Below are 227,853 nucleotides of genomic sequence, written 5' to 3'. Positions count from 1 at the left end.
TCAGGCGAATAAATTCGATACGGTCAAATACCGCTTTAGCAAAATCCTCAGCAGCTGAGCGCGCATTTTTCAGCGCTTCGCTACTGCCGACATAGGTCGAAGGATTTGCCGAGATTACGGTGTCGAATGACTCACCGCACCGTTCGAAGCCGTCAAGGCGGGGAAGGGCTGCGTCCAGCATGTCGCCACCGAAGATTTCCTTGGCGAGGCTGTGGCACAGTTTGTGGTCCGCCTTGTTAGAGAGTTTCGACATAAAGCCGATGTTGCCCTGCAGGCGACAGGTCGCGCCCGAGTCTTCGATGATGCCAATCAACTCCGGTAAACGGGTCAGATACTTCAGAGTTGAATGGAAATCGACCTGAGCAGGCGGCACCGGCGTCATCAGGAGATCCGACGCAGCAATGGCGTTCTTCAGAAACGCATCCAGATGTGGACCACTATCAATGAAGATAAAGTCGTAATCTTTCTTCAATTTAGCAATAACGTTGTCATACAACACGGAATGGACGTTTTGCCCAGGCAGATGTTCAGCGCACAGCTCGTCCCAGCGTGAGGCAATAAACGCATCGTCGATTGAAGCGGGCAACACATCAACGCCCGGAATAATCGACGGCACGATAAATTCATTCACCAGCTCATCACGGGTGACATTCTGCAGCATCGCCTGGGCCGCCGTAGCTTCGACCAGACCGACTGAACGTTCATGATTCAGAAACATGGTAGCGGACGATTGCGGATCGAGATCAATCACCAGAATACGCAAATCTTCAAATAAAAGATGAGGATGCGCGCGCAGCGCATGTGCCAGCGAAACGGTTGATACGGTCTTAGAGACGCCACCTTTCAGGTTACCAACAAACAGGGTGTAGGCGTCGATATGGCGGTCGCGATACTTAGGTACGCCACGATGGTGATAGATATCGATGATATTCTGAATCGACATCGCGTACTTTACTGACGATCCGGCGGCACGCTTATCGAACTGATAGCCGCTCTCCTCCATCTCGTTAACCGCATAATCCACACTGGCTCGGGTCAATTTAGGCAACTTGGCTAACGCCGCTTTGGCATAGACCTGATAATAAGTGTTTTCATGTAACTCTTGTTTTTGCGCCTGAATTTGCTCGGTAAGGCTTAACAACATGCGTTCTGAACGCTGCGCCACCTTCATTACCTGCTTATCATCGTTAGCCATAGTTGCTCCGGACATGTAGGATTTATGACTTTATACAGAAATCCTGCACATGAGGCAATAATTTATCCTGTCAACGTAATCTGCGTATCTGTGTAGTCAGAGTGGTTATGGTGAGGTTCATCACATTATTTTTACATTACTGTCTGTATCGGCGCATTCTCACAGACCGAAACGTTCACTGTAATCAGTAAAACACTGGCAGAACATTCACTGTAATCAGTAACAGGTCAGGCAACGGGCAGAACGCGGGCGGGATAGCGGATGGTTGGACAGAGTCGCGGATAGGTGGGCAAGAGAGAGCTGGATAAGGGCACGGAGTTGCTGGCTGATATGATAAAAACATTCACTGTAATCAGCGGACCCTAAGGAAGCCTGTTGTGATCTTTAAAGGATGGTTATGAAAGAAAAGGGTGGGGCCGCAAATTTTGTCTGAACCATCATCAGCTGAACGCAGGGTAGTGAGCCGGGATGGCGCAGGTGTTCAGCCAACTGTCTGCTGTAACGTTCACTGTAATCAGTAGAACAGACCAGTGGCGTTGCAGAGAGAGGTTCCATGACATCAACTCAAACGTTCACTGTAGTCAGTAGTTTCTCACTTCTGGTTTGGCTTATTTCCTCAAGGCGACGCAAACATTCACTGTAATCAGTAAAATTGAGCCTGAACGCTGCAGTTTGGTTAATTGCCAGGCACAGTACAACTGACTCGCGTCGGGATAGAGATGCTGAACGGTGAACAAACCCACAAACGTTCACTATAATCAGTAGCGCAGTAGCCGGAGGCTGACTCTGCGTTCACTATAATCAGTAAAAAGCGCGCCCCGAGCATAACGTTCACTGTAGTCAGTAAACTGCATACGGCCAACCTGCCTTCCTGTTGCGGCAAGGGTGATGCGATGCTGACCGCCTCTGAATGCCTGGCCGGGTAGGGCGGATACTACTCTGGCGGCGCCAGGCCCTGCGTTCTGAGCCCTGCGTCCTGAGCCTTGCGCCCTTAGCCTTGCGTTCTGCGTCCTGCGTCCTGAGCCCTGCGTCCTGAGCCCTGCGTCCTGAGCCCTGCGTCCTGAGCCCTGCGTCCTGAGCCCTGCGTCCTGAGCCCTGCGTCCTGAGCCCTGCGTCCTGAGTTCTGCGTCCTGAGTTCTGAGCCCTGAGCCCTGCGTTCAGAGCCCTGAGCCCTGCACCAATAGCGCATTATTCATTAAGGATGCGGCAAAGCAGGCATGACTCGCTTAATTGCAGCAACCGCCTTCTGAGCGCAGCGTCGCCTGGTCAGGGCTGCGATAGCGATCAGTAAGCCCGCCTCTCACGCTTTCATCCCGATACTGACTGCAGTCAACAACCCGATCTGCCCGTGGTCTTTCAGAGACTATTACGCTGCAAACATTCACTGTAATCAGCAACACGTTCACTGTAATCAGCCAGCCATTCTGAGCACCCGCTCGTGCCACCAGAAAACATCGCAGTCTGGCTTGCGTGACCAGCCTGACAAGGCGAAGAGGAACGTTCACTGTAATCAGTAATACGTTTCCACAGTTGCAGAGCTGAAAAACAGCCTAACCCCAATGCCAGCCGCTCTTCAATGCCACCAGCCGGTTTGACCCGATACTTCAGGTGTTCACTGTAATCAGCAATTCTGCGAACCCTGTCACGTTTGTCACTGATTGCGCTGTAAAAACAGGGTTGTGAGCGTAATGCTCGTCCCATACCGCACAGTTTTTTTATAATTATTATTTTTCAATAATTTAGAATTAAGTGTTCACTGTAACGAGTAATATGGCGTGTTAAAGCGTTCACTGTAATCAGTAAACAGCCTTGAGTCGTCAGGCACGTTCACTGTAATCAGTAAAACGGTTAAACGTAGCGATAAGGTAATCACCAATATATTGAAGTGAGCACTAACTAACATGCAAATTACTGTTACATATGGAATTTAAAAAGGGGTAGCGCCAGATACGTATCTCGCCATAGCGGCGACTGCTGAATACAGTGAACGTTACTGATTGCAGTGAACAGGGGGAAGGATGCTGATTACAGTGAACAGCTGAATCTGGCATGCAGTGTCACTTTCAGGCGGGAAGTGACACTGCAACGCGCGGGTACTGATTACAGTGAATAGCAGAGGCTACTCGTCAAATTCAATCTCATCCAGCGAATCGATGCTCTCAAGATTGCTGATACCATCAAGTTTCGGGGTACGGCTATGGATGATGAAGAAGACCGAGCGGCCACGCTTCACCTCAGAATAATCAAGATAGCCAATCTCTTTCAGTTGTTCCATTGCGCGTCGTACCACATGATTCTGCGTGGTGGTCTTGGAACCCAGGTTCAGACGCATCCGCAAGCGGGCAAGGGAGATAGGTGCAGGATTAGTCGGCAGGCTTTCAAGAAAAGTATAGAGCGCCTGAGCAGACTCTTTACGCTTGAGCCGTGATATCGCCCGGAGCTGCAATAACACCTTGTGATCGAAATTATAGAGCTCAAACAGCTTGGGGTCCGCCTGGATACGCACGATATCCTTTTCGCGATCGTAATAGGCCGACTGCACAAGGTGGGTATGATACGCCTTGCCGTTGCCTTCAAAGGATAAGGTATTGGTTGCAATGCGGCGTAATGAAGCATCCAGACGCTTACGCAATGCGGCAGAGGAGTTGGCTGAAGGGATGCCGCACATCTTCACAAAATCGATAAACGGCAGCGTCACCGTGTCGCCTTTGGTCGGATAACGTGAAAATGACTGGATGATGCCAGCCCAGGTTTTAAAATCGTTATCCATATCCAGCCGCGCGCCGGTGATGGTAATCTTTTCATATCCTTCAGCTTTAACCAGCGAGAGATTCTTCAGCTCTTTGGTGGCGTCCGTTGATGCCATGGCACCGGATTTGCCGCGCGCTGTCGATTTCAGCGTCGGAACAAACAATCCGAGCCGCATTAAAGCAACAGGCTGAACCGTATTATTCTTGTTGGGATGAAGCTGAATAACTTCACCGCTGTTTTTGGTCACCGACAGAAAAGGTTCTAGTAACGCTTTGTTTTCACTATCTTTATCTGCCATAGCTTGAGATCTTCATTCTGTGGATGAAAGGGATCGTTTTCTGACTACAGTGAACATTAGCACTGTTTATAGTGAACATTCTACCTGGTACAGTGAATAAAGTACTGATTACAGTGAACACTTTACTGATTATAGTGAACGCGATCACCCTTTCAGCCCTTGTGGGGTGCGGCCTGCGACGATCGGGGATCTCTTAGGATCTCTATATGATCTCTTTAGGATCGTTATATAGGAACTAATCACTGTATAAGTGGATAACCTCTCACGGTTCTTATCAGTATGCACGTCAGAGAACATCCTCAGGATCATTACCGCGATCGCTGCCACAGCAACGATCAATGACCTCACACTGACAACGACCCGACACTTATCGTTCTCAATTAATAAAGAACTTCCTCACTATTATTCATTTTTCATCACTAATTACCGGGCGTATGGTGATGTGACTGTCTACTGAATAAGGAAAGGGTGCCATGACTGACTATGCTATCTCTCGTAACCCCACCACAGGCGAAGAAATTGGCCGCTATCCGCTGCAGAACAGCAGTGAACTGGAAAATGCGTTGCGCCGCAGTGCAGACGCTTTTTCACAGTGGCGACACAGCGCGATGGATCTTCGGGTTAAGGTATTGCGTCAACTGGGCGAGCAAATCCGTCTGCGCGAACCGGACCTGTCGCGCATGATCACCCTGGAAATGGGTAAACCGATCGCTCAGGCGCGAGCTGAAGTGCTTAAATGTGCCAATCTGTGTGACTGGTACGCGGAAAACGGACCGGCAATGCTGGCTGACCAACCCACTCAGGTTGCGGATGCGTGGCAGCGATTCCGTCCGCTCGGCGTGATCCTGGCAGTAATGCCGTGGAATTTCCCTCTGTGGCAGGTTCTGCGAGGCGCAGTGAGTATGCTGCTGGCAGGCAACACCTATCTGCTTAAACACGCGCCTAACGTCATGGGAAGCGCAACGCTGATGGCTGAGCTGTTTGACGCCACCGATTTGCCGGCGGGTGGTTTTAACCTGATCAATGTCGATAACGACGGCGTCTCCGCCGCCATTAAAGACGATCGTATCGCGGCTGTCGCGGTAACCGGTAGCGTACGAGCCGGAGCGGCTATCGCTGCGCAGGCGGGTGCAGCACTCAAGAAAACCGTATTAGAACTGGGCGGCTCCGATCCCTTTATCGTGCTGGCGGATGCCGATCTGGATGAAGCCGTCAAATCAGCAGTGATTGGCCGTTTTCAGAACACCGGACAGGTCTGCATGGCGGCGAAACGTTTTATCGTGGAAGCGCCGGTTGCTGAAGCGTTCGAAAAGCGCTTCACCGCGGCCGTTCAGGCTTTAACGATGGGCGATCCGCTGGATGAAAACACTTTCCTGGGTCCGATGGCCCGTACCGATCTGCGTGATGAACTGGATCAACAGGTACAGGCCACGCTGCGCGAAGGCGCTCGTCTGTTGCTGGGCGGCGAAAAGGTGGCGGGGCAGGGCAACTTCTACGCGCCGACCATCCTGTCAGATGTGACCTCTGAGATGACCGCTTTTCAGCAGGAGCTGTTCGGACCGGTGGCGGCCATCGCCGTGGCGCGTGACCCACAACATGCGCTGGCGATCGCCAACGACAGTGAGTTTGGATTAAGCGCAACAGTCTGGACCGCCAATGAAGAGATCGCCGATCAGCTGGCGTTGCAGCTGGAAGTAGGTGCCGTATTTATCAACGGCAACGGCGCTTCCGATCCACGAGTGACGATCGGTGGTGTGAAGAAAAGTGGCTACGGTCGTGAACTGTCACACTTTGGCGTGCATGAATTCTGTAACGTTCAGACCGTCTGGAAAAATCGCCGCTAAGATTTACTGCGCCGCCGGAAGATAAGCAGGCGCAGCGTTTTTATCATCCTCAATAAGCGGGCGCACTAACCGATCCGGTGCAAAGTCAGTCAGCATCGCCGGACGTGCGCCGCTTAACATCTCCCCGGCGACCAGCCTGCCGAGTAGCGGTGCCAGCGTCATACCGCTGTGACTGACCATCAGATAAACCCGCGCCAGCCCGCTGACATATCCTATCGCCGGCAAGCCATCAGCCGGACGGGATCGCTGTCCCACCTCAATCCGCTCGATGCGCGCATCCTGACTGTTAGCGAACAACCGGCGCAGTCGCCGCAGCATTTCGTTCCCGATCATCCCATCCACCGCCACCGGACGCGCCGGATCGGCATGCTGATCCAGATCCAGCGCCTGCAGCATCAGGCGGCCGCCGCCATCGGGCCGGACATTCAGCTCCGGCGTAATAATATTGCTGCTGAGCTGAATCGGCAGCGGCTCTGTATAAGCCAGAAAGCTACAGGCGGCAGGGTTGGCCCGGTTAGCTTCGGTCATCGCCAGTTCAAAACCGCACTGCGCCAGCAGTTCGGCGGACCAGCGGCCGGTCGCCAGCACCAGCTGATCGCCCTGCCAGCGCTCGCCACTGGCAAGCGTCAGATCAACACCCTGATCGGAGGTGGACAGTGTGGTCACTTCGTCATGGCAGACCAGTTTAGCGCCCAGCGTCCGCAGATCGGCCAGCATCCGGGCAATGAACAGGCTGGGATAGAGCAGGCATTCAGAGGAGAAGAACCAGGCATTCTGCACCCGGGGATCGGGCCGCAGCTCCGGCAAAGCAGCCTGCAGCCTGGCGCGATCCCAGCTTTCTGCCGGGTAGCCGAGCGCCCTGAGCTTAGCCACGCGCTGTTCCAGCTGGCGATGAATGGCCGGATGCGTCGCCCACTCCAGTGTGCCGGTTTCCAGCAGCCAGGGCGCAGGCGCAGGATGCTCTGCCTGCCAGCGCTTATGCTCGTCAATCGCCGCCGCGTTGAGCCGGTGATAACTGGCGGGATCTTTGCCGTTAGCATTGACCCAGCCGTAGCTGATCTGGCTGGTGCCGCTTCCGGGATAGCGTTTGTCAAAAACCGTGACCTGCGCGCCCTGGCTGGCCAGCGATCGCGCAACCGCTAAGCCCAGCACGCCGGCACCGATCACGGCAATACGTTGTGGTGCAGTGTGTTGTCGCACAGTCTTTTGAGGCATAGTCAGTTTTCTCCGGAATTGATCGATGCAGCGGGCGTCGCCGATAGCTGTCGATGGTTTGATTCAGGTGACCTGTTCAGTTCAGGCTGGATAGAAAGGATTAACTTAACCGGGAGCCAAAATGCAACAACTCTCCATTGTTCCGCGCCTGTTGCCCGCTGTCCGACACGGTGAAAAAACGCATACCCTGCGCTGGCAGGAAGGGGATATCCATCCCGGTCCGCTTCGCTACTACAATCAGCAAAACCCTGCCGACACGCTGGTGGTATGGGTGACGAAAGTTGAGACGCTGCCACTCAGTGCGGCAGCGGAGAGGCTGGGAAAACAGGCAGAGTGGCCGGATGAGGTACTGCTGGCCGGAATGCGTGAACACTATCCGGCAATTGAACTTAACAGCGAGGTTCAGCTGGTGCATCACCTTACACCTGAGGCGACGCGGCAAAAAATGGCTAAATCTGCGTCAGAGGTGCTCCATCACCCGTAACGCCAGAGTATCTGCTTCTCGCGCATGGCTTCTATCGACTATGAGATCGCCTGATAACGGCAGAGCCAGAGTGCGCGTGAAGCCTTTCGCAACCTGCGCAAATTTGAGTTCCTCATCACATAAAGGCGATCAGATAGATTTTACAGGCTGATGCAAAACAGCGGCAAAGGCACCATTTACCGCACCCGATTTTGTTTCAGCAATAAAAAACCCGCGAAATCGCGGGTGAATAAGGCGCTAATTCAATCAATATAAAGTTGTGTTGTTCTGCATTGATATAAAGTGGCTAATTTTTCAAGTGTTTGTTTTTGCGGTTTTTTTCTTGATTCTAATTTAGAAACGCCGGCCTGAGTTATTCCCAACGCAGTTGCAACGTCTTCCTGTGACATTTTGCGGTGTAAGCGCCAGGCAACATGCAAAGGAACAGACTGTCTGCGACTGATTTTCAGAACCTCATGAGGAATTGTTTCATCATCGTCAGGCCCAGCCTGGTATGGAACAGGCTCAAACGCTTCTTCTGATAAATGGCTTTCGGCCATTAACTTGTTGAATAGCTCGATAGGGATAACGGCACTGGTACGATTCCCGCGGTCGTCGGTGAGAAACTGTATAACTGACATGAGTGCTTACTCCTATACGGTAGCGGCAAGCCCGGTATTCTGGTCATCCACTGGATATTACTGTCGCGTGTTTTTGTCTGCAGAGAACAAAATGAAGAGATCGGCAAGGCGGTTTCTCTTCACCATCCTGTCAGCGCTTTTTGTAGGTCGTCGATGTTCTTCTCAGTACTTCCAGAATATCAATCACCACGGGCTGACCTTTTTCAATCTTCCAGAGAACACGATAGTTACCTACCACCAGCTTCATTCGCTTCTCCTTGTCGTCGGTCAGCTTTTCAACTTTCAAATGTGGAATTTCAGGCCATTTCGCGAGCTCTTCCACCGCGTCCTCAATGGCATCACCCTCTTTTTTAGGTAGCGCTGAAAGTTGTTTCGATGCCTTTTTTGTCCAGTTAATTTCTGGCATCTCTCACCCTTCCATGTGATTAAAGAAAAGACTGAATCAGGCTTAAATATAACTATATTCAGTCATGATTGAAAGTGGATGGTTATAAAAAATCGATTTTAGTCATAGGGTAATGCGCGAGTGACGTACTGCGGACACTCTCCGGCAATTGAACTTAACAGCGAGGTTCAGCGGGTGCATCACCTCACACCTGAGGCGACGCGGCAAAAAATGGCTAAACCTCCGTCAGAGGTGCTCCATCACCAGTAACGCCAGAGTATCTGCTTCCAGCGCCCGGAAAATATGCGGCTCATCGCCCGGGTAAGTGATGTAGTCGCCCACATTCAGTTCGACCGGGGAATCGACCGGACCGACGAGCGCCCGGCCCTTAGCCACGATGATGTGCTCGTTGGTGTTAGGGGAGTGCGGCTGAGAACAGCGATCGCTGCCGGGCTGAACCTGCAACAGATAGAGGTCCCGTCGGGCGCCTGGCGGGCAGGTCGCCAGCAACACCGCCTGATAATCGGCTAAATCGGCGGTTACCGTTGGCCCTTCACCCCGGCGAATCACCTGCATACGGCGGGCTTCCGGTTCCATCAGGCGTGAAAAGGGAATATTCAGGGCTACGCACAGTGACCACAGCGTTTCGATGCCGGGATTACCATTGCCCGCTTCCAGCTGCGACAGGGTGGATTTAGCGATACCCGCGCGGCGAGCCACTTCCGCCAGTGATAAACCGGCCCGCTGACGTTCACGGACCAGCGCGTTAGCAATGATGCTGATAGGGGTATTCAAATGAACTCCATTTTCCTGATCGTTTTTTATAACGAACGTAATGTTCGACTTGTAAATGCATCTGTCGGTGTTCATTATAATGTGTAATTCGTTCATTATGAGATCAGGTCATGCTGTTTTCACAAATAAAATTGCTGGACAAAGGGGTGGTGAAGGCCATTTTTCTGGTCTGTCTGGCGGATGGCATTGTGGGGTTATCCTACGGTTCGCTGGCAACCGCCGACGGTTTTCCGCTGTGGGTACCGCTGGCGCTCTCCACGCTGGTACTGGCGGGAGCGTCAGAGTTTTTATTTATCGGTATCGTGGCGGGCGGTGGCAGTCCGTTTACCGCCGCCGCGGCGGGCCTGCTGGTCAATGCCCGCCATTTGCCCTTTGGTATCGCAGTCAAAGATCTGGCAGGACGCGGTCCGGTCGGCTTGCTGGGCTGCCATATCATGAATGATGAAAGTGTGGTGTTTGGTATTTCACAGCCAAAACTGGCGCAGCGCCGCATCGCCTACTGGCTGTGCGGCATCGGGATCGGTTTAATATGGCCGATCAGCGTGATGACCGGAGCGGCCATCGGTCAGTTTATTCCCGATACCTCAGTCATCGGGCTGGATGCGGTGTTTCCTGCCATCCTGATTGCCCTGATTTTTCCGGCGCTGCGTCAGCGCCGCACCCGTATTCCCGCCATGCTGGGCGCTTCACTGTCGCTACTGGCGACACCGCTGGTCCCGGCGGGAATGCCGGTGCTGTTCTCGCTGCTCGGCCTGCTGGCATGGAGATCGCGCAAATGAGCCACCAGACGATGATCGTTGCCGGAATTGCCCTGCTGGCGGCCGGAACCTGGCTGATGCGCTTCGCCGGTGTCAGGCTGGGAAATCGCTTACCGCTCAGTGAGCGCAGCCAGCAGATGCTGTCAGACGCTGCCACCATGCTGCTGTTCGCCGTCGCTGCCACCACCACACTGTTCGAAGGTCAGCATTTTTCCGGTATGGCGCGGGTGCTGGGTGTTGGATTTGCGCTGTTGCTGGCGTGGCGTCGTGCACCGCTGATTATCATTATTCTCGGTGCGGCGCTGATGACCGCGTTGCTGCGCTACTTAGGTCTACCCTGACCGCGATAACCCTATCAAACGCGGGATTTTTTCGCGGTGGATATTTGTTAGGATGCCGGTCAGTTAAGTTTTACTCAACACTGAACAGGCGTTGCTGAATGAATACAGCCCGAACCTTCCGGGGTTATGTCCTGCCGCTGCTGCTCGCGATGGCGAGCGTTTTCACGGTGAATCCCGCCGCTGCGCGCCCCGATCTGCGCCCTCTGGGCGAAAATATCGCCGACAAAGGCTCGGCGTGGTATCGCTTCGAGAGCAGAACCTTTGACTCGCAGGACGGGAAGCGACATTACCGGGTCTGGCTCGGTATTCCGAAAATGGCGGCTCCTTCCTCAGGCTATCCGGTGCTCTATATGCTGGACGGTAACGCGGCGATGGCGCAGCTGACGGAAAGCCAGCTGAAACAATTACGCCGTGGCTCGTCACCGGTGCTGGTGGCGGTGGGTTATGACAGCAATCTGCCATTTGACGTGGTGGCGCGCAGCTACGATTACACGCCACCTGACGACGCGCCAGACCCGATAGTCAACATGCCGCAGGGTCGCAAGGGCGGCGGCAGCCATCTGTTTCGACAGCTGCTGCTGAACAGCATCGTACCCTGGGTTGAAGCACAGGCAGCCAGCGATCCCCATCAGCGCGGCTTATGGGGCCACTCCTACGGCGGTCTGTTCGTGCTGGATACCTTTTACCAGGCCGCCTGGTTCAGCCATTACTTTGCGGCCGCTCCGTCGCTGGGCTGGAACGATCAACGCATCATCGAACTGGCACGGCGTGCCGATCCCCATTCACTGCAGCCATTATCTCTCTACCTGATGGAGAGCGACGGCGTCACCGAGCGGCGCGCCGGGCATTCTGATGACCTGCAACAGGAAGAGGCTGAGCTGATACCTGTTCTGCGCCAGACCGGTGCTACGCTGCATCTGACCCATTATGCCGGGCTAAGCCACGGTCAGATCCTGCCGTCCTCGCTGGCGGATACGTTAAAAATCGTCTCCGGTTCAAAAGATTGATCACCGCCGGCTAACCTGCGCATGATGTTTGTTTATACCCGGAGGAAGCCTTTTATGAGCTGCCCGCTACAGATTGGTCTGTTGCTGTTTCCTGATGTCACCCAACTGGACTTAACCGGTCCGTGGGAAGTTTTTGCCCGCACGCCGCAGTTTGCCTGTCATCTGATCTGGAAAGATTTGCAGCCGGTTCGCTCCGATCGCGGCTTATCGATTTTACCCACCGTGACGTTCGATGCCTGCCCGCCGCTGGATGTGATCTTCGTGCCTGGCGGTCCGGGACAGATTGCGCTGATGTCAGACAGTGAAACGCTGAACTTTCTGCGTCAGCAGGCCAGTCAGGCTCAGCGCGTGACGTCAGTTTGCACCGGCTCGCTGGTGCTGGGCGCAGCCGGACTATTGCAGGGTTACCGCGCCACGTCGCACTGGGGTTCGATTGATCAGCTGGCTTTGCTGGGTGCCGAACCGGTCAGCCAGCGGGTGGTACGCGATCGGAACCGCATTACCGGCGCGGGCGTGACCTCCGGTATCGACTTTGCCCTGACGCTGGTGGCGGAACTGTGTGGCGATGCCGTTGCCAGGGCGATTCAGCTCCAGATGGAGTACGATCCGGCGCCACCATTCAACAGTGGTTCGCCCCGGACCGCTCCGGCCGAAGAGGTGGAACAGGCGAGAGCGGGCATGGCAGCCTTTATCGCCACGCGTCGTCAGGCTACCGAACAGGCGGCGGCTCGGTTACAGGCTGATCAGTTTACTAACGCCGGGAATACGCAGCATCAGCAGTGAGATGACCATCGAAAACAGCAGCGTCAGGGCGATCACCAGCAGTTTATCGCCCAGCGTCTGAATCCTGATGGCCAGTGCCAGCAGATTGAAGATCAGATAGTGCAGGATGTAAACGCCGGTCATGGTTTTGCCCAGCGTGGTCAGAAATGAGGTTATCCACGGCCTGTTTTCCGGCAGCCTGATGGCATTAATGCTGATCACAATCAGCAGCACCAGCAGGTAAACCTGCGAGCCGGTGAGCACGACCTCATTGCTGGTGGCAAAAAAACGGGCGATGAAGTAGTAGCGCTCATAGAGCCAGGTGAACAGCCAGACCGCGGGCAGTAACAGCAGGCTGCTTTTGATCACGCGGTGCGACATCAGCAGGCGTATCACCTGTGGTGCCGCCATCAGCCGTCCTGACAGGTAGTAAAGCACCCAGGTCCAGATGCGGTATTGCGGCAACAGTGAAAACGCCCGCTGATTGGGGTAGAGACTGGCCATCAGATCGTAGACAAAGGCAAAGATCAGCAGCAGCAGTATCCCCAGCGCCATCTTGCCAGGCGTACGGATCAGCCGGTCGATCAGCGGATGTGAGGCATAGATGAAGATTAACGCGATCACAAACCACGGCTGGATTAAATAGCCCTTCTTGTGCAGGCCGGCAAACCAGAAAAAGCTAAACCAGAAGAGGAAAATCAGCAAAATGCGGCGGATTTTGCCCAGTTGCCAGGCTGACGTATGCTGCTCGCCCGCATCCATATAGCCGCTCAGTAAAAAATAGAGCGGCGTGGCGATGGTTGAGACGAAGCTCAGCACGTTCAGCGCCAGATCCGAGTCGTAGTGGTAGCTGTCGTAACTCTGATAAAAAGTAAAAAAGGAGACGGCAGTGATGCAGGCCAGCATCTTCAGCATCGCCAGCCCGCTTTTATTCATTTTTCGCCTCCCGCCCGTGGAAGCAGCGATAGATCACCGGCAGCACCAGCAGGGTTAAAACGGTGGCGAAGCCCAGACCAAAGATGATCACCACTGCCATGCTCTGGAAGAAGACGTCGCGCAGCAGCGGCAGCAAGCCCAGCACCGTGGTAAAGGCGGTAAGCAGAATCGGGCGCAGACGTGAGGTTGCGGCATCAATGATCGCCTGCTGCAGCGGTTTTTCCTGCTGGAACAGACGAATCTCCTCCACCAGCACGATGCCGTTGCGGATAAGCATTCCCGACAGGCTGAGCAGCCCTATCAGCGCCATAAAGCCAAACGGAATGCCGGTCATTAAGAAGCCAAAGGTCACGCCGATCAGTGCCAGTGGCACGGTGATCCAGATCGCCAGCGCGTCGCGCAGCGAGTTGAACATCAGAATGGTAATCACGAACATGGCCAGGAATCCCACCGGAAGCGAACTCAGCAAACCACTCTGCGCTTCACGCGAACTCTCCAGCTCGCCGCCCCATTCAAGCCGGTAGCCGCTCGGTAAGGCAAGTTGATCGATTTGCGGCTTCACCCGCGCCACAATCTGTGCAGCGGTCAGGCCAGAGGCGGGATCGGGATCGGTTTGCACCGTCAGCACCCGCATCCGATCGCGGCGCATAATCAACGGATTTTCCCATTCCAGCCGAAAGTCGGCGATCACATTACTGAGCGGAACGAAGTGCTGTAGTGCGGCGCTCCAGAGCTGAATATTGGCGATATGGTCGATATCCTGTCGCTCTTCATCTGTGGGATAGAGCATCACCGGCATCAGGCGGGAGCCGTCACGGAAAATCCCCACCGCATCACCGCTGAAATTCATTCTCAGGGCCTGATCGATGTCGCGTTTATCAATGCCCAGCTCCTGACCGCGCAGCGCTGAATAGAGCGGCCGGATGACTTTGCTGCGTTCCTGCCAGTCATTGCGTACCGGGAACGTGGTGCCATCCGCAAGGAAAATGGCATCCAGCTGGCTGGCAATGTGGCGCAGTTTTTCCGGGTCAGGGCCGATCACGCGCAGGGCGATGGCGCTGTCGCTGGCGCTGCCAAACTGAATGCGTTTAATCCGCTCATTGACCTGCGGATAGTGCTGCTGAATATAGGCTTCCGTTTTCAGCACTAGCGCATCGAGCTGACGGGCATCTTTCACCCGCACCATGATCTGCGCAAAGTTGCTGTACTGGCGGGCGCCATCATAGGTCAGCGTAAAGCGCAGCGCGCCCTGACCGACGGTGGTGACCGTCGCTTCTGTGGCCGGGTCCTGATTGATATAACGCGCAACAGAGGCGGCTGTGTCAGCGGTGTAGTGGATATCGGTGCCGTAGGGCAGCCAGAGATCGGTAAAAAAGATCGGCGTGCTGGAAGAGGGGAAGAAGTTCTGTTTCACCAAACCGAAGCCATACAGTGACAGTGCCAGCAACGCCACCATGACCGTCAGCGTGGTCAGCCTGAAACGCAGTAAACCACTCAGCGCCTGACGGTAAAGCCGGAAAACGATGCCCTGATAGGGCGCCTCTTGCTGCTCTGGCTGACGGGTTGGCTGGCGCTGCTCGCTCCAGCGGATAAACACCGGCGTTAAGGTCAGGGCGGTAACCCAGCTCAGCATCAGCGAAATCAGCAACACCTGGAACAGTGATTTACAATACTCACCGGTGGAGTCCTGCGACAGGCCGATCGGGGCAAAGGCGATGATGGCAATCACGGTAGCGCCCAGCAGCGGCAGGGCGCTTCGCCGGATCATCCGGGTCATCGCTTGCTGCAACGGCTGGCCGCGCTGGTGATCAATTTTGACTCCTTCAACCACCACGATGGCGTTATCGACCAGCATACTCAGCGAAATAATTAACGCTCCCAATGATATTCGCTGCAGCTCCAAACTGAACAGATCCATGATCAGCAGCGTACCCAGCACGTTGAGTGCCAGCGAGGCGGCAATCACCAGCCCGCTGCGCAGCCCCATAAACAACAGCAGCGTACCCACCACTATCGCCAGGGCCATCAGGAAGTTAAGGATGAAGCCATCGACCGACTGCTTGACCTCATGGGCCTGGTTATAGAACACGTTAAGGCTGATGCCCGCAGGCGTCTCCTGCTGATAGCGTGCCAGCTTGTTTGAAAGCGCATCGCCCACGTCAATCACGTTAACGCCAGGCGCAAACGAGACGCCGATAGCCAGGGCCGCTTCGCCATCGGCAAAGTAGAGGTTGGCCGGATTATCGGTGACGCCGCGCGTCAGGGTTGCGATGTCGCGCAGATGAACATTTTGCGGGCTGCCGGCGGGCAGAATCGGCAGGCTGGCCAGATCCTCAAGCGTCTGCAGTTCGCCAGTGGGATGGAAACGGATCGATTCACTGTCCACCCGCACGCTACCGGCATTGGCCACGCTGTTGTGGCGGCTGAGCAGATCGGCCACCCGCTGCGGTGTCATGCCGTAGGCGGTCATTTTGCTGGCCGAGAGCGCAATGCGTATCTCTTCCTGCTCAACGCCCGCCACCGCGACTTTTGCCACGCCAGGCACCAGCACCAGATCGCGTCGCAGCTGATCGGCATAGTTACGCAGTTCGCTGTTGGTGAAGTCTTTGCCGTGGATGACAAAGAAGTAGCCATAAACATCACCGAAATCGTCATTCACCAGCGGTGCCTGAACGCCCGGAGGAAACTGGCGGGCTGCATCATCCACCCGACGACGCAGTTCGTCCCAGATCTGGGGTAGCTGATCGGCGAGATAACGGGTATGGATATTGACGGTGATCTGCGACAGGCCATTTGCAGATATGGAACTGACATTATCCAGCGAAGGCAGACGTTGCAGGGCGTTTTCCAGCGGCAGGGTGACCTCTTCCTCAACCTGCTGCGCCGAGGCACCGGGATAGGCGGTCACTATTACCGCGGATTTGATGGTAAAGAGCGGATCTTCCAGTCGTCCGATATTGAGCAGGGCATAAATTCCGCCCACGCCCAGCAGCAGAATGACCATCCAGTAGCGGATCGGCTTATCGAGGAAATGCTGCTGAATACGCATTATAACCCCCGCTCGCGCTGCCAGATGCGTACCGCTTCACCGTCACGCAGTTCGCCAACTCCGGCGGCGACAATCCGATCACCCGGCTGCAGTCCGCTGACAATCTCAACACCTTGCGCACTCAGCCTGCCGACCTCAACCTGACGATCTTTGACCCGCAGCACATCGCCCTGTTGTTCCACCAGCCAGACGTGCGGCTGATTAGTCGGGCTGTGATTGGGATTAAACACGGCGGCGGCAGGCACCACCAGACGAGGCTGGGCAGGTGCGTTGGGGAGATTGTGCAACTGGACGCGCACCGAGCCGCTCAGCCCCGCCACGCCGGGTAAATCTGTCGGCCGCGGCATGGTCAGCACCACCTGATAGGTCAGCGTGGCGGCGTTGGTCTGGCTGGTGTGTTCCTTGTATTGCGCCTTAAAGACGCGTCCCGGCAGCGCATTAAACTGGACTTCGGGCTGGTAATAGATGTTCTGGATATCCAGACTGGCAAACAGGGTTTCTGGCAGGGTAAAGATCACATCCAGCAGGTCTGCGCGGGTCAGCAGCGCCACAGGCTGACCTGCCGCGACCACCTGATGATTCCGCACCTGAACCTGCGCGATCACACCATCAAACGGAGCACGTAGCGTGAGGAACTGTAACTCTTCTCTGGCAAGTTTTAACGCCGTTGCCGCCGCATCGCGATTGGCGGTCTGGATATCCATCTCTGACTTTGAAACCGCACTGCGCTGTGCCAGCGTGCGGAATCGCTGGTACTGACGTTCCGCCAGTTGCAGGCTGGTCTGACGGTCACGCACCCGTAATTGCGCTTCGGTGTCGTTGAGGGTCGCGAGAGTCTGTCCCGCTTTTACTGTTGTTCCGTCACGAATATCCAGCGTAACCAACTGGCCTGCGCGCTTAAAAGCCAGATCGGTGTTGTCACCAGCCTGAATACGCGCAGGAAAAACACGGATATTTTCGGCGTGATTGCTTTCCAGGGTGAAAACTTTAATTACGCGCGGAGGTGGCGCATCAGGCTCTTTTTTCTCGTCACACGCTGTCATAAAAACACAACAGAGCAAAACGGAAATAACTTTGTGTTTGATCATTTTCTTCGCCTTAACATCAGCTATTTTAGCCGCGGTTTAATAAGCGTTGAGGAATAAAGTTACCTGATGCTTATCGCCACCGATTTAAAAATAAGTTTAACGCACTCAAAATATTTTTAGCCAGACGGCAGTGCCGCTTCGTTTGTTACCTATTAGTTTGCCATTTGCGAGACGACCAGCCAGGTCAATAGCCCCACCAGCGTGGTCGCGGCAACCGCGAGAATAACGAAACCGCAAAGCACGATAATGCTCTGTTTTTTCATCAATGTTTCCTTTTGTCTGCCACGATCTGAAACGGTGCAGAGTGCACGAACAGGTATAAACCTGAGTTAAACAAAAACAACGTTGTCATTCTGATAATATAGGTTAAATTTAATTTAGCCATTTCCTGTCATCCACCATACCTTTTTTGCTGAAAAATGATGTCGGTCATTACCTGTGGGTATCGTATCCCGCAAAATGCATTTTTTTAAATTTCGCGTTTAATTCATCGCTTAATGGCACGGGGTTTATATATGCTAAACAACGAAAAACAGGATAAAGCGCCGGCTTTATCAGAGCGTACCTGGTATCAGCGTAGTGTGACAGAGATATTTACTGACCTGCAAAGTTCCTCAGCGGGATTAACCTCCGCTACCGCTCAGGAGCGGCTAAAGAAATATGGTCCGAACGCACTGCCACAAAAAGCGGAAAAATCGGCGCTGATAAAATTTATCGCGCATTTCAAAGATGTACTGATTTATATCCTGCTGGCAGCGGCGGTGATCACGGCGATCATGGGCCACTGGGTGGATACCTTTGTCATTCTCGGCGTTGCTGTCATCAATGCGCTCATCGGTTTTATCCAGGAAAGCAACGCCGAGAAATCTTTGAAAAGCATCCAGAACATGCTGGCGAATGAGGCGATGCTGGTGCGTGATGGAAAGCAGGTCACCGTGCCGACGCGGGATATCGTGATTGGCGATGTGGTGATGCTACGGCCCGGCGATAAGATTCCGGCTGATTTGCGGCTGTTCGAAGTCAACAATCTGCGGGTTGAAGAGGCGATTCTGACCGGTGAGTCGACGGTGGTATCGAAAAGTGTCGATACGCTGAGCGGCGAAAAATCGCTGGGCGATCGCCTGAATCTGGCCTTTTCAGGCACCACCGTCAGTTCAGGCACTGCGGCGGGCGTGGTCATTGCCAGCGGAGGAGATACCGAACTCGGCCATATCAATGAGATGATCAGCGGCATTAAAGAGGTGAAAACGCCGCTGCTGGTGCAGATCGACAAGCTGGGGAAAGCGATCTTCTTCATCATCCTGCTGATGATGGTGGCGCTGTTCATTTTTGGCTACCTGCTGCGCGATATTCCGCTGGGCGAACTGTCGCTGTCGGTTATCAGCCTGGCGGTTGCTGCGGTTCCGGAAGGGTTGCCCGCTATTATTTCCATCATCCTGTCGCTGGGCGTGCAGTCGATGGCGCGTACCCAGGCGATTATCCGCAAGCTGCCTACCGTTGAAACGCTGGGTGCGATGTCCGTGATCTGCTCGGATAAAACCGGCACGCTGACGATGAACGAGATGACGGTAAAAGCGGTGGTGCTGGCGAAAAGCCGCTGGCGCGTCAGCGGCAACAGTTATGAACCGAAAGGGGAGATTGTTGCCGAGCAGGCTACAGGCGACGGCGCGAATGCGGCGCAGGACCCGCTGTTTCAACAGTTCCTGCACGCGGTAGACACCTGCAATGAAAGTCAGCTTCGTCAGGACAATCAGGGACACTGGACCATTGTCGGTGGCCCGACCGAAGGTGCGCTGAAAGTGCTGGCGGCGAAGGGGATGACCAGCGCCGTGCCGGTTGAGGTAGTCAGCAAACTGCCGTTCGACTCCCTGTATAAATATATGTCGGTCAGCTGTGTGGCCGGCGGTGAATCCTATGTGCTGCTGACCGGCGCACCCGATGTGCTGCTGAATCTGTGTCAGCAGCAGCAAACGCCGGAAGGCGTCGAGCCGATTGACCGTGCTTACTGGGACGCAGCCATCACGACTTACGCCAGTGAAGGATTACGCACCGTGGCCGCGGCCTGGAAGAAAACCGCTGCGCCGGTTACCTCGCTCGATCATGATGAGCTGAAGCATGACATGGTGCTGCTGGGGCTTGCCTGCATGATGGACCCGCCGCGCCCTGAAGCGATCGCGGCCATCGATGAGTGCCAGCAGGCGGGTATTCGCGTCAAAATGATCACCGGTGACCATCAGGAAACCGCGATGGCGATCGGTCAGATGCTGGGTATCGGCAACAGCCAGGCCGCCATCACCGGTTATCAGCTGGAACACATGAACGATGCCGAGCTGGCTGAGGCGGCGAAAACTTACGATATCTTCGCCCGTACCAGCCCGGAACATAAACTGCGGCTGGTAAAAGCGCTGGAAGCCAGTGGCGAAATCGTCGGTATGACCGGCGACGGCGTCAACGATGCGCCGGCGCTGAAACAGGCTAACGTCGGTATTGCGATGGGGATTAAAGGCACCGAAGTGACAAAAGAAGCGGCAGATATGATCCTGGCTGACGACAACTTTGCCACTATCGCCGCTGCGGTAAAAGAGGGACGTCGGGTTTACGACAACCTCAAGAAGACCATTCTGTTCATCATGCCGACTAACCTGGCGCAGGGCTTGCTGATTATTATCGCCATCCTGATGGGTAACCTGCTGCCGCTAACGCCGGTGCAGATTTTGTGGATGAACATGGCGACCTCTGCCACGCTGTCGTTTGGTCTGGCATTTGAACCAGCGGAAGCGAATGCCATGCGGCGTCCGCCGCGCAATGTGAAAGCGCACGTCATGGATGGTTACGCCATCTGGCGCGTGGTGTTTGTCGGCCTGCTGATCTCCATCAGCGCCTTCGTGCTGGAAGCCTGGCTGCAACCGCGTGGCTACAGTGCAGAATTTATCCGCACCGTGCTGCTGCAGATGCTGGTTACCGCACAGTGGGCCTATATGCTCAACTGCCGTAACGCTGATGGCTTCTCACTGGATCGCGGTCTGCTGAAAAACCGCGGTATCTGGCTGGTGACGCTGGTACTGATCGTGCTGCAGGCGATTATTATCTATGTGCCGCTGATGAATACGCTGTTTGGCACCCGTCCGCTGCCGATCAACTACTGGCTGATCTCCCTGATTGTCAGTATGGCGATCTTCATCGTGGTCGAGATAGAAAAACGTCTGACCCGTTCATGGCGTAATAAAGCCGCCTCACTGCGTTAATGTTGTCTGTGAGTCCTGCTGTTGCGGATAGCCCGCCAGCAGGACTTTTTTGATCAGATAGGTTAACGGTATCGCCAGTATTGCCCCGGTTATGCCCAACAGTGCCTGCCAGAACAGAAACGCCAGCAGCTGGCTGGTTAAGGACATATCAAGCCGCTTTCCAATCAGCAGCGGTTCAATGACTGAACTCAGACAGAGATTCAGCACCATAAAGAAGCCGGCCACCGCCAGCGCCATCTGCAGATCAAACAGTATGTAACTCTGGATCACCGGCGGGATCGCCGCCAGAAACGAGCCCAGCACCGGCACATAGTTAAAGACAAACATCAGCACGCCCCAGAAAAAGGCAAATTTCAGACCCAGCAATTGCGCGCCGGTTCCGACAATAAGCGCGCCCAGCAGGCTGGTCAGGGTTTTGACGCGGGCATAAACAATCACGCTCAGTATCCCTTCCTGCAACGCCTGATAAATCGCCTGATGCTTTCCGGCTACCCGCTGCTGAAGCGCGCGTTTCAGCAACGGTAATTCATACAACATAAACAGCAGCATCAGAAAAACCATGATCCACCAGGAGATAACGCCGGGGATCTGCGTCAGAAAAGCGGTGACAATCCGCACCACGGCACCGGCATCGATAAAGGTTAATAGCTGGTCGGGCGTCATGCCGATATCCAGCCGGGCGAACACAAGCGTGAGCTGTTCCAGCCGGGCTGCCAGCAGCAGCGGTGCCTGACGGCTGAGCTGCATCAGATCGGGGGTCAGCACCGTCAGTTTAATGATGGTAAATACCACCACCATCAGCATCAGAATAATGACCAGTAAGGTCGACAGAATGCGCGGTATGCGTTTCCTCTCCAGCCAGCTGATAAGCGGATCGAGCATGATCGATAACAGCATCGCCAGCAGGACCTGGTTAATCCACGGCGCGGCCAGATACAAACCGCTGAGAATGATAGTGAGTGAGGCGAGAACAAAAAGTACGCGGGCCAGAGGCGGCCAGAGAGTGAACCAGCTCAGTTCCATGAGGGCGCTCCTTGATTGAGGATAGTTTGCAGTATAGATGAGCGGCAGATGACGGTGCTTTGCGTCAGGTCAGACGGCAGTGTATCCGGCAGGCGTGACGGTTTCCGTTCTGGCTGTTGATAAATTCAGGAAGCCAGCCCTTTTTTTCCTGAGGAAGATGGTTTATTTTTAAGGAAATGATCATTTCCTAAAGGTAAGGCGATGGGCCATCATCATCCGGTAAAAGAGCGGGGCCGGCCGCGAGAATTTGAGACTGACGCGGTGCTGGACAGCGCGATGCAGATCTTCCGCGAAAAAGGGTATCACGCTACCTCGATAGGCGATCTCAGCCGCGCGATGCAGCTCACCACCGGCAGCATTTATAAAGCGTTCACGGATAAACGCTCGCTGTTCGCGCAGGTGTTTGCACGCTACCTCTCATTACGCAACGTCGCGCTGAGCGAGCGGCTGGCGCAGTGTGAAAACGGTCGCGCCAGGCTGGCAGCACTGCTGCAATTTTATGTGGAATCGGTACGTGATATTGAAGGCGAACGCGGCTGTCTGGTTGCCGGCAGTGCCGTTGAACTGCAGACGCTGGATGACGATCTGGCCGATGCGGTCAGTGACGCGCTGACGCGCAATCAGCAAAATCTGCGGCAGCTTATCGTTCTGGGGCAGCAGGATGGTTCGATCAATGCAGCACTGAATGCTGAAGCGACCGCCTCGCTGCTGTTATGCATTGTGCTGGGAATGCGGGTGGCCGGTAAAGTGGCTGCCACCCGACCCGATGAGAGCGTTATCCCGCTGGCCCTGAAAATCCTCGACTAAATTTTTTAGCTAATATGGAAACGAACGTTTCCTAAATTATGGAGCGACATCATGCAATATCCTCAACACTATCAGCATCACTTTGCCAGCGTGGATGAGATCCGTTTTCACTATCTTAGTGCCGGGCGAGAAAACGCGGACGTGGTGGTGCTGCTCGCCGGTTTTCCGCAAAGCAGCTATGCGTGGCGAGACGTCATCCCTGGGCTGGCTGACCACTTTCATGTCATTGCGCCTGACCTGCCAGGACAGGGCGACTCGGACTTTCCTGCTGAGGGTTACGATACCGATACGGTGGCGCAGCGGGTGATGGCACTGTTACAGCAGCTGGGCATGACGCGTTTTCATCTGGTGGGGCACGATATTGGTGCCTGGGTGGCCTGGTCGCTGGCGGCGCAGTATCCGCATCACGTCAGCCAGCTGGCGCTGCTGGATGGCGGCATTCCGGGCATTACGCTGCCTGAGTCGCTGCCGTTAGCCGGCGATAACGCATGGAAAACATGGCATTTCGCCTTTCACTGCGTCAGCGACCTGCCGGAAGCGATGATTGCGGGCCGGGAAGGGATTTACCTGGATTGGTTTTTTAATCGTAAAGCGGCCAATCCCCGCCAGATCGACGCGGCCGCGCGGGCTGAATATCTGCGCATTTACCAGCAGCCGGGAGCGTTGCGTGCCGCACTGGCCTATTACCGCGCCGTCGATCAGTCAGCCCGTCAGAACCGCCAGCGCGCGCAGGCCGGGAAGCTGGCGCTGCCGTTACTGGCGGTCAGTGCCGATCGGGGGTCGATTCCGGATATGGCGGCACCATTACGCGCGGTGGCGCACCAGGTCAGCGGTGCGGTTATCCTGAACTGCGGTCATTTTATTCCCGATGAGCAGCCGGAAAAATTAGTGGAACTGTTGACGCGTTTTTTTATTCGCTGATCCGCTAAGCGGGTAACCGTGGCAGTGTGTCTGCCGTATCGCCTCCGGCCGCCAGCGGCAGGCAGGCGGTGCTAAGCGGGACTGCTGATATCCTGATGCTGATTAAACAGGCTCAGGGTCGGTCCGGTTTTGAGCTGTTTTCTTCAGCCAGAAAATCTTTCTCATCAGCCCGGCAGAGGACGAAAATTCTGTTCTCCTTCAATAAATCGCTGCTGACGTAAATGTGCTTGTCAATTAACGCTAACCTGCCATGCTGGGCCCCCTTTTACCGGGGATGGCCCTAATGTGTATTCATGAGGTTCGCTAAATTTCAATGCCCATTCTGCGGTGACAGGAAGTTTACCTATTCTCTCCTGTCTGACATGAAGAAAGGTGCTCACGGAGCAGTCTGTTTTGGATGCGGCAGGCCGGTAACCGTGGCAAATTTTCAGAGGCTTACGCTGGTCAAAAAATAGCGTAATCCGACAGAGGTTTTGTTAATTATTTTCAGCCAGTGAACCAGTGAAAATGGTTAATCAGCGTTTCCTCAACCTGATTAACTGCCAAATATAGGTTTTATAGAGTATTTCCCATGAAAAACGTTGTGTTAAGCATGCTTGCCAAAATCTCTAAAATTGATGCGGCAACCAAACAGTTAACTGCCCGCGTCGAGGCTCAATCGCTTCTGATCAGCGCGCTGGTGCTTGCAGTGAGTAAGCAGGGCGGTGTGACTGAAATGATGGAAAGCGCCGGAAAGGCCATCAATACCATTATTGAGTCCGTGGATACCGATGAGGTGCTGAAATCGGATGCGGCCATTCTGCTGCACGAACTGCAGGACTTACTCATGATGGCCCGGACTGTTGATGGTGCCGCGGCTGAAATCGATCAGGATGGGCTTTCTGACATCACCGGCGTTTCTGCCGCAGAGGATGTGCAGCATAAAAACGAGCAGTAGCCGGATACCTGCCGGGCTAACCGCCGCTTATTACTCCCGCAATCTCTGTACCAACGACTATCAACGTTTCCCGGGGAGAAGCCCCGGGAAACGAGCCCGCGTAGTGTGCACGCCATTAAGCATTACGACGGTTACGTACTTGACCGTGCCACATCCGGTAGCAGGCAACCTGGGTAAGCAGACAGAACCTTCTGCGCGGTAGCGTATCAACAGGTTGCTGCACCAACCATAATCTGCCTGTGCTACTCCGCTTCCGTCCCGACCGTACTCACACCCTATTGGCCGTTGCCCGCTTATAACACCTCTCCGGCCGGTTTAACTCAGCAGATCGCATTGGCAACTGATGCCGGAACGTTCAGCGCCTTAGTAAATATCAGCGCTAAAGCGATGATCGATAACCGGTTCCACAGACCAGCAAGAGCCTCGTGGCGATCCGTGACGGGCATCATGGCAGGAAGGATCTTAAAGCCGCCTGTCAGAGTATTTTTTGGCAGGCCAGTAAGCGTCTGGCATAGTTAAGGCTGAATCGCTTTACCCTGCTCATCAAGCAGATCGGTCAGGAGTGCCGTGCCATCGCTCCCGACGCGGAATGCCCCGTAACGTGCCTGCGCGAAACGCTCGCCATGGCCTTCCTGAAAGAACCAGGCGTTGGTGCCGACGGTCAGCGAGCCAGAATGTTGATGGTATTTCACCCGTAGCTGATTCGCCTGCAGAGGCTCACCGTGATCAAACCGGGCCTGAGTCGCATGACGCTGCGCATCGAGGTCAACAATCAGCGTCCCGCTGGTGGGCAGGCAGGGCGCTGACAGGGTCGCGCCGCAGGTCTCAGCCTGCTGATACAACCTCAGTTCCAGAGGTCGGGTCAGGGCATAATTCAGCGCCATGTAATCACCCTGCATCAGGGATCGCGGGTCAACCGGCGCAAGGGGTAAAATCATGACCGCGCCCTGTTTCAGCACCTGCTCTTTTTGCCAGATGCTGACATTGACGGCCACCAGCGCCAGCGCTATCACTGCGCCTGCCAGCCATCGGCTCTGTTTACGCATTCTCACTGGCACCTCCGATCGGTGCGGGTAACACTTTTTTGACTCCCCATACCAGCCCCAGTAAAACCAGACCACCGACCATCAGCAGCAGGGATTTTTGCAGCAGAGTAACCGCCAGGAAGTAATACCAGCCAATGACATACAGCACCATGAAACCGCCACTGACCACCAGTAATCCCTGACTTCCCTGATAACGCGCCATCAGAATCAACCACAGGCCCAGTCCAATACCCGGTGCATAGAGGGCGACAGCCCCGCAGATCAGGGCGGCGGGCAGTGTGATTATCGAAAACAGCGACTGGCCATTCCTTTTCTGACTGAGTGCACTCAGCACTAAGCCTGCCGCGATCCCTGTGCCTGTCGCAGACTGAAGCGTAGTCAACTGCGCAGTTGACCAGATGAAATCCGTGAGATACGCCGCGTTTATCCCGAGGAAACTCAGCAACATCAGACCAGCCGGGATGCCATACAGCAGGGGATGTACCGCGTCAGCGTACGGCCCTGCCTGTAACCTCAGCTGATGACTGACGATCCACAGCCACCAACACGTTATCGCCGCCACCACTCCGCAAACAGCAAGGCGGCCAGAAGTCGGCGACAGGGACAGCCGGGCCAGAGAATGGCCCGCCAGCACCAGAAAAAAGGTCAGGGCAGTGATGGCCATAAATCGATAAGTGCGGTCGGGCATAGCCACCGCCATCGCGGCCAGGATCGGCACTGCACACAGTGAACTGAGCATAAGGAAGCTGACGTCATTGCTGTGGATTTGCAGCAGAACGCCGGATATCAGCCCGCAGGTCGCCGCAATTGCCCATGCCAGCCCGAGGTGATGTTTACCGTCACGCTGACTGCGCAGCAGGCCGCGCGCAATGACGGCGAGCAGCAGTGAAGGAAGAATAAGGGTGGCGGCATTCGGTTGGTCGAGTAAGTCAGCGGTATAGAGCAGCAGTATCAGCAGTAACAGAATGATGATCGCTGCGATCCAGCCACCGACGCTTAGCGCCAGCCTCAGATACCAGGGCAGGTCGGAGGCGAGATCGCGTTGCTGAATTTCTTCAATCTGCGAGGCGCTTAGCAAACCCTGCTGACGCAACGTGTCTGTCAGTAAGGTCAGCCTGGCCGGAACCCGATCGATCGGCTCCTTTTCAACCATTTTGCGTTGCCACTTCAGCAGGATAGAACCATTTACCGCCAGCCAGAATGCCATCAGGGCACCGGTCAAAAACAGATCGCCCGTATCGTAGGCGTAAAGAAATAACCGCATGATTAGCGCACAACCAACAACAGTCAGACTGGCGATGCCCAGCGTCAGCATGCAGAGATCCTGATAGCGGTAACGGTACAGGTAATAACCTGCCAGCAGGGTGATCGCCCAGCCGACCGTGATGTAAGTAAAGTGGTTGTTACCGTCCCAGTCAGAAATGTTCCCGGCCACGATGGTGGTCAGCAGCAGCAGTAAAAATCCAGCCATCACCCGTGAGAACCAGCGACTTGCCAGCCAGCTCTCAGGATGATGCGTTATCGCCCGCCACGCCAGCGCTTCCCTGATAATCAGGCAGGCGGCCAGCAGCGCCAGATATCCGTGAAGCACCGCCGACGGGAGTCGGGTGAAGCTGTCAGACACGGCGAGATCCAGCAGTGAGGTCGGCATCGTGGTGTAATAGAGCTGGAACGCCAGGTTAGCGACCAGCCAGCTGCAAAACCACAGGCTGTTTTGCCGGGCAATCAGCGCCAGCGGCAGAAGAACGCATAACCAGGCCCGGAATAGCTCCCAGCTGTCAGCCCCGGTCTGATAAATCTGCCCATAAAGCGCAAACAGGGCACCGAAACTTAACCCTGCTGCCAGCAATGCGCTGCGTGCCAGCGTGCTGTACCAGCGCCACCAGACCACCACCGCCAGCGCGACAATCAGCAGTTCAGCCAGGGCAAATTTCGCCATCTTCGGCAGCCACGCCCAGTTCCAGGCAATAAAGAACACCGATCCGGCAACCAGTGACAGTAATCCCAGACAGCAAAGAACCGGGATAAGAAACTGACGCCATTGAGCATCTGACGGTCTGATACCACAAAAAGCATAGATGCGCTGGCAGGTCTCCGGGGTCAGGCTTCCTCCTTTCACCAGGCGTGCAGTCTGACGGCAAAGATACGCTGCCGTGCGTGACGGCATACCGGTTATGCCCTCGGGTGCAATCTCCCTCATACTTTCCCTGCCTCTGTTTGCGGAGTTACTTTTAATGTTAACGACGGGTCTTCCCTGCGATCAATCCGCGTGTCGGTGAGTAACACTCTGCTGAGCGGCAGAGCCGCGGATAAGTTTGCTGAATAAATGTAATCATCTTTTCGCGGACATAACAGCGTCAATCAAAGGCGACTGGTGGACCCGGATTGCAGGATGATTCAACAAACCTCTTCTGCATGCCGGGAATCATACCGCAACTGAGCCTGCTCCATTTCCGCACCATGTTTTAGCGCCCATCCATACAGCGCACTAAAAGGCTCCTGAAGCGTCTGTGCCAGTGATGTAAGACTGTACTCCACACTCACCGGCGAAGTCGGCAGTACCTTTCGATGCACCAATCCATTGCGCTCAAGCCGTTTAAGCGCATCAGACAAGGCTTTGTGCGTAATCCCATCCAGTCGGCGACGGAGTTCATTGAAGCGCACGGGTTCACTACAAAGTACGGTGAGAATTAAAATTGACCATTTATTGGTGATGTTCTCCAGCACCGGTCGGGTTTTTCCTATTTCTGTCAGGTCATTACTCTCAATTTGAGCCATAGCGATATATTCCTCGATACCTGATATAAACAAAGTGCGTAATTGTTATTAAGTATAAAAATTATATCATCTGTTTTCCATCCCGACAGGAGTGAGCAGATGCGTAGATTAGAGAATAAAGTTGCCCTGATACTCGGCGGAGCAAAAGGCATTGGTCTGGCTATCAGCCAGCGATTTGCCAGTGAAGGTGCAACGACCTGGCTGACCTCGCGCCGAAATGAAGAGTTAGAAGCAGCCAGCCACACCATAAAGGGCACCGCCAGGCCCGTTCGTGCTGATGTCAGCCAGATAAGCGAACTGACGCGGATAGTTGATGTAATCAGGGCAGAGTCTGGCCAGATAGATGTGCTGGTCATCAATGCCGGAATGGCGGAATACTCGACGATTGATGACGTCACCCCGGCACATTTTGATGCTATTTTCGGCCTGAATGTGCGCTCACCGCTTTTTGCTATGCAGGCAGCACTTCCCCTGATGAAGAAGGGCGCGAGCGTCGTTTTGATCGGGTCGATTGCCGATGTGATTGGCACGCCGGGATATGGCGTATATGGCGCCAGTAAAGCAGCACTTCGTTCTTTTGCCCGCACATGGACAAAAGAACTCTCCGCCCGTGGCATTCGAATAAATGTTGTCGCCCCTGGCCCCATCGATACGGAAATGATGCTTGCGGCCTCTGAAGAGCTACGTAATGGGATAATCAGCACCATTCCCTTATCAAGAATGGGCAGACCTGAAGAAGTTGCCAGTGCTGCACTATTCCTCGCAAGCGATGAAAGCAGTTATATAGCCGGAGCAGAAATCTGTGTGGATGGGGGGATGACGCAAGTATGATCAATGACGTTCAGTTTTATTAACACCAGAGAAAGGCTGAATGAGAGACGAACCGGGCTATTACCCGGTTTTTATCTTTCGCCAAAGCGGGTCGCTGTCAGTGGCTATGCAGGCAGAGGTCCTGATGCGCGGTATGAATCGACCAGGGCATCGAAAAGCGAAATATCCGAGCGACTTCTGGCCAGAAGCTGGGCACCGACAATAGCTGCGAAAATTGCACGTGCTCTGGATTCACTCTCACCTGATTCGCACACCTTCGCAGCCACCAGAAGTTTACTAAGCCATGCAATGTTTACTTCAGCAAATTTCTGAATTTCATTGGTCATTTCAACGGGTAAAGTATCGGTTTCAGCGCCCATAAAACTGCCCAGGCAGAGACGATTGTCGGCCTCAAGCGATCTGCGGAAGATTTCAGGAAAGCGATGCAGCGCGTCAAGCGGGGACGGGCTTTCTGATTCGATCATCTCCAGCGCGAGCGCGCCGTCCTCCCAATATCGTCTGGCAACGGCAATACCCAGATCGGCTTTGCTGGGAAAATGGTAGTAAATACTCGCCGCTTTGATACCAACAGCTTCCGCGAGATCGCGGAAATTCAAACCATTGTAGCCCTGCGATTGGGCAATTTTTTTGGCCGCCAACAAAATGGCTTCCTTAGAATTGACGCTCATCTTTGTGCCTTTCGTCCAGGGACGATCTCTTCAATAAAGAAGGCTATTTTACAGCAAACACCTACCGTGTGACAGGTAGATTGTCAGGGAGAGCAGTGCGTTCACTGCGACCAGAGTGCTCAGGCAGACGCCGTTCCTTCATGGTTCAGAAAGCGGCATCGCCAGCCGATACTAGCGGGACCACTACGGTCACCGGGAAAGTTAAAGGATGGCGATCCCGGCGTACCGGCGTTTTCATTGAGAAGCAGTTACCGGGCTGGCGAATCCAGCTCAGGAATGCCGCTGCTGCGATCGGCGTAGGCCGCCTGGAAAGCAGGACGTTTTGTCCAGCGCTGCCAGTACGCATCCAGGAACTCAAAACGCTCATCCAGCGGAGTGGCATTGACCGGGAATTTCGAGAAGGCGATGGCGGTTGCCAGCGTAATGTCCGAGAAGGTCGGGGCATCGCCGCCGAGCAGCCATTCGCGGCCGTCTGACAGATGACGATTGACCAGTGCGGCGTGAGCCAACGCTTCCTTACGGCAGTGTTCACCCCAGGCCTCATTTTTGGTCAGTTCCAGCTTGAAGCCGAGGCCGGTATGCAACACATGGAATGCTGTAACGATGCGGTACAGGATGTGCACCCAAACCCGGTTATCCCACATGTTATCCAGACCCTGTTCCAGTGCGGTCTCTCCCATGATCTTACGACCGGGATACTCCTGGTCAAGATAACGAACGATGGCAGCCGTTTCGGAAATATAGCTACCGTCAGCCAGTTGCAGAGTGGGCGTTTCGCCCCACGGGTTCATATTCAGATGACGCCAGCCACGCTGTTCTCCCACAGGGGACATATCATAAATGGTTTCGGCAAATTGTTCAGCGATGCCCTTTTCGTGCATGAACAGGCGCAGACGCTGTGGGTTCGGAAAGGCTGAAGGCGAAGTGAAAAGCTGAAGTTCAGTTGTCATGGTCGGCATCCTGAAAGTTGGGGTTGAGTTGCCTAACAAACGTTAGGTAGATAAACCTTAGCTGGCGATTCGATGTGCGTCAACACCTATCTAACACTTGTTAGGTAAATCTTTTATGTGCCGTTCCGTTTGCTACGCTATTTCAGCGTCTGCCTGGCTGAAGGCGGGGGCAGAATGACGTCAGATGGTCGAGCGAATGAATGACGGGTCAGGTTGAATGCATACGGGTGTTCAGGTGAGTGGCACGAGGCGAGGTTAACGCGATAGCTGATGCAGACTATACGATTCCGCAGAGGTACCGGCGGGGATGAGGCAGGGTCGGCTTACAGCGAACGATGGCCTGAACCACCCGGTTTTCGCTTACTGTTGATCCGAAACCCGTTTTAACGGGTACGCAGGCCGAATCAGCGGAATTAATTTCAGACACGCATCGCTGCTTTTACCGTGTCCACGAACAGTCGCAATGCAACAGGCATATGGCGATTTTGCGGAAAGTAGAGAGCGATACCCTGCGACGCAATCGTCCAGTCTTCCAGTAAAGTAACCAGCCGCTTCGTGTCGAGAGCCTGCCGGGCGTAGGGCTCTGGCACATAGGCCACAGCTAATCCTGCGACAGCCGCCTCCACCATTAAAGCGCTGCTGTCGAGGGTCAGGCTGCGCGGCACATCCAGCGCAAACTGTTGCTCATGCTGCTGATATTCCCAGTGATAACGTTTGCCGCCAGGCAGACGCTGGCGCAAACAGGCATGTTGCATAATGTCCTGCGGATGCGCGACTTCGGGCCTAGCTGCCAGGTAACCGGCCTGCAGGCGATCCAGACTGAGCGAGAAATGCAGCGTCGGCACCCGCTGCACCCAGTCCGTATTGACGGTTCTCATCATCGGGATGGCCTGCACTTAGTGAGCAATCGCGCGCAGAGTGGCAGAGTCCGGTCCCATAACGCGGCAGGCCAGCGGATAAGGCGAGTAGGTGCTTAACACCCGTTGTGTCAGCCGGACGCATGCTTCTGGCACCAGTCCGTGAGCCGCTGCATCCCGCGCTGGCCTGCGCGGTGGCTGAACCGCTCAGCAAAGTAACGCTGCTCAACTGCGGGCATTTTATTGCCGACCAACAGCCGCAAAAATTAGCGGAATATTAACAGGCATGTTTAATTCAACTGTCCGGTAACCGGCTTTCATCACCAGATAAGTAGTGAAAGTAATGTCATCTGGCGGATTATTAATATTATTGCTGATCTGCCCGATTCTCATTCAATCTTCCTGAGGTTATTTCTATCTCATTGATTTTAAAACGACTGCGACCGGCTTTTGCGCGTTGCTTTCTGCGTCATGCTGTGAATAAATAAACGGTCGCAAACACCAGAAATCATGATCACATAAAAAAAGAGTCTGCATTACGATGCCGACCCAATATTGCCGGGGCTGCTATGAATCAGGATAAAGCACTGCTGGCCAGAGAAATAAAAGCCAGAACGGAACAACTGGAATCGCATTTAGTGGCGATTCGACGCGATATTCATGCCCACCCGGAATTAGGCTTCGATACGCTGCGTACCGCCAGCCTGGTAACACAACAGTTACAGGCGCTGGGGCTGACGCCACAAACCGGCATCGGCCGCAGCGGCGTGATGGTGGATATCGACGGCGCTGAGCCGGGGAAAACCCTGCTGCTTCGCGCCGATATGGATGCGTTACCGATCCACGAACAGACCGGGCTGCCTTTTGCCAGCGTCTGGCCCGGCAAAATGCACGCCTGCGGGCATGACATTCACACCGCCACCCTGCTGGGCGTAGCAGCGATTCTGCCGCATTATCGTCAGCAGCTAAAAGGGAGAGTCAGGCTGATTTTCCAGCCCGCCGAAGAAACCCCGGACAGCGGCGCGCAGGCGATGATCGCTGACGGTGCGGCGGAAGGCATCGACTGGGCGATTACTCTGCACAATAAGCCTGAACTGGCGGCTGGTGAAGTAGCGTTAACCCGCGGCGCCAGTACCGCGTCCAGTGACGAATTTGACGTGACGGTGCATGGCGTTTCAACCCACGCCGCGCGCCCGCACATGGGCAGCGATCCGATTATTGCCACCGTGCATCTCATCAGTCAGCTACAAACTATCATCTCGCGCGAACGCGATCCGGCCCACTCGGCGGTGTTAACCATCGGCCACATTCAGGGCGGCACCACCCACAATATTATTCCTGACAGCTGCCTGTTTCAGGGCACTATCCGCACCAAATCGCCTGCGGTACGTGCCGACATGGAAGCGGCATTCAAACGGATGTGTGAGGGCGTGGCGCTGGCGCAAAATGTGCGCGTGGAGGTTAACTTCCAGCGTGGCGTACCACCGCTGATGAATGACGATCGGCTAATCGATGCGCTGGAGCAGATTCTGTCGCACCAGTTCGATAAGCCGATTATCGCGCAGCCCAGCGACAGCTTTGGTGCCGAAGATTTTTCGCTGTTTACCGAACGGGCGCCGGGTTGCCAGATCCACATCGGGTCTGCCACGCCGGGCCGTGACGATCATCTGCACAATTCCGACTATCAACCGGATGAACGCAGCATTGCCGCCGGGACGCAGGCGCTGACCCGCCTTGCGATTGATCTGCTCTCTTAATAAAAAAAATGAGGTTTCTATGATGATGCACAACCGTCTGTTTGCGGCTTCCCTGACCGTGGCATTACTGGCGACGTCTGCTGTCAGCCAGGCAAAAGATTTTGGCACCCTGAAATTTGCCACCGAGGCGGCTTATCCCCCGTTTAACCAGACCACTCCGAGCGGCAAAATCGTCGGCTATGAGCCGGATATGGTGGCGGAGCTGGCTAAGCGCGCCGGTTTCAAATATGAAATCATTGCCCAGAAATGGTCCGGCATGATCCCAGGCCTGATTGACGGTAAATATGATGCGGTCATTGATGCCGTTACCGTTACCCCCAAGCGCGCCGAAGCGATCGATTTTACCCATCAGTACACCGTCAGCGTCTCCAGCTTTGTGACCTCTAAAACCTCGCCGCTGGCAACCCTGCCAGGCAGCGGCACGGTGGTCACGGCCGATGATGAACCGGGCATGAAAAAAGCGATTGAGGATCTGAAAACCAGCTTTAAGGGCAAAACCATCGCGGTGCAGGTCGCCACCATTCAGGCTGACTTCCTGCAAAAATATCTCGGCGATGTTGCCACTATCCGTACCTATCAGGCGGGCCCGGAGACCTTCGCTGACCTGATGAATGGCCGGGTTGATGCGGTAATGGCGTCACGCACCAACCTCAACGCCTTTGTGAAAAAACATGCTGAGGCGATCAGCAGCAGCGGCTACGGCTTCTCTGGCGGCGTACTGGGTGCCGGCTCAGCGATTGGCCTGCGTAAAGGCAACAGTGAACTGCAGCAGGTGCTGAACCAGGCACTGGAATCGATGATCAAAGACGGCACGCTGAGCAAACTGTCGATGAAATGGTTCGGCGAAGACGTCGCACCCAAAGCGTAACCGCTGATGTTGATGAATATTGACTGGCAGATACTTGGCTTTGGCGACGAAGGGTGGGGCGGTGTGCTGCTTAACGCCGCCGCCGTCACGGTCAGCGTCTCGCTCTGTGCCTGGCTGCTGGGGGCGGTGCTCGGCAGCGTACTGTGCTGGATGCAGATTGCCGGCTCGCGCTGGCAGCAACGGCTGGCGGCCAGCTACATTACCCTGTTTCGCGGCGTGCCGGAATTGCTGGTGATCTACCTGTTCTATTTTGGCGGACGGCAGGTGGTATCGACCGTCGGCACCGCGCTGGGCTTCCAGGGGCCGTTTGACGTGAACGGCTTTGTGGCAGGCGCGATTGCCATCGGGCTGATCTCCGGCGCCTACCAGAGCGGTGTGTTTCGTGGCGCCTTTTACGCCATCCCGAAAGGCACGCTGGAAGCGGCAACGGTCACCGGGATGGGGCGCTTAATGATGTTCCGCCGCATTATCGTCCCGCAGGCGTTGCGTACCGCACTGCCGGGAATGGGTAACCAGTGGCAATCGGTGATCAAAGAGTCGGCGCTGGTGTCGGTGACCGGGCTGGTGGAAACCATGAATCAGGTGTCAACCGCCGCCAACTCCACACAGATGTCGTTTTTCTTCTACAGCGTCGGCGCGGTGATCTACCTGATCATCACCACCTGTTCTGACATGGTTTTCCGCTACGTGGAAAAATTTGCGATGCGCGGTCAACAGCGCGTAAAGGAATAAGGAGTCCACGTGGATATCACTTTTTTACAGCAAACGCTGCTGGCACTGCTGAAAGGGCTACCGCTGACGATTAACCTCGCCCTGTTGTCGCTGCTGGGCGGCGGCCTGCTGGCGCTGCTGCTCAACCTGCTGCGCATGACGCGGGTCGGCAGCCTGTTCTGCCGTTTCTATGTCTGGCTGTTTCGCGGTACGCCCCTGTTGATTCAGATTTTCATGGTCTATTACGGACTCGGCAGCTTACCTGCGGTGCGGGAAAGTCTGTTCTGGCCGCTGCTGCGCGATCCATACTGGTGCGGGTTACTGGCGTTGATCCTCAATGATGCGGCCTACACCTCTGAAATTCTGCGCGGTGGACTGCGCGCCGTCAGCCAGCAGTCGCTGGAAGCGGCAAAGGTTTCGGGTATGGGGTCATACAAAATCTTTACCCGGATTACCTTACCGATCGCCATTCGCCAGGCATTACCGGCTTACAGCAACGAAATAATCTCGATGATTAAAGCCACCTCGCTGGTCAGCACCATCAGCCTGATGGAGATGACCGGAATTGCCGATTCGATTGTCTCGTCAACCTTTCGGGCGCTGGAAGTGTTCCTCAGTGCTGCGGTTATCTACCTGATACTGACCATGCTGGTCAGCAAAGGCGTATCGATGCTGGAACGTCGTTTATCACCTTACTATTTTGGAGCGCGTTCATGACGGCACCGACTATCATGCTGAGTCATCTCAGAAAGAGTTATGCGGGACATGAAGTGCTGCACGACATTAGCCTGACGGCGCAGGATGGCGATGTGATTTCGCTGATCGGCGCCAGCGGCTCCGGCAAAAGCACCCTGTTACGCTGCATCCCGTTCCTTGAAGTGCCGCAGGCCGGGGAGATCGCAGTGGGTGAGGTGACGGTCACGCTGGATAATGCTGATGAAAAACTGAACCGTGAGCAGCGTCGCCGCATCAAACTGATGCGTATGCAGCTCGGTTTTGTCTTCCAGAGTTTCAATCTGTGGCCGCACAAAACGGTGATGCAGAACATCATCGAAGCGCCAATTCACGTCCAGAAGCGCAGCCATAGAGAGGCGCTGGAAGAGGCGGAGGCATTGCTGCATAAAGTGGGGTTGTACGCGAAGCGCGACGCCTGGCCGTCGCAGCTTTCCGGCGGACAACAGCAGCGTGTGGCGATTGCCCGTGCGCTGGCGCAGCAGCCAAAAGCGATCCTGTTTGATGAGCCCACGTCGGCACTTGATCCGGAGCTGGTAGGCGAAGTGCTGCGGGTGATCCGTAGCCTGGCGGAAGAGGGACGCACCATGATTATCGTCACTCATGAGATGGGCTTTGCGCGGGAAGTGTCCAACAAAGCGATTTTCCTGCATCAGGGCATGATTGAAGAGTCCGGCGCGCCGGAGCAGGTGTTCCTCGATCCCATCTCGCCGCGCTGTCGCGCGTTTGTTAACAGCCACTTTGAGCGTAATGCGGGTTAAACCTGCAGGATTACATCAAGTCGCAGACATTGCGTCAGGCCTCTTTCAGAGGCCGCTCTGAATTCCTGCAGGCCATCACAAACCTATCTGGACGACACCGTTTCAGCTATTGATACTCTTTTCGGACCGCTCATCGCTGGGCTGGTCGGGGAATTTTGTTGCCTGAAGGGAAACAGCTTGCTATATTGTTTCCCGTTGAGAAACAGTAGTGATCAACGTGATTAAAAGCTGGAAGCATAAGGGATTGCAAAGGCTATACGAAAAAGGTGACACGAGCGGTCTGCAGGCAAAGGATATTGATCGGATTATGCTGCGGCTGATGGTGCTGGATAATGCCATGACAATTAATGAATTCAGGCACTTTCAGGGGTTCAACTTTCATACACTGAAAGGTGACAAATGCCATCTTTACGCGATAACCGTGCGTGCTAACTGGCGCATCACTTTCGAATTTCTCGACGGTGATGTCTATATTCTGAACCTTGAGGATTATCACTAATGACAATGATTAACCCACCCCATCCGGGAGGATTGATTACGGAATACCTCGACGATCATCAGATGAGTCTGCGCAGTCTGGCCCGCCATATTGGCGTCTCACCATCGGCGCTGAGTAAGGTGGCAGCCGGTAAAACCGCGATCAGCCCCGAAATGGCGCTCCGGCTTGAAGCCGGTTTGGGCATTGCGGCCCGGCTCTGGCTGGCGATGCAGGCATCCTACGATCTTAACCGGGCACGCGAGTGGGTTGATCTCTCTGGCGTCAAACTCTTATCCCCTGCTGATAAACAACTGGCGCAGTGAGCCTGCCAGCTGGCTGCGTGATGGTTTGGCTCTGACACGATCGTTATTTCTACCCGGCGTTATCGGGCTGACCGCCGACTGCTGACATACTTGTAGCGGTTGTGATCGATCATCGGCCCTTCACTTGACGAACCTGCCCGCTTAACTTAAAACTAGAACCCGTCAGGGGAGTCTCGCCAGAGAGACTGAGAGGCTAATAGCGCAGCGCGCGGCTTAGCGACCCTTTGAACCTGACCCAGTTGATACTGGCGTAGGAAGACGGGCATCCGCTCTCTGCAGATGCTTGCCGCAAGGGCATCGCCATTCATGCTCTCGCTTTTTTCCCTTCTGGTATCCCGGGTCTTCGCGTAGTTACGACGAGGCCACTATGAACCATCCTATCCTGAATGACGCAACGCCCGCAGGGCGGACAGCATGAGCCGCTGGTCGGTACTCGGCAGTGGTGTGGCCGGGCTGTGCGTCGCCACGCTGCTGGCAGAGCGCGGTGAAACAGTTGAAGTCATTACCCGTCCTGAATGTCTTGCGGCCTCTCACTGGGCTGGCGGGATGCTGGCGCCCTGGTGCGAAGCGGAGAGTGCGCCGCCGCAGGTCATTGAGTGGGGTCAGCACGCTGCGGCCTGGTGGGCGCAGCGGATTGAGGGCGTTGTGCAGCACGGCACGCTGGTGGTTGCGCCGCCGCGCGACAGCCGCGAACTGATCCGCTTCGCCAGCCTGACTCACCAGCACCAATGGGTCACGCCCGGTGAAATTGAACCGGCGCTGGAAAATCGTTTTGCTCGCGGGCTATTTTTTGCCGCTGAAGCCCATCTCGATCCGCGCAGTGCGCTAAAGCAATTGCAGCAGCGTTTGCTGGCGGCCGACGTGCCCTTTCATTCCGGCGCGCCCGGCGGTCAGATTATTGATTGCCGGGGCATCCACGCCGCCGAGATGCAACCCGCGCTGCGGGCGGTGCGCGGCGAAATGCTGATCCTGCACGCGCCTGACCTTACTCTTTCCCGTCCCGTTCGCCTGCTGCATCCGCGCTTCCCCTGTTATCTGGTGCCGCGTGCCGATGGGGTCTTTATGCTGGGCGCCACTATGGTGGAGAGCCATGACAGTAGCCCGATCAGCGCGCGTGCCATGATGGAACTGCTCAGCGCCGCCTATACCCTGCATCCGGCCCTGGCCGAAGCGCGCGTGCTGGAAAGCGGCACCGGCCTGCGTCCCGCATACCGCCACAACCTGCCCGAAGTCCGCTATCAAAACGGGGTTTTCTCGATCAATGGACTTTATCGCCACGGCTTCCTGCTGGCGCCGATGATGGCTGAACAATTTATCCAGCAACTGACTCAGGAGATGACTCATGCGAATTGAACTGAATGGACGCGGCATCGATACCGCGGCGCGCACAGTAGCCGAACTGTTGCAGGAGCAGCAGATCGATCCGGCCACGGTTGCCACGGCGCTGAACGGTGAATTTGTGCCGCGCGCCCGTTACGCCAGCCAGCGTCTCGAAGCCGGGAATCAGCTGGAAGTGCTGTCACCGATGCAGGGAGGTTAAGCATGTTTTATCAACATACGCCATCATCGCGGTTTTTACTGGGCACGGCAGGCTATCCGTCGCCCGCTATTCTGCAGCAGGCGATTGCGGCTTCGGAGACAGAGATCATCACCGTGAGTTTACGCCGCGAAGGCAGCGCGGGCGGCGCTTTCCGTGAACTGTTGCATCAGCTCAACACCCGCATTCTGCCAAATACCGCCGGTTGCCACACCGTTAAAGAGGCGGTAACCACTGCGCTGATGGCGCGTGAACTGTTTGGCACGCCGTGGATTAAGCTGGAAGTGATTGGCCACGCCGATACCTTGCAGCCCGATCCCTTTGCGCTGGTAGAGGCGGCGCGCATTCTCTGCGCCGAGGGTTTTCAGGTCTTTCCCTATACCACTGAAGATCTGATTGTCGGCGAAAAATTGCTTGAGGCGGGCTGTGAAGTGCTGATGCCGTGGGGCGCGCCGATTGGCTCAGGACAGGGTCTGCGTAATATTGAAGGGCTGAAAACGATGCGCGCCTGGTTCAGGGATGTGCCGCTGATTATTGATGCGGGCATCGGTGCGCCCAGCCAGGCGGCGCAGGCGATGGAGATGGGATTCGATGGCGTTCTGCTCAACACCGCGGTGGCGAAAGCACGCGATCCGGTGCAGATGGCGACGGCATTCTCCGCCGCCATCGCGGCCGGACATCAGGCATATCAGGCCGGTCTGATGGAGCAGCGCGATATGGCCGCCGCATCCACCCCGATTTTCGGGCTGGCACAGTTCAGCTAAGGAGCCGTGATGGATCGTTATCAGCGACAAACCATGTTGCCGGAAATCGGCGAAACGGGGCAGCAGCGCTTACGCGCGGCACGGGTGCTGGTAGTCGGCGCAGGCGGACTCGGTTCAACCGTGCTGCCGTTGCTGGCTGGTGCGGGCGTGGGGTTTATCCGTCTTTACGATGGCGATCGGGTTGAGCTGCATAATCTTCATCGCCAGACGCTGTTCGGCATGGCGGATATCGGTGAGCCAAAAGTGTCAGCCGCCCGGCGGGCGCTGATTCAGCGCAATCCTGACTGTGAGGTAGACGCGCGGGCGCAGGTGTTAACGGCCAGCCTGCTGCCAGAGGCGCTCGACGCGATCGATCTGGTTATTGATGCGGCTGATAACTTCGCGATTACCTATCAGCTGTCGGATGCCTGTCTGCTGCGAAGCCTGCCGCTGGTCTGTGCGTCGGTACTGGGTCGCAAAGGGTACGTCGGCGGTTTCTGCGGCGGTGCGCCCGGCTATCGTGCGCTGTTTCCGCAACTGCCCACCACGGCAGGTAACTGCAACACGGCGGGCGTGATGGGACCGGCGGTGGCGACGCTGGGCGCTTTGCAGGCGCAGATGGCGCTGAGCCTGTTGCTGAAGCTGACGCCCTCTCCGCTGGGTTGCATGATCCACTGTGATTTTATCAACTGGCATCTGCGGCAGTTTCGCTTTGATGATGCGCCGGAACCGGCATTGCCTGGCATACCTTTTATCGATCTGCCGATGCTGACCGACGGGGACTGTATTGTTGAATTGCGCAGCCGGGAGGAAGCGCCGGTCAGCGTGGCAGAGAAGGTGCAGCGAATCCTGCCGCAGCAGATAGCGGACTGGCAGCCGCCCGCGGATCAACGCATCGTGCTGGTGTGCGCCAGCGGGATGCGTGCGGCACAGGCGGCGGAGCTGTTACAGGCACGCGGTTTCCCGCGCCTGGCACTGATGGCCGCCAACAGCCTGTAGCGCAAATCAGCCGAAGTGAATCAGATCACTTCAACCAGCTGGAAGGTTTCAAACACCAGTTCCATCTCGGGATGGAAATAGCCTTCCCGCTGGAAAAAGCGTTGATGCTCCTGTTGCCAGTATTCCAGACTGAGATCGCCTTCGCCTTCCAGCATCGCCATCTCAGGCGTGACGCGGTCAAAGCGGGTCAGGAACAGACCGGTAGTGCGGATCACGCAGACCGGCCGCTGTTCACCATTGAGGATAATGCTGTGACGGCCCGGTTCAGGTTTGTCTTCATCATCCTGCCAGCTGTGCAGTGAACCACAGCTGGCAACTTTTTTTCCGGCAATCACCAGCGTCGCCAGCTGGCTGGCGAGTTCAGGTGAGTCGCCGAGCGATGCCGCATTTGCATCCGGATATTTGTCTTGCAGTTGTTCCAGCGTCATTGCCATCAGGAAATCCTCGATTCAGGGCAGCATCTGGCGACGGTTCTGCGCATTACGACGGGTAAGCGCGAAGCAGGCCAGCGGGACCGGTAGGGTAAACAGCAGCAGTAACCACAGCAGGACATAAACCGCGTCCACACCATCATTCTGCAAATTGTTGTACAGCTTAACCGGCATCCCCTGCGGAAAATAGGCAAAAATCATCACGATACCAAATTCCCCCATTGCCCGAACCCAGGCCAGCGCCACTGCGGTGGCTAAGCCTGACGATGCCAGCGGTAAGGATAACCGCCAGAAGCGTTGCCACGGCGAGGCGCCCAGCGTCCGGCCTGCCTCCAGAATCACCACCGGCACGTCGGCAAAGGCGGCGCGTGCCGCCATCACAAAATAGGGCAGGGCGCCGTACCACTGTGCCAGCACAAAGGCGGCAGGATTGTTGGTCAGCGCAATACCGGCCCGCGCCAGCAGTGAACCGGCCGGGCTGTAAGGTCCCCAGGCGCTGACCAGTAAGATGCCCATCGCCAGCGGTGGCGTCAGCAGCGGGATCAGCACCAGCAATTCAGCCACCAGCCGGGGTTTACCGCGCGCCTGCGCCAGCCACCAGGCCAGCGGCAGGCCACTGAGGATCACCAGCATCAGGGAAACGGCACCGAGAACCAGCGAGGTGGCAATGGCGTTGTTGTCACCCCACGCCAGCCGGAAGTGAGTCCAGTGAGTCAGGCCGATCAACGTGACAAACGGGACGGCCAGCATCAGCAAGGCGGGCAGAGAGAGCCACAGTGCAGTGGCCGGCGGTCGTCTCATGGCCAGATCGCATCACCTTTGGCGGCGGCGTAACCATATTGCTGAAACAGCTGCTGACCCTGTGGGCTGCGCATAAAGTCGATAAAAGCCTGACCGGTCTGTTCGCCGTGTGGTGCGTTTTTCAGCACTGCTGCGTAATAGACCAGCGGTTGGGTATGCAGCGTTTTGTCATGGCCCTGACTGTCTTTCAGCGTGAAACTCACGGTGTCGTACCACTGTTTCGCCTCGGCCGGATTGCTGAGATTGATGGCGTCCGGCAGGGACAGATAAGGCAGGTGCGCTGAACGCACTTCACTTTCATAACCCGCTGCCGCATCCACCTGACCGCTTTCCAGCCGCGTCAGCAAGCCGCCTTCAAGGTTAACCTGCGCCGGATTTTGCACCCCGCCCATAATCTTCTCTGCCATACCCGGCTTCTGGTAAAACTTCTCTGCCAGCAGCAGAGTAAAAACAATATTCTGACCTTTAGGATCGTTGACCGGATCGGTGCGGCCAAATTTTAGTCCCGGCGTCGCCAGCAGATCCAGCCAGCGGCTATCGTTGCCGTTTAACGCAGCAAACTGTTGGGCATATTTTCCTTTCGGGTTATAGGCAATCACCATGCTGGTGCTGGCAACCGGAACCGCGTTATCGATCAGTCCGGCCTGTTTCAGAATGCGCATCGGACCCGGCGTAATCGAAACAAACACATCGGCGGTCAGTTTCTTACTGGCCAGCAGGCGTGCCATTCCGTAAGCGCCCTGTCCCTGACCCTGATAATGGCTGTTCTGCTGACGGGCGAAGGAGGGCCCAAGACCTTCATCCATCACCTTGCCCATTGAGCCCGCATAGGTAACGTGAATATCGTTACCGGCAAGCGCCGAAGCGGTTAAACCCATTCCCAGTAAAAGCGCCGAATATCGTAAAAAAGCCATGTCGTTTCTCGTTATATAAAAAAGTAGATAGCGATTATCGGAACTGAAACAACGACAGGCAAGCGGGAAATTATTGCGAAATATAGCCCGGCGTCGGGTGGTCTGAATTTCAGCCAGGAAAAGGCAGGTTGATCGGATCATGCCGCCAACTTGTATTAGTGAGATATGAACACCTGAATGGTTGTCAGAAAGCACTGAATTTTTCGCCCGATGCACAAACAGGCAGCGATCGGTCGCGAACCCGTCATCACAGCACAGGAACCAGCTAAAAAGTCAGCCACATCATTCAGTTACGCGCGCAGAAAAACTGTTAAAAAAATCGCCGTTTGAACCGAACTGGCGGCGTAAAACGAGACAACGCGCGACAAAAAGATTTAAACTCATCGGCTTTTGGAATTCTGACGGCCTGGCCCGGCGCAAGCGTTAAGAAGCAGCTATAGTTATCACCAGACTTCAGAGCCATTAACTTGCAGACCCGATGCTGCGATACATTCCGCTATACCTTTGCCCGGAGCCAAATAGCGTTAAAAGAGGTTAATTTTGCAGACAGATCTCTCCTGGAAAACTCTTCACCACATCATTAATCAGACCATCTCTGACATGCTGGATGAACATCAGTCGATTAACGTCTTGTCTCTGCGGGCGAGGCTGCGCGAACTGGCTGAAAAGGAAGAAGATGAGATGCTGGTGTTGTGTTACTGGCAGGCGAGCAAAATTCTGATGCGATTACCGGCCACCGTGACGGCCAGCCAGCTGATGTCCGCGGCGCGTCATGCTTTCCGCACTCCCCTCAATCACGACCCGCTCTGACCGCTCTCGCGCAGCATCCGCTGTGCGGCAGAAAAATTCCGCATTTAACCGATGAAAGCTGCACATTAACAGCAGCTTATGACGGCTGTCTGTTGCTAAGCTGACCCTTGAGTTGCCCACGTTATCCCCCGGCGATGCATTCATCCGTTGATTGAGGAAAGAGAATGAGTATCAAAAGTTATGCCGCTCTTCATCCCGGCGAAGCGCTACAGCCCTATGAATACCAGCCCGGACCGCTGCAGTCAGAAGAGGTTGAGGTCGCGGTAGAATACTGCGGCATCTGTCACTCCGATCTCTCAATGATTGATAATGCCTGGGGTGGATCGACCTATCCGCTGGTGGCGGGACATGAGGTGATTGGCCGCATCGTGGTATTGGGCGACGGTGCGCAGCAAAAAGGGCTGCATATTGGTCAGCGCGTCGGCATCGGCTGGACGGCGAAGAGTTGCCACTATTGCGATGCCTGCCTGAGCGGCGATCAGGTTAACTGTCGGCGGGGAAAAGTCTCCACCATCAATAATCATGGCGGATTTGCCGAACGACTGCGGGCGGACTGGCAATGGGTGATCCCGCTACCTGAGGCGCTGGATGCTGCCAGCGCAGGCCCGCTGTTATGTGGCGGCATGACGGTGTTTAAACCGTTGCTGATGCACAACATCACAGCCCTTAGTCATGTCGGGGTCATTGGTATCGGCGGCCTGGGTCACATGGCGATCAAAATTCTGCGCGCGCTGGGGGCCGAGGTTACCGCATTCAGCTCGACAAGCGAAAAGACGCCGTCAGTGCTGGCGCTGGGGGCAAATCAGGTGGTCGACAGCCGCGATCCTCAGGCGCTGACTGAGCTGGCGGGGCAGTTTGATTTAATCATTAACACCGTTGCGGTCGATCTTGACTGGCAGCCCTATTTTACCGCCCTGGCGCCGCATGGAAAATTTCATACGCTGGGTGCGGTGATGACGCCGTTCAGTGTGCCCGCCTTTAACCTGATTGTCGGCGATCGCAGCCTGAGCGGTTCTTCTACCGGATCGCCGGTTCAGCTCCGGGCGCTGTTAAAACTGGCGACCCGCGCCGATATCGCGCCGGTAGTGGAGTATTTTCCGATGTCGCAAATCAATCAGGCGCTCGATCATCTGCGTGCCGGGAAAGCCCATTATCGCATCGTACTGAAGGCGGATTTTTAATTCTGACGCCTGAGTTTGCGGCTGCTTCGTTCAGGCGCCGCTGTTTTTCCTGAACTCTGTTAAAATTGACCTTTACGCCACTTTGCAGGATGCATGTTCGGGAGAAACTATGTTGTGGATTTGGAATGCCCTGATTGTTCTGGCCACCGTTATTGGCATGGAGATAACGGCTGCGCTGGCACACAGATATATCATGCATGGCTGGGGTTGGGGCTGGCATCTTTCACATCACGAACCGCACAAAGGCTGGTTTGAACTCAACGATATGTACGCGGTGTTGTTCGCCGGGCTGGCGATTCTGCTGATTTATCTCGGCAGCATCGGCGTCTGGCCGCTGCAGTGGATCGGCGCGGGCATGACGGTGTATGGCCTGCTCTATTTTATGGTGCATGACGGGCTGGTGCATCAGCGCTGGCCGTTTCGCTATATTCCGCGTCGCGGCTATTTCCGCCGTCTCTATATGGCGCACCGGATGCATCACGCAGTGCGCGGTAAAGAGGGCTGTGTGTCGTTTGGCTTCCTGTACGCTCCGCCGCTGTCAAAGCTGCAGGCGACGCTACGGGAACGTCACGGCGCTAAAGCGGGCGCTGCCAGAGATGTGCCGGACGAGGAGCATGACGCGCCAGCCGGGAAGTAATCGCCTGGCCTGAAGCCGCCACCAGCAGCGCCAGTTTCTCGGGTGTGCTGGTGGACTGGCGCTGATCCCACGCCTGCTGACCCGCCTCATCGACCTTCATCCCAATCTTACGGTACACCTGCTTTGCCGTGGCGATCGCCCATGCCGAGCGCAACGGTAAGCCGGCTAAACCTGCGGTGGCGGAGTGATAATAGGGTTCCGCGTGCTGCACCAGCCGCCGCGCAATCCGGCTCAATGCCTGACGATGTTCAGGCGCGGCCAGGTTTTCTGTGGTTAATCCTTCTTCAGCCAGCCACGCCGCTGGCAGATAGCAGCGGCCCGCTTGCGCATCGTCGACAATGTCGCGCGCAATATTGGTCAGCTGAAAGGCCAGGCCTAAATCGCAGGCACGATCGAGCGTTGGCTTATCGCGCACGCCCATGATCTGCGCCATCATCAGACCCACCACGCCCGCTACGTGATAGCAGTAGCGCAGGGTATCATCCAGCGTCTGATAACGCGCACCGCGCACGTCCATCGCAAAACCGGCCAGATGATCAAAGGCATAAGCAGGCAGGATATCGTGCGCCATCGCGACTTCCTGAAACGCGGCAAAGGCCGGTTCATGCATCTGCGAGCCGGCGTAAGCCTGGCGCGTTTTCATCTCCAGCTGCGCCAGCCGCTGTTCAGGTGATTGCAGCGAAGGGGTATCGTTGCTGAAACCCAGTACCTGATCGTCAATCACGTCATCACAGTGGCGGCACCACGCATAAAGCATCAACACGCTGCGCCGGGTTTTGGCATCAAACAACTTCGAGGCGGTGGCAAAACTTTTCGATCCCACCTCCATGGTTTCAACGGCATGATCGAGTAATGACGCATTATTCAAGCCAGATCCTCCAGCATTAATCCCGCTGTCGCTTTCGCCGATCCAATCACGCCGGGAATGCCCGCGCCAGGATGGGTACCTGCGCCAACCAGATAGAGATTGTTGATATGCTTATCGCGGTTGTGCGGCCGGAACCAGGCACTCTGAGTCAGGATCGGCTCCACCGAGAAGGCGGAGCCCTGATACGCATTCAGCTCATCGCGGAAATCAAACGGCGTGAACATCCGATGCGTCACCAGCTGGCTGCGCAGGCCTGGCATGTAGTGCTGCTCAAGATAGTCAAAGATACGGTCGCGCAGTTTCGGGCCTTCGACGGCCCAGTCGAGATCGGCGGTGCCGAGATGCGGCACCGGCGCCAGCACGTAGTAACTGCCGCAGCCCGGCGGGGCAAGCGACGGATCGGTGACGCACGGCGCATGCAGGTAAAGTGAAAAGTCCTCAGCCAGACCATCGCGATTGAAAATTTCATCGATTAATTCGCGATAGCGCGGCCCAAAGCAAACGGTGTGGTGCGCGAGCTGATCGTGATGATGATTCAGGCCAAAGTAGAGCACAAACAGCGAGTTACTCATTCGTTTGCCCTGCAGGGTTTCTCCCTGCGCGACCGATGCCGGGTGCTGACTCAGCAGATCGCGGTAGGTATGGACCACGTCGGCATTGGAAGCCACAGCGGTGGTCGGCAATACCCGCCCGTCCTGAAGGTGAACCGCAGTGATCTTATCTCCGGCGGTTTCCAGTCGGGCGACTTTGGCATTCAGCTCCACTTCCCCACCCAGATCTTCAAACAGCTTCACCATGCCCTGTACCAGCGCACCGGTACCACCGCGCGGGAACCAGACGCCCCATTCACGCTCCAGCGCATGGATCAGGGTATAAATCGACGAGGTGGCAAACGGATTTCCACCCACCAGCAGCGAGTGAAAAGAGAACGCCTGGCGCAGATGCTCATCTTCGATGTAGCTCGCAACCTTGCTGTAAACACTGCGCCATGCCTGCAATTTAGCCAGCTGTGGCGCGGCGCGCAGCATATCGCGGAAGGATAAAAACGGCACGGTGCCGAGCTTCAGATAACCCTCGGCAAACACCGCGCGCGAATAGGCGAGGAAGCGGCGATAGCCTTCAACGTCACGCGGATTGAAAGCGGCAATCTGTGCCTCCAGCGCTGGCTGGTCATTGTCGTAGCTGAAGACCTTGCCAGACTCCCAGCACAGGCGATAAAACGGTTTCACCGGCAGCAGTTCGACATAATCGGAAAGCTGCTTACCGGCCAGCGTGAACAGCTCTTCGATGGCGCTGGGATCGGTAATGACCGTCGGGCCAGCGTCGAAGGTATAGCCCTGATCCTGATAAACATAGGCCCGACCGCCTGGCTTATCGCGCTGCTCCAGCAGTCGGGTCGGGATGCCTGCAGCCTGAAGGCGGATCGCCAGCGCCAGGCCACCAAAGCCTGCGCCAATAACTGTGGTTCTTTTCATTGCATCGCCTGTTGACGGTGAGGAGTCATAACAGCCTGTAACGCCGCCAGTACGGGAACCGGTGGCTTGCCGCTTAAAATGCGCAGCCGATCAGGCAAAGTGAGTTTTCCCGCATAAAAACGGGCGATCAGGCCTTCCGGCAGGCCGTAAAAACGTTGCATCACCTGCCAGCGCTGGTCAGCCGGACCGGCCAGAAACAGCATCCGGTTCAGCATGCGAAAGAAGCGCTGTTGCTGCCAGGCCTGGCTGGCGAAGTGTTGAATAGTGGCGTGCAGCGTATCCGGGTTAAAGGTGGTCATCTGCGCCAGCCGATCGGCCAGCGCCACCGCCAGCGGCAGGGAGTAACCGGTGGTGGGATGAAACAGCCCGGCGCGCAATCCGCTGCACGGCAGATCGCGGGTCTGCCAGAAGGTGTCAATGTCGCCGGTCAGGGTAATCGGCAGCGCACCCTGTTCTTCACGCAGCAGCCGCGTTAACTGCCAGCCCTGACGAGCAGCATAGTCGCGAATATTTTGCCGCGCGCGATCGGCGCTCAGCGTGGCGTCATCAATATAGTGGGTATCTTCAATCAGCAGGGTATCGGCTGAGAAGGGCAGGCTATAGACAAAGCGGTAACCTGCCTGTTGATCGACCGTTGCATCCATAATGATCGGCGTGGTGAGACCGTGCGGCTGGCTCAGTTGCCACTCCTGCCCGACAAACGCCTGAAATCCCATGCGTAACGCCGCATCCGGCTGATAACCCCGGCCATCAATCACGGCGCTGGCCTCCAGCACACGGCCATCGGCCAGGGTTACCGAGCGTGACGCCACGCTTTCAACCGCGGTGTTCAGCAACAGATGCTGTTGAAAACGATCGCGCATCACCTCCGCGAAGCGCTCGGCGGTCACGCAAAAATAACCGCTGTTGAGGCTGCGGTGGCGCTGGGGAAAACGCACCTGATAGCCCGGCCAGTGATGAACCACCAGCGGGGCGATCCAGCGGTGCTGGGTTTCGCTGAGATCCTCGGCGTGAAACGACCAGGTATGATTAGCACCGGGCTGGCTCTCAGCCTCAATCAGCAGAATACGCAGTGACGGATGTTGCTGGCGCAGGCGTAACGCGATTAAGCCATTCGCCAGCCCGCCGCCGACCAGAATCAGATCATACGACGGCATAATCCCTCCGGCTCAAAACGGGTCTGCGGGTCAGCATCGCCTGTTCGACAATGTCTGCTGCCAGCGCGGTGCCGCCCGCCGTGGTAACGGCGTGACGCATCCGGCTCATCTGTTGCCGGTAGCTGTCGTCATCAAGCAGCGCCTGCAGTTGCCGGGCCATAGCGTGGCTGGTGGCGAAACGGGAAACGCGCCGGCCCACGCCGTGATAAACGATGCGTGCGGCAACGCCAGGCTGATCAAAAGCCAGCGGAATCGCCAGCAGCGGCGTCAGATGATTGATGGCGTCCAGCACGGTATTCATGCCGCCGTGGGTAATCGCCAGATCCGCCTGGGATAAGGCGGCAGCCTGGTCGGCGAAATCGACCACCTGCGTCTGGCTGCTACGCGCCAGCTTCTCGGCCTGAAACGGTGTCAGGCGACCACAGTGCGCCAGCAGCAGCTGGGCATCCAGCTCCTGACAGGCGCGGACGACAGTTTTGAATAAGCCGTAACGGTGTCCCTGCAGCGTGCCGAGCGAGGCAAAAATGCGCGGCTTATCGCCGTGTGGAAAGTAGCGTGGCGCAGGTGATGACGGCGGCTTAATGGCGCGCAGTGGACCGACCGCGTGAAAATGGTCTGGCAGCGCCTGGCGCGGAAAATCAAATTCCGGAACCAGCTGGCTGATCTGGGCCAGCGGTGAAAAACAGTGATGCAGTTTTTCCCGCGGCGCTAATCCCAGCGCATGGGCATTGCGGGCGATGACCCGATCGTGACGCCGCATCAGCCAGTCATAAATTTTTTCACTGGTACGATAACGCTCGCGCGCCGCATCGCTGGTGCCATAGTCAAACGGCATCACCGCCAGCGGAAAATCGGCTTCACGGTTAAGCGGCAGGGCGCAGGCCACCGACACATAGGGCAGATCCAGCGCTTCCGCCGCCAGCGCGCCGGCCGGTTCCATCTGATCAACAATCACCCCATCCACCGCCAGCGTGTTGAGCACCATCGGCAGTTCACGACACAACATATCGCTGGTACGGGCCATTTCGTTGATCAGTTTCAGCATTGACGGACCCAGCGGATGCGCCGCCAGTTGCAGCGTATGCGCCAGGCTGCCGGCCGGATGGCTGGCTAGTCCCAGCGGGAAAAAACCGATATCACTGTCGTTGAGTAATGCCCTGACGTCAGTTTGCTGGATAAACGTCACGCGATGACCGCGTGCAATCAAGGCCTGGCTGAGATGCTGAAGCGCCCGGACGTGGCTGAAGAAAGGCGGCGCAATCACCGCAAAGTGGCTCATGCAGCATCCTTAACTGACGGCAGCGAGTTTTTTCTCAAACCAGGCCTGAATGAAATGTTGTGTGGCGTAACCGTCATGGCAGGCCAGCAGAAGATGTTCGCTGGCGCAACGCAGATGGTCTCGCAGGCGATTTTCCACCGCCTGAGCACCCAGCAGATTGACCAGCGTTGATTTGCCCGCGTCCTGATTGATATCTTTACCGGTATCACCCATGCCATCGGTTAAATCATCCAGCAGCTGAAAGGCCTGCCCGAGATTGAGTGAAAAGCGATGAAGCTGCTCGCGCACGTCATCTGACGCACCGGCGGCAATGGAGGCCATCTGCATCGAGGCACAAAACAGGGTGCTGGTTTTAAAGTGATTGGTCATCAGAATGGCGTCAGCGCTGCGTGGTTTATCCCCTTCGGACAGGTCTTTAAACTGGCCCTGCACCAGCCCCTGCATCCCGATTGCATGGGAGAGTTCGCTGACCGCCTGCGTTCGGGCGCTGGCCGACAGGCTTTCCGCCGTCGCAATCACACCAAAGGCTTTGCTCAGCAGCGCGACCGCCGCCAGAATCGCCACATGCTCACCATACTGGCAATGAATGGTAGGACGTCCGCGCCGCATCAGCGCGTCATCCATACAGGGCATATCATCCAGAATAAGCGAAGCGGCGTGGACCATCTCAACCGCACAGGCGAGATCCAGCAGGCCGGTCGGACTGGCTTTACAGCCGAGATCGCGTGCCGCCAGCAGCAGCAGCATCGGACGAATACGTTTACCCGGTGCCAGCGCGCCTTCGCGCATTGCCGCACCAACAAAATCACGTTCACCTTCAACCGGCAACAAGGCGTCGAGCCGTTGCTCAATATCGTTCAACAGATTTGCTGCATCGCTGTGTGTGGAATTGACGTGTTTTTCTGCGCAGACCGTCATTAAGGCTGTCCTTATCTACAGAGGAATTCACAGCAGGTCGAAATGATTCGATGCCATCTTTAATAATCGTCCCCGGCTGCCATAGCATAGTTGGCAGGTTTTCAAAGAACGGCGGGTAAATCCATTCAAACAATAGTAGTTGAGGATCGCGAAAAAGTTGGGAAATTCAGCAGCATTCAGCGTTTCTTTACCTGAATTTTCACCTGGCACAGACGCCGGATTAGCCGAGTAAACGACGCAGCTCGCTGATTATCCCGGCGACCTCTTCAGCGCTTAATGCACCATCTTTAGCGAAGCGAACTCTGCCCTGACGATCAATCACCGCGACCGCCGCGTTGCCCGGTTTGAGCTGCCAGCTGTGGGCTGTCACGCCGCTGTTATCAATAATAAACTGCTGCCACGGCGCGGCTTTCTTGCTTGAGGCGATGCTGCGAACCACAAACAGACCGCTGCCGGGCAGGGCATCGTCGGTATTTACAATGGTGGTGGTCTGGAAACCCTGACGCGGCAAATTCGCCTGCTGGATCGCCTCGATTAATCCTGCGCTCTGCTCTTTGGCCGACAGGCGACCCGCAACATGAATAATTAACCTGACTTTACCGGTCAGGGTCTGGCTATTCCAGCGCTGGTAATTAATCTCGTCATGCTCGATGACCATCTCGCCTTTATCGGCAATGTAAACCGGGGGAACCGGCTGACCGGGAACCAGAGTATGTGCGCAACTTAATGCTGAAACAAATAGCAGACTCATCAATCCATAACGGCGCACGGTATCCTCACTTCTTGGTGGTTTGGCGGTCGGCTGCGGGCAATTTCAGTAACAGGCAGATGATTAGTAACACATCTCTGTTTCAGATCAATAAAAGCATTTAAGAAATGGACCGAAAATGCAGGCTGGTAATCCGTTCAGGAGGTGAGAGATGAGTACAGCATTAATGACATTACCTGAATTTGCCCGTTATATTGGCATCGAAACACCGACGCTGGCGCGTGCGTTTTGTTGCCGTGGATCGCTGGCCGGCGTGCCGCTGCCCCAGGCGATGGATGATGCGCCGCTGACTCAGCGTCACTGGCTGCGCGACGATGTGCGGCAGTTCAACCATATATTCAGGCGGGTTCAGGCGATGCAGCAGCAACGGCCGCAGTAACGCCGCGATCAGAACCATAGGTTATTAGCGCGGGAACGATTCCCGCGCAGGGTTATACCACGCTGTCAGGTTTAACCAGAAAGCAGATCAGGTTGGCGTCACGGTCACCAACAATTTCCAGCGCGTCATCAACGCCACTGACGGCGTCACCGCGAGACAGCCGCTCCTCACCGATCCGAATCACGCCCTCCAGCACCGTCATGTAAGCGACAAAACCCGGCAGCGACGGCACCTCAAGCGTATGACCACGCTCCAGCAGCGCGTCGTAGATGTACGCATCCTGCCGCAGCTCCAGCGGGGCGTCAGAGGTTTCCGGCCCTGCCAGTTCGGTCCAGCCGTTGGCCATAATACCCTGATCGCGCTCCAGCACCTGGGTCATGCCTTCGCCGCCGCGCTCAGCCGGTCGGATCACCGCCTGCAACAGTTCCGCCTCATACAGCGGAACCGACTCTTCATACTGTACGCCATCACCGGCGTTGACCAGCATCACCCGCTTTGCAGAGAGCGAGGTGCTTTCACCGTTACTGTCCTGATGGCGCATCGATCCACGCCACAGATAGGTAAAGACCTCTTCATCGCGATGCAGCTGCATCGGAATACGGGCATCGAGTTTCAGCGTCATCAGGTCAACGCTGACCAGTGGGCTTAACGCCTCGCCGGGGCGCTGGCGGCGTACGGTAAAAGGTCCGTACTCAAACAGTTGTTCAGGATTAGCACGCACGATGTTCATGATGGGCTCTTTTATAAGGGGTCGATAACAATGATGATAGCGGTTACGCAGGGAATGAGAAGCCGGCAGATTTGCCGGGCCTCGTCAGTTAATTTGAATAACGGATTGCCCGCCGTTGAGACGGGCAACCGGTTTTATTTGCCTTGTTCGTCGCTTTCGCCCAGGAAGAAATACCACAGCGGAATCGATAACAGACCGGTGAAAACCGTGGAGTAAAGCAGGATCATCATCGCCTGGGTGATGTACATGGTCAGTGACCAGCTGCTGAACGGGATCTGATACTGATCGATGACACCGCCGATCATCGCGTTCGCCATCACGGTTATGACAATCAGCGCCAGTACCGTCACGCTGCGCAGAAAATAGCGCATCTCTTTGCGTTTATTGGCGAAGCGCGCCTGAATAATCGCCAGCGGTGACTGCTTATCCGGCGCAGTATCGACGCGCTGTTCCGTTGCGCGCTGCGCACGACGCCAGCGCTGGATATCGATCAGCACCATAATCAGCAGGCTGATCCCCATCAGCGGCAGCGCGTAGCCCAGTGCCAGTACCAGAATCAGGCTGGCACCCTGAACGTAGCGCGGCAGCGCCAGCCAGGCTGACAGCAGCGTCTGCGACGGGCTAATCTGCGGCACGGCCGGACGACGCATCCACCACATACGGTAGCCCAGCACGATCATCGCACAGAGTCCGAAACCGAACAGTGCCAGAATCAGCTGGTTGGGCAGGCCAAACAGCACGCCCATGTGCGCATCCACGCCCCAGCGGGTCAGTTTTGCCACCAGCGGGAAGTGAGCAAACTCCACCCGATCGACCAGGCTGAAATCGTTGGGATTGATCGAGACCGCATCGACCTGGCTCGGCCAGCTGCGATCAATCTCAGAGATGGTCCACGCCTGATCAGCTTTTTTCGGCTGACGTAACTCCAGCTTGCTGGCGTGCAGACCGGCGTCACGCGCGGCGTCCAGTGCGCGATCCCAGTTGGCATCCGGCTGATTTGGCATCACGGGCGCGGCTTTTCTGGCCGGCATCGCCATATTGGCCATTGTCATGCCTTCACTATTTCCGCGGTGGTCAGCATGGGGATCGGCGGCCGCAGCAGGCGTGTCACCGTTCAGCGCGGTGGTAACCTGCGGCGTCATCCAGCCCAGATCGCTACGCATTTTTTCAATATTGCTGCCGGCCCACTGTGACCAGGTCAGCCCGGTGACAGAGAAGAACACCAGCCCGATCGCCAGCACCAGGCCCAGCGTAACGTGCCAGTGACGGGTCGCGGCGAAACCGCGACGCGGTTTTCTGGCGGCACGTCGGGGCCGGGTTCCCAGCCACAGCACGATCCCCCCAAGTGCCGCGACCCACAGCCAGGAGGCAGCGAGTTCGCTGTAGTTACGGCCTGCGTCGCCCAGCAGTAACCCGCGATGTAGCTGATCGAGCCACATCCGCAGCGGCAATACACCGCTGGTGCCATACACCGTCATATCACCCTTAACCTGCAGCGTGTAGGGATCGATAAACAGCGAGCGGGATTCCGACGGGCCGAGGTCGCGGCCGGTGAACTGCACCCGGGTGGTATCCTGCGGACCGGGGGCCGGACGAACGGCGTAAATGCGGGCGTTTTCACCTGCGCGCTGGCGGGCAGCGGCGATCTGCGCCGACAGCGGTTTTGCCACGCCCTGCGCATCCGTGGTTAAGGCGTCATGGTAGATCGCCTGCTCAAGCTGCGGCGTCAGAACGTAAAGCGTGCCGGTCAGCGCGGCGACAAAAATGAAGGGCGCAATGAACAGGCCAATATAGAAATGCAGGCGGCGAAACAGATTCAACACCGTGCCGTGCGGTGCAGGTGTTATTTCCTGAGAAGAGGACATAGATTCCACACTTTTCAAAAGACAGAACAGAGCTTCTGACGCCATAACGCGTAAGAAGTCGGGGTCAAAAAACAGTGAGGTTCAGCGTCGGCAACGGAGGCGCACGGGGACGATGGGTACGCAGAAAACGTCGCCGCCGCGGTGGATTGATTGCGGGCGGCGGCGGTGTCCGCCAGATCAGACACATCCACCAGATAAGCGGGGTAAACACCCACAGCATCAGCGGGACATGAATCAGTAAATCACAGTAGCCACAGGCGAAACCCGGCTCCATCATCATGTCGTGACCTGGCATCGACATGTCGCTGTGCTGCGCCATCATCGTCCTGTCGCTGTGATGATGCATCATCGGCATCTCGTCACTGATGGCGGACAGACGCTGCTGGCTGGCGTGATGCTCTGCCAGATTTTTGGAGACCATCGGCGCAACAAACAACAGCAGCACGGCCAGGATCGCAATACCGGCAGTGAGTCGTTGTCTGAAGGCAGTTCTATGCATGATTTACATCAGGGTCAGGGGTCACCATTGAGGGCGGCAGTGTAACGCGAAGGGGGTAAAAGGGTTAAATAAAGTGGCGATAATCCTGAAAAAATTCGCACAGTTTGAACATATTCACTTTAATTCCGCTGTCATTTAACCTGTTCGTTACTCATGAAATACATAAGACTAACATTGCTGCGCAACCAGACGCTGACTGGAGGCGCTTATTGCTGTTAACAAAGGATGAAATATGAAAATCGTGATGCTGGATGGTGAAACGTTACCGCTGCCGCTAACCGCACCGCCAGGCTGCAGTGACTGGCAGGTGCGTGGTCATACCGCAGAAAACGCCATCGTAACGGCGCTGCAGGATGCCACGGTGGCGATCACCAACAAAGTGCCGCTGCGTGCCGCCACGCTGGAGCAACTCCCGTCGCTGCGGTTTATCTGCGTTGCGGCGACCGGCTATGACTGTATCGATATTGATGCCTGTCGCGCGCGCGGCATCGTGGTAAGCAACGTGCCGGGCTACTCGACACAGAGCGTGTCGGAAGGCGTGATTGCCGCCATTTTTGCCCTGCGTCGTCAGTTACTGGATTACGCCACCAGCACGCGTACCGCGTGGCCTGAAGCGCAACATTTTTGTCTGCATCGCCAGCCGATTCAGGACATAGGCGGCGCGACGCTGGGCATTATCGGCAAAGGTGACATTGGTCAGGCCACCGGAAAACTGGCGCGGGCGTTGGGCATGAAGGTTCAGTTCGCCGAGCGCAAAGGCAGTACGTCGCTGCGTGACGGCTATGTCAGTTTTGAACAGGTGCTGGCGACCAGCGATATCCTCTCGCTGCACTGTCCGCTGAGCGAACAGACCCGACAGCTGATCGACCGTGAGGCGTTAAGTCAAATGAAGCCGCAGGCGCTGTTGATCAACACCGCGCGCGGCGGGCTGATCAACGAGGAGGATCTGGCAGAGGCGCTGCAACAGGGCCGGATTGGAGGAGCAGCGCTCGACGTACTGAGCAGCGAACCGCCTGCCGCCGATAATCCGCTGCTGCGGCCTGGCCTGACTAATCTGTTGCTTACGCCGCATATCGCCTGGGCCAGTCAGAGCGGCGTACACAATCTGTTGCAGGGCATCACTGCGAATCTGGTGGCCTTTAGTCAGGGCCAGCCGATCAATGTGGTGAGCTGATTCAGAAAATCGAACGGCCCAGTTTATCGGTCAGACACTCCAGCGCGGCAGTTCCGGCCAGCGAATTGCCCGCGCTATCCAGTCCGGGTGACCAGACCGCGATGCTCATCTCTCCGGGAATGACCGCAATAATCCCGCCGCCGACGCCTGACTTGGCGGGCATACCGACGCGCCAGGCAAACTCGCCTGCGCCATCATACATGCCGCTGGTGATCATCAGGGCGTTAATCTGCCGTGCCTGACGAGGGGTAATCATCCGGCTGCCATCCAGCGTCACTCCCTGATTCGCCAGATAGACAAAACTGCGCGCCAGTTCGATACAGTTCATCGACAGCGAGCAGTAGTGGAAATAGGTTTGCATCACGCTGGTGACGTCGTTATCAAAATTCCCGAACGATTTCATCAGCCAGGCGATAGCGGCGTTGCGCGCGGAATGCTCGAACTCAGAGCGGGCGACGTGGCGATCGTAATTGATATCCGGCTGCTGACTCAGCTGACGCACGATCTCCAGCATCCGCTGACGCGGGGCGGTCAGGCGGCTCTCCAGCAGGTCGCAAATCACCAGCGCACCGGCATTGATAAACGGATTGCGCGGCTTGCCCTGTTCCAGTTCAAGCTGCACCAGCGAATTAAACGGCTGGCCCGACGGCTCCTTGCCGACCCGCTGCCAGATTTCGCTGTCGTCATAGCGGGTCAGCGCGACGGTCAGTGACAGCGCTTTGGAGATCGACTGAATCGAAAAGCGGGTTTCCGCATCGCCCGCCTGATACAGCGTGCCGTCGCGCAGGCAGACGGCAATCCCTAAGTGGTCAGCGGCAACGTCCGCCAGCGCCGGAATGTAATTGGCCACTTTCCCCTGATGCACCAGTGGACGCACCTGGTCCAGCACTTCCTGTAGCAGTTCATGACTCAAATCGGACACGCACGCTTCTCCCGTCGATAATGGCTGGCCGGGATGATGAGTCTCCGCGGCCAGCGAATCAAGGCTAATTTTTGCCGCTGTGAACCATGCCGAAGCGCAGCGTCAGCTGATGGGCTTCGACTGAGCGGCGAGCGGAGCCAGCAACATCTGCAGCAGGCTCAGCCCGGTCAGCAAGGTGAAGGGTAAGGTCCAGTTGCCGCTGTAGTCGTGCAGTACGCCAAAAAACAGCGGCCCGAGCGCCGCCAGCGCGTACCCGACGCACTGCGCCATACCCGACAGCTGTGACGCCTGGCGGTGGTTACGGGCCCGCAGATTAAATAATGAGAGGCAGAGTACCAGCGACGCGCCCGCGCCGAGCCCGGCCAGCGTCAGCCAGGCCAGCGCCGCCTGCGGCAGCAACAGCAGGCCCAGCATCCCAAGAAAGATGGCGGTGGAGGCAATAAAGGCGGTCAGCCGGGCATCCCTGACCCGCTTCAGCGCCACCATGCAGCCAAGATTGGCGACGATCGCTATCGCCTGATACCAGAACAGCAGCCATCCCGCAGCAGCCTGACTAAAACCATTGGCCTGGGCATAGAGCGTGAACCAGTCAATCAGGGTATAAAACGCCAGCGACTGCAGCGCCATAAACAGCGCAATCTGCCAGCCACCGGGCGACCGCCAGGGATGACGATGCGCCACCGTATCTGAGGCGGGCGGCAGCGTGGTGGCGTGACGGCGTAACAGCGGCAGCCAGGCGATCAGCGCCACCAGCCCCGGCAGCGCCCAGACCACCAGCGACAGACGCCAGCCCGCCGGCGACAGCTGACTCAGCGGCACCGCCACGCCCGACGCCAGGCTGGCGGTAATTGACATGGTGGCGGCATAAAGACCGATATATTTCGCGGTGCGGGCGGTAAAGTCGCGCTTGATCAACGGCGGAAGCAGCACGTTCGCTGCCGCGATGCCGGCACTCAGCAGCAGCGTGCCGCCCCATAATGCCGCTTCGGCAGGCAGCCAGCGCATCAGTGAACCCACAGTAATCAGGCACAGCGCGCCCCATAAACTGCGTTCCAGCCCGATACGGTTGCCCAGCCAGGCCGCCAGCGGCGCCAGCACAGCAAACAGCATCAGCGGGATAAAGTTAAACAGGCCCGCTTCACCGGCGGTCAGGCCAAACGTCAGGCGAATATCCTGCAGCACCGGACCCACAGCGGTTATCGGCGCACGCAGGTTAGCGGCAGTGAGTAGCAGAACGAACAGAAAAAAAGCGGCACTGGAAAAGCGCGGCTGAGAGGTGGAAACGTGTTGAGCTGGGGTCATCAGGATAATCGTCACGGGCAGCATTGCTGCGGGGGCGTTGATTGACGTTAACGCTTACGCATCAGAATTGATGTCTGGACGCTACTTTACTGACCGCTCTTACCACTGTAAAGCCTTGTTATCCGTTCATATTTGCGCCGTCACGCTTTAAGCCACCTGCACGCCATGATGCAGCAGCAGGTGGCGGCGCAGCGGTTCAGTGAAATTCAGGTTCCGGGAAGTGGCCGCAGTCGTTTTGGCTGGGATTGGTACCGGGTGGGCAGGTTTGCTGGCGGGTTTCACCGGCGGGCACCGGTTTTTCATTACCCGGTTGGGCACTACAGGCGGTCAGGGCAGTGATCACCATCATCAGGCTGAGAAAACGCATATCCGCTCCTTAATTGAGATTTTCATGAGCAAACAAACGTCGGTGGCCAGGCGATATCCGGCCAGAGGCGTATACCCTCAGTGTGGTGGGAAAGGGTAAATTGTCAATTAAAACAGGGCAAACATCAGCGCGACCGGGAAACTCATCGGCCAGGTTGCGCCGACTAAAAATGCGCTCAGCAGTTTAATGCTCAGTTTATCTTTAGCGATAAAGAAGGTGATCAGCGTAGCGACCAATGCAACAACGGCATAAAAAATTAGCATACCCTGGTACAGTGTCATCGATCTCTCCGCAGCGTCATTAAGGTTTTCGCAGCGCATGATGCGGATTTTTGTGATCCAGATCAAGTCAAACGCCCTTAAAAATCTAAAGAAACTGCACGCTAAACGGGGCAGTAAAATGAGGAAAGATCGGGCGATTTCAGGCTGAAACCGGGCGGTTAAAAAGCGGTTGAGGCGTTGCCGGCTGCCGTTGGCTGAGGTGAAAGCGTTGTGGCGAAGCAGAATTAAGGAACCGGCCCGCAACAGCAGGCGGACCGGTTTACATGCAGCCCGCAGCGCGGGCGGCAACAATCGACGTTAGCTCTGAAGATACAGCGCCATCACCTCGTCCAGATTTGGCTCACGCGGGTTACCACCGGTACAGACATCATCCAGCGCCGCCTGGGCCAGCGCGGCAATATCCGCATCCTGCAGGCCAACTTCCCGCAGTGAGCGTGGAATGCCGACATCACGGCAGAGCTGCCTTACCGCTTCCACCGCCGCCTGCCGCGCCTGATCGAGCGACATCGAATCCACCTGCTTCACGCCCATTGCGCGGGCGATATCGCGATATTTCTCGCCGGTCGCCGGCGCATTCCACGCCATCACCTGCGGCAGCAAAATCGCGTTGGCTACGCCGTGCGGCACGTTATAAAACGCGCCCAGCGGATGCGCCATGCCGTGCACCAGCCCCAGCCCGACGTTGGAGAATCCCATGCCGGCCACATATTGTCCCAGCGCCATCTGCTCCACCGCGTCGATGTTGCCCGCCACCGAGTCACGCAGCGAGTGGCTGATAATCTCGATCGCCTTGAGGTGCAGCATATCGGTTAACGCCCAGGCACCACGGGTAATGTAACCTTCTATCGCGTGCGTCAGGGCATCAATGCCGGTCGCAGCTTTGAGCGAGGCGGGCATACTGGCCATCATCTCGGCATCAATAATCGCCACTTTAGGAATGTCATGCGGATCAACGCAGACAAATTTGCGGCGGTTCTCTTCGTCGGTGATGACGTAGTTAATCGTCACTTCCGCCGCCGTACCGGCGGTGGTCGGAATGGCAATAATCGGCACGCAGGGGTGGCGAGTGGGCGTGACGCCTTCAAGGCTGCGCACATCTTCAAACTCAGGATTATTGATAATGATGCCGATCGCTTTGCTGGTGTCCTGCGGTGAACCGCCGCCAATGGCGATCAGATAGTCGGCACCCGACCGTTTAAAACACTCCACTCCTGCCTGTACCACCCGAATAGTAGGGTTCGGGACAACCTCATCATAGAGTGCCCAGTCGAGCTGATGTTGCGCCAGTAAATCCGTTACCCGCTTGAGTGCACCGGCTGCCACCAGCGCTTTATCCGTGACGATTAGCGCTTTACGCATACCACGACGCTGAACCTCTTCCGGTAAATGGCGTAACGCACCTGCGCCAAACCAGGCGGTCTCATTCAGAATCATACGTTGGGTCATCAAAACATCCTCTGTTAACAAATGAATTTTTACCTTCCGTGTTTAATCAGTGCAGTTCTGCGCATAAGCTCTCAGAAAAAGGTAAAGACATTTGATAAAAATCAATCAATTAACGAAAAGTGTTTCGACTGGCGGGCAGACGTGCTGCAGACCGCCCGGTGTGTCGTGTGCCGAACTGTCTGATTTCTGCGCTTAGCGGCGTGAATTTCCCCACGTCTTCTTTGGCTGTGCAACACTTCGTCAGGAGCAAACCGACACTTTCAGAAGAGGAAAAGCCATGACCCGGTTCGTAATGAACAAAAAGGATGACCTTGTTGATAGCGCGTTAGACGGCATGATTTACGCCAGCCCGTGGGGCAATCTGGTGCGGCTGGCGGTTGCGCCACGCATCCGTATCGTGATGCGCAAAGATTGGCAGAAACAGCAGGTTGCGCTGATTTCCGGTGGCGGATCGGGCCATGAACCGGCGCACGTCGGGTTTATTGGCAAAGGGATGCTGACCGCTGCGGTGTGCGGCGATCTGTTTGCCTCGCCCAGCGTTGATGCGGTGTATAACGCCATTATCAATCTGACCGGTGACGCGGGCTGCCTGCTGATCGTCAAAAATTACACCGGTGATCGGCTCAACTTTGGCCTGGCGGCGGAGAAAGCGCGTAAGGCGGGCTTTAAGGTCAATATGGTGATTGTGGGTGATGATGTCGCTTTGCCCGACAATCCTCAGCCGCGTGGGGTCGCCGGGACTCTGCTGGTGCATAAAGTGGCCGGTTTTGTCGCTGAACGCGGTGACGATCTGGCGGCAGTGACCGAGGCCGCTGAGTCCGCCAGCCAGGCGATCGCCAGCATGGGCGTGGCGCTGTCGAGCTGTCATCTGCCGGATGAACAGAGCGGTGAGCGCGTGCCGGAGGGCAGCGTTGAAATGGGGCTGGGTATCCATGGTGAACCGGGCGTGGACGTGCTGAAAACGCAGAACAGCGAGCAAATTGTGCAGCATCTGCTGGAGAAAGTGATGCAGAAGGGCGATGCGCAACAGCCGCGGGCGCTGCTGGTCAATAATCTCGGCGGCATGTCGGCGCTGGAGATGAGCCTGGTCACCCGTGACCTGATTGCTTCGCCACTTAGCCAGCAGGTCAGCTATCTGATTGGACCCGCGCCGCTGATGACGGCGCTGGATATGAAAGGCTTTTCGGTCACCAGCATGACGCTGACACCTCTGTTTGAAGAGGCGCTCTGCGCGCCGGTAGAGGTCACGGGCTGGGTGAAGGCGATTAAACTCAGTCCATTACAGCCGGTTAGCGCAGAGAAGCAGGTGACGGAACAGGCCGCCACGCCTTCAGAGAATCCGGCTGTCGCCCGCATAGTGAACCGCATTTGTGAAACCCTGATCGCCAGTGAAAGTGAACTGAACCAGCTGGATGCGCAGGTGGGCGACGGGGACACCGGATCGACCTTCGCCGCCGGTGCGCGCCAGATCCAGCGCGAATGTGCGGACAACCAGCTGCCGCTCAACGCATTACCCGATCTGCTCGCGGTTACCGGAGAACGGCTGGCCACGGTGATGGGCGGTTCCAGCGGCGTGCTGATGGCCATTTTCTTTACCGCCGCTGCGCAGCAACTGGCCGAAGGCGATGCCCTGCCCGCCGCGTTGCAGCAGGGGCTGGAAAAAATGAAGCAGTATGGTGGGGCGCAACAGGGCGATCGTACCCTGATCGATGCGCTGCAACCGGCGATTGAAGCGATGATGGCAGGCAAATCGCAGGCGGAGGTGGCTGCCGCGGCGCAACAGGGCAGCGAAGCCACGGCGACTATGGGTCAAGCCAAAGCGGGACGCTCATCCTACCTCAACAGCGACAATCTTAATGGCGTGCCCGATCCTGGTGCCGTGGCGGTAGCGCGGGTGTTTGCCGCTCTGAATAAGGGTTAACGCTGGCGGCGCGGTTAAGCGAGCAATCGCGCCTGTAAAAAGGCCAGTAACTGACGGTTTACCTCACTGCGCTGACGGTGCTGGGGGTAAACCGCATTCAGCGCCAGCGACGGCGGATGAAACGGTTCCAGCACCGTCACCAGTTCGCCCCGTTGCAGCGCCTGACCAACAATGAACTCGGGCAGCAGGACCAGCCCTAAGCCCGCCAGCGCCGCATCCCGTAACACTTCACCGTTGTTGCTGACCATCGGCCCCTGTACCGCCAGCCATTTCCCTTTGCCGCTGACCTGTAACTCCCAGCCGTTCTGACCTTCCCGGCCATAGCGCAGACAGGCGTGTTGCAGCAGTTCATCCGGCTGTTGTGGCGTGCCGGCCCGGGCCAGATAGGCTGGACTGCCGCAAATGACCCGTTTCAGCTCGCCCAAAGGACGGGCAATCAGCGTGGAGTCGGCCAGTGCGCCAATGCGGATCGCCATATCAACCCCTTCACCAATCACATCGACATAGCGGTCGGCCAGTTCAATCTGAAACTGCAGTGCCGGATGCTGGCTGAGAAACTCCGCGATCAGCGGCGAAAGATGATTCATGCCATAGGACATCGGCAGATTAATGCGAAAGCTACCGCGCAGCGTCTGACGCTGTTCCGATACCGCCAGCTCCGCTTCCTGAATGTCATCGAGAATGCGCTGGGCGTGTTGTGCGAACAGCAGACCGGCATCGGTTACCGACAGTTTGCGGGTATTACGAATCAGCAGGCGTGCGCCAAGCGAGGCTTCCAGCGCGGCCATACGGCGACTCACATACTGCTTCGATAACATTAACTGGTCAGCCGCTGCGGTAAAGTTGCCTGCATGAATGACGGCGACGTAGATCCGGAGGTCTTCGATCTGCATTGTTCCTGCTTCCGGGCGTCAAGGCTGTGCATTGCCTTGTTTATTAATCAGAAGCGTTAACTTATATCGATTAAATCGCCAAAGGACAACGGCGTCGCGATCGGCAGGGCAGAGCAGACCGATCCCGGCGTTAAAGCCGCTAAATCTTTCAAAACCGTTATATTTAAGCAGCAGCAACCGGTAACAAGCCGCCAGACTGCTGCAAATTACCCTGATAAAACCCTGTAAAGGAGCGACTGGTGAAGAAATTACTCTGTGCAATGATGCTGGCAACGCTGCCTGTGACTACCCTGGCAGCATCGGTATTTACGTTGCAGTCAAAAGATTTCAACGATAATGCGCTGCTGGATAAAAAGTTTGCCGGTGCGAATAAAACTAATCCGTCCTGCACCGGCGAGAACATTTCGCCGGAACTTAACTGGTCTGCCGTTCCTGCCGGCACCCGCAGTCTGGCCCTGCTGATGACCGATCCAGTGGGCGCTAAAGGGCTGGGCGTGACGCATATGGTGGCCTATAACATTGCGCCAGATCGCAACGCCTTTGCTCAGGGTGAGCTGACGCAGGGCAAAGGATATACCGGCGGCAAAAATACTCCCGGCACTCAACACTATTACGGGCCCTGTCCTCCGGCGGGCAGCGGTTTGCATCACTATAACTTCGTGCTGATTGCGACCGATCTGCCGGCCGGCCAGCTCAAAGCCGGGTTAACCCATCAGGAGCTGCTGAGCCAGCTTAAAGGGCACGCGATTGGCGCGGCCAGTACCGTGGGCCGCTTCAGTAATGAGTAACTTTCGGTGAACAGGCTGCCGCTAGGGGCGTAACGGCGCGACAGCCCAGGCGGTGAGTCGTCGCTGAAAATCTCGCGGATGCGCTGGGCGATATAAGCGGTATGGGTTTCCAGCGCAAAAGGGCCACTTTCCAGCCTCTCAACCACCGCCTGCGGGTTATCGCGCTGCCACGCCATGCAGATAGTGCCACTTAACGGCTTCAGGCGTCAGGATGGCGTTGCGGATCACCTCATCATTGGCTTCATTCGGATCGTCCCAGTAAGCCCGCACCGGCGCCCAGGCGTCACCCGGCCCATACAGATCAGCGTTGCCGTTTTGTGAGATCAATCCGCCGACCCGTTCGGGATAAGCCAGCGCCAGCCGCACCGTAATCGGAAACAGAGATCGCATAGCGCTCAAGCCCTAACGCATTGACCAAGGCGGTCGGCGTCTGGCCAAAGGCATCGAAAGTCTACGGATAGTGGCGCTTTGCGGGCATGTCGGTAAAGCCGAAAACGGGCAGAGGTGAATAATGTGGAATTTATCAGCCAGCAGCGGAATTAAATCGCGGAACTGATGAGACAAGGTGGGAAAAGCGTGCAGCAACAGCAGGGCAGGCAGCGCCCGTTTCAGGCAGGCGAATCCGGCGCGGAAGTCACGGACGACAGAGAAAAAAAACACCCTGCTAAAGCAGGGTGTCGGTCAGGTTATTTAGCCGGTGTCGCTGCGGGCTTGTGGCGTTTGCGCAGCTTATCAATCAGGCGCTGCGCTTCGGCTTGAGTGGCCACCGCAGGCGATGAGCCGCTCAGCGGCTGACGAGCGGTTTCACGCACCGTCAGGATAGTGATCAGACCAATCACACCGGCACCCATCATATAGTAAGCGGGCATCATGTTGTTTTTGGTAGTATCCACCAGCCAGGCGGTGATCAGCGGCGTGGTGCCACCGAACAGCGATACGGACAGGTTAAAACCGATCGCCAGTGCGCTGTAGCGAATGTCCGTGGTAAACAGCGCAGGCAGCGTCGAGGGCATGGTGCCGCTGAAGCAGGTGTGCAGCACGCCCAGAATCAGCAGCCCGCCGAATACCGCCCACATATTACCGGAGCCGATCAGCATAAAGCTGGGGATTGCCAGCAGGATCAGACCCACTGCACCAAAACCAATGACCGGACGACGACCAATGCGGTCGGTCCAGCGTCCCCACAGCAGCGTCAGCGGCATCATCACAAACATCGCTACCATCACCAGCAGCAGGCCGCTCAGTTCAGGCAGACCCAGTACCCCGGTCAGATAGCTCGGCATGTAGGAGGTCAGCATATAGTTCGAGACGTTAAACAGCAGCACCAGGCCGATACATTTCAGCATCGGCGCGCGGTATTTGCTCAGCATCTGCATCAGCGTCAGACGCGGCTTGCTCTGCTCCAGCGCCTCCTGTTTTTCCATATGCTGCTGGAAGGCTGGCGTCTCTTCCAGTTTCAGACGGACATAGAGCCCGAACAGACCCAGCGGCGCGGCGATAAAGAACGGCACGCGCCAGCCCCATGACATCATCGCTTCATTCGACATCAGGGTTGTCATCACCGTGACCAGACTGGCGCCCAGCAGATACCCGCCGATAGTGCCAAACTCCAGGAAGCTGCCCATAAAACCACGGCGTTTATCGGTGGAGTATTCCGCGATAAAGGTCGCTGCACCACCATATTCACCGCCGGTAGAGAAGCCCTGAATCAGACGCGCCACCAGCAACAGGATCGGGGCCATGATGCCAATCGACGAATAGGCCGGGATCAGCCCGATACAGAAGGTGCCGATCGACATCATGATCATGGTCATCGCCAGCACTTTCTGCCGGCCGATACGGTCGCCGAGCGGGCCAAACACCAGGCCGCCGATCGGACGTACCAGGAAGGCCGCAGCGAAAGTACCAAAAGTGGCGATCAACTGAACCGCGTTATTGGCATCCGGAAAGAAAACTTTGCCGATAATCACGGCGAGATAGCTGTACACGCCGAAATCAAACCACTCCATCGCATTACCCAATGCGGCAGCGCCCACGGCACGCTTCAGCATGTCGTTATCGATCACGGTAATGTCATCAACAGTCAGCTCTTTTTGCTTCCTGTTCCAGAAGTGTTTCTTTGGATGTTCAGACGATGAGTTTCTGGTGTCCATATTCTCCTCAAATGCTTCAAATAAAGGAGTCTTATAGCTTTCGCAGCCGCAAAATAATGTTCAGAAGAAACCGTGGAAATGAAAGCTATAAGAAGCCGAATAATAGTTAAGCGAAGCGGCTGGTAACCGCAGCCGCCAAACCTTAGACCATTATTGTAAGTTATTGCAAGTTTTCGGAGTAAATAACCGCAGTTCCTGACAAATGCAGCAGGGTCTGTTTGTTCACCCCTGCTTACGCTTATCAATATTTTGTAACCAAACTGCAAATTTTATTATCAAAATGGCTGGCGCTGATTATTAATGTTCCGCATCAGATCAGCCAAATAATTTTAGCGCCGCAACGCGATCCAGGGCGCGCATAATTAAATCCGTCTCTGCAGTAAGGCTGATGCGAATATAGTGTTCACCCGCCGGACCGAATCCTTCACCAGGCGCGACCAGCAGATGCGCCTGCGCCAGTAACAGGGCGGCAAACTGCTTACCGGTCATGCCGGATGGCGTGGCAAGCCAGAGAAAAAAGGTGCCCTGACGGGACCGCACCGGCCAGCGCAGCTCGGCCAGCTTAGCCAGCACCTGCACCCGTCGCTGATGCCAGCATTCGGTCAGTTGCCCGATCTGTTCAGACGGTAGCCCCAGCGCGGTGATGGCGGCATCCTGCACGGCACCATAGACCGTGCTGTAACTGTGGGTATGCAACTTTTTAAACGCCGCGATGATCGAGGCATTGCCAACGGCAAAGCCGATCCGCCAGCCGGCCATCAGAAAGCTCTTCGACAGAGTATAAATTTCCACTCCCCATGCTTTGGCGTCAGGCTGAGCGAGCAGGCTGATCGGCTGTTCGCCGCGCTGGCTGCCGAGCGTGGCATAGGCAAAGTCGTGCACCAGCGGCACATGGTGCTGACGGGCAAACGCCAGCGCGGCGGCAAACAGCGCGGGCGTCGCCAGTGCGCCGGTCGGGTTATGCGGATAGTTCAGCAACAGCAGCCCGGCACGTGCCGCTATTTGCGCCGGGACGGCCTGGAAGTCAGGCAGGAAATCGTGGCGCGCCTCCAGCGGAATGCCGTAAAAATCCGCATTCGCCTGGCGGGCCGCTGAGCGATAAAGCGGATAGCAGGGATCGGTGGAAATCAGCACCTCGCCCGGGTTGAGCAGCGCGCGCGGCAGGCCGTTAACCGCAATATGCGCTCCCTGAAACACCGCAATTTCGCTGTCAGGATCGAGCGTCACGCCGTACTGCCGCTGATAAAAGTCAGCAATCGCCCGGCGCAGAGCAGGTTTGCCCCAGAAAGAGGGGTATTCATGATTTTCAGGCTGCGCCGCGGCTGCCTGCAGGGAAGCAATAATGTCGGGTGGTGTCGGCTGGCGCGGACTGCCCGAAGAGAGATCGATTAACGGCAGGTGCGGGTCATCGAACTGCGCCGCCTGCTTTTCCAACAGACTGAAAAGGTTTTCCTCCAGCCCTGCCACCATGTCCGATGCTGCAAACTCCGCCATAATATCCCCGAAAAGTGTCTGCTAAACGGCAGAGCATGACACAGCCGGGTTATTCCTTTTTAGCAGAAATAACACTATCGATTGCCATTAAATGAATTTCCGGCAGACAACTATCGTTAGCATAAAAAAGCCAAAGCGACGGGCGGGTTTTAACTATTCCTGATTACAGCGGCTGTGATTAAATCAATTTTTCTCACAATAATGAATAAGGTTTTTTTATGCGCATCAGTTTTAAGGGAACGTGGTATTTAATGGTTGCCGCCGCAACGCTCATTTCCGCCGCCCATGCTGCGGAAGAAAAAGTGATTCGGATTGGCTTTAATCCCGGCCCCTATAAAGAGCAGTTTGAAAAGGGTGTTGCGCCCTGGCTAATTAAGCAGGGATATAAAATCGAATATAAAGATTTCAGCGATGGTATTCAGGTTAATGACGCGGTACACCGTGGCACTATCGATGCCAATATTATGCAGCATCCGGTCTATCTTAAATCGGTTAATGATCGGCTCGGCATCGATAATGTTGGCATTGTCCAGGTGCCGACGCCACCGATGGGGCTCTATTCTGAGCGCGTCAAACAACTGCCCACGCCAGCGCCGGGTATGACGGTTTCGGTGCCTAATCAGCCCTCTAATGAATATCGCGCCGCGCTACTGCTACAGAGCATCGGCTGGCTGAAGATCACGCCTGACAGCGACGCAGCGACATTTTCACAGAAAAACATCAGCGAAAACCCGTACAAGATCGTGCTGAAAGAGATGGACAACGCGCAGCAGGTGCGGGCGTTGCCGGACGTCGATTTTGGCGTTATTCAGGGCAATTTCGCCGTATCAAGCGGCATGAAGCTGAGTTCAGCGCTGAAGCTGGAAGCACCGACCAGCCAGTTTATTAACGTGGTGACCGTCGCCGGTAAGAATAAACAGGCGGCGTTTGCCCGCGATATTATTGCCGGCTATCACTCAGCGGCATTCAGACAGTATATCGTCAGCGATCCGCAATATAGCGGCTATCTGCTGCCAGATTATTTCAAATGAGCCAGCCAACTATCGTCTTTCGCCAGGTGAGCAAAACCTTCTCACGTAATGGCGTTGAGGTTAAGGCGCTGGATAACGTCAACCTGACCATTAATCAGGGCGACATTTTCGGCGTTATCGGCACCAGCGGGGCCGGAAAAAGTACCCTGCTGCGGTTAATCAATCATCTGGAAACGCCGACCACAGGCACGGTTGAGGTGCAGGGCGAAGCGTTACAGGGCGTCAGTAAAGCGCGTCTGAATCAGGTCAAAAAGCAGATTGGCATGATTTTCCAGCATTTCAACTTACTGAATGCCCGCACGGTTTTTCATAACGTGGCGATCCCGCTGATTTTACAGGGGCGGGATAAGGCATTTATTACCGCACGGGTCGACGAACTGCTGGCGTTCGTCAACCTCAGCGACAAGGCCCACAGTTATCCGGATGAACTCTCCGGCGGTCAGAAACAGCGCGTCGGGATTGCCCGCGCGCTGGCAACTAATCCCGCCATTCTGCTGTGCGACGAAGCCACCTCAGCGCTGGACCCACAGACCACGGTGCAGATTTTGCTGCTGCTGCAAGAGATCAACCAGCGCTACGGCATCACCATCGTTCTGATCACGCATGAGATGTCGGTGGTGCAGAAAATCTGCAACAAGGTGGCGGTGATGGCGCAAGGGCGGATTGCTGAACAGGGTGAAGTGCTGGCGCTGTTTGCCGATCCGCAACAGTCGGTCAGCGCCAGCTTTGTGCAATCGGTGATCCACGATCGGCTGCCACAGCAGACGCTGGCGCTGCTGAGCCAGCAGCCGAATCTGCAGTCCCTGCGGCTGGAGTTCGTCGGCAGCACCGCTCAGCAGCCGATTATCCATCATCTGATCCGCAATTTTGCCGTCGAGGTCAATATCCTGTTCGCCAATATGTCGGAAGTGCAGCGCACCATTCTCGGCTTCATGATCGTTCAGCTCAGCGGGGAGCCGGCACAGATCGCGGCGGCAAAGGATTTTCTGACCGCAACAGGAGTGAAAATTAGTCATGTCTGATCTGTTTGATACGGCGGTTACCGGCGACCAGTTTTTGATCGCCTTGCAGGACACGCTGGTGATGGTGGGCGTATCGCTGGGGTTTGGTTCGCTGCTCGGCCTGCCGCTGGGCGTGATTCTGGTGATTTGCCGTCCCGGCGGCATCATGCCGAACCGGCTGGTGCATCAAATCCTCAATCCGGTGGTGAATATTATCCGTTCACTGCCGTTTATTATTCTGCTGATTACTATTCTGCCGCTGACGCGGCTGCTGGTGAACACCACTATCGGCACCGCCGGTGCCATCGTCCCGCTGGTGATTTTTATCGCGCCCTACATTTCCCGGCTGGTGGAGAGTGCACTGCTGGAGGTCGATGAGGGCATTCTTGAATCCGCTAACGCCATGGGCGCCACCACCTTTCAGACCATCTGGTACTTCATGTTGCCAGAAGCGGCCGCCTCTCTGGTACTCGCGCTGACCACGGCCACCATCGGCTTGCTGGGCGCGACCGCAATGGCCGGCACGGTAGGCGGCGGTGGGATAGGGGATCTGGCGATCACCTACGGCTACCAACGCTTTGATGCCTTTGCCACCCTTACCACCGCGCTGGTGCTGGTCGTTATCGTTCAGCTATTACAAACCCTGGGGACGCGCCTGTCGCGTCGTATTCGCCGCGAGTAGCCAATGAAAAACAGTGATTTAGCCGTAATGCACTGGGGGACTTATCACGTCACCACCGAAGAGGGGAAGCTGACGGCGGTAACCCCAGTGGCGTGGGATCGCAATCCTTCTCTGATTGGTCAGTCGCTGCCGGACGCGATACACAGTGACACGCGGGTGAAGTATCCGGCGGTGCGGCTGGGTTACCTGCAGGGTAAGCCCGCATCGCGCCAGTCACGCGGCAAAGAGCCGTTTGTTGAGGTGAGCTGGGATCACGCGTTACAGCTGGTGGCGGATGAGCTGGCACGGGTACGGCAGCAGCACGGCAATCAGGCCATTTATGCGGGCTCTTACGGCTGGTCGAGTGCCGGACGTTTTCATCATGCGCAGAGTCAGTTGCACCGCTTCTTCAACGGTTTTGGCGGCTATACCGCCAGCACCAACACCTACAGCATTGCCGCCGGTGAACGCACCTTACCGCATATCCTCGGCGATCTGGACACGCTGCAGCGTCAGCACACCCACTGGCCGGTACTGGCGCAGCATTGCGAACTGTTTGTCGCGATCGGCGGATTGCCGCTGCGCAATGCTCAGGTCAATGGCGGCGGGGCCAGCGATCATGCGCTGGCGCACTGGCTGACGACGCTGCGCCACAACGGCACCCGCTTTATCAATATCAGCCCGGTCAGAAACGATTTGTCGGCGGTGCCGGATGCGGAATGGCTGGCGATTCAGCCGGGCTCCGATACCGCGCTGTTGCTGGCTATCGGTCAGGTGCTGATTGCGGAATCCCGCTATGACGCCGACTTTGTTGCCCGCTACACGGTGGGATTCGAGGAGTATGCCGCTTATCTGACCGGCGAGCGGGACGGCGTGGTGAAAACCCCGGAATGGGCCGCGCCGCTGACCGGATTAGCGGCGGCGCAGATCCGCCAGCTGGCGCGGCAGATGGCGGAAAGCAAAACCATGGTCAACATTGCCTGGTCGGTGCAGCGTGCGCGACAGGGTGAACAGGCGTTCTGGGCGGCGGTCGCGACGACGGCGCTGCTGGGCCAGATTGGCACCGCGGGTGGCGGGCTGGGTTTTGGCTATGCCTCCACCAATCTGGCGGGTGCGGCCCGGCGTCAGTTTTCCGGTCCCCGGCTGCCTGCCGGTCACAATCCGGTGCAGCAGAACATTCCGGTGGCGCGTATTGCGGACATGCTGCTCAATCCTGGCGGCAGCTATGCGTTTGATGGTCAGCAGCGGACCTACCCGGATATCCGGCTGGTCTACTGGGCGGGCGGCAACGTTTTCCATCACCATCAGGACCTTAATAAGCTGATCCGCGCCTGGCAGCAGCCGGATACCATTATCGTGCATGAGCAGTTCTGGACTGCCCAGGCGAAGTTTGCCGATATCGTGCTGCCCGCCAGCACTTCGCTGGAGCGCGAAGATATCGGTAGCGCCAGCAATGATGGTTTTATGATCGCCATGGCGCAGCATCTGCCGCCGTTTGCCGGATCGCAGTCTGACTATGCGATTTTTGCGGCGCTGGCGGAACGGCTGGGCTTCGCCGGGCATTTCACTGAAGGACGCGATGTACGCCAGTGGTTAGCGGCCATTTACGAGGCATCGCGCCCACGCGCTGCGGAGCAGGGTATTATGCTGCCCGACTTCGAAACGTTCCGGGCCGCCGGCAAGCTGGAATATCCGCTGCCCGATACGCCACAGATCCTGTTGCAGGCGTTTCGTGACGATCCTGATGCCGCCCCGCTGACCACGCCTTCTGGCCGGATTGAGCTGTTTTCGCAGACGGTTGCCGGTTTTGGCTACGCCGAAGCGCCAGGGTTTGCCTGGTGGGACCCGGACGAATATCAGGCGCAGCAGCAGGAGAAGCAGCAGTGGCCACTGCATCTGCTCTCCAGCCAGCCGCGTACCCGGCTGCACAGTCAGTACGATCACGGGCGTATCAGCCAGCAAACCAAAATTGCCGGACGCGAGCCGCTATGGATGCACCCGGATGACGCCGCACCGCGCGGCATCAGCGAAAACAGCATTGTGAAGGTGTTTAATGGGCGCGGCGCGGTGCTGGCCGGTGTGCATCTGACGCGGGATATCCGGCCTGGTGTGGTGCAGATGTCGACCGGCGCCTGGTATGACCCGCTGGATAAGGAGAGCGACCAGCCGCTGGATAAACACGGCAATCCTAACGTGCTGACCCGTGATTGCGGCAGCTCGCGGCTCGGGCAGGGATGCAGCGCCCAGACCTGCTTTGTCGATATCGAGCGTTATGACGCGCCGCTACCCGCTATCACCGCCTGGCAGCCGCCGGAATTTGTCCGGTGGCCCGCAGAATAATCACTGAATATTGAGACGGTTAAGAATAATCGCGATATTCCCGCCGTCTGAATATCGATTGCAGGATTAGTTGGTAGTTAAACCCTGGATGAACTGGCAAGGTTAATTCATTCCATGCCAACAGGGTGTTAATAATGAGTGAGTCAGCGTCATCATCATTACCGATCATTGATTTCGCGCTATTGTCCGGTAATAAACAGCAGCAGCAACAGTGTCTGGAAAAATTAGGCCAGGCAGCGCGCGATGTCGGTTTCTTTTATTTAATTAATCACGGCATAGATACTGAATTATTAAATGCGGTACAGCGCGTCGCCCGGGATTTTTTTGCGTTACCCGAGCAGGACAAATTATCGGTCAGAATGGCTAATTCGCCCCATTTCCGCGGCTATAACCTTGCCGGTGTTGAAATTACCCGTAGCCAGCCTGATTTCCGCGAACAGTTTGATATTGGTGCTGAACGCGAGGCGCTGCCGGTGACTGCGGATTCTCCCGCCTGGCAGCGGATGCAGGGACCGAACCAGTGGCCCGCCGCGCTGCCTGAGCTACAAACGGTGGTGACCCACTGGCAGCAGGAGATGACTTCGGTGGCGCTGGAACTGCTGCGGGCCTTTGCCGAAGCGCTGGACCTGCCGCGTCACGCCTTCGACAACCTCTATGGCGACTACCCCAACGAACACATCAAGCTGATCCGCTATCCTGGCCGCACCGACAGCGAATCGCGTCAGGGCGTAGGTGCGCACAAAGACTCCGGTTTTCTGACGCTGCTGCTGCAGGACGACCAGCCAGGCTTGCAGGTGGAAGTCACGCCCGATCGCTGGGTTGACGCCTCGCCGCTGCCCGGCGCTTTTGTGGTGAATATCGGCGAACTGCTGGAGTTGGCGACCAACGGCTACCTGCGCGCTACCGTGCATCGGGTGGTATCGCCTCAGCAGGCCAGTGAACGACTCTCTATCGCCTTCTTCCTGGGCGCGCAACTGGATGCCGTGGTGCCGATCTATCAGTTGCCGCCGTCGCTGGCCCGGCTGGCGCAGGGACCGAGCAGCGATCCCCAGAATCCGCTGTTACGTGAAGTAGGCTGGAACTACCTCAAAGGCCGGTTACGTTCCCATCCGGAAGTCGCCCAGCGTTTCTACCCTGAACAAACTCAACACTGATAATAAGAGATAAATGATGATGAAAAAGCGCTTCTTAGCCCTTGCCGGGCTGACTTTACTGATTGCTCAGAGTTTGCAGGCGGCGCCATTACGCATCGCGGCCGATCCGGTACCACATGCGGAAATTCTGGAGTATGTCAAAACCCTCGATCCGGCACTCGATTTCAAAATCGTCGAGCTGAGCGGTGGCGTCAATGCCAACGAGCTGCTGGCATCAGGTGATGTCGACGCCAACTATTTCCAGCATCTGCCTTATCTGAAAGATCAGGAAAAAGCGCTGGGGAAAACCTTCGCGGTGGCGGCCAGTGTGCACATTGAGCCGCTGGGCATTTACTCGCATAAAGTGAAAAGCCTGTCGGCCCTGCCGCAGGGTGCCAGCATCGCGGTGCCGAACAACACCACCAACCTGAGCCGGGCGCTGTGGCTGTTGCAGGACAAGGGGCTGATTAAACTGGCTGCGCAGGGCGAAGCGGGATCAACGCTGGTGACGCCAAAAGATATCAGCGACAACCCGAAGCAGATCAAAATCATTGAGATTGAGTCGCCGCAGCTGCCCCGGGCGCTGGATGATGTGGATGCGGCGGTCATTAACGGCAACTACGCGCTGGAGGCGGGGCTGACGCCCGCGAAAGATGCGCTGGGACTGGAGTCAGCGAATCACAATCCGTATGCCAACCTGCTGGTGACCACGCCTGAGCTGGCGAAAGATCCGCGTATTCTGCAGCTGGCGAAAGATCTGCGCTCACCGCAGGTGGCTGACTTCATCCGCAAAAATTATCACGGCTCGGTGATCCCGGTGGCGGACCCGCAGCATGATTAAACTTTCTCATCTCAGCACACACTATCCCGGCGCGGCAACCCCCGCGCTGGATGATCTGTCGCTGACCATCGAAGAGGGGACGATTTTTGGCATTTTAGGCCGCAGCGGTGCCGGAAAAAGTACGCTGCTGCGTTGCCTGAACCGGCTGGAGAGTCCCTCCAGCGGCCAGATTGAGATTGATGGGCAGGATATTGCCGCCATGAGCCTGGCGCAGTTGCGCCAGCAGCGGCAGCAGATGGGGATGATCTTTCAGCACTTTAATCTGCTGCACTCGCGCAACGTACACGACAACATCGACCTGCCGCTGGAGATCGCCGGTATAGCGCCCGCCGCGCGGCGTCAGCGGGTCAGTGAACTGCTGCAACTGGTCGGGCTGGAGCACTTTGCCCGCGCCTGGCCGTCGCAGCTCTCCGGCGGGCAGAAACAGCGGGTTGGTATCGCCCGCGCGCTGGCGGCCAGGCCGCGTTATCTGCTGTGTGATGAAGCAACCAGCGCGCTTGACCCGGAAACCACCGCATCGATTCTGGATTTACTGGCGGATATCCAGCAGCGGCTGAATATCACCATCGTGCTCATTACCCATGAGATGACGGTGGTAAAACGCATCTGCGACGGTGCCGCGCTGCTTGAACAGGGTCGGCTGGTGGAGAGCGGTTCACTGAGTCAGATCATGGCTCGTGAAGAGGGACGGTTGCGGCAGATGTTGCTGAAGGATGGCGCAGCGGACCGGGCCTTTATCGAAAAATATCAGCGTGGAGCCTTAACCCGATGCGTAGCCTGACCAGCGACCGTTTTCAGCAACTGCTGCTGAACGCCACCGGAGAAACGCTCTATATGGTGCTGCTGGCGGCGCTGTTTACCGTGGCGATCGGTTTACCGGTTGGCGTCTTACTGTTTCTGACTCGCCCGCAAGGCATTCTGCCCAACCGGCCAGTTTCATGGCTGCTGAATGCGCTGGTGAATACCGGCCGGGCGCTGCCGTTTGTGGTGCTGTTGATCGCGCTGATTCCGTTTACCCGCTTGCTGGTCGGCACCACGCTGGGCAGTACCGCCGCAATTGTGCCGATTACCCTTGGAGCCTTTCCTTTCTTTGCCCGCATCGTCGAGAACGCGCTGGATGAGGTGGATCGTGGACGGATTGAAGCGGTGGTGTCGATGGGCGGCACGCTGTGGCATATCGTCAGCCGCGTGCTGCTGCCGGAAGCGTTACCGGCGCTGGTGGCGGGCATTACCCTGACCATTGTGATGCTGATTGGCTTCTCGGCGATGGCCGGTGTGGTGGGCGGCGGTGGATTAGGCGATCTGGCGATCCGTTACGGTTATCAGCGTTTTGACAATCAGATCATGGCCGCCACCATCGTGGTGCTGCTGGCGCTGGTGATGCTGATTCAAAAACTGGGCGATCGGCTGGTCCGCTCGCTGGCCTATCGTCGCTAAGGAGCACTGATGTTTCGTGTTATGTCACCAAAAGGCTATCTGCAACGTCCCGGCCTGCGGGCTGAGGTGGGTGAAATCATCCGGCCGCTGGCCACGCACATTCATATCCTGACCTCGCCGCGCGCCTGGCAGGCGGTCAACCCTGAGCTGAGTATCAGCCTGGAGCGGGCCGGCATACGCTGGCAGCTCGACTACCTATCGGGAGAATGCACCGATGCGGCGATTGCCGATCTGCAGCAGCAGGTGCTGACGCACGGCGCATCGCTGATTCTGGCGATCGGCGGCGGCCGGGTGCTGGACTGCGCCAAAGCGGTCAATGATGCGTTGCCGCAGGTACGGCTGGTGAATATGGCGACGGTGGCGGCGACCTGCGCCGCCTGGTCACCGCTGGCGATTATTTATAATCAACAGGGCGGTCATCTGCGCAGCCAGCCGCTCAGCCATATGCCGGAGTGGATTCTGGTGGATAGCGAGGTGATTGCCACCAGTGATGTGCGTTATCTGCGGGCCGGCATGGTGGATGCGCTGGCGAAATGGATTGAGTTTGAACCCTATCTGCGCCAGAGGCCGCACCAGCTGGCGCTGGATTTAAAAGTCAACGCCGCGCGGCAGGCGCTGGAGTGGTGCGATCGCTGGGGCGAGGCTGCCGTAGAGGCTAACATCGCCCGGCAGGTGACACCGGCGCTGGAGAAGATTATCGAAGCCAACATTGTGCTGGCTGGCCTGGCAAACAGCATTCAGGACAGCATGGCAACGCCTGGCTTTGCACATGTGATCCACGATCGGCTGACGCATCAGCCTGAACTTCATCACTGGCTGCACGGTGAAAAGGTGGGCTTCAGCCTGCTGGTGCATTCATTGATCGAGCAGGATAACGGGCAGGTTGAGCCTTCACTGCTGTCGCTACTGCGGCGTTTCAACAGCCCGCTGACGCTGCCCGACACTCTCACTGACGCTGCGCTGCGGCAGATCGCCCAGGATATTCATTTCCCCGCTGCCAGCCTGGCAGATCTCCCTTTCAGCATCGACGCGCATAAGCTGGAACAGGCGTTGCGGGCGACCGCTGAACAGGCGCGACGCTGATTCCCCAATAAAAATGGCGGCCCGCAGGCCGCCGAATCCTCAACCACAACAGATGTTGTGTAAGCAGTGGCAGCGTACAATGATGATCGTTTACCCTTTCACGCCGCCAGCGGTCAGGCCGCTGACCAGCCAGCGCTGCGCCAGCAGGAATACCAGCGTGATAGGAATGGCCGAGAGCACCGCCGCCGCGGCAAAATCGCCCCATAGATAGTTTTGCGGATTCAGGTATTGCTGCATCCCCACCGCCAGGGTGTAACTGTTCACATCACGCAGCAGCAGCGACGCGACCGGTACCTCAGTGACCGCCGCGATAAACGCCAGAATAAACACCACCGCCAGAATCGGCACCGACAGCGGCAGCAGCACCAGCCGGAACGCCTGCCACGGCGTGGCGCCATCCAGCGCAGCGGCCTCTTCCAGTGACCCGTCAATAGTTTCGAAATAGCCTTTGATGGTCCAGACATGCAGTGCAATGCCGCCCAGATAGGCGAAGATCACCCCACCGTGAGTATTCAGCCCGATAAAGGGCAGATACTGGCCGAGCCGATCGAACAAGGCATACAGCGCCACCAGCGACAGCACCGCCGGGAACATCTGGAAAATCAGCATTCCTTTCAGCAGGCTGGCGCGACCGGTAAAGCGCATACGAGCAAACGCATAAGCACAGGTGGTGGAGAGCGCCACAATGCCCAGCGCACTGATGGCGGCAATCTTGACCGAGTTCCACAGCCACAGCAGCACCGGGAAGGGCGGCGGCGTCACCCGCCCATCCGCATGTTCCACGCTAAAGCCCAGCGCCAGCCGCCAGTGCTCCCAGGAGATCTGCTCCGGGATCAGACTGCCGGTGGCGAAGTTGCCGGCACGCAGCGAAATGGCGATGACCATCAGCAGGGGAAACAGGATTGCGGCAATAAATAACAGCAGCAGCAGGTGTGTCATCAGCAGACGCAGCCGTTGCGATTTGGGTTGTACCATAGCCATAACAACTCCTCAGAGCCTGGTCCATCAGGCTATTTTATTTGTCAGTCTGAAGCGGGGCAGTGCTCACAATCCTCACCTCCCAGCTTCCGGTTGTTCCACGCTCTTCGCGTCCGGACTGCCTGCAACCATGACGCCTGTTGGGCCAGGCCGTTAGTCGAATTTCATCCGCGACGCTTTGAGGTTAACCACCGCCAGCGCACCCACCAGCAGGAAGATCAGGGTAGCGATCGCCGCCGCCAGTCCAAAGTCCTGGCCGCCGCCGCCTTCAAAGGCGATGCGCCAGGTGTAGTTGACCAGCAGATCGGTATAGCCCGCTGGCGTGGTGGTCCCGATGCGATCCGGTCCGCCGTTGGTCAGCAACTGCACCAGCACAAAGTTATTAAAGTTAAAGGCGAAGCTGGCGATCATCAGTGGCATCAACGGCTTGAGCAGCAGCGGCAGCGTAATCAGGAAGAAGTTCTGCAACGGTCCGGCACCGTCCATCGCCGAGGCTTCATAGAGATCGTCCGGAATCGCCTTCAGCAGTCCCATACAGAGAATCATCATGTAGGGATAACCGAGCCAGGTGTTGACGATAATCAGCATGGTGCGTGCCAGCGTCGGATCGCTGAACCAGGCGGGCTTAACGCCAAACAGTGCGCTGAGCATCACGTTGATCTCGCCAAAGCTCTGGTTGAACAGCCCCTTAAAGATCAGGATCGAGATAAACGCCGGTACTGCATAAGGCAGGATCAGCATCACCCGATAAATCGCTTTGCCGCGCAGCGCCTCCCACTGCACCAGACAGGCCAGCACCATGCCGACCGCCACGGTCAGCACCACGGTGATCAGCGAGAACAGCAGCGTCCAGCCAAAGATCGCCAGGAACGGCTTCTGAATCCCTTCGTCGGTAAACACCCGCACGAAATTCTTCCAGCCGGTGTTGACGGTGAAGCCAGGGCTCAGGGTTTCATTCGCCCAGCTGCCGTCGGCATTAATCGCCTGATAAAAACCGGTTTGTGGGTTAGCGCGATAATGCACGCCGCTCTGCTGGTTGGTCAGTTCATCCTGCGCGCCCATCCGATAGAGCGGCTGGGTCCCGGAGAACTGGCGCAGCGAGCTCATGCGCAGCTGGCGGCCATCTGGCAACTCCGCACTGATCTGACTCAGCGCCTGGCGATTACCGGTGATCACCCGCAGCGTGGCGCGTTCGCCAGCCGGTTGCGCGGCGGGCTGCATTTTCAGCTGCTGTTCACCGCCAAAACGGAACGGCGGCGAGACAAAATGCTGTTCGCCCTGCTTCAGCACCAGTTGCCAGCGGTCGCCCGCCGGGTAGAGCGAGAAATTAACCGCCTCGCCCGACTGGAAAGAACGGCTCATCAGCACCTGCTGCGCCCGTTCAAAGGTCAGCTGGTTAGTGCTGCTGTAGTTGGTGAAAGCGATAGCGATGGTACAGGCGAGGGGAAACAGCACAAACAGCGCCATTCCCGCCACGCCGGGATAGACATAGCGCCAGGCGTAGGCGCGGCGATTAGCGTAAATCCACAGGCCGAGCGCACTGAGAATCAGCGTCAGCAGTGCAAACAGATACTCGCCCTGTGCGTACATCAGCACCAGCAGATAGCCGACCAGCAGACAGCAGATCCCGATGAGAACGCTTTTAATCAACAGACCCGGCGTTTTCGGTTTTCCTGACATGATGCGGTTTTCCTTAACGGTCACTCAAGCCGGGTTGCCCCGGCCGTAAAGGGTGAATTACTTTTTCAGGCGCGCCTGGGCATCTTTCAGTGCGGCATCCACGCTCTGACGACCGCCCAGCGCATTCAGGGTGGCGGTGCGCATCGCGTACCAGAACGCGGCCATTTGTGGAATGTTCGGCATGATATCGCCGTGACGGGCGTTGCTCATGGTGGCGGCAATGCGGGAATCTTTCTCCAGCGTCTGCTGGAATGATTTCAGCGCCACGGCACCCAGCGGCTTGTCTTTGTTAACCGCATCCAGTCCGGCATCGGTCAGCAGGTAGTTTTCCAGGAACTCTTTCGCCAGCTCTTTGTTCGGGCTGGCGGCGTTGATCCCGGCACTCAGCACGCCGACAAAGGCTTTTGACGGTTTGCCGTTCAGCGTGGGTAACTCAGCCACGCCATAGTCGATGCCGCTTTTATCGATGTTGCTCCACGCCCAGGGACCGTTAATGGTCATGGCGGTTTCCCCTTTGTTGAAGGCGGCTTCAGCAATCGAATAGTCGGTGTCAGCATTCAGGGTTTTGGCTTTGACCTGATCGACCAGGAACTGCATACCCGCTTTGGCACCGGCGTTATCCACCCCGACATCTTTCACGTCATAGCGTCCGTCATTCAGCTTAAAGGCGTAAGCGCCACCGGCGGCCAGCAGCGGCCAGGTGAAGTAGGGTTCCTGCAGGTTAAACATGATGGCGCTTTTGCCTTTGGCGCGCAGTTGCTTATCGAGCCCGGCAATCTCTTCCCAGGTTTTCGGCGGTTGTGGCAGCAGCTTTTTGTTGTAGATCAGCGACAGGGATTCAACCGAAATCGGATAACCGATCAGCTTGCCGTCGAAGCGCACCGCATCCCAGGTGAAAGGGAAGATTTTTTGCTGGAAGCTGGCGTCCGGGCTGATCTCAGCCAGCAGGCCGGATTGGGCGTAGCCGCCAAAGCGGTCATGCGCCCAGAAGATGATATCCGGGCCATCGCCGGTGGCGGCAACCTGCGGATACTTCTCTTCCATCTTGTCAGGATGCTCCACCGTCACTTTAATGCCGGTCTCCTGTTCAAACTTCTTACCGACCTCGGCCAGGCCGTTATAGCCTTTGTCGCCGTTGATCCAGATGACCAACTTGCCTTCCTCAATTTTTGCCACTGCGGATGCTGAAAACAGCACGGCAGAGAGGGCAGAGAGGGCCAGAATTCGTGCACCGGTTTTCATCGTCATAAGTCCATCCTGTTTGCGGAAGCGGTGATTGCTCTACCGGCAACATTGTGCGCATCCGTCACCGCTTCTCATCCTCCTTCGCTCTACGCCCTGTGGCTGAGGGGTGTGATCGCGCTGGCAAAAAGCGGGCGAAGCGGCCGGATACGGGCTAAAAATTCCGGCAGGTCTGCGTTAGCGATCACAAAAAACAGCCAGCGGCCGCCTGCTGCCGCGTCAGCCGCGCTTTCTCCTCCTCCCGTCTCCTCCCCCAGCAGGTTGCGCTGCGGCGGAGGATGTTAGCCCCGCCATCGTTGCGCATAGTAAGCCCCGCAACCCGTCTGCCGAGAGCAGACACGAATGAGCAGCTAAGAGGGAAGGGATCATGGCGAGCGTTGTGCTACGCAATGTCACAAAAGCCTGGGGCGATACGGTGGTGTCGAAAGATATCGATCTCACTATTCGTGAAGGGGAATTTGTCGTTTTTGTTGGCCCATCAGGCTGTGGCAAATCAACACTGCTGCGCATGATTGCCGGACTGGAAACCATCACCAGCGGGGAGCTGCTGATTGGTGACCGCCGCATGAATGAGGTGCCGCCAGCCGAGCGTGGTATCGGCATGGTGTTTCAATCCTATGCGCTCTATCCGCACCTGTCGGTGGCGGAAAACATGTCTTTTGGCCTGAAGCTGGCCGGGGTGAAAAAAGCGGAAATTCATCAGCGGGTGAATCAGGTGGCGGAGATTCTGCAACTGGCCCATCTGCTGGACCGTCGCCCTAAAGCGTTATCCGGCGGGCAGCGTCAGCGCGTGGCGATTGGCCGGACGCTGGTGGCGGAACCGCGGGTTTTCCTGCTGGATGAGCCGCTCTCCAACCTCGATGCGGCGCTGCGCGTTCAGATGCGAATTGAGATCTCGCGTCTGCATAAGCGCCTGAAGCGCACCATGATTTACGTTACGCACGATCAGATCGAAGCGATGACGCTGGCCGATAAGATTGTGGTGCTTGATGCCGGGCGCATCGCGCAGGTGGGCAAGCCGCTGGAGCTCTATCACTATCCCGCCAATCGCTTCGTTGCCGGCTTTATCGGTTCACCGAAAATGAATTTCCTGCCGGTCAAAGTGACCGCCACCGCCATCGATCAGGTGCAGGTCCGGCTGCCAAATCAGCAACTGGTCTGGCTGCCGGTCGACAGCGCAGGCGTGCAGATCGGCAGCAACATGTCACTGGGCATCCGCCCTGAACATCTGCTCTCCAGCGATATCGCTGACGTCACCCTTGAAGGTGAAGTGCAGGTGGTGGAGCAACTGGGACATGAAACCCAGATCCACATCCAGATTCCCGCCATTCGTCAAAACCTGGTCTACCGCCAGGATGACGTCGTGCTGGTAAAAGAGGGCGCCATCCTCGGTATCGGCCTGCCGCCCGAGCGCTGTCACCTGTTCCGCGAGGACGGGAGCGCCTGTCGCAGACTGTATCAGGAGCCGGGTGTATAGCCCTGCCAAAACAATAAAAGCAATGACCTCAGGAGATAGAAAATGTTAACTCTGCGCAAACTTCCCCTCGCCGTTGCCGTCGCGGTGGGAACCCTCTCCGCCCCGACGATGGCGGTTGATTTTACCGGGTACGCCCGTTCCGGCATCGGCTGGACCGGCAGCGGTGGTGAACAGCAATGTTTTCAGGCCACCGGTGCTCAAAGTAAATACCGTCTGGGTAACGAATGCGAAACCTACGCCGAATTAAAATTAGGTCAGGAAGTGTGGAAAGAGGGCGATAAGAGCTTCTATTTCGACACCAACGTGGCCTACTCCGTGGCGCAGCAGAATGACTGGGAAGCGACCTCACCGGCCTTCCGTGAAGCCAACGTGAAGGGAAAAAACCTGATCGAGGCGCTGCCCGGTTCCACCATCTGGGCCGGTAAGCGTTTCTATCAGCGTCATGACGTTCACATGATCGACTTCTACTACTGGGATATCTCCGGTCCGGGTGCCGGTCTGGAAGATGTGGATCTCGGTTTCGGTAAGCTGTCATTCGCCGCGACCCGCTCGTCTGAAGCGGGCGGCTCTTACACCTTCTCCAGCGATCGTATCCGTGACTTCGCCACCAGCACCGCCAACGACGTGTTCGACGTGCGTCTGGCCGGGCTGGAAACCAACACCAACGGCGTGCTGGAACTGGGGGTCGACTACGGTCGTGCCAACGCCCGTGACGACTACCGTCTGGAAGATGGCGCCTCGAAAGATGGCTGGATGTTCACGGCTGAACATACCCAGAGCATGCTGAAGGGCTACAACAAATTTGTGTTGCAGTATGCCACCGATGCGCTGACCTCGCAGGGCAAAGGCGTGCCGCAGGGTACCAGTCTCAACAACAACGGCGACATGTATCGCATCCTCGACCACGGCGCAATCTCGCTGGCGGAACGCTGGGATCTGATGTACGTGGCGATGTATCAGAATATCGATCTGGATAATAACCGCGGCACCGAGTGGTACACCGTCGGCGTGCGCCCGATGTACAAATGGACGCCGATCATGAGCACCCTGCTGGAGCTGGGCTACGACAACGTGAAGTCGCAGCAGGCTAACGAGCGCAACGGCCAGTATAAAGTGACGCTGGCGCAGCAGTGGCAGGCCGGTGACAGCATCTGGTCCCGTCCGGCGCTGCGCGTGTTCGCGACCTACGCCAAATGGGATGAGAAGTGGGGCTACAGCAAAGACAGTTCCGGCGATCTCACCACCTTCGCCTCTGCAGACAGTACCGGTAACGGCATCCTGACTAACAGCCGTGGCGATAACGACGAGATTACCTTCGGTGCGCAGATGGAAATCTGGTGGTAAGCCGACGCTCTCCAGCACAGGCGCGGTTGCGCGCCTGACAGAACTTTTGGGTCACGGTGCGCCATTGCCTGGTTCGCGTCGTGGCCTGCAATAAGGTAGGCATAATGAAAATGAAAAAACTGGCTGCACTCTGCCTGAGCGCGGCGTTACTGACCGGACATGCTCTTCCCGCCCTGGCGGATGTCAATCTGGTGCCGCAGGATCTCTCGTCCGCACCGGTGGTGGCGCCCGAAACGCTGCAACGCCTGAGCTGGCAACCGCTGGCTGCCTCTCAGACCCAGACTATCCAGCTGGCGAACAGCGGACAGTCGCTGAATGCCCCGCACATCGCCGGATCGGTGGCGGCCTTTAGTCTGCCAGCCAACATCGGTGAACTGACGGTGACGCTGAGCAGCGAAGTGGCGAACAATCAGGTTTTCGCCCCGAACGTGCTGGTGCTGGATGAAAATATGCGGCCCGCCGCCTGGTTCCCGAGCCGCTACTTCACCTACCAGAAACCGGGCGTGATGGCGGCGGACCGGCTGGAAGGGGTGATGAAACTGATGCCAGCGCTGGGCCAGCAAAAAATTTACCTGCTGGTGTTTACCACCGAACAGGATCTGACACAGACCACCACGCTGCTTGATCCGGCCAAGGCTTACGCGCAGGGCACCGGTCACGCGGTGCCGGATATTCCCGATCCGATTGCGCGCCACAGCAGTCAAGGGACGCTGAAGCTGAAGCTGCAGACCAGTTCCGGATCATCAATTCTGGTCGGCCCGCTGTTTGGCTCTTCCGGTCCGGGTCCGGTCACGGTCGGCAACACCGCTCCGGCGGCGGCCTATCGTACTGCGCCTGCAGCGGCCCCCGCACCGGCGGCAAAAGCGGAACCGATCATGAGTGACACTGAAAGTTACTTTAATCAGAAGATTAAACAGGCAGTGGATAGCGGCAATATCGATAAGGCGCTGAAGCTGCTGGATGAAGCCGAGCGGCTGGGATCAACTTCCGCCCGGCAGACCTTTATCAGTAGTGTTAAAGGCAAGGGGTGAAGCGGCCCCGACAATACTGATGTTGTCCCACCTGGTGCGCTGCGGCGCACCTTTTTTATGCGGCAGAAATCCCCTGTCTGAGGAGTCTTTCAGCTGTTATCCCGGGTGACTACTCTGCCCGTTTTTTCGATACTCCCAGCCGATTAAGCGTTGGACCAGCGCTTAATAATGGATAGTCTCGTACTGCCGAAGACAGATCATAATCCTTGTGTTGTACCTTTGTTATGTACATTTCCGAAAAGTATTGATGGGGGGTTTATGCGCACCTATACCACAACTCAGGCCCGGCAAAATATTGCTGAGGTTATGGAAAAAGCTACCGCTGGTGAGCCGGTTGAGATCACCCGGCGTGATGGTTCTTCTGCCGTGCTGATTAGCCGCAATGACTTTAATGCGTGGCAAGAGGCGAAACTGGATGCTGACTTTGCCACCATCATGGGACGACATGACCGCACCATTAAGGCGCTGGCCGATCGGTGAAATGGGTCAGCGCGCAGAGGTGATAAGCTTCCATAATCGCTTGTTGACCCTGCTGCCGGGCGTCCCAGGCATACCTGATCCCGAAAGGGCAGAAAAGATTATCCATCGGCTACAAATCAGCTTTATTAAATATTTATGCACTGGCCGCACTCTGCCTGGTTGCTATCGCCCGGGGACATATCTTCAATGATGGCAATAAACGAACAGCTTTTTTCGTTGTGATGGTGTTTTTAAACCGTAACGGTATGACTATCCGGGATGAAGATGACGAACTTGAGGAGTTAACCGTCTCGGCCGCAACCGGCGCTGTTACGCCCGATCAGGTTGCCGCTGTTTTACGCCGTTTATCTCTTAACAAGGCTTTTCCGGCGAGCCGTCAGATCACGCAGCAGCGTGTCGGTGGCGGGATCGCTGAACAGCGTTTCCAGCGTGGCGCTGAGCTTGCGTCGCCAGTTCGGATACTCGTCGCTGGTGCCGGGAATATTGACTGGTGCCGCCATATCCAGCCAGTCCTCCGGTTGCAGACCCAGCAACGCACTGTGGCTGTCCGCCAGATAACGCTGCATCGCCCGGTTCAGCGCTTTGCTCATCTGGGTACGACGGGCATCGCGTCCGGCACGTTTGGGCAGCGCGCCGACCCGATGCAGGCTGTTGAGCAACGCCTGCTTCGCCCGCAACCGATCCTGATATAACCCCGCCAGCACCACTTTGTCAGGATAGAGGCCGAGCTTCTCCCCAAGAGTAAGATCGTCGCTTTGCCACCAGCCGCGCAGCGTTGGTAAATCGTGGGTGGTGGCGACGGCCATCGCCTGACGCGGCCACTCGGCCGGCGGACGAAAACCCTGCGCGGAGGCCTGCTCAAAATAGAGCACCTTGTAGGAGTAAACCCCGCCGTCGCGCAGCTTATCGACAATTTCTGCCGGAACGGTACCAAGATCTTCACCGATCACCATGCAGCGGTGACGCTGACTTTCCAGCGCCAGGATCGCCAGTAAATCATCGATTGGATAGTGGACATAAGCGCCGTTGGCGGCGCCCTGACCGGCTGGGATCCACCACAGACGCAGTAACGCCATCACATGATCGATACGCAACGCGCCGCAGTCGCGCATATTGGCGCGCAGCAGGGCAATCCAAGGCTGCCAGGCGCGCTGCTGCATCACCTGCGGGTCCATTGGCGGCAGGCCCCAGTCCTGGCCGCGCGGGCCCAGTATATCGGGTGGTGCGCCGACGCTGGCATCGAGGCAATAGAGATGGCGTTCGCTCCAGGTTTCAGCCCCGCCTTGCGCCACTCCGACAGCCAGATCGCGATAGAGTCCAATCGGCATCTGCTGCTGCTGACTGCACTGCCAGCAGGCGGCAAACTGCTCTGCGGCCAGCCACTGCAGCCACAGCCAGAAACGCACCTGATCGCCTTGCTGGTGCAGAAACTGCTGCACTGCCGGACTGTCGGGTTGCTGTAACGCCTCTGGCCACACCGGCCAGCCCCAGCGCTGGCTATCCTGCGCCATCTGGTCGGCATGCAGCGCATCAAACAGCGCCTGATGTAACAGACTTTCGCCGCCTTGCTGAATAAAGGCGTTAAACGCCCGCACGCCGGTATCATCGGCCTCACGCTGCATAAACTGCGGCCAGGCTAAGCGAAGCGCAGCCATTTTTAGCCGGGTAACGGCCGGATAATCCACCCACTCAGCCGAACGTGCCTGTTCCAGCGCCTGCTGCGTTGCAGCCTGCTGCCACCACGCCTGTGCCGCTGGTGAACGCTGAAAATCCGCCACCGCGCTCACATCGATGTAAATCACATTCAGCCAGCGGCGGGACGAGGGACTGTAAGGGCTGGCGCTGTCGGGTGAAGCCGGGAACAGCGCATGGATCGGGTTCAGACCGATAAACGCGCCACCGCGTGCCGCCACCTCCGGCAGCATCCGGCGTAAATCACCGAAATCACCGATGCCCCAGTTCTCTGCCGAACGCAGCGTGTAAAGCTGGACGCAGGCGCCCCATAAAGCGTGACCGGCTACCAGCGCCGGCGGCTCATAGCAGCGTGCCGGTGCGATAATCAGCTGGCAGGTCCACTGCTGATGCCCCTGCTGCAACGTCAGCTGATGATAACCTTCAGCCAGCGGTGGCAGCGACAGCGACTGCGCAGGCTGGCAGCGACCCGCGGTGATCTCACCCGTCTCGCGGGTGAGCTGCCAGTGCGCTTCCGTGCTGAGCTGCGGCGAGAGGCGCAGCCTCTCGCCACTGCGAAAAATTACCACTGGCGGCAGCGGCGTGGTCGCCGGTCGCGGCGGCTGCATCACCGCCAGCAAACGCTGGCGGGTGTCGGCCGGGATCGCCTGCGGCTGGCCGTGGGCATTAATATACTCGGCGGCAATACCTGCCTGAGAAAACGGGTCCAGTACCTGTTCGGTTTTCATGGCGTTCCTTAGCGCGTGGCTTGCCAGATACGCTGCTGATAGTCGCGGATGGCACGATCGGAACTGAACATGCCGCAACGCGCGGTATTCAGGATGGTGGCGCGTGTCCAGCCATCCTGATCGCTCCACAGCGCTTCCACCTGCGCCTGCGCATCGAGGTAGGGCTGGAAATCGGCCAGCACCAGATAGGGATCGCCGCCTTCCGGGCCGAGGCTATGCAGCATAGCGTCAAACGCCGAACAGTCGCCCTGACTGAAGGTGCCATCTTCCAGCGCCTGCAGCACCTGATTGAGCTGATGATCTTTCTTACGCCACTGCGCCGGGGCATAGCCGTCGGCCTTTAACGCCACCACCTGATCGACGGTGTGACCGAAGATAAAGATGTTCTCGCTGCCAACCTGTTCGGCGATTTCAACGTTAGCGCCATCCAGCGTACCGATGGTCAGCGCGCCGTTGAGCGCCAGCTTCATGTTGCCGGTGCCGGAGGCTTCCTTACCGGCGGTGGAGATCTGCTCGGAGAGATCGGCCGCCGGAATCAGCCGCTCGGCCACCGAAACGTTGTAGTCAGGCACAAACACCACTTTCAGACGGTTGCCGACCCGCGGGTCCTGGTTGATGGTTTCCGCGACTTTGTTGATGGCATAAATGATGTTCTTCGCCAGCGCATAACCCGGTGCCGCTTTGGCCCCGAACAGCACCACGCGCGGTACCCGATTGGCCTGCGGATCGGTGACCAGCGTTTGCCACAGCGCAATAATATGCAGCAGGCTCAGATGCTGACGTTTGTACTCATGCAGGCGTTTAATCTGCACGTCGAACAGCGCCTCAGGATCGATCTCGATCCCGGTACGCGCCGCGACCCATTTCGCCAGCGCTACTTTGTTCTGCTGTTTGATGGCGCGATATTCCGCACGGAACGTTGCATCGTCGGCAAACGCCTCCAGTCCCTGCAGCGCATCAAGATCGTTCAGCCAGGGTTTTTGCAGCGTTTTGTCGATTAACGCGCTCAGCGCCGGGTTGCACTGATTGATCCAGCGACGCGGCGTGATGCCGTTAGTGACGTTATGGAATTTTTCCGGCCACAGCTGGTGATACTCCGGAAACAGATCCTGCACCACCAGTTTCGAGTGCAGTGCCGCCACGCCGTTCACCGCAAAACCGCTGGTGACGCACAGGTTCGCCATGCGTAGCTGGTTGTTATGCACCAGCGCCAGCTTCGCCCATTTCGCCTCATCGCCCGGCCAGCGTGCCTCAACCTGCGTTTTCAACTGGGCGTTGAGGGTGTTGATGATCATCATGTGGCGCGGCAGCAGGCTGCGCACCAGACGCACATCCCAGCACTCCAGCGCTTCCGGCATCAGGGTGTGATTGGTGTAAGCAAAGGTCTGTTGGGTAATCTGCCAGGCGCGATCCCAGCTCATCTGATGTTCATCCAGCAGCAGGCGCATCAGCTCGGGGATCGCCAGCGTCGGGTGCGTGTCGTTGAGCTGGATCACTTCATGATCGGCCAGAGTGTCAATGCGGCGACCGGCCTGATGATGGCGGCGCAGGATATCTGCCAGCGCACAGGCGCACTGGAAATATTGCTGCATCAGACGCAGTTTTTTGCCGTTCTGATGATTGTCATTCGGGTAGAGCACTTTAGTCAGTTTTTCAGCGTCGATTCCCTGCTGTTCAGCGCGCAGGAAATCACCGTCGTTAAAGCGGTTAAGATTGAACGGCTGCGCATGTTTCGCCTGCCACAGGCGCAACGGCTGGCTGATGCCGTTCTGGTATCCCACCACCGGCAGATCCCAGGCTTCGCCCTGCAGCACGAAGGCCGGTTGCCAGTGCGGGCGTCCGTCAACGGGTGTGACTTTGCCGCCCAGGCCCACTTCGACATTCAGCGCCGCATTATGGTTAAACCACGGATAGCGATCGCGCTGCCAGTCATCGGGGGTTTCATGTTGTGCGCCATCTTCGAAACGCTGGCGGAACAAACCGTACTGGTAGTTCAGCCCGTAGCCGATGGCGGGTTGTCCCACCGTTGCCATCGAGTCGAGAAAACAGGCGGCCAGGCGTCCGAGGCCGCCGTTACCCAGCGCCGGATCGGTTTCGTTTTCCAGCACCTCAGTCAGTGAGATATCCCACGTCGCCAGCGCCTCGTTTACCGCGTTATACCAGCCGAGATTCAGCAGGTTGTTGCCGGTCAGCCGGCCAATCAGAAATTCCATCGACAGGTAATTGACGTGGCGCAGCGAGCTATCCGCCGCAACCGCAGGCTGAGCCGCCAGCAGATCGGCCAGCGCGCCGCTCAGCGCCTGCCACCACTGGGCGTGAGTCATTTCACGCGCATCGCGCAAGCCAAACCGTTGCCACTGACGCGTCAGGGCAGCAGTAAAATGTTCAGGGTTAAATTCGGGCTGTGTCATGGTTAGTGTCCTGTCAGAACAGTAATGGTCAATGTGGCATCAGTGTGCCCGTGCGACAGGAAAGGCTCCTCCTCCTGAAGCGAATTAGACCAGGAGGATAGGGAGGGTGGAGAGGCTGAGGCTAATCTGAAAGCGCGCCGAGAGTGTGATTGCGCGCGCTTTTGTAAAGTTTACTTAATGGGTTTACTTGCATTCACCAGGCGAATGGCTGAACGTGTGTAAGGAATAATTACGAAGCGTAAAATAATGATGCGCTCGACGTGAATGGAGAAACGTGCGCCCATGTTAATACCCTCTAAACTCAGCCGCCCGGTTCGCCTTGAAGGCACCGTCATCCGTGAAAGATTGCTGCAAAAGCTGACCGCTGCCGGTAATTACCGACTGGTGCTGATCACTAGTCCGGCGGGCTACGGCAAAACCACGCTGGTGTCGCAGTGGGCGGCGGGCAAAAATCATCTTGGCTGGTATTCCTTAGATGAGGGTGATAATCAGCCGGAGCGGTTCGCCGACTACCTGATCGCGGCGCTGCAACAGGCCAGCAACGGCGGCTGTCCGCGCAGCGAGTTACTGGCGCAGAAGCGGCAATACGTAAATCTCAACGCCCTGTTTTCTCAGTTATTTATTGAGCTGGTGGAGTGGCAGCAGCCGCTGTGGCTGATCGTAGATGACTACCATTTGATCACCAATCCGGTTATTCACGACGCGATGCGTTTTTTCCTGCGTCACCAGCCTGAAAATCTGACGCTAATCCTGCTGTCCCGCAACCTGCCACAGCTCGGCATCGCGAACCTGCGGGTGCGTGAACAGCTGATTGAACTCGGCAGCCAGCAACTGGCCTTTACCCATCAGGAAGCGCGGCAGTTTTTCGACTGCCGGCTGGCTGCACCGCTGGAAAGCGAGGAGAGCGGCAAACTGTGTGATGACGTTGCGGGCTGGGCCACCGCGCTGCAATTAATCGTGCTGTCGGCACGCCAGGGTGCCAGTGCGGCGCAGGATTCGGCGCGCCGCCTTTCCGGCATTAACGCCAGCCATCTCTCTGATTATCTGGTGGAAGAGGTGCTGGATAATGTTGACCTGCCAACCCGTCACTTTTTACTGAAAACCGCGCTGCTGCGCTCAATGAATGATGAGCTGATCGCCGGTGTCACCCGCGAAGAAAACGGCCAGATGCGGCTGGAAGAGATTGAGCGCCAGGGGCTGTTTTTGCAGCGCATGGACGATTCCGGCTGCTGGTTCAGCTACCATCCGCTGTTTGGTAATTTTCTGCGCCAGCGCTGTCAGTGGGAGCTGGCGGCGGAGCTGCCGGCACTGCATCGCGCCGCAGCGGAAAGCTGGATGGCGCAGGGCTTTCCTGGCGAGGCGATCCATCATGCGCTGGCCTCCGGCGATGCCAGTATGCTGCGTGATGTGCTGCTGAAGCACGCCTGGACGCTGTTTAATCAGAGCGAGCTGCCGCTGCTGGAGAACTCTCTGAAAGCGCTGCCGTGGGAGATGATGCTGGAAAACCCGATGCTGGTGCTGCTGCAGGCGTGGCTGATGCAGAGTCAGCATCGCTTTTCTGAAGTGGACAGTCTGCTGGCCCGTTTTGAACAGGCCAGCCGCTGCGAGATCGATGATGCGCTGCGTGGCGAATTTAATGCGCTACGTGCTCAGGTGGCGATCAACGATGGCAACACCGATGAAGCCGAGCGCCTGGCAAAAGTGGCGCTCGATACTTTACCTGCCAGCCGCCACTACAGCCGCATCGTGGCTACCTCGGTACACGGTGAGGTGATGCACTGCAAAGGTGATTTAGACAACTCTCTCAGCCTGATGCGTCAGACTGAACAGATGGCGCGCCGCGATGAGGCGTGGCATTACGCGCTGTGGAGCCTGATTCAGCAGAGTGAAATTTTGTTTGCTCAGGGCTTTTTGCAGGCGGCTTACGAAATTCAGAGTCGGGCCTTTGTGCTGGTCGACGAGCAGCATCTGGCGCAGTTTCCGCTGCATGAGTTTCTGCTGCGGATTCGCGCTCAGCTGCTGTGGGCGTGGGGACGACTGGAGGAGGCAGAGCAGGCGGCACGCGAAGGCATTAAGGTGCTGACCGGCTATCAGCCGCAACAGCAGATCCAGTGTCTGGGGCTGCTGGTGCAGTGCTCGCTGGCGCGTGGCAATTTAGATAACGCCCGCAGCTATCTCAACCGGCTGGAGAACCTGCTGAATAACGGCAACTGGCACAGTGACTGGATCGCTAATGCCGATAAAGTGCGGGTGATCTACTGGCAGATGACCGGCGACAGCGAAAGCGCCAGCAACTGGATGCGACAAACGCCGAAACCGGCTTTTGCCAATAACCATTTCCTGCAGGGACAGTGGCGCAACATCGCCCGGGCGCAGATTTTACTGGGTGATGTCAGCCAGGCGGAAGTGGTGCTGGAGGAGCTGAATGAAAATGCCCGCGCTCTGCGGCTGATGAGTGATTTGAACCGTAACCTGCTGCTGCTTAACCAGATTTACTGGCAAACCGATCGCAAAGCCGACGCCCAGCGCACGCTGATCGAAGCGTTAAAACTGGCGCGCAGCACCGGCTTTATCAGTCATTTTGTGATTGAAGGCGAGATGATGGCTCAGCAACTGCGTCAGCTGATTCAGCTGAATACCCTGAATGAGCTGGATAACCATCGCGCCCGACGCATTCTGCTGGAGATCAACAAATATCACCGTCACAAGTTCGCCCATTTTGATGAAGGCTTTGTCAGCCGGTTGCTTAACCATCCTGACGTGCCGGAACTGATCCGTACCAGTCCGCTGACGCAGCGTGAATGGCAGGTGCTGGGGTTAATCTACTCCGGCTACAGCAACGACCAGATTGCCGGTGAACTGGCGGTAGCATCCACTACCATCAAAACCCACATCCGTAACCTCTATCAGAAGCTGGGCGTGTCGCATCGGTCAGAAGCGATGAATCAGGTGCAGTCACTGCTGAAAATGATGGGTTACGTCTGACGGTGGGTGTCGCTATTCGGGCGGGCATCAGCCCGCTCATACCGAAGTGAATCTGCAGCAAAACCTTGATGCCCAGGCCCGCCTGATAGCGATATCTGTTATCAAACGGCAATGGTTGTATCAACTTCCGGGGGCGGGAGATCGGCCCCCGGTCAGCTCATTGGGTTTTGCAGACTGCTGTTGGCCTGGCGTCCACTTTCCCGGTCAGGCGGATGCCAGGACGCATCCAGCGATCAGGCAAAACGTGCAGGTATCGACGTCGCCGCGGAGATCGCACCAGAGAGGTAACGGGTACCATGTCTGCAACATATGCTTAACTTATCTTAATCCTCGACCCAACGCCGCATCAGGTTTGACTGCGTTTTTGCCAGCAGATCCATCTCTGGCGTTTTTCCCAACTGTTCGAAGAGTCGGTGGCGGGCAGTGTCCAGATCGAAAAGTATTTCGCGCTGCGCGGCATCGCGTATATAACTGCGAACCCAGGTGACAGCCGCTAACCGCTCGCCAGACACCACCGGTGCTACACGGTGCAAAGACGTCGTGGGATAGGTGACGGCATAACCCGCCGCGAGTTTAATTCCCTGCTCACCGGCTGCGGACTCTATTATCAATTCACCGCCTTCATATTGATCAGGATCTGAAAGGAAAACGGTGACTGAAACGTCAGTACGCATTCCTCTCATGATCGAATTATCAACATGGGTTCCATATTCCATGCCTTTTTCGTAACGGCTGAACATCGGGGGAACAATATTTTTTGCCCGGGTTGCCATCCGGAACAGATCATTACCCATCAGGCGATCTTTAATAAGTTTCTGCATCTCTGCCAATTGCGGATCGGTACGGGAAACTTGTTCGTTCCTTTTTACCGGTCGCGCCTCACGTCCAGCGGTAACGCGACCATCGACATAATTAACATGACGCATTTTCTCGCTAAGCAGGCTCACTTCACCTGAACTCAGTAAATCGGCTATTATGACCAACATGTTATAATCCTTTTTCGAGACAAATCCTTAGGGATGATGATGATAACACTGAAGGGAGATCAAAGAGTATGCGTATGAAATTATGGATTGGCGTGGGTATTTTTGTCATGGCTCAATCGGGACAGGTTGCTTTTGCCGCTGTTCAGGATAGCCGAACCGAAACTCTGCCGATAAATTATCAGAGTGGCGAACACGAAGGCGGCGAGTACGAAGGCGGTGAGCACGAAGGCGGCGAGTACGAAGGCGGTGAGCACGAAGGTGGCGAGTACGAAGGTGGCGAGTACGAAGGCGGCGAGCATGAAGGTGGCGAGCACGAAGGCGGCGAGCATGAAGGTGGCGAGCATGAAGGCGGCGAGCACGAAGGCTAATGTTTACGAGCTCAGACCTGGTCTGACAGTGACCTGTTATTTATACTGACCGCCCCGTTTCCTGGGGCGTTATTAAACCCGTTACTCACGCTGCCAGAGGATTGACAGCGTGAGTAGCAGTCCTGTTTGACTATGGATTTTTTTATAACGTCGGTTTATCCACGCTTTAATTTCCTGCCCATCCAGACTTGCCCGGACATAAGTTCATTCTCTGTTTCCCCTGTTTATTATCAGTAGTGGCTGGTTAACAGGACATTCTTCGTTCGTCTCTGCATACAGTGAAAGTGAAATCGTGAGTCTGCCATTATCACGCTTCACTTAATGGGTTCTTTCAAAATGTTGTCATATTTATTAACTTACAATACCAAATCTGCTGACTTTAATTATCATAAAAGACTAATGTGAAGCATTAGGGTGTTAATTAACTCAAGATCACCTCATCTGTAATGGCTTTCAGCCCTGGTCATAAGAATTAAGCGAAGAAGGGTGTGAATGACAAACCTGGCACACTGGCTGTAATGCCTGCCAGTTAAGGTTAAATTTACAAAGGCTGTCACGGTCAAATGTGGCCGCTTTTTTTCTGGGCGGGCGTGCCGCCGCAGTGCGGGCCTGAGCACCTCTGCTGCGCGAGGATCGCCAGCCCCTGCGCGGCCCCATACTGCGTTATCAGCGGTCGCTTTACTGACCAGCATCAGGCACACAGGCAGTCGATGCCCGCTAAGAAAATAGCCTGCGCAGTTCAGCGCATAGGGAATGCATGAATAGCGTTATGTCCTGATGCTTATGTGAAGGCCGGTTCTACTATCATCTGTCCACAGCGCTACGGGAAATCATGTTGCGCAAGTTCCAGGCGAGCAAAATCGGCGTTGAGCAGAGTACAAACGTTAACCCACTCGCACATCAGGTGGTCAGACGCGCTTTACCGATCTGAATGTTGCAGATTAAAGCGGGGCATCAGTTTCAAGTGCAGCAAGGATTGCGTCCTCCATTTTCTCCGGGGTCGAGATCGGTGCAAACCGCCTGAGCGGTTGACCGTTGCGTCCAATCAGGAATTTAGTGAAGTTCCACTTGATCCGCCCGCCCAGCACGCCGGGCAATGCCTCTTTCAGATAACGAAACAGCGGATGCGCTGCGGCACCGTTGACCTCCACTTTCCCGAACATCGGGAAGCTCACACCGTAGTTGACGTGGCAGGTCTGCGCGATCTCGTCCGCTCCACCGGGTTCCTGCTTACCGAACTGGTTGCAGGGAAACCCAAGCACTACCAGACCTCGATCCGCGTATTTCTTATAAAGCGTCTCCAGACCGGCATATTGTGGCGTGAATCCACACTGGCTGGCGGTATTCACCACCAGCACCACCTTGCCAGCGTAGTCGGCCATAGAGATGGGCTGGCCACGCAGGCTGGTGGCAGTAAGCTGATGAAAGGGCGTCATGGTGGCATCCTCAGTGTAAAACCGGTTTAACGCTGGCCTCGCGACGCCGTGCCGGGCTGCATAAACAGACGGCGTGTAGCCTAATAAGCCGGTGCGAAAGAATGACTTCAAACAGTCATTCAGGTGTGGTGCGATCAGTTCACTATTATGGGGGAAAGGTCCGCGTATTGCACAAAGCAGAGATTCTGACTGCGGCTTATTGATCAAAACAGCGCGGGGAGACAGTTTCCTCCCCGCGCTTTAATCCTCTTTACTGTTGCTTGCTGTTACCCAGCACTTTGTGAATCGCTTCGGTGCCGCATTGATCGTCAGACTCCGCGCCGCCGGTGCCTGCCATGCCAACAGCCCCGATCCACTGACCGCGATATTGCACCGGTACGCCGCCGCCAAGCAGCAGCAGATCATTAACCGTGTTCAGGTTGACGCTTTCCGGTGAGGATTGCGCCTTAATGGCAAGTTGTCTGGTCGGGGTTTTGGTGGAGAGCGCGGTAAACGCTTTACGCCAGGCCGCCTGGGTATTGTGAGGCCCCACGTTATCATCCCGCATCAGCGTGACCAGATTTCCGCCACGATCCACCACCGCCACCACACCCTGACGATTCATACTATGGCAGGCAGACAGGGCCTCGGTGGCCAGTTGGTTGCTCAGCGCCTGGGTCATGTCATAAACGGTGGCTGGCTCAGCAGCGAGTGCCACGGCAGGTCCGGTTGTCAGCATCAATGCCAGCAGTAAACGTTTCATCTATTTTCAGCTCCCGCGATAGGTGGAATAACCGTACTGGCTCAGCAGCAACGGAATGTGATAGGGGGTAGTGGTATCGGTGATATGAAATTCCACCGGGATTTCCGGGAAGAAACTCTGCTGTTGGTGTGCCGCGAAATAGTGACCGGTTTTAAAAATCACCCGATAGTCGCCCGCTGCAAACGGCCTGGCTGGCCAAAGGGCATTGATACGGCCCTGCTGATCGGTACTGGCGCTATTCAGCACTTTCCAGCTCTCTCCCTGTTTCTGCTCCAGCATCACCTCAACCTCTGCGGCCGGCAGCCCGGTTTGCTGGTTCAGCACGTGAACGCTCAGCGGATTTTTACTGGCAGCGAAGGTGACTGCGGGAATGGCAAGCAGCGCGGCGAGGGCCAGGGCAGTGAGTCTCTTTTTCATTTTTTAATACTCCGGTGTTAATCACCCGGTTGTTATACCCGCACGGTGCTTCCTTCTGCCTGTCAGGAAGATGACCATATTGTCATCTGGCGCTGAAACGCTGGGGCGGTCATAAATTTCATGGCAAACTGCGCCGATGAAACTATTACTGATCGAAGATAATCAGAAGGCCAGCGCCTGGGTGCGAAAGGGGCTGGAGGAAGCGGGCTATATCGTGGATTACGCCGCAGACGGGCGGGATGGCCTGCACCTGGGGCTGTCGTATCCTTATAGCCTGGTGATACTGGATATTATGCTACCAGGCATGGACGGGTGGCAGGTGCTGAAAACCCTGCGTACCGCCAGTCAAATTCCGGTTATCTGCCTGACCGCCAGAGATTCCGTCGAGGACCGGGTAAAAGGGCTGGAACTGGGTGCCAATGATTACCTGGTCAAGCCATTTTCATTTGCTGAGCTGCTGGCTCGGGTAAGGAATCAGCTTCGGCAGCAGCAACCGCACAGTAGCGTGCTGCGGGTAGGCGATCTGGTTATGGACTCCGCCCGTTTTCAGGTTATACGTGACGGTGTCACTCTGACGCTGACGCGCAAAGAGTTTATGCTGTTATGGCTGCTCGCCAGCCGTCACGGTGAGATTCTGCCGCGCACGCTGCTGGCCAGCGAGATCTGGGGCGTTAATTTTGACAGTGAAACCAACATCGTCGATGTCGCTATCCGTCGCCTGCGGCGTAAAGTTGACGATCCCTTTCCTCAGAAGCTGATTACCACGGTAAGGGGCATGGGATACTGCCTGTCAGAGAAGGCGGTCGACGGTGTATAGCCCTTCTCTGACGCTGCGGCTGACGGTGATTTTTACGCTGATCATGGCGATGGCCTGCGGCGGCATCAGCCTGATCCTCTATAACGCCTTACGCAGCGAATTAGTCTGGCGCGACGATCAAACGCTGATTAACCGGGCGGCGCAGTTAAGGCAGTTGCTGGAAGATGGCGCCCATCCCAGTTCGCTGCCGCTCTACTTCAATCGGATGGTCGATGTTCGTCAGGACATTCTCAGTATTCGATCGCAGCATGAACAGAACGTCAGCATTAATCATACCGGCGTGACGTTGCCTGTGCTCTCTCCGACGCCGGTCGACAGCCCGCCCAATGCGAAACAACTGCACCGCTGGACCAGTGCGGACAATACCGAAGCGTCGGCGTTAAGCCTGCAGGCAAACTCATCGCTCGGGCCGGTCACCATTACGCTTGCGCGGGTCGCGCGGGAGCGAGCGCTGATGCTGGAGCGTTATCGCCAGCAAAGTATTCTGGTTTCCCTGGCGGCCATTTTGCTGTGCGCCGCCGTCAGCCCGCTGCTGATTCGCAGAGGGCTGCGGGCGATAGGGCGGTTAAGTCAGATCGTGGCAGAAACGGCCAGCGACCGGTTAAATCAGCCGGTGCCGCTTCAGGCGATCCCGCAGGAGCTGCTGCCGATTGGCAACGCGCTTAATGCAATGCGCCAGCGCTTATCGACGGACTTTATCCGTCTGACTCAGTTTGCCGACGATCTGGCTCACGAAATCCGCACGCCGATTAATGTGTTGCTCGGCCAGAATCAGGTCGCGCTGGGGCATCAACGGTCCGCCGCTGAATACCAGACGCTGCTTGAAGGCAACATTGAAGAGCTGGAAAGCCTGTCGCGGCTGACTGAAAACATTCTTTTTCTGGCGCGTGCGACGCACCACAATATCAGACTCAATAAACAGGACTTCCCGCTGCATGATGCGCTGGAAGCGCTGATCGACTTTCTTGAACCGGTTGCGGAAGAGCAGGAGAAGGTTATTGAGCTCAACGCCACGGGGAATCTCAGCGCGGATAAAATGCTGTTCCAGCGTGCAATCAGTAACCTGCTGATCAACGCCATACGCTACTCGCCGGAGAAAGGCGTGATTCGGGTCAGTACGTCCCATCAGACTGGCTACGTTGAGATTGAGGTATCGAACGTCGGTGACGAGCTTGCGGAGCCAGAAAAGTTATTCGAAAGATTCTGGCGCGGCGATAACGTCCGTCACACCGCCGGCAGCGGGCTGGGACTCTCATTAGTGCGCGCAATCGCCGCCTTACACGGCGGCACGGCTTACTACCGGCACGAGCAGGGAGCCAATATTTTTGGCCTTCGCCTGCCTTCCTGACCAACAGCGTCTGCGTATAGCCCCCAGTTCGAAACGAAGAATCGGTGGCGCTGTCAGCGCATCAGGGCAGCGGGCCGGGCTGTGAAATCAAGGTGATGCCCGGCGCTGACATCAGGTGCGCCGGGATACCTTCAGCCCTTTTTCAGCCCAGACGCCGGACCTGGTGAGTTGAGGGCGTTGCCCTGCGATGAGGTCCGCAAAGTACCTTAAAGGCCAGCCCCTTCAACCAGCACGAAAGTTCCGGTTGCGGCACCTGCGCGTAATAACCGGGCTGCCTGATAACCCGGGCTTTGGTAAAAACGCCTGGCTTCGGCAAAAGAAGCGAACTCAAAAACCACATGTCGTTCATGAGACTCTCCTTCCAGATTTTCATACTGCCCGGACCAGGCAATGATCTTTGGATCAAAGTCCTGCATGGCTTCACCGGCAGCGCGGGCATATTCGGCATAGGCAACCGGGTCCGACACCGTGACGTGTGCAATTAAATAACCTTTATTCATTTCTCTTTCTCCTGGGTCAGAATTGTTTCAGGCAGGTGTGAGCCTGCACAGAAACAGGGGGACAGACGGTAAACAGAGTGCTGAATCAGAAGTCTGGAAGATTCAGGGTAAGCTGACGACTGCGTTTTTACCGGGCATCCCTGGTCAGTGCATTTGCGGTTGGATGCGCTGTCGCGCGTGATGGCTGACCGCCGGGTTAATCAGCCAGGCGGGATGCGCGGTGTGAAAAGAGTTTATTAACTCTTAACAGGGTGATAAATAACCCTATAAATAACGCACTGTTACTCTGAGGGAAAACAATGAAAAATCTGGAGGCCCTGGTCATCTTTGCGCGGGTAGCGGAAATGAAGAGCTTTACGCAGGCGGCAGAAAGTCTGGGGATCCAGAAAGGACGGGCTTCATTGGTGGTTCGTGAACTCGAACAGGAAATTGGCGCGACGCTTCTGCACCGCACAACGCGAACGGTGCAGCTGACTGAGGATGGCCGGGCTTTTTATACGCGTGCCTGCGACCTGCTTTCAGACGCAGAAGAATTACACTCAATGTTCTCGCATGGCGAGAGGTCACTACGGGGACGGATACGCATCGATATGCCCGCGGTGCTGGCGCAAAGTGTGATCCTTCCCGCGCTGCCGCCGTTGCTGGCAGCACATCCGGAACTGGAGATCGAGCTTTCCAGTACCGATCGCCGGGTCGATCTGGTTCAGGAAGGATTTGATGCGGTAATTCGCCTGGGACCGATCGTTGATGAGACGCTAATTGCCCGGCCACTGGGTCAGCTGCGCATGATCAACGCAGCCAGTCCGGACTATCTGGCGCGCGTCGGCGTGCCACACTCGATTGACGATCTGCTGAATCAGGGACACAGAATGGTGCATTACACGCCAGTTTTTGGTGCTAAGCCGGAGGGATGGGAGTATCCGGCGGGTGAGGGCTACACATCGCTGATGCTGCCCGGTGCCATGCGGGTCAATAGCGTACCGGCTTATCATGAAGCCGGGATTGCGGGTCTGGGCTTAATCCAGGGCGGTTATTCCACGCTCGCGCCCGATATCCAGCGCGGTGCGCTGGTTGAGATCCTTCCCGATCTGCGCCCCAGGCCGCTCAACGCCTTTTTTGTCGTTGCGCACCGGCGAAATTTATCGCGCCGCGTCAGGGCATTTATGCAGTGGACTGAAGAGATTTTAAAACCTTATTTTGACTGATCCCACAGTGATCCCCGCGACAGGAAAGAGGATGCGATCGGTCTGTTTCGGGGACAGCGCGGGCGTAGTCAGCATAGGCATACCGTATTCAGGCTGCTACGTTCAACGCATCTGTTGAATTTTACATCTGTGAGAAAAACAGCAAGGGCATCGCCTGCTCGCTGAAAGGCATACAATTTTACCGCGAAGGCGGCGTAGCAACCCTGGATGACTTCAATCCGTTGGGCGATACCGGGCACGAATTCGCCTGATGGTTACCCGTTGTTGATACCTTAATTGCCTCTTACTAGTTCATACACAGTATAAACTTTCGAGGGTAAATTGATGGCTATCGTAACCGTGAAAAATGGGGCAACAGCCCGGCTATCCGGTTAACTGCAGATGTCATGCGCGCGGCTAATCTCAACGTTGACGCCGTGTTGAAATCACGGTAGTTGAGGGACAACTCACTGTTCGGCCGGTTAAGAAACGCCCAACACTCGCGGAATTAGTTGCACGAATCACGCCGGAGAATATGCACGACGCTGTCGAATGGCGCGCGCCGGTCGGAAAGGAAATTAACGAAGGGTAAAGCGCTATATTCCTGCCGCTGGTGATTTAATCTGGCTTGATGTTGACCCGCAAGCAGGACACGAACAGGCGGGACATAGACCCGCCGTCGTTCTGAGCAGCATAAGTTACAATGCAACCGGTGTTTTAATCTGTGTGCCTGTTACAACGAAACTTAAAGGCTATCCGTTCGAGGTTGAGCTTGTTGGTGATGTAAGAAGCGCTGCACTGGCCGATCAAGTCTGTCATAAGGACTGGAAAGCGCCTGGTGCTAAGTTTATCCGTAAGGTTGAACCTGACGAACTCGAAGAGATCCGCGAACTGGCGCAAATCCTGATAAGCACAGATTAAGCTTCTGCCTGAATAAACCCGCTACGGCGGGATTTTTATGGGTCAGCTGTGAATACGCTGTAATGGTCTGTAGAAACCGACTTCCTCATTCCAATCCTATACGCCTCACCCCGCTACGCAGCACAAGCCGAAATAGGTAGGTTTACCTGTTTGCCGGCAAAATAACAGCCTATCGCCTGTTTATTAAAGTTTATTAATGGTTAGATCTGTGGCTGCTAGTCGCAGGCCCTGACGGGACAACCTTATAACCGGTATAGAGGGTTCTTAATTCAGCACGTTCAGCGCAACAGGCATAGCAGCCCCGTTTTGCATTATCTATCCGGACATAACTTATCAACGGATCGGTAAAGAACAGGCCAGTCAGTTTTTCAGCTCAGGGCTGATTAAAGATCAGGAGCCGATCAGCCGATAAACACCGATGATTCCTGCTGATCCTTAATGTCGTCACAGATGATTTTCCGCACCGTCCGGCTGGCAACCTGGCATCGCCGTAACGGCTGAAGCCATTGCTTATGACTGCTATTCGTCTGACCGAACCCCTTAGCGAAGCCTCTTCATGGCGGGCGGGGCGATCCTGTCGTCTGCAACGATCAGTTCTACGCTTGTTTAGTCACGTCAGCCAACAACGGAGCCGACCACCATGAACACCGTGATCAAACCTGATTTCTCCGCTGTCTGGTCCACGGATGCCCAGGGCATCTGCATCGCCAGTCAGGAAAGCCCGACTGGCCTGCTGCCCGCACTGAAAGGCGTCACTCTGAGTGCATGGCTGAGACTCGCCCAGGCGGATGATGATGCCAGGATCGCGCTGCAACTGACTTCGGCGCTGGAAGGCGTGAAACCTTTTCACATTGAAGTGCCGATCCACTGTCTGGACGGGACAACACGGCATGTGGTGGTGTCAGGATTGCCGGGCGGCCAGTCACCGGCTTCATGCCTGCAGTATAACGGTTTCATTCTGGATATCAGCGCACAGCGCAAAGCGCTGGCGGAGGCGATGCGTACCGCAGCGGAATACCGGCTGTTGATTGAAAACAGCACTGACCTGATCGCGCATTGCGACAACGAAGGCAGGTACGTTTCGATCTCGCCCTCTTACAGTGAAATGATCGGCTGGTCAGCCGATGAGATCATCGGACAGCGGGTGGTGGATTATCTGCATCCGGATGACCGCGCATCCGCGACAGAAGAACTGGTGCGTCTCTTCAACGGAGGAACGCTGCCGGATGTGGTTGAGGTACGCAAACTGCATCGCGACGGCCACTACATTACGCTTGGCACCAGGGCGTGCGGCGTCAGCGATCCCGCCACCGGCCGTAACCTTGGTGCCGTACTGGTTTCGCGCGACATCACGCGCGACAAAGAGAGGATCCGCAAACTTGAAAAGCTGGCGACCCGCGACGCACTGACCGGCTTACCTAACCGGGCCTGGATCAACGACCAGGTGGGCTGCATGCTGGCGCAGGACGACGATCTGGCTTATACCGCAGTGCTGTTTATTGATCTGAATGGCTTCAAGGCGGTGAATGATTCTCTCGGCCATGCCACCGGCGATGCCTTGCTGCAGCAGGTCAGCGAACGGCTGCAACACTGCATGTGTCCGGGCGACTCGGTGGCCCGGCTGGGCGGCGATGAATTTTTAGTGGCAGCGAAGTGCAGCAGCAGAGAAACAGCGTCAGCCATCGCGCAGCGCATTCTGGAGAGCCTGAATAAACCCTTTGCGATCAACAGCAGGGATCTCCGCATCGGGGCGTCAATTGGCATCAGCCTCGCCCGGTTCGGGACCGCATCGGCCAAAGTGTTAGTTGAACAGGCCGATAGGGCGATGTACCAGGCGAAAGCGAGCCGTGATGGATCATACCGGTTTTTTGAGCCGGAAACGCTGCCGTCACAGGAATAGCCCGCTTTGCCTTCAGCCCTTATTAGCGACAGTTCGCCCGCCATGCCCGTTTATAGCCTCTCTCCTGTCCTCACCGCCAGCTCTGTCGCCGCCGCCTGAAATCAGCCGAAGTGAAAACAGAGCATCAAAACAGCCTCCGGATTATGATACTTACCGGCTGTCGGCGCCATCTTGCGCGTGTCGCTCAGCAGCGGTAACCTGGTTGCCGTGTAATTATCTTCGAAACAACAGGATAGCGTGAATTTTGCTTGAGAAAATCTCTGAACTGAAGGATCAGCCTAACGGGAACGCGCCCCCGGTGCGGTTATTATTCAGCGCGCTGCTGCTGGTGATGTTGCTGGCGGCGCTGGATCAGACCATTGTTTCCACGGCACTGCCGACCATCACCGGCGAACTGGGTGGACTGGATCGGCTGTCATGGATCGTCACCGCCTATACCTTGTCATCGACCATTGTGGTGCCGCTGTACGGTAAATTCGGCGATCTGTTTGGTCGCAAGCGGGTGTTGCAGATTGCGATCGTGCTGTTTCTGCTGGGTTCCGCGCTGTGTGGCCTGGCGCAGAATATGACGCAACTGGTGCTGACCCGCGCCCTTCAGGGGCTGGGCGGCGGCGGGCTGATGGTGGTCAGTATGGCGGCAGTGGCCGATGTGATCCCGCCGGCCGAGCGCGGAAAATATCAGGGCCTGTTCGGCGGCGTCTTCGGGCTGGCGACGGTGCTGGGTCCGCTGCTGGGCGGCGCGATTGTGCAGCATGTCTCCTGGCGCTGGATCTTCTATATCAATCTGCCGCTGGGGCTGTTCGCCCTGCTGGTGATTGGCATCGTTTTTAATGCTGGCGGCAAACGTACCCGGCATGAAATTGATTATCCGGGCGCGGTCTTCCTGAGCATGGCGCTGGTCGGCATCACCCTGTTTACCAGTGAAGGCGGCACCATCCGGCCGTGGTCCGACCCACAACTGTGGTGCATTCTGGCGTTGGGTCTGATCGGCTGTATCGGCTTCATTTATGAAGAACGACGGGCGTGGGAACCGATTATTCCGCTGTCGCTGTTTCGCAACCGCAGCTTTGTACTGAGCAGTCTGATCGGCTTCATTATTGGCATGTCACTGTTTGGCAGCGTCACCTTTTTGCCGCTCTATCTGCAGGTGGTGAAAGGATCGACCCCAACCGAAGCCGGTCTGCAACTGCTGCCGCTGATGGGCGGCTTGCTGACCACCTCGATTATCAGCGGCCGCATCATCAGCAAAACCGGCCGCTATCGCCTGTTCCCGATCGTCGGCACCTTGCTGGCTACCGTCGGGCTGGCGCTGATGGCCACGATTACGATTACGTCGCCGCTGTGGCAGTTGCAGTTGTTCAGCGCCGTGCTGGGAATGGGGCTGGGGATGGTGATGCAGATTCTGGTGCTGGTGGTGCAGAACAGCATTGAACCGGCGATGACAGGCGTCGCCACCTCATCGGTAACGCTGTTTCGCTCGATTGGCGGCTCGATTGGCGTGGCGCTGTTTGGCACCATTTTCAGCCAGGTGCTGAAATCGCAGCTGGAAACGCTGATACCGGCCGGAACCGTCCTGTCGCCGGCGATCTCACCCGCGGCGCTGAATCAGCTGCCGGTCGATATCCGTCACGATTATTTGCAGGCGTTTGGTGCGGCGATTCACGCGGCGTTTTTGATGGCGGCCTGCGTTATGGTGCTGGCCTTTATCCTGTCGCTGCTGATGCGTGAAGAACCGCTGATTAAAAGAAAACAGGGCTGAGGAGTTGCACGGCGCAGCCCGCCGTGCAGCGTTTTTTAGCGATAGAAGGCCGGTTTTGCCGCCATCTTAACCGGAACGATATCACCAGAGTTTTGGGCGGCGACGCAGGCATCAGCCGCCACCGCCGCGGCATAGCCATCCCAGGCTGAGGGACCGCTCATCTCGCCCGAGATCACGTTATTAATGAATGCCTGCAGCTCGACGTCATAGGCGTCGATAAAGCGCTTCTTCCAGTCGGTCAGGATGGTGGTCGAGAGTTTCGCCGCGCTGCGCAGCTGCACCGACATCGGTTCAGGCAGACGGGCAATACCGCTTTCACCCACCACCTCACACTGAATGTCGTAGCCATATTCACAGTTCACGAAAATTTCGACGTCGATACGCGCGCCTTTGGTGGTTTCCAGCAGCACGATTTGCGGATCGCGCAGGTGTGACGAAGCCTTACGGGTTTTGCGCGGGAAGATCACCTGCACGCTGGCATAATCATCGTTCAGCAGCCAGCGCAGCACATCCAGTTCGTGGATTAGCGTGTCGGTGATCGCCATATCGGTGGTGTAGCTGTCGCCGACTTCCGGGTTACGGTGCGCGCAGTGCAGCATCAGCGGTTCGCCAATCTCACCGCTGTCGATCACCGCTTTCAGCGCCCGATAGCCGCTGTCATAGGGCCGCATAAATCCGACCTGCACCAACTGGCGACCGGCTTTGATCTCCGCCTCAACGATATTCATACAGCCTTCGGCGGTGACCGCCAGCGGCTTCTCACAGAAGACCGCTTTGCCCGCTTCGATCGCCGCCAGCACAAAGGCTTCGTGCGTCGGACCCCAGGAGGTCACCAGCACCGCATTGACCTGCGGATCGTTGATCAGGTCAATGGCATTGTCATAGATACGTGCTTCCGGAGTGAGCTGATCGACAATCTGCTGGCAGTTTTCACGATTGATGTCGTTAAGCGCCACCACGCGCGCATTCTGTAATACCGTGCTGCAGCGACGGATGTGTTCGCGGCCGATAGCGCCGGTGCCGATTACGCCAATATTGATAGTCATGATGCTTCCTTAATCAGGCTGAATGGTTCAGCAGGTGAATGCTGTTACGAATTTCGCGGGCGATCTCTTCTTCCTGCCAGTTATTCATCACCGATGAGAACGGCTCGAACGCATAAAGGCCGGTGTAGCCTCTCTTTTCCAGTTGCTCAACCTGCTGCTTGCTGCGTAAGCGGTCGTCAGCGCTGAGCATGATGCGTTCTTCGTCGGTGAGCTGGGCGACCGGACGCGGATCGGTGACGCCAGAGAGATGAACCAGTCCGATCTGCTGCACATCAACGCCCTGTTCGAACGCTTTTTCCGCATCCTCATAGAGATGATGATGAAAGGTATCAATCAGCAGCCGGAACGGGACACCTGCTTCTTTGATCAGCGTCTGCGCCAGTGCTGCCGAGCGCAGCGAACTTTGCGGAAAACCTAACGGCTCAACCAGCCCCTGAATGCCATAGTCGGCGAACAGCGGGGCCAGAGTTTGCAGCGCCGTCACGGTCTCCGCCGCGCTGATCGGCGTGCCGTCATTAAGAGGACAAAGCACCAGAGAGGCTGCGCCGACGGCCTGAGCATCGCTCAGCAACTGGCGGGTGCGTTGTAGCAGATCCTCGCTGAGCTGGTTGAAGGGGTAAACCGCGTTGATCGTGACAATTTCAATGCCGGACTGACGTGCCAGCGCGTTAACCTCTTCACCGGTCAGATCGTCGGTCACGCGCCCGCTTTTCATGTCGTTGCGCAGTTCAACTTTATTCAGACCCAGCTGCGTCACCAGATTAAAAAAGCGTTCAATGCTCAGATTGGGGGCAATTTTGCGATTAACACAAAAGCGCGAGGTTGCAATAGATAAGGTCATAGCGATTTCCTGAAAGTCATGTGTGCGTGATAATTGGGTGAACAGCCATCGGTTATTCACCCGTTAAACGTCGATATAGCCTTTCTTTCCGTCATCAGGCGAAAGTGATATCTCTGCGTGCTCCATGCGGCGGCATTATTTTTTGCCGTTATAAAGCGCGTAGAAATAGTGCTCTACCTGCTCAAGACTTCTTCCTTTGGTTTCAGGAATAAACTTCAGAACAAAAAGGGAACCGCCGATACCGATGAGGGCAAATATCAGGAATGCGCCGGACAGGCCAAAGGCGGCTAATAACAGCGGGAAAGCCATCGAAATCGCGAAATTGGCAATCCACAGTGAAAACACCGCGCCGCCCATGCAGATGCCGCGCATCCTGGCCGGGAAGATCTCCGACAGCAGCAGCCAGGTCACCGGCGATAAAGCTCCTTGCTGAAAGCAGAGAAACATCAGCATTCCCGCCAGCACCAGCCAGGCGCGCAGCAGGTTAACGGCACCGTGCTGATATTCCGGCATCAGCCAGCAGATCAGCCCGATAAAGAACAGACAGCAGGTACAGCCCATCTGACCAATCAATACCAGCGGACGACGGCCCGCTTTGCCGATCAGCCAGATACCGACCAGGGTCATCACCACCGAAATCACGCCGTTCGCAATGGTGGCAAACAGGGCGGCATCGTTGCTGAGTCCGGCAGCGGTCAGCATGGTCGGCGCGTAATACATAATGGTATTGACGCCGGTCAGCTGCTGAATCGCGGCAATCCCGATGCCGAGCAGGAATATTTTCATCAGCCACGGCGTTGCCAGATCGCGCAGCCGGCCTTTTCCCCGCTGACGGTTCTCTTCAATCGTCTCTTCAATCTCTTCGAGTTCCCACTCCACATCCTCAGCGGCGCGGGTTTTCTCTAATACTTCGCGGGCCGCCTGGCTGCGGCCTTTCATCACGTGCCAGCGCGGGGTTTCCGGCATAAATATCATGCCGATCCACAACAGAATGGCGGGCACAATCGACAACGCCAGCATCCAGCGCCAGGTATTTTCACCGCCCCAGATATCGTTGAAGGTGGCGTTAGAGATGTAGGCCAGCAGTTGTCCGCTGACGATCATCAGCTCCTGTAAGGTCACCAGCTGGCCGCGCTTGTTGGCTGGCGCGATCTCTGCGATGTAAACCGGCACCGTGGCCGCTGCACCGCCTACTGCGAAGCCAAGGAACAGGCGTGAGGCGATCATCCATTCCACGTCCGGGGCGATAGCCGATCCCACTGCACCCAGGGCGAAAATCAGCGCCAGCGCGATAATAATGCGTCGGCGTCCAAGGCCATCTGCCAGATGACCGGCGGCCAGCGCACCAAACGCCGCACCAAACAGCAGCGAACTGGTCACCAGTCCGGTGGTCAGGGGAGTGAGATGAAGATCGCCCCGCATAAACAGCAGTGCGCCGGAGACCACGCCGGTATCGTAGCCAAACAGTAATCCGCCCAGCGTCGCCACCAGCGCAATAATCTTCACAAACGGCTCGGTGCGGGTGGCGCTATTCGGGCCGGATGCCGGGTTCGACGAGATATACAGTTCTTTTTCCATGAAAACTCCAGGTAAAAACAGGCCAGGTCAAACGTCAGAATAGAAGGAGCTTTCACCCTACTGATATTTATATTTCGGGTTAAATTATATTTGGAACTTTGTTTTCATTTTGTGAGCTCAAGCCTTCTGGCTATTTTATTTTGATGGGATTCCATCAGTCGCTGAATAACTTCATTGAATTTACGCCATTTATTTCACGGAGGCATAAAGAGTGGCGGCAAAAAATAAAGTGGAGAAGGGGGGCTGAAAAGAGAATGGAATTGTCTTAATGGCAAGTAAATAGCATCAGGATGAAATAAACATCCCGAATGCTGAGAAAAAAATTAATAACCGGGCGACAGAATACCCGGCGGCGTCAGCTTAGCGGATCACCAGCCCGCTCAGGGCAGAGAGCAGGGCATCGACTTTCGGCAGGAACTGTTTGCGACGGGGCCACACTACGCTCAGCGTCAGCCCGTCGGGTTGCAGCTGAGGAAGAATAATCTCCAGCTCCCCGGCAGCCACCGCATGGCGAATCAGCCACGAAGGCATTTGCGCCACGCCAAGACCGGTTGTAACCGCCTGCATCTGTGCATCCACATCGCCTAAGGCCATCCGAAATGGCACATCCCGCCAGTTTGGCTGCCCATCTTCGGTGGTAAACAGCCAGGGTTTTATGGAGCCGTCGACGCGTTCATAGAGGATGGCGCGGTGATTCAGCAGCTCTGTTTCGTTATGCGGCCGGCCTTCACGATCCAGATAAGCAGGCGCGGCGCAGAACAGCATCTGCTCACGGCCCATATTACGCCAGCCGAGTGAAGCAGGCAGATCGGGCGCACCGCCAATCCGTACCGCCACATCAACCCCTTCATCAAACAGGTCGATGAAGCGGTCGGAGAAACTCAGGCTGAGCGCCAGTTCCGGATGCTGCTGACAGAACGGCATCAGCAATGGCATCACGTTCAGCCGGCCATAGGTGTTCGGTACCGCCAGCCGTAACCGTCCGGAGGGAATGGTGCGCTGCGCCGCCAGCACCGCCTCGGTTTCGGCAAGATCCTCCAGAATACGCAGGCAGGTCTGGTAGTAGGCGCTGCCTGCATCGGTTAGTTGCAGGCTGCGGGTAGTGCGCTCCAGCAATCGGGAGCCTAATCTTATTTCAAGCCGGCTGACACTTTTGCTCACCGCCGAGCCGGTGACATGCAGTCGCTCCGCGGCAGCGGTAAAGCTGCCGCACTCCACGCTGGCAACAAAAGGCAGGATATCTTTGAGGCGCTGATCGTGCATCGATTAATGAACTCAGGTTGAGAATGCTGTGAATTAATGCCAGAGATAAGAATTGGATTCTCTATTAGGCTTAGCATTACGCAAAACGAGGAGAAATCAAATGAAAAAACAGGCTTTGATTGTGGGTATCAGCGGCGTTATCGGCCGGGCACTGGCGGACAAGCTGCAGCAGGAGGGCTGGGAAGTGACCGGCCTGTCACGCGGACGCGGCGCCGTGCCGGAAGGCGCGACCAGCCTGACCGCCGATCTGACCGATGCGGATGCGGTGCGTGAGGCCCTGAAGTCAGTGAAACCAGATGCGCTGTTCTTCAGCGTCTGGGCGCGTCAGGAAAATGAAAAAGAGAACATCCGGGTCAACGGCGGCATGGTGCGCAACGTGATCGAGGCGCTGGGCGAGCGGCTGAAGGGCGCGCACGTCGCGCTAGTAACCGGTCTGAAACACTACCTGGGGCCGTTTGAAGCCTACGGTAAAGGCGCAGTGCCGGTGACGCCGTTCCGTGAAGAGCAGGGCCGTCAGCCGGTCGACAACTTCTATTATGCTCAGGAAGATGAGCTGTTTGCGGGCGCGGAAAAGTATGACTACCGCTGGAGCGTTCATCGTCCGCACACCATCATTGGTTACGCGGTCGGCAACGCGATGAACATGGGCCAGACGCTGGCGGTTTATGCCACTCTGTGCAAAGAGAAAGGCTGGCCGTTTATCTTCCCCGGCTCACCAGAGCAGTGGAATGGCGTCGCCGATATGACCGATGCGGGTCTGCTGGCCGAGCAACTGCACTGGGCGGCCACCTCACCCGCGGCGGCCAATCAGGATTTCAACGCCGTAAACGGCGATGTGTTCCGCTGGAGCTGGATGTGGCCGAAACTGGCTGAGTATTTCGGTATAGAGGCTGCCGATTTCCCGGCGCAGATGATGCCGCTGGAAGGCCGGATGCAGGAGGCGGCCAGTGCGTGGCAGGAGATTGCCCGGCAGCACCAGTTGCGTGAAGCGGATGTGAGCAAGCTCGCCTCCTGGTGGCATACCGATGCCGACCTGGGACGTCCGATGGAAGCCTTTACCGACATGAGCAAAAGCCGCAAAGCTGGCTTCACCGGCTATCGCAGCACGCTCGACTCCTTCACTCAGCTGTTTGATAAGCTGAAAGCGGAAAAAGTCATTCCGCAGTAATCACACAGGTGCCGCATCAGGCGCCTGTTCTGTTTCTGGCGGATGGCTATACTTCGGCTCTCGCTCAATGAACAGAGGAACTGAAATGATGGCGACATGTTTTATTATCGGCGCGGCCGGAAAAGTTGGCCTGCGACTGACGCGTCAGTTGAGCGCTAAGCAGCACGCGGTTTCGGCACTGCATCGTAAACCGGAGCAGGCTGCGACGCTGCAGGCGGCGGGTGCGCAGCCGGTAGCTGGCGATATTCAGCAGCTGACGGTTGATGCGCTGGCGCAACAGATGGCCGGTCACGAGGTGGTGGTTTTCACCGCCGGTGCCGGTGGCGCGGGTATTGCGTTAACCAACGCGATTGACGGCGATGGCCTGGATCTGGCGGTCGCGGCGGCGGAGCAGGCAGGCGTACCGCGCTTTATTCTGGTCTCGGCGTTTCCCGATGCCGGTCGCGGTAAAGCGATATCAGAAGGCTTCGAGAACTACATGCGGGTCAAACGGCTGGCGGATGCGCGGCTGGTGGCGAGCGGGCTGGAGTGGGTGATTCTGCGTCCGGGCACGCTCACGGATGCCGCGGGCACCGGTCGGGTAAAGGCCGATCTGGCAATTCCTTACGGTGAAATCCCGCGTGATGATGTCGCGGCTACGCTGGTCGCCCTGATTGAAAATCCGGCGATCAAATATCAGATAATCGAGCTGACCACCGGCGATCAACCGATTGAAGCGGCGCTGCAACGGCTGCAACGGCTGCAGCGCGGTTAAAAAAAGCCCCGCTTGCGGTAGCTTGTCAGTTAAGCGACAGGTGATAACGCAGTCTGGTGCCGCTCAGGGGCTGGCGGTCCTCGCGCCGCTGCGCGGTTCCTTCACGTCATTCCTCTGCCTGACGGACCGCCGGGGATGGCACATCCTGTGCCGCCCCGACTTTCGTCCGCGTCCTGCGGGCTCTCCTGGCAGACTCATTCTGTTCAGCGCTGCGGATTGCCTGCCCCTGATCGGCCCCAGCCTGCTCTGAAACTTCAGTGCGTGCTGTTAAAAAGGGCACGGTGGTGGAAGCCTGGGCGCCTCTGCTGCTGAAAGGGCTATCCGCAGCGCTGAGGCGTGACGTTGGGCCAGAACGCCACGCCGGGAAGCGTGGAGAGTTCGGGGCCGGCCAGGGAAGGCCGATCCCCGAACGGTTCGTCGGCACGACGTCAAAGCCGAAGGTACCGCGCAGCGGCGCAAGGACGGCCCGGCAGCAGCAGAAGTGCTCTGGCCCGCACTCCGGCACGCTCGCGCAGAAAAAAAGCTGCCACGTCTGACCGTGACAGCCTTTGCACATTTAACCTTAACTGACGAGCATTACCCGCTTGCGGGGCTTTTTTATTACTTCACGCATTTCGCGCAGTGTTGACGCTCGATGTGCTGGAAGAAATCGTTCCCTTTGTCATCCACCAGGATAAAGGCCGGGAAGTTTTCCACCTCAATTTTCCAGATCGCTTCCATCCCCAGTTCAGCATACTCCACGCATTCCAGATGCTTGATGCTCTGTTGCGCCAGTACCGCAGCCGGGCCACCGATGCTGCCCAGATAGAAACCGCCATGCTTCTGACAGGCATCGGTCACCTGCTGACTGCGGTTACCTTTGGCCAGCATGATTTTGCTGCCGCCGTGCGCCTGCAGCAGATCAACGTAAGAATCCATCCGGCCTGCAGTCGTCGGGCCGAGCGATCCTGAAGCGTAGCCTTCCGGGGTTTTGGCCGGGCCTGCGTAATAGACCGGATGATCTTTCACGTACTGCGGCAGACCTTCACCGTTATCAATGCGCTCTTTCAGTTTGGCATGGGCAATATCACGCGCCACGATGATGGTACCGGTCAGCGACAAACGCGTAGAGACCGGATAAGCCGACAGCTGCGCCAGGATCTGCTCCATCGGACGGTTCAGATCGACATGAACCACTTCACCTTCACCCTGCTGACGCAGTGCTTCAGGGATCAGACGACCTGGATTAGCTTCCAGTTTTTCAATCCAGATGCCGTCGCGGTTGATCTTCGCTTTGATATTGCGGTCTGCCGAGCAGGAGACGCCCATGCCGATCGGGCAGGAGGCACCGTGACGCGGCAGGCGAATCACGCGGATATCATGGGCGAAGTATTTACCGCCAAACTGTGCGCCGAGGCCCAGTTGCTGCGCGGCTTCCAGCAGTTCCTGTTCCAGCTGAACGTCGCGGAACGCCTGACCATGCTCATTACCTTCGGTCGGCAATCCGTCGTAATAGTGGGTCGATGCCAGCTTGACGGTTTTCAGGGTGCTTTCGGCCGAGGTTCCGCCAATCACAAACGCGATGTGGTAAGGCGGGCAGGCGGCGGTACCGAGGGTACGCATTTTGTCGACCAGGTAATTCTTCAGCTTGCCAGGGCTAAGCAGCGCCTTGGTTTCCTGATAGAGATAGGTTTTGTTGGCAGAGCCGCCGCCCTTGGCGATGCAGAGAAACTTATACTCATCGCCATCCACGCTGTAGAGATCAATCTGCGCAGGCAGGTTGGTGCCGGTGTTGACCTCGTTATACATATCCAGCGCCGCATTTTGTGAATAGCGCAGGTTATCTTCGATAAAAGTGTTATAGACACCCTGCGACAGCGCGGCTTCATCGCCACCACCGGTCCAGACCCGCTGGCCTTTTTTACCCATGATGATGGCGGTACCGGTATCCTGGCAGGTTGGCAGTACGCCTTTGGCGGCGATTTCGGAGTTCCTTAAAAACTGCAGCGCGACATATTTGTCGTTGTCGCTGGCGTCCGGGTCGTCAAGGATCGAGGCGACCTGCTGCTGATGCGCCGGACGCAGCATAAATGAGGCATCGTGGAACGCCTGCTGCGCCAGCAGTGTCAGGGCTTGCGGTGCCACTTTCAGCACTTCCTGACCATCAAATTCAGCGACTGAGACGTGCTCGCGGCTCAGCAGATAGTATTCGGTATCCTCGTGGGTAAGAGGAAAGGGGTTCTGATAGAAGAAAGGTTTGTTCGACATTTTTTCTCACTTAATGACCAGCTGAACCGTCGCGAAGGGCTGCGAGGGTCAACATCATCGGCGAATTAATCGTTTATTATATTTACCCGCCGCCGGGATGGCGGCGGGTAAGGTGTGGAATGGTATCTTATAACGCGTTGATCTGCATGTTAACCCGGTCAGAACATCCACACCATCCACGGATAGGCAATCAGCATCATTGAAGCCAGGAAGATGGCACCGAAGATGGTACCCAGACGCCAGTAGTCTTTGGTAGGCAGATAACCGCTGCCGTAGTAAATCGGACTTGGACCGGTGCCGTAAGGCGTGATGATGCCCATCACACCGAGTGAGGTACACAGCATCAGACAGAAGACTGGCATGTTGATACCCGGAATAGATGCCGCAATGGTCAGCATGGCCGGTAACAGTGCGGTGGTGTGCGCAGTGGTACTGGCGAACAGGTAGTGCAGCAGGAAGAAGGCGATTAACAGCACCACGGCGGAAACCTGCGGGTCATATCCCTGTAACAGCATGCCGCCTTCTTTACCTAACCAGGCGATGAAGCCGACACGGGCCAGACCATCGGCCAGCGCGACCAGGGTTGCGAACCAGGCAAAGGTGTTCCAGGCCGCTTTGTTGCTGGTGATGTCATTCCAGTTCAGTACGCCGGTCCACAGCATCAGGATAATCACCAGCAGTGCCGCCATCGCCGGCTCGATCCAGGCCGTCGCGAAAATCCACATCAGCAGGGCACAGACAACAAATACCAGCAGCAGGATTTCGTTACGGGTCAGTTTGCCCAGTTTTTCCAGTTCTGAGATTGCCCATTTTGGCACTTCATCATTGATTTTTACTTCAGGCGGATAGAACCAGTAAGCCAGCAGCGGCATGGTCAGAATCAGTAACACACCCAGCGGCAGGAAGGCGAGGAACCACATTCCCCATGAGATATCGAAACCGATAACGCTTTTCACCAGCGCCAGTGCTAACAGGTTCGGTGCCAGCGCAGAGAGGAACATTGAGCTGGTGATACAGGCCGCTGTAATGGCAACCCACATCAGATAAGAACCGATTTTACGTGCGCTCGGATCGTTAGGTTTAGAGCCGTACAGTGGCGGCAGGTTAGCAATAATCGGGTAGATGGTGCCGCCACTGCGCGCGGTGTTGGAAGGCGTAAACGGTGCCAGCAACAGGTCAGCAAAGGTAATGGCGTAGCCAAGCGTCAGGCTGCGGCGGCCCAGATATTTCACCAGGATCAGCGCCAGCCGACGACCAAACTGGGTTTTGTCGTAGCCCGCAGCGAACATAAAGGCACCGAAAATCAGCCAGACGGTAGAGTTACCGAAACCGCTGACCGCCCACTTGAACGACTCACCGGCGAGTTTGAATTTCGGGTTAGCCAGCTCCGCCGGACTGAACAGCAAAAACTGACTGAACAGGGCGATGACGACGACACCGGTCAGACCGATCACCGCGCCAGGCAGTGGCTCAAAAATCAGCCCGACAATCACGCCGACAAAGATCGCGAAGAAGTGCCAGGCGTAGGGTTCGAGCCCGGCAGGAACCGGCACCAGTAGCAACAGCACCGCGACCAACACCGGTAAGGCAAGCATGATAGCTTTCTTTTTTCCCGCCGCAGCAGGGGCTGCTTTGGGCGGTTCATTCACAGCTGAGAGTGGTTTCATAGTATTTGTCTGCAAGTTGAGAAGAATGCGATTATGCGCCCCGATCGATCACTGACTGCTTTCTTTATTATTCTTAATAACGTGAATAAATCGTGACGCCGTTATTTTTTTGCCTGACAGCTGCAAGAGTAAGCAGCTTTTTAAATCAATGTGAATATGATGCGATTTCTGAAAATATAGATTTTTGATCCAGATCAATAAAATTAAATCGTTATTCCTGATTTTTAACATTTATTTTTAATTTATATCTCGCCGCTGGACCTTTCACGCTTTTTGTGATGCGGATCGGCAATCAGGTTACCGTCTGACTCACAAGCCTATGTTATAACTCCTTGATATGCAATAAAATGTTTTTAAAGTAAACGAAGGGTTGATTTTTGGTAACTCATGGTTAACAATTAATATAACTTCTGTTATTGTTTTCAGCAAATAAAAACTCTAAACCGTTTAAAAGTTTAAAAAGTAAATTTATCGCTTATATAAGCAAAGAAAATGGTATATTTAACCCATGACATCGGACCACTTAATTAAGCGATACTTTGCGTCCGCTAAAAATTTTCAGGCTTTTAAATTTTGGAGTTTATCGTAATGAATACTCTCACCCCGATTCTCACTCCCCTCACCCTTCCTGGCGGCGCGGTACTAAAAAATCGTTTAGTCATGGCACCGATGACCACCTGCACCGGTTTTTATGACGGCACCGTGACCAGCGAGCTGGTGGAATATTATCGTGCGCGCGCCGGCAGTATCGGCACCGTGATTGTCGAATGCTGCTTCATTGATAACCGTGGCCCGGCGTTTCCCGGCGCGATTGCCATCGACAGCGACAATAAAATCCCGGGACTGAAACGCATCGCTGACGCCATCAAATCAGAAGGGTCAACCGCGATCCTGCAGATTTATCACGGTGGCCGCATGGTGGAACCGGAGCTGATTGGTGGTAAAACGCCGGTGGCCCCCAGCGCTATCGCGGCACCGCGTGAAGGTGCAACCAAACCGCTGGCACTGAGCGCTGAAGAAGTCGAAACCATGATCACCAAATTTGGTGATGCGGTGAACCGTGCGATCAAGGCGGGTTTTGACGGGGTAGAAATTCACGGTGCCAATACCTATCTGATCCAGCAGTTCTACTCGCCAAACTCTAACCAGCGCGATGACAAGTGGGGCGGCAGCCGCGATAACCGCGCACGTTTCCCACTGGAAGTGCTGGAAATCACCCACAAGATGGCAGAGCGTTTTGCGCATAACTCCTTCATCATTGGCTACCGCTTCTCGCCGGAAGAGATTGAAGTACCCGGCATCCGCTTTGACGACACGCTCTATCTGCTGGAGAAACTGGCGGCGCGCGGGCTGGACTATGTCCACTTTTCGGTGGGTCAGCTGCTGCGTCCGTCGATTGTCGATACCCAGGACCCGACGCCGCTGATTGAAAAATTTGTGGCGATGCGTTCGCCGGTGCTGGCAAAAGTGCCGGTGATTGGGGTTGGCGGGGTAGTGAATAAATCAGATGCCGAGATGGCGCTGGAAAAAGGCTATGACCTGGTTGCAATCGGTAAAGCCTGTATCGCCTATCCGGACTGGACCGACCGCATCGTCAATAATGAGCATCTCGATCTCTACATCGACAGTAACAAACGCGAAGAGCTGCAGATTCCGGAACCGCTGTGGCGCTTCTCGCTAGTTGACGCGATGATCCGCGACATGAGCGAGTCAGGTCGCAAATACAAAGCCGGTGTTTATCAGGAAAAAGTGGAAGCCGAAGCGCTGAAGCTGAAAATCAACGTCACGCTGGATACCGACCGTATTACCGATATTTCGCTGGTCCCGGATGACACGCTGGATGTGGACTTCACCACCACCTTTGAGAACCTGCGTAACCGCATTCTGGTCGCCAACAGCCCGCATGTTGATGCGATTACCGGCGCCACGACGCAAAGTGAAGCCCTGAAGAAAGCCGTATCGCGCGCCCTGACTCATTCCAGCAAAGCGCACGTTATCGAAGAGGGCGGAAATCCTAACGCACCGCAGAATTACGATGTGGTGGTGGTGGGCAGCGGGGGCGCTGGCCTTGCCGCAGCCATTCAGGCGCATGATGAAGGTGCGCGGGTGGTCATTATCGAGAAGATGCCGACCATTGGCGGTAACACCATTAAAGCCTCAGTCGGGATGAACGCCGCGGAAACCCGCTTCCAGAAACTGAAAGGCATTGAGGACAGCAAAGAGCTGTTCTACGAAGAGACGCTGAAAGGCGGCAAATTCAAAAACAATCCGGTGCTGCTGCGTGAGTTCGTGGACCTGGCACCAGAAGCGATTGAATGGCTGGCCGACCACGGTATTGAACTCAATGACATCACCATTACCGGCGGGATGAGCATCGACCGTACTCACCGTCCGGCAGACCGTTCTGCCGTCGGCGGATTCCTGATCAGCGGGCTGGTGAAGAATATCAACAGCCGTAACATCGAAGTGCTGCTGGAAACGTCGGTGGCAGAAATCCTGTATGAAAACGGGGCGGTTGCCGGGGTAAAAGTGGTTGATGAGTACAACGACAGCCGTATCCTGAATGCCAAAAGCGTGATTGTCGCGACCGGCGGCTTCAGCGCTAACCGTGAACTGGTGGTGAAATATCGTCCTGAACTGGATGGCTTTGTCACCACCAACCACAAAGGCGCAACCGGTAGCGGTATCGCCATGCTGACCAAAATCGGTGCCGGCACGGTGGATATGGGCGAAATCCAGATTCACCCAACGGTAGAACAGACCACCTCTTATCTGGTTTCAGAGTCAATTCGTGGCGGCGGCGCCATCCTGGTGAGCCAGGCTGGACAGCGTTTCTACAATGAAATGGAGACCCGTGACAAAGTCTCGGCGCAGATTATCGCGCTGCCAGAGAAAAGTGCCTGGATCGTGTTTGACGAGCAGGTACGGATGAACAACAAAGCGGCCGATGAGTATATTGCGAAAGGCTTCGTGGTGAGCGCACCGACCGTGGGTGAACTGGCGGTGAAACTCAATATGGAACATCGCGCGCTGGAAGAGACGCTGGCCCGTTACAACGGCTTTGTCATTCAGCAAAAAGATGAAGACTTTGGCCGCCAGACGGCGCTGCGTCATCCATTAAGCGAAGGTCCGTTCTACGCGATTCGCGTTGCGCCGGGCGTCCATCACACTATGGGCGGCGTCACTATCGACACCACCACGGCGGTACTGGATAGCCAGCAGCAGGTGATTAACGGCGCCTGGGCCTGTGGGGAAGTGGTCGGCGGCATTCACGGCGCTAACCGCATCGGCGGTAACGCAGTCGCCGATATCATTATCTTTGGCATCCTGGCGGGCGGTAACGCGGCAGCCTACGCGAAACGTTAAACGCTCTCTCCGGCATCTGCGTCCTGCGGATGCCGGTTTTTCCTCTTCAAAGCAGAGTCGCCTATGTTAACTGATGCGCGTGTCTATGCTTACTCCGCGGTTCTGATGGGTTCGCCCATTCTGCTCAAACTGTTTGAACACAATGAACCCCTTGCCGGACAGGTTTTCCGCCTGATTAAACAGCAGGAGAACCTGTTTACCGTCAATCGTGCCGGTTCTGAAGTGATGGCGATTAACCAGGCGGCGGGTCAGCATCCGGTGGCGGTCAGTCAGCCGGTATTCGATCTGATCGCCTGCGCCCATGCTGTCAGCCTGCTGCCCGATAGCCGGTTCAACCTCGCGATTGGTCCGCTGGTGAAGTGCTGGAAAATTGGGTTTCAGGGCCATAGCGTGCCGCCTGCGGCGTCATTGCAGGCCTGTCTGGCACTGACCAATCCGCATGACGTGATGCTTGATCCGGCGACCCACAGCGTCATGCTGGCGAAAGCCGGGATGGAAATTGACCTTGGGGCGATCGCAAAAGGCTACATCGCCGATCGGGTGCAGGCGTTTTTGCGTCAGCAGGGAGTAAGCAGTGCGTTGATCAATCTCGGCGGTAACGTGCAGACGGTCGGCTCGCCGCAGGAGGAAGACTCAGCGGGATGGGCAATTGGCCTGAAAAAACCGTTTGGTGCGCCAGATGAACTGATCGGCGTGATTCACGTTGCCGATAAATCGGTGGTGACGTCCGGTATCTACGAACGCTTTTTCGAGCTGGATGGCGTCTGCTACCACCATATTCTTGATGACCGCAGCGGTTATCCGCTCGATAACGAACTGCTGAGCGTGACGGTTATCTCTGACCGCTCAATCGATGGCGATATTTACACCACACTGCTGTATGGCATGGGCGTGGAAAAGGGAATTGCCTGCCTCGCCGATCAGCCTGATATTGAGGCGATCTTTGTGACCCGTGACAAGCAGATCATCTGCTCGTCACAACGTCACTTTTCCTTCCAGCAACTCGATCCTCATTACCGGCAGGCTTACTGACAATATTGCTTCAGCAGGGTGTGATATTCCGGCTGTAAGCGATAACGATAAACCGGTCTGCCGGTTACGCCATAGTGAATGCTGGTGAACAGAATATTAATCTGCGCCAGCCAGATCAGGTATTTACGGCAGGAAACCCGTGAAATATTCACCTCTGTTGCCAGCTCATCGGTGGAAAACTCGGTACCCGGATGCGCATCGATCCACAGGCACAGCGTACGTAACGTCTGTGGCGTCAGACCTTTTGGCAGCCGTTTCTGTTCACTGGCGCCAGGCGGGTTGCCGTGCAGCAGCTGATCCACATCTGACTGCTGGTAAAACTGGTGATTATCCATCAGCGCTTTTTTCTGCCGCCAGCCGGTCAGCGCCTCTTCAAAACGGGCAAACTGGAACGGTTTAATCAGATAATCCACGACGCCATAGTTGAGCGACGTTTTGATAGTGGCCGCATCCGCCGCTGAGGAGATGATGATCACGTCGACAGGCCGCCCGGCGCTGCGCAGTTCCGGCAGCAGGTCCAGACCGTTCTCCTGCTGCATATAGATGTCCAGCAGCACCAGATCAACCTGCGAATCAGCCTGTAACAACTGCTCTTTGGCCTGCTGTAACGTCGACGCGGTGCCGCAGCAGGTAAATCCGGCGATCTGAGCGATATAACAGCGATTCAGCTCGGCTACCATAGCATCATCATCGACAACTAAAACATTGATCATTCGACTTTTATTCCTCTCTCCCACGGGAGTTGCACTAAGAACTGGGTGAACACACCAGGCTCGGACTCAACGCTGACATTACCGCCCAGACTTTCGGTTTGCTGCCTGACCAGGAACAGCCCCACGCCACGATCGTCGCCCTTTGACGAGACGCCACGTTCAAAGATGGCGGCGAGCTGCGACCCGTCAATGCCGGGCCCATCATCACTGACTTCACACGCCAGCCAGCCATTCTGGTAATGCAGCATCAGGTGGATTTCACCTTCGGTTTCCGGGGCCAGCGCCTCAAGTGCGTTTTCGATTAAATTACCCAGCACGGTAATCAGTACGGCGCTCTGTTGTTCACTGCCGCAGTCGGGCAGAAAACTGGCCTCATCGATAATCAGCTGGTGCCCTTCATCGGTCACCCGACTGATTTTGCTTAACAGAAAGCCCGCAATCACCGGTGATTTGATCTTCTGTATCAACGAACCGATTTCGGTCTGGTAGTTATTCGCCGTTTTCAGGATGTACTCTTCCATCTGCGCATAATTTTTCATGTGCAGCAGCCCCAGAATCACATGCAGCTTATTCATGAATTCATGGGAGCGTTCACGCAACGCATCGACATAGTTTACCATGCCGTCCAGACGCTGCATCAGCTGGCTGATTTCGGTTTTATCCCTGAAGGTGGTTACTGCGCCGATAATGCGTTCGCCGCTGCGTACCGGCACGGTATTGCTGATCAGAATACGGCCGCCGAGAGTCAGCTCTTCGTCATGCCAGGCTTTGCCCTGGTGCAGCGCATCCTGTTGATGACTGTGCATCACGCTCTCTTCCGGCAGGCGATCGCCACTGAGCATGGTTTTGCGGGTCGTTTCATGCAGCAGCTGTTGCGCGGCCTGATTAATCAGGCTGACGCGTGACTGGTCATCCACCGCAATCACGCCCTCTTTAATCGAATTGAGAATGGCCTGACGCTGCTCAAACAGGCTGGAAATTTCATGCGGTTCCAGCCCCAGCAAAATGGTCTTGAGCCGTCTGACCAGAATATAGATGCCCAGCAAACCGACAAGGGTGCCAAATAAGACGGTCCAGACAATGTTCCAGCGACTTTTTGCTATCTGCGCTGCCACATCATTGAGTGAAATACCGATAGCCACAACGCCAATTTGCTGATGACGGTCGTTAAAAACCGGGGTGAAAACCCGCAGGGCCTCAACCAGTACGCCGTGATTAACCGCGACATTTTCCCGGCCAGTCAGCGCCGGATTAAGATCGTCACCAATGAAATGTTTGCCAATCGCATCGGGATTAGGATGCGAAAAGCGGATGCCGCCCATATCGGTAACCACCACGAACAGCAGGCCGTTACGTTTGCGCGCCGCTTCGGCAATCGGCTGGATCAGCGTCTGACCGTCCGGGCGTCCCAGTCCGCGCTGGACCTCGGGGCTGTCTGCCACCGTACGTGCTACCGCCATCGCTTTATCTTTCAGGTGCGACTGGGCGAAATTATCGATCTGAATGAAATAGAGCAGATGGACGCACAGCAGGACGGTAAAAATCACCGCCGTCATCATCAGCGTGGTCAGCGTGCTGAGCTTCATCGGCCGTCGGTTAAGGGCGTATCGTTTATGTGACTGGATTTTCATGAGCGTTCGGTACGGGTAAGGGTATCGCCAGGAAACATACGCTAAGACGCGGCACCAGTACAGGATTAGCCGCGCGCGTGGCAGTAAAAACAGCGGCACAATATTTGCCTTAGGGGATTGAATAATTCAAAGCACACCCTTAATGTGTGGTTAAAATAGATAGCAAATTAAGTAAGCCTTTTGTAATTAAATTAAGGCGGAAATGCTATTTTTAATTTTATAACTATTTTCACATTAACTCATAAATAACATTATTTTAAACTTTGAGGACTTTTTTTAACCAGTGTTATTAAGTTAACAGTAGATTGCATAATGATTAGATCAACCAAAGTTATTCCTGCACTTTCCCTCGCGGCCTTGCTTGTTTCTTCAGCTCTCCACGCTGAAACTTCACCAGAGAAAACCGACGTACTGTTAATTGGCGGCGGCATCATGAGCGCCTCGATGGGGACCATGCTGGAAGAGTTACAGCCAGGCTGGAAACAGATCATGGTTGAGAAACTGGACGGTGTGGCGCTGGAATCCTCAAACGGCTGGAACAATGCCGGGACCGGTCACTCGGCCAACATGGAGCTGAACTATACGCCTGAGCGTAAAGATGGCTCGATTGACGTGACGAAAGCGCTGGAAATTAACGAAGCCTTTATGGTGTCGCGCCAGTTCTGGACCGCTCAGGTTAAAGAAGGCGTCCTGCACGATCCCCGCAGCTTCATCAACTCTACGCCGCACATGAGCTTCGTCTGGGGCGATAACGTCGACTTTCTGACCAAACGCTACGCGGCACTGCAGAAAACGGCGCTGTTCCAGGGCATGAAGTTCTCCACCGATCACCAGCAGATCGCTCAGTGGGCACCACTGGTGATGGAAGGCCGTGATCCGCAGCAGAAAGTGGCTGCGACCTGGACACCGGTCGGTACCGACGTTAACTACGGTGAAATCACCCGTCAGCTGATCGGCAGCCTGAAGAAAAATGACAACTTCCGTCTGGAAACCTCCTCTGAAGTGACGGACTTCAAACGTAACGGCGACAACTCGTGGCACGTTACCATCAAAGATGCCAAAAATGGCAATGAGCGTGCGGTTGACGCCAGGTATGTCTTTATCGGTGCCGGCGGCGGCGCGCTGAAGTTACTGCAGAAAACCGGCATTCCTGAAGCTGAAAACTATGCAGGCTTCCCGGTAGGTGGGTCGTTCCTGGTAACCGAAAACAGCGCGATTGCCGATCGTCATCTGGCAAAAGTGTACGGTCAGGCTTCCGTCGGCGCACCACCGATGTCGGTTCCGCATCTGGATACCCGTTACCTCGATGGCAAGCGCGTCGTGCTGTTTGGGCCGTTCGCGACGTTCTCGACGAAGTTCCTGAAAAATGGTTCGCTGTTTGATCTGCTCAGCACCACCACTACCCACAACGTGATCCCGATGACGCACGTTGGGATGGATAACTTCGACCTGGTGAAATATCTGGTGGGTCAGGTGATGCTGACTGACGATGACCGCTTTGCTGCGCTGAAAGAGTACTATCCGGATGCGAAGAAAGAGGACTGGAAACTGATTCAGGCCGGTCAGCGCGTCCAGATCATCAAGAAAGATGAAGAGAAGGGCGGCGTGCTGAAACTGGGCACCGAAATCGTGACCGATCAGCAGAAAACCGTTGCTGCACTGCTGGGTGCATCACCGGGTGCCTCTACTGCGGCGCCAATCGCACTGAACGTGATGCAGAAACTGTTCCCGGAAGAGTTTAAGTCAGCCGAATGGCAGGCGAAGATTCACAAAATGATCCCGGGTTACGGCCAGAAACTGAACGACAACGTTCCGCTGCTGCAGCAGGTCTGGAATGACACGGCATCAACGCTGCAACTGACCACCCCGCCGGTGATCCATATGGATGGCAACGCGACCGCAGCGCCAGCAGCACCGGCTGAGAAACCGGCCGCTTCACCACAACACGATATGGCGCTGTAACAGCCGCTTAATCGTCAAAAAGCCCGCGCCGGTTAGCCGACGCGGGCTTTTTTTATTCCTCCGGCAACCGCGATTATTCCGGCTTGTTGCCACGCCAGCCCGCCCAGGGGTCCTCTTCAGCCGGCGGTGTTGCGTCAGTTTTCTCATCCAGCGACGCCAGATAGAGTGCTTCGACTTCGGCCCGCGCCCACGGCGTGCGGCGCAGAAACTTCAGGCTCGATTTCACGCTGGGATCGCTTTTGAAACAGTTAATGTTGATGCGTTTACTCAGTTCAGACCAGCCATACTGTGCAACTAAATGGTTTACCTGCATTTCGAGCGTGACGCCGTGCAGAGGATCTTTTGAGGTGTGTGCGTTCATGGTTTATCCGCCCGGTTCAGTTAATTGCGCACATCCTGACGATCGTCGCGCCGGAGTGCAAGCCTCCCAGGCGAAAAAGCGGAGCATCCGCCAGCCATCTCACCTTTTATGTGGCTGAGTTAACGCGATCCATACCCGTTCGGGCAATTTATCACCGATTATGCTAATCATAAGCGATTGATGCGACGACAAAAAGGATCACCTGCCATGTCCGATTCCGCAGATAAGCTGCTCAGTTCCGCCAGCCGTAAACGTGCCTTACTGGCCGGTTCGGTGGGCAATTTTATCGAATGGTATGAGTTTGCCGTTTATGGCTTTCTCGCCACCCTGATTGCGCAGAACTTTTTCCGGCTTGAGGGAGAGTCGGCGCTGACCGGGATTCTGCTGACTTATGCCTCGTTCGCTATCGCCTTCTTTTTCCGTCCGCTTGGGGCGATCATCTTTGGCCGGATGGGTGACCGCATCGGACGTAAGCCGACGCTGATTTTTGTGCTGATCATGATGACGCTGGCGACCACCGCCATCGGGCTGGTACCGACCTACGCCACGCTGGGGGTGCTGGCCCCGCTGATGATAACCGGGTTGCGGATTCTGCAGGGGCTTTTCGCGGGCGGCGAATATGGCGGGGCGGTCTCGTTGATGACCGAATTTGCGCCACGCGGTAAGCGCGGCTTGTTTGGTGCCTGGCAGTCGTTCACCGTGGCGCTGGGGCTGCTGGCGGGCGCAGGCATTGTGGCGCTGCTCTCACTGTTGTTAAGCCCTGAACAGATGCTGGCATGGGGCTGGCGTGTCCCGTTCTTTCTCGCGCTGCCGTTGGGTGCGCTGGCGCTCTGGCTTCGGGTACAGATGGAAGAGACGCCGGCCTTTATCCGGCAACAGTCAGAACCCGTACCTGAAAGGGTGACGGCCAGCTTCGGCGCGACGCTGAAAACCATTCTGCTCGGCATCTGCCGGCTGATGGTCTGGTCGGCCGCCGGCTATACCTATCTGGTGATCATGCCAACTTACCTGCAGGCGTCGCTGCATACCGGTTTTAATCAGGCGTTACTGATTGCGGTGATTTCGAACCTCGGCTTTGCCGCGACCATTATTCCGGCCGGTATGCTGAGCGATAAGATTGGCCGTCGCGCGGTGATGGTGACCGCGGCGGTGCTGCTGTTGCTGCTGGCGCTGCCGCTGCTCAACGTGCTGCAGGCGGAAAGCAGTGGGCTCGGTCTGAAGGCGCTGGTGGTGTTTATTGCGGGCGGGATTGTCGGACTGCTGGCGGGACCGGGACCGGCGATGCTGGCGGAGATGTTTCCCACGCGGGTGCGCTATACCGGGCTGGGGCTGGCCTATTCACTCTCGAACGCCGTCTTCTCCGGCTGTGCCGGATTGATCATTACCGGGCTGATTAAACAGACCGGCAATCTGGATATTCCCGCCTGGTACGTGATGATCACCGCGCTGATCAGTATTGTGGCGCTGATGACCCTGAACAAGGATGACCATCTGCGGCTGCTGGATGAGCCGCCGTCGCGCTGAACCGGCGGTTACAGGCATAAAAAAGGCTCCCGGAGGAGCCTTTTTAACAACCGATAACTTACACCAGTTGCTGCGCGGTGGTTTCCACCAGAGTCAGCAGGATTTGAATGTCTTCCAGCGTGACGGTCGGGTTCAGCAGCGTCATTTTCAGGCAGGTGACGCCGTTAAATTCGGTGACGCCGACGTTGGCGCGACCTGACTCCAGCAGGGCATCGCCAATACGCTGATTCAGCAGCGCGATATCCGCATCGCTGAGGTGCGCCAGATGGGCCGGACGATAGCGGAACAGCACGCTTGCCAGCTGCGGCTTCATCACCAGTTCCAGAGCGGGCTGTTGTTCAACATAGTGAGCAACCTGCTGCGCCAGCGTCACACCGTGATCGATGATCGCGGCATATTGTTTCTGACCCAATGCTTCCAGGCCCATCCAGAGTTTCAGCGCATCGAAACGGCGGGTGGTCTGCAGCGACTTCGACACCAGATTCGGTACGCCCTGCGCTTCATCAAACTCCGAGTTCAGGTAGGCCGCCTGGTAACGCATCAGCTCATAGTGACGCGCTTCCTTCAGCAGGAAAGCGCCACAGCTGATGGTCTGGAAGAACTGCTTGTGGAAGTCGAGCGTGATGGAGTCCACCAGTTCAATCCCATCCAGATAGTCGCGGTACTGCTCGGAGAGCAGCAGCGCGCCACCCCAGGCGGCATCGACGTGAACCCAGATCTGCTGTTCCGCCGCCAGCGTTGCGATCTCGCGCAGCGGGTCGATGGCACCGGCATCAGTGGTGCCTGCGGTCGCGACAATCGCCAGCACCTGCTCGCCGTTGGCCTGAGCCTGGACCAGCTTGTGACGTAAATCGTCCAGATCCATACGGGCGAAGCGGTCCGTTTTGACCAGCGTCACCGACTGATAGCCGAGGCCCAGCAGCGCCATGTTTTTCTGCACGGAGAAGTGGGCATTTTCTGAACAGAAGACTTTGATCTTCTTCAGATCGCCGGTCAGACCATCCTGCTGTACGGAGTGTCCCTGGCGGGCAAACCAGGCATCACGCGCCAGCATCAGACCCATCAGATTGCTCTGGGTACCGCCGCTGGTGAAGACGCCCGCGTCGCCCGGCTGATAACCCACCTGCGTACGCAGCCATTCGATCAGCTTCATCTCAATGATGGTGGCGGAAGGGGCCTGGTCCCACGAATCCATGCTCTGGTTGGTGGCATTAATCAGGACTTCGGCCGCCTGGCTGATCACCAGACTTGGGCAGTGCAGGTGCGCGACACACTGCGGGTGATGCACTGACAGGCTGTCTTTAAGAAAGTATTCGATGGCGCGTTCAATCGCGGCCTGGTTGCCCAGGCCCTGAGGATTGAAGTCCAGCGTGATACGTTCACGCAGCTCAGCGACGGTTTTGCCCTGATACATCTCAGGTTGTTCCAGCCACTTAACGACCGCCGCGCTACTCTGGGCAATCGCCTGCTGGTAGGCCTCGGTGCTCTGTGCTGAGGCCGCCAGAATCGGGTTTAACCGGGACATTGCATTCACTCCACTCAAACGGGTTTCACGCCAGCTGACAGCAGGGCGTTTTCAAATTTATCCATAAACACGTCGAGTTCTGCATTGGTGATCAGCAGCGACGGCAGCAGACGCAGCACGCTACCGTGACGACCGCCACGCTCCAGAATCAGGCCGTTTTCAAAACATTTTTTCTGCACCAGCGCCGAGAGCTCGCCATCTGCCGGGAAGCTGCCCATGTGATCGGCGGCTTCGTCAGGTTTCACCATCTCGATACCGATCATCAGGCCCAGGCCACGCACGTTACCGATAACCGGATAACGCTGTTGCAGTTCACCCAGTTTACCTTTCAGCCACTCGCCCTGCGCCGCGACCTTATCTGCGATGTTGTTGTCTTTCAGCAGCTTCAGGGTGGTGAGGCCGGTTGCCATCGCCAGCTGGTTACCGCGGAACGTCCCGGTATGATGACCCGGAGACCAGGCATCGAACTCTTTCTTAATGCCGAGTACCGCCAGTGGCAGACCGCCGCCAACCGCTTTCGACATCACGATGATGTCCGGCTCAATACCCGCGTGTTCAAAGGCGAAGAACTTACCGGTACGGGCAAAACCTGCCTGCACTTCATCCAGGATCAGCAGAATGCCATGTTCCTGAGTGACTTTACGGATGCGCTGCAGCCATTCCGCCGGGGCCGGGTTGACGCCGCCTTCACCCTGAACCGCTTCGAGGATCACGGCTGCAGGTTTGCGCACGCCGCTCTCAACGTCGTTGATCAGGTTTTCGAAGTAGTAGGTCAGCGCTTTCACGCCCGCTTCACCGCCAATTCCCAGCGGGCAGCGGTAAAGGTGCGGATAAGGCATGAACTGCACTTCCGGCATCATGCCGTCGACGGCTTCTTTGGGTGACAGGTTACCGGTCACTGACAGCGCGCCGTGGGTCATGCCGTGATAACCGCCGGAGAAGCTGATCACGCCGGAACGACCGGTGTGCTTTTTCGCCAGCTTCAGTGCGGCTTCTACCGCATCCGCACCGGATGGGCCGGTAAACTGCAGGCAATACTCTTTGCCCTGGCCTGGCAGTAAAGAGAGCAGGTATTCAGAAAATTCATCTTTTAACGGCGTAGTCAGATCGAGGGTATGTAACGGCAAGCCGCTGGTAATGACATTTTGAATACTTTGCAGAACGTCTGGATGGTTATGGCCCAAAGCCAGCGTTCCGGCACCGGCAAGACAATCAAGATACTGATTATTCTCGACGTCGGTGATCCAGACACCTTGCGCTTTCGCAATCGCGAACGGCAATTTACGAGGGTAACTTCGAACGTTTGATTCAAATTCAGCCTGACGGGCTAAATAGGTTTCATTGTTTCCGTTTAAGGTCTGTGCATTCAAACTATCAATACGGACTTTATCCGTCATCATATCTCTCCTACAACCGGGACGGGTGTAACGTCGCAGTTGAATAAATGAATTAAAAAAGTAATGGGCATCGATAAAACGCGGCCAATATATTGGTTTTTCAGGTCCGACTCAATGATTAATTTCATCGGAAGTTTACGGATTATTTGCTTTGTTTATCAACGGTTTGATCTCTTTATGACCATTTTTATCGGCGCGATTCTTTACGGACGCTTTTAATAAAGCACGTAAAAACACGTGTTTACCCTGGCTGACCGTCATTACGTGGCGGTTAACCAGTTGTGTAAAAGGCTGTTTCTGGCAAAAAAACACGGTAAACGACGACGCAAAAATCGGTAAAAAAGCCTGTCGCGGTGTTCGGTTGCGTCCTGATTAAATAATCACGGCATTACAGTAAATTCGTTAAAATATTAAACCTTCTATTAACAATTAATTAATCTCACACCCGCTTACCGTGGTTAACCGCAACGGCAGGGTCGGCGTTATGACGATCTCTGTGTGCTAAACCCAGCGACATTGTTACCGGCACGCGTGCAGAGGGTGCTACCGGATAGGGCCCTGGCGGCGGACGCTGATCGTCTCACCGGGTGAATGGTTACAATTACTGACTCAAACCTTACCTGGCTGCCAGCCGCCGTGGTCAGGGCCTTCAGCGGCCGATGGCACCGCACAGACCGGATAAGCCTTCTCTGGATCAAACTGAGCCCGGCGGGGATACATATACTTTCTGCGACCCTTTCCATTCGCCGTTCAGGGAGTTCTTATGATTACGCTCCATCACGCAATAAAAATCACCGCTGCACGAAGCCAGGTCTATGCCGCCTTAACGGATATCACTCAACTCGCCAGCTGGCAGCTGGGCGTGGTTGAAGGGACGATTGCGCCGGGCGAAATCCTGACGTTGCGACCCAGTCCGCACGCCCACATCAGCTGGCGAACCGATCAACTGGTGCCGGATGAAGAGCTGGTACAGACCTCGGTTGAAGAGCCGGACAGCCCGGCGGGAAAAACCCTGCGTATCACCCTGGCCGATTTCGGACCCGATCAGACCATTGTGGCGCTCAGTCATGGTGGCTGGTCTGACCGCGATCCGCATCTGCCGTTCTGCAATACCCGCTGGGGCGAAGTGTTACTGCATCTGAAAAGCTGGGTAGAAGCCCGATAAGGAGAGAATCATGCCGCAAAAACGCCCGACCTCGTATCTTGAGGTAAAACCTGGCGACCCTCATCCACAAGGCTGGCAGGTGCCGCCGGTTAACGATCTGCGCTCGGCGATTGCCTTACTGCAAACGCTACCGGGTCAATACATTGAAACCGATCGCGAAGTCGATCCCATTGCCGAGCTGGCGGGCGTCTACCGCTACATTGGTGCGGGCGGGACGGTCATGCGACCCACCCGGATCGGTCCGGCCATGACCTTTAATACCATCAAAGGTTTTCCGGATGCGCGAGTGCTGGTGGGATTAATGGCCAGCCGTGAACGGGTCAGCGCGCTGCTGGGCGCGCCGGTGCGGGAGCTGGGGATTCAGATGGCGCAGGCACGACGCAACGTGACGCCGCCGGTAACGGTAGAGCAGCAGGACGCGCCCTGTCAGCAGGTGGTCTACCGCGCCGACGATCCTGGCTTCGATCTGCGCAAAATTCTGCCCGCGCCGACCAATACCACGGAAGATGCCGGACCTTTCTTCTGCCTCGGACTGGTGCTGGGCAGCGATCCGGACGACCGTACTAATACCGATGTGACGATCCACCGTCTCTGCGTGCAGGGTAAGGATGAGATGTCGATCTTTTTCGCGCCAGGTCGCCACATTGACGCGTTCCGGCGCAAAGCTGAAGCGGCGGGCAAACCGCTGCCGGTCTCAATCAATATGGGGCTGGACCCGGCCATTACCATTGGTGCAGAGTTCGAAGCGCCCACCACGCCGTTTGGCTTCAATGAACTCTGTGTCGCGGGCGGGCTGCGTGGTCAGCCGGTGGAACTGGTGGAGTGTCTGACGATCGATCAGCGCGCCATCGCCCGGGCGGAGATTGTTATCGAGGGCGAGATTCTGCCTGACGTTCGGGTTGCGGAAGATCAGCACACCCACACGGGCAAAGCGATGCCGGAATTTCCGGGCTATAACGGCGACGCTAATCCTTCCCTGCCGGTGATCAAAGTGAAAGCCATTACCACCCGCCATCAGCCGATTTTACAGACGCTGGTCGGGCCGGGCGAAGAACATGTCAGCCTGGCGGGCATTCCTACCGAGGCCAGTATCTATCTGCAATGTGAGGATGCGCTGCCCGGACTGGTGAAAAACGTATATGCCCACAGTGCCGGTGGCGGCAAGTTTCTGGCGGTGCTGCAGGTGGCGAAACGCAATGCCGGTGATGACGGCATGACCCGCCAGGCGGCGCTGATTGCGCTGGCGGTTTATCGCGAACTGAAGAATGTCATTCTGGTGGATGAGGATGTCGATCTGTTTGATACCGATGACGTGATGTGGGCGATGCAAACCCGCTTTGTAGGCGACCTCGATACGATATTCGTTCCCGGTGTGGCCGGCCATGTGCTCGATCCTTCACAGCAGCCTTTTTACGATCCGCGTATCAGCGACAAAGGCACCACCACCAAGACCATCTTCGACTGCACCGTGCCATTTAAACTCAAACCGCATTTCGTGCGTGCGCAGTTTGCCGAGGTCGATCCCAGCCTGTGGGCACCTTCGCTGTTCCCGCGTTAACCTTTATGGGTTTTAGCCCGCCGCCATCGGGCGGCGGGTCCGCCTCAGTAAAGCGTTTCAAAATCCGCGGTGCCAGTTAGCTTCGCCTGTACGGCAGCGGCCAGTCGGGTCAGCATAATCGCGGCCAGCGCAAAGCCGCTGCCGATAGCGGTGGCCAGCAGGCGATCCTCCGCCACGTTGCCCTGCACCAGTCCGGTGAGCGAAATCATCAGCACCACCATCAGCGTGACAAAAAAGGTAAAAACAAAATAAGAACCGTTAGCCAGCCGGTAGGAGAGCGTAAACGCCACGTAAGCGGAGAGGAGAAAGGCGGCTGCCAGCACGCCTGGCTGCGGAAGAAGGTGGGTAAGAATGCCCGCTGCCAGACAGCCGGATAAGGTGCCCAGCGTCCGGGCGGGGACCCGCAGCAGCGACTCGCGAAAATGGTTACGCAGGCAGAGTAGCAGCGTCATGCCGGTCCAGTAGCCGTTCTTCACCGAAAAATGCTGCACCGTCACCAGCGCGGCACCCATAGCGACGACGGCAAACACCACCGACCAGCGCAGGTGTATTCTGGGCCGCGAGGTCTGTCGAAGGCGTCGCAGCGCGCTGCGCCAGCTCAGCCTGCTCAGCGATTGCAGCCGGAAATCTCCGTTTCGCAGTAGCAGGCAAATCAGCGTGAGCTGCACGGCACCGCCGAGCATCACCAGCCCGGCGCGGCTGGCAGCATGAGTGATATCGCCCGGAAAATAGCCTGAAATCATCCAGGCGATGGCTGACTGCTGAACCACCCAGCCAGCCGTCCCGTTGATCCCACTGATCACCGCGTAGCCAGCGGCAAACAGCATTGCGCCGCTGACAAACAGCACCAGGCTGTGGGCCAGCGCACCCAAAAAAGCAAACAACCCGAGGCCGAGCAGCGTGACCAGCAGTAATTTTGCTGACGATCCCTCCCAGGTTTTACTCGCGCCAAACGCCAGCGGCAGCGCACCACTGGCCATCACGCTGGCCTCCCGTAGATGATCGGTGCCCAGTCCGAAGCCAAAAATTAGCAGGATCGCGGGCAGGCAGCAGAGCGCTAATCGCATGTCGTGTCTGCATTGCTGAAATTTGTTCACGGCGTTTCCCTGATTTGAATCGCGATGGCAACATTGCCGCGGCTAAAAGTGTGAACCAGATCTCATCGCTCAGCCAGGTTTTTAGCCGGCCGGGCAGGGGGAATCGCCGGACAAGTGGCGGGTAAAGTGTGCGCAATGTCACATTATCGGGTTGCTAACCGGGGGCTTCCTTTCTATAGTCTGCCCGCATTTGCAGCGCGTCAGGACGATAGATGTCCGGCTCTGCGGTTTTGTTATCTGTTCAATCCATTGGGAAATTATGTTGTCAAAAAATAATCGGGAAACCGACGCTGCCGGCTTTGCCCGCTGGGCATTGCTGGCGCTGGCGCTGGGCGGATTCGGCATCGGCACTGGCGAGTTCATCATGATGGGCCTGCTGCCCGATGTATCACGATCGCTCGCGATTACTGAGCCGCAGGCGGGGAACGCCATCGCCAGCTATGCGCTCGGCGTGGTGGTGGGTGCGCCGGTTATTGCCGTACTGGCTGCGCGGATGGCGCGTAAGTCGCTGCTGCTGATCCTGATGGCGCTGTTCAGCGCGGGTAATGTCGCCAGCGCCATGGCTGACAGCTATCACGGGCTGATTGTGGCGCGCTTCCTGACCGGCCTGCCGCACGGTGCCTATTTTGGTGTGGCGTCACTGGTGGCCGCCTCGCTGGTGCCGATCGAGCGACGTGGCCGGGCGCTGGCGTCACTGATGCTCGGGCTGACGGTGGCAACCCTGGTCGGTGTACCGCTGGGATCGTGGATTGGGCAGTTGTTTAGCTGGCACGTAGTCTTCACCTTTGTCGGTGCTATTGGCGTGCTGACCTGTCTGCTGATTGGCCGTTATGTGCCTTACACGTCCGGAGATGCCAATGCGCATCCGTTGCGTGAACTGGGTGCGCTGAAAAACCCGCAGGTCTTGCTGACGCTGCTGGTGGGTGCGGTCGGATTCGGCGGCATGTTTGCCATCTTCAGCTACATCGCACCGACGCTGATCAACATTGCCGGTATGTCAGCGTCGCTGATTCCGTGGGCGATGGTGGCGTTTGGTCTGGGGATGATTATCGGTAACCTGGTGGGCGGTCGACTGGCTGACGGGCGGGTGCTGAATATCATTGGCTGGACGCTGTTATGGAATGTCATGGTGATGGCGGCGTTCCCGCTACTGGTGCAGCATGTGGCAACCGGTCTGCTGGCGACCTTCCTGATCGGTACCTGTTCTGCCATGTTGCCGTCGCTGCAGATCCGCCTGATGGATGTTGCCAATGATTCACAAACGCTGGCGGCAGCGATGAACCACTCCGCGCTGAACATTGCCAACGCGATGGGGGCGTATCTGGGAGGCCTGACGGTGTCGCTGGGCTTTGGCTGGATCTCTACCGCCTGGGTCGGTGTGGCGCTGGGCATCGCCGGTTTGCTGGTGTTCACCGTTACCGCTCGTCACGCTGCGCGACAGCAGCCTCAACCGGCATAATTACCCGCATCGAAAGCGCAACGAAATAAGATATTATCGTTGCGCTTTATCTGAACCTGTCCGGCATTAATATTTCTTGCTATTATCCTGCGCCGGGTTATTTATTTTATTCGCACATGCTCTTATTTTCGGCGCCAGGCGAAACGCGACATTTCCCGAGATCAGAAAAGGCCGCTGCGATTAAAAGCGCTCCGGACGTCTGGATGTTAAAATTAAATTAAAATAGTGTTTGATAAAAGCGATGATGCGTGGCTTAATAGTGTCATCGGTTTGGAACACAGACCTTATGAAAGCAGTTTTAGTAAAGCAGTCCTCAGTGCAAGCGATATCAAACGATACCCCTTCTTGTGAGTCTCCTCCTAAGTGCCTAGTAAGTATCCCTCTGAAAGACAGGCCATCTTCGCCACTTAGTGGCTCATAAATTAAGGAAGTATCGATGTCTAATAAAATGACTGGTTTAGTAAAATGGTTTGACGCTGGTAAAGGTTTTGGTTTTATCTCTCCTCAGGATGGCAGCAAAGATGTATTCGTACATTTCTCTGCAATTCAGGGTAACGATTATAAAACTCTGGATGAAGGTCAGCAGGTCGAATTCACTATTGAAAACGGCGCTAAAGGCCCATCAGCAGCTAACGTCAGTCCGCTGTAAATTTTAATTGTCAATGACGCTTACAAACGCGATGATGGTAACAACCTGAGCAGATAAGCGTAAAATTGATAATTAACAGAACCCGCCTTGTGCGGGTTTTTTGTTTTTTTAAAACGCCACAAAATCCGATAATTTATATTTTATCTCCGCAGTGAAATTTCCTCTTTCCGTTTCGCCTTTCGCCTTTCGCCTTTCGCCTTTTGCCTTTTGCCATTGTCATGCCTGCACGCTCTGCGGCGCATAGATTGCCCCTCCTTCAGCCTGGCCTGATGCTATTTTTACCTGAGAATATCGGCGCGGGCCGGACTTCACAGGTGCTGCACGCGTGACAAACCAACGGGTTTAACTGACAGGCTGGAGATCACAATGAAGAAGATCGGCATTAATGGTTTTGGACGTATCGGCCGTCTGGTCCTCAGACGTATTCTTGAGCAGCAGGAAGCGGTGGAAATCGTGGCAATTAACGATTTAACCTCACCCGAAATGCTGGCCTATCTGCTGAAATATGATACCAACTACGGCGCTTTTCCGTTCAGCGTTGAGGCGGGTGACAAAGCGCTGCAGGTGGACGGCAAAAAGATCACCGTGTTCGCCGAGAAAGAGGCGCGCAACATTCCGTGGGGCGAACTGGGCGTAGACGTCGTCATTGAGTGTACCGGCTTCTATACCTCGGCAGAAAAAGCGCAGGCGCATATCGATGCGGGAGCAAAACGGGTACTGATCTCCGCGCCCGCCGGGGAGATGAAGACCGTGGTGTATAACGTTAACCACGACACGCTCAGCGCCGAAGACACCATTGTTTCCGTCGCCTCCTGTACCACCAACTGCCTGGCCCCGATGGCGAAAGCGCTGCACGACAATTTCGGCATCAAAGTGGGCACCATGACCACGATCCATGCTTACACCGGTACCCAGGCGCTGGTGGACGGGCCGCGCGGCAAAGATTTTCGGGCCTCGCGCGCGGCGGCAGAGAATATCATTCCGCATACCACCGGCGCGGCGAAGGCGATTGGCCTGGTGATCCCCGCACTCTCTGGCAAATTAAAAGGTCATGCGCAGCGCGTGCCGACCAAAACCGGATCGGTAACCGAACTGGTGTCGATTCTGGAGAAGAAGGTCACGGTCGGGGAGATTAACGCGGCGCTGAAGCAGGCGTGCGAAAACAACGAATCCTTTAAATATACCGAGGACCCGATTGTCTCTTCTGATGTGATCGGCCTGCCGTTTGGATCGATTTTCGACGCCAGCCAGACAGAAATCAGTGAAGCGGGCGATCTGCAATTGGTGAAAACGGTCTCCTGGTATGACAACGAATATGGTTTCGTTACCCAGCTAGTCCGGGTGCTGCACACCTTCGTTAATCTGTAAGCCTTTCAGGCCGTTCTCGCCGAACGGCCTTATTCGGTTAACGCAGGCTGGCGACCAGCCACTGCTGCAGCTCGTTCAGTTCCAGCTGCTGTTGCGGGAAATCGGCTTTGAGCTGGCTCATCACCGCGTTCAGCGCGTCCGGGCGATAGACGATGCCCTGTAACCGCTGCGCCAGCGTTTCCAGCGGCGTCGGGTTCAGGCTGTCGCTGAAAATCTGACAGCGGGTGATGACACCGCGCTCAATATCAAAATGAATCTCAACGCCGCCCCAGCTAAAGCGCTGATCCAGCAGATGCGAGAAATCCGGTGCCTGACCAAAGTTCCACTCCCAGCTACTCTGGCGGGCAAACTGCTGTTCAAAGCCTGGCAGGTCGGGCAGGGCATCCGGCGAAATATATTCAGGCTCGCAATGCACATTGAAATGTTCAAAACAGGCTTCAGTCACCGCGGCACAGATCGCCTCATAGCTGATGCCGGGGCTTAGCTCTGCCAGATTCGCCACTCTGGCGCGCACCGAAGTGATGCCTTTGGCCTGCAATTTTTTAACGTCAGGATTGAGGTAATCGGCCAGCCGCGACAGATCGGCGTCAATCAGAATGGTGCCGTGATGAAAGCCGCGATCGGGCGTTTCACGGTAGGCCGAACCGGATATTTTGCGCAGCCCGTCGGCAGTGTTAACCACCAGATCGTTACGTCCCGAGGCTTCCGCAGACAAGCCCAGTTTCGCCAGCGCACGCAGGATAATCGCGGTTGAGACGCTTTTATCGTAGCCTGGCTTGCCAGCCATAAAGGTGAAACAGCAGTTGCCGAGATCGTGAAACACCGCGCCGCCGCCGCTGCTGCGCCGGGCCAGCCTGATGCCATCTTCTGCCATACGGCGGGTATTACACTCTTTCCACGGGTTTTGCGCCCGTCCGATCACCACCGTCTCCGCATTGCGCCATAAAAACAGCACCCGCTGGGTCGCTGGCATCTGACGGAAAATGCACTCTTCCACCGCCAGGTTAAACCAGGGATCGTTCGACTCAGATAACAATAACCGTAAAGAGGACATCAACGACTCCCGTTCCTTTAGAGAATGCGCCCGGCTGTCAGGCAGATAAGACAGTGTAACAGCAGAGCGGGGCGACATTAAGCTGATGGGGCGATGCAGAGAAGCAGGTCAGGTCGTCAGTAAGGATTAAAGATAGAGAGCACGACGTTATCATTTCGAGAGTTGACAGGGCTGGTTGGTGCAAGAGGAAACTGCTAGTATAAAGACCTGTTAAGCAGTCTCCGGAGAAACTATGCCGCATATTATCCTGAGTGACACCAGTGCCAGCGTCAGCGAACTGAAAAAAAACCCGATGGCGACCGTTAATGCTGGTGAGGGTTATCCTGTCGCCATTCTTAATCGCAATCAGCCCGCTTTTTATTGTGTGCCTGCGGAGTTATATGAGCAGATACTCGATGCGCTGGACGATAATGAACTGGTAAAGCTGGTTAACCAACGTAGCCAGCAGAAGCTGATTGACGTCGATCTGGACGATTTTCTGTGACTTACACAATAAAATTCAGAGAAGAAGCGTTAAAAGAGTGGCTAAAGCTGGATAAAGCCATTCAGCAGCAGTTTGCAAAGAAACTAAAGAAGTGTTGTGAGCATCCCCATATTCCCACTGCGGCTCTGCGCGGGTTAAAAGACTGTTATAAGATCAAACTCCGGGCGTCCGGTTTTCGCCTGGTCTATCAGCTCATCGACGATCAACTCATCATTGCGGTGGTTGCAGTAGGTAAACGTGAGCGCAGTGAAGTCTACAATCTTGCCAGCAAAAGAATGCGTTAGGGCGCTGGTGTAAGGCTCACATTCACCTGAACTGTCAATGGGCGTTAAGCCGCTAGCTCATCCTCCCCACCTCTGACAATCATTCATGCTGCCGCGCCGTGGCAAAAAAACATTAAATGCCGTCTCTCCGCCAATCCCGGCACATCCCGATTCGCCGTTATGCCAGTATTAATCTTCACGTCCCTAAGCACACTGATAATGCTGCTTATTTTACTCGTCCCGAAAGGTGCCCGCCGTTATGAATGCCTCTGCTGGCATAGCGATGAAAATCATGGCTGCATTAAGCTCGACGCTGATGCTGGCCTGCGTCAAAGGTCTCGACGGTGCCATTCCGGTCGGTGAGGTGATCTTCTTTCGATCGGTGCTGGCGCTGGTGCCACTGATGATCTGGCTGAAAACTCAGGGCAGCATAGTGGAGGGCATCCGCACCCGTAACGTGCGCGGTCATTTTCTGCGCGGTCTGGCGGGCACCGGTGGCCTCTATTTCAGCTACCTGTCGCTGCTCTATATCTCGCTGACCGATGCTACCGCCATTAACTATGCGGCTCCGCTGTTTACCGTGCTGCTGGCGGCGCTGCTGCTGCGAGAAAAAGTGCGGCATCATCGCTGGGTGGCAGTGGTAGCCGGATTCAGCGGCATCATCGTGATGTTCTCCGGTCACCTGTCACTGAAAGCCAGCTTCTCACTGGCCGCTTCTGCCGGGATCCTGCTGGCACTGATGGCGGCGTTTTGCACCGCCTGCGCGCTGGTGCAGATACGCTTTCTCCACGGGAAAGAGAAGCCCGGTGCGATTGCCTTCTGGTTCGCGGTGACCACGGCAACGACCTCGCTGATCACGCTGGCCGGCGGCTGGATCGTTCCGCAGGGAACGCAACTGCTGCTGCTGGTGGGCTGTGGATTGCTGGGTGGCATCACGCAGATCCTGATGACATTAAGCCTGCGCTACGCCGAAGCCTCGTTACTGGCCCCGTTTGACTACACCACGTTGCTGTGGTCCGTGGCGGTCGGGTATCTGTTTCTGGGGAATCTGCCTGAATCCACCACCGTCATCGGTGCAATTCTGGTGGTGCTCGGCGGGCTCTATTCGCTGTTATATGAGCGTTACCGCTTTCGCCGGAACCGGGCGGTTAGCGCCAGCTCTTAACGCCTCGCCGATTAAGTTAACCAAAACCTCGCGGCGATCGCGTTTTCCGAATGGCGCGCTTCCCGGCGGGATGAACTGTGATCGCGGCGAAAGTTTGATCATTTGTAATCGATTACTTTACAGCTCACCAACGGGTAATCGATGACAAATGACGAGGTTCTGATGATAGCGACAGTGCAGGAGAGTGCGCGTCAGCGCATGCAGCAGCGGCTGCTGGTTCCGCGTCTTTCCCTGATGATGTTTATGCAGTTTTTCATCTGGGGCAGCTGGTCAGTCACCCTGGGTCTGGTAATGACCCAGCATAATATGTCGCTGCTGATTGGCGACGCGTTTTCCGCCGGGCCGATCGCCTCGATTTTATCGCCCTTCGTGCTCGGTATGCTGGTGGATCGCTTCTTTCCGTCACAGAAGGTGATGGCGGTAATGAATCTCGCTGGCGCGGTGATCATGTGGTTTGTGCCACAGGCGCTGATTGCAGAGAACGGCACGCTGCTGATTGCGCTGTTGTTTGGCTATACCCTCTGCTTTATGCCGACGCTGGCGCTGTCGAATAACATCGCGTTTCACAGTCTGGCCAGCAGTGAGAAAAGTTTTCCGGTTGTGAGAGTGTTCGGCACCATCGGCTGGATTGTGGCGGGGATATTTATCGGCGTGACCGGCATCTCCGCCAGCACCGGCATCTTTCAGTTAGCGGCAATCTGCTCGCTGTTGCTGGCTATCTACAGCCTGACGTTGCCCCATACGCCAGCACCGGCCAAAGGGTTGCCGCTCAAAGTGCGTGACCTGTTCTGTGCCGATGCCTTTGCGCTGCTTAAACTGCGTCATTTCCTGGTGTTCGCGCTGTGTGCCACGCTGATTTCGATTCCGCTCGGCACCTACTACGCCTTTACCGCTTCCTGGCTGGCGGATGCCGGGATTCAGAACGTCAGTACGCTGATGTCGCTGGGGCAGATGTCGGAAATCGTCTTTATGCTGATCATTCCGCTGCTGTTCCGTCGCCTCGGCGTGAAATACATGCTGCTGATCGGCATGGCGGCGTGGTTTGTTCGCTATGCCCTGTTTGCGCTGGGAATGAGTGACGAAACGCGCAGCCTGATCTATCTCGGCATCCTGTTGCACGGCATCTGCTATGACTTTTTCTTTGTCGTAGGCTTTATCTATACCGATCGCATCGCCGGTGAAAAGGTTAAAGGTCAGGCGCAGAGCATGGTGGTGATGTTTACTTATGGCATTGGCATGTTGCTGGGATCGCAGATCTCCGGTGCGCTCTATAACCAGCTGGTGGCGGGCAATGCCAGCGCGGAGAGCTGGGCGATTTTCTGGTGGATCCCGGCGGTGGCAGCGGCGCTGATTGCGATTATTTTCCTCTTCTCGTTCAGATATCGGGATTAAGGGCGTTATTTAAGGAGGCGGGCATGAAAACAGTAAAAGGGCCGGGCATCTTTCTGTCGCAGTTTATCGGTGATCGGCCACCCTATAATTCACTGGCCGGACTGGCTGAATGGGCGGCGGGTCTGGGGTACAAAGCGCTGCAGATCCCCTGTCATCAGCCCGCGATTTTTGATGTTGAGCAGGCGGCCATCAGCCAGACCTACTGTGACGAAATCCGTGGTCTGCTGGCAGGCTATGGGCTGGAAATCAGCGAACTCTCTACTCATCTGGAAGGGCAGTTGATCGCGGTGAACCCGGTGTTTGATGCTGCCTTCGACAGTTTTGCTCCGGCTGCGCTACGCGGCGATCCCGCCAGACGAACCGAGTGGGCCATTGCCACGCTAAAGCGCGCGGCAGCGGCCTCGGAAAAACTCGGCCTGCAGGCGCATGCGACCTTTTCCGGATCGCTGGCCTGGCCGTGGTTCTATCCGTGGCCACCGCAAAGCCCGGCGCTGTTCGACGAAGCCTTTGCCGAACTGGCGCGACGCTGGTTACCGGTGCTGGACACTTTCGATCGGCACGGCATCGATCTCTGCTATGAAATTCATCCGGGTGAAGATCTGCACGATGGCGTAACCTTTGAGCGATTCCTGGCGCAGGTTAATCATCATCCACGCTGCAACATTCTGTTCGATCCCAGCCATCTCCATCTGCAACAGATCGATTATCTGCAATTTATCGATATCTATCATGCGCGGATTAAAGCGTTTCACGTTAAAGATGCCGAATTTCTGCGTAATGGGCGCAGTGGCGTCTATGGCGGTTATCAGCCGTGGCTGTCGCGGGCCGGCCGTTTCCGCTCACCGGGAGATGGGCAAATCGACTTCAAAACCATTTTCAGTAAACTGGCGCAGTACGATTACTCAGGCTGGGCGGTGCTGGAGTGGGAGTGCTGCCTGAAAGAGGGAGAAACCGGCGCGCGCGAAGGCGCAGAATTTATCCGTCGCCATATTATTCCGGTGGCCGATCGCGCTTTTGACGATTTTGCCGCCGCCGCCGCTGCACCAGTGCGCAGGCAACTGGGGCTGGATTAAGCCCTGTCGGTCAGGCGGGCGACGCAGCGGTTCCGCAAAGTGTGTTAGCCTGCCAGCCACCGATTTGAGCAAGGGTTGCCATAATGTCGATTCAGAAAATCGCCCGGCTGGCCGGAGTTTCGGTTGCCACGGTTTCACGGGTGTTAAATAACAGCGACAGTGTCAAAGATCGCAATCGCCAGAAGGTGCTGCAGGCGATCAAAGAGAGTAACTATCAGCCTAACCTGCTGGCGCGTCAGTTGCGCACCGCCCGCAGCTCAATGATTCTGGTGATGGTTTCGGATATTTCAAACCCGTTTTGCGCCGAAGTGGTGAAAGGGATTGAAGAGCAGGCTGAGAAAAATGGCTATCGCATTCTGCTGTGCAATTCAGGTTCAGATATTGAGCGGTCGCGCTCCAGCCTGCAGTTACTCTCTGGCAAAATGGTGGATGGCATCATCACTATGGATGCGTTCAGCAAACTGGCCGAGCTGAGCCAGCTGATTGGCACTGCGCCGTGGGTGCAGTGTGCTGAGTATGATGACAGTGGCGAAACCTCCTGCGTCGGCATCAATGACCGTGTTGCTGCACAGCAGATCGTCAGCTATCTGGCTGAACAGGGACGCCAGCGCATCGGACTGATCAATCACGATCTGAGTTACAACTATGCCCGGCTGCGTCAGGAGGGTTATCTGCAACAGCTGAGTGAACAACGGCTGAGCTGGCAGGCGATCGCCTATGCCAGTGAACTGAGTTTCAGCGCCGGTCAGGCAGCCATGAATCTGTTACTGCAGGGTGAGACGCGGCCAGACGCGGTGTTTGCCGTTTCTGATACGCTTGCGACGGGTGCAATGGCCGCCATTCAGCAGGCTGGCTGGCGGATACCGGACGATATCGCGGTGGTCGGTTTTGACGGCACCGATCTGGCTGCCATGGTCTCGCCACCACTCACCACGCTGGTCCAGCCGTCGCGTGAAATCGGCCGTCAGGCGTGTGAACTGGTGCTGCAGAAAATAGCCCGCCCCGACGTCGCGCCGCAGCGCATCATCATGACCGGCGAGTTAATCCTGCGCGCCAGCAGCTAACCCCTCACTCACCCGCCTCCCGATTTCATGCGAAATAGCGCTTAGCGTTATTGTCCACTAATCGGTGACAGTGATTGGATTTTGACGCCATTGTTCGACGATCAGGTTTACTTATATGCTGTTTCTAACGAAGAGCACTCGCGCTTCACACCATTAAACAGCAGGTTAAGGGGCAGAACATGATTGAGCAAAGATTGTCAGAACAACGCGGCGTCGGTGATCACGGCTGGCTGAATTCTCGTCACACCTTCTCGTTCGCTAACTACTGGGACCCGAAACAGGTCGGCTTCTCAGACCTGCTGGTCATCAATGATGATCGGGTGGCAAAAGGACGTGGATTCGGTGCGCATCCTCACAGCAACATGGAGATTATCTCTTATGTACTGGAAGGCGCGCTGGAACATAAAGATTCAATGGGCACCGGTTCGGTTATCGTGCCCGGCGACGTGCAGCTGATGAGCGCTGGCAGTGGCGTGACGCACAGCGAGTTTAACCACTCCAGTACTGACGGCGTGCACTTCCTGCAAATCTGGGTGGTGCCGGCAGAGAAAAACAGCCCGCCGGGATATCAGCAGGTTTCGGTCAGTGAAGCGGATAAACGCGGTCATCTGCGGCTGATCATTTCGCCGGAAGGGGAAAATGGCGCGCTGCGGGTGCGCCAGGATATCCGGATTTATGCTGGCCTGTTCGACGGTGACGAGCAGCAAACGCTGACGTTGCCGGACGATCGCTACGCTTATATCCATGTGGCACGCGGCAGTGTAGTCGTCAATGGACTGCAGTTTAATGCCGGCGACGGTGCGCGGGTCCGTAACGAGAAAACCCTGACCTTCAGTGGCGGCAAACAAGCGGAAGTGTTGGTGTTTGATCTGCGGCCAAATGAAGTGAATCATCCAACCCGTTAACCGTTAATAAATCACTGCGCGGCACTTACCGCGCAGTTTTTTTTTGCTGTTAACGCGCGTTCAGAAATGCCAGCAGATCCTGGTTCAGTTGATCCTGATGCGTCACCGCGAAACCGTGTGGCGCATTGTCATAGACCTTGAGTTCTGATCCTTCAATCATCTCTGCGGCCACTTTACCGGTGGATTCAAACGGCACCACCTGATCGTTACTGCCGTGGATCACCAGCGTCGGCACATTGACTTTGGCGATATCGGCACGGAAATCGGTCTCGGAGAAGGCCGTGACGCAATCGACGGTGCTCTTCAGTGAGGCCAGCAGCGCAATGTTCAGCGTCTGGGTCAGCACGCCTTCCGAAACGGTCTGACCGGCATTAAGGCCGTAGAACGGCGTGGCGAAATCACTGATGAACTGCGCACGATCTTTCAGCAGGCCATCGCGGATACCAGCAAACACCGAGAGATCGACGCCCTGCGGGTAATCAGCAATTTTGCCAAACACCGGCGTTACCGCACCCAGCAGCACCAGCGCTGCCACGCGGTCTGTGCCGTAACGACCGATATAGCGCGTCACGTCACCGCCGCCCATTGAGAAGCCCACCAGCGTAACGTCCTGCAGATCGAGATGATTGATCAGATCGTTAATATCCGAAGCAAACGTATCGTAATCATTGCCGATCCAGGGTTGCTCTGAACGGCCAAAGCCACGACGGTCAAAGGCGATAACCCGGTAACCGCGCTCTGCCAGGAAATTCATCTGGCTGTCCCACATATCCGCATCCAGCGGCCAGCCGTGGCTGAAGAGTACAGGTTTACCGGTGCCCCAGTCTTTGAAATAGAGCTGGGTGCCGTCGGTGGTTTTGAGTGTGCTCATGGTATTGCCCTCTATGTGACGTGATGAATGAAAAGGTTGCTGTGCAGCCGGTCAGGCTGGTGCCACCAGGTATCGAACTTCAGGCGGATTTTCACCCTGATGAAAGGCGTTAACCCGACGCTGGATTTTTTGATCGTTCATGGTGTAGCGCTCTTTCTGGCGTAAATGTTCTACCCAGGAGCCGACCACAAAGGTTTCGACGAAAATGCCAGGCTGGAGAATATCTTCATACACGGACCAGTTGATGGCACCGCCCCGGCGTCGGACGCGTCGCATATCCTGCATGCAGACGGCAAAGGCATGGGCTTCATCAATATTAATCCGGTATTCGTAATTCACCATCACCGGACCGCGTTCATGACGAATATCCATCGCGGGGGCGTTAACGCCATCACCGATCATATCGAGATTCAGATCGGGGTCCTGATCCAGTCGCCAGCGCCACACCGTGCTGCTGGCCAGCACCATGCCGAGCGTGGCGATACAGAGTGAAACCGGGATGCTGAAGTGTGAAGCCAGCTGTCCCCAGAGCGTGCTGCCCAGCGTCATTGAGCCAAAGAAGACCGTCAGATAAACCGCCAGCGCACGGGCCTTAACCCATTTCGCTGCGCTGCGCTGCGCACCCAGGTTGAGGGTCGACAGCACCGCAATCCAGGCGAAGCCGGTAAAGAACTCAAAGGCATTCAGCAGCCAGAAATGACGCACAAACGCCAGCGCCAGCATGGTCAGAGCGAATAACAGGCTGGCCAGCACCATCAGCCGATCGGAACTGAAGCGGCGGCGCAACCGCGGCAACATCACCGCGCCGGTAATCGCGCCAATGCCGATACAGGCCAGCATAATGCCGTAACCGCCCGGACCGAGGCCGAGCTCCCGACGCGCCACCAGCGGCAGCAAAGCCCAGCCGGCGCTGCCGAACAGGAAGAAGGCGACCGTGCGCACCAGCACGTTGCGCAGCACCGGCGCAGCGTGAACATAGCGCAGTCCGGCGCGAACGGCCGGGAAGAAGTGCTCCGGCGGCAGGCGCTGGACGCTGGGTTCCGCCTTCCAGCGATAGAGCACCCACGTCACGCCGAGCACCGACAGCGCATTCAGCAGAAATACCATCCACGGGCCGGTAAAGGAGAGAATCAATCCACCCAGCGCCGGGCCGATGGCACGGCTGATATTGATGCCCAGCGAATTAAGCGCAATCGCCGGACCCAGTTCAGACTTGCTCACCAGATCCGGCACGATCGCCTGAAACGGTGGCGAACTCATCGCCGCACCGGTGCTGAGCAGGAAGGCGGCGGCCAGCAAAACCGTTGGTGTGACGTGGCCGGTATAGGCCAGCACCGTCAGCCCGGCGGCGGCGATAAAGGTCCAGAGCTGGGAGAACAGCAGGTATTTGCGGCGGTCAACGATATCCGCCATCACGCCTGACGGCAGCGCAAACAGAAACATCGGCAGGCTGCTGGCCGCCTGCACCAGCGCCACCGCCAGCGGGTCGGCGCTGAGCGTCAGCATGGTCCAGTTGACGCCAACATCGTTCATCCATGAACCGATATTGGAGACTACCGTGGCAATCCATAGCATCCGGAACACCGGCTGATGCAGCGGCTGCATCGGAGAAACAGCGCTCGCTTTCAGCGTGTCGCTGATCTCCTGATCCAGCTGGTGAATGTCATTAACCTGCGCCATGGCGCACCTCCCGTTGCGTGCTGGCACCCAGCCGCCAGTTGCCCGGCCCGGTTAACGCCAGGGTGGTGAAAATAATCAGCAGCAGCCAGCCAAACTGGCCTTCAGCAATCGACCAGCCGGGATGAACCACCAGCATCGCCACCAGCAGCACCGCAATGATCGGCAGGCAGGCGAGGCGGGTCCCCCAGCCGAGGATGATAAAGATCGGACAGACGACCTCGGCCAGAATTGCCGGTAACAGACTCATCATCGGACCCAGCCCGAACGGGTCCTCGATACGCGTCAGTTCTTCGCTGAAATGCAGGATCTTCGGCAGCCCGTGCACATGTAACAGCAACAGGCTGCCCGCCAGGCGCAGGAAGAACAGCCCCGCGTTGAGACGGGGCGGCTGAGTGAAAAAGGTCTTCATGATCAAAACGCGAAGCAGCTGCAGCCGAGCGCGCCCCAGAAGGCGTTATCTTCGGCGACCGGCACGCTGGAACCCCGCGCGATATCGTGCGAGTGGCTGTGTACGCCGCACGGACCGCTACAGTGGTGCGCAGCAGGCATCATGCCGACGCGGCTCTGGGCGACCGGCGGAGCGCTGCGGTAATGACCGGGCACGTTGACCACCGGAGACCACTCCGGCAGAACCGGAATCGCTGGTGGCGCTTCAGAGGTGAATGAACCGGCGGCATAGACGATGTTGCCATCGACCACGGTCAGCACCGATTCAATGCCTTTGATCTCCTCTTCAGGCACGCTGAAAAAGTCTTTGCTGAGTACGGCCATATCAGCCAGCTGACCGGCTTTGATCTGGCCTTTTTTACCCTGTTCACTGGAGAACCAGGCGCTGCCCTGGGTCCAGAGCATCAGGGCGGTTTCACGATCGAGACGGGCGTTAACGTCATACATCTGCATTCCGCCAACGGTGCGTCCGGATACCAGCCAGTAGAGCGCCGTCCACGGGTTATAGCTGGCGACGCGGGTGGCATCGGTGCCGAGTCCGACCGGGACGCCGGTTTCCAGCATCCGCGCGACCGGCGGCGTATGTCGGGTGGCCTCAATACCGTAGCGTTCGGCAAAATATTCGCCCTGAAACGCCATGCGATGCTGAACCGCGATGCCGCCGCCCAGCTCCTTGATACGATCGATATTGCGCTGCGTGACCGTTTCCGCGTGGTCAAAGAACCAGTGCAGCCCGTTAAACGGAATATCGCGGTTGACCTTCTCGAACACGTCGAGCATCCGGCTGATCGATTCGTCATAGGTGGCGTGCAGGCGGAACGGCCAGCGATGCTCGACCAGATGGCGTACCACGCGCTCCAGCTCATCTTCCATGCCTGGCGCTAAGTCCGGACGCGGCTCCAGGAAATCCTCAAAATCCGCTGCTGAGAACACCAGCATTTCGCCTGCGCCGTTGTGGCGGAAATAGTCGCTGCCCTGGCCCGGTGTCAGCATATCGGTCCACTTTTCGAAATCTTCCAGTTCGTGACCCGGCCGCTGGGTAAACAGGTTATAAGCGATGCGCAGTGTCATCTGCTTCTTCTGATGCAGTTCGGCGATCACTTCATAATCTTCGGGATAGTTCTGGAAACCGCCGCCCGCATCGATGGCGCTGGTCAGGCCGAGGCGGTTCAGCTCACGCATAAACTGGCGCGTGGAGTTAACCTGCTGCTCCAGTGGCAGCTTGGGACCTTTGGCCAGCGTGGCGTAAAGGATCATCGCATTGGGACGGGCAATCAGCATCCCGGTTGGGTTACCGTTGCTGTCGCGCTGAATTTCGCCGCCCGGCGGATTTGGCGTCTCTTTAGTATAACCGACCACTTTCAGCGCGGCGCGGTTAAGCAGGGCGCGATCGTAAAGGTGCAGCACAAAGACCGGCGTATCCGGCGCGGCTTCATTGATCTCATCCAGGGTCGGCATCCGGCGTTCAGCAAACTGAAACTCTGTCCAGCCGCCTACCACGCGCACCCACTGCGGCGATGGCGTACGCAGCGCCTGTTCTTTCAGCATCCGCAGCGCATCCGCCACTGACGGAACGCCTTCCCAGCGTAATTCCAGATTGTAGTTCAGACCGCCACGAATCAGATGCAGGTGCGAGTCGTTCAGACCCGGCACGGCGGTATGACCTTTCAGATCGACCACTTTGGTGCCGTCGCAGTGATATTCCATCACCTCTGCCAGCGAGCCGACCGCGACAAATTTACCTTCGCGGATGGCAACGGCGTCGGCAACCGGATTGCTGCGGTCCACAGTGTGAAATTTGCCGTTGGTTAATATCAGTTCTGCTTTACCCAGCGTAACCATAGATCCTCCTGAATGGGGTTGTCCGACTTGCAGCGGGACAGGAAGTGCGCTGCAGGGAGCAGGGCACGAATAGACCGGATTATGGTGAGTGGTCTGTTGGAGCGTCTAGTTATACGAAGGGATACCTATACCTTCGTATAGTTATACGCAGAGATAATAGTTTGCCCTCGCTCGCCGCCCTACACTGCGAACCAGACAGCCAGCGCAAGCCGCATTCCGGCGTGCTGCCCGTCCTTTTTGTTCCGTTACGGTTTACGGAAATCCAGTTACTTAACCTCTATGGGTGAACACATGTCCAACGCTAAACTTGAAGTCCTGACGCCACATAACAGCCAGATTATTTTCATCGACCAGCAGCCGCAGATGGCGTTTGGCGTGCAGTCAATTGACCGTCAGGTTCTGAAAAACAACACGGTTGCGCTGGCGAAAGCGGCCAAAGTTTTCAACATTCCCACCATCATCACCACCGTAGAAACAGAGAGCTTTTCTGGTCACACCTACCCGGAGCTGCTGGACGTGTTTCCGGGTCAGGACATTTTAGAGCGCACCTCAATGAACTCCTGGGATGACCAGAAAGTCCGTGATGCGCTGGCCGCCAACGGCAAGAAAAAAGTGGTGGTTTCCGGTCTGTGGACCGAAGTGTGTAACAACAGCTTTGCGCTGTGCGCGATGCTGGAAGGGGATTATGAAATTTATATGGTGGCGGATGCCTCAGGCGGTACCACCAAAGAAGCGCATGACTATGCCATGCAACGCATGATTCAGGCTGGCGTCGTGCCGGTTACCTGGCAGCAGGTGATGCTGGAGTGGCAGCGTGACTGGGCCAACCGCGATACCTATGATGCGGTAATGAATATCGCCAAAGAGCATTCGGGCGCTTACGGCATTGGCGTCGATTACGCCTACACCATGGTGCACAAAGCGCCATCACGTCAGAAGAGCGAGCATCGCACACTGGCGCCTGTTCACGCGCCTGTACGCTAAGTTGCGGGTGGCTGATCGGCACTTTGTGCCGGTCAGCACTGCCGCAAAACAGGAGCGGGATATGAGTCCACTACTGATTTCACTGGGTGCAGGCGTATTGATTGGCCTGCTGTATGCGCTGCTCAATGTCCGATCACCGGCACCGCCCGCGATTGCACTGGTCGGCCTGCTGGGTATGCTGCTGGGCGGCGCGCTGATGCATGCCTGGCTTCCGGCCTCCAGACCGGTGACCACGCTGCTGCAGCCGGCCGTTTCCGGCGATGCCACGTCACATCGGGTAGGCTAAAGATGATGAAATCTTACGCTATTTCTCTGATTGTCGGGTTGCTGGCCGGCGTAGTCTATGCCCTGATCGACGTTAACTCGCCGGCCCCGCCGGTGATTGCGTTACTGGGACTGTTTGGCATGCTGGTGGGTGAGCAGTTGATTCCACTGGGGAAACGCATCATTCGTCGCCAGCCGGTGACGCTGGCGTGGTTCCGCCACGAATGTGTGCCGAAAATCAGTGGCACACCGCCGCCGGGCGGCGATAAAGCACCCTAAGTTCTCGCAGACGGGAGGACTTTCAGAGGATAACTGCATGACGCTGTCACAGCGTATTGTCATTGTTGATGATGAACGCTCAGTCCGCAGTGGACTGAGTAATTTATTGCATTCTGACGGCTACACCACAGGATTATTTGAGTCGGGAGAGGCACTACTGGCCGATGACAATGCACTTTGTGATGCGAGCCTGTTGATTATTGATGTCGGGCTCAAAGGGATGAGCGGCTTCGAGCTTTTTACCCTTCTGAAACAGCGCCCCTCTCTGCCACCGGTCATTTTTATCTCTGCCGACCTGGAAGAGACCACCTTGTGGTATGCCATCGCGCTGGGCGCGCTGACCTTTTTCCGCAAACCGATTGAAGTTGATACCTTCCTGAACCTGATCCGCAGTGAACTGACGGCCGGGAAACAAGGCTAATCGATTCAGCCCCTGCCACGCTGCGTGTGACGGCGCTGCTGCCGGTCCCGGATCGTACCGGTATCGCGCCTGGTCGCGCCTGAAAATCACCTGTGCGGTAAAAGTGCACCGCTGCGGCGGGTCACCAGCCGCAGGCTGCCTCGCCTCAGCGGCGTCGGGTTTGGGCGATATTGAGCCGTTCTGCTGCCCGCACGAGATCAGACAATGAGCGCGCATTCATCTTTTCCATCACTCGCCGCTTGTGTACTTTGGCGGTAATTTCGCTAACGCCCATTTCAGCGGCGATCTGTTTGTTCAGCAGGCCGCTGATCGCCAGCAGCATCACCTCGCTTTCGCGTGGTGTCAGGGTCTGATGGCGCAGGGTCATCTCCCGTTTCTCCTGCGACGTCGCCATGTTCTGTTCAGCAATCCGCATCGCTTCGGAGACCGCCTGCAGGATACGGTCAGGATCAACCGGTTTGGTCAGAAACTCATAAGCGCCGGTTTTCATTGCCCGGACCGTCACAGGAATGGTGCCAAAGCCGGTTAAGAAAATGGTGGGGATGGTGTAACCGCGATCGATTAACACCTGAGCGACCTCAAATCCATCCGCGCCCGGCATATTAATATCCAGAATCAGGCAGCAGGGAAGCGGGGCAAAGTCGTGTGCCAGAAAATCATCTGCGGAAGAAAAAGAAATAACCTCGTAATTGTCTGAGCTGAGCAGATTGCTCAGGGCAGTGGTAACCGCGGCGTCGTCGTCAACGATATATACGATGTGATTCATAGAGATCTCATTCCAGCCAGTCAGAGAAGATTCACGTCTGGAGGATTTAATGTGATGAGCAGTTATTTCGTCTGTGCCTGTCAGCCACGGAAAACCGCCAGTGTTGATTGAATATTATCATAACAATTTTCATTATCATCTAATAATTACGTCATGGATGAAATTCAGATAACCAACTGAAAATAATGGTTAAATGATGAGCGAAAGCCGGAGTTCTCACCCGAATAATTGTGCTCTTCCAGCTAACAAGCCGTCATCAAAGCCGATTAAGACTGTCATCATTTCGTCATTTTTTTTAGGTCAGCAGAATAGTGCTGCCTGCAAAGCGAAATAATCCATAGCACCATTAACGGCCCGCAATTGTCAGGGCGAGGGTTTAATCGGGCATTCTGACAAAAAGAAGCAGCCGGTACGTCATTATTTTTTATTATGTCAGCGCGCGGCTGTGAGTGGCTGGTTTATTTGCCAATAAACCAGGTCCATTAATTCTTCATCTTAATCCCGCCTAATGGAACAATTAAGGACAAGGAATTTTTGCCAGCCAGCCGAGGCTCAGCCATCAATGCAGGTAAACGGCGGAAAGAGTCCGCCTCTGGCGGTGGTGCCATTGAGCAACAGTGCCTGTATAGTTACAACATACTATAAGTAATCTCAGTAACAGGATGAGCACCGCAGCCGTAAATGGTCGTAAAGGGAAAAATTCACTCCTGCTGCGCGTATCGGACCTATCCGTTTGTATAACTATCCATCTTCGACGCTGACCGGAATAATTGCTTCAGCCGGAAATAGCGCCGGCTGCGTTTCAGACACTTTCAGTGCAGAGGGCTTATGTGTGAGAAAGTAAGCAGTGAGGCGAAACCGCCTGCGCCTGACAGTCATAGCGTTAAGGCAATCGATGCCGTGGTCAGCGACATTCTGCCGTGGATTGAACAAAACCTGTTTGATGAACGGGTGCGGGTGAAAACCATCACCCGTAAAAGCGGCTACGGGCACTGGCATTTTCAGCGCGCCTTTCGCGACCGCACCGGTTACAACCTCGGGCAATATATCCGGCTTCGTCGGGTAATGCGTGCTGCGGTAGCGGTGATCGCCACCAACAAAAGCCTGCTGGATATCGCGGTCGAAAACGGCTTTAGCAGCCAGCAGAACTTTACCCGCACATTCCGTAAATATCTGCTCCTGACGCCAGGCGCATTTCGGGATCACTATGGACACGATCTGCCCGCCTGCGAACGTTACCTGGCCGAGCGGATCATTCCCGGCGCGGCGCCCTGGCTACGCGCTGCGCTGGCGGGGCATGAACATGGCACGGCTGTAAGCTGCGCAGCCTGATTGTCGCTGCGGTTCATGCGCGGGCACGTCGCTTTAACTTAATAAATCTAATCAAAAGAAACAGCTGCGTCGGTAGCGGCTGTCTGCTTTTCCCGCTTAGTAAAAAGTCATTACATTTTAAAAAAGTTTAGGATTCAGAGAGTAACCCCAATAAGCGTAGCGGTATCCGTGGCGTGGCTGTTAATCCTCACTAAGCTGAAGAGTCAACCCTATAAATACAGGGATATTTTTCGGCTGGAAGCTATTCGCAATGTCTTCATGAGGCTTATATGAGCGGAGAACACTGCACCATAATTTACAATGGTGAACGGTTAACCGGGTTAGCTGATCAACCCTTGATTGATTTTCTCGATGCGCAGGGAAAAAAACTGCCCCATGTCTGTTATCACCCGGCATTACCGCCTTTACAAAGTTGTGATGTCTGCTGGGTCGATGCCAATGGCGAGCGGGTTCGCGGCTGCACGTTGCGTACCCAGGAAGGATTAACGGTACAAAGCGAAGGCGAGGCGTTAAAAGCGGCGCAGCAGGAGGGGATGGATCGGATACTTAACCGCCACGAACTTTACTGCACCGTCTGTGAACATAATACCGGCGACTGCACGCTTCATAATGCGGTCGCGGATATGCATATTCCGATTCAGTATTACCCGCATCAGCCCAAGCCATACGCAAAAGATCATTCCAACCCGTTTTATACCTACGATCCTGACCAGTGCATTTTATGTGGCCGCTGCGTGGAGGCCTGTCAGAATGTAGAAGTGAATGAAACCCTGTCGATTGACTATACCCAAGCACACCCGCGTGTGCTGTGGGATGGCGGCACCGAGATTGCCGGTTCAAGCTGCGTCAGCTGCGGACACTGCGTCACGGTCTGTCCCTGTAACGCGCTGCTGGAAAAAACCATGCAGCCAGATGCAGGACCCTTTACCGCGATGGATGAGGGACTGAAGCGCCCGTTGATCGACTTCGTTAAAACGCTGGAAAACAGTATCGGCATGGAGCCGATTACCGGCGTGTCAAAAATTGATATGGCACTGCGCCAGGCTGAGATCAAACGGACCAAAACCGTCTGCACCTATTGCGGTGTGGGATGCAGCTTCGAAATCTGGACGCGCGATCGCCACATCCTCAAAGTGCAGCCGGTGGCTGAGGCGCCCGCTAACGGCATCTCCACCTGCGTCAAAGGCAAATTTGGCTGGGATTTTGTCAACAGCCCGGAACGTCTGACGACCCCGCTGATCCGTGAAAATGGGCGCTTCCGGCCCGCCAGCTGGGATGAGGCGCTGCAGCGCGTCGCGGAGGGTTTACGGCGGGTGGCAGAGCAGTATGGTGGCGATGCGATTGGTTTTATCGGTTCGAGTAAAGCCAGCAATGAAGAAGCCTATCTGACCCAGAAAATTGCCCGACTGATCTTCGGCACCAACAACGTGGATAACTCCTCACGCTATTGCCAGAACCCGGCGACCGAAGGGCTGTTTCGCACGGTAGGTTATGGCGGCGATGCCGGCACCATTCGCGATCTGCAGCAGACGGAACTGATCGTGATCGTTGGCAGCAATCTGGCTGAGAATCACCCGGTCATCGCTTCGCACATCAAGCAGAGCCACAAGCATCAGGGACTGAAACTGCTGGTCGTTGACCCGCGCCGTCATGAAATGGCCGAGCGTGCCGACCGCTACCTGCGAATCAAGCCCGGTACCGACCTGGTGTGGGCGTCGGCTATGGCCAGATATATGTTTGATCACGGCTATGCCGATCAGGCATTCCTGGCACAACGGGTCAATCAGGTAGAGGAATACCGTGCATCGCTGGCTCCGTTTACCCTGGCCTATGCTAGCGAAATCTGTGGCCTGAGTCTGGATGAGCTGACCGCAGCAGCAGAGATGATCGGTCAGGCAGGCAGCGCCTGTATTCTGTGGGCAATGGGGATCACTCAGCATAGCCACGGAGCAGATACCAGCACCGCCTTATCCAACCTGCTGTTGGTCACCGGCAACTACGGTCGGCCGGGTACCGGCGGTTATCCGATGCGCGGCCATAATAATGTGCAGGGCGCCAGTGACTTTGGCTGCCTGAGCAATGTCTATCCGGGCTATGAAAAGGTCAGCGATGCCGCGGTGCGCGAGAAATGGGCGCGAGCCTGGGGCGTTGCGCCTGAGGCGCTGTCTGACCAGCCGGGCGCGGACAACTTTAAAATGGTGCAGCACGCCCATGAAGGAAAACTGCGCGCCATGTACATCACCGGAGAAGAAACCGCCTTTTCCGATGCGGATTCCACCAATGTGCATGAAGCCTTCAGTAATCTGGAGTTCATGGTGGTGCAGGACATTTTCATGAGCCGTACCGCGGAGTTCGCGGATGTGGTACTGCCGGGCTGCCCCAGCGTGGAAAAAGAGGGCACCTTCGTTAATACCGAGCGGCGCATCCAGCACTTTTCACCGGCGATGGCACCGCTCGGTGACAGCCGGCCTGACTGGCAAATCTTTACCGATCTGGCGGCGCGTCTGGGCCATCCGTGGTATTACCCGAATCCGGGCGCGATCATGGCTGAAGCCGCGGGTATTGCGAAAATCTTTGCCGGCGTCAGCTATGAGAATCTGGTCGGCTGGCAGTCGCAAATCTGGCCGGTCAGCGCCGACGGCGAGAGTACGCCACTCCTCTATACCGAACAGTTCCACTTCCCGGACGGCAAAGCGCGGCTCTATCCCTTGCAGTGGCAACCGCCGGCGGAACAGGAAGATGCGGAATACAATTTGCTGCTTAACAATGGCCGGATGCTGGAGCACTTCCAGTCCACTAATCAGACCGGCCAGGGCGGGCGTTTCATGTCGCTGTCACCGAACGCGTTTGTCGAAATCTCGCCGCAGCTGGCTGCCGAACGTGGTCTGACGGAAGGTGAATGGGTTCGGATTGCGTCGCGACGTGGTTCGATCGATGTGCCGGTGGTGATCACCGATCGCGTAGCGGGCAATGTGCTGTTTATGCCGATTCACCACGGCAAAGATGGCGTCAATACCCTGACCGGTGAACATCATGATCCGGACGTCAACACGCCCGCCTATAAAGAGGTCGCGGTAAACATGAAACGTGTGGAGCGGCGTATCCAGCCAAATCCTATACCGTTACACAATTTTCGCTATGGCAAACGCACGCCGCTGGATCACCTGCCGGTCGAGCAAAAATGGCAGCAGGCTGGCTATCGCGAACCGCCTGAACATGTAGAAAAACCGGAGAAATTCTGATGGCTGAAAGGATGAAATATCAGGTCACGCCGACCCGGACTGAACCCACTGCCAGAGAGGCGATGGACGAGTTGATTGAAAATCTGCATCAGCATGGTTTTCTGCGGCTGGCGAACGATCTGGTCAAGTCGAACAGCGAGGTCAGCAAGATCCTGGTGTCCGGTCTGAACCAGCCCGGCACCCAGAGTGCGTTGCAAAACCTCTCACTGCTGATGATGACCTTAGGCAGCGTGCCGCCGGAACGGTTTAATCATCTGCTGCTCGCCCTGCGGGATGCGGCGATGGCGATTAAACCGGCCAGAGAAGAGGCTAACAGCGGGAAAGCTGCGCCAGGCATCCGCGGCATTATCCGGCTGCTCAATGATGATGAACTGTGGCGTGGCCTGAGCCCGGTTTTATCGGCACTCAAGGTGTTCTCACGGCAACTCGACGGCGAAGAGCAAAAGCCGATCACGCGCTTCAGCGGTAAGCGCAGCCTGGAGTAACCGCGTCAGAGGGTGCGCTTATCGCACCCTCTGCGATTCAGGCCGGTTTATAGATCAGATGTCCGGCTACGCCACCGGCACCGCCATCTTTAGGATGGTGGATGCCGTCGCTCACCGGCACATCGGTAAAATCAAACGGTGAAACCCCCGCCAGACAGGCAACGTTAACGCCATACTGGTCAGGCTGTGAGCGGCTCTGATGGAAGGTATAAATGCCGCACACTGAACAGAAGTAGTGGCCAACCTGTTTGCTATTGAAGCGGTATTCGGTGAGCTGATCTTTGCCGCGCGTCACCTCGATTTCACGGGCAAATACCACCACAGCGCCGCGCATCCGACAGAACGAGCAGTTACAGCGCCGTACCGTATTAAATCCATCCTTCAGCGTTACGCTGAACGCCACTGCACCACAATGACATTGTGCTGACATCTCATTTTGCATGGTCAACTCCTGAACCGTCCGGACATCCGGATATAAAAATATAGGCCATGATGGTCTGTTGTGGGGAATACCGAATATTGCTTCGCCTGCCGCCGCATTGATTGCCAAAGCGTTTCATTTCTCCCACTGCTCTTGCTTTTTTACTGATCTGGATCGTGGTAAATCCTGAGCTGTCATGAAAAGGTGATTTACCTTCGGCCTGATAATAACGAGTAAGCAAGGAGCATGAATAACGATGGACACCACGACCTCAATATTGCCTGAGGGCATTGCGCTGACGCTTCGCCAGCCAGTCCAGCCCACAAAACATCCGGTCATCATTCTATGTCATGGCTTTTGTGGTATCAGAGAGATTTTACTGCCTGATTTTGCCGACGCCTTTACCCGCGCGGGTTTTGCTACCATTACCTTCGATTATCGTGGTTTTGGTGACAGCGAGGGTGAGCGCGAACGACTGGTGCCCGCGCAGCAAATTGCCGATATTCTGTCGGTTGTGAACTGGGCAAAACAGCAACCCGCGCTGGATCAAACAAGAATAGGCCTATGGGGAACCTCGTTTGGTGGATGCCATGTTTTTGGCGCAGCGGCTGATAATGCCGACATCAAATGTATCGTCAGCCAGCTTGCTTTTGCTGATGGCGAAGCCATTGTGACAGGGCAAATGGATGCGGCAGAAAAAGCGGCTTTCTCGGCAACGCTGGAGAAGATGGCAGAGAAACGCACCAGCAGCGGCAAAGAGATGTTTGTCGCGATTACTCGCGTGTTAAACGATGTGGAATCTAAAACGTTCTTTGAAGAAAATCGACAGCACTATCCAAAAATGGATATTAAGATTCCTTTTCTAACCGTCCGGGAAACACTGCTATATAAACCCGCACTCAATGCGGCAAAGGTTCAGTGTCCGACGCTGGTCGTTATTGCCGGTAAAGATTCGGTCAATCCGCCAGAACAGGGACGGGCCTTATTCGAGGCGATAGCCGCAACGGACAAAAAACTTTATGAAGTGACTGACGCACGCCATTACGATATTTACACGGGTGACTTTTTTAGGCAGGTTGTGCAGGTCCAGACCGAATGGTTTGCTGAACATCTGTAACCAGAACCTGATATCGACTCAGGCGAGTTGATCCCGGCTCGCCTTATTTTTCCGTTAACCCTTCCAGTTGCACCCAGCGCCGTCCCGCCACTACCGTGATGGCGATAATGGTGATGCCAGCAGCCAGATGCATCGAAAAATCGATCAGGTGCAGATGGGTATCATGGCAGAGTGACAGCAGCATCGAAGAGCTGAACGCGCTGCCGCAACCCGCCAGCGCGAGGCTTTTTGCGGGATGCAAAGAGCGTGTACGCTGTAAGGCAATCACCGATAACAGCATCATCGGCAGGCTGGCAGAGAGCATAAACAGATAGCAGTGTATTCCTTCACCCAGGCGACCTGCGCTCGCTGGCGGCACTGAAGAAGAGAGATTGAACAGATTCAGCGTCAGCCACAGGCCCGCCAGCAGCCATAACCGATACAGGCTGACCGGTTTTCTACCCGCAATACTCAGAGTAAAGGCCGCCGCAACGCTGCTGCCAGCAATGACAAACGCGAGTAGCAGAGCACTCAGGGCGACCGCCGCGCCAGGCTGTGACCAGTCGGTCAGCCGGGTATGAAACGCCCAACTGCTGAGCGCGCCGCAGGGCAGGGCCGCGGCAATCCAGCCGGCAACGCGCCAGGGCGTTGGCCAGACGCGCTGCACCGGCTTGACGGATTCGGTCAACCGATCAATCAAAGGGTCATGATTTCTCATGATTGTTTCCATATTTTCGTAGGTTAAGCATTGCGCGATGCAGCAGCGATTTCACCGCTGACACCGACTGATTTGTTTCCGCCGCCGCCTGCGCCAGACTCTGTTCACGCAAATGAACCGATTCGACAATTTCACGCTGACGCAGCGGCAGATTGCCTAAGTAACCAGTGAGTTCATCTGCTTCAGGGGCGCTCTCGGCACTTTCAGCTGGCTGATGATTCAGCGCATCCTCATCCTGTACTTCCTGCCGACGTCCCCGCTGACGCAGGGCATCTATCGCTCTGGCAGAGGTAATCGCGGCGACCCAGGGCAGGATGGGACGCCGCGGATCGTAGGTGTGCCGTACACGATGAATCGCCAGCAAAGTCTCCTGGATCACATCCTCGACCAGCGCAGCATCACTGATTTTTTTGCACGCTAAAGCCCGGATGGCCGGAACCATCGCTTTCAGCAACTGGTTATAGGCGTATTTATCGCCTTCCTGCGCGCGGGCCATCAGCTGTGGCCATAACTGCGCGCGGTTGTCAGTCTCTGGCATTCATTATCAGCGGGTTAACCGCCTGGCACGCTGCCAGCGTGTTGATTCATTATGGGATTCACGTTTTCTTGCCGTTCTCCGTTGCCTGATCCAGCGCTGAAATTACGATCCGCGGCGTCAGAACCTGCGGTAATACCACCGGTTTGCCGCCATTGGCCGGATAGACGACATAGAGCGGCAGTCCGCCGCGGCCAAAATCGCTAAGTGCCTGTTCCACATCCGGATTGTATTTGGTTGAGTCCGCCACCATGTAAATGGTGCTGGTGCGCGCCATCGCCGCTTTGACCGCCTGAGTTGACAGTGAGGTGCGATCGTTAACCTGACAGGTAATACACCATGAGGCGGTAAAGTTCACCAGAATCGGCTTACCCTGGCCTTTAATCGCATCAACATTCTGTGGTGACCAGGCGACCGCGGCGGCGGCCTGTGAAGCCTCTTCGCTTTGTGGTGCTGCGGCAAAACTGTTCAGATTCAGTAACGGCGGAACCACTAATGCCACGAAAAAGGCGGTGGCGAGGTGAAGCGCCCAGTGACGCTGACCCATCATACGGCGTTTCTGCGCCATGCCATACAGCCAGGCCGCGAAACTGAGTAACAGGCAGCAGATGAGAATAGCGGCCAGCGCCGCTGAACCCGCCTGACGCTCCAGCACCCAGATCAACCAGCCCACCGCACCGAGCATCGGGAAGGCCAGACCCTGTTTAAGGGTGATCATCCAGGCACCGGGTGCCGGTAAAATGCGCGCCAGCAGCGGGAAAAAGGAGATCAGAGTAAAGGGCGCAGCAAAACCCAGCGCCAGAGAGATAAAAATCACCAGGCTGACAATGGGCGGCTGAGTCAGCGCATAGCCAACGGCGCTGGCCATAAAGGGCGCGCTGCACGGTGTGGCGACAATAATGGCCAGCGCACCGGTCAGCGCCGATCCCAGCAGGCCGCCACGGTCACTGCCTACGCCGCCAACCCGTTGCACTGACAGTCCCACCTCAAACAGCCCGAGCAGATTCAGTGCAGAACCGAGCATCACCAGAATCAGCAGTGCGATCACCACCGGTGACTGCAACTGGAATCCCCAACCCACTGAAGCCCCTCCGGCACGCGCCAGTAGCAGCACCGCGCTCAGTGCGACCATCGTCACCACGACACCGAGCAGGAAGGCCAGCCCTTCACTGCGCGCATGGGCGGGCTGGTCGTGATGGCGAATCAGGCTCAGCGCTTTCAGTGAGATCACCGGAAAAACGCAGGGCATTAAGTTGAGAATAATACCGCCCAGAAAGGCGGCTGCAATGGCTGTCAGCATGATGAACCTACTCGGAAAGTGAGATTAAGCCGGATTGGCCTGACGATATTTTTTAACCGCATCCATCGCTTTCTGGATATGGGCATCAGGATTTTTGTCGGTATAGCTGAGCAGAATTTTGCCGTCCGGCGCAATAACGTAAGAGGTACGGTCAGAGAGTTTCTGGCCTTTCATCTCCATGGTGCTGTTATATTCTGCCGCCACTTTTGCGCCAGGATCGGCCGCCACGGTGAATTTATCCCGGCATTCCAGCTGCGAGAATTTTGCAATCTGATCGGTGTTGCCCGCGGTCACGCCAATGACGGTCGCGCCCTGTTTTTTAAATTCATCAGTTGCTTCGGCAAAGTCGTGGGCTTCCAGCGTACAGCCGGCGCTAAACGCGGCGGGGAAGAAGTAGAGCACCACGGGTCCTTTCTGCAACGCCTGTTGCAATGAGAAGGTGGTCGCTTTACCAGCCAGCGCGGCTTCCAGCTTAAAGTCAGGCGCTTTTTCACCGACCTGCAGGGCAGCCAGGGCGGAACTGACCGGGACGCTGAGCGCCATCAGGGTGGCAATAGCCAGGGTTTTCAGGGTGGTTTTCATCGGCATAGCTCTCTCTCCGTTAACAGGCAGGCGGTGTCGCCTGATGACCTTATTAACAGGTTCGCTGGCCAGCTGAAAAAGTTGCGGGTGAGTTTCATTATTTTTTTATTTTTAACCGGCCGGAAATCAAACCGCCTGAACAGGCTGAGTGGATATTAACCATCCTGAATGTTCCGGCTGCCAGCCGATTAGAAGCTGAATCGTGTAATGCTTTACTGTTTTCTTCACGCAAATGGCTGCAATAACTGTTAGCGCGTTCATCTTTGTGTGACTGAGCACGCATTAATGCGTCATTCTGATGAGCTTTTTTCAGCAGGTGAGACAGGTCACGTTTCTGTTAACGCGCAGCCCGTAGATTTCCCTTAAATCATGAAAAAACGATTCAGCAAAAGGGATAAATAATGAAGATAAAACTGGCGTTAACGGTACTGGCTCTGCTGGTTTCGGGTTCTGCAACCGCAAAAACCTGGGTGCTGACGAGTGCTGAACAGGGCATGGATAAAGGCAACTGGCAAATTTCCAGTAGTGAGCTGAAACTGTCAGGTAAGCCGTTCAGCATTGAACAGCAGGTGTTGCACGGCGGTAAGCAGGAAGGCAGTAAAATTCTGGTAATCAAAAGTCAGGATGGCCTGACTATTACGCTGAGCCCGACCCGTGGCATGAATTTATTGCGTGTTGAAGGGTTTGGCAGCCGTATGGGCTGGGATTCGCCAGTTAAAGAGGTGGTCAACCCGGCATTTATTAATCTGGAGAGCCGCAACGGACTGGGCTGGCTGGAAGGTTTCAATGAGATGATGGTGCGCTGCGGCTATGAATGGACCGGCCATCCGGTGACCGCCGACGGTAAAATTTATACGCTGCATGGTAAAGCCGGTAATACCCCGGTTTCTCAGCTGGAAGTGGAAGTGGCTGACGCGGCACCGCATGAGATTCGCATCCGCGGTTTAATCAAAGAGAGCACCTTTAAAAAAGCGGATCTGCAGACCCTGACTGAACTGCGCTACGTACCAGGCAGCAATAGTTTCAGCCTGCACGATGTGTTAACTAACCATGCAGATTATCCGCACGATTATCAGATCATTTATCACAGCAACTTTGGTACGCCGATTCTGGAAGAGGGTGCGCGTTTTATTGCTCCCATGTCAGGCATCAGCCCGTTCAACGATTATGCCAAAGCTGGTCTGAAAACCTGGCAAACCTATCAGGGGCCAACCAAAGGTTTTGATGAGATGGTGTTTAATGTCAAACCACTTGCTGATGATCAGCATCAGTCAGTCGCGGCGGTGGTGAATAAAGCCGGTAACCTTGGTGCCTCGATCCAGTTCGATACCCGTCAGTTGCCGGTGCTGTCGCTGTGGAAAAATACCGATACCCTGAAACAGGGCTATGTAACAGGAATCGAACCCGGCACCAGTTATGCTTATCCGGTCACCATTGAACGTGAGCAAAAGCGCGTTAAGCAACTGCAGCCCGGTGCCAGCACGGCTTTTGATCTGACTTATACCTTGCTGCACAGCAGTGAGCAGGTGAATGCGGTTGAGCAGCGGATCAAGACTATCCAGGGCGAGACAAAAATCGATGAAAACGCAACGCCAATAGCCAAAGAGTAACGGTACGATAAATAATCCCGTTAACGTCAGTGGCGGTTGCGGGATTTTTTTCTGCTGATATTCTGCGGTATTGATCAGCCAGTGTGGGCTGCCGCGCGGAGCAGATAATGAGAGGTTTATTATCAGATTTCGGGGACGCAATGATCTCTAAAGAGAATGCTGAGCACTATCAATGGGGAGATGCCTGTGACGGATGGTATCTGCTGAAGCGCCAGGATATGTTAATCATTCACGAAAGAATGCCGCCTGATAGCCAGGAGAAACGCCATTTTCACTCGATTTCACGCCAGTTTTTCTTCGTGCTCGACGGCGTGCTGACCATGGAACTCAATGGCGAGAAGCATCAGATTGCTGCGAGGCAGGGAATTGAAATTCCACCTGAAGCTAAGCATCAGGCGCGAAACGAATCCGATAGCGCAGTAGAATTTATCGTCATTTCCCATCCAACGACGCGCGGTGACCGCTCTGACTTAGCCGGACAGTAGTGGGACGGGCAGCAGGGACTGGGCGCGTGAGTCTGGCAACCTGCTGGCAATGCGTTTGACTGGGCTTATTTAACATAAGATAGATTATGCGCACCTAATGTGTTAGACCAATTTAGTAATGTCACTTTTTAGCCATTTAGAAATGTCCCTTTTTTTGGCATAAAGACACTAAGCTTTTGCGACTAACCTGACGCTCCAGGACCGATTAATCAAAGAGATGCGACTCGAGGACATCAGCTGTATCGAGAAAGCCAATGTCTGGCTGGACAGCTCCATCCTGGACTGCAACCGCCGCTTTGCTAAGGCCCCCAGGCAGAGCATCGCCTGGAAAAGATACCAGATACTGCGGATAATAGATGGAGCAGTATACTAACAGTTAATAACTGATAGTAATCCTGATGGAGATATGACCATGCCAACCAGCGTAGCGCTCAGTCCTTACTTCGAAGCGTTCATCCGTGAACAGATAGAAAGCGGACGATATAACAACACCAGTGAGGTGATCCGTGCGGGACTCAGGGCACTGGAAGAACGGGAGCAGCAGATGAAACTTGAATCACTGCAAAAAGCGGTCAGTGCAGGTATAAACAGCGGCGAAAGCAAAAGTGCAGAAGAGGTGTTTGGTCGCCTGTCACAGAAATACCGACGTCAGGCTGAAGGCGGTAAGGCTTAATGAAACTGGGTATTTCACCTCTGGCAGAACAGGATATGGAAGCCATCGGCGACTATATCGCGGAGGATAACCCGGTGCGTGCGATGAGTTTCACGGCAGAGCTGTACGCTGATAGCTGAATCACCGGTCATCTACAGAGAAAGGCCGGAGCTGGGGCAGAACGTCAGAAGCTGTGCTTACGGGCGCTACCTCATCGTGTTCAGGGTGCTTGATACCGAAGTCCGCATAGAGAGACTGCTACATGGTTCGCGGGATATCAGCGGACTGTTCGCCGCCGCAGCGCCGCCAGACAACCCGCAGCGTTAGCTGGTTCTCTGTGAGCCGGATTGTGCCGCGATCCGCTTTCATCGCGTTCCGTACCGCGCAGAAATGAATGGACGTGCAGCGGCTACGCAGCCTGCATTATGCACACCAGGCGTGTTAGCCTAAAAGTGATAAACCCCGTTTTCTCCTGCTTTATCGACTTAGCTTTATCGACTTAACCTGAGCAGTCTGTCCCGAGCGACAAAATACACTGATATCAATCAGGACCTGTTCCGGCTTGCGCTGTATAATCCATTGCATATCGAAATGTGAGGACATTATGACAAAGCGCTTTTGGCAGGTATTGATTCCGGTTTTACTGATACTCCTTCCGCTCAGCTCCCAGGCATCACGCCAGATAACCGATCAGATTGGCCGTCAGGTCACGATTCCCGATCGTGTTGATCGTGTTGTGGTGCTTCAGCATCAGACGCTGAACCTGCTGGTGCAGATGAATGCCACCGACAAAATTGTCGGCGTAATGGCGGACTGGAAACAGCAACTGGGCGATGGCTATGCCCGGCTGGCTCCGACGCTGAATCAGAAAGCGGCGCTGGGCGATCTGACGCATGTCGATCCCGAAAAACTGGTGGCGCTGCATCCGCAGGTGGTGTTCGTGACCAACTACGCCCCACAGGAGATGATCGACAGCATTAGCGCGCTGGGGATTCCGGTGGTGGCTATCTCGCTGCGACATGATCAGCCGGGTGAAAAGGCCAAAATGAATCCGACTCTCAGCGACGAGGAAATGGCTTACGACAAAGGTCTGCGTGAAGGGATTACGCTTATCGGCGAGATCGTCAATAAACCCGCCGAGGCGAAAGCGCTGATTGAAGCCACCGATCAGGGTCGTAAAATCGTCAGCGATCGCCTGAAGGATATTCCGGCTGAGAAACGTATTCGTGCCTATATGGCAAACCCGCAACTGACCACCTACGGTTCCGGTAAATATACCGGCCTGATGATGGCGCACGCTGGCGCGGTTAACGTGGCGGCGGCGACCGTGCAGGGATTTAAATCGGTGTCGATGGAACAGGTTATTGCCTGGAATCCGCAGGTGATTTTTGTGCAGGATCGTTATCCCTCCGTGATCGATGAAATCAACCATTCGCCACAGTGGCAGACCATCGATGCGGTTAAAAATCATCGGGTCTATCTGATGCCGGATTATGCCAAGGCCTGGGGTTACCCGATGCCGGAAGCAATGGGCATTGGCGAACTGTGGATGGCGAAAAAACTCTATCCGGAGAAGTTCCAGGATATCGACATGCGCAAGCGGGCTAACGACTGGTATCAGCGCTTTTACCGTACCTCATGGCAGGGAAGCGACTAATGCGCGTACTGGCGGCGGGCAGTCTGAAAAGCGTCTGGCCTGCGCTGATGGCGCACTTTCCACAACCCGTTGATACCCTGTTCGGTCCGGCCGGACTGTTACGTGAGCGCATTGAAGCCGGTGAACCCTGCGATCTGTTTGCATCGGCCAATAGGGCTCATCCCACGTCGTTGCTGGATCAGGGGCGCGCGCTGTCGATCGTCCCGTTTGCCAGCAATACGCTCTGTCTGACCGTTCGCAGCGATCTGCTGCACCCGGGAGACGACTGGCTCACCCTGCTCACCCGCAGAAATCTCCGGATAGCTACCTCTACGCCGGGCGCCGATCCTTCAGGTGACTACACGCAGCGGCTGTTCACCCTGATGGGTGACGCCGGGGAAGTGGTTCGCCAGCGGGCGATGGCCCTGGTTGGTGGCCGTGATACTCCACCTGTTCCACACGGCAGGCTGGCGGCAGAATGGCTCATTCGGGAGGGTAAGGCGGATCTGTTTATTGGCTATGCCAGCTATCGGAGCGCTCTGCGCCAGATTGCCGGGCTGACGGTGCTGGAGATTCCGGCGGTTTTTAACCCGCCAGCAGAATATGTTTGTGCGGTCATCACGCCTCAGGCAGAGGCGCTGACGGCGTTTTTAGCTTCGCCACTGGCGAAATCGGTGCTGCGGCAGGCCGGTTTTGGTGGTTAACCTCAATCCCGATAAGGCTGCGTCCTGCCGTTGCGGTAACATCCCGTCAGCGCAACGGCTGACAGAATATCAATCCTAAAGCGTGGTGAGATCGACTTTCAGGGTGTGGCTGATATGCTCAGCCTGTTCCCGGACGTTATCGCCCTCCCCGGTCAGCAGATAAGCAATCGCGAAGGCAAAATCAAAAACGGCACCCAGATCCTGCCCGCTGACCAGGTTGCCATCTTTTACTACTGGCGCATCGACATAGCGACCATCGGTGACATCCTGGTATGACGTTCCGGAGCTGACAAAGTGGCGACCTTTAAGCAGACCCTGTGGCGCCAGTACGCGTGCTGCCGCAGAACAGATCGGGCAAATCAGACGACCTTCCTGATCGTGACGGCGAATAAACGCGATCACCGCCTCATTTGCCGCGAGGTTTTTACTGCCATCCGGCCCGCCAGGAATAATCACCGCATCAAACAGCCTCTCCCGATTGTTTTCCAGCAGATCATCCGCCAGCACCTTCAGGTTGTGATAGCTGGTGACCTCTCTGGTGGACTGGCAGGCCAGCGTTACAACGTGAACGCCCAGCCGTGAAAGAATGTCCAGAGTGACGATGGCTTCGGCTTCTTCAAAGCCAGGCGCAAGCAAAAGAGCAACGTTCTTATCCATGAAATTAATCCTTTTTGCTGTAGATGAAATGTGATTCGGTGGAGAGGAGAATGAGAACCATCAAACCTAATCTGGCCGGGCAGCGGTTTTACTGATCCTTATCAAAACAGAGCACGTCGGCCTGAGATTTACATCAGGTGAAGATGGCCAGGTGCCCTGCTCTTGGCTAAAACTCTTCCGGCTCGCCGGGCAGCGGCTCAGTCAGTTCCTGCCCTTTTACACCGGCATAGGTAATTACCAGTTCAGCCGGCTGGTCGAGGGTAAAGCCCCGATGCGCACTGTTAACCGTTTCATTCAACGCCTGTCCGGCATGGAAAGTTTGTTGTTCGCCGCTCTGTTTATCTTCAACAATCAGGGTGCCGGAAAGAACAAACGCCGCATTGGGCATCGGGTGTGTATGCCAGGGTAATGAGGTATTGGCCGGCAGAGAGAGACGCATTACGGTAAGCTCCGGCTGTCCGGCCGGATAGCATTCAATCCTTTCGCCGTTCCAGGCCTGGCTGCTGCGCATCACTTCGACGGCGGTGACCTCTGAAGCGCTGCGGGTATCCTGTTTTGACATGGTTAATCCCGGTATTTAATCAGTGAAATCCAGGCGTCTGACGCCTGCTTTGCGCTCTAAGCATAGAATAAAAATGGTGATCTGCTTATCCATTCTGATAAGGCGGGTCGCCGACTTTCTGCCTTGATCGGAAGGGGCTTTATTGCCGCCATTGAGGGTGGTCATTCGGCGCGTAATAAATAACCCGCCTGAGTTGTTTAATTTATGAGCAGCAGGATGTTTTATGGTTATAAGTTATATCCCTCAGTCAGTACGCAACCTGGCGATTCTGTATTATCTTTGAAGCCATCTACTACCTGAGGGATTTCTGATAATGAAAGGTCTGTTTACGGCGTTACTTGCCAGTTCTGTTTTATTATTATCCGCCTGCTCAAAAGATGACGACAACAAAGTTAAAGTAGCGATTAATACCGGGCCGGATGAAGCCATCTGGCAGGTGGTAAAACAGGTCGCAAAAGATAAATATCAGCTGGATGTGGAAGTGCTTAACTTCAACGATTACGTCTTACCCAATGAGGCGCTGAATAATAAAGAGGTGGATGCGAACGCCTTCCAGAGTCTGCCTTATCTTGAAGATCAATCTAAAGAGCGCGGTTACAAATTTGCCGTGGTCGGTAAGACCTTTGTCTTCCCGATTGCCGCTTACTCGCACAAAATCAAAAACATCAACGAGCTGCAGGATGGTGCCACTATCACTATCTCTAATGAAGCAACGACTTTGGGACGTAGCCTGTTATTGCTGCAGGCCCAGGGCCTGATTAAACTTAAAGAGGGTGTGGGTTATTTACCGACCTCACTCGATATTGTTGAGAATCCAAAACATCTGAAGCTGGTTGAAGTCGATACGCCACAACTGACCCGGACGCTGGATGATCCTAACGTTACCCTGTCGATCATTAATACCAACTTCTCGGCTCAGGCTGGATTATCAGCACACCGCGATGGATTATTTATGGAGAGTGCCGCCTCACCTTATGTCAACGCGCTGGTTTCGCGCGAAGATAATAAAGACAGCGATAAAATTCAGAAGCTGAAGTCAGCGCTGCAGTCACCTGAAGTCGCTGCGAAAGCGGAGGAAGTTTATAAAGGCGATGCCATAAAAGGCTGGTAATCAGCATCCATTAAAATCGAAAAGGCCGCAGTGATGCGGCCTTTTTCTATTTTGTGTCAGGAACAAACGCACTGTGTTTATGACACGCTTTCGGCGGTAAAACCCATCAGGCTGCGGCACCTTTTGGCTGGGCAGAGACGTGGCCTGCCCACAGGCTGGCAACCCACTTCACGCCTTTAGCCGTGAAACGTGCCTGGGAAAAGGCATGCTGATTTTCGCCCACGCCGGAATGCAGCGTGAAATAACCGGCCTGCAGATGGTAATGCTGCGGCGTCAGTGTTCCTTTGGCGCGATACATGATATTGCGTTCCAGCAGGAACTGGCGAAATTCAGGTTCTTTCACTTTCAGCATCTTGCACAACTGGCGAAAACCCAGCGAATCCTCGACTTCGACGAAGTTATCGAAGAAGGCCGCCTTGGGGGCGGAAAGCGCCAGCTGCTGTTCAGCGGCCTGACGCTGCTCGAACTGCTCAGCCCAGGCACGAGCGGCTTCTGCCGGATTGGTAAAGTCAGGCAGATGCGTGGTTTTTTCGCGATCCTGCCAGCGGTCCAGCACTTCAGCGGTAAAACCCGGCGACAGGCGTGCCACGGCCAGCAATGAGTCACGTTTGTTCAGCCGGTACTCCTGACGCACTTCCCCTTCCCGCTCATAGTCATTAACAACGATCGGCTGCGACAGGCGCTGGGCGGTCTCCAGGCTTTTAATTAACCGCTTAACTTCTCCATGCGTGATGCCGGTCATCTGCGCCAGTTCACGGCTGCTCATTGTGACCGATTGTTCCAGTGATTTGAGGCTTTCAGTCGAAATCATCATGGGTTGACCCCTCACTAACTCTACCAATACCCAACGGGCAGTAGAATTATTATACAAACAACTGTTCAAATATCCAGTATTTTATTTAACCGATTGGTTAAAAGGAATCGATGACTTAAACGGGCAATTGAGTGGCATGCCGTAACGGCCTGAAGACACCGCGAGCTGAAGGATTATCGATCGCACTCACCGCAAGGCTACCGGCCAGCAAAAAAGGGCAGCGACAGGCTCGCTAACGGAAAAGAACCTGCAATTTCACCCTTAAGCGCTGTTAAATAAAGCAAGATCGTTAAAGACGGACGGGGTCTGTTTACATTACAGTATCATCGTAGCGCTCGAATCCGCTTTCGACGCTGCCCAGCGCCCCGGCTATGGGGCAGCAGGACAACCTGATTTGTCCGCCGCTGGGTATCTGACCGTGCCAACCCGCGGGCCATCAGAGGCTCGCCGACAGGGTGGAAAGCGTGGCTTTCCGGGCTAAAACTATTAATCCGGTGGCGCAGGATGTTGACCTGGCCCATTTCCCCGGATGTCATCTTAACTGGAGTAAGTCATGCAGCCGTTGAAAGTCGCCTTTATCAAAGCTAACTGGCATAGCGAAATCGTTTCCCAGGCCCTGTCCGGATTTGAGCAGGAACTGGAGAGTCGCGGGACGCCGTATGAGATCAAAACATGGGATGTTCCCGGCGCTTTTGAAATGCCGCTGCTGGCGCAACGTCTTGCGCAGACCGGAAAATTCGATGCCGTAGTCTGTGCCGCACTGGTGGTCGATGGCGGTATCTATCGCCACGACTTCGTTGCGCAGGCGGTAGTCAGCGGTCTGATGCAGGCTCAGCTGGCCACCAATGTGCCGATTTTCTCCGTGTCGCTGACGCCGCACAACTTCCAGCCAGCGCCGGAATTTATCGATTTCTACACTGAGCACTTCGTGAAGAAAGGCAAAGAAGCGGCGCGCGCGGTCAGCCAGATCCATGCCATCGAACTCTGATTGACGGGTCAATGCTGCGGCTCAGCCTGATTGCAAGCGCGGGGAGATAAAGATGGAAAATGCACGTCCGCCTTTGCCGCCGTTTAGCGTGGCGCAACAGGCTATTGAAAAAGTGCGTCTGGCAGAAGATGCCTGGAACAGTCGTGATGCTGAACGGGTCTCACTGGCTTATACCGCCGACAGCCAATGGCGTAATCGCGATCTTTTCATTACCGGCCGCAGGGAAATTGTCGCTTTTCTGCAGCAGAAGTGGCTACGCGAGCAGCAATACCGGTTGATTAAGGAGCTGTGGAGTTTTGATGGCAACCGGATTGCCGTCCGTTTTGCCTATGAATGGCACGATGCCCATCACCAGTGGTTTCGCTCCTATGGCAATGAGAACTGGGCGTTTGACGACAACGGTTTGATGATGCAGCGCTACGCCAGCATTAACGATCTGGCGATCCCTGAGGAGCAACGACTGTTTCACTGGCCTCAGGGTCGCCGTCCTGATGATCATCCTTCGCTCAGCGAGCTCGGCCTGTAAACAGCCTGTATGCAGATTCACCCAGCGGAAAGCCAGGCTTTCCGCTGCGCTCCCGATTCGCTGTTAACCCTGCTCGTCCGGATGTTCTACAAAGCTCGCCTTATTACGCGTGACGGTATAGGCCACTTTTTTGACGTCCTCAGGTGACGTTGTCACCTCTATCGGAGCAATAGTGACGCGCCCGAGCCCGAACAGAGTCGGAACATAACCGCCCACCTGATGCTTTCCTGCCGGAACATGCAGCAATTTGCTCTGACCATCAGGCAACTCACCCGCATCTTTGCCATCAACGGTTAAAAAGACATTAGAGCCATCATCTGCGCGGGTCTTGATGTGTGAGACATCAATCTGCGTAGGGCCAGCAGCAAAATCGGTGGCAGCATCAGTAGCGCCATGTCTGGCACAACCGGTCAACACAACGGCAGCCGTCGCAACGGCAAGTGTAAAACGATAACGCATTTGGCAGTCTTTCTCCTGGTCATTTGAACCGACTATTTTAGCGTTTTAGCCGGGGGATGAAAGGGAAAGAGAGCTCAGCATGCTCTTAAAAACGGGGGTTTTCGCTGTTTACATAAGCTGTTGTAGTCTGAGAAAACTTTACTGAGTAAATACACAGGCTTTTCCCGCGGGGATACCTGATCATTTAACCACCTGAACAGCCTAAGAATAACCCGCTTTTCAGGGCGAATAAGCGCAGCGTCAGGCGCGTAGCAGGCTGTTTTGTCTCAGTTCAACCCCTATCAATTTGCCTTTATGAGGTTCATAGTAGTTGTTCATCCCCGGTCAAGTCCGGCGGCCTTTCCCTCAGCAGAGGGCACGATATGCATTCTCATACTACTGAAACCATCTGTGCGATTACGGGTACCCATCCGGCGAACCTGAAACGCTGGATGAAACAGGGCTTATTATCTCCGCAGCACCCGCTGAAGCACTGGAGTGACGCACAGTTAAACGAAGTGCGCAGTCTGGTCGCGTTAACCGCAACCGGCGCCACGCTGCAGGAAATTAAACAGGGTCAGGATAGCGCATCCGCGATCATGACTTCGGGCTGGGCTGCGCGTAAAGGCGATATGTTGTGGCAGCTTGAATTTGGTACACCGCTGTCGCTATCGCGTCAGATGCATCAGATGTCCAGCGACTACAGCGGTGATGATTTTATCTATAACCTGTTACGTCCACTCAGCGACTGGCTGCGCGCCGACCGTCGACAGGGTGCCGGACGCCGGCTGGATCGTTTTCAGCAAACGGTGCAGCATCAGGCGGATAAAGTCATGCGCGCTTCCTCGCGCAGTGAAGAGTCCATTCCGCTGTTTCTGGAAGCGGTGAGCGTACGCGACGAAACCGAAATCTGGATTGAAGCGATCCGGCTTTCCGCGATGGGCTTCGACGTCGATATTGCCTCGCATGTTACCGGCCAGCCGGCGATGAAAACCGATCTGCATCAGCATCACATCATGTGGTGTGGCGCGGGCATCAGCCAGACGATGCAGGACTATTTTGAACAGCAGCGCCAGGCGGGCAATCCGGTGATGCTGAGCGGCCCGGACCGTAACCTGCACTATATGATGCAGGCGAAAACCTCTTCTGCTGCCTGACTGCAGGCAGCCTTCTCCTTTCTTTCCTCCTTTTCTCTTCCCGTCTCTGGCAGATATTTTTTTCGGTTAAGAATCTCTTAAGCTGGCTGCGTATACTGACGCAACCACACAGACTCATTGACGAGACGATTATGAAAAAAACGTTGCTTGCCCTTAGCTTCTCCCTGTTGCCTTTCACTTTTACTGCGGCTCATGCCGACAGCTCTCTCACCGGTTGTGCCGCGAAGAAGCAGGAGATTGAAACTCAGCTCTCTTATGCTCGCCAGCACAGCAATACGCACCAGATTGCCGGTCTCGAAAAAGCGCTGAGTGAAGTGAATGCGAACTGTTCTGACAGCGGACTGTTGCAACAACGGCAGGAAAAAGTGGCAGAGAAAAAGGCTAAAGTTCAGGAGCGCGAACAGGAACTGGCAAAAGCGCAGGCGGAAGGCCGTAGCGCCAGTAAAATCGAAAAGCGTCAGCAGAAACTGGCAGAAGCACGTCAGGAACTTCAGGAAGCTGAACAGGCACTGCAGCAGTAATTTTATCGGGCCAGCTGCACGGCTGGCTCGCGATATCTCCCCCTTTCATTTCTCCGTTATTTTCCCCACAGCGACCGGTAAGCGCTAATTACCTGATAATGCTTCGCTATCCTGACCTGACCCATTACTTAATGTAATCCTTTAATTACTTATTCTCATGCACTTAATTGGTGCAGCAAAGTCAATATCGACTGGATCAATTATTTAACTTTTTGAAGGCCTTCAAAGATCTGAAAAATGGTGATATTTGCTGATTTATGCAGTCACTATGCGCTCACCGCGCATGATTATTCGCCTATGGCACTGCTGTTTTTCGGATAATTATTCACTGATTTTGCCCCAAAATGGCGCAACTGCCTCCCTGTACGAGGGTGGCTCCACATCTTATTTGTTTCAGGAGTGTTAGATTATGTCGGCGCGCTACAACGCGCTCTACTTTCCCGGCTCCACACAATAAATAACTTCATTAAGAAAGGTTTTTTATGGATAAGTTATCTTATGCGTCTGAAAGCAGTACATCTGCCTGGTCCACCTACTTACAACAAATCGACCGGGTTGCGCCCTATTTAGGCGATCTTTCACGTTGGATAGATACTTTGCGTCATCCAAAACGTGCATTAATTGTTGATATCCCTCTGCAAATGGACGATGGCTCAATCCGCCATTTCGAAGGCTATCGCGTTCAGCACAACCTTTCACGCGGTCCGGGCAAAGGCGGCATTCGCTATCATCCGGATGTTGATCTCAACGAAGTGATGGCGCTCTCCGCCTGGATGACCATCAAGTGTGCTGCAGTTAACCTGCCCTACGGTGGTGCCAAGGGCGGCATCCGCGTTGATCCTTTCAAACTGTCCGACGGTGAACTTGAGCGACTGACTCGCCGTTATACCAGTGAGATCGGCATCATCATCGGGCCACAAAAAGATATTCCTGCGCCAGACGTCGGCACCAACAGCAAAGTCATGGCGTGGATGATGGATACCTACTCCATGAACCACGGCACAACGATTACCGGCGTTGTCACCGGCAAGCCGATTCACCTCGGCGGCTCACTGGGTCGTGAAAAAGCCACCGGCCGCGGGGTGTTTATCACCGGACGCGAAGTGGCACGCCGTGCCGGTATTGAGATTGAAGGCGCACGCGTTGCGGTTCAGGGTTTTGGTAACGTGGGTAGCGAAGCGGCCCGCCTGTTTGATGAGGCTGGCGCACGGGTTGTGCTGATTCAGGATCACACCGCCACGCTGCTCAACACCGATGGCATCGACATGGCCGCCCTGACGGAATGGCAGATTGCTCACAAGCAGATTGCTGGCTTCCCCGGCGCGCAGGCGATTGAGAAAGAGGCGTTCTGGACCACAGAGATGGACATTCTGATCCCGGCGGCGCTGGAAGGTCAGATTACCCGTGAACGAGCGGAAGTCCTGAGCTGCAAAATCGTGCTGGAAGGCGCCAACGGTCCCACCTATCCCGACGCTGACGACATGCTCGCGACGCGCGGCATCATCGTGGTACCGGATGTGGTCTGTAACGCCGGCGGCGTCACGGTCAGCTACTTCGAGTGGGTACAGGACATGGCGAGTTTCTTCTGGAGCGAAGATGAAATTAACCGTCGCTCTGACAAGATCATGACGGAAGCGATGGTCCACGTCTGGGAGAAAGCCAAAGAGAAAGATTGTTCACTGCGCACCGCGGCTTATATTGTGGCCTGTGAGCGTATTCTGATGGCGCGTAAAGATCGCGGTATCTATCCGGGCTAATCTGTCGGGCGCTGCTCTCAGGCAGCGCCCGGTTCACGCCTGCTTCATTAACACCTGAAACTGGGGATTAAACTCATCAAAGATCGGTAAGGCGGCCGCGCCCAGCGCAGCGGTATCACTGCCGGTCATGCCGGTTTTCAGGCGCATCGCATTCAGATAGCGTCCGCGCACCGACTGATAAAGCGGCGGCAAACGCTGCACCATCTGCTCCAGTAACGGCGCAGGCATCATCCCGCCAATAATCACTGCCTCAGCATCAAAAACCGACTCCAGAATATTGATCGCCTGCCGCAGCGGAACCAGCACGCTGTCAATCCACGCGGCAAAACGTGCGGGTTCGATCTGCAACAGATCCTCTGGTAGCGCGCGCATCGGGTCCAGCCCGCAAAATTCGTAGGCGGCCTGCAGCGAGACGTAACGCTCAAGGCAGCCCTGATTGCCGCAGTAGCAGTCGCGCCCACCCGGTTCGACTACGATGTGCCCTATTTCCCCGGCGTTGTGAGCGTGCCCGGTATAGATATGACCGTCGGTGAAGATTCCCGCGCCCAGACCGGTGCCGATGTAGAGATAGATAAAGGAGCTGAGCTGGCGTGCCACACCGTGAAAGCGCTCGCCGATGGCGGCGACCGTGGCATCGTTCTCCAGCGTAACCGGCAACCCGCTGAGGGTTCTGAGTTCGGCTTCAATATCAACCTGCTCCCAGCCGTTCAGCGTTGTCGGACCTACCGAAGAAATGCCTTCAACGCCAAATGGCCCCGGCATCACCACGCCAATACCCAGCACCTTTTGCCACTGCGCGCCGAGAAAGGTGCGCATCTCATCCAGCACGCCAGCAATGCGCGCCAGGGTGGCAGCGGGCTGGGGCTTTTGCACCATGATGAGGCGGCGCAGGTGCACTTCACCGCTAAGATCGACCAGCACCAGCAGCAGCGTCTGATGATCGAGATGAATGCCAATCGACCAGGCGCTGGTGGGATTCAGCGTCACCGGAATCGAGGGCTGACCGCGCCCGCTGCGGCGCGGCTGGCGGCTGGTCAGCAGTTCTGCCTGCTCCAGTTCCGCCACGATATTGGAGACCGTCTGCGGCGTCAGCGCTGTCATGCGCGCCAGTTCAGCGCGTGTCAGCTCGCCATGCAGACGAATGGCTTCAATGACCACGCGTCGATTGTGCGCCCGCGCATGTTCAAGGTTAGTGCCCGAGGTTTTCATGTTGTTTTCCATTTCAGCGGGACCGACAGTATTAGTCCCTGAAGCGGTGCGGGCAAATAATATCTTTGATCCTGCACACAAATTCATGCCAACAGGATAGGCAGTTATGGTGTAAAAGCGCAGTCTGAGTTTCAGCGTTGTTACGGCATTGTTTCATCTGGTCCATCGTTTGTGGCACGCCGTTTGCTTATTCCTTTTCAGGTCAGTGCATTTACTGCGCCAGATTACGCCCCCGATTAAATCAATCAAATTGATTTAATTAATCGACATCCTGTTGCTGCAAAGTGGAGAAGATCATGTCACAGCGTTTTAATCCTCAACTCAAAGCGGGCGTTGCCGCCCTGCTGATGCTCAGCGCCGGCAGTGCCGTTGCGGCCAGCCAGATCAATGCCCTGTTTATGACGCAGGCGGCCTACAGCGAAAATGATATTCGCGCCATGACGCAAAATTTCCAAAAGCAGCATCCGGACGTCAGCGTCAATCTGGAATTCGTGCCGTATGAAGCGCTGCACGACAAAATTGTTGCGGCGCGTGGTGCCGGCGGCAACGGCTATGACGTGGTGCTGTTCGATGCCATCTGGCCCGCTGAATTTACCCGTTTCGATCTGCTGCAGGATGTGAGTGCCCGAATTACTCCGGAAGAAAAGGATAAGGTCTTTCCTGGCGCGATGAACACGGTGATCTATAAAGGCAAAACCCTGGGGATGCCGTGGATTTTGGATACCAAATATCTCTACTACAACAAGGCGATGCTGAGCAAAGCGGGCATCACCACCCCGCCACAAACCTGGCAGCAGGTGCTGGATGACGCAAAAATCATTAAGCAGAAAAAGATCGTCAACTATCCGCTGGTCTGGAGCTGGTCGCAGGCTGAAGCGCTGGTGTGTGATTACACCACGCTGGTATCGGGCTTTGGCGGGCAGTTCTATCAAAACGGCAAGCTCAACTTCTCCAGCCCGGCGTCGCTTAAAGCGCTAAACCTGATGAAAAGTTCGCTCGATGACGGGCTGAGTAATCCGGCCTCACGCGAGTATCTGGAAGAAGATGTCCGTAAATCCTTCTCCAACGGCGATGCAGCGTTCGCGCTGAACTGGACCTACATGTACAACATGGCGAACGATCCGAAGCAGAGTAAGGTGGCGGGCGACGTCGGCATCATGCCTGCGCCAGGTGATGCACCGGGCCAGGCGGGCGGCGTCAACGGATCAATGGGGCTGGGTATCGCTAAAGGCAGCACCCATCCGGAGCAGGCGTGGCAGTACATTCAGTACATGACTTCACAGCCGGTACAGAATCAATATGCCCGACTCAGCCTGCCGATCTGGAAATCCTCTTATCAGGACCCGGCGGTGCAAAAAGATCAGGAGAGTCTGATCGCGGCGGCTGATAAGTCACTCAACGTGATGCTGTCACGTCCGGAAACCGCTGACTACTCCCGTCTGTCGAACCAGCTTCAGCAGCAGTTGCAGCAGGTGTTACTGGGTAAAACCACGGCCCAGGATGCAATGGCGGCGGTGGATAAAAGCGCTGCGCGCCTGCGTTAAGGAGTCATGATGCTGAGTTTGCGTCAACGCGAACAGCGTCAGGCATGGGTGCTGCTGGCACCCATGCTGCTGGTGATGCTGTTGCTTACCGCCTGGCCTTTACTGCGCACCATCTGGCTCAGTTTCACCGATGCTGCGCTGATTGGCAGCGGTGAAACGCCAGGCTGGATCGGACTGGAAAATTACGCCTATGCGCTGAGCGATCCCGATTTTCGGGCGTCGATTGGCCGTACGCTCTACTTCACCGTGGTCTCCGTCACCCTGGAGGGGATCATTGGTGTGCTGGTGGCGCTGCTGCTTAACCAGAAGTTTGCGGGTCGCAATATCCTGCGGGTGCTGGTGATCCTGCCGTGGGCGCTGCCGACCATCGTCAACGCCATGATGTGGCGGCTTAACTTTAACCCGGACTACGGCAGCATTAATGCCTTGCTCACCCAGCTCGGGATCATTGACGGTTACCGCAGCTGGCTGGGCTCACCGGATGCCGCGCTCAATGCGGTGATGTTCGCAGATATCTGGAAAAACTATCCGCTGGTAACGCTACTGGTGCTGGCTGCATTGCAATCGATCCCTGAGGATCTGTTTGAAGCGGCCAGGCTGGATGGTGCTTCCGCCTGGCGTCGCTTCCGGGCCATCACCTTTCCGGCAATTGTCGCCCCGCTTGGCGTCGCGCTGGTCCTGCGCACCATTGATGCCTTTAAGATCTTCGACATTATCTACGTGATGACGCGTGGCGGACCGGTGGACAGCACTAAGACCCTGAGCTTTTTCGTCTATCAGGAATCTTTCAGCTATCTGCGAGCCGGCAGCGGTGCGGCCTATGCCATGCTGATGACGTTGATGTGCGCCCTGCTGATCACCCTGTATCTGCTGATGTTATGGCGTCAGCGCCGCCGGAGCTCTGCTTATGAAAACTAAACTGCGGCGGGTGTTGCGCTATGCTGCGGCGCTGCTGGTGGCGATCAGCATCCTGGCCCCTATGGGCTGGCTGTTCCTGATGAGTGTCAGTTCGGCCAGCGATCTGTCGCGTGTTCCGCTGGAGTGGCTGCCACGGCAGTGGGATTTCAGCCGCTATCACGGATTGGTTTCGCTGGCCCCTGACCAGCCGGGCAACATCTTTCTGCACGCGCTGGGTAACAGTCTGCTGGTCGCCAGTGTGGCGACAGCCATCTCGCTGCTGCTGGCGATTCCGGCGGCCTTCAGCTTCTCACGTTACGCGGGTCGCGACGGCTGGCTGTTTGGCGCACTGGCGATATACATGGTGCCGCCGGTCGCCTTTGTGCTGCCGCTCTACTTCCTGCTGCAGCAATTGGATCTGCTCAATACCCGGCCAGGCCTGGTGATCGTCTACTGCTCGCTGATCCTGCCGTTCCTGACCTGGATGCTGAAGAACCAGTTTGATTCGCTGCCGCGTGACATTGAACAGGCTGCACGCCTTGATGGTCTGCGTTTCTGGCAGGTGCTGCTGCGTATAACCCTGCCGCTGGCAAAGCCGGTGCTGGGCGCGGCTGCACTGTTTGGCTGGCTGCTGGCGTGGGATGAATTTTTCTATGCGCTGCTGTTTACCAGCAATATTGCGGCCCAGACGCTGCCGGTCGCCATTGCTGGCTTTACCGCCGGACGGGCCACCGATGACGGGCTGATCGCCGCTATCGGCATTCTGGCCTCGGTGCCGCCACTGTTTATCGCCATCTGGCTGCAGAAGACGCTGGTTAGCGGTCTGGCCAGCGGCGGAAGTAAGGGATAACGATGCTAAACACGACTTCATCCACGCTTTACGTAGTGGGCAATATTAATGTGGATTTGATCATGGGCACGCTCAGCGACTGGCCACAGCGCGGTACCGAAGTGATGCTACAACACAGCGAGCTGCGTCCGGGTGGTTCCGCCGGTAACTGTGCGCTGGCGCTGGAAGCGATGCAGGTGCCGCACCGTGCCATCGCCAACCAGGGCAATGATGGATTCAGTCAGTGGCTCGCCGGTCACTTTCCGCATAGTGCGGCGCACTGGCCGCGTTATGCCTGCGAAACCTCGCTGACGGTGGGCGTGACGCATCCTGACAACGAGCGCTCATTTATCAGCAATTTTGGACACATCACGCAAATGACGGCTGAGGATGTGCTGAAACAGCTGCCCGCACAGGCCACACCGGGCGATATTGTGCTGCTGTGCGGAACCTTTCTCTGTCTGGAACTCTATCAGGCCTATCCGAGGCTGCTGGCGGCGTTACAGCAACGAGGATTTACGGTAGCGGTCGATACTGGCTGGCCGCCCGCAGGCTGGAGCGACGATCTTCGCCACCAGGTTCATCGCTGGTTAGCCGATTGCGACTGGCTGTTGCTGAACGAGGTCGAAACGCGCGGCCTGGCCAACGATGCCTCACTGGAACAGAGCGCGGCGCAACTGGCATCCCGGCTCAGTGGACGCGGTGGCTGTGTAGTGAAAAGCGGCGCAGACGGCGCGCGACTGTGGTCTGCCACTCAGACGCTGCACGTGGCGGCACAACCGGTGACGGTGGTCGATACCATCGGTGCCGGAGACAGCTTCAATGCCGGATTTCTGGCAGCGTTGCTCTACCGTCACGCGGCGTCGACGGCGCTGCGCTGGGGAATTGAGGTCGCTTCACAGGCGATCAGCAGCTCGCCGCGCCGCTATCCCGGCTGGCAACAACTCCAACTTTCAAACGAGGTGCGCTAATTATGGCCAGTGTTGAACTTGTACAGGTGGCGAAGCGCTACGGTAAGCAGAGTGTGCTGCACCCGCTGGACTTAACCATTCCCGATGGCAGCTTTACCGTGCTGGTCGGTCCTTCTGGCTGTGGTAAATCGACGCTGTTGCGCTTACTGGCGGGTCTGGATAGCGTCTCTGACGGCGCGATCATGCTCGATAAAAAACGCATCAACGATCTCGATCCCGCCGACCGCGATATCGCAATGGTGTTTCAGAGCTATGCGCTCTACCCGCACCTGACGGTCGCCGAGAACCTGGCGTTTCATATGCAGGTCAAAAAGGTGGCGCGCGACGAGCAGAAGAGCAAGATTGCCCGCATTGCCGGGATTCTCGGCATCGGCCAGCTGTTGCAGCGGTATCCGCGGGCGCTCTCGGGCGGCCAGCGGCAACGCGTGGCGATGGGACGTGCAATGGTGCGCAATCCGCAGGTGTTCCTGTTCGATGAACCGCTCTCCAACCTTGATGCCCAGTTACGCATGGAGCTGCGTGCCGAGATCAAATCGCTGCATCAGCGCTTTAAAACCACCATGGTGTATGTAACGCACGATCAGGTCGAGGCGATGACGCTGGCCGATCAGATTGTGGTGATGAAAGATGGCGTTATCGTGCAACAGGGCGCGCCGCTGGCGATCTACGATCGTCCGGTGAATACCTTTGTGGCCCGGTTTATCGGTTCGCCGCCGATGAATCTGCTGGATGCGCAGTTCCAGCCGCGTGACGGCGAGCCGGGCGTGCTCTGTGGTCAGCAGTGGCTGCCGCTGCCGTCACGCTGGCACCGTGCGGCGCGTGAGCAGGCGGACCAGCCGGTGACGCTGGGCGTTCGCCCTCATGACCTGATCAGCGCGCCCGATGGACAACCGGCTGATGTCGGTATCGTCGAAATTACTGGTGAATCGACACTGTTACATCTGAACTGGCAGGGTTTTGCCCTGCATATGCAGCTGAGCGGGCGCAGTGACGCGACGCCGGGCGGTACGCTGCCGGTGACTGTAAATCCCGACAAGATGCACCTGTTCGATGCGCACAGCGGTGAGCGCCTGATCGAACAGTAACCCACAAAAAACCCGCCATCAGCGTAATGCTGATCAGCCAGGGTTAAATGTGCAAAGGCTGTCACGGTCAAATGTGGCAGCTTTTTTTTTGGGCGAGCGTGCCGGAGTGCGGGCCTGAGCACCTCTGCTGCTGCCTGGCCGTCCTCTCGCCTCAGCGCTGCGGATAGCCCTTTCAGCAGCAGAGGCGCTCAGGCCTCTATCATCGTGCCCTTTTTAACAATACACACTGTGAAGTTTCAGAGCGGCACCAGACTGCGTTATCACCTGCCGCTTAACTGACTGGCATTACGCCATCGGCGGGTTTTTCTCTTATCAGACACCCAGACGGGTTAAGCCAGGTGGAACTGCTCGACCGTCTGCGCCAGCTGCTGCGCCTGGTCTTCCAGCGAACTGGCCGCAGCCGACATCTGCTGGACCAGCGCGGCGTTCTGCTGGGTCGTGCCATCCATTTCGTTAACCGCAATCGTCACCTGGGTAATGCCGCGCGCCTGCTCATCAGAAGCGGAAACGATCTCCCCAATAATGCCCTGCACTGAATTGACCGCCTGTGTCATCTCCTGCATGGTCTTACCGGCATCATTCACCAGCCTTACCCCGCTTTCGACCCGCACGCTTGACTCTTCAATCAGCGCGGCGATCTCTTTCACCGCACTGGCGCTGCGCTGCGCCAGGTTACGGACTTCAGATGCCACCACCGCAAAGCCGCGTCCCTGCTCACCCGCGCGCGCGGCTTCTACCGCGGCATTGAGCGCCAGAATGTTGGTCTGGAAGGCGATGCTGTTGATCATGGTGGTGATGTCGCCGATCTTCTTAGAACTGTCATCGATCTGCGCCATCGTCTGCACCACCTGGCCCACCAGCGTGGCACCGCGACTGGCGATATGAGTGGCATTTTCTGTCAGGCTGGTTGCCTGCTGGGCATTATCGGCGTTGAGGCGGATGGTGGCGCTGATCTGCTCCATACTGGCTGCGGTCTGTTCCAGAGCGGCTGCCTGCTGTTCGGTACGGGATGCCAGGTTAAGGTTGCCGCTGGCAATTTCGCCCGCGCCCTGACGCACCGATTCACTGGCATCTTTAATCTGGCCGACAATACCCCGCAGCTGGCTTTGCATCGTCTGCAAGGCGAAGAACAGACTGCTGCGGTCGTCGGCTTTGACCGCAATCGCATTGTCGAGCTTGCCCTCCGCCACGGCCAGCGCAATTTTGGCCGCTTCGGCCGGCTCGCCACCAATCGGGCGTAGCACTTTACGGCTGAACAACATGCCCAGCACCGCGCCGACCAGCAGAATGCTGACCACCATCAGGCCAATGGCCCAGCTGAGCTGCCGGTTAGCGGCGGCCATCACCTGACTCACCGGCGCCACCACCCCGAGATACCAGGGTTTATCGCTGTCGCCAATCACCACCGGTTGCCAGGTCACTAACGCCTCTTCGCCCAGCACCGCATCAAAATGCTGCATCACCCGTGAACTGAAGTGATCGCTTTCCCCTTTCCACGGCTTGCCCGCCTCCTCTTTCACTGGCGAAGAGACGACCTTTCCGCCATTCGAAAGCAGCAGTGCATAGCCGCTGCCCTGCCAGGGTTTGATCTGATTAACTTTCTGTTGCAGCGAAGCCAGTGAAATGTCGGAGGTCACAATGGCTTTTAAGGTGCCCTTATCGATGATCGCCGCCGCCACCGAGGTTAACAAGGTGGGTACGCCGTTATAGGCGTAGCTGTAAGGCTCGATCAGGGTATCTTTTTTCGACTGCTGCGGTATCTGGTAGTAGTCACCCTGGCCCGGAGTCAGGATGGAGAGCAGCGGATGCATGGCGTAATGACCGGCCTGATCGCGATCCACAAACCAGGCATAGCGACCCTGCGGGGCCTGTCCCGGCTGGTTAACAAATTCGGCATCGCGACCGTCGAAGGCGTTTGGTTCGAAGATGACTGACATCGACAGATAATCAGGATTGGCGCGCAGTGAATATTCCATGATCTTATCGACCACTTTACGATCCGTAATGCCTGCCTGCGGTAAGGCGATCAGGCTTTGTCCCAGATGGCTGGCCACATCGCGCGCATGACTCAGCTCCTGTTGCACCTGTAAGCCGCGGCTTTGCGCGATTTGCTGCAGATATTTTTCCGCCAGCGCCTTCTGCTCTTTACCGGACTGCCAGCTCAGAACACCGATCGTCACGCTAAATCCCAGCATAATGGTCAGGCCGCCGGTAATAAGCATCTGCGCCCGGGTACTCATCTTCTTTTTATCGTTTAACTGACTGGCCATATTGGTTCCCCTGGAATTTACCTTTTTGCGACCTCCTTGTGGTTTACGTGCTCCTGAGATCATCTATCGGCGCCGTTTTTTTGAACTTTAACGGCGGCTTGGGGAACGTCAGATGAGGTAAAGCCGGCGAAGTTGATCCTCAAAGGGTTCTGACTTCAGCAATGAATCCGTTTTTTTTGATCTGCAGCAATATCGGCCGACGCAACTACTGTCAGTTTATGTAAACAGACGTTGTCGTCCCTTATCATCGTGGAGAGAAATCAATGGCCGGTAAACTTGGATTAGCAGGCGGAATGATTATCTGGTTAGCGTATGTTGCCTGGATCGTGCATTACTATTCAGACACCTTTTTGCAGTTCTCCCGCTAAACAGACAGGACCTTCGGGTCCTGTTTTCTTTTCTGCCTGACTCCCGCATCGATTGTCTTCTGAGCCAAAAATTTGCTACTATTGACTCATTATGTGAGCCGATTAAAAGATGCTATTCGGCTCGTTCACCCGCAAATGAGCCGAATATGACCACAGAATGGATCTGGCAACAGGCCGACTGGCCACAGTTCTACTGGCAGGAGGCTGTGCTGCTGCCTCGCCTGCGGCAGCTGCAACAGCAGCGAGGCGTACTGCTGGGCCGGGCCAGCCTGCAGGTCAGTGATGAACAGCAAACGCTCGACACTCTGCTCAGCAATATCCTCTCCTCATCCGCCATTGAAGAAGAACGGGTAAACGTACAGTCGGTACGTTCATCTCTGGCGCGCCGCTTAGGCGTGACCGAACAACAGCCTTATCCGGTTTCGGATCGATCGGAGGGACTGGCGGCGATGATGCTGGATGCGATCAACAACCGCAGCCAGCCGCTCACGCTGGAGCGTCTATGCCAATGGCATCGCTGGCTGTTTCCTGCCGATGAGTGGTCGGTGCAGCGTCTGAGCGTCGGTACGCTACGCGGCAGTGAGCCAATGCAGGTGATCTCCGGACGGATCGATCGCCCAACGGTGCATTTTGAAGCGCCGCCGCGCAGTGGACTGGAGCCACAGCTGACGCAGTTTATTGACTGGTTTAACCGCAGCGAGCAGGACGTCATGCTGGACCCGCTGCTGCGCGCCGCCATCTGCCATCTCTGGTTTGTTACCCTGCACCCGTTTGATGACGGTAATGGCCGCATTACGCGTGCCTTAACCGATCTGGCGCTGGCACAGGCGGACAGTCAAAGCATCCGGCTCTATGCCATGTCACCTGCCATTCTGGCGCATCGGGCGGACTACTACCGCATTCTGGAGCGGACGCAGAAAGGTGGACTGGATATCACCGACTGGCTGATGTGGTTCCTCGATATGCTGGATGAGAGCCTGCAACAGGCGATGAACAGCATCGCCCGCACCCAGATCAGGGCGCGCTTCTGGCTACAGCATCGGGAACGCTCTCTGAGCAAAGAGCAGATAAAAGTACTGAACCGGCTGCTGGATGGCGGCGAGCAGGGTTTTGAACAGGGGATCAGTGCCAGTCAGTATCAGAAGGTGGCAAAAGTGAGTAAGGCGACGGCAACGCGTCATTTAGCGGATTTGCTGGAGAAAGGCTGTCTTTACCGGCTGGAAGGTGGCGGGCGCAGCACGCGCTATCAGGTGAAAACAGACTGAGAGAATGATGCGCGCGCTCAGCCAGTAAAATAACCACGCCGGAAATGGCTTCCGGCGTGATGAGGATCAGGCTGCTTTCACCGCGCGCACTTTCTTGCTGCTGGCGGTTTCTGCTTCGGCGGCGTCATCAGAACGCTCCGACACCGTTTCAGGCTGACCGGCAGTAGCGGCCACAGGCTCAGGCAGTTTGCTGGTGCGGAGAATATGCTGCACGGCATCTTTCTGCTCAGCGATCAGCAAGCCCAGCGTTTCTGCCTGCGTCTCATCCAGTGCGGGTTGATGCTGTAACAGCCAGTCGGTGAAGGCTTCGGCCATATCGAGCATTTTGTCGTAGGCATCGGCCTCTTTCTTGTTGGCAAACGTCATCTTCTCTTCACCCTTTCTGACTACTACAAATTTTGTTTCGACAGCCATGTTTTTGCCCTCAGATACTGTGTATACATACAGTATATCACGACGTTGATGCTTTTCCAGCAGAGAATAGAGTTTATCGGTTGTACGCCGCATAACCTTAACCGGGCGCAGGTTTTCGGGTGAAACCGCGTCGCCGGTTACACCTGAAGTTCCTCAAGAAAATCGGCCAGCGCTTTGCGCGGGTCATCCTCTTCCGAGACGATCATCTCGATGCCCCACTGCCCCAGTACCTCTTTTGCCACCGGATTATTGCGGTTGGTAAACAGATAGGACTTGGGACGCGCGGTGGCCAGCCCGGTACGGCCCCACATTTTCGTCAGGCGGTAGAACAGCAGACGAATATTAAAATCGCTGATGCTGTAGCCAACAAACAGCACCGAATTGCCCATCACGTCATGGGTCAGTTTGATGTCGAGCGGTGAATCAAAATAGAGCCGTTCAAAGTAGCTGCTTTCATCGAGCACGATAGAGGTATCGTCATCGAAATCACCGTGCAGCTTGATGATGTGGCGCTTATCTTCGGTCAGCGACACCAGGTCGGCGGCATTGGCCACTTTGTAGTAGGGAACGCCATGCGCATCGTGCGCCGCTTCCAGCCAGCGATCGTAATTGGTGGTGTAGATACGCGAGAAGTTGCCCTGGGTAATCATGGTGTGAATTTCTGACGTCCGGACATCAATATCCGGGCGGTGCCATTCGCGATCCATCCAGCTGCGCAGCGGGCCGAGTGACCCTTTCTTCTGTTTGTAATATTCCGCCAGCGACAGGTGGGTACCGTAGGTATTGAAGATTTTAGGATCGTAGCCCAGCTCATTGGCGAGATGGGCAATCAGCTCATGCCACTCCGGCAGGCCAAGGTTGCGTGAGATGCCCGCACCGGCAAACAGAATCAGCTTACCGGAGTCATAGGCACGTTTAAGTTCTGGTTTCATGCAACACTCCGGGCCGTTTTCAAAAAGGTGGCGAAGCGATCGAGCGCGATGCGCCGCATGGAGATCTCATTCTTGAGCTCGCCCATTTCGGCGAAGGTCTGATCGTAGCCTTCCGGGATAAAGACGCAGTCCCACTGAAAGCCGCGGGTACCGGCAGGCTCGGCGGCGATGGTGCCGCGCAGTTCACCTGAAAACTGGTACATCTTGCGGCCATCACAGTAGCCGAGTACGGTTTTTGCCGTCACGGCCTGGCTGTCGAGTCCCTGAACCAGGGCAGTAAAGCGTTCTGCATCCAGCCGGTTCCAGAAAATGCGGGTCAGCCCGGCAGGCAGGCCATTGAGGCCGTCGAGATAGAGTCCGGTATGCTCGACGAAGAGCGGTCGCCCAATCAGTGAAAAGGCTTTGGTCAGTTTATCGCGCACCAGATCGAGTTCATTTTCAGTCTGGATCTCTTCGATGCGACGGGAGATGGGCAACACTTCGACCCCGACAGGTTCGAGGATTTTGCGCACCTCCGCCAGCTTTTGCTCATTGGCAGAAAGGAATCTGATTTTCATGGGGCTTCCAGGTTAATTGCTCCGCCGCGCGCTGAATCGACAGGCGGGCAGGATAGATCACTAACGCTGGAGAGTGTAGCGCAATTCCGGGGTCGATCGCCGTGACAACGGTTCTGTGGCGTGGAAGGTAACGCTGAATAAACGGCGCCGAAGCGCCTGAGACGCATCAGTACTGAATGCCAGGAGGATTGACCGTGGAGTGGGCAATGGCTTCATCCTGTTCACCCCAGCGCGTCAGCACCTGCTGATACTGCCCGCCGCGAATGGCACCATCGATGGCGGCCTGCAGGGCCGGAGCCAGCCCATTGCCCTTTTTGGTGGTGACCGCCACCCAGGCGCGAAACGGCCCGCTGCCGACCAGCTTTGTCTGGCCGCGTGACGCCACTTTCCAGGCTGCCATCGAGTGCGGACCGAACATCGCATCGGCCCGTCCCGACAGCAGAGAAAGCGTGGCTGAGGCGTCATCGGTCAGATAGATCGGCGTCACCGCAGGCAGCCCTTTCGCCTGGTTTTGCTCATCCCAGCTCAGCAGGATACGCTCCTGATTGGTGCCGGAGGCCACGATGATGCGCTTACCGGCGATGTCAGCGGGCGCGTTGATCGTGGTGATTTTGCTGTCACTTTTCACCGAAAAGGCGTGGTTATCGGCGCGATAGGTGGCGAAATCAAACTTCTTTTTACGCTCTTCGGTCACCGCGATATTGAACATCGCCACATCGTAACGGCCCGCGCTAATGCCGAGCGGCCAGTCTTCCCACGAAGCGGGCACCAGCTTCAGCTTTAATCCCAGACTGTCGGCCAGCAGCCGGGCAATGTCGGGATCGCTGCCAATGCGTGAGACATTATCCGACCCCAGCAGCGACAGCGGTGGTGAGTTGGTGGCGGAAGTCGCCACCGTCAGGGTTCCCGGCTCAATAAAAGCAAAGCTGGCCGGAATTTTAGCGATCGCCGCCGGATTGGCGGGCGCATGAATCGGCGTCTCATTTTGCCGGGTATCACGCTGTTCAGCGGCGGAAACCCCCAGCGGCGCCAGCAGCGCCAGCACCAGCAGTGACAGAGGATTCAGCTTCATCGTCACCCTCACAGTACGCGCGCCAGGAAGCGTCGGGTTCGCTCATGACGCGGATTGTTCAGCACCTGCGTGGTGCTGCCCTGCTCAACGATCCGACCATCGACCATAAACACCACGTTATCCGCCACTTCGCGGGCAAAGCCGATCTCGTGAGTGACGATCACCAGCGTGGTGCCGGAACGCGCCAGCTTCTTAATCACGTCGAGCACCTCGCCGACCAGTTCCGGATCGAGCGCCGAGGTCGGTTCGTCAAACAGCATCACCCGGGGATTGAGCATCAGGGCGCGGGCGATGGCGATACGCTGCTGCTGACCGCCCGACAGATGGCGCGGCCAGGCGTCAGCTTTATGCCGCAGGCCAACAATATCCAGCAATTCACCGGCGCGCTGTATCGCTGCCGCTTTGGTGAGCTGGCGATGGGCAATCGGTGCCTCAATCAGGTTGTCCAGCACGCTGAGGTGCGGGAACAGATTGAAATTCTGAAACACATAGCCGACGTTGATGCGCTGACGTAGGATCGCCTGCTCTTTCAGTTCATAGAGCTTATCGCCGCGTTGCTGATAGCCTATGTAATCGCCATCGATCTGGATAAACCCTTCATCTACCCGCTCCAGATGGTTGATGGTGCGCAACAGCGTTGATTTGCCGGAGCCGGAAGGGCCGAGGATCACCGTCACCGATCCCGGCGCCAGCGACAGAGAAACCCCATCCAGCGCTTTATGTTTGCCAAAACTTTTACTGACGCCGGTAATGCTGATGGCACCGGTGGTGTGTGATGTGCGGTAATCAATGGCTTCGGACATGGCTGATCTCCTCGGTTGGATTAAGCGGCGTAACGCGGTTGCGCCACTGCCGCCAGCGCGACGGCTGCGGTTCACGGGTCACGCTGCGGGCCAGCCAGCGTTCAACGCTGTGCTGAATCACCGACAGTACGGTGGTAATAATCAGATACCAGGCGGCACCGACCATCAGCAGCGGGATCACTTCCTGGTTGCGGTTGTAGATCATCTGGATGGTGTAAAACAGCTCCGGCATTGCCAGCACGTAAACCATCGCCGTGCCCTTCGCCAGGCTGATGATTTCGTTAAAGGCGGTGGGAATGATGGCGCGTAACGCCTGCGGCAGAATGATGCGGAAGGTGCGACGGGTTGCCGACAGCCCCAGCGCGGAGGCGGCCTCAACCTGGCCATGATCCACACCCAGAATCCCGCCGCGAATGATCTCCGCGCTGTAAGCCGCCTGCACCAGCGTTAAGCCAATCACCGCCGCCGGAAACTGTCCCAGCACATTGATGGTCTGAAACGCTCCCCACGACAGCGTGGTAAAGGGGACCCCGATCGACAGGGTGTCGTAGAGATAAGAGAAGTTGTACAGGATGATCAGCACGACGATCAGCGGCAGCGAGCGGAACAGCCAGATATATCCCCAGGCCAGACTGCTCAGCAGCCATGACGATGAGAGGCGGGCCAGCGCCAGCAGGCCGCCAAAAATCAGGCTGAATACCGTGCCGAGCAGCGTCAGCAGCAGCGTCTGCCCCAGCCCATGCAGGATCACCGGGTCGAAGAACCAGCGGGCAAATACGCCCCATTCCCAGCGCGGATTAAACGCGACCGACTGAATGACGCCAGCCAGAATAAACAGGGCGACGATCGCGCCAAGGGTGCGGGCCGGATAACGCGCGGGCACCACCTGCAGATGTTGATGCTTGCTCATGATCTCTCCTTAACTCGCCTGTGCAACGTCCTGCACGCCGATCACTTTAATAAAACGCAGCCGGCCATCGTGTGGCGGCGCTCCGTAGCGTTCGAGATCGCCGCTGAGATCAAACTGCGGCTGATAGCCGTGGCCGGTATAAAGCCGTACCGCCTCCGGCTGACGAAAACCGGTAGTAAGAAACAGCCGCTGATAGCCCGCCCGCAGCGCACGCCGCTCCAGCTCCTGCAACACCACCAGCGCCAGCCCCTGACGCCGCAAATCACTGCGGGTCCAGATGCGTTTCAGCTCCGCAGTCTGCGGGTCATAAGGTTTGTAAGCACCCATCGCGATGATCTCGGCGTCGCGCTCCAGCACGATGAATAATCCCTGCGGCGGCAGATACCACTCGGTGAGCTCCTGCTCCTTATGGCGGGCAAAATAGTCGCCGTAACGGGCGGCGTATTCACCGAACAGGCCGGTCAGAATCGGTTGCAGTTCCGGGGCTTCCGGCGAAACTTCACGAAATATGGCTTCACTCATCGTCTGCTCCTTAATCGCCCAGTCCGGCCGGGTTAATTTCGGAACGATCAATCCGCTCCACCCCTTCGCCCCAGCGGTTCAGCACCTGCTGGTAATCGCCGTTTTTCATCACGCCGTTGAGCGCGGTACTGATCGGTTCAGCCAGGCCGCTGCCTTTTTTCACCGTTACCGCAATGTGTGCCGCCTTTGGCCAGCCGCCATCGACACTGCCCACCAGCCGGGTTTTGCCATTAAGCGCCGATTTCCATGCGCCAATCACGTTAGGGCCGAACCAGGCATCGGCCCGGCCGGCCTGCAGCGCCAGCGTCTGGGCGGCATCATCTTTGGTATAGATCGGGGTAAATGCTTTCAGCCCTTTCGCCTGATTCTCTTTATCCCACGCCAGCAGGATCGCTTCCTGATTGGTGCCGGAGCCGACGATGAGGCGTAGTCCGGCAATATCTTCGGCTTTGGTCAGTGATTTAATCGGGCTGCTGGTTTTGACGTAGAAACCGAGAGAATCTTTGCGGTAGGTGGCGAAATCGAACTTCTCTTTACGATCTTTGGTGACGGTGATGTTAGAGATCGCCGCGTCATATTTGCCGGAGGCGACGCCCAGCGGCCAGTCCTCCCAGGAGGTCGGCACAATGTTGAGCTTCAGGCCGAGGCTGTCAGCCACCAGACGGGCGATATCGACTTCGCTGCCGAGCAAGGTTTTGTTGTCATCAGAGAAGACCGTCAGCGGCGGGGAGTTTTGCGCCGCGACCGCCACGGTAAATGAACCCGGCACCGCAAAGCGATGTCCGGCCGGCAACTGCGCGACCGCCTGCGGATTTTTCACGCTGTGAATCGGCGCTTTGTTGGCGTCGAGGCTAACCCGCTGGCCGTTGTAGGCCACGCTGGTGCCGTCTGCCAGGGCGCTGCCGCTGGCGGCAAGCATAATCAGGGCGATGAGTTTTTTATTTTTTTGCATAGCACAGGCTCTTATTGTGAGGTGAACTGATTTACCGGCGGCTTCAGGTCGAAACTGTCGCGCAGGGTTTTCCCTGGATAGTCGCGGCGGCTCAGGCCGCGCGCCTGCAAAATCGGCACTACGCGATCAACAAAGCGCTCAAAGGTATCTGGCGTGCCGCCATTGATGATGAAGCCATCGGTGGCCGCGGTTTCAAACCAAAGTTGCAGGCCATCTGCCACCTGCTCGGGCGTGCCGTGGAACAGCGGACGAGGCGTTGCGGCTTCCAGCGCAGCCTGCCGCAGCGTATGGCCGTGCTCGCGCGCTTTGCGTTTGATCTCATCAGTGGTGCTGCGGAAACTGTTCTGCCCGATATCACCAAGGTCGGGAAAGGGCTGATCCAGCGGATACCGGGAAAAGTCGTGATGGTCGAAGAAGCGGCCAAGGTAGTTGAGTGCATCATTAATCGATACCAGCGCCGCGGTGGTCTGGTACTGACGCTCAACGTCTTCCGCATCATCGCCAACAATCACGCTCACGCCCTGAAAGATGTGCAGATCCTCTGGCTGACGGCCATTCGCCACCAGCTGCTGTTTAACATCACGGTAAAAGGCCTGTGCCTCTTCACGCGTTGGCTGGTGGGTGAAAATGGCATCGGCATGGCGGGCGGCCAGCTTTTTGCCGTCTTCTGAAGCACCGGCCTGGAAGATAATCGGACGGCCCTGCGGGGTGCGCGAGATGTTAAGCGGGCCCTGCACCTGAAAGAAATCACCGTGATGATTCAGCGTATGCAGCTTCGCCGGATCGAAAAACTGGCCGCTCTGCTTGTCGCGCACAAAGGCGTCCGGCTCCCATGAATCCCACAATCCTTTCACCACCTGCAGGTATTCGTCGGCGATGCGATAGCGCAGCGCGTGCTCCGGATGCTGCTGACGCGAGAAGTTTTTAGCCGAGCCTTCCAGCGGCGAAGTCACCACGTTCCAGCCGGCACGGCCACCGCTGAGATGATCGAGGCTGGCAAACTGACGCGCCACGGTGAAGGGTTCGCTGTAGGAGGTTGAAACGGTACCGACCAGCCCAAGGTGTTCTGTCACACCCGCCAGCGCCGACAGCAGCGTCAGGGGTTCGAAGCGGTTGAGAAAATGCGGGATCGACTTTTCATTGATGTATAAGCCGTCGGCGACGAACAGAAAATCGAGCTTGCCCTGCTCCGCTTTGCGGGCAATTTTTCGGGCGTAATCGAAGCTGATGCTGGCATCGGCCTGGGCCGCCGGATGACGCCAGGCGGACATGTTTCCCGAGGCGCCGTGCAGCATAGTGCCCAGCCGAAGTTGTCTTGTGCTCATGATGCTCTCTCTTTTTTTAGTCAAAGCGGTGCCTGAACGGCGGTCATGACGACCGCCGCAGTGGGATATCAGCAGATAACAATCAGGTCAGAATGGCTTCCCGACATCGCGCGTTAAGCTGTTGCAACGCCTGTTGGGCCAGTTGCGCAAAGTAGTCCGCCGCGGGGGCGATCAGCGCTTCATCGGGGTTAAAGCTGGCGTGGTGCAGGCCATAATCGCTGGCGCTGCCGATGCTGACGAAGACGCCAGGCACCTGTTGTAAATAGAAGGCGAAATCTTCGCCCAGCAGATGCAGTCCGGCGGGCTGCACCCGGTAGCCGAGCTGTTGCGCCACGTCACTGCTGAACTGCGCCCAGTCGGGATCGTTGACCAGCACCGGCGGACCCGGATGCCAGCTCAGCGTCGCCTCTGCACCACTGGCCCGGGCAAAGTTTTCCACCAGCGTGCGCACCCGCTGTTCCAGCTCGGCCCGCAGCTGGAGATCGTGTGTACGGGCAGTGCCGCCAAACTCCACGCCGCCGGGCAGTACATTCCAGGTTTTCCCGCCGTCAATCCGGGTAATGCTCATGACCAGACTGTCGAGCGCGCTGAAGCTGCGGCTGGTGAGACCCTGTAAGGCCTGAATGATCTGGCTGGCGACCACGATGCTGTCGACGCCCTGTTCCGGGTGCGCGGCATGAGCGCCTTTACCGGTGACGCGAATAATAAATTTATCGGCGTTGGCGTAGAACGCGCCGCTGCGGGTGGCGAAGGTGCCGACCGGTAACGCTGGTTCATTGTGCATACCAAAAATGGCCTGCACCTCATCCAGCACGCCTGCGGCGATAAACTGCCGTGCGCCACGGGCGATCTCTTCGGCGGGCTGGAACAGAATGCGTACCCGTCCCGCCAGTTGCGGCTCACTGGCTTTAAGCTGGAGCGCCGCGCCTAACATCACCGCGCTGTGCAGATCGTGGCCGCAGGCGTGCATCACGCCGGGATGACGTGAATGAAAGCGTACGCCACTCGCCTCGTGAATCGGCAGGGCATCAATATCCGCCCGCAGTGCGATCACCGCATCACCCTGTCCAATCTCCGCCACGACGCCGGTTTCAAGCGGATAATCAGACAGCCGGATACCGGCTTCCTGCAGCCAGCGACGCAGCCGTTCCGTGGTGGCAAACTCCTGGCCCGACAGCTCCGGCCAGGTATGCAGCTCGCGCCGCCATTCGATCAGTTGTGATGCATTCGGCTTCATGATGACTCTCCGCTCAGGGCGATCAGGCTGCGACCAGATGATGCGTGGCCAGCAATGCCAGCGAATGGTGGCGTGCGACTGGCTCGGCGATCGGCGTATCAATAATAAACTCGTCGATACCAAAGTTATGATGCAGGGCATCGAGCTGGGCATGGACCTGTGCTGCGGTCCCTTTCAGCAACGATGGCGTGCGCGGCTCTATCTGATAATCACGGTAGCCGCCCTGACGTACATAACGTTCGGCCTGTTCCAGGCTGGCGACATTCACGCCCGGACCATCTTTCACCGACACATGATAATGGCGAAGCGAAGAGACCAGCAGATCCGCGCCGGCGGGTGAATCGGCCACCACCACCTGAACCGCCACCAGCGCCCGCTGGCCGTTGCTCAGGTGTGAATAGGTGCTGAGCACCTGCTCAAGTAACTGGCGGTCACCGTTCAGATGGGCGGCGAACACCAGCTGCCAGCCGAGACTCGCGGCCAGTCGGGCGCTCTCTTCACTGGCACCCAGCAGGAAACGGTTCACTGGCCGTGGCGGCAACGGTGTGGCCTGTAGCCGTTCATCGTCATCGTGACTGTTGCGGTCGGGTTGCAGCCAGTTATCCAGCAGTTGCAGCTGCTCGGCAAAACTGCCCTTCTCTGACGGCTGCACGCCCAGCTGAAGCGCACGGGTCGAAAGCGGTAATCCGCCCGGCGCTTTGCCGATGCCTAAATCGACGCGGCCCGGTGCCAGTGACGCCAGCAGATTGAAATTTTCCGCCACCTTGTAGGGACTGTAATGCTGAAGCATCACCCCGCCCGATCCGACGCGAATATGTCGGGTCTGGGCAATGATCCAGGCAATTAACAGTTCCGGTGACGGACTGGCCAGCTGCGCGGTGTTGTGATGTTCCGCCAGCCAGAAGCGGTGATAACCCCACTCCTCCGCCTGCTGCGCCAGTTGCAGCGTGCGCTGCAACGCGGCGGCAGGCGATTCCCCCTCTGCAACGGGTGCTTTGTCTAACAGACTTAATCGATATGCCATTCACCTGATCCTTATTATTCCGGTTGCTGACCAGTGTGCGGCGGCTGTGTTATCAGGTAAAACATCATATTGTTTTATGGTTTTTTAATTTATTCATATCGGAAGAGATAGAGGCGAGGTAAATAATAATGAGCTTTTAAAACATAGACATAAAATTAATGATGGCGAGAATTTAAATGATGGGGACTGTTTCGGGCTTAATCCAGATTAATCGGGAATGGTTTGCAGAAAAGCGTATTAAGCCCTCATCAGCTGAGGAGAAAGTTAATTTAGCCGCAAATATGAAGATCAGCAGAAATGTTGCTGTCAGAAAAGAGGCAGAAAAATGCCTGGCCGATCCGGGCTCTTAATCACCACGGCAGCTGAGCGTGCAGATATTTAATATTGCCTGCTTATCCGTTCGCGTGGTGGATGAGTGCGCCAGAGGAATTAAGCAGGTAATACGGCATGTTCAGCCCGATCTACGCCTTGCCATTAAAGGCTTCGAACGGCAGATTAAACCGCGCTGCCAGACGCGCTTTATGTTTATCCGTTAAGGATCGTTGACCACGCAGAATACGGCTCACGTAAGAGCGCTGGCCAATTTCTTCAGTAAACGAGGATTGATTAAGGCCATACTGATCCATCAGTACTCGCAGTAACGCAACGCCCTGCGGCATTTTTGCAATGCGGGCGTTAAACTCAGCGAATTCAGGTGCATTATCTTCGTAACGGGCCACTTTATCAGCCAGCATATCAATTAGCGGGCTATCAGGTTGATGCTCTACCAGATACTCCACCAATTCCAGTGCCTGTTCATAATCCTTTTTCTGAGTGCTCCCTCCTAAAAAAGGAATAATTTCAATCAGTTGGTTGGTAGCCTGAATAGCTTCGGTAATCATTCTTTCTGCTCCCGATACTTCTTTATAAGCCTGTCGTATTCCGCATGCGTAACGATATGCTAGATGAAAATTTTGCTTCGCTCAAAATCAACGAAAAACATTATCCTCAGGTTATTACCGCCTGCATCAATTACCCACCATTTCTCCCGATATTTCATCCGGTCCAGGCTGAGAAATCGCTTTTTAATGCGTCTGGCGACCTAAAATTTTCGCCTTTTAACACCAGATATATGGCATCCAATGCAGTGGCGTCGTTTGGAAACTCTGCTGCTGCTTCCCTGAATGGCTCCCTTGAGATAACGTGCATGCTTCCCTCGCCTGTCCGGACTCAGTAAGCAGCGTATCGCATTTTCACTAAGTTTCCAACAAGGAAACATAGGGGTTAAATCATCGCAGCTGAGCCTGCCATTCTGCTTTCGCCATCCTTCATCTGATCTCTACCGCCACCGCAATAAAAGTGATATCAATCACATTTTCCATATTAGAAACATTTACAAATAAATTCCCACAACAAAAAGATTGAATGATAATGATTAACATTTACAATCTTCGCATAACAAAAAACAGCGATATACGCTGATTAAACCACAAATAAACTACGGAATTTCACATTTTACAGGCAAAAGTGCTATCCCGCGCTGCTGGCAGGGTTTTTGTCTGGTTAGTTAACGTAATGTTTACTGGAGCTTTTGAGCTGATGCCCACACTGACGGTTTTATGCCGGCAGCGTCAATTGGTTACAGCACAGGAACTCAACATGGTCTTACGCTCATCTGTTCAATCGGTACCTGACTCGTCTGATTTGCCTCCCGTCAGCGGTCCCGAAGCGTCACTGTTTAACGATCGGCAACTGGCAGCCTGGTCCCGGCAGACGCAGGAAGTGCTGACGCTGATGACCCGTACCCTCAGTCAGGTGGAAAAACCGTTCAGCGGTATTCTGCCTCATGAACTGGCTGCGGAATTTAGCGGCGTCAATCTGGATCAGCCCCTCGGCAATAACGACGCCGCGCTGGCGGAGCTGAACCAGCTCTATCTGCGCGACGCCGTCTGGTTTCACCACCCGAAATATCTGGCACACCTCAACTGTCCGGTTGTGCTTCCCTCACTGATGGCTGAGCAGATTATGGCGGCGGTCAACAGTTCGGTGGATACCTGGGACCAGAGCGCAGGCGGCACGCTGATTGAGCAAAAGGTGATTGACTGGACGCTGGCACGAATCGGCCTGCCCGCCGGGTCGGATGGCATTTTTACCAGTGGCGGAACCCAGTCCAATCTGATGGCGATGCTGCTGGCTCGCGATAGCTGGTGCGCTGCCCATCATGCCGGTCATTTGATCAAGCAGCGCGGCCTGCCTGAAAACGCCGCCCGATGGCGGGTATTGACCTCAAAACTGAGCCACTTCAGCATTCAGAAATCGATGGCGATTCTGGGGCTGGGCTATGACGCCGTCATTCCGGTCGATCACGATGCGCACTACCGGATGGATGCCCGACGGCTGGAACAGGAAATAGCCCGCTGTCACGCTGAAGGATTGATTCCGATTGCCGTAGTGGCGACCAGCGGCACCACAGATTTCGGCAGTATCGATCCGCTGACAGACGTGGCGCAAATCTGCCAGCGTTATGGTCTGTGGATGCACGTTGATGCCGCCTACGGCTGTGGTCTGCTGGTTTCCGAACAGCATCGCGCCCGCCTGGATGGCATTGAGCTGGCAGACTCCGTGACCGTGGATTATCACAAGTCATTCTTCCAGACGGTGAGCTGCGGCGCGTTTTTCGTACGCGACAGTCAGAATCTGAAACATGTCACCCACCACGCCGACTATCTCAATCCGCTCAGCGCCCAGCAGGAAGGCACGCCCAACCTGGTCAATAAAAGTATTCAGACCACCCGCCGCTTCGATGCGCTGAAAATGTGGCTGACGCTGCGCGTGATGGGACCGGCGGCGCTGGGCGAGGCTTTCGATAGCCTGCTGCGGCTGACCCAAACCGCCCATCGCTTGCTAAGCGCACATCCGGCGATCGAGGTGCTGCACGCGCCGGAGCTGACTACGCAGATCTTTCGTTATCTGCCCAGAGCGGGCATCAGCGATAGCCAGCTTGATGAGGTCAACGCCGCCATCCGTAAAGCGCTGTTCCGCTCCGGCAATGCGGTGATTGCCGGTACCAAAGTTGACGGCCGGCAATACCTGAAATTCACCCTGCTTAACCCCACCACTACCGCCGCCGATATTGAAGACGTTATCGGCCTGATTGCGCACTATGGCCGTGAACATCTGCGGGCATCGGCGCTGAATGCGGCTAATCAGTGAGAGCGCCAACATGAATAACACCATTTATGATTTTATCGGTATTGGCATCGGCCCGTTTAACCTGAGCCTGGCGTGCCTGAGTGAGCCGGTTGAGGGACTGAATGGACTGTTCCTTGATGAGAATCCGGGGTTTGACTGGCACACCGGCATGATGCTGGAAAGCGCCCATCTGCAGACGCCGTTTATGGCGGATCTGGTCACGCTGGCCGATCCTACCAGTCCCTACAGCCTGCTTAACTATATGAAGCAAAAGGGCAAGATCTACTCGTTTTACATCCGCGAGGACTTCTTCCTGATGCGCAAAGAGTATAACCAGTACTGCCAGTGGGCCAGCACGAAACTCAGTAATCTGCGCTGGAACAGTCACGTTGATGATGTCCGCTACGATGAGGCGAGCGGTGCCTACCGTCTCAGCGTGACCGATACCGTCAGCGGCAAGACGCAGCAGTGGCTGGCGCGCCATCTGATCCTTGGCACCGGCCCTACCGCCTGGATGCCGGAATGCAGCGCGCCGCATCGCGCGCGCCTGACCCACTCCAGCGAATATCTGCGTAACAAAGCCAGGTTACAGAACCAGCGTTCGATCACCGTGCTAGGCAGCGGGCAGAGCGCAGCGGAAATTTACTACGATCTGCTGGGTGACATTGACCGCTTCGGCTATCAGCTTAACTGGATCACCCGCGCGCCGCGTTTCTACCCGCTGGAATACACCAAGCTGACGCTGGAGATGACCTCGCCCGAATGGGTCGATTATTTCCACAACCTGCCGGCTGAACGACGCGATGAACTGAACGCCAACCATAAAAACCTCTACAAAGGGATCAACAGCAGCCTGATCAACGACATCTACGATCTGATGTATATCAAGCAGCTGGACGGCGATCTCAACGTCAATCTGTTCACGCACGCCGCCCTGACCGACATGCGCTGGCTGCCGCAGGGAGAATTTGAACTGACGCTGCATCAGGAGGAGCAGGACGCAACTTTTACCCGTCGGACCGAAGGGCTGGTGATGGCGACCGGCTATCACTATCGCCCTCCGATGTTTCTGGAAGGGATTACTCAGCGGCTGCGCTGGGATAGCAAGGGTCGCTACGATGTGCAACGCAACTACAGCATCGATTATCACAACCAAATCTTTGTTCAGAACGCGGAGCTGCATACCCACGGTTTCGTCACCCCCGATCTCGGCATGGCCTGCTACCGCAACTCGGTGTTACTGCGCGAACTGACCGGACGGGAAATCTATCCGGTTGAACGTCAAATCGCCTTCCAGACCTTCCCGGCACAATCGGAGCGTTGATATGTCCTCACCTGTTCTTTTTAGCGCGCCACGTCCGGCGGGCAACTTCAGCCTCAGGCCGCTTGATGCCACAGATATCCCGCTGATCCATCAGTGGGTAAGTGGCGATTACGCGCGCTTCTGGGGAATGCAGCAGCAGCGTCCTGAGCAGGTTGCGTCGTTCTACCAGACGCTGACGGCAGCCGATCCCCATGCGGCGCTGATCGGCTGCTGTGATGAGCGGCCAGTCTGTTTGATCGAATGCTATCGCGCCTGTGACGACGAGGTCGGCAAATACTATCCCGCCGCGCCGGATGATTACGGGATGCACATTCTGATTGCACCCGCCAACCAGCCGATCAAGGCCTTTAGCTGGCAGGTTTTCACCCTGGTGATGGACTACCTGTTCAGCCGGCCAGAAGTGGGTCGGGTGGTGGTTGAGCCGGATGTGCGCAACGAGAAAATCCACCGTCTCAACCGGCGTGCCGGCTTCCGTTACCAGCACACCATCGATATGGGTCACAAAACCGCCTGGCTGGCGTTTTGCCAGCGTGAAGATTATCAACACGCTCTACTGCAGGAGTCGCAGACTATGAACACCACACCATCATTACTCAATGGCGCGCATCTGGCGGGCGACAACTGGGCGCGGGCTAACCGTTTGCTGATCCGTAAAGCGATTGCTGAATTTGCCCATGAAAAAATCATCGCCCCGGCTGAAACCGGTCCGGGCAACTACACGCTGGCGGTGCCGGGCGGCGAGGCGGTTTATCAATTCCAGGCGTCCCGGCTGGCGCTGGATCACTGGGAGATCGAGGCGGATTCGCTGAGCAAACAGGAGAATGGACGTCCGCTGCCGCTGGATGCCTTGCAGTTCATCGTGGAGTTCAACGCGCAGATCGGCATCACCCAGGCGCTGCTGGCGACCTATATGGAAGAGATCAGCAGCACGCTGTGCAGCAGCGTCTATAAGCTGAAAAAGAACAATCCCGACAGTCAGGCGCTGGTCAAAGCGGATTTCCAGACGGTGGAAGCGGCGATGACCGAAGGGCATCCCTGCTTTGTTGCCAACAATGGCCGTATCGGCTTTGACGCCCGCGACTATCTGGCGTATGCCCCCGAAGCAGCGGCACCGATCACGCTGATCTGGGTGGCGGTACACCAGCGCAATGCGCACTTCTCCAGCCTGAGCAACCTGAGTTACCAGCAACTGATGCGCGATGAGCTGGGTGAGGAAACGGTTGACCGTTTTCATCAGCAACTGATCGGCAAAGGGCTGGCGGCTGAAGCGTATATTCTGATGCCGGTTCACCCCTGGCAGTGGCAGAACAAGCTGCTGACGGTGTTTGCCGCTGACATCGCCAGCAACGATATTGTCTATCTCGGCGAGGGTGACGATCGTTACCAGGCACAGCAGTCTATTCGTACCTTCTTCAACCGCAGCCAGCCGACAAAACGCTACGTCAAAACGGCCCTGTCGGTGCTCAACATGGGCTTTATGCGCGGTCTGTCGCCCTATTACATGTCGACGACGCCCGCCATCAATCAGTGGCTGGAAACGCTGGTGGCTGACGACGCGTGGCTGCAGGCGTGTGACTTCCGCATCCTGCGCGAAGTGGCGGCGGTCGGTTATCACAACCGCTACTACGAACAGGCGATCACAGGCGACTCGGCTTACAAAAAGATGTTTGCCGCCCTGTGGCGCGATAATCCGGTGACCAGCCTCAGGCCCGGCCAGCGGCTGATGACGATGGCTTCCTTCCTGCACATCGATCAGCATCAGCAGCCCCTGCTGCCGGCACTGATCGCCGACTCCGGTATAGCGGCGAAGCCGTGGATCGATCGCTATCTGCGCTGCTATCTCAGCCCGCTGCTGCACTGTTTTTATCAGCACGATCTGGTCTTCATGCCCCACGGCGAGAACCTGATTATGCTGCTGGAAAACAACGTGCCGGTCAGTGCTTATATGAAGGATATCGGCGAGGAGATTGCGGTGATGAATCCGGAGGCGGTGCTGCCGGACAAGGTGCAGCGGCTGGCGGTGGACGTGCCGGAAAATCTCAAACTGCTGTCGATCTTCACCGACGTGTTTGACTGCATTTTCCGCTTTATCAGCGCGGTTCTGCATCAATCCGGCACGCTGGCGGAAGACGATTTCTGGCAGGCGGTGGCGCAGTGCGTTAAAGATTACCAGCAGGCGCATCCGCATCTGGCCGATAAGTTTGAGCGCTACGATATGTTTGCTCCGGCGTTTACCCGCTCCTGCCTGAACCGTCTGCAGCTGGCGAATAATCAGCAGATGATTAACCTCGCCGATCCGGCCGAAAACCTTAAATTTGCCGGTACGCTGGATAACCCGATTGCCCGCTGGCGCTGATCGTCTGCAGGCAGATTGACGTCAGATTAGGTGACGCGGTCACTTTGGTGGCCGCGTCATTTTTTTATCAGCAATGTTCATTTCAGGACGCTTTCCGTTATGGCTTTATTACCCTCGGTTTCTCTCCGGATGCGCCGCCATCTTATCTTTCCGCTGTCGCTGGTGTTGTTTGAATTTGCCACCTATATCGCCCATGACATGATCCAGCCGGGGATGCTGCTGGTGACCCAGGAGTTTGGGGTCGGCCCGCAATGGGTCTCCGCCTCGCTCACCGCCTACCTCATCGGCGGCATGACGCTGCAGTGGTTGCTGGGTCCCCTTTCCGACCGCTTCGGACGGCGTCCGGTGATGCTCAGCGGGGCGGCCTTTTTTATGCTCAGCTGCCTGGCAACCCACTGGGTAGAGAGCATTGAGCAGTTTGTCCTGCTGCGTTTTCTGCAGGGCTTCAGCCTCTGTTTTATTGGCGCGGTGGGTTACGCCGCCGTGCAGGAAGCCTTCAGCGAAGCGGTCAGCGTGAAGATCATGGCGTTAATGGCGAATGTGGCGCTGCTGGCACCGCTGGCGGGTCCCCTGGCGGGCGCCGCGTTTCTGTCAGTGGGTGACTGGCGCGCGCTGTTCGGGGTATTTGCCGCCCTGACCGCGCTGGCGCTGGCGGGCCTGTGGTATGCCATGCCGGAAACTTCAGATAAGCCGGCAGCGCCGCTGTCGCTGGCGTCGATCGGCAAAGGCTACCTTGCGCTGTTTCGGGATCGTCAGGTGATGCGCGGCTCGCTGGCAATTGGTCTGGTCAGCCTGCCCTGTCTGGCGTGGGTGGCGCTGTCGCCGGTGATTTTGATTCATGATGCCGGACTGAGCCGGTTCGACTATGCCCTGCTGCAACTGCCGGTTTTCGCGGCGATGATTGCCGGAAATCTGACGCTGAGCCGCCTCACCAGCCGCCTGCCGATTGCGCAACCGCTGCGGCTGGGTGCCTGGCCAGTGGTCGGTGGGCTGGCAATTGCCCTGTTTGCCAGCCTGATTAGCCCGCAGAGTTATGGCTGGCTGACGGCCGGGCTCAGCCTTTACGGCTTCGGCACCGGGCTGGTCAGCGCCGGGCGCTACCGCCTGACGCTCTTTTCCAGCCACGCCGGAAAAGGCAGCGTGGCGGCTATGCTGGGGATGGTGAGTATCCTGGTGATTGCGCTGGGGATAGAAGCGGCGAAAACTGCCTGGTTCAGAGGCGGCAGCCGGGGTTTCAGTCTGGTGAACCTTAGCTGTGGCCTGCTGTGGCTGGGGCTGTTGTCCGGTTTTTTACGTGAAAATCAGCGCCGCCAGGCGCTGCTGAGTGCGGAGTAACCCTCGTCCTGCCCGCGCGCCGGGCGGGCGTTCATCCTGCTGAGCCTGCTGCCCGCTATCAGGTATTTATTTTTTTCAGATAAGCTTGGACCAATTCATTAGTTCATCTGCGTGTGGCGCCATTCGATGATGATTCCGTCTGTTGAGATAATTGATAACAAAGGAATTCATCATGAAGACGTTTTTTCACCGTGCGCCACCTTTACGTGCGCTGGTTTTGACTTTACTTGCCGGGAGTATTGCCGTAAACGCCGTCGCCGCACCGGTCAAAGGCGGAACGCTGATTTATCTGGAGCAGCAGGCACATACTAATCTCTATCCACCGGCCGGCGGCTTTTATCCTAATGGCGGTATTCTGAATCAGATTACCGACAAGCTAACCTGGCAGAACCCCGAAACCCTGCAGGTGGAACCCTGGATTGCCGAGAGCTGGACCACCAACGCCGACAAAACGCAGTACACCTTTAAACTCCGTCCCGGCGTGACCTTCTCCGATGGCACACCGTTAGATGCCAATGCAGTGGCGAAAAACTTCGATACCTACGGGCTGGGAAACAAAGCCCTGCGGCTGCCGGTGTCAGAGGTGATCAATAATTATGATCACAGCGAGGTCATCGATCCGCTGACGGTAAAATTCTATTTTAAAAAGCCGTCACCGGGATTCCTGCAGGGCACGGCGACTATCGGCTCCGGGCTGGTTTCACTCAGCACGCTGGCGCGCAGCTTCGATCAGCTGGGTGATGCCCGCCATATCATTGGTTCGGGTCCCTTCGTGGTCAGCGATGAGAAGCTGGGGCGCGAAGTCGATCTGGTGGCGCGTAAAGATTACCAGTGGGGACCGAAAAGCAGCCCGCAACAGGGCCCGGCCAATCTGGACGGAATTAAAGTACTGGTTACCCCGGAAGATAGCGTGCGCATCGGCGCGCTGCTGGCCGGTCAGGCCGATCTGATCCGTCAGGTACAGGCCTATGATGAGAAACAGGCCAGCGAGCAGAAGTTCCCGATCTATGCGGCACCGACCCGTGGCGTCAACGACAGCCTGAGCTTCCGCCCGGACAATCCGCTGGTGAGCGATATCCGCGTCCGTCAGGCGTTGCTGCATGCCACCAACGCGAAACAGGTGGTGGATACGCTGTTCTCACCCAATTACCCGCAGGCTAGGTCGGTCGTGGCCTCTACGGCGGCCGGTTACGTCGATCTGTCAGACAAACTGACCTTTGACCAGGCGAAAGCCAAAGCGCTGCTGGATCAGGCGGGCTGGCAGCCGGGTGCCGATGGTATTCGGCAGAAAGCGGGTCAGCGGCTGGCGCTGACCGTATATGAATCGTTACCGCAGCCACAGAACAAAGAGGTGCTGCAGCTGGTGGCGCAGCAGTGGCGTCAGGTGGGCGTTGCCCTGACGGTGAAAGCCGGCGATGCCGGCAGTAAAACGCTGGACAATCTCGATCCCCTCAAAACCCCGCTTAACGTCACCGAAGTGGGCCGCGCCGATCCGGATGTGATCAAGAGCAGTTTCTATCCCGCTAACCGCGACAACCTGCTGCAAAAAGGCGGTTCCAGCGACAAGGTGAAAAACTTCCGCGACGATCGGCTTAATCAGCTACTGGTGGCTATCTCAGCCGAGGTCGATCCGGCTAAACGGCTGCAGCTGACTGGCGACGTGCAGCGTTATCTGCTCGATCAGGCCTACGTTATCCCGATTTTCGAAGAGCCGCAGGTCTTTGCCGGTGCGCCCTGGCTGAAAGGGGTGAAGTTTGAAGCGGTAGGCCGTCCGGCGCTGTATGGCGCCTGGCTGGAAAAACATTAAACCGGAGTCTGTGATGCGCCATTACTTGTTGCATCGGGCTGGGCTGGGGCTGCTGGTTCTGTGGGCCGCATTCAGCCTCTCTTTCGTGCTGTTGCAGGTGCTGCCCGGCGATGCAGTGCTGATTAAGTTTCAGAATCCCGATCTCGGCCTCAGTCCGCAGCAGATTGCAGAGATGCGTCAGGCTTATGGCGCTGACAATCCGCTGTGGCAGCAATATCTGCATACGCTGGCCGCCATGCTGCACGGTGACTTTGGTTATTCGGTTCAGGCTGGCGTGCCGGTGAGCCAGCTGATCATCAGTAACCTGCCGGGCACCCTGCGCCTGGCGCTGTGCGGATTTTTTCTGGCCGCGCTGCTGGCGTTTGCGCTGGCCGCGCTCTGCCGCCTGCCCGCGCTACGCAGCCTGCGCAATCTGCTGCAATCGCTGCCGGCACTGTTTATCTCGGTTCCCACCTTCTGGCTGGGGATCGCCTTAATACAGCTGTTCTCTTTCCAGCTGCGCTGGATACCGGTGATCAATCCCTCGCCGTGGCAGGGACTGATTCTGCCGATTATCACCGTGGCCATCCCGATCTCCGCGCCGCTGGCGCAGATTCTGCTGCGCAGTATTGATGAGGTTTCAACCCGTCCGTTTGTGGCGGTGGCACGGGCCAAAGGCGCCAGCGAAAGCGACGTGCTGTGGCGGCACGTATTGCGCAACGCTCTGCTGCCGGTGCTGACCGTGGCAGGCCTGCTGCTGGGTGAACTGATCGCCGGGGCGCTGATTACCGAGACGGTATTTGGTCTGGGCGGGCTCGGCCAGCTGACCCAGCAGGCGGTTAACAATCAGGATGTCGCGGTGCTGCAGGCGGTGGTGGTGATTTCGGCGCTGGGCTTTGTGGTGATTAACCTGGCGGTGGATTTGCTGATGCCGCTGCTCGACCCGCGCTTACAACTGTTAAAGGGGACACCATGAGTCTGGTTGATTATGCCGCGGCGCGGCTTCCGGCACGGTCCGGAAAAAGCCGCTCTCCCCTGCAGCCTGGTTTGTGGCTGGCAGGTCTGGTGATGCTACTGGCTTTGCTGGCGGCGCTGTTTCCTGGCCTGTTTACCGATGCCAGTCCGGTCGAGGGCATCGCTGGCGCGCAACGGCTGGCACCACAGGCGGGCCACTGGCTCGGTACCGACCAGCTGGGACGTGACCTGTTTGCCCGCATCGTTTACGGCGCGTCGCACTCGCTCTCCGCAGCGTTTATCGCGGTCACCATTGGGCTGGTGGCGGGTACCGCCCTGGGCTTGATCGCCGGTGCCACCGGCGGCAAAACGGAATCGGTGCTGATGCGTGCCGTTGATGTGCTGCTGGCGATTCCGGCGCTGTTACTCTCGCTGAGTCTGTTAATTCTGCTCGGTTTCGGCACGCTGAACGCGGCGCTGGCCGTGGGGATTGCGTCGATCGCCAGTTTCGCCCGGCTGGCGCGCGCTGAAGTGGTGCGCATTCGTCACAGTGAATATATCGAAGCCGCGTATGGCAGCGGCGGCCGTTTTTTCACCGTGCTGTGGCGTCACATTCTGCCGAATGCGCTGAGCCCGGTCATCGCCTATGCCGCATTACAGTTTGGTCAGGCGATTCTGGCACTCTCGACCCTGAGCTTCCTCGGTTACGGCACGCCGCCGCCGATTCCGGAGTGGGGATTGCTGATTGCCGAAGGCCGTAATTATCTGGCCACCGCCTGGTGGCTGACCACCTTTCCTGGCGTGGTGGTGGTAGCGGTGGTACTCGCCGCGAACCGCATCAGTCAACAGCTTGCAGGAGGACGCCGATGAGCAGGCAACCGTTACTGGCGGTCGATCAGCTGACGCTGAGTTATCGCAGCGGCAATCTATGGCAACCGGTGGTGCATAACGTCAGTTTTGAAATTAACCCCGGAGAGATGGTAGCGCTGGTGGGCGAATCGGGTTCCGGCAAAACCACTACCGCTCAGGCAATTATCGGCCTGATGGCGGACAATGCCCGGCGCGACCACGGCGAAATCCGGCTTAACGGCGTGGATATCAGTCAGTGGTCGCAAAAACGTTACGATTCGCTGCGTGGTGCCCGCATCAGTCTGGTGCCTCAGGACCCCGGTAATTCACTCAATCCGGTGAAGACCATCGGTGAGCAGGTGGCTGAGATCCTGCGGCTGCATCTGAAAATCGGCGCGGCGCAACGTCAGCAACGGGTGATTGAGTTGCTGACACGCGTCGGACTGAGCTATCCGGAGCAGCGTGTTCACCAGTATCCGCATCACCTGTCAGGAGGCATGAAGCAGCGGGTACTGATCGCCATTGCGCTGGCGCTGCAACCCGAACTGATCATTGCGGATGAGCCGACCAGCGCGCTGGATGTGACCGTTCAGAAGCGCATTCTCGATCTGCTGGATCAGTTGCGGCGTGAATCGGGCACCGCGGTGCTGTTTGTGACCCACGATCTGGCGCTGGCGGCCCAACGGGCTGACCGCATTATGGTGTTCCGCCACGGTGAAATTCAGGAATCCGCGCCGGCAGCCAGACTGATCGACGACCCGGCGCATCCTTATACCCGCCAGTTGCTGCATGACGCGGCCCCGCAGCGGCGAACCCGCACGCCGCCACAACGTTCCTCTTTTGCTGCTCCTGCTATTCAGGCCACCGCGATCGCCAAAAGTTTTGCGCTCGGTAAACAGCAGCGGTTACAGGCGCTGGATCAGGTCAGCTTTCAGGTGGCTCGCGGCACAACTCATGCGCTGGTCGGTGAATCCGGTTCGGGCAAAACCACGCTGGCGCGCATCGTGATGGGATTTGAAACGGCAGACAGCGGCACGGTTTCGCTGGATGGGCGGATCGTCAGCGGACTGCGCGGCGAAGCGCTGCGCCAGCTGCGGCGTAAAATCCAGTTCGTCTATCAGAATCCCTTTGCTTCGCTCGATCCGCGTCAGACGCTGTATGAGATCATCGAGGAGCCGTTACGTAATTTTGAACGTCTGAGCCGCGAAGTACGACGGCAGCGGGTTGAAGCGGTGACCACCCGAGTGGCGCTGCCGCTGGCGATGTTAACGCGTCGGCCACACCAGCTTTCTGGTGGTCAGCGTCAACGGATCGCGCTGGCGCGTGCGCTGATCACCGAGCCGGATATTCTGGTACTGGATGAAGCGACTTCCGCGCTTGATGTCACCGTGCAGGCGCAGATCCTTGATCTGCTACAGCAACTCCAGGCAGAGTCCGGACTCACCTATCTGTTCATCACCCATGATTTAGCCACGGTGCGGCAGATCGCTGACAGCGTGACGGTGCTGAAAGCGGGAGAAGTGGCTGAGCAAGGTGACGTTGTCACGATATTTTCTGCGCCCCGCCATCCTTACACACGCGAACTGATCGCCGCCATTCCGCCCCTTATTCCCCTGAACACGCTTTCCCAGAAAACTAAGGAGTCAGCATGACCCGTCGCCTCGGCTTTTTTACCCGACTGCTGGATAAGGTGCCGGCCGGACAGCGTTACCGGCTGGCAACCGAACAGATTCAGCACGCGGAGCGATGTGGCTTTGATAATGCCTGGGTCGCGCAGCACCATTTTCATCAGGATGAGGGCGGCCTGCCTTCACCGCTGCTGTTTCTGGCGCACGTTGCCGCGCTCACCCGTCGCATCCGGCTCGGTACGGCTATTATCACCCTGCCGATGGAGAATGCGCTGCGGGTAGCGGAAGATGCCGCCGTGCTGGATCAGCTGGCGGAAGGACGGCTGGAGATCGGGCTGGGATCGGGTGGCACGCCCTCTTCGTTTCAGTCATTTGGTCAGCGTTTTGAGGCACGCGGCACGGTGTTTGCTGAACATCTGCATACGCTGCTCAGCGCCTGGCGTGGTGACTCGCTCGGTCATCCGGATAACCATCTCTATCCGGCTGCGGCGCAACTGGCCAATCGCGTCTGGATCGCCACCTTTTCGGTGGAAGGTGCCGTGCGTGCCGCCCAGGGCGGCCACGGTCTGATGCTCTCCCGCACCCAGCCGCGTCCGGCCGATCAACCGGCGTTGCCGCTTGATGCCTTGCAGAATCCGCTGATCGACGCCTATCTGGCTGCGCTACCGGCGGGCGTAACGCCCCGCATTCTCGCCTCACGGACCGCTTTTGTTGCCGACTCGACCGCCTATGCGCGCCAGATTGCTGAGCCGGGCATTCGGCAGCAGGCGCAACAGTATCAGGCTGCCGGACATCGGTTACGTGGCGAACGGTTTGACGATCTGCTGGCGCAGTTTGATGCGCACGTAGGTGACGTTGCTGCGGTGCAACAGTCGCTGGCGCAGGACAGCACGCTGTCGCGCGTTACTGATATCTCTTTCCAGGTGCACTCCGTTGAGCCGTCGCACGCGGACACGCTGCGCTCGATCGAACTGATTGCCGACCATCTTGCGCCAGCGCTTCGTGCGGCTGGCGAATCTCGCTAACAGGAGCACGTTATGACTCAACCTGACGATCTGCTAAACGCACTGGCCGATATCGATCCCGATTCTGATCTGGCCCGCGCGCGCCAGGTCCGCCACGCTGCGACCCAACATACCCAGGGCAGTTATGCGCTGCTCTTCAGCCAGCAGGATGAGGACTTTCCGCTGCCTGACCGGCTGACACTGGCCGCGCAGCTGGCGGAATGGCACGCCCAGCCAGGCTTACAGGCGCACTATTTACAACAGCGATCATTGCAGCCGGATCGGCCAGCTGGCGGTGCATCTGAGCGCGATCGGGCCGCCGACGCGTTTGCCCATCGCCTGACCTTTGAACCGGTCAACGCGGCACCGGCACACATTGCCGAGTTGCAGCAGGCGGGCTGGAGTCCGCGCGGTATTGTCACGCTGGCGCAGCTGGTGGCGTTTATCAGTTTCCAGAGCCGGTTGCTGGCGGGTCTGCGGGCCTTGCAGGGCGATGCAGCTCAGGGTGAAACCGCATCGGTGGTGGCCGGACACTGGCACGACGCGCCGCTCACCGCCAGCGGCAACACGGCCGTCACCGCCTTTACCCAGCGAGAACTGGGCTGGGAGCCCTGGCTGGCGGCGAAACCGCTGGCGGAGTTTAGTGCGGATGAGCAGGCCACACTGGCTAAGTTTGGTCATAGCGACTCCGATTACTTCCGCCTGCTGGCGCGCAACCTGCCGCTGCTGGAACAGCGCACCCTGACTGATAAAGGCATTTTTTACACCGCGGGCGGCCTGCCTCGTGCAGAGCGTGAACTGGCGGCAACGGTGGTGAGTAAGGTTAACGGCTGTATCTATTGCGCTTCGGTCCATGCGCGCAAAGCCAGTCAGCTGTCAAAGCAGGATGAGGCGATTCAGAAGCTGCTGAACGTGGCGCCGGGGACGGTGTTATCTCACGGACAAAGCCCGCGCTGGCAGGCGCTGATCGCTTTTTCAGCGGCGTTATCCGTTACGCCTTCTCAGCTGACGCAACAGCATATTGATGCGCTGCTGGAACAGGGGCTGGACACGCTGGCCCTGCTCGATCTGATTCAGTCGACCGCCTTTTTTGCCTGGGCGAATCGGCTGATGCTGACGCTGGGTGAACCTTTTCTGCCGCAACAACAGGGATAATCATGACATTGCTTTCAACTGACCAACTGGTGCAGTGGCGTCGCGAACTGCATCAGCATCCGGAATTATCCAGTCACGAATTTGCCACCACCGAACGTATCACCCGCTGGCTGGGCCAGGCGGGCATCCGTCTGCTGCCGCTGGGACTGAAAACCGGCGTCGTGGCGGAATTGGGCGACGGACCGGCGCTGATCGCGCTGCGGGCCGATATCGATGCGCTGCCGATTGAAGAAGCCACTGACCGCCCGTGGCGTTCACAGCAACCGGGCGTGATGCACGCCTGCGGACACGATCTGCATACCTCGGTGATGCTGGGCGTCGCCCTGCAACTGAAACAGCGTGAAGCTACGCTGCCTGGCCGGGTGAGGATTCTGTTTCAGCCCGCAGAAGAGACTTTTACCGGCGCGCGTCAGCTGATCGACGCCGGTGCGCTGGAGGGCGTGCAGGCGATTTTTGGTCTGCACAATGCGCCGGATCTGCCGCTGGGTACGCTGCAGACCCGGCCGGGCGCGTTCTACGCCAACGTAGATCGCTTTGTGATCCGGGTTAAAGGCAAAGGCGCACACGCCGCGCGGCCCCAGGAAGGCATCGATTCTATTGTGATTGCCAGCCACATCGTCACCGCTTTGCAGACGCTACCGAGCCGGGTGTTCAGTTCGCTGGAAACGGTCGTGGTAAGCGTGACGCGCTTTACCGCCGGTAACACCTGGAATGTTCTGCCAGAGAGCGTGGAACTGGAGGGCACGGTACGGACCCATAATGGTGAGATACGGGCGCAGATCCCGCACCGGATGACCGCGCTGATTCAGGGGATCGCCGCCGGCTTTGGTGCCACCGCCGAACTGGAGTGGATTGAGGGGCCGCCTGCGTTAATCAATACGCCAGCCTGGGCCGATGTGGCGCTGGAACTGGCGCAGGAAACGGGCTATCTGGCCCAGCGGGCTGCAGCGCCACAAATGGGTGGCGAAGATTTTGCCTTCTACCTTCAACAGGTGCCCGGCGCCTTTGTCAGCATCGGTAGCGCCAGCAAATTTGGTCTGCATCATGCGGGCTTCGATCCTGATGAATCGCTGATCGAACCCGCGGTGAATTACTTCACCCACCTCGCCCCCCGCGCCCTGCAGATTGTGGCGGCGCAATGACCAAAAGAAGGAATCTGCTTATGTCTGTGCCTGTGCCGCAACCGATTCTCGATCATGCCGTGATTAACGTTGCCGATCAGCTTGATGCCGCCCAGGCGCTGTTCCGGCGGCTCGGTTTTCAGCTGACCGAACGCGGCCATCACTCGCTGGGTTCCAGCAATCATCTGGCGGTGTTCGGCGAAAATTACCTCGAACTGCTGGGCTATGAGCCGGGCAATGCCGGTCGGCGCGCCGATCTCTGGCAATCGCCGCCCGGTCTGAGCGGCCTGGTCTGGAAGAGCAGCGATGCGGAAAGTGAATATCAGCATCTGCAGCGTCAGGATCTGGATGGCGATCCCCCTGCCAGCTTTCACCGGCCGGTTACGCTGCCCGATGGGTCGGTGAGTGAAGCGCGTTTTCGCACCGTGCGTCTGCGTCCCTCTTTAATTCCCAACGGGCGCAGCTTTTTTTGTCAGCATCTGACGCCGGAGGCTGTCTGGCAACCGGCATGGCAGTTGCATCCGAATGGCGTTCGCAATATCAGTGAGTTTGTGATTGTGGCGCAGGACCCGGCTTTATCGGCGCAGGTTTATAGCCATCTGTTTGGCAGCGCAAAAATCATCGCCTGCCCGGAAGGCGCATTTGTGCTGCGTGCTGGTGCCGCCACGGTGCGTTTTGCTTCGGCAGACTATGCGCAGCAGCGATTTGGTCCGCTGCCGGAAGATTACGATGGCAGCGCGCGGATGGTGGCGCTGGGTTTTGTCACCGACGATCTGAACCGGGTAAAAACGGCGCTGCAGACGGGAGACGTCAGGTTTGAACAACAATCAGCGGCGATTCTGGTTGCAGCGGGACAGGGTTTTCATCTGGCTTTACGCTTTACCTGAGGGTGACAGCGGCCAGATCACCAAAAAACGCCTCTGCAGAGTCATGCTCGTCAGTTAAGCGACAGGTGATAACGCAGGCTGGTGCCGCTCAGGGGCTGGCGGTCCTCGCGCCGCTGCGCGGTTCCTTCACGTCATTCCTCTGCCTGACGGACCGGCGGGGATGGCACATCCTGTGCCGCCCCGCCTTTCGCCCGCGTCCTGCGGGCTCTCCTGGCAGACTCATTCTGTTCAGCGCTGCGGATTGCCTGCCCCTGATCGACCCCAGCCTGCTCTGAAACTTCAGTGCGTGCTGTTAAAAAGGGCGCTCCGGCCCGCACTGCGGCATGCTCACCCAGTAAAAAGGCTGCCACGTTTGATCGTGACAGCCTTTGCACATTTAAACTTCACTGCTGAGCACTACCTCTGCAGAGGCGTTTTTTCCTTCATCAATAAAGAGAATCAGAAGGTGTAGCTGGCGGTAACCGAGACGTTACGCGGTTCGCCATAAACCACGGAGCTGGCGACGTTGGTGTCATACTCTTTATCGAACAGGTTATTCAGGTTGCCCTGCAGCGTCAGGTTTTTGTTGACCTGATAGCGGGCAAACAGATCAACCAGCGCGTAGCTTCCCTGGCGGGCGCGCCAGGTGCCGTTGCCTTCCGGTGCACCGACATCATTCCAGACGTGGGTTTGCCAGTTCACCCCGCCGCCCAGCGTCAGCTGTTGCAGCGCAGGCAGGCGATAGCTGGTGAACAGGTTAAAGCTGGTCTGCGGCAGTTGCGGGTTGAAAGTGCTGCCGTCACGGTTTTCCGCAATGTAACGCGTGCCGCCAAACGTCATCTGCCAGTAATCGGTTAATGCACCGTTAACTTCAAACTCAACGCCACGGCTGACCACACCTTTACGGCCAATGTAGGCCACGTCACCGGAACCTTTTACCGTCTGGGTGGTGGCTTCGCCCACGTTATCCAGTTCGGTGCGGAACACCGACAGTGAGGTCGTAAAACGGCTGTTCATCCAGTCCGACTTCAGACCCGCCTCGTAGTTCTTACCGATCACCGGAGCCAGATACGATCCGTTGACGTCGCGATAATCCTGCGGCTGGAACACCGAGGTGTAGCTGGCATAAGCGGACCAGTTTTCCGCGAAGTCATAGATCAGCCCGCCGTAAGGGGTAGTGTTATTCTTCTCCAGCTCGCCAGTCAGCGTTTCGCGGTTCCAGTTGGTGTAACGGGCACCCACGATCAAGTGCAGCGGATCGGCAAGTGAGATGCGGGTCGCCATATAAGTCGATTTCTGACGAACCAGCTGCGTGTCACTGGCAGGCAGCCGCGGCGTCCAGTCAGACTCAGGATACTGGCCGTTGAAATCATTGAAATTCCCCAGCGACTCAGAAGAGATATTTTCGAAGGTGCTGAAATATTTGTTGTCCTGACGGCTGTAGTTCACGCCGACCATCAGTTCATGCTGGCGGCCAAACAGTTCATAAGGACCGCTGGCAAAGGCATCAACAGCATCAACTTTGCGTTTGCCGGTGTTGTAACCGGTTCCGCCCACCACCGGGTAATTCGCGTAGGAGGAGTATCCGACGCCGGTGTTCTTATCGAAGAATCCATCCAGATAGAGCTGTTTACTGTCCAGTCGCATCTCGTTGTGCACACCGTTCAGCGTGATGTTCCAGCCGTTGTCGAAGTCCTGTTTCAGGTTAACAAAGAGTTTGCGGTTCTCTTTGTCGTTATAGGCCCAGTCCGGCGCGGTATTGTAACCACGACGGCTATGAATCTGGCTACCGTCGGTGTACCAGCGAGGCGCTCCGCCCCACATGGTGGCGTCCGTATTCACCTGGCTGAACTCATAGCCCACGGACAGCGTAGTGGAGTCGGTCAGATCGGCATCAACCACGCCATAAACAAACTGTTTTTTCGCACCGTAACGCTCAATGAAACTGTTGTTATCCTGCCAGCCAGCAATCAGACGGCCACGCACGTTGCCGGATTCGCTCAGCGGCGCGGAAAGGTCAGCGACATAACGCTGTTTGTTCCAGCTGCCGTAGCTGGCGGAGACGGTGCCACCAAACTCTTTGCTGTCGGCGTGCTTACGCACCATATTGATCGCCGCTGAAGGATTGCCCGGCCCGGTCAGCAGGCCGGTTGCACCCCGCACCACCTCGACCCGCTCATAGAGCGCCATATCGGTTTGCGCGTCGCCCAGGTTCCAGCGTGAGGCAAACGCAGTCGGAATGCCGTCCACCATGTAGTTGTCGATCATGAAACCACGGGCATAGTAGTTGGTGCGATCCATATCACCACTGATTCCGCGGATACCGGTGGTGTTAGAGAGCACATCATTCAGCGACTGAAGCTGTTGATCTTCCATTCGCTGCTTACTGACAATGCTGACTGACTGCGGCACATCGCGAACGGTACCGAGCATTTTAGTGCCGGCACGGGTGACCGGGACGCTGTAATCGGTGGCCGGCGAGCTGTCTGTTGCGCCGTCTGCCGCGGCTGTGGCGCTGACCGTCATAGTCTGACTGTCAGTGGCGGCCGGTGTGGCTGTTTCAGCGGCGTAAGCACTTGTTTGCGCCAGCGAGGTGGCGATCATCGCGGCCAGTAGTGAGATGCGCAGCGGGGCTGAGGTGCCCGCTTCCCTGGCGTGCTGAACTTGAAAAGACATCGTTAATTCCTCAAATTTATTATGTTTTTTGCTGCCACTGTTCACGACCATGCTTCCTGCGGGCATCTGTGCCCTGCTTATGGTTTGAGGAACCAGAAACCTTTCCCTGAGCGCCTGAGCGCGGGTGTGATGTTGTATTTAAAACAAATGAGAAATATACGCATTGCGATTATCATTGCAAGATTTTGTTAGCAAATGATGCGAATTTATTCAGTAATCCGTGAGAATGCAGATTGAATTGCGGCGGGATCATTGCAGGGTATGAAAATAAAAAACCGGCTTAATTATTTCAGGGCGCAGAACGACATTTATTCCGGGCGAGTGTCATTTGGGAACGAAATTGGCGCGCTGATATCTTTTCATTGACCTGAGGTTGTCGTTTTTTATGCCAGAATGCCCGGCATTACGCTTTAGTTTGGCTTTTTCACAACACCAGATTCACAGGATACTGCTATGCGGTTATTTAAAAAACCGGGCGCACTGTTGGTTATTTTAAGCCTTTGCAGCGCTGGTTCAGTTCATGCCGGGACTATTTCGCAAAACCTCAGTGCAGGCTGGGACAATTTCAGTAATAAGGTCTCGACCACCTGGCAACAGCCCGATGGCACCGACTTCTATCTGCCCGCTATCACCTGGCACAACCGGGCAACCTACGATCGCGAACATATTGAAAAATATAATGAAAGACCGTGGGGTGCAGGCGGTGGGATTTCCCGTTACGACGAAAAAGGTAACTGGAATGGCCTCTATGTGATGGCATTTAAAGACTCCTATAATAAATGGGAACCCTTTGGTGGCTATGGCTGGGTAGCGACGTGGCGACCCCTTGCGAATGATAAATTTCACTGGGGTGCCGGTTATACCGCCGGCGTTACGGCCAGGCATAACTGGAAATATATTCCGGTGCCGGCAATCCTGCCGCTGGCGTCAGTCGGATACGGCAAGTTGGATTTTCAGATGACCTATATTCCCGGCACGCATAATAACGGAAACGTCTATTTTGCCTGGTTGCGTTATCATTTCTGACAGCCGTAACGGGATATTTAGCGCGACATCGCCATAACAGAGATCTCATTCAGGTTCAGGGTTTCGCCATCAAAGCGGTGACGTAAATCGGCATAACTTTCGCATCCAATGATCTGTTCAACCGCTACGGAATAAGCATCCATTGCGCTGCGCATCTGTGTCAGGTAGTCGTGCGTATCATAGACCCGGTCGATGCCTTCCAGTGCATGATTCATGATTTTCCTGGCGACATCGTTAGGGGTGTCCAGCGCGGAAAGTTTGGAGCGGGCCGTCCGGCGTAAATCGCGCGGCGTAAAAGGCTCCAGCCCCAATCCACGCGGGGCGCGGATCATACGGCGTAAGGCCTGATTCAGCGCCCCTTTCGACAGGGGAAGTTGAGGATCGCGCGGTGCCGGAACCAGCCAGGGCGAATCGCGATCGGCCGCCTGCATCAGCGCATCAATGCACATCCGCATCAGCGGTGAAATCGGCAGAATATGTTCGCGCTGAGATTTATTACGGGTGCCCTGCTTCCACAGGCCGAGCGCCAGATCAAATTCTGCTTTCTGCGCCTGTACAATTTCATCTGGCCGACGCGCGCTAACCAGACACAACCGCAGCGCCCAGCGTGCCTGCTCCGATAACGCCCAGTTATCCAGTCCATGCCAGAACACCCAGATTTCCGCATCCGTCAGCTGACGACTGCGCGGTGGCGTCGCGCGTCCGGCGACATCACGCTTTTTCATCGAGGCGATCGGGGAGTGATCAAGATAGCCCTGCATCTCTGCCCAGGCGAGGAACTGCTTGGTCAACGCAAATACCCGTCGCGCCTCCTCTTTCTTGCCGTCAGCGATCAGAATGTTATAGAGACGGTTGAGTCGTAAACGGGTGATCGATTTAAGCGGTTGCGATCCAATATTCGGCAGAACATGTTTCAGCAGTGATGAGACGGCGATTTCCGGGCGGCGGCGGCTGATCAGCAGGGATAATTTGACCCAGACCTTCATCACCTGCTCAACTGAGCCTTCATCACCAAAATTATCCAGTTCACCTAATGAGGCTGTTCTCACCTGATCAAGCCAGATCAGTACATGGCGGCCGACATGAGGTGAACGTAATTCTGTTAGCGTCACAATGATCCTTTTACTGTTCCGTGCAGGCTGCGAAGTCACACAGTTTAACGTCAGATCTTTTCTGACTCCAGACCTAATAAGTCTGGAGTCACAATGACGCGTTCTGATGAATTCTGGGCGAGTGATCAAGAACTTTATCCACGTTAAACAACGTGCTGCTGGGTAAAAACTCACCCGCTGCAATGGTCAAAAACCCGATCAGAAACAGTCAGGAGGCCGGCTATCCGGACAACCACGATATGATGGACTGGCAACAACGTCGCCGGTTGCTGTCTGCTGGTCCAACGAGCTTGTTTTTTGTCTTTGTAATCCTGCGACTCTATCGGAGCCTCAAGGCATGAGATGTGCGCCACCCTCGTTCAGCAGCAGATATATGTATTGCTGTTCGCTAATCAGGATTGGTCTGTTGCCTGGATGATCAGAAATTCAAACAGGTCTGGATGCTGATTCTTCAGTGTGATCAAAGCCAAACGTTGCAATTGCTGGTGACATCAGCTGCACACAGCATCGGAGAGTGACAGTCATCGCAAGCTGTTCCGGTTAAATGTTTGTTGCAATATGAATATATAAAGTTAATCATATATTCTTTATTTTATTTATCCATGTCTATCCCAACTGCAGAATATTTATCTGTACAGAAACCCACCGCAGCATTATAGTTTTTTATCGGATAGTTTATTTATGGAGAAACAGATGGCTGAATTTTGTTTTTATAAAAAACATAACCAGGTCGCGGTAGTGAGTAAATCGGAGACTTCAAAAGCCGCTTCCCTTGTCGGCAAGGGCTGGAAGAAAATGTTTGAAGAGGTCAGAGCCGCTGATGCAGAAAGTGCACTGGCCCGGTTAGCTGAAATACGTAAGGAGGAGATAGCCACACAACGCTTTATGATCTTAGGAACGGCATTCAGTGATTTTCTGACAGCGTTTCTCAAGTAGTAACAGGTTACTTCACTCAACGTAAACACGCATATTTACTGGCAGAGTCAATGACAGTTAATAAGATCGTGGGGGTTTTTCAGGGAATCGTCAGGCTGCCATTTCTTCATCTATGTTAACAATCATAATGCCCTGCATCAGAAAATAAACACTATAGCCTGATGCTTTTCATCATGAAAGACTTCATCTTGTATTAAATTTATTCTGACATTACAATGGGTTGTGTTAGTTATTTGCTCGTGTGGCATAGTGCTTGAGTGTGGCGGTTTCTATGCGGCTCTCTATCAACACAATATAAATGAAAATGATTCATGCTGGTGCTAATAGCTGCATTGCACGTATACTTTCATTGCCCGCATCAGCGTTCTTAGTGTATTCGGGTTTTCATTGTTATTATTCTGATATAAGAGGATTTATGAGCACAAGGAAATCTGTTATGCTGGCCTTTCTGGCTTTAGTTGTCGGTGGAGTGTTAGGATATATAGTCAACAATCTGACGATATCTAAATATAACACCATTAATGCCACCTGTACTCTGCTTAATGTGGCTGTAGATAATCATATGTTAAGTCCGGAGAAGATTGTTGAACTAGGACGCCTGACCAAAGAAAAACTTGGCGATGCCCAGTCTGCAAAAGCATTCAGCCTGAGTACTAAACAGATAAATTCAGCCTCTGAATCATCAAACTGCTCTCAGTTTATGGTTGGAATGAACCAGGTTAAATGATTCCGGAAGATCATTTCCTGTGCTGCGTTTAACATTAAATTTAACAGGGAGAGTTCAGAATGGTGCCAAAGAGAATTCGACTACTTGCGCTCTTAGCCCCTTTTTTTCTGGTGGCGTGTACCCTCTCTCAGAATAATGGCGTCAGTAAAAATATGCCTGCACAGCAGGGAAATGATCTCCTTTCAATGGCCAGTCCGGCAGGCCGCTATGCCGTCGTTATTCAACGAGCCGTTGAAAAAAAAATGTATCAACCGGATGCCTGGCGGGGAAAAGTCTGCACGGTCAGAATGTCGCTCCGACGTGATGGCGTAGTCGAAAATGCAGTTGCAGAAAGCGGTGACGCCAGACTGTGTAAAATGGCTCTATCTGCCGTAAAGCGAGCTGAGATCCCTCCTGCGCCTGATGAAGCAACGTGGAAGTTATTCAGAAACGCTCCGCTGGAATTCAGGCTGTAGTGTGATCCTTATCATTCAGCCCTGAATCAGGAATCACAAAAGGCCCTTCTCGCAGTCAACACGCGACAACAGGAAAAATATCGGTATAAGGCGTATAAGCAAAAGCCCATGCGATAACAGTATTTATAAAACGAATAAGAGGAGATAGTCTGTTTCAGAATGAGCAAGGCGCCTGGAATAACTAAATTTGCATAGAAAAAAACTCTCTATACGCAGGCTTTATCAGCAAGAAATTGTGGTTTGCGGATGTGTAAAATCAGGAGTTCAAATAAAGTGATCGCGGATACCAGGTATTTAAGAAGGTTTTCTCTTATCGCACTCAGCATAAAAAATATAAACCGATTCGGATGAGAAAATTTTAATTCATACTCTTCTCTGACGGCCCTCTGTTGTTAAGGGTATTCCTGATGAGTTATAAGAAACGCATCAGGTATTATGAAATTCTGAGCAGGTTTATTCATTGGGTCTGCAGAGATTTCTGAAACTTTGGTTAGTATCCACTATTTTGCTTTACGTCATAACCTTGCAAGCGTCATTATTCAATCTCTCTTGCTGTCAGCCGCAACACGCTTGCATATGAAGAGTAATTTCATCGAAGTCAGTAACAATCGTTGATTAAAAGGATAAAAATATATGGACATAACTATGATTGATACCCGGAAACACTTATATATCGGTCTGCTGCTGACGGCAGCTATGCTAAGCGGTTGTACGGCCGAAACCAGTCTGGAAAGAAATGCTCACCATACCGCCTCACAGATAGCTAAACTCCATTTTGACCCCAATACGCGCCCGCTCACTGCTGATAATTATCGGATAGCAAAGCAGTTCCTGAGTCAGTTTTATGAGCTGGGTAAACAGGATCGTGCCGCTGGCCTGAGCGAAGAGCAGGCACAGCAGCGTGTAAATAGTTTTACGGCGGTCAGGCAAACTCAGCAGGGCGATCAGATCGATGAATCTTGTACGAGCCCTTTTAGCGCCGCCGCACAGAAAAGTAACTTCCTTAAGCAATCCTTCAGCGCAGACCGGCCGCAGAAACGGGCTGAAATAATGTTAGAAAGCGCCACAAAAAGCTACTGGGATGGCTTTAACGGACGTTTATAGTCGCAGCCAATGCGCGCGGTTGAAAAGGCCGCGCCATCATGTTTTAGCATCAGCCGCAGTCTGTTTCGATCATCCTGACGAAATCAGAAAGAAGCCTGGTTGAGGGTTTAAATATTCCGATACTGCCGCAGGGTCATCATCATAAGGAAGGACTGAGCGGGTATAAGAGGCAGTGCTGCTGCAACTCCGCACCGGCTTAACTCTTCAATGAAGCCAGTATCGAATACTGAAGCAGCAAGATTGATTCCAGATCCTTTCTGACAGTGGAAATTTTGTTTTGAACGGGCTCAGGCTTTTGGATGGCGCAATATACAACTCAGCCAGCGAAAAGGTCGTGACGTTATCGCTGGCTGAGCTGTAATTGCGGGGTCCTTTCAATACGTAAAAGCAGCCCCGCCGGATGCCTCTCGTTGCCTGATTAATTGGCTGAAGGACGTAACGCCACCAATACCCCTTTGCCACTTAACGTAAAGACAGAGATAAAGGTAAACAACAGCGCGGTCAGCCCCAGGACCAGGTAAGCGCCGTGAAAACCCACGCGGTCATACATAAATCCAGCGAACAGCGACATGAAAATCATCGCCAACTGTTTGAAAAAACAGAAGCAGACGAGATAAATAGTGGCTGAGAACTTCACTTCAAACTGAGTAGTAATATATTTAAAGCAGCCGACGATTAAAAAAGGCACTTCAAACATATGGAGTGATTTAAGCAACACTACTTCTACTGCCGTAGTGGCAAATGATGAGCCGATAATACGTACCGACATGATCGTTCCGGCCAGCAAGAGTGCATTTTTACCGCCGATGCGGTTCACTATTAACGGGGCAAAAAACATGATGCAGGCATTGAGCAGTTCTCCCATCGTGGTGACATAACCAAACACCCTGGTTCCCTGATCGGCGCTGCTAAAAAACGAGGTGAAAAAGTTGGCAAACTGCTGATCAAATACATCGTAAGTGCAGGAAACACCCACAACGTAAAGTGTTAAGAACCATAATTTCGGTTGTCTGAACAATTGCATCACCAGACGCAGGCTGAACTGAGATTGGTTTGCGCCCAGTGAGTCGGCCACCTCTGCTGATGATTGTGCCTGAGGTCTGGAAAGAAACAGTAAAATGGCGAGGATCACCGCACATCCGGAACCGAGCCAAAAAATAAACTGGTTATTAATGGTGAACATGATACCGACAATAGACGCGCAGAGCGCCCAGCCTACACAGCCAAACAGGCGCGCACGACCAAATTCGAACTGGCTACGCCGACTGACACGCTCAATGTAGGCTTCAATCGCAGGCGCGCCAGCGTTGTAGATAAAACCGAGATAGATACCGCCGACAATTGAGCCTAACAAAATATGAGTTTGCAGTAGCGGACCAAACACGTAGATAAAGAATGGAGCAAACATCACCAGCATCCCGGTGATAATCCATAATAAATGTTTTTTCAGCCCCAGTTTGTCAGACAGTAAACCAAATACTGGCTGGAACAGTAACGAAAAGAAAGAGATTGCGGCGAAGATAATACCGGTATCGCTTTTACTGATGTGATTAATATCATGTAACCAGATAGGGAAGAACGGGAAATAGGCTCCCATGATGAAGAAGTAGAAGAAAAAGAACAGCCCGAATATCCAGAAATTATTATTCTTTAAGTAATACATGATTACATCCTTTTTTAATAACTAAAGCGTCCGGGAAATCTGTCTGCCAGCCTTGAAACCCTGGTATAAGACGGCTGATGAGGCATCCTGTTGCATGTCGGGCCGGGCCTGCCCCGTGCCGAGGATGAATTAAACGCAAAACAGGCTGTTGTGCCGGGACCGATGGCAAAGTAATCTTCAGCACTGTGAGCGAGTAACATTGTTAAGCCATTACCTGTGTGAGGTGTGAGCGCTTCATCGTGATCCTCCTGACAGACTCACCTTCTGTTGAGCCTGAAAACAGCCTGCTCGTGCTTGTAGCAGAGAGGTAATGGCATGCTGCCAGCACGCTTCAGAACACCAAAGCCGCGGTTACAGTGGAGATTTTCAACTCGCCTCAAGCCTGTTCTGCCTGTAATGCCAGGAGATTGCTGAGATTACAGGTAAGAGACACGGCGAGGCTCTACTCAGGCTAAATACGCTGTTGCATGATGTTTTGTGCGTCGGCAACCGTGCTGCACTAAGGTAGCGTCCTCCATGACCACTGCCTTTTCCTGATTGTGATGCGCTCACATTTCAAGGGGTACAATAGAGTTTGGCTGTTATTGAAGTAAAGCGCGCTCTGGGTATTAGGTGACGAGGGTCACAGTTTAAGCCGGTTTTATACCGACATTGTTCACTGATCAGCAGAGAGCCAGGCCCGCATCTGCTCATTGGTCATTGGTCATTGGTCATTGGTCATGATCTTATTCCACAGCACCACCTGGCCCACAACCTCTTAACTTCTTGCATGGATCATCACCGCCCTACTCGTCGGCTATACGTTGTTAGCGCCTATCGAGGCGTTATCCTGTTGCCGGTTAATCCCCTCTCTTTGTCGTCACCAGAAGCGGATTTTGCGGAAATTTCCCGCAGCGTTGATCGCTGGCGGTTTTCTGGTTCATTGAATAACGGCCTGCGCCAACACAGGGAGCGAGTCCGCGGCTGGCTTAAACGCCACTGCGGCAGATGTTGCCTGGCTAATCCGGAATGCGGCAGGACCACGTTGTGCGCTGGGATTACGCACTGCGTAGCCTGATTTCTGCGTGTGGTCTGGCGCGCTGAATGCTGGGATATGATTCTGCACTTCTCCTCAACCCCTTCCCTTATGCATCGCAAGCGATAACGGAAAAGTTCCCGATTGTAGTTGTAAAATGATAATCATTATCATTATTATACGCATTTGCTTACATACCTTAACGATTCAGGGAGATTTTCTAAGTGAATGTAACTATGCATGTCCGGAAGCGCCCCGTTGCGCTGCTGCTGGCGGGAATATTAAGTTCTTCCGCCTCTGCCGCGAACGACGCTGAGACAGAAATGCTGGCCGATGACCAGACTATGCTGGTCACTGCTGAACAGGAGTTAAAGCAACAGCCTGGCGTCTCGGTGATTACCGCGCAGGATATTGAAAAGAACCCGCCGGTTAATGACCTGTCCGACATCATCCGCAAAATGCCGGGTGTTAACCTCACCGGCAACAGCGCCAACGGCGTCCGCGGCAATAACCGCCAGATCGACATTCGCGGCATGGGACCGGAAAATACCCTGATTCTGATTGATGGTGTACCGACGACCTCAAGAAACTCAGTGCGTTACAGCTGGCGTGGCGAGCGGGATTCGCGCGGTGACTCTAACTGGGTACCGGCGGAAATGGTTGAGCGCATCGAAGTGATCCGCGGGCCGGCGGCTGCCCGTTATGGCTCTGGCGCTGCAGGTGGCGTGGTCAATATTATCACAAAGCGCCCGACGGATGACTGGCATGGCTCGCTGTCGCTGTTCACCAATCAGCCGGAAGATGACAAAGAAGGCGCTACCCGCCGCGCCAACTTTAATCTCAGCGGTCCGCTGGCCGGTGACGCGCTTACCATGCGGCTCTACGGCAACATCAATAAAACCGACAGTGATGCTTTTGATATCAACCAGTCGCAGAATGGTTCTGCCGCCGCCGGACGCGAAGGCGTGCGCAATAAAGATATTAATGGCGTACTCTCCTGGAAATTAACGCCGTTGCAGGTGATTGATTTCAGTTACGGTTACAGCCGTCAGGGCAATATATATGCTGGCGATACCCAATACAGCAACGGTGCGGGCAATGCTCTGATTGAATCGCTGGATGGTTCAGAAACTAACCGTCTTTATCGTCAGACCTATGGCATTGCCCACAACGGGATCTGGGACTGGGGCCAGTCGAAACTGACCTTCAATTATGAAAAAACCAACAATACCCGCCTCAACGAAGGAACCGCAGGCAGCGGTGAGGGACGAATTAACAGCACGACGTTCTCCACCAGCCGCTTCGAGAGTTACCGCGCCGGTGGCGAAGTCAGTTTCCCGCTGGAGATAGTGCGGGAACAGACGGTGACGCTGGGTGCTGAGTGGAATCGCGACGAGTTAAACGATCCCAACTCAATGAATGGCACCAGCGCACCGGGCGTCTCTATTGGTGGGATCAATGGCGATGCAGGTAGCCGCAACAGTAAAAACAGCGCGACTCTGAGTTCGCTCTATTTCGAGGATAATATTGCCGCCACCGACAGCACGGAGCTGATCCCGGGTCTGCGTTTTGATTATCACGATACCTTTGGCGCGAACTGGAGTCCGTCGCTCAATATTTCCCAGGGACTGGGCGAGAACTTCAAACTCAAGGCCGGTATTGCCCGTGCGTTTAAAGCCCCTAATCTCTATCAGTCAACGGAAGGCTATTTACTGGCGACCCGCGGCAACGGTTGCCCGATCGGTATCGTGAGCGGGAGTTGTTATTTGCTGGGCAACGAGAACCTTGATCCTGAAGTCAGCGTAAATAAAGAGCTGGGCATTGAGTTTAGTCAGGATGGCTATATTGCCGGGATCACCTGGTTCCGTAACGATTATAAGAACAAAATCGTGGCGGGCACCGAGCGGATTGGTTTTGCCTCCAACGGCAATAATATCCTGCAGTGGAGCAACGGCGGTAAGGCAGTGGTAGAAGGTCTGGAAGGGAATATGACGATTCCGTTAGTGCGCGATGCGCTGGAATGGCGGACCAACGCGACCTATATGATTGAGTCGAAGGATAAAGAGACCGGAAATCCGCTGTCGATCATCCCGGAATACACCATCAACACGATGCTCGACTGGCAGGTGACAGAGGATTTTTCCACCAGCCTGAACTGGACGATGTATGGCCGTCAGAAACCGCGTGAAAATGCAGAATCGCGTACCGAAGCCAGTTCACTGTCGACGCGTGAAGTCGGAGCCTATTCAGTATTTGGGCTGAATCTTAACTACGACGTCACCAAAAATCTGCGTGCTAATGCCGGTATCAATAACCTGCTCGATAAGCGTATTTACCGTGAAGCCGAAGGTGCATCCACCTACAACGAGCCGGGCCGTGCCTATTACGCCGGTCTGACTCTCTCTTTCTGATTCTCATTGCGACAGGCGCTTCCATTCGGAAGCGCTTTTTCTTGCCGTAGGTCTGACTCTCTTTCCTGATTGTCTCTCTTTCAGCCCGGTCTGGCCGGTATCTTTTAATGCGCTACCGTGACGTTGTCACTTCAATTAGCGCTGAAACTGTTATGCCGCGAAAATAATCTTATTGATTAAACCCGGAAAGGAAGCGCTGAAACCGCGTCGATCTGTGGAACTAAAAGGTATGAATAGAGGCAAAGACAGCCTGGCTCAGTGAGCCAGGCCCGGTGATTAACGTACCAGATGCAGGAAATGCAGGTGTTTTTCGTACTGATCAAGAATATCGTTGATAATCTGCTCCTGCGTCCAGCTCATCACATCGTAATCCTGCCCGCCCTCTTTCAGGTAGACCTCTGCACGGTAGTAGCGATGCTCTTCTTTTTTCTCATCGCCTAATCCGGCCAGGGCAAAGGTAGGCTGAATATAGGAACGAAGCCGCACTTCATAAACAAAGTTGAGTTCATTTCCCAGATCCACTTCAAAATGCACCCGATCGTCTGCACTGTCATTAATGTGAGAAACGGTACTTTGCTTCAGCAGTTCGCCGCTGACCATATGCATGGCAGGCTGAATCACTTCATTCATAAAGCGTTTCACGTTTGAACGCTTGGGAAAATAAGCAATATTCCGCAACCGGCGTTGCCACGAAATCGGGTTTCGTGAAGCTGGCGAGGCGATGGTGGTGATCTGCTTACTCTCGCGTTTGTAATAATCAATGCGCAGCGCTTTGAACAGCCCGTATATCGACGTCAGAAGTATAATGGCAAAGGGCAACGCACTGGCGATGGTCACCGTTTGCAGCGCTTTCATGCCGCCTGCCAGTAACAGCACGATGGCAACAACCCCCATCATTGATGCCCAGAAAATACGCTGCCAGACCGGCGTGTTATCGATGCCTCCTGACGCTAAGGTATCAACCACCATCGCGCCGGAATCAGCGGACGTCACGAAAAAGACGACCACCATGGCCATAGCAATAAACGACAGCACCGAACTGAAGGGGAAATGCTCAAGGAAGTTAAATAACGCGAGGGTCTGATCGGACTGTACAGTCTCTGCCAGATCGCGTGCTCCTTTACTCACGATCAGCCAGATCGCGCTGTTACCGAAAAATGTCATCCACAGCAAGGTGAAACCGGCTGGCACAAACAGTACGCCGGTTACGAACTCACGAATGGTGCGTCCACGCGAAACGCGGGCAATAAACATCCCGACGAAGGGCGACCAGGCCAGCCACCAGCCCCAGTAAAACAGGGTCCAGCCTCCCAGCCATTTGCTGGATTTGGGCTCATAGGCATACAGGTTAAAGGTCTTGTTCACGATTTCTGAAAGGTATCCGCCGGTATTCTCAACAAACGATTTCAGCAGCAGAACCGTTGGCCCCATC

At 56.1% G+C, this 227,853-nt stretch carries 204 protein-coding genes, 5 pseudogenes and 1 riboswitch (2 of these 210 only partly in view); of the genes and pseudogenes, 116 read left to right on the top strand and 93 right to left on the bottom strand.

Features of this window, described 5'->3' with window-relative positions:
• Both WFK59_RS15630 and WFK59_RS15625 read right to left on the bottom strand, forming a co-directional pair.
• Window positions 1–1,195, bottom strand: the 5' portion of a protein-coding gene (locus WFK59_RS15630) for an AAA family ATPase (RefSeq protein WP_336756310.1). The gene continues 5 nt to the left of window position 1, outside the view; only the first 1,195 of its 1,200 coding nucleotides appear in the window; it begins with the start codon at window positions 1,193–1,195; its stop codon lies off the left edge, out of view.
• 2,119 nt (window positions 1,196–3,314) lie between these two features.
• Entirely contained in the window at window positions 3,315–4,244 is a 930-nt protein-coding gene (locus tag WFK59_RS15625; protein ID WP_233988520.1) for a RepB family plasmid replication initiator protein, read from the bottom strand.
• 473 nt (window positions 4,245–4,717) lie between these two features.
• Between WFK59_RS15625 and WFK59_RS15620 the strand changes: the two genes are divergently transcribed.
• Window positions 4,718–6,088, top strand: coding sequence for an aldehyde dehydrogenase family protein (locus WFK59_RS15620; RefSeq protein ID WP_336756308.1), 1,371 nt, complete (start codon window positions 4,718–4,720; stop codon window positions 6,086–6,088).
• A 3-nt stretch (window positions 6,089–6,091) separates the two neighbouring features.
• Here the strand turns inward: WFK59_RS15620 and WFK59_RS15615 are convergent, their stop codons facing one another.
• Window positions 6,092–7,303 (bottom strand): NAD(P)/FAD-dependent oxidoreductase, encoded by a 1,212-nt coding sequence (locus WFK59_RS15615; protein ID WP_336756306.1) that lies wholly within the window; start codon window positions 7,301–7,303, stop codon window positions 6,092–6,094.
• Window positions 7,304–7,424: 121 nt separating this feature from the next.
• Between WFK59_RS15615 and WFK59_RS15610 the strand changes: the two genes are divergently transcribed.
• The gene (locus WFK59_RS15610) at window positions 7,425–7,787 is read left to right on the top strand and encodes a hypothetical protein (RefSeq protein ID WP_233988526.1); all 363 of its coding nucleotides are present in this window, start codon (window positions 7,425–7,427) and stop codon (window positions 7,785–7,787) included.
• 242 nt (window positions 7,788–8,029) lie between these two features.
• Here the strand turns inward: WFK59_RS15610 and WFK59_RS15605 are convergent, their stop codons facing one another.
• From WFK59_RS15605 to WFK59_RS15595, 3 genes are all read right to left on the bottom strand, one after another.
• On the bottom strand, window positions 8,030–8,407 hold the full coding sequence (locus WFK59_RS15605) for a helix-turn-helix domain-containing protein (RefSeq protein ID WP_233988527.1): 378 nt from the start codon (window positions 8,405–8,407) through the stop codon (window positions 8,030–8,032).
• A gap of 130 nt (window positions 8,408–8,537) precedes the next feature.
• Window positions 8,538–8,813: a type II toxin-antitoxin system RelE family toxin gene (locus tag WFK59_RS15600; RefSeq protein ID WP_233988528.1), complete on the bottom strand. Its 276-nt coding sequence runs from the start codon at window positions 8,811–8,813 to the stop codon at window positions 8,538–8,540.
• 225 nt (window positions 8,814–9,038) lie between these two features.
• Window positions 9,039–9,587, bottom strand: coding sequence for a helix-turn-helix domain-containing protein (locus WFK59_RS15595; protein ID WP_233988529.1), 549 nt, complete (start codon window positions 9,585–9,587; stop codon window positions 9,039–9,041).
• A gap of 110 nt (window positions 9,588–9,697) precedes the next feature.
• Between WFK59_RS15595 and WFK59_RS15590 the strand changes: the two genes are divergently transcribed.
• The 4 genes from WFK59_RS15590 (at window position 9,698) to WFK59_RS15575 (ending at window position 12,476) form a co-directional block, all read left to right on the top strand.
• Window positions 9,698–10,366, top strand: coding sequence for an AzlC family ABC transporter permease (locus WFK59_RS15590; RefSeq protein ID WP_233988530.1), 669 nt, complete (start codon window positions 9,698–9,700; stop codon window positions 10,364–10,366).
• Window positions 10,363–10,686, top strand: coding sequence for an AzlD domain-containing protein (locus WFK59_RS15585; protein ID WP_233988531.1), 324 nt, complete (start codon window positions 10,363–10,365; stop codon window positions 10,684–10,686). The genes WFK59_RS15590 and WFK59_RS15585 overlap by 4 nt, the downstream gene beginning before the upstream one ends.
• Before the next feature lie 98 nt (window positions 10,687–10,784).
• Window positions 10,785–11,693: an alpha/beta hydrolase gene (locus WFK59_RS15580; protein ID WP_233988532.1), complete on the top strand. Its 909-nt coding sequence runs from the start codon at window positions 10,785–10,787 to the stop codon at window positions 11,691–11,693.
• A gap of 54 nt (window positions 11,694–11,747) precedes the next feature.
• The gene (locus tag WFK59_RS15575) at window positions 11,748–12,476 is read left to right on the top strand and encodes a DJ-1/PfpI family protein (RefSeq protein WP_336756303.1); all 729 of its coding nucleotides are present in this window, start codon (window positions 11,748–11,750) and stop codon (window positions 12,474–12,476) included.
• Here WFK59_RS15575 and WFK59_RS15570 read toward each other — a convergent pair.
• The 3 genes from WFK59_RS15570 to WFK59_RS15560 are packed head-to-tail and all read right to left on the bottom strand — an operon-like array spanning window position 12,426 to window position 17,528.
• Complete coding sequence (locus tag WFK59_RS15570; RefSeq protein ID WP_336756302.1) at window positions 12,426–13,391, bottom strand: acyltransferase family protein; 966 nt, start codon at window positions 13,389–13,391, stop codon at window positions 12,426–12,428. The genes WFK59_RS15575 and WFK59_RS15570 overlap by 51 nt on opposite strands.
• Window positions 13,384–16,440 (bottom strand): efflux RND transporter permease subunit, encoded by a 3,057-nt coding sequence (locus WFK59_RS15565; RefSeq protein WP_336756300.1) that lies wholly within the window; start codon window positions 16,438–16,440, stop codon window positions 13,384–13,386. The genes WFK59_RS15570 and WFK59_RS15565 overlap by 8 nt, the downstream gene beginning before the upstream one ends.
• Window positions 16,440–17,528 (bottom strand): efflux RND transporter periplasmic adaptor subunit, encoded by a 1,089-nt coding sequence (locus WFK59_RS15560; RefSeq protein ID WP_336756299.1) that lies wholly within the window; start codon window positions 17,526–17,528, stop codon window positions 16,440–16,442. The genes WFK59_RS15565 and WFK59_RS15560 overlap by 1 nt, the downstream gene beginning before the upstream one ends.
• A 515-nt stretch (window positions 17,529–18,043) precedes the next feature.
• Between WFK59_RS15560 and WFK59_RS15555 the strand changes: the two genes are divergently transcribed.
• Complete coding sequence (locus WFK59_RS15555) at window positions 18,044–20,773, top strand: cation-transporting P-type ATPase (RefSeq protein ID WP_336756298.1); 2,730 nt, start codon at window positions 18,044–18,046, stop codon at window positions 20,771–20,773.
• Here the strand turns inward: WFK59_RS15555 and WFK59_RS15550 are convergent.
• On the bottom strand, window positions 20,762–21,796 hold the full coding sequence (locus tag WFK59_RS15550; RefSeq protein WP_336756297.1) for an AI-2E family transporter: 1,035 nt from the start codon (window positions 21,794–21,796) through the stop codon (window positions 20,762–20,764). The two genes, WFK59_RS15555 and WFK59_RS15550, sit on opposite strands and share 12 nt — an antisense overlap.
• A gap of 201 nt (window positions 21,797–21,997) precedes the next feature.
• Here WFK59_RS15550 and WFK59_RS15545 point away from each other — a divergent pair, with 201 nt between their 5' ends.
• The 3 genes from WFK59_RS15545 to iraP all read left to right on the top strand — a co-directional run bounded on the left by WFK59_RS15545 (window position 21,998) and on the right by iraP (window position 24,461).
• On the top strand, window positions 21,998–22,603 hold the full coding sequence (locus WFK59_RS15545; RefSeq protein ID WP_336756295.1) for a TetR/AcrR family transcriptional regulator: 606 nt from the start codon (window positions 21,998–22,000) through the stop codon (window positions 22,601–22,603).
• A gap of 51 nt (window positions 22,604–22,654) precedes the next feature.
• On the top strand, window positions 22,655–23,524 hold the full coding sequence (locus tag WFK59_RS15540; RefSeq protein ID WP_336756292.1) for an alpha/beta fold hydrolase: 870 nt from the start codon (window positions 22,655–22,657) through the stop codon (window positions 23,522–23,524).
• Between the two features lie 571 nt (window positions 23,525–24,095).
• Window positions 24,096–24,461 carry an anti-adapter protein IraP gene (iraP, locus tag WFK59_RS15535; RefSeq protein ID WP_336756290.1) on the top strand — a complete coding sequence of 122 codons (366 nt, stop codon included), beginning with the start codon at window positions 24,096–24,098 and terminating at the stop codon, window positions 24,459–24,461.
• Between the two features lie 515 nt (window positions 24,462–24,976).
• Here the strand turns inward: iraP and WFK59_RS15530 are convergent.
• The 3 genes from WFK59_RS15530 to WFK59_RS15520 all read right to left on the bottom strand — a co-directional run bounded on the left by WFK59_RS15530 (window position 24,977) and on the right by WFK59_RS15520 (window position 28,285).
• Complete coding sequence (locus tag WFK59_RS15530) at window positions 24,977–25,507, bottom strand: GDYXXLXY domain-containing protein (protein WP_031377585.1); 531 nt, start codon at window positions 25,505–25,507, stop codon at window positions 24,977–24,979.
• Window positions 25,500–27,707, bottom strand: coding sequence for a DUF4401 domain-containing protein (locus WFK59_RS15525; RefSeq protein WP_336756287.1), 2,208 nt, complete (start codon window positions 27,705–27,707; stop codon window positions 25,500–25,502). The genes WFK59_RS15530 and WFK59_RS15525 overlap by 8 nt, the downstream gene beginning before the upstream one ends.
• 197 nt (window positions 27,708–27,904) lie before the next feature.
• Window positions 27,905–28,285 carry a winged helix-turn-helix transcriptional regulator gene (locus WFK59_RS15520; protein WP_069729128.1) on the bottom strand — a complete coding sequence of 127 codons (381 nt, stop codon included), beginning with the start codon at window positions 28,283–28,285 and terminating at the stop codon, window positions 27,905–27,907.
• A 99-nt stretch (window positions 28,286–28,384) separates the two neighbouring features.
• Between WFK59_RS15520 and WFK59_RS15515 the strand changes: the two genes are divergently transcribed.
• A complete protein-coding gene (locus tag WFK59_RS15515; protein WP_233988562.1) occupies window positions 28,385–29,116 on the top strand; it encodes an SDR family NAD(P)-dependent oxidoreductase in 732 nt (243 codons plus the stop codon).
• Between the two features lie 104 nt (window positions 29,117–29,220).
• Here the strand turns inward: WFK59_RS15515 and WFK59_RS15510 are convergent, their stop codons facing one another.
• From WFK59_RS15510 to WFK59_RS15500, 3 genes and pseudogenes are all read right to left on the bottom strand, one after another.
• Complete coding sequence (locus WFK59_RS15510; protein ID WP_336756284.1) at window positions 29,221–29,784, bottom strand: TetR/AcrR family transcriptional regulator; 564 nt, start codon at window positions 29,782–29,784, stop codon at window positions 29,221–29,223.
• Window positions 29,785–30,032: 248 nt separating this feature from the next.
• Complete coding sequence (locus tag WFK59_RS15505) at window positions 30,033–30,734, bottom strand: glutathione S-transferase family protein (RefSeq protein WP_336756282.1); 702 nt, start codon at window positions 30,732–30,734, stop codon at window positions 30,033–30,035.
• Between the two features lie 419 nt (window positions 30,735–31,153).
• Window positions 31,154–31,771: pseudogene (locus WFK59_RS15500) on the bottom strand (LysR substrate-binding domain-containing protein); the annotation flags it as partial.
• On the opposite strand from WFK59_RS15500, the gene WFK59_RS15495 reads away from it, so the two are divergent.
• The 12 genes from WFK59_RS15495 to WFK59_RS15440 all read left to right on the top strand — a co-directional run bounded on the left by WFK59_RS15495 (window position 31,735) and on the right by WFK59_RS15440 (window position 40,500).
• Window positions 31,735–31,872 (top strand): hypothetical protein, encoded by a 138-nt coding sequence (locus WFK59_RS15495; RefSeq protein WP_336756280.1) that lies wholly within the window; start codon window positions 31,735–31,737, stop codon window positions 31,870–31,872. The pseudogene WFK59_RS15500 and the gene WFK59_RS15495 overlap by 37 nt on opposite strands.
• Before the next feature lie 288 nt (window positions 31,873–32,160).
• Window positions 32,161–33,348, top strand: coding sequence for a M20 metallopeptidase family protein (locus tag WFK59_RS15490; protein ID WP_336756278.1), 1,188 nt, complete (start codon window positions 32,161–32,163; stop codon window positions 33,346–33,348).
• A gap of 19 nt (window positions 33,349–33,367) precedes the next feature.
• Complete coding sequence (locus tag WFK59_RS15485; RefSeq protein ID WP_336756276.1) at window positions 33,368–34,216, top strand: ABC transporter substrate-binding protein; 849 nt, start codon at window positions 33,368–33,370, stop codon at window positions 34,214–34,216.
• A 6-nt stretch (window positions 34,217–34,222) separates the two neighbouring features.
• Entirely contained in the window at window positions 34,223–34,948 is a 726-nt protein-coding gene (locus WFK59_RS15480; protein ID WP_233988568.1) for an ABC transporter permease, read from the top strand.
• Window positions 34,949–34,957: 9 nt separating this feature from the next.
• Window positions 34,958–35,644 (top strand): ABC transporter permease, encoded by a 687-nt coding sequence (locus WFK59_RS15475; protein ID WP_094119056.1) that lies wholly within the window; start codon window positions 34,958–34,960, stop codon window positions 35,642–35,644.
• Window positions 35,641–36,420 (top strand): ATP-binding cassette domain-containing protein, encoded by a 780-nt coding sequence (locus tag WFK59_RS15470; RefSeq protein WP_336756273.1) that lies wholly within the window; start codon window positions 35,641–35,643, stop codon window positions 36,418–36,420. Before WFK59_RS15475 ends, WFK59_RS15470 begins: the two co-directional genes overlap by 4 nt.
• Before the next feature lie 217 nt (window positions 36,421–36,637).
• Window positions 36,638–36,919, top strand: a complete 282-nt coding sequence (locus WFK59_RS15465) for a type II toxin-antitoxin system RelE/ParE family toxin (RefSeq protein ID WP_233988570.1) — start codon at window positions 36,638–36,640, stop codon at window positions 36,917–36,919.
• Window positions 36,919–37,221 (top strand): HigA family addiction module antitoxin, encoded by a 303-nt coding sequence (locus WFK59_RS15460; protein WP_094119058.1) that lies wholly within the window; start codon window positions 36,919–36,921, stop codon window positions 37,219–37,221. The genes WFK59_RS15465 and WFK59_RS15460 overlap by 1 nt, the downstream gene beginning before the upstream one ends.
• Before the next feature lie 154 nt (window positions 37,222–37,375).
• Window positions 37,376–37,495: riboswitch (TPP riboswitch) on the top strand.
• Between the two features lie 140 nt (window positions 37,496–37,635).
• Entirely contained in the window at window positions 37,636–38,574 is a 939-nt protein-coding gene (locus tag WFK59_RS15455) for an FAD-dependent oxidoreductase (RefSeq protein ID WP_336756272.1), read from the top strand.
• Complete coding sequence (gene thiS / locus WFK59_RS15450; RefSeq protein ID WP_336756270.1) at window positions 38,564–38,761, top strand: sulfur carrier protein ThiS; 198 nt, start codon at window positions 38,564–38,566, stop codon at window positions 38,759–38,761. Before WFK59_RS15455 ends, thiS begins: the two co-directional genes overlap by 11 nt.
• 2 nt (window positions 38,762–38,763) lie before the next feature.
• Entirely contained in the window at window positions 38,764–39,522 is a 759-nt protein-coding gene (locus tag WFK59_RS15445; RefSeq protein ID WP_336756269.1) for a thiazole synthase, read from the top strand.
• Window positions 39,523–39,531: 9 nt separating this feature from the next.
• A complete protein-coding gene (locus tag WFK59_RS15440; RefSeq protein WP_336756267.1) occupies window positions 39,532–40,500 on the top strand; it encodes a HesA/MoeB/ThiF family protein in 969 nt (322 codons plus the stop codon).
• Window positions 40,501–40,520: 20 nt separating this feature from the next.
• Here WFK59_RS15440 and WFK59_RS15435 read toward each other — a convergent pair whose 3' ends face one another.
• The 3 genes from WFK59_RS15435 to WFK59_RS15425 are packed head-to-tail and all read right to left on the bottom strand — an operon-like array spanning window position 40,521 to window position 42,610.
• Window positions 40,521–40,934: an ASCH domain-containing protein gene (locus WFK59_RS15435; protein ID WP_233988575.1), complete on the bottom strand. Its 414-nt coding sequence runs from the start codon at window positions 40,932–40,934 to the stop codon at window positions 40,521–40,523.
• Between the two features lie 15 nt (window positions 40,935–40,949).
• Window positions 40,950–41,732, bottom strand: coding sequence for a molybdate ABC transporter permease subunit (locus WFK59_RS15430; protein ID WP_336756265.1), 783 nt, complete (start codon window positions 41,730–41,732; stop codon window positions 40,950–40,952).
• Entirely contained in the window at window positions 41,729–42,610 is an 882-nt protein-coding gene (locus tag WFK59_RS15425; protein ID WP_442956317.1) for an extracellular solute-binding protein, read from the bottom strand. The genes WFK59_RS15430 and WFK59_RS15425 overlap by 4 nt, the downstream gene beginning before the upstream one ends.
• A gap of 576 nt (window positions 42,611–43,186) precedes the next feature.
• Between WFK59_RS15425 and WFK59_RS15420 the strand changes: the two genes are divergently transcribed.
• The 3 genes from WFK59_RS15420 (at window position 43,187) to WFK59_RS15410 (ending at window position 45,274) form a co-directional block, all read left to right on the top strand.
• Window positions 43,187–43,456: a hypothetical protein gene (locus WFK59_RS15420; RefSeq protein ID WP_233988578.1), complete on the top strand. Its 270-nt coding sequence runs from the start codon at window positions 43,187–43,189 to the stop codon at window positions 43,454–43,456.
• 164 nt (window positions 43,457–43,620) lie between these two features.
• Entirely contained in the window at window positions 43,621–44,637 is a 1,017-nt protein-coding gene (gene ahr, locus WFK59_RS15415; RefSeq protein WP_336756263.1) for an NADPH-dependent aldehyde reductase Ahr, read from the top strand.
• A 109-nt stretch (window positions 44,638–44,746) separates the two neighbouring features.
• Window positions 44,747–45,274 carry a sterol desaturase family protein gene (locus WFK59_RS15410; protein ID WP_233988580.1) on the top strand — a complete coding sequence of 176 codons (528 nt, stop codon included), beginning with the start codon at window positions 44,747–44,749 and terminating at the stop codon, window positions 45,272–45,274.
• Here the strand turns inward: WFK59_RS15410 and crtB are convergent.
• The 6 genes from crtB to WFK59_RS15380 all read right to left on the bottom strand — a co-directional run bounded on the left by crtB (window position 45,213) and on the right by WFK59_RS15380 (window position 51,722).
• Window positions 45,213–46,142 (bottom strand): 15-cis-phytoene synthase CrtB, encoded by a 930-nt coding sequence (gene crtB / locus WFK59_RS15405; RefSeq protein ID WP_233988581.1) that lies wholly within the window; start codon window positions 46,140–46,142, stop codon window positions 45,213–45,215. The two genes, WFK59_RS15410 and crtB, sit on opposite strands and share 62 nt — an antisense overlap.
• Window positions 46,139–47,617, bottom strand: coding sequence for a phytoene desaturase (locus tag WFK59_RS15400; protein ID WP_336756262.1), 1,479 nt, complete (start codon window positions 47,615–47,617; stop codon window positions 46,139–46,141). Before WFK59_RS15400 ends, crtB begins: the two co-directional genes overlap by 4 nt.
• A complete protein-coding gene (gene crtY, locus WFK59_RS15395; RefSeq protein ID WP_336756260.1) occupies window positions 47,614–48,774 on the bottom strand; it encodes a lycopene beta-cyclase CrtY in 1,161 nt (386 codons plus the stop codon). Before crtY ends, WFK59_RS15400 begins: the two co-directional genes overlap by 4 nt.
• Complete coding sequence (locus WFK59_RS15390) at window positions 48,761–50,053, bottom strand: glycosyltransferase (RefSeq protein WP_336756259.1); 1,293 nt, start codon at window positions 50,051–50,053, stop codon at window positions 48,761–48,763. The genes crtY and WFK59_RS15390 overlap by 14 nt, the downstream gene beginning before the upstream one ends.
• Before the next feature lie 9 nt (window positions 50,054–50,062).
• Window positions 50,063–50,971 carry a polyprenyl synthetase family protein gene (locus tag WFK59_RS15385; RefSeq protein ID WP_233988585.1) on the bottom strand — a complete coding sequence of 303 codons (909 nt, stop codon included), beginning with the start codon at window positions 50,969–50,971 and terminating at the stop codon, window positions 50,063–50,065.
• Between the two features lie 220 nt (window positions 50,972–51,191).
• The gene (locus WFK59_RS15380) at window positions 51,192–51,722 is read right to left on the bottom strand and encodes a YtfJ family protein (protein WP_233988586.1); all 531 of its coding nucleotides are present in this window, start codon (window positions 51,720–51,722) and stop codon (window positions 51,192–51,194) included.
• A gap of 169 nt (window positions 51,723–51,891) precedes the next feature.
• Between WFK59_RS15380 and WFK59_RS15375 the strand changes: the two genes are divergently transcribed.
• Window positions 51,892–52,119: a hypothetical protein gene (locus WFK59_RS15375; RefSeq protein ID WP_336756256.1), complete on the top strand. Its 228-nt coding sequence runs from the start codon at window positions 51,892–51,894 to the stop codon at window positions 52,117–52,119.
• 52 nt (window positions 52,120–52,171) lie between these two features.
• On the opposite strand, the gene WFK59_RS15370 is transcribed toward WFK59_RS15375, so the two are convergent.
• From WFK59_RS15370 to WFK59_RS15360, 3 genes are all read right to left on the bottom strand, one after another.
• Window positions 52,172–52,849 (bottom strand): pirin family protein, encoded by a 678-nt coding sequence (locus WFK59_RS15370; RefSeq protein ID WP_233988588.1) that lies wholly within the window; start codon window positions 52,847–52,849, stop codon window positions 52,172–52,174.
• Between the two features lie 134 nt (window positions 52,850–52,983).
• On the bottom strand, window positions 52,984–54,714 hold the full coding sequence (locus WFK59_RS15365) for a DUF2534 family protein (protein ID WP_336756254.1): 1,731 nt from the start codon (window positions 54,712–54,714) through the stop codon (window positions 52,984–52,986).
• 64 nt (window positions 54,715–54,778) lie between these two features.
• Entirely contained in the window at window positions 54,779–55,213 is a 435-nt protein-coding gene (locus WFK59_RS15360; RefSeq protein WP_336756253.1) for a DUF2946 domain-containing protein, read from the bottom strand.
• 232 nt (window positions 55,214–55,445) lie between these two features.
• Here WFK59_RS15360 and WFK59_RS15355 point away from each other — a divergent pair, with 232 nt between their 5' ends.
• Window positions 55,446–56,387: a D-2-hydroxyacid dehydrogenase gene (locus tag WFK59_RS15355; protein ID WP_336756252.1), complete on the top strand. Its 942-nt coding sequence runs from the start codon at window positions 55,446–55,448 to the stop codon at window positions 56,385–56,387.
• Between the two features lies 1 nt (window position 56,388).
• Here the strand turns inward: WFK59_RS15355 and glsB are convergent, their stop codons facing one another.
• The 5 genes from glsB to fucO all read right to left on the bottom strand — a co-directional run bounded on the left by glsB (window position 56,389) and on the right by fucO (window position 60,705).
• Complete coding sequence (glsB, locus tag WFK59_RS15350) at window positions 56,389–57,309, bottom strand: glutaminase B (protein WP_262287735.1); 921 nt, start codon at window positions 57,307–57,309, stop codon at window positions 56,389–56,391.
• 102 nt (window positions 57,310–57,411) lie between these two features.
• A complete protein-coding gene (locus tag WFK59_RS15345; RefSeq protein WP_233988648.1) occupies window positions 57,412–58,611 on the bottom strand; it encodes a CynX/NimT family MFS transporter in 1,200 nt (399 codons plus the stop codon).
• Between the two features lie 196 nt (window positions 58,612–58,807).
• A complete protein-coding gene (locus WFK59_RS15340) occupies window positions 58,808–58,978 on the bottom strand; it encodes a hypothetical protein (RefSeq protein WP_233988649.1) in 171 nt (56 codons plus the stop codon).
• Window positions 58,979–59,085: 107 nt separating this feature from the next.
• Window positions 59,086–59,259, bottom strand: coding sequence for a GhoT/OrtT family toxin (locus WFK59_RS15335; RefSeq protein WP_008924737.1), 174 nt, complete (start codon window positions 59,257–59,259; stop codon window positions 59,086–59,088).
• Window positions 59,260–59,556: 297 nt separating this feature from the next.
• Window positions 59,557–60,705 carry a lactaldehyde reductase gene (gene fucO, locus WFK59_RS15330; RefSeq protein WP_233988650.1) on the bottom strand — a complete coding sequence of 383 codons (1,149 nt, stop codon included), beginning with the start codon at window positions 60,703–60,705 and terminating at the stop codon, window positions 59,557–59,559.
• A gap of 277 nt (window positions 60,706–60,982) precedes the next feature.
• On the opposite strand from fucO, the gene WFK59_RS15325 reads away from it, so the two are divergent.
• On the top strand, window positions 60,983–62,626 hold the full coding sequence (locus tag WFK59_RS15325; protein ID WP_336756250.1) for a dihydroxyacetone kinase subunit DhaK: 1,644 nt from the start codon (window positions 60,983–60,985) through the stop codon (window positions 62,624–62,626).
• Window positions 62,627–62,640: 14 nt separating this feature from the next.
• On the opposite strand, the gene WFK59_RS15320 is transcribed toward WFK59_RS15325, so the two are convergent.
• Window positions 62,641–63,519 (bottom strand): LysR family transcriptional regulator, encoded by an 879-nt coding sequence (locus WFK59_RS15320; RefSeq protein ID WP_336756248.1) that lies wholly within the window; start codon window positions 63,517–63,519, stop codon window positions 62,641–62,643.
• 239 nt (window positions 63,520–63,758) lie between these two features.
• Here WFK59_RS15320 and WFK59_RS15315 point away from each other — a divergent pair, with 239 nt between their 5' ends.
• Entirely contained in the window at window positions 63,759–64,307 is a 549-nt protein-coding gene (locus WFK59_RS15315; protein ID WP_336756246.1) for a YbhB/YbcL family Raf kinase inhibitor-like protein, read from the top strand.
• A 156-nt stretch (window positions 64,308–64,463) separates the two neighbouring features.
• Here the strand turns inward: WFK59_RS15315 and WFK59_RS15310 are convergent, their stop codons facing one another.
• The 3 genes from WFK59_RS15310 to WFK59_RS15300 form a co-directional block, all read right to left on the bottom strand.
• Window positions 64,464–64,697, bottom strand: coding sequence for a hypothetical protein (locus WFK59_RS15310; protein ID WP_336756244.1), 234 nt, complete (start codon window positions 64,695–64,697; stop codon window positions 64,464–64,466).
• Window positions 64,698–64,993: 296 nt separating this feature from the next.
• The gene (proP, locus tag WFK59_RS15305) at window positions 64,994–66,460 is read right to left on the bottom strand and encodes a glycine betaine/L-proline transporter ProP (protein WP_233988654.1); all 1,467 of its coding nucleotides are present in this window, start codon (window positions 66,458–66,460) and stop codon (window positions 64,994–64,996) included.
• A gap of 315 nt (window positions 66,461–66,775) precedes the next feature.
• On the bottom strand, window positions 66,776–67,954 hold the full coding sequence (locus WFK59_RS15300) for an aminotransferase class I/II-fold pyridoxal phosphate-dependent enzyme (RefSeq protein WP_336756242.1): 1,179 nt from the start codon (window positions 67,952–67,954) through the stop codon (window positions 66,776–66,778).
• Between the two features lie 251 nt (window positions 67,955–68,205).
• Here WFK59_RS15300 and WFK59_RS15295 point away from each other — a divergent pair, with 251 nt between their 5' ends.
• The 9 genes from WFK59_RS15295 to WFK59_RS15255 all read left to right on the top strand — a co-directional run bounded on the left by WFK59_RS15295 (window position 68,206) and on the right by WFK59_RS15255 (window position 77,481).
• Window positions 68,206–68,985: a MetQ/NlpA family ABC transporter substrate-binding protein gene (locus WFK59_RS15295; protein WP_336756356.1), complete on the top strand. Its 780-nt coding sequence runs from the start codon at window positions 68,206–68,208 to the stop codon at window positions 68,983–68,985.
• Entirely contained in the window at window positions 68,982–70,007 is a 1,026-nt protein-coding gene (locus WFK59_RS15290) for a methionine ABC transporter ATP-binding protein (protein WP_233988656.1), read from the top strand. Before WFK59_RS15295 ends, WFK59_RS15290 begins: the two co-directional genes overlap by 4 nt.
• A complete protein-coding gene (locus WFK59_RS15285) occupies window positions 70,000–70,668 on the top strand; it encodes a methionine ABC transporter permease (RefSeq protein WP_336756241.1) in 669 nt (222 codons plus the stop codon). Before WFK59_RS15290 ends, WFK59_RS15285 begins: the two co-directional genes overlap by 8 nt.
• 3 nt (window positions 70,669–70,671) lie before the next feature.
• Window positions 70,672–72,987 carry a molybdopterin-dependent oxidoreductase gene (locus WFK59_RS15280; protein ID WP_336756239.1) on the top strand — a complete coding sequence of 772 codons (2,316 nt, stop codon included), beginning with the start codon at window positions 70,672–70,674 and terminating at the stop codon, window positions 72,985–72,987.
• 134 nt (window positions 72,988–73,121) lie between these two features.
• A complete protein-coding gene (locus WFK59_RS15275) occupies window positions 73,122–74,141 on the top strand; it encodes an isopenicillin N synthase family dioxygenase (protein WP_233988659.1) in 1,020 nt (339 codons plus the stop codon).
• A gap of 16 nt (window positions 74,142–74,157) precedes the next feature.
• Window positions 74,158–74,961: a MetQ/NlpA family ABC transporter substrate-binding protein gene (locus WFK59_RS15270; protein WP_233988799.1), complete on the top strand. Its 804-nt coding sequence runs from the start codon at window positions 74,158–74,160 to the stop codon at window positions 74,959–74,961.
• Window positions 74,954–75,742 (top strand): methionine ABC transporter ATP-binding protein, encoded by a 789-nt coding sequence (locus tag WFK59_RS15265; protein WP_336756237.1) that lies wholly within the window; start codon window positions 74,954–74,956, stop codon window positions 75,740–75,742. Before WFK59_RS15270 ends, WFK59_RS15265 begins: the two co-directional genes overlap by 8 nt.
• Window positions 75,730–76,398 (top strand): methionine ABC transporter permease, encoded by a 669-nt coding sequence (locus tag WFK59_RS15260; protein ID WP_233988661.1) that lies wholly within the window; start codon window positions 75,730–75,732, stop codon window positions 76,396–76,398. The genes WFK59_RS15265 and WFK59_RS15260 overlap by 13 nt, the downstream gene beginning before the upstream one ends.
• A gap of 9 nt (window positions 76,399–76,407) precedes the next feature.
• The gene (locus WFK59_RS15255; protein ID WP_336756235.1) at window positions 76,408–77,481 is read left to right on the top strand and encodes an iron-containing alcohol dehydrogenase family protein; all 1,074 of its coding nucleotides are present in this window, start codon (window positions 76,408–76,410) and stop codon (window positions 77,479–77,481) included.
• 90 nt (window positions 77,482–77,571) lie between these two features.
• Here WFK59_RS15255 and malG read toward each other — a convergent pair whose 3' ends face one another.
• From malG to malE, 3 genes are all read right to left on the bottom strand, one after another.
• The gene (malG, locus tag WFK59_RS15250) at window positions 77,572–78,462 is read right to left on the bottom strand and encodes a maltose ABC transporter permease MalG (RefSeq protein ID WP_233988663.1); all 891 of its coding nucleotides are present in this window, start codon (window positions 78,460–78,462) and stop codon (window positions 77,572–77,574) included.
• 150 nt (window positions 78,463–78,612) lie between these two features.
• Window positions 78,613–80,139, bottom strand: coding sequence for a maltose ABC transporter permease MalF (gene malF, locus WFK59_RS15245; RefSeq protein WP_233988664.1), 1,527 nt, complete (start codon window positions 80,137–80,139; stop codon window positions 78,613–78,615).
• 57 nt (window positions 80,140–80,196) lie between these two features.
• Entirely contained in the window at window positions 80,197–81,387 is a 1,191-nt protein-coding gene (malE, locus tag WFK59_RS15240; RefSeq protein ID WP_336756234.1) for a maltose/maltodextrin ABC transporter substrate-binding protein MalE, read from the bottom strand.
• Between the two features lie 361 nt (window positions 81,388–81,748).
• Here malE and malK point away from each other — a divergent pair, with 361 nt between their 5' ends.
• From malK to WFK59_RS15215, 5 genes and pseudogenes are all read left to right on the top strand, one after another.
• Window positions 81,749–82,858 carry a maltose/maltodextrin ABC transporter ATP-binding protein MalK gene (gene malK / locus WFK59_RS15235; protein WP_336756233.1) on the top strand — a complete coding sequence of 370 codons (1,110 nt, stop codon included), beginning with the start codon at window positions 81,749–81,751 and terminating at the stop codon, window positions 82,856–82,858.
• A 42-nt stretch (window positions 82,859–82,900) separates the two neighbouring features.
• Entirely contained in the window at window positions 82,901–84,202 is a 1,302-nt protein-coding gene (locus WFK59_RS15230) for a maltoporin (protein ID WP_233988667.1), read from the top strand.
• Between the two features lie 104 nt (window positions 84,203–84,306).
• Window positions 84,307–85,233, top strand: coding sequence for a maltose operon protein MalM (malM, locus tag WFK59_RS15225; protein ID WP_336756231.1), 927 nt, complete (start codon window positions 84,307–84,309; stop codon window positions 85,231–85,233).
• Between the two features lie 258 nt (window positions 85,234–85,491).
• The gene (locus WFK59_RS15220) at window positions 85,492–85,713 is read left to right on the top strand and encodes a type II toxin-antitoxin system Phd/YefM family antitoxin (protein WP_233988669.1); all 222 of its coding nucleotides are present in this window, start codon (window positions 85,492–85,494) and stop codon (window positions 85,711–85,713) included.
• A pseudogene (locus tag WFK59_RS15215) lies at window positions 85,710–86,054 on the top strand (type II toxin-antitoxin system death-on-curing family toxin); the annotation flags it as partial. The gene WFK59_RS15220 and the pseudogene WFK59_RS15215, both read left to right, overlap by 4 nt.
• Window positions 86,055–86,057: 3 nt before the next feature.
• Here WFK59_RS15215 and malQ read toward each other — a convergent pair.
• On the bottom strand, window positions 86,058–88,133 hold the full coding sequence (gene malQ / locus WFK59_RS15210; RefSeq protein ID WP_336756229.1) for a 4-alpha-glucanotransferase: 2,076 nt from the start codon (window positions 88,131–88,133) through the stop codon (window positions 86,058–86,060).
• Window positions 88,134–88,141: 8 nt separating this feature from the next.
• Window positions 88,142–90,544: a maltodextrin phosphorylase gene (gene malP, locus WFK59_RS15205; protein WP_233988673.1), complete on the bottom strand. Its 2,403-nt coding sequence runs from the start codon at window positions 90,542–90,544 to the stop codon at window positions 88,142–88,144.
• Window positions 90,545–90,826: 282 nt separating this feature from the next.
• Between malP and malT the strand changes: the two genes are divergently transcribed.
• Entirely contained in the window at window positions 90,827–93,529 is a 2,703-nt protein-coding gene (gene malT / locus WFK59_RS15200; protein ID WP_233988674.1) for an HTH-type transcriptional regulator MalT, read from the top strand.
• Window positions 93,530–93,852: 323 nt separating this feature from the next.
• On the opposite strand, the gene WFK59_RS15195 is transcribed toward malT, so the two are convergent.
• Window positions 93,853–94,515, bottom strand: coding sequence for a Fe2+-dependent dioxygenase (locus WFK59_RS15195; RefSeq protein WP_233988675.1), 663 nt, complete (start codon window positions 94,513–94,515; stop codon window positions 93,853–93,855).
• 68 nt (window positions 94,516–94,583) lie between these two features.
• On the opposite strand from WFK59_RS15195, the gene WFK59_RS15190 reads away from it, so the two are divergent.
• On the top strand, window positions 94,584–94,883 hold the full coding sequence (locus WFK59_RS15190; RefSeq protein ID WP_336756227.1) for a hypothetical protein: 300 nt from the start codon (window positions 94,584–94,586) through the stop codon (window positions 94,881–94,883).
• Between the two features lie 941 nt (window positions 94,884–95,824).
• Here the strand turns inward: WFK59_RS15190 and WFK59_RS15185 are convergent.
• From WFK59_RS15185 to uraH, 3 genes are all read right to left on the bottom strand, one after another.
• The gene (locus WFK59_RS15185) at window positions 95,825–96,319 is read right to left on the bottom strand and encodes a glutathione peroxidase (RefSeq protein WP_233988677.1); all 495 of its coding nucleotides are present in this window, start codon (window positions 96,317–96,319) and stop codon (window positions 95,825–95,827) included.
• Window positions 96,320–96,569: 250 nt separating this feature from the next.
• Window positions 96,570–97,061, bottom strand: a complete 492-nt coding sequence (locus tag WFK59_RS15180; RefSeq protein ID WP_233988678.1) for a GlcG/HbpS family heme-binding protein — start codon at window positions 97,059–97,061, stop codon at window positions 96,570–96,572.
• 6 nt (window positions 97,062–97,067) lie between these two features.
• Window positions 97,068–97,478 carry a hydroxyisourate hydrolase gene (gene uraH / locus WFK59_RS15175; RefSeq protein WP_336756225.1) on the bottom strand — a complete coding sequence of 137 codons (411 nt, stop codon included), beginning with the start codon at window positions 97,476–97,478 and terminating at the stop codon, window positions 97,068–97,070.
• Window positions 97,479–97,614: 136 nt separating this feature from the next.
• Here uraH and hprR point away from each other — a divergent pair, with 136 nt between their 5' ends.
• Both hprR and WFK59_RS15165 read left to right on the top strand, forming a co-directional pair.
• Window positions 97,615–98,295 carry a response regulator transcription factor HprR gene (hprR, locus tag WFK59_RS15170; RefSeq protein WP_336756224.1) on the top strand — a complete coding sequence of 227 codons (681 nt, stop codon included), beginning with the start codon at window positions 97,615–97,617 and terminating at the stop codon, window positions 98,293–98,295.
• A complete protein-coding gene (locus tag WFK59_RS15165; RefSeq protein ID WP_233988681.1) occupies window positions 98,288–99,643 on the top strand; it encodes a heavy metal sensor histidine kinase in 1,356 nt (451 codons plus the stop codon). Before hprR ends, WFK59_RS15165 begins: the two co-directional genes overlap by 8 nt.
• A 206-nt stretch (window positions 99,644–99,849) precedes the next feature.
• Here WFK59_RS15165 and WFK59_RS15160 read toward each other — a convergent pair whose 3' ends face one another.
• Window positions 99,850–100,143: a DUF1330 domain-containing protein gene (locus tag WFK59_RS15160; RefSeq protein WP_233988682.1), complete on the bottom strand. Its 294-nt coding sequence runs from the start codon at window positions 100,141–100,143 to the stop codon at window positions 99,850–99,852.
• Between the two features lie 299 nt (window positions 100,144–100,442).
• On the opposite strand from WFK59_RS15160, the gene WFK59_RS15155 reads away from it, so the two are divergent.
• From WFK59_RS15155 to WFK59_RS15135, 5 genes and pseudogenes are all read left to right on the top strand, one after another.
• Window positions 100,443–101,348 (top strand): LysR family transcriptional regulator, encoded by a 906-nt coding sequence (locus tag WFK59_RS15155; RefSeq protein WP_336756223.1) that lies wholly within the window; start codon window positions 100,443–100,445, stop codon window positions 101,346–101,348.
• Window positions 101,349–101,734: 386 nt separating this feature from the next.
• Window positions 101,735–101,919, top strand: a pseudogene (locus WFK59_RS15150) (type II toxin-antitoxin system antitoxin MazE).
• 8 nt (window positions 101,920–101,927) lie between these two features.
• Window positions 101,928–102,248 carry an endoribonuclease MazF gene (gene mazF / locus WFK59_RS15145; RefSeq protein WP_336756354.1) on the top strand — a complete coding sequence of 107 codons (321 nt, stop codon included), beginning with the start codon at window positions 101,928–101,930 and terminating at the stop codon, window positions 102,246–102,248.
• A gap of 640 nt (window positions 102,249–102,888) precedes the next feature.
• Window positions 102,889–104,148, top strand: a complete 1,260-nt coding sequence (locus WFK59_RS15140; protein WP_336756222.1) for a diguanylate cyclase domain-containing protein — start codon at window positions 102,889–102,891, stop codon at window positions 104,146–104,148.
• Window positions 104,149–104,446: 298 nt separating this feature from the next.
• Window positions 104,447–105,907, top strand: a complete 1,461-nt coding sequence (locus WFK59_RS15135) for an MDR family MFS transporter (protein WP_262287739.1) — start codon at window positions 104,447–104,449, stop codon at window positions 105,905–105,907.
• Between the two features lie 35 nt (window positions 105,908–105,942).
• Here the strand turns inward: WFK59_RS15135 and WFK59_RS15130 are convergent, their stop codons facing one another.
• The 4 genes from WFK59_RS15130 to WFK59_RS15115 all read right to left on the bottom strand — a co-directional run bounded on the left by WFK59_RS15130 (window position 105,943) and on the right by WFK59_RS15115 (window position 110,635).
• A complete protein-coding gene (locus tag WFK59_RS15130; RefSeq protein ID WP_233988686.1) occupies window positions 105,943–106,953 on the bottom strand; it encodes a Gfo/Idh/MocA family protein in 1,011 nt (336 codons plus the stop codon).
• Between the two features lie 13 nt (window positions 106,954–106,966).
• Entirely contained in the window at window positions 106,967–107,794 is an 828-nt protein-coding gene (locus WFK59_RS15125) for a TIM barrel protein (protein WP_336756219.1), read from the bottom strand.
• A 135-nt stretch (window positions 107,795–107,929) separates the two neighbouring features.
• On the bottom strand, window positions 107,930–109,372 hold the full coding sequence (locus tag WFK59_RS15120) for a sugar porter family MFS transporter (protein WP_233988688.1): 1,443 nt from the start codon (window positions 109,370–109,372) through the stop codon (window positions 107,930–107,932).
• 360 nt (window positions 109,373–109,732) lie between these two features.
• A complete protein-coding gene (locus tag WFK59_RS15115; RefSeq protein WP_233988689.1) occupies window positions 109,733–110,635 on the bottom strand; it encodes a LysR family transcriptional regulator in 903 nt (300 codons plus the stop codon).
• A gap of 100 nt (window positions 110,636–110,735) precedes the next feature.
• On the opposite strand from WFK59_RS15115, the gene WFK59_RS15110 reads away from it, so the two are divergent.
• Both WFK59_RS15110 and WFK59_RS15105 read left to right on the top strand, forming a co-directional pair.
• Window positions 110,736–111,803 (top strand): SDR family oxidoreductase, encoded by a 1,068-nt coding sequence (locus WFK59_RS15110; protein ID WP_233988690.1) that lies wholly within the window; start codon window positions 110,736–110,738, stop codon window positions 111,801–111,803.
• 88 nt (window positions 111,804–111,891) lie between these two features.
• Entirely contained in the window at window positions 111,892–112,557 is a 666-nt protein-coding gene (locus WFK59_RS15105) for an SDR family oxidoreductase (protein ID WP_336756352.1), read from the top strand.
• A 600-nt stretch (window positions 112,558–113,157) separates the two neighbouring features.
• On the opposite strand, the gene fumA is transcribed toward WFK59_RS15105, so the two are convergent.
• Both fumA and WFK59_RS15095 read right to left on the bottom strand, forming a co-directional pair.
• Window positions 113,158–114,804, bottom strand: coding sequence for a class I fumarate hydratase FumA (fumA, locus tag WFK59_RS15100; protein WP_233988693.1), 1,647 nt, complete (start codon window positions 114,802–114,804; stop codon window positions 113,158–113,160).
• Between the two features lie 158 nt (window positions 114,805–114,962).
• Window positions 114,963–116,471 carry an anion permease gene (locus WFK59_RS15095; RefSeq protein WP_233988694.1) on the bottom strand — a complete coding sequence of 503 codons (1,509 nt, stop codon included), beginning with the start codon at window positions 116,469–116,471 and terminating at the stop codon, window positions 114,963–114,965.
• A 588-nt stretch (window positions 116,472–117,059) separates the two neighbouring features.
• On the opposite strand from WFK59_RS15095, the gene WFK59_RS15090 reads away from it, so the two are divergent.
• Both WFK59_RS15090 and WFK59_RS15085 read left to right on the top strand, forming a co-directional pair.
• The gene (locus WFK59_RS15090; protein ID WP_233988695.1) at window positions 117,060–119,837 is read left to right on the top strand and encodes a flavocytochrome c; all 2,778 of its coding nucleotides are present in this window, start codon (window positions 117,060–117,062) and stop codon (window positions 119,835–119,837) included.
• Window positions 119,838–119,900: 63 nt separating this feature from the next.
• Window positions 119,901–120,869, top strand: a complete 969-nt coding sequence (locus WFK59_RS15085; protein ID WP_233988696.1) for an FAD:protein FMN transferase — start codon at window positions 119,901–119,903, stop codon at window positions 120,867–120,869.
• Here WFK59_RS15085 and dcuR read toward each other — a convergent pair.
• On the bottom strand, window positions 120,863–121,582 hold the full coding sequence (dcuR, locus tag WFK59_RS15080; RefSeq protein ID WP_233988697.1) for a two-component system response regulator DcuR: 720 nt from the start codon (window positions 121,580–121,582) through the stop codon (window positions 120,863–120,865). The genes WFK59_RS15085 and dcuR overlap by 7 nt on opposite strands.
• The gene (locus WFK59_RS15075) at window positions 121,579–123,213 is read right to left on the bottom strand and encodes a sensor histidine kinase (protein ID WP_442956313.1); all 1,635 of its coding nucleotides are present in this window, start codon (window positions 123,211–123,213) and stop codon (window positions 121,579–121,581) included. Before WFK59_RS15075 ends, dcuR begins: the two co-directional genes overlap by 4 nt.
• Window positions 123,214–123,525: 312 nt before the next feature.
• Here WFK59_RS15075 and mqo point away from each other — a divergent pair, with 312 nt between their 5' ends.
• The gene (gene mqo / locus WFK59_RS15070; protein WP_336756214.1) at window positions 123,526–125,175 is read left to right on the top strand and encodes a malate dehydrogenase (quinone); all 1,650 of its coding nucleotides are present in this window, start codon (window positions 123,526–123,528) and stop codon (window positions 125,173–125,175) included.
• Window positions 125,176–125,248: 73 nt separating this feature from the next.
• Here the strand turns inward: mqo and WFK59_RS15065 are convergent, their stop codons facing one another.
• The gene (locus WFK59_RS15065) at window positions 125,249–125,536 is read right to left on the bottom strand and encodes a VF530 family DNA-binding protein (protein WP_233988700.1); all 288 of its coding nucleotides are present in this window, start codon (window positions 125,534–125,536) and stop codon (window positions 125,249–125,251) included.
• Between the two features lie 207 nt (window positions 125,537–125,743).
• Between WFK59_RS15065 and WFK59_RS15060 the strand changes: the two genes are divergently transcribed.
• A complete protein-coding gene (locus tag WFK59_RS15060; RefSeq protein WP_336756212.1) occupies window positions 125,744–127,060 on the top strand; it encodes an MFS transporter in 1,317 nt (438 codons plus the stop codon).
• A gap of 58 nt (window positions 127,061–127,118) precedes the next feature.
• Here WFK59_RS15060 and WFK59_RS15055 read toward each other — a convergent pair whose 3' ends face one another.
• The gene (locus WFK59_RS15055) at window positions 127,119–128,585 is read right to left on the bottom strand and encodes a pyridoxal phosphate-dependent decarboxylase family protein (protein ID WP_336756211.1); all 1,467 of its coding nucleotides are present in this window, start codon (window positions 128,583–128,585) and stop codon (window positions 127,119–127,121) included.
• A 14-nt stretch (window positions 128,586–128,599) separates the two neighbouring features.
• The gene (locus WFK59_RS15050) at window positions 128,600–129,982 is read right to left on the bottom strand and encodes a diaminobutyrate--2-oxoglutarate transaminase (protein WP_233988804.1); all 1,383 of its coding nucleotides are present in this window, start codon (window positions 129,980–129,982) and stop codon (window positions 128,600–128,602) included.
• 763 nt (window positions 129,983–130,745) lie between these two features.
• Between WFK59_RS15050 and WFK59_RS15045 the strand changes: the two genes are divergently transcribed.
• Both WFK59_RS15045 and WFK59_RS15040 read left to right on the top strand, forming a co-directional pair.
• Window positions 130,746–131,147, top strand: a complete 402-nt coding sequence (locus tag WFK59_RS15045) for an SRPBCC family protein (RefSeq protein ID WP_233988703.1) — start codon at window positions 130,746–130,748, stop codon at window positions 131,145–131,147.
• 10 nt (window positions 131,148–131,157) lie between these two features.
• Window positions 131,158–132,705 (top strand): UbiD family decarboxylase, encoded by a 1,548-nt coding sequence (locus WFK59_RS15040; RefSeq protein WP_336756208.1) that lies wholly within the window; start codon window positions 131,158–131,160, stop codon window positions 132,703–132,705.
• Window positions 132,706–132,749: 44 nt separating this feature from the next.
• Here WFK59_RS15040 and WFK59_RS15035 read toward each other — a convergent pair whose 3' ends face one another.
• On the bottom strand, window positions 132,750–133,772 hold the full coding sequence (locus WFK59_RS15035) for an FUSC family protein (RefSeq protein WP_233988705.1): 1,023 nt from the start codon (window positions 133,770–133,772) through the stop codon (window positions 132,750–132,752).
• Between the two features lie 289 nt (window positions 133,773–134,061).
• Here WFK59_RS15035 and WFK59_RS15030 point away from each other — a divergent pair, with 289 nt between their 5' ends.
• From WFK59_RS15030 to gap, 3 genes are all read left to right on the top strand, one after another.
• On the top strand, window positions 134,062–135,261 hold the full coding sequence (locus WFK59_RS15030) for an MFS transporter (RefSeq protein ID WP_336756207.1): 1,200 nt from the start codon (window positions 134,062–134,064) through the stop codon (window positions 135,259–135,261).
• A gap of 436 nt (window positions 135,262–135,697) precedes the next feature.
• Window positions 135,698–135,910 (top strand): transcription antiterminator/RNA stability regulator CspE, encoded by a 213-nt coding sequence (gene cspE, locus WFK59_RS15025; protein ID WP_031374430.1) that lies wholly within the window; start codon window positions 135,698–135,700, stop codon window positions 135,908–135,910.
• Window positions 135,911–136,276: 366 nt separating this feature from the next.
• Entirely contained in the window at window positions 136,277–137,278 is a 1,002-nt protein-coding gene (gene gap / locus WFK59_RS15020; RefSeq protein ID WP_293000369.1) for a type I glyceraldehyde-3-phosphate dehydrogenase, read from the top strand.
• A gap of 37 nt (window positions 137,279–137,315) precedes the next feature.
• Here gap and WFK59_RS15015 read toward each other — a convergent pair whose 3' ends face one another.
• Window positions 137,316–138,332, bottom strand: a complete 1,017-nt coding sequence (locus WFK59_RS15015; protein ID WP_336756205.1) for a lipoate--protein ligase A — start codon at window positions 138,330–138,332, stop codon at window positions 137,316–137,318.
• Between the two features lie 232 nt (window positions 138,333–138,564).
• Here WFK59_RS15015 and WFK59_RS15010 point away from each other — a divergent pair, with 232 nt between their 5' ends.
• The 7 genes from WFK59_RS15010 to WFK59_RS14980 all read left to right on the top strand — a co-directional run bounded on the left by WFK59_RS15010 (window position 138,565) and on the right by WFK59_RS14980 (window position 144,678).
• The gene (locus WFK59_RS15010; protein ID WP_336756204.1) at window positions 138,565–138,816 is read left to right on the top strand and encodes a type II toxin-antitoxin system Phd/YefM family antitoxin; all 252 of its coding nucleotides are present in this window, start codon (window positions 138,565–138,567) and stop codon (window positions 138,814–138,816) included.
• On the top strand, window positions 138,813–139,100 hold the full coding sequence (locus WFK59_RS15005; protein ID WP_336756203.1) for a type II toxin-antitoxin system RelE family toxin: 288 nt from the start codon (window positions 138,813–138,815) through the stop codon (window positions 139,098–139,100). The genes WFK59_RS15010 and WFK59_RS15005 overlap by 4 nt, the downstream gene beginning before the upstream one ends.
• Window positions 139,101–139,338: 238 nt before the next feature.
• Window positions 139,339–140,244 (top strand): DMT family transporter, encoded by a 906-nt coding sequence (locus WFK59_RS15000; RefSeq protein WP_233988711.1) that lies wholly within the window; start codon window positions 139,339–139,341, stop codon window positions 140,242–140,244.
• Window positions 140,245–140,406: 162 nt separating this feature from the next.
• Window positions 140,407–141,636, top strand: coding sequence for an MFS transporter (locus tag WFK59_RS14995; protein WP_233988712.1), 1,230 nt, complete (start codon window positions 140,407–140,409; stop codon window positions 141,634–141,636).
• Between the two features lie 23 nt (window positions 141,637–141,659).
• On the top strand, window positions 141,660–142,709 hold the full coding sequence (locus WFK59_RS14990; protein ID WP_336756202.1) for a sugar phosphate isomerase/epimerase family protein: 1,050 nt from the start codon (window positions 141,660–141,662) through the stop codon (window positions 142,707–142,709).
• An 83-nt stretch (window positions 142,710–142,792) separates the two neighbouring features.
• The gene (locus WFK59_RS14985) at window positions 142,793–143,773 is read left to right on the top strand and encodes a LacI family DNA-binding transcriptional regulator (protein WP_336756201.1); all 981 of its coding nucleotides are present in this window, start codon (window positions 142,793–142,795) and stop codon (window positions 143,771–143,773) included.
• A gap of 179 nt (window positions 143,774–143,952) precedes the next feature.
• Window positions 143,953–144,678: a pirin family protein gene (locus WFK59_RS14980; RefSeq protein WP_336756200.1), complete on the top strand. Its 726-nt coding sequence runs from the start codon at window positions 143,953–143,955 to the stop codon at window positions 144,676–144,678.
• Window positions 144,679–144,727: 49 nt separating this feature from the next.
• Here WFK59_RS14980 and WFK59_RS14975 read toward each other — a convergent pair whose 3' ends face one another.
• From WFK59_RS14975 to WFK59_RS14960, 4 genes are read right to left on the bottom strand one after another with little or no spacing between them, the layout of a single operon-like run.
• The gene (locus WFK59_RS14975; protein ID WP_336756199.1) at window positions 144,728–145,549 is read right to left on the bottom strand and encodes an alpha/beta fold hydrolase; all 822 of its coding nucleotides are present in this window, start codon (window positions 145,547–145,549) and stop codon (window positions 144,728–144,730) included.
• Window positions 145,550–145,600: 51 nt separating this feature from the next.
• Window positions 145,601–147,229, bottom strand: coding sequence for an MFS transporter (locus WFK59_RS14970; protein WP_336756198.1), 1,629 nt, complete (start codon window positions 147,227–147,229; stop codon window positions 145,601–145,603).
• Window positions 147,216–147,638: a DoxX family protein gene (locus WFK59_RS14965; RefSeq protein WP_336756196.1), complete on the bottom strand. Its 423-nt coding sequence runs from the start codon at window positions 147,636–147,638 to the stop codon at window positions 147,216–147,218. The genes WFK59_RS14970 and WFK59_RS14965 overlap by 14 nt, the downstream gene beginning before the upstream one ends.
• A gap of 2 nt (window positions 147,639–147,640) precedes the next feature.
• Window positions 147,641–149,518 carry an amidohydrolase gene (locus WFK59_RS14960; protein ID WP_233988719.1) on the bottom strand — a complete coding sequence of 626 codons (1,878 nt, stop codon included), beginning with the start codon at window positions 149,516–149,518 and terminating at the stop codon, window positions 147,641–147,643.
• 291 nt (window positions 149,519–149,809) lie between these two features.
• On the opposite strand from WFK59_RS14960, the gene WFK59_RS14955 reads away from it, so the two are divergent.
• The 4 genes from WFK59_RS14955 to WFK59_RS14940 all read left to right on the top strand — a co-directional run bounded on the left by WFK59_RS14955 (window position 149,810) and on the right by WFK59_RS14940 (window position 151,466).
• Window positions 149,810–150,502, top strand: coding sequence for a hydrolase (locus WFK59_RS14955; RefSeq protein ID WP_233988720.1), 693 nt, complete (start codon window positions 149,810–149,812; stop codon window positions 150,500–150,502).
• Between the two features lie 61 nt (window positions 150,503–150,563).
• The gene (locus WFK59_RS14950; RefSeq protein ID WP_233988721.1) at window positions 150,564–150,788 is read left to right on the top strand and encodes a DUF1427 family protein; all 225 of its coding nucleotides are present in this window, start codon (window positions 150,564–150,566) and stop codon (window positions 150,786–150,788) included.
• Window positions 150,789–150,790: 2 nt separating this feature from the next.
• Window positions 150,791–151,045, top strand: coding sequence for a XapX domain-containing protein (locus WFK59_RS14945; RefSeq protein ID WP_233988722.1), 255 nt, complete (start codon window positions 150,791–150,793; stop codon window positions 151,043–151,045).
• A gap of 37 nt (window positions 151,046–151,082) precedes the next feature.
• Window positions 151,083–151,466, top strand: coding sequence for a response regulator (locus WFK59_RS14940; protein WP_233988723.1), 384 nt, complete (start codon window positions 151,083–151,085; stop codon window positions 151,464–151,466).
• A gap of 145 nt (window positions 151,467–151,611) precedes the next feature.
• Here WFK59_RS14940 and WFK59_RS14935 read toward each other — a convergent pair whose 3' ends face one another.
• Window positions 151,612–152,232, bottom strand: a complete 621-nt coding sequence (locus tag WFK59_RS14935; RefSeq protein ID WP_233988724.1) for a response regulator transcription factor — start codon at window positions 152,230–152,232, stop codon at window positions 151,612–151,614.
• Between the two features lie 828 nt (window positions 152,233–153,060).
• Between WFK59_RS14935 and WFK59_RS14930 the strand changes: the two genes are divergently transcribed.
• The 3 genes from WFK59_RS14930 (at window position 153,061) to WFK59_RS14920 (ending at window position 157,291) form a co-directional block, all read left to right on the top strand.
• Complete coding sequence (locus tag WFK59_RS14930) at window positions 153,061–153,564, top strand: helix-turn-helix domain-containing protein (RefSeq protein WP_233988725.1); 504 nt, start codon at window positions 153,061–153,063, stop codon at window positions 153,562–153,564.
• A 269-nt stretch (window positions 153,565–153,833) separates the two neighbouring features.
• A complete protein-coding gene (gene fdhF / locus WFK59_RS14925) occupies window positions 153,834–156,806 on the top strand; it encodes a formate dehydrogenase subunit alpha (RefSeq protein ID WP_336756192.1) in 2,973 nt (990 codons plus the stop codon).
• Window positions 156,806–157,291, top strand: coding sequence for a DUF1641 domain-containing protein (locus WFK59_RS14920; protein WP_233988727.1), 486 nt, complete (start codon window positions 156,806–156,808; stop codon window positions 157,289–157,291). The genes fdhF and WFK59_RS14920 overlap by 1 nt, the downstream gene beginning before the upstream one ends.
• A 37-nt stretch (window positions 157,292–157,328) precedes the next feature.
• Here the strand turns inward: WFK59_RS14920 and WFK59_RS14915 are convergent, their stop codons facing one another.
• Window positions 157,329–157,733: a GFA family protein gene (locus tag WFK59_RS14915; RefSeq protein WP_336756190.1), complete on the bottom strand. Its 405-nt coding sequence runs from the start codon at window positions 157,731–157,733 to the stop codon at window positions 157,329–157,331.
• Between the two features lie 235 nt (window positions 157,734–157,968).
• Between WFK59_RS14915 and uilS the strand changes: the two genes are divergently transcribed.
• Window positions 157,969–158,829 (top strand): UilS family quorum-quenching N-acyl-homoserine lactonase, encoded by an 861-nt coding sequence (gene uilS / locus WFK59_RS14910; protein ID WP_336756189.1) that lies wholly within the window; start codon window positions 157,969–157,971, stop codon window positions 158,827–158,829.
• 43 nt (window positions 158,830–158,872) lie between these two features.
• On the opposite strand, the gene WFK59_RS14905 is transcribed toward uilS, so the two are convergent.
• Genes WFK59_RS14905 through WFK59_RS14890 form a run of 4 tightly spaced genes read right to left on the bottom strand, consistent with a single transcriptional unit; the run spans window position 158,873 to window position 161,949 of the window.
• Complete coding sequence (locus WFK59_RS14905) at window positions 158,873–159,526, bottom strand: DUF1109 domain-containing protein (protein WP_336756187.1); 654 nt, start codon at window positions 159,524–159,526, stop codon at window positions 158,873–158,875.
• On the bottom strand, window positions 159,513–160,064 hold the full coding sequence (locus WFK59_RS14900) for a sigma-70 family RNA polymerase sigma factor (protein ID WP_233988733.1): 552 nt from the start codon (window positions 160,062–160,064) through the stop codon (window positions 159,513–159,515). The genes WFK59_RS14905 and WFK59_RS14900 overlap by 14 nt, the downstream gene beginning before the upstream one ends.
• Before the next feature lie 58 nt (window positions 160,065–160,122).
• Window positions 160,123–161,361 carry a protein-disulfide reductase DsbD family protein gene (locus WFK59_RS14895; protein ID WP_336756185.1) on the bottom strand — a complete coding sequence of 413 codons (1,239 nt, stop codon included), beginning with the start codon at window positions 161,359–161,361 and terminating at the stop codon, window positions 160,123–160,125.
• Between the two features lie 24 nt (window positions 161,362–161,385).
• Window positions 161,386–161,949: a peroxiredoxin gene (locus tag WFK59_RS14890; protein ID WP_233988735.1), complete on the bottom strand. Its 564-nt coding sequence runs from the start codon at window positions 161,947–161,949 to the stop codon at window positions 161,386–161,388.
• A gap of 395 nt (window positions 161,950–162,344) precedes the next feature.
• Here WFK59_RS14890 and WFK59_RS14885 point away from each other — a divergent pair, with 395 nt between their 5' ends.
• The 6 genes and pseudogenes from WFK59_RS14885 to WFK59_RS14860 all read left to right on the top strand — a co-directional run bounded on the left by WFK59_RS14885 (window position 162,345) and on the right by WFK59_RS14860 (window position 167,030).
• Window positions 162,345–163,553 (top strand): aldose 1-epimerase family protein, encoded by a 1,209-nt coding sequence (locus WFK59_RS14885; RefSeq protein ID WP_233988736.1) that lies wholly within the window; start codon window positions 162,345–162,347, stop codon window positions 163,551–163,553.
• A 140-nt stretch (window positions 163,554–163,693) separates the two neighbouring features.
• Window positions 163,694–164,038, top strand: coding sequence for a cupin domain-containing protein (locus WFK59_RS14880; protein WP_336756349.1), 345 nt, complete (start codon window positions 163,694–163,696; stop codon window positions 164,036–164,038).
• Between the two features lie 412 nt (window positions 164,039–164,450).
• On the top strand, window positions 164,451–164,711 hold the full coding sequence (locus WFK59_RS14875; protein ID WP_233988737.1) for a type II toxin-antitoxin system ParD family antitoxin: 261 nt from the start codon (window positions 164,451–164,453) through the stop codon (window positions 164,709–164,711).
• A pseudogene (locus WFK59_RS14870) lies at window positions 164,711–165,017 on the top strand (type II toxin-antitoxin system RelE/ParE family toxin). Before WFK59_RS14875 ends, WFK59_RS14870 begins: the two are co-directional and overlap by 1 nt.
• A gap of 277 nt (window positions 165,018–165,294) precedes the next feature.
• Window positions 165,295–166,347, top strand: coding sequence for an ABC transporter substrate-binding protein (locus WFK59_RS14865; protein ID WP_336756184.1), 1,053 nt, complete (start codon window positions 165,295–165,297; stop codon window positions 166,345–166,347).
• The gene (locus tag WFK59_RS14860) at window positions 166,347–167,030 is read left to right on the top strand and encodes a molybdate ABC transporter substrate-binding protein (RefSeq protein ID WP_336756182.1); all 684 of its coding nucleotides are present in this window, start codon (window positions 166,347–166,349) and stop codon (window positions 167,028–167,030) included. Before WFK59_RS14865 ends, WFK59_RS14860 begins: the two co-directional genes overlap by 1 nt.
• Before the next feature lie 75 nt (window positions 167,031–167,105).
• On the opposite strand, the gene WFK59_RS14855 is transcribed toward WFK59_RS14860, so the two are convergent.
• Complete coding sequence (locus WFK59_RS14855) at window positions 167,106–167,687, bottom strand: DJ-1/PfpI family protein (RefSeq protein WP_336756181.1); 582 nt, start codon at window positions 167,685–167,687, stop codon at window positions 167,106–167,108.
• Between the two features lie 166 nt (window positions 167,688–167,853).
• On the bottom strand, window positions 167,854–168,249 hold the full coding sequence (locus WFK59_RS14850) for a cupin domain-containing protein (protein ID WP_233988741.1): 396 nt from the start codon (window positions 168,247–168,249) through the stop codon (window positions 167,854–167,856).
• Between the two features lie 313 nt (window positions 168,250–168,562).
• On the opposite strand from WFK59_RS14850, the gene WFK59_RS14845 reads away from it, so the two are divergent.
• Complete coding sequence (locus WFK59_RS14845; protein WP_233988742.1) at window positions 168,563–169,360, top strand: MetQ/NlpA family ABC transporter substrate-binding protein; 798 nt, start codon at window positions 168,563–168,565, stop codon at window positions 169,358–169,360.
• A 106-nt stretch (window positions 169,361–169,466) separates the two neighbouring features.
• Here WFK59_RS14845 and WFK59_RS14840 read toward each other — a convergent pair whose 3' ends face one another.
• The gene (locus tag WFK59_RS14840) at window positions 169,467–170,174 is read right to left on the bottom strand and encodes a phage antirepressor KilAC domain-containing protein (RefSeq protein WP_336756179.1); all 708 of its coding nucleotides are present in this window, start codon (window positions 170,172–170,174) and stop codon (window positions 169,467–169,469) included.
• Between the two features lie 553 nt (window positions 170,175–170,727).
• Between WFK59_RS14840 and WFK59_RS14835 the strand changes: the two genes are divergently transcribed.
• Both WFK59_RS14835 and WFK59_RS14830 read left to right on the top strand, forming a co-directional pair.
• Window positions 170,728–171,162, top strand: coding sequence for a 6,7-dimethyl-8-ribityllumazine synthase (locus WFK59_RS14835; protein ID WP_233988744.1), 435 nt, complete (start codon window positions 170,728–170,730; stop codon window positions 171,160–171,162).
• 52 nt (window positions 171,163–171,214) lie between these two features.
• The gene (locus tag WFK59_RS14830; RefSeq protein ID WP_336756177.1) at window positions 171,215–171,688 is read left to right on the top strand and encodes a nuclear transport factor 2 family protein; all 474 of its coding nucleotides are present in this window, start codon (window positions 171,215–171,217) and stop codon (window positions 171,686–171,688) included.
• A 63-nt stretch (window positions 171,689–171,751) separates the two neighbouring features.
• Here the strand turns inward: WFK59_RS14830 and WFK59_RS14825 are convergent, their stop codons facing one another.
• A complete protein-coding gene (locus WFK59_RS14825; protein WP_233988746.1) occupies window positions 171,752–172,147 on the bottom strand; it encodes a hypothetical protein in 396 nt (131 codons plus the stop codon).
• Between the two features lie 362 nt (window positions 172,148–172,509).
• Between WFK59_RS14825 and WFK59_RS14820 the strand changes: the two genes are divergently transcribed.
• From WFK59_RS14820 to WFK59_RS14810, 3 genes are all read left to right on the top strand, one after another.
• Window positions 172,510–173,283 (top strand): MerR family transcriptional regulator, encoded by a 774-nt coding sequence (locus WFK59_RS14820; protein WP_233988747.1) that lies wholly within the window; start codon window positions 172,510–172,512, stop codon window positions 173,281–173,283.
• 131 nt (window positions 173,284–173,414) lie between these two features.
• Complete coding sequence (locus WFK59_RS14815) at window positions 173,415–173,804, top strand: DUF1090 domain-containing protein (protein ID WP_233988748.1); 390 nt, start codon at window positions 173,415–173,417, stop codon at window positions 173,802–173,804.
• A gap of 482 nt (window positions 173,805–174,286) precedes the next feature.
• Window positions 174,287–175,561, top strand: a complete 1,275-nt coding sequence (locus WFK59_RS14810; RefSeq protein WP_233988749.1) for a Glu/Leu/Phe/Val family dehydrogenase — start codon at window positions 174,287–174,289, stop codon at window positions 175,559–175,561.
• Window positions 175,562–175,594: 33 nt separating this feature from the next.
• On the opposite strand, the gene WFK59_RS14805 is transcribed toward WFK59_RS14810, so the two are convergent.
• Window positions 175,595–176,770 carry an ROK family transcriptional regulator gene (locus tag WFK59_RS14805; RefSeq protein WP_336756174.1) on the bottom strand — a complete coding sequence of 392 codons (1,176 nt, stop codon included), beginning with the start codon at window positions 176,768–176,770 and terminating at the stop codon, window positions 175,595–175,597.
• A gap of 296 nt (window positions 176,771–177,066) precedes the next feature.
• On the opposite strand from WFK59_RS14805, the gene WFK59_RS14800 reads away from it, so the two are divergent.
• From WFK59_RS14800 to WFK59_RS14780, 5 genes are read left to right on the top strand one after another with little or no spacing between them, the layout of a single operon-like run.
• Window positions 177,067–178,314: an extracellular solute-binding protein gene (locus WFK59_RS14800; protein ID WP_233988751.1), complete on the top strand. Its 1,248-nt coding sequence runs from the start codon at window positions 177,067–177,069 to the stop codon at window positions 178,312–178,314.
• Window positions 178,315–178,323: 9 nt separating this feature from the next.
• Window positions 178,324–179,232 (top strand): carbohydrate ABC transporter permease, encoded by a 909-nt coding sequence (locus WFK59_RS14795; RefSeq protein WP_233988806.1) that lies wholly within the window; start codon window positions 178,324–178,326, stop codon window positions 179,230–179,232.
• Window positions 179,222–180,061 carry a carbohydrate ABC transporter permease gene (locus tag WFK59_RS14790; protein ID WP_233988752.1) on the top strand — a complete coding sequence of 280 codons (840 nt, stop codon included), beginning with the start codon at window positions 179,222–179,224 and terminating at the stop codon, window positions 180,059–180,061. Before WFK59_RS14795 ends, WFK59_RS14790 begins: the two co-directional genes overlap by 11 nt.
• 2 nt (window positions 180,062–180,063) lie before the next feature.
• Complete coding sequence (locus WFK59_RS14785; RefSeq protein WP_336756171.1) at window positions 180,064–181,011, top strand: carbohydrate kinase family protein; 948 nt, start codon at window positions 180,064–180,066, stop codon at window positions 181,009–181,011.
• Between the two features lie 2 nt (window positions 181,012–181,013).
• Window positions 181,014–182,096, top strand: coding sequence for an ABC transporter ATP-binding protein (locus WFK59_RS14780; protein WP_233988754.1), 1,083 nt, complete (start codon window positions 181,014–181,016; stop codon window positions 182,094–182,096).
• A 329-nt stretch (window positions 182,097–182,425) separates the two neighbouring features.
• Here the strand turns inward: WFK59_RS14780 and WFK59_RS14775 are convergent, their stop codons facing one another.
• Window positions 182,426–184,366 (bottom strand): methyl-accepting chemotaxis protein, encoded by a 1,941-nt coding sequence (locus WFK59_RS14775; RefSeq protein WP_293000395.1) that lies wholly within the window; start codon window positions 184,364–184,366, stop codon window positions 182,426–182,428.
• A 514-nt stretch (window positions 184,367–184,880) separates the two neighbouring features.
• On the opposite strand from WFK59_RS14775, the gene WFK59_RS14770 reads away from it, so the two are divergent.
• Window positions 184,881–185,999 (top strand): Fic family protein, encoded by a 1,119-nt coding sequence (locus WFK59_RS14770; protein ID WP_336756167.1) that lies wholly within the window; start codon window positions 184,881–184,883, stop codon window positions 185,997–185,999.
• Between the two features lie 66 nt (window positions 186,000–186,065).
• On the opposite strand, the gene WFK59_RS14765 is transcribed toward WFK59_RS14770, so the two are convergent.
• The 11 genes from WFK59_RS14765 to WFK59_RS14715 form a co-directional block, all read right to left on the bottom strand.
• A complete protein-coding gene (locus tag WFK59_RS14765) occupies window positions 186,066–186,413 on the bottom strand; it encodes a YebG family protein (protein ID WP_233988757.1) in 348 nt (115 codons plus the stop codon).
• A gap of 137 nt (window positions 186,414–186,550) precedes the next feature.
• Window positions 186,551–187,345 carry an SIR2 family protein gene (locus WFK59_RS14760; protein WP_233988758.1) on the bottom strand — a complete coding sequence of 265 codons (795 nt, stop codon included), beginning with the start codon at window positions 187,343–187,345 and terminating at the stop codon, window positions 186,551–186,553.
• Window positions 187,342–187,902 carry a non-canonical purine NTP pyrophosphatase gene (locus tag WFK59_RS14755; RefSeq protein WP_233988759.1) on the bottom strand — a complete coding sequence of 187 codons (561 nt, stop codon included), beginning with the start codon at window positions 187,900–187,902 and terminating at the stop codon, window positions 187,342–187,344. Before WFK59_RS14755 ends, WFK59_RS14760 begins: the two co-directional genes overlap by 4 nt.
• A 166-nt stretch (window positions 187,903–188,068) precedes the next feature.
• Window positions 188,069–188,974, bottom strand: a complete 906-nt coding sequence (locus tag WFK59_RS14750; RefSeq protein WP_336756164.1) for an ABC transporter substrate-binding protein — start codon at window positions 188,972–188,974, stop codon at window positions 188,069–188,071.
• An 8-nt stretch (window positions 188,975–188,982) separates the two neighbouring features.
• Window positions 188,983–189,777: an amino acid ABC transporter ATP-binding protein gene (locus WFK59_RS14745; protein ID WP_233988761.1), complete on the bottom strand. Its 795-nt coding sequence runs from the start codon at window positions 189,775–189,777 to the stop codon at window positions 188,983–188,985.
• Entirely contained in the window at window positions 189,761–190,687 is a 927-nt protein-coding gene (locus WFK59_RS14740) for an amino acid ABC transporter permease (protein ID WP_233988762.1), read from the bottom strand. Before WFK59_RS14740 ends, WFK59_RS14745 begins: the two co-directional genes overlap by 17 nt.
• A 9-nt stretch (window positions 190,688–190,696) precedes the next feature.
• Window positions 190,697–191,209 carry a GNAT family N-acetyltransferase gene (locus tag WFK59_RS14735; RefSeq protein WP_336756162.1) on the bottom strand — a complete coding sequence of 171 codons (513 nt, stop codon included), beginning with the start codon at window positions 191,207–191,209 and terminating at the stop codon, window positions 190,697–190,699.
• 10 nt (window positions 191,210–191,219) lie between these two features.
• The gene (locus WFK59_RS14730; RefSeq protein ID WP_336756161.1) at window positions 191,220–192,161 is read right to left on the bottom strand and encodes an ABC transporter substrate-binding protein; all 942 of its coding nucleotides are present in this window, start codon (window positions 192,159–192,161) and stop codon (window positions 191,220–191,222) included.
• Window positions 192,162–192,172: 11 nt separating this feature from the next.
• The gene (locus WFK59_RS14725) at window positions 192,173–193,486 is read right to left on the bottom strand and encodes an LLM class flavin-dependent oxidoreductase (protein WP_233988765.1); all 1,314 of its coding nucleotides are present in this window, start codon (window positions 193,484–193,486) and stop codon (window positions 192,173–192,175) included.
• An 82-nt stretch (window positions 193,487–193,568) separates the two neighbouring features.
• The gene (locus WFK59_RS14720) at window positions 193,569–194,723 is read right to left on the bottom strand and encodes an amidohydrolase (RefSeq protein ID WP_336756159.1); all 1,155 of its coding nucleotides are present in this window, start codon (window positions 194,721–194,723) and stop codon (window positions 193,569–193,571) included.
• A gap of 22 nt (window positions 194,724–194,745) precedes the next feature.
• Window positions 194,746–195,747 carry an MsnO8 family LLM class oxidoreductase gene (locus WFK59_RS14715; protein ID WP_336756157.1) on the bottom strand — a complete coding sequence of 334 codons (1,002 nt, stop codon included), beginning with the start codon at window positions 195,745–195,747 and terminating at the stop codon, window positions 194,746–194,748.
• A 176-nt stretch (window positions 195,748–195,923) separates the two neighbouring features.
• On the opposite strand from WFK59_RS14715, the gene WFK59_RS14710 reads away from it, so the two are divergent.
• The gene (locus WFK59_RS14710; protein ID WP_336756155.1) at window positions 195,924–196,097 is read left to right on the top strand and encodes a hypothetical protein; all 174 of its coding nucleotides are present in this window, start codon (window positions 195,924–195,926) and stop codon (window positions 196,095–196,097) included.
• Between the two features lie 111 nt (window positions 196,098–196,208).
• On the opposite strand, the gene WFK59_RS14705 is transcribed toward WFK59_RS14710, so the two are convergent.
• A complete protein-coding gene (locus WFK59_RS14705; protein ID WP_233988768.1) occupies window positions 196,209–196,628 on the bottom strand; it encodes a helix-turn-helix domain-containing protein in 420 nt (139 codons plus the stop codon).
• A pseudogene (locus tag WFK59_RS14700) lies at window positions 196,625–196,935 on the bottom strand (type II toxin-antitoxin system HigB family toxin). Before WFK59_RS14700 ends, WFK59_RS14705 begins: the two are co-directional and overlap by 4 nt.
• Before the next feature lie 450 nt (window positions 196,936–197,385).
• On the opposite strand from WFK59_RS14700, the gene WFK59_RS14695 reads away from it, so the two are divergent.
• The 12 genes from WFK59_RS14695 (at window position 197,386) to WFK59_RS14640 (ending at window position 213,317) form a co-directional block, all read left to right on the top strand.
• Window positions 197,386–198,939, top strand: coding sequence for a pyridoxal phosphate-dependent decarboxylase family protein (locus WFK59_RS14695; protein WP_336756153.1), 1,554 nt, complete (start codon window positions 197,386–197,388; stop codon window positions 198,937–198,939).
• 10 nt (window positions 198,940–198,949) lie between these two features.
• Window positions 198,950–200,242: a lysine N(6)-hydroxylase/L-ornithine N(5)-oxygenase family protein gene (locus WFK59_RS14690; protein ID WP_233988771.1), complete on the top strand. Its 1,293-nt coding sequence runs from the start codon at window positions 198,950–198,952 to the stop codon at window positions 200,240–200,242.
• Between the two features lies 1 nt (window position 200,243).
• Window positions 200,244–202,598 (top strand): GNAT family N-acetyltransferase, encoded by a 2,355-nt coding sequence (locus WFK59_RS14685; protein WP_336756152.1) that lies wholly within the window; start codon window positions 200,244–200,246, stop codon window positions 202,596–202,598.
• 99 nt (window positions 202,599–202,697) lie between these two features.
• On the top strand, window positions 202,698–203,933 hold the full coding sequence (locus WFK59_RS14680; protein WP_336756151.1) for an MFS transporter: 1,236 nt from the start codon (window positions 202,698–202,700) through the stop codon (window positions 203,931–203,933).
• A 172-nt stretch (window positions 203,934–204,105) separates the two neighbouring features.
• Complete coding sequence (locus tag WFK59_RS14675; protein ID WP_336756150.1) at window positions 204,106–205,740, top strand: TIGR04028 family ABC transporter substrate-binding protein; 1,635 nt, start codon at window positions 204,106–204,108, stop codon at window positions 205,738–205,740.
• Window positions 205,741–205,753: 13 nt separating this feature from the next.
• Window positions 205,754–206,695, top strand: coding sequence for an ABC transporter permease (locus WFK59_RS14670; protein ID WP_336756149.1), 942 nt, complete (start codon window positions 205,754–205,756; stop codon window positions 206,693–206,695).
• A complete protein-coding gene (locus tag WFK59_RS14665) occupies window positions 206,692–207,543 on the top strand; it encodes an ABC transporter permease (RefSeq protein ID WP_336756148.1) in 852 nt (283 codons plus the stop codon). The genes WFK59_RS14670 and WFK59_RS14665 overlap by 4 nt, the downstream gene beginning before the upstream one ends.
• Window positions 207,540–209,174, top strand: coding sequence for an ABC transporter ATP-binding protein (locus tag WFK59_RS14660; protein WP_336756146.1), 1,635 nt, complete (start codon window positions 207,540–207,542; stop codon window positions 209,172–209,174). The genes WFK59_RS14665 and WFK59_RS14660 overlap by 4 nt, the downstream gene beginning before the upstream one ends.
• Window positions 209,171–210,175 carry a putative FMN-dependent luciferase-like monooxygenase gene (locus WFK59_RS14655; RefSeq protein ID WP_336756145.1) on the top strand — a complete coding sequence of 335 codons (1,005 nt, stop codon included), beginning with the start codon at window positions 209,171–209,173 and terminating at the stop codon, window positions 210,173–210,175. Before WFK59_RS14660 ends, WFK59_RS14655 begins: the two co-directional genes overlap by 4 nt.
• 12 nt (window positions 210,176–210,187) lie before the next feature.
• Window positions 210,188–211,309, top strand: coding sequence for an alkylhydroperoxidase domain protein (locus tag WFK59_RS14650; RefSeq protein WP_336756143.1), 1,122 nt, complete (start codon window positions 210,188–210,190; stop codon window positions 211,307–211,309).
• Window positions 211,310–211,311: 2 nt separating this feature from the next.
• The gene (locus WFK59_RS14645) at window positions 211,312–212,451 is read left to right on the top strand and encodes an amidohydrolase (RefSeq protein ID WP_336756141.1); all 1,140 of its coding nucleotides are present in this window, start codon (window positions 211,312–211,314) and stop codon (window positions 212,449–212,451) included.
• Between the two features lie 20 nt (window positions 212,452–212,471).
• Window positions 212,472–213,317, top strand: coding sequence for a VOC family protein (locus tag WFK59_RS14640; protein WP_336756140.1), 846 nt, complete (start codon window positions 212,472–212,474; stop codon window positions 213,315–213,317).
• 438 nt (window positions 213,318–213,755) lie between these two features.
• On the opposite strand, the gene fhuE is transcribed toward WFK59_RS14640, so the two are convergent.
• Window positions 213,756–215,972: a ferric-rhodotorulic acid/ferric-coprogen receptor FhuE gene (gene fhuE, locus WFK59_RS14635; protein ID WP_336756139.1), complete on the bottom strand. Its 2,217-nt coding sequence runs from the start codon at window positions 215,970–215,972 to the stop codon at window positions 213,756–213,758.
• Between the two features lie 453 nt (window positions 215,973–216,425).
• Here fhuE and pagP point away from each other — a divergent pair, with 453 nt between their 5' ends.
• The gene (gene pagP, locus WFK59_RS14630; protein ID WP_233988250.1) at window positions 216,426–216,998 is read left to right on the top strand and encodes a lipid IV(A) palmitoyltransferase PagP; all 573 of its coding nucleotides are present in this window, start codon (window positions 216,426–216,428) and stop codon (window positions 216,996–216,998) included.
• 17 nt (window positions 216,999–217,015) lie between these two features.
• Here the strand turns inward: pagP and WFK59_RS14625 are convergent, their stop codons facing one another.
• The gene (locus tag WFK59_RS14625) at window positions 217,016–218,116 is read right to left on the bottom strand and encodes a tyrosine-type recombinase/integrase (protein ID WP_336756347.1); all 1,101 of its coding nucleotides are present in this window, start codon (window positions 218,114–218,116) and stop codon (window positions 217,016–217,018) included.
• A 687-nt stretch (window positions 218,117–218,803) separates the two neighbouring features.
• On the opposite strand from WFK59_RS14625, the gene WFK59_RS14620 reads away from it, so the two are divergent.
• The 4 genes from WFK59_RS14620 (at window position 218,804) to WFK59_RS14605 (ending at window position 221,332) form a co-directional block, all read left to right on the top strand.
• The gene (locus WFK59_RS14620) at window positions 218,804–219,046 is read left to right on the top strand and encodes a hypothetical protein (RefSeq protein WP_336756137.1); all 243 of its coding nucleotides are present in this window, start codon (window positions 218,804–218,806) and stop codon (window positions 219,044–219,046) included.
• A 436-nt stretch (window positions 219,047–219,482) separates the two neighbouring features.
• Complete coding sequence (locus tag WFK59_RS14615) at window positions 219,483–219,773, top strand: hypothetical protein (protein ID WP_336756135.1); 291 nt, start codon at window positions 219,483–219,485, stop codon at window positions 219,771–219,773.
• A gap of 59 nt (window positions 219,774–219,832) precedes the next feature.
• On the top strand, window positions 219,833–220,228 hold the full coding sequence (gene tolA, locus WFK59_RS14610) for a cell envelope integrity protein TolA (protein ID WP_233988253.1): 396 nt from the start codon (window positions 219,833–219,835) through the stop codon (window positions 220,226–220,228).
• Between the two features lie 633 nt (window positions 220,229–220,861).
• Window positions 220,862–221,332 carry an Exc2 family lipoprotein gene (locus tag WFK59_RS14605; protein WP_336756133.1) on the top strand — a complete coding sequence of 157 codons (471 nt, stop codon included), beginning with the start codon at window positions 220,862–220,864 and terminating at the stop codon, window positions 221,330–221,332.
• Window positions 221,333–221,750: 418 nt separating this feature from the next.
• Here WFK59_RS14605 and WFK59_RS14600 read toward each other — a convergent pair whose 3' ends face one another.
• On the bottom strand, window positions 221,751–222,995 hold the full coding sequence (locus tag WFK59_RS14600) for an MFS transporter (RefSeq protein WP_233988255.1): 1,245 nt from the start codon (window positions 222,993–222,995) through the stop codon (window positions 221,751–221,753).
• A gap of 1,251 nt (window positions 222,996–224,246) precedes the next feature.
• Between WFK59_RS14600 and WFK59_RS14595 the strand changes: the two genes are divergently transcribed.
• On the top strand, window positions 224,247–226,421 hold the full coding sequence (locus WFK59_RS14595; protein WP_336756346.1) for a TonB-dependent siderophore receptor: 2,175 nt from the start codon (window positions 224,247–224,249) through the stop codon (window positions 226,419–226,421).
• Between the two features lie 276 nt (window positions 226,422–226,697).
• Here the strand turns inward: WFK59_RS14595 and WFK59_RS14590 are convergent, their stop codons facing one another.
• A protein-coding gene (locus WFK59_RS14590; RefSeq protein ID WP_336756131.1) for a BCCT family transporter crosses the window boundary here: on the bottom strand, window positions 226,698–227,853 show its 3' portion. Its footprint extends 836 nt past the window's final position; only the last 1,156 of its 1,992 coding nucleotides appear in the window; its start codon lies beyond the right edge, outside the window; it ends in the stop codon at window positions 226,698–226,700.

Origin of the sequence: Pantoea sp. USHLN298, assembly GCF_037149395.1 — a bacterium.
In the GTDB taxonomy this organism is placed as follows: domain Bacteria; phylum Pseudomonadota; class Gammaproteobacteria; order Enterobacterales; family Enterobacteriaceae; genus Pantoea; species Pantoea astica.
This window is presented reverse-complemented; position numbering and strand designations above follow the sequence as displayed.

What these genes read in the sequence shown, in the direction of transcription:
- WFK59_RS14745 (WP_233988761.1), bottom strand. Translation starts at nt 189,777, where the DNA reads ATGTCCGAAGCCATTGATTACCGCACATCACACACCACCGGTGCCATC.
- WFK59_RS15030 (WP_336756207.1), top strand. Translation starts at nt 134,062, where the DNA reads ATGTTGTCAAAAAATAATCGGGAAACCGACGCTGCCGGCTTTGCCCGC.
- WFK59_RS15540 (WP_336756292.1), top strand. Translation starts at nt 22,655, where the DNA reads ATGCAATATCCTCAACACTATCAGCATCACTTTGCCAGCGTGGATGAG.
- WFK59_RS15555 (WP_336756298.1), top strand. Translation starts at nt 18,044, where the DNA reads ATGCTAAACAACGAAAAACAGGATAAAGCGCCGGCTTTATCAGAGCGT.
- WFK59_RS14750 (WP_336756164.1), bottom strand. Translation starts at nt 188,974, where the DNA reads ATGAAGCTGAATCCTCTGTCACTGCTGGTGCTGGCGCTGCTGGCGCCG.
- WFK59_RS15050 (WP_233988804.1), bottom strand. Translation starts at nt 129,982, where the DNA reads ATGACGGATAAAGTCCGTATTGATAGTTTGAATGCACAGACCTTAAAC.
- WFK59_RS15470 (WP_336756273.1), top strand. Translation starts at nt 35,641, where the DNA reads ATGACGGCACCGACTATCATGCTGAGTCATCTCAGAAAGAGTTATGCG.
- WFK59_RS14930 (WP_233988725.1), top strand. Translation starts at nt 153,061, where the DNA reads ATGTGTGAGAAAGTAAGCAGTGAGGCGAAACCGCCTGCGCCTGACAGT.
- WFK59_RS14765 (WP_233988757.1), bottom strand. Translation starts at nt 186,413, where the DNA reads ATGGCTGTCGAAACAAAATTTGTAGTAGTCAGAAAGGGTGAAGAGAAG.
- WFK59_RS15185 (WP_233988677.1), bottom strand. Translation starts at nt 96,319, where the DNA reads ATGACGCCCTTTCATCAGCTTACTGCCACCAGCCTGCGTGGCCAGCCC.
- malM (WP_336756231.1), top strand. Translation starts at nt 84,307, where the DNA reads ATGAAAATGAAAAAACTGGCTGCACTCTGCCTGAGCGCGGCGTTACTG.
- WFK59_RS14690 (WP_233988771.1), top strand. Translation starts at nt 198,950, where the DNA reads ATGAATAACACCATTTATGATTTTATCGGTATTGGCATCGGCCCGTTT.
- WFK59_RS15290 (WP_233988656.1), top strand. Translation starts at nt 68,982, where the DNA reads ATGAGCCAGCCAACTATCGTCTTTCGCCAGGTGAGCAAAACCTTCTCA.
- WFK59_RS15435 (WP_233988575.1), bottom strand. Translation starts at nt 40,934, where the DNA reads ATGGCAATGACGCTGGAACAACTGCAAGACAAATATCCGGATGCAAAT.
- WFK59_RS14840 (WP_336756179.1), bottom strand. Translation starts at nt 170,174, where the DNA reads ATGATGATTTCGACTGAAAGCCTCAAATCACTGGAACAATCGGTCACA.
- WFK59_RS14740 (WP_233988762.1), bottom strand. Translation starts at nt 190,687, where the DNA reads ATGAGCAAGCATCAACATCTGCAGGTGGTGCCCGCGCGTTATCCGGCC.
- gap (WP_293000369.1), top strand. Translation starts at nt 136,277, where the DNA reads ATGAAGAAGATCGGCATTAATGGTTTTGGACGTATCGGCCGTCTGGTC.
- WFK59_RS14905 (WP_336756187.1), bottom strand. Translation starts at nt 159,526, where the DNA reads ATGAGAAATCATGACCCTTTGATTGATCGGTTGACCGAATCCGTCAAG.
- WFK59_RS15065 (WP_233988700.1), bottom strand. Translation starts at nt 125,536, where the DNA reads ATGAACGCACACACCTCAAAAGATCCTCTGCACGGCGTCACGCTCGAA.
- ahr (WP_336756263.1), top strand. Translation starts at nt 43,621, where the DNA reads ATGAGTATCAAAAGTTATGCCGCTCTTCATCCCGGCGAAGCGCTACAG.
- WFK59_RS14660 (WP_336756146.1), top strand. Translation starts at nt 207,540, where the DNA reads ATGAGCAGGCAACCGTTACTGGCGGTCGATCAGCTGACGCTGAGTTAT.
- WFK59_RS15115 (WP_233988689.1), bottom strand. Translation starts at nt 110,635, where the DNA reads ATGCACGATCAGCGCCTCAAAGATATCCTGCCTTTTGTTGCCAGCGTG.
- WFK59_RS15520 (WP_069729128.1), bottom strand. Translation starts at nt 28,285, where the DNA reads ATGGCTCAAATTGAGAGTAATGACCTGACAGAAATAGGAAAAACCCGA.
- WFK59_RS15460 (WP_094119058.1), top strand. Translation starts at nt 36,919, where the DNA reads ATGACAATGATTAACCCACCCCATCCGGGAGGATTGATTACGGAATAC.
- WFK59_RS14620 (WP_336756137.1), top strand. Translation starts at nt 218,804, where the DNA reads ATGGCTGAATTTTGTTTTTATAAAAAACATAACCAGGTCGCGGTAGTG.
- malQ (WP_336756229.1), bottom strand. Translation starts at nt 88,133, where the DNA reads ATGAAAACCGAACAGGTACTGGACCCGTTTTCTCAGGCAGGTATTGCC.
- WFK59_RS15575 (WP_336756303.1), top strand. Translation starts at nt 11,748, where the DNA reads ATGAGCTGCCCGCTACAGATTGGTCTGTTGCTGTTTCCTGATGTCACC.
- WFK59_RS14600 (WP_233988255.1), bottom strand. Translation starts at nt 222,995, where the DNA reads ATGTATTACTTAAAGAATAATAATTTCTGGATATTCGGGCTGTTCTTT.
- WFK59_RS14820 (WP_233988747.1), top strand. Translation starts at nt 172,510, where the DNA reads ATGCATTCTCATACTACTGAAACCATCTGTGCGATTACGGGTACCCAT.
- WFK59_RS14650 (WP_336756143.1), top strand. Translation starts at nt 210,188, where the DNA reads ATGACTCAACCTGACGATCTGCTAAACGCACTGGCCGATATCGATCCC.
- cspE (WP_031374430.1), top strand. Translation starts at nt 135,698, where the DNA reads ATGTCTAATAAAATGACTGGTTTAGTAAAATGGTTTGACGCTGGTAAA.
- WFK59_RS14760 (WP_233988758.1), bottom strand. Translation starts at nt 187,345, where the DNA reads ATGAAACCAGAACTTAAACGTGCCTATGACTCCGGTAAGCTGATTCTG.
- WFK59_RS14755 (WP_233988759.1), bottom strand. Translation starts at nt 187,902, where the DNA reads ATGAAAATCAGATTCCTTTCTGCCAATGAGCAAAAGCTGGCGGAGGTG.
- proP (WP_233988654.1), bottom strand. Translation starts at nt 66,460, where the DNA reads ATGGACACCAGAAACTCATCGTCTGAACATCCAAAGAAACACTTCTGG.
- WFK59_RS14975 (WP_336756199.1), bottom strand. Translation starts at nt 145,549, where the DNA reads ATGAGCACACTCAAAACCACCGACGGCACCCAGCTCTATTTCAAAGAC.
- WFK59_RS15040 (WP_336756208.1), top strand. Translation starts at nt 131,158, where the DNA reads ATGCCGCAAAAACGCCCGACCTCGTATCTTGAGGTAAAACCTGGCGAC.
- WFK59_RS14985 (WP_336756201.1), top strand. Translation starts at nt 142,793, where the DNA reads ATGTCGATTCAGAAAATCGCCCGGCTGGCCGGAGTTTCGGTTGCCACG.
- WFK59_RS15525 (WP_336756287.1), bottom strand. Translation starts at nt 27,707, where the DNA reads ATGAGGGAGATTGCACCCGAGGGCATAACCGGTATGCCGTCACGCACG.
- WFK59_RS14775 (WP_293000395.1), bottom strand. Translation starts at nt 184,366, where the DNA reads ATGGCCAGTCAGTTAAACGATAAAAAGAAGATGAGTACCCGGGCGCAG.
- WFK59_RS15075 (WP_442956313.1), bottom strand. Translation starts at nt 123,213, where the DNA reads ATGAAAATCCAGTCACATAAACGATACGCCCTTAACCGACGGCCGATG.
- WFK59_RS14895 (WP_336756185.1), bottom strand. Translation starts at nt 161,361, where the DNA reads ATGCTGACAGCCATTGCAGCCGCCTTTCTGGGCGGTATTATTCTCAAC.
- WFK59_RS14795 (WP_233988806.1), top strand. Translation starts at nt 178,324, where the DNA reads ATGCTGAGTTTGCGTCAACGCGAACAGCGTCAGGCATGGGTGCTGCTG.
- WFK59_RS15585 (WP_233988531.1), top strand. Translation starts at nt 10,363, where the DNA reads ATGAGCCACCAGACGATGATCGTTGCCGGAATTGCCCTGCTGGCGGCC.
- WFK59_RS14665 (WP_336756148.1), top strand. Translation starts at nt 206,692, where the DNA reads ATGAGTCTGGTTGATTATGCCGCGGCGCGGCTTCCGGCACGGTCCGGA.
- WFK59_RS14670 (WP_336756149.1), top strand. Translation starts at nt 205,754, where the DNA reads ATGCGCCATTACTTGTTGCATCGGGCTGGGCTGGGGCTGCTGGTTCTG.
- WFK59_RS14915 (WP_336756190.1), bottom strand. Translation starts at nt 157,733, where the DNA reads ATGCAAAATGAGATGTCAGCACAATGTCATTGTGGTGCAGTGGCGTTC.
- WFK59_RS14965 (WP_336756196.1), bottom strand. Translation starts at nt 147,638, where the DNA reads ATGAAGACCTTTTTCACTCAGCCGCCCCGTCTCAACGCGGGGCTGTTC.
- malT (WP_233988674.1), top strand. Translation starts at nt 90,827, where the DNA reads ATGTTAATACCCTCTAAACTCAGCCGCCCGGTTCGCCTTGAAGGCACC.
- WFK59_RS15320 (WP_336756248.1), bottom strand. Translation starts at nt 63,519, where the DNA reads ATGCAGATCGAAGACCTCCGGATCTACGTCGCCGTCATTCATGCAGGC.
- WFK59_RS15530 (WP_031377585.1), bottom strand. Translation starts at nt 25,507, where the DNA reads ATGCGTAAACAGAGCCGATGGCTGGCAGGCGCAGTGATAGCGCTGGCG.
- WFK59_RS15230 (WP_233988667.1), top strand. Translation starts at nt 82,901, where the DNA reads ATGTTAACTCTGCGCAAACTTCCCCTCGCCGTTGCCGTCGCGGTGGGA.
- WFK59_RS15600 (WP_233988528.1), bottom strand. Translation starts at nt 8,813, where the DNA reads ATGCCAGAAATTAACTGGACAAAAAAGGCATCGAAACAACTTTCAGCG.
- WFK59_RS14995 (WP_233988712.1), top strand. Translation starts at nt 140,407, where the DNA reads ATGATAGCGACAGTGCAGGAGAGTGCGCGTCAGCGCATGCAGCAGCGG.
- WFK59_RS15620 (WP_336756308.1), top strand. Translation starts at nt 4,718, where the DNA reads ATGACTGACTATGCTATCTCTCGTAACCCCACCACAGGCGAAGAAATT.
- WFK59_RS15505 (WP_336756282.1), bottom strand. Translation starts at nt 30,734, where the DNA reads ATGACAACTGAACTTCAGCTTTTCACTTCGCCTTCAGCCTTTCCGAAC.
- WFK59_RS15220 (WP_233988669.1), top strand. Translation starts at nt 85,492, where the DNA reads ATGCGCACCTATACCACAACTCAGGCCCGGCAAAATATTGCTGAGGTT.
- WFK59_RS15045 (WP_233988703.1), top strand. Translation starts at nt 130,746, where the DNA reads ATGATTACGCTCCATCACGCAATAAAAATCACCGCTGCACGAAGCCAG.
- WFK59_RS15055 (WP_336756211.1), bottom strand. Translation starts at nt 128,585, where the DNA reads ATGTCCCGGTTAAACCCGATTCTGGCGGCCTCAGCACAGAGCACCGAG.
- WFK59_RS14720 (WP_336756159.1), bottom strand. Translation starts at nt 194,723, where the DNA reads ATGAAGCCGAATGCATCACAACTGATCGAATGGCGGCGCGAGCTGCAT.
- WFK59_RS15260 (WP_233988661.1), top strand. Translation starts at nt 75,730, where the DNA reads ATGCGTAGCCTGACCAGCGACCGTTTTCAGCAACTGCTGCTGAACGCC.
- WFK59_RS15410 (WP_233988580.1), top strand. Translation starts at nt 44,747, where the DNA reads ATGTTGTGGATTTGGAATGCCCTGATTGTTCTGGCCACCGTTATTGGC.
- WFK59_RS15375 (WP_336756256.1), top strand. Translation starts at nt 51,892, where the DNA reads ATGAGTACAGCATTAATGACATTACCTGAATTTGCCCGTTATATTGGC.
- dcuR (WP_233988697.1), bottom strand. Translation starts at nt 121,582, where the DNA reads ATGATCAATGTTTTAGTTGTCGATGATGATGCTATGGTAGCCGAGCTG.
- WFK59_RS14615 (WP_336756135.1), top strand. Translation starts at nt 219,483, where the DNA reads ATGCTGGCCTTTCTGGCTTTAGTTGTCGGTGGAGTGTTAGGATATATA.
- WFK59_RS15430 (WP_336756265.1), bottom strand. Translation starts at nt 41,732, where the DNA reads ATGAGACGACCGCCGGCCACTGCACTGTGGCTCTCTCTGCCCGCCTTG.
- WFK59_RS15445 (WP_336756269.1), top strand. Translation starts at nt 38,764, where the DNA reads ATGTTTTATCAACATACGCCATCATCGCGGTTTTTACTGGGCACGGCA.
- WFK59_RS15010 (WP_336756204.1), top strand. Translation starts at nt 138,565, where the DNA reads ATGCCGCATATTATCCTGAGTGACACCAGTGCCAGCGTCAGCGAACTG.
- WFK59_RS15590 (WP_233988530.1), top strand. Translation starts at nt 9,698, where the DNA reads ATGCTGTTTTCACAAATAAAATTGCTGGACAAAGGGGTGGTGAAGGCC.
- WFK59_RS15480 (WP_233988568.1), top strand. Translation starts at nt 34,223, where the DNA reads ATGTTGATGAATATTGACTGGCAGATACTTGGCTTTGGCGACGAAGGG.
- WFK59_RS15275 (WP_233988659.1), top strand. Translation starts at nt 73,122, where the DNA reads ATGAGTGAGTCAGCGTCATCATCATTACCGATCATTGATTTCGCGCTA.
- WFK59_RS15425 (WP_442956317.1), bottom strand. Translation starts at nt 42,610, where the DNA reads ATGGGTTTAACCGCTTCGGCGCTTGCCGGTAACGATATTCACGTTACC.
- malP (WP_233988673.1), bottom strand. Translation starts at nt 90,544, where the DNA reads ATGACACAGCCCGAATTTAACCCTGAACATTTTACTGCTGCCCTGACG.
- WFK59_RS14805 (WP_336756174.1), bottom strand. Translation starts at nt 176,770, where the DNA reads ATGAAAACCTCGGGCACTAACCTTGAACATGCGCGGGCGCACAATCGA.
- WFK59_RS15380 (WP_233988586.1), bottom strand. Translation starts at nt 51,722, where the DNA reads ATGAGTCTGCTATTTGTTTCAGCATTAAGTTGCGCACATACTCTGGTT.
- WFK59_RS15060 (WP_336756212.1), top strand. Translation starts at nt 125,744, where the DNA reads ATGTCCGATTCCGCAGATAAGCTGCTCAGTTCCGCCAGCCGTAAACGT.
- WFK59_RS14685 (WP_336756152.1), top strand. Translation starts at nt 200,244, where the DNA reads ATGTCCTCACCTGTTCTTTTTAGCGCGCCACGTCCGGCGGGCAACTTC.
- WFK59_RS15340 (WP_233988649.1), bottom strand. Translation starts at nt 58,978, where the DNA reads ATGCGTTTTCTCAGCCTGATGATGGTGATCACTGCCCTGACCGCCTGT.
- WFK59_RS15345 (WP_233988648.1), bottom strand. Translation starts at nt 58,611, where the DNA reads ATGACCCCAGCTCAACACGTTTCCACCTCTCAGCCGCGCTTTTCCAGT.
- WFK59_RS15285 (WP_336756241.1), top strand. Translation starts at nt 70,000, where the DNA reads ATGTCTGATCTGTTTGATACGGCGGTTACCGGCGACCAGTTTTTGATC.
- mqo (WP_336756214.1), top strand. Translation starts at nt 123,526, where the DNA reads ATGATTAGATCAACCAAAGTTATTCCTGCACTTTCCCTCGCGGCCTTG.
- WFK59_RS14680 (WP_336756151.1), top strand. Translation starts at nt 202,698, where the DNA reads ATGGCTTTATTACCCTCGGTTTCTCTCCGGATGCGCCGCCATCTTATC.
- malE (WP_336756234.1), bottom strand. Translation starts at nt 81,387, where the DNA reads ATGACGATGAAAACCGGTGCACGAATTCTGGCCCTCTCTGCCCTCTCT.
- WFK59_RS15300 (WP_336756242.1), bottom strand. Translation starts at nt 67,954, where the DNA reads ATGGCGGAGTTTGCAGCATCGGACATGGTGGCAGGGCTGGAGGAAAAC.
- WFK59_RS14640 (WP_336756140.1), top strand. Translation starts at nt 212,472, where the DNA reads ATGTCTGTGCCTGTGCCGCAACCGATTCTCGATCATGCCGTGATTAAC.
- WFK59_RS15495 (WP_336756280.1), top strand. Translation starts at nt 31,735, where the DNA reads ATGCTTCTGGCACCAGTCCGTGAGCCGCTGCATCCCGCGCTGGCCTGC.
- WFK59_RS15360 (WP_336756253.1), bottom strand. Translation starts at nt 55,213, where the DNA reads ATGCATAGAACTGCCTTCAGACAACGACTCACTGCCGGTATTGCGATC.
- WFK59_RS15155 (WP_336756223.1), top strand. Translation starts at nt 100,443, where the DNA reads ATGAAAAATCTGGAGGCCCTGGTCATCTTTGCGCGGGTAGCGGAAATG.
- WFK59_RS14815 (WP_233988748.1), top strand. Translation starts at nt 173,415, where the DNA reads ATGAAAAAAACGTTGCTTGCCCTTAGCTTCTCCCTGTTGCCTTTCACT.
- WFK59_RS15310 (WP_336756244.1), bottom strand. Translation starts at nt 64,697, where the DNA reads ATGCGATCTCTGTTTCCGATTACGGTGCGGCTGGCGCTGGCTTATCCC.
- WFK59_RS15190 (WP_336756227.1), top strand. Translation starts at nt 94,584, where the DNA reads ATGCGTATGAAATTATGGATTGGCGTGGGTATTTTTGTCATGGCTCAA.
- WFK59_RS14655 (WP_336756145.1), top strand. Translation starts at nt 209,171, where the DNA reads ATGACCCGTCGCCTCGGCTTTTTTACCCGACTGCTGGATAAGGTGCCG.
- WFK59_RS14845 (WP_233988742.1), top strand. Translation starts at nt 168,563, where the DNA reads ATGAAAGGTCTGTTTACGGCGTTACTTGCCAGTTCTGTTTTATTATTA.
- WFK59_RS15390 (WP_336756259.1), bottom strand. Translation starts at nt 50,053, where the DNA reads ATGAGCCACTTTGCGGTGATTGCGCCGCCTTTCTTCAGCCACGTCCGG.
- WFK59_RS15015 (WP_336756205.1), bottom strand. Translation starts at nt 138,332, where the DNA reads ATGTCCTCTTTACGGTTATTGTTATCTGAGTCGAACGATCCCTGGTTT.
- WFK59_RS14830 (WP_336756177.1), top strand. Translation starts at nt 171,215, where the DNA reads ATGGAAAATGCACGTCCGCCTTTGCCGCCGTTTAGCGTGGCGCAACAG.
- WFK59_RS14885 (WP_233988736.1), top strand. Translation starts at nt 162,345, where the DNA reads ATGAAGATAAAACTGGCGTTAACGGTACTGGCTCTGCTGGTTTCGGGT.
- WFK59_RS14705 (WP_233988768.1), bottom strand. Translation starts at nt 196,628, where the DNA reads ATGATTACCGAAGCTATTCAGGCTACCAACCAACTGATTGAAATTATT.
- WFK59_RS15295 (WP_336756356.1), top strand. Translation starts at nt 68,206, where the DNA reads ATGGTTGCCGCCGCAACGCTCATTTCCGCCGCCCATGCTGCGGAAGAA.
- WFK59_RS15160 (WP_233988682.1), bottom strand. Translation starts at nt 100,143, where the DNA reads ATGAATAAAGGTTATTTAATTGCACACGTCACGGTGTCGGACCCGGTT.
- WFK59_RS15550 (WP_336756297.1), bottom strand. Translation starts at nt 21,796, where the DNA reads ATGGAACTGAGCTGGTTCACTCTCTGGCCGCCTCTGGCCCGCGTACTT.
- hprR (WP_336756224.1), top strand. Translation starts at nt 97,615, where the DNA reads ATGAAACTATTACTGATCGAAGATAATCAGAAGGCCAGCGCCTGGGTG.
- WFK59_RS15255 (WP_336756235.1), top strand. Translation starts at nt 76,408, where the DNA reads ATGTTTCGTGTTATGTCACCAAAAGGCTATCTGCAACGTCCCGGCCTG.
- WFK59_RS14735 (WP_336756162.1), bottom strand. Translation starts at nt 191,209, where the DNA reads ATGAGTGAAGCCATATTTCGTGAAGTTTCGCCGGAAGCCCCGGAACTG.
- fucO (WP_233988650.1), bottom strand. Translation starts at nt 60,705, where the DNA reads ATGACCCAACGTATGATTCTGAATGAGACCGCCTGGTTTGGCGCAGGT.
- WFK59_RS14825 (WP_233988746.1), bottom strand. Translation starts at nt 172,147, where the DNA reads ATGCGTTATCGTTTTACACTTGCCGTTGCGACGGCTGCCGTTGTGTTG.
- WFK59_RS15615 (WP_336756306.1), bottom strand. Translation starts at nt 7,303, where the DNA reads ATGCCTCAAAAGACTGTGCGACAACACACTGCACCACAACGTATTGCC.
- WFK59_RS14780 (WP_233988754.1), top strand. Translation starts at nt 181,014, where the DNA reads ATGGCCAGTGTTGAACTTGTACAGGTGGCGAAGCGCTACGGTAAGCAG.
- WFK59_RS14730 (WP_336756161.1), bottom strand. Translation starts at nt 192,161, where the DNA reads ATGCAAAAAAATAAAAAACTCATCGCCCTGATTATGCTTGCCGCCAGC.
- fdhF (WP_336756192.1), top strand. Translation starts at nt 153,834, where the DNA reads ATGAGCGGAGAACACTGCACCATAATTTACAATGGTGAACGGTTAACC.
- WFK59_RS14675 (WP_336756150.1), top strand. Translation starts at nt 204,106, where the DNA reads ATGAAGACGTTTTTTCACCGTGCGCCACCTTTACGTGCGCTGGTTTTG.
- fhuE (WP_336756139.1), bottom strand. Translation starts at nt 215,972, where the DNA reads ATGTCTTTTCAAGTTCAGCACGCCAGGGAAGCGGGCACCTCAGCCCCG.
- uraH (WP_336756225.1), bottom strand. Translation starts at nt 97,478, where the DNA reads ATGAAAAAGAGACTCACTGCCCTGGCCCTCGCCGCGCTGCTTGCCATT.
- WFK59_RS14710 (WP_336756155.1), top strand. Translation starts at nt 195,924, where the DNA reads ATGATGGGGACTGTTTCGGGCTTAATCCAGATTAATCGGGAATGGTTT.
- WFK59_RS15365 (WP_336756254.1), bottom strand. Translation starts at nt 54,714, where the DNA reads ATGTCCTCTTCTCAGGAAATAACACCTGCACCGCACGGCACGGTGTTG.
- WFK59_RS14595 (WP_336756346.1), top strand. Translation starts at nt 224,247, where the DNA reads ATGCATGTCCGGAAGCGCCCCGTTGCGCTGCTGCTGGCGGGAATATTA.
- malF (WP_233988664.1), bottom strand. Translation starts at nt 80,139, where the DNA reads ATGTCAGGAAAACCGAAAACGCCGGGTCTGTTGATTAAAAGCGTTCTC.
- WFK59_RS15110 (WP_233988690.1), top strand. Translation starts at nt 110,736, where the DNA reads ATGAAAAAACAGGCTTTGATTGTGGGTATCAGCGGCGTTATCGGCCGG.
- malG (WP_233988663.1), bottom strand. Translation starts at nt 78,462, where the DNA reads ATGGCTATGGTACAACCCAAATCGCAACGGCTGCGTCTGCTGATGACA.
- WFK59_RS14955 (WP_233988720.1), top strand. Translation starts at nt 149,810, where the DNA reads ATGTCCAACGCTAAACTTGAAGTCCTGACGCCACATAACAGCCAGATT.
- WFK59_RS15280 (WP_336756239.1), top strand. Translation starts at nt 70,672, where the DNA reads ATGAAAAACAGTGATTTAGCCGTAATGCACTGGGGGACTTATCACGTC.
- WFK59_RS15565 (WP_336756300.1), bottom strand. Translation starts at nt 16,440, where the DNA reads ATGCGTATTCAGCAGCATTTCCTCGATAAGCCGATCCGCTACTGGATG.
- WFK59_RS14715 (WP_336756157.1), bottom strand. Translation starts at nt 195,747, where the DNA reads ATGGCATATCGATTAAGTCTGTTAGACAAAGCACCCGTTGCAGAGGGG.
- WFK59_RS15455 (WP_336756272.1), top strand. Translation starts at nt 37,636, where the DNA reads ATGAGCCGCTGGTCGGTACTCGGCAGTGGTGTGGCCGGGCTGTGCGTC.
- WFK59_RS15095 (WP_233988694.1), bottom strand. Translation starts at nt 116,471, where the DNA reads ATGAAACCACTCTCAGCTGTGAATGAACCGCCCAAAGCAGCCCCTGCT.
- WFK59_RS15090 (WP_233988695.1), top strand. Translation starts at nt 117,060, where the DNA reads ATGAATACTCTCACCCCGATTCTCACTCCCCTCACCCTTCCTGGCGGC.
- WFK59_RS15440 (WP_336756267.1), top strand. Translation starts at nt 39,532, where the DNA reads ATGGATCGTTATCAGCGACAAACCATGTTGCCGGAAATCGGCGAAACG.
- WFK59_RS14860 (WP_336756182.1), top strand. Translation starts at nt 166,347, where the DNA reads ATGCGCGTACTGGCGGCGGGCAGTCTGAAAAGCGTCTGGCCTGCGCTG.
- WFK59_RS15625 (WP_233988520.1), bottom strand. Translation starts at nt 4,244, where the DNA reads ATGGCAGATAAAGATAGTGAAAACAAAGCGTTACTAGAACCTTTTCTG.
- WFK59_RS14785 (WP_336756171.1), top strand. Translation starts at nt 180,064, where the DNA reads ATGCTAAACACGACTTCATCCACGCTTTACGTAGTGGGCAATATTAAT.
- WFK59_RS14695 (WP_336756153.1), top strand. Translation starts at nt 197,386, where the DNA reads ATGGTCTTACGCTCATCTGTTCAATCGGTACCTGACTCGTCTGATTTG.
- WFK59_RS15325 (WP_336756250.1), top strand. Translation starts at nt 60,983, where the DNA reads ATGACCCGGTTCGTAATGAACAAAAAGGATGACCTTGTTGATAGCGCG.
- WFK59_RS14875 (WP_233988737.1), top strand. Translation starts at nt 164,451, where the DNA reads ATGCCAACCAGCGTAGCGCTCAGTCCTTACTTCGAAGCGTTCATCCGT.
- WFK59_RS14835 (WP_233988744.1), top strand. Translation starts at nt 170,728, where the DNA reads ATGCAGCCGTTGAAAGTCGCCTTTATCAAAGCTAACTGGCATAGCGAA.
- WFK59_RS15370 (WP_233988588.1), bottom strand. Translation starts at nt 52,849, where the DNA reads ATGAACATCGTGCGTGCTAATCCTGAACAACTGTTTGAGTACGGACCT.
- WFK59_RS15035 (WP_233988705.1), bottom strand. Translation starts at nt 133,772, where the DNA reads ATGCGATTAGCGCTCTGCTGCCTGCCCGCGATCCTGCTAATTTTTGGC.
- WFK59_RS14890 (WP_233988735.1), bottom strand. Translation starts at nt 161,949, where the DNA reads ATGCCGATGAAAACCACCCTGAAAACCCTGGCTATTGCCACCCTGATG.
- WFK59_RS15385 (WP_233988585.1), bottom strand. Translation starts at nt 50,971, where the DNA reads ATGACGGTCTGCGCAGAAAAACACGTCAATTCCACACACAGCGATGCA.
- WFK59_RS14865 (WP_336756184.1), top strand. Translation starts at nt 165,295, where the DNA reads ATGACAAAGCGCTTTTGGCAGGTATTGATTCCGGTTTTACTGATACTC.
- WFK59_RS15085 (WP_233988696.1), top strand. Translation starts at nt 119,901, where the DNA reads ATGTTAACTGATGCGCGTGTCTATGCTTACTCCGCGGTTCTGATGGGT.
- fumA (WP_233988693.1), bottom strand. Translation starts at nt 114,804, where the DNA reads ATGTCGAACAAACCTTTCTTCTATCAGAACCCCTTTCCTCTTACCCAC.
- WFK59_RS15515 (WP_233988562.1), top strand. Translation starts at nt 28,385, where the DNA reads ATGCGTAGATTAGAGAATAAAGTTGCCCTGATACTCGGCGGAGCAAAA.
- tolA (WP_233988253.1), top strand. Translation starts at nt 219,833, where the DNA reads ATGGTGCCAAAGAGAATTCGACTACTTGCGCTCTTAGCCCCTTTTTTT.
- WFK59_RS15355 (WP_336756252.1), top strand. Translation starts at nt 55,446, where the DNA reads ATGAAAATCGTGATGCTGGATGGTGAAACGTTACCGCTGCCGCTAACC.
- WFK59_RS14605 (WP_336756133.1), top strand. Translation starts at nt 220,862, where the DNA reads ATGGACATAACTATGATTGATACCCGGAAACACTTATATATCGGTCTG.
- WFK59_RS15125 (WP_336756219.1), bottom strand. Translation starts at nt 107,794, where the DNA reads ATGACCTTATCTATTGCAACCTCGCGCTTTTGTGTTAATCGCAAAATT.
- WFK59_RS15120 (WP_233988688.1), bottom strand. Translation starts at nt 109,372, where the DNA reads ATGGAAAAAGAACTGTATATCTCGTCGAACCCGGCATCCGGCCCGAAT.
- WFK59_RS15510 (WP_336756284.1), bottom strand. Translation starts at nt 29,784, where the DNA reads ATGAGCGTCAATTCTAAGGAAGCCATTTTGTTGGCGGCCAAAAAAATT.
- WFK59_RS14645 (WP_336756141.1), top strand. Translation starts at nt 211,312, where the DNA reads ATGACATTGCTTTCAACTGACCAACTGGTGCAGTGGCGTCGCGAACTG.
- WFK59_RS15140 (WP_336756222.1), top strand. Translation starts at nt 102,889, where the DNA reads ATGAACACCGTGATCAAACCTGATTTCTCCGCTGTCTGGTCCACGGAT.
- WFK59_RS14850 (WP_233988741.1), bottom strand. Translation starts at nt 168,249, where the DNA reads ATGTCAAAACAGGATACCCGCAGCGCTTCAGAGGTCACCGCCGTCGAA.
- WFK59_RS14855 (WP_336756181.1), bottom strand. Translation starts at nt 167,687, where the DNA reads ATGGATAAGAACGTTGCTCTTTTGCTTGCGCCTGGCTTTGAAGAAGCC.
- WFK59_RS14800 (WP_233988751.1), top strand. Translation starts at nt 177,067, where the DNA reads ATGTCACAGCGTTTTAATCCTCAACTCAAAGCGGGCGTTGCCGCCCTG.
- WFK59_RS15180 (WP_233988678.1), bottom strand. Translation starts at nt 97,061, where the DNA reads ATGAAACGTTTACTGCTGGCATTGATGCTGACAACCGGACCTGCCGTG.
- WFK59_RS14880 (WP_336756349.1), top strand. Translation starts at nt 163,694, where the DNA reads ATGATCTCTAAAGAGAATGCTGAGCACTATCAATGGGGAGATGCCTGT.
- WFK59_RS15195 (WP_233988675.1), bottom strand. Translation starts at nt 94,515, where the DNA reads ATGTTGGTCATAATAGCCGATTTACTGAGTTCAGGTGAAGTGAGCCTG.
- WFK59_RS14900 (WP_233988733.1), bottom strand. Translation starts at nt 160,064, where the DNA reads ATGCCAGAGACTGACAACCGCGCGCAGTTATGGCCACAGCTGATGGCC.
- WFK59_RS15130 (WP_233988686.1), bottom strand. Translation starts at nt 106,953, where the DNA reads ATGACTATCAATATTGGCGTAATCGGCACCGGCGCTATCGGCCGCGAA.
- WFK59_RS14970 (WP_336756198.1), bottom strand. Translation starts at nt 147,229, where the DNA reads ATGGCGCAGGTTAATGACATTCACCAGCTGGATCAGGAGATCAGCGAC.
- WFK59_RS15265 (WP_336756237.1), top strand. Translation starts at nt 74,954, where the DNA reads ATGATTAAACTTTCTCATCTCAGCACACACTATCCCGGCGCGGCAACC.
- WFK59_RS14790 (WP_233988752.1), top strand. Translation starts at nt 179,222, where the DNA reads ATGAAAACTAAACTGCGGCGGGTGTTGCGCTATGCTGCGGCGCTGCTG.
- WFK59_RS15580 (WP_233988532.1), top strand. Translation starts at nt 10,785, where the DNA reads ATGAATACAGCCCGAACCTTCCGGGGTTATGTCCTGCCGCTGCTGCTC.
- WFK59_RS15105 (WP_336756352.1), top strand. Translation starts at nt 111,892, where the DNA reads ATGGCGACATGTTTTATTATCGGCGCGGCCGGAAAAGTTGGCCTGCGA.
- WFK59_RS15490 (WP_336756278.1), top strand. Translation starts at nt 32,161, where the DNA reads ATGAATCAGGATAAAGCACTGCTGGCCAGAGAAATAAAAGCCAGAACG.
- WFK59_RS14980 (WP_336756200.1), top strand. Translation starts at nt 143,953, where the DNA reads ATGATTGAGCAAAGATTGTCAGAACAACGCGGCGTCGGTGATCACGGC.
- WFK59_RS15485 (WP_336756276.1), top strand. Translation starts at nt 33,368, where the DNA reads ATGATGATGCACAACCGTCTGTTTGCGGCTTCCCTGACCGTGGCATTA.
- WFK59_RS14990 (WP_336756202.1), top strand. Translation starts at nt 141,660, where the DNA reads ATGAAAACAGTAAAAGGGCCGGGCATCTTTCTGTCGCAGTTTATCGGT.
- WFK59_RS14770 (WP_336756167.1), top strand. Translation starts at nt 184,881, where the DNA reads ATGACCACAGAATGGATCTGGCAACAGGCCGACTGGCCACAGTTCTAC.
- WFK59_RS15000 (WP_233988711.1), top strand. Translation starts at nt 139,339, where the DNA reads ATGAATGCCTCTGCTGGCATAGCGATGAAAATCATGGCTGCATTAAGC.
- WFK59_RS15335 (WP_008924737.1), bottom strand. Translation starts at nt 59,259, where the DNA reads ATGACACTGTACCAGGGTATGCTAATTTTTTATGCCGTTGTTGCATTG.
- WFK59_RS14935 (WP_233988724.1), bottom strand. Translation starts at nt 152,232, where the DNA reads ATGAATCACATCGTATATATCGTTGACGACGACGCCGCGGTTACCACT.
- WFK59_RS15605 (WP_233988527.1), bottom strand. Translation starts at nt 8,407, where the DNA reads ATGTCAGTTATACAGTTTCTCACCGACGACCGCGGGAATCGTACCAGT.
- pagP (WP_233988250.1), top strand. Translation starts at nt 216,426, where the DNA reads ATGCGGTTATTTAAAAAACCGGGCGCACTGTTGGTTATTTTAAGCCTT.
- WFK59_RS14725 (WP_233988765.1), bottom strand. Translation starts at nt 193,486, where the DNA reads ATGAGCACAAGACAACTTCGGCTGGGCACTATGCTGCACGGCGCCTCG.
- WFK59_RS14810 (WP_233988749.1), top strand. Translation starts at nt 174,287, where the DNA reads ATGGATAAGTTATCTTATGCGTCTGAAAGCAGTACATCTGCCTGGTCC.
- uilS (WP_336756189.1), top strand. Translation starts at nt 157,969, where the DNA reads ATGGACACCACGACCTCAATATTGCCTGAGGGCATTGCGCTGACGCTT.
- crtY (WP_336756260.1), bottom strand. Translation starts at nt 48,774, where the DNA reads ATGCCGTCGTATGATCTGATTCTGGTCGGCGGCGGGCTGGCGAATGGC.
- WFK59_RS14960 (WP_233988719.1), bottom strand. Translation starts at nt 149,518, where the DNA reads ATGGTTACGCTGGGTAAAGCAGAACTGATATTAACCAACGGCAAATTT.
- WFK59_RS14920 (WP_233988727.1), top strand. Translation starts at nt 156,806, where the DNA reads ATGGCTGAAAGGATGAAATATCAGGTCACGCCGACCCGGACTGAACCC.
- WFK59_RS14950 (WP_233988721.1), top strand. Translation starts at nt 150,564, where the DNA reads ATGAGTCCACTACTGATTTCACTGGGTGCAGGCGTATTGATTGGCCTG.
- WFK59_RS15610 (WP_233988526.1), top strand. Translation starts at nt 7,425, where the DNA reads ATGCAACAACTCTCCATTGTTCCGCGCCTGTTGCCCGCTGTCCGACAC.
- WFK59_RS15560 (WP_336756299.1), bottom strand. Translation starts at nt 17,528, where the DNA reads ATGATCAAACACAAAGTTATTTCCGTTTTGCTCTGTTGTGTTTTTATG.
- iraP (WP_336756290.1), top strand. Translation starts at nt 24,096, where the DNA reads ATGAAAAACGTTGTGTTAAGCATGCTTGCCAAAATCTCTAAAATTGAT.
- WFK59_RS14945 (WP_233988722.1), top strand. Translation starts at nt 150,791, where the DNA reads ATGATGAAATCTTACGCTATTTCTCTGATTGTCGGGTTGCTGGCCGGC.
- malK (WP_336756233.1), top strand. Translation starts at nt 81,749, where the DNA reads ATGGCGAGCGTTGTGCTACGCAATGTCACAAAAGCCTGGGGCGATACG.
- WFK59_RS15270 (WP_233988799.1), top strand. Translation starts at nt 74,158, where the DNA reads ATGATGAAAAAGCGCTTCTTAGCCCTTGCCGGGCTGACTTTACTGATT.
- WFK59_RS15400 (WP_336756262.1), bottom strand. Translation starts at nt 47,617, where the DNA reads ATGAAAAGAACCACAGTTATTGGCGCAGGCTTTGGTGGCCTGGCGCTG.
- thiS (WP_336756270.1), top strand. Translation starts at nt 38,564, where the DNA reads ATGCGAATTGAACTGAATGGACGCGGCATCGATACCGCGGCGCGCACA.
- WFK59_RS15545 (WP_336756295.1), top strand. Translation starts at nt 21,998, where the DNA reads ATGGGCCATCATCATCCGGTAAAAGAGCGGGGCCGGCCGCGAGAATTT.
- WFK59_RS15570 (WP_336756302.1), bottom strand. Translation starts at nt 13,391, where the DNA reads ATGAATAAAAGCGGGCTGGCGATGCTGAAGATGCTGGCCTGCATCACT.
- WFK59_RS14940 (WP_233988723.1), top strand. Translation starts at nt 151,083, where the DNA reads ATGACGCTGTCACAGCGTATTGTCATTGTTGATGATGAACGCTCAGTC.